Genomic DNA, 230,686 nt, shown 5'->3' on the forward strand with positions numbered 1-230,686 from the left:
ACGTTGCTGCTTTTTTCTTATTAACTCCTATGTTTGTATCCGCCCAGTCAAATTTTCGGCTGGGCTTTTTTTCGCCTATAGATTTACCAAGCGCCTCTTTCGATGATTTGCCCCAACTCCATAAGCTAGACCTTAGTTGGTCACAAAAGTAACCACCCTGAAGTGGTTGATGTGCCGATCTGCAGACATAAAAAAGCCTCCCGAATGGGAGGCTTTACTAAACAGTGTGTATCTTACGCTTGCGCTTTCTTAGGCAAAGAAAAGTGCAGTAACGCGTAGCCAAGTAACGCGGCTGTCGTCGAGCCCATTAAGATGCCTAGTCGAGCATAGGTATCAAACTCAGGGCTTACATTTCCAAACGCTAAAGAGGAAATGAATATAGACATTGTAAAACCGATACCGCACAACACAGAGACCGCAAAGATATGTTTGAAGTTAATGCCTTCCGGTAGCTTAGCTACACCCATTTTCACAGCTGCCCAACTAAAGGTGAAGATACCTAGAGGCTTACCAACCAGTAGCCCCAAAGCAATACCTAATGGCAGCATTGAAGTTAGGCCTGACATCGATACGCCTTCTAGCGAAATCCCCGCATTTGCAAATGCGAATAGAGGTAAGATACCAAATGCCACGTATGGATGAAGTGCGTGCTCCATGTGCTTAAGTGGGGAATGTTCGCCCTGTTTACCCTTAAGAGGAATAGCAAAGCCGATCACTACGCCTGCAAGTGTTGCGTGAACACCAGATTTAAGTACCGCAAACCATAAGATCGCGCCGACTATCATGTATGGCGTCAGTTTCGTTACTTCCTTCGCATTCAACATGAACAGGACACCAGTCATGATGAAGCCAACAAGCAGCGCCATGCTAGAAAGATCACCTGTGTAAAACAGTGCAATAATAACAACCACACCTAAATCGTCGATGATAGCGAGAGCTAACAAAAACACTTTAAGGCTTACTGGTACGCGCTTACCTAGTAGCGCCATGATACCTAGAGCAAATGCAATATCCGTCGCAGCTGGAATTGCCCAGCCAGAAACCGCCTCTGGGTCGTTAGCATTAAACGCAACGTAAATAAGAGCAGGGGCTAACATACCACCAACCGCTGCAATCGCAGGGAAAATTGCGGTTTCTTTTGATTTTAGCGCTCCTTCAAGTAGCTCTCGCTTCACTTCAAGGCCAATAAGTAAGAAGAAAACAGCCATTAGGCCGTCATTAATCCAGTGAGAAACTGACATACCGAATACATAAGTATGCAGTACAGATTGATAAGTTTCGCCCAGCGGTGAGTTAGCAATGGTCATCGCAATTGCCGCTGCGATTACGAGAAGAATACCACCTGCTGATTCCATTTTGAAAAAGTCACGAATGACATCGTTCATGGTTTCGTCCTTATATTTATTATCTTGATAAACGATTAACAAAGAGTGATAAGAGTGTATAGCTGTCGAAAACTTTAGAATAATCGCTTCTTCAGAGTATAAACTTCGGTTTTTTCGATGTTAAGTTTACTATACATCGTATTTTCCAACATGACACTCAATTTTGATCGGAGATCGTATTTGTTTTTGTCGCACCAAATATTTATCAAGATGATGAGAAAATCAGCATAACACGGCTTGTACCATCATGATAACCCCGTACTTTTGAGAAAAAGCTAGGAAGCTTCGCGCACTAAAAAACCACCCGTAGGGGGTGGTTTTCTTCACAACTCAATAGCCTGTCAGCTGCATAAAGCCCCAAGCCTCATTGGAGCCGGAGGCTAAAGTAGGCCCTTCCCAGTAAGGTATTACAAAGGGTAGCCACATATCTGACTTGATAATGCGGGTAGTCAAATTAATTTGATGCTTCGGAATATTGATAATCCATTGCAAAGGTAACCTTCTTCCATTGGATAAACTGGTCACTTGCATTGGCTTGATACTGATATCATCGTCTGAGAGGTTGATGACTTTACCTGAGCGTGTCGACAACGTGCCAAACACGTGCGGTGTTTGCCCATGGTGACGATAACGGCTAACAGTTAATGCTCGACCATCATCTAAATTGAAAACAAACCAATCCCAGCCTTGTTGCCCCTCACCAATTAAGCCGCTGCCCCACTCTTTTTGCGCCCAAGCAGAACCCGTCACTAAGAATCGCTTACCATTTAAGCTTAAGCTGCCTTTTACTTTTAAAAATGGAGCACTGAAGCTGAAAGAAGCAACAGATTGCAACGCATGTTTAACTTGGAAACCTTTGTCTCCATTCACGACAAAGGGGCCGTTTGTCATGGTATTGAGCTCAAGTCCAAACGTATCAGTATTCACATTCAAGTTACCCGGGAAAGGCGTCGCACCGAGTGATCGCCAAGTCCAATTATCAATCCATAACCTGAAAGGACGATTGATCATACCAGCTTGGCCTATCCCTCCTCTAGCTACCCGTTGCTCTTTCCATACATGCGAGCCATGACTGACGACAACATGTGAAATGTACAATTGAGGGTTCTGCCAACCGCTGGTTTCTCGCTCGTCCGTCGCAACCCTGAAATAGCTCCATTGAACATTGTAGATCTTGCCTTGCTCATCTTTTAGTTTCGCAAAGTAGTGCCACCATTCATGCTGATACTCGGGATGAAAGCGAAAGTCTGAGGGTAAAGAGACATGCTCATTAGGTAGTACAGGCTCGAAAATCGTTTGATTTTCACGCGTTAAGATAGAATCAAGTTCGCTTTCTCGTGTTGCTGTCGCCTCTAACCAAAAAGTCGAGTAAAAAGCAGCCCCAGTCAGAAAAGCGAACGTAACAACAATGAGCGTTGAAACCAACAAGCGTTTTTTAGAGCCCATTTTTTTCATTACAACGCGTCCCTTAATGACTTCATCGGTGTACTTTTGATCATTCTAATAACTGGCAATGCGCCAGCAACCATGATGGCAAGCATTGCCCAAGCAATGGTTTGAGCATACTCCCATGGAATCGTTTGAAGCTCTAGAGACCAGCCAAATGATTGCTTAATGATAATATCAACGATCAAATGTGCGAGCGCCAAGCCGAGCGGCACTGCAATAATCGCAGAAATGGCTCCGAAGACGAATAGCTGCAAACCACCTAATACGACAAGTTCTTTTCCGGACACACCCATGCACCTTAATAAGGAAAAGTGCCGCTGCCGTGAAAGTTCTCCTGCCAACGTCGCAAAGAATAAACCAAACACAGCAATAATCAGCGTGATATTGCCCAAGGTTCCTGCTATCGCAAAGGTATGATCAAACACTCTCATTGCTTGGCTATAAATATTACCGTTATCAAACACACGATCTTGCGGGAGACGGAATACATTCTCTAAGCGATTTTTCAGCCCTTCTCCATTGACGTTATCTTTTAATACTACGCCAAGACCAACATTACCCGTACCTGCAAATGCATACAGCCAATTCCGGTGCGACATCATCACCTGGTTATATGGGTTTCCATAATCGTAGTAAACGCCTACGACTTGCCAGTCACCACCAAGCGGTTCTTGCAAGTTAATGAAATCGCCAGGGCGGATATCCAGCTTCAAGGCCATCGACTCACTGACCATTAAGCTCTTGGTAGCGTGCAGTTGATACCAGTAATTTGGGACACCTAACTTGACGGTAAGTGAGTCTAACTCACCTTCAGAAGAGCCCGTACTCACAACTTGCAGAGCACCATGCTCGGTCGGCATATCTTTTTCCCAGCGCCACCAAACCGAGTTCACCTCTGGCTGATTCTGGAGCCATGCGCTCATCCTAGCGGCTGAATTGTTGGTCGGATAGATGTACACATCAGCGGCTAATCGCTGATTTAGCCACTTATCGGTTGTATCTCGAAAGCTTCCGACCATTGTTTCTACACCAATGTTTGCCGCCAGCGCTAACATAAACGCCATCGTAGCCACACCGCGATAGCTCATGCTGGCTGCTGCATCAGCAAAAAACCAACGGACACGAACCCATCGCATGGTATAAGAAAAACTTTGGAACATATGCCACATAATAAATGGCATAAACAACGCCACACTAACCAACATCAGAGCAATAATAGCAAAGCCGGTTTCTTGTGTTTTCGGCGCCTGATATACCGCTATTGCAGCGACACAAAACGCACATGCCGCAAGCGCCTGCCAAGAGAACTCTCTTCCAGCAAATCGCATTAGCGACAGTCGAGAAGAAAGGCGGATTGGTTGTGACTTCAACAAACGGATTAATGGCCACAGACACGATATCAACGCACCCATCGCTGCCATGATTAGACTGTATAAGCTAGATTGCCATGACCATCCTATGGTTAAGCCTACGTTGGCATCATACAAATCACTCAGGCTCGAAGACACTGCTGGGATAAGTTCATTTGCTAAGATCAAGCCAAAAAAGTTACCACACGCCCACGCAATAAAGACGAGCAAAGACAACTCTAGTAATAAAGCTTGCGCTAACTGTGTTCCGTTAACACCAGTCTGTCTCAAAATACCTACCAAACGTTGTCGCTGGATGAAAGACAGAGACATCGCTTGATAAAAAATAAACAACCCGACCAAAAACGACAGCATTCCCATCGCGGTGAGATTCATATGGAATGCGTTAGTTAGCGACTCAAGCTCTGTACGCGTATTCCTAACGAGCGTCATTCCGTTTGGCAGCATGTTTTTCAGTGCTATTAGCTTTTCCTCTGGCATTTCACCACAAGAAATCGCAGACAAACCTGAGCTCCGCTTGAGCATACGCAACAACGATATATCAGTAACCAGCCGAGTACCCGAAAGCATCTTGTCCTTATCTACTTGAATAGGCCCAAGACGGCTTCCGTCATTCATCTCAATGAAGTCCCCATCCTGCCAACTCATGTAAGCGGCCAAATCTTGACTAACGAGAATAGGATAAGGAGGCTTCATTAGTGATAAAACAGGCATCTCACCTAGCGATTTTCCTTGTTGTAGTGGGATCATCGCGACAGGATCTATCCCCACCAACATCAGGCTCATATCGGTCTTGGCATCTAGATGCAGCACGTCAAACGGTGCACATTGGTTGAACCCAGCTCGACGTAACTGAATATAGAAACCTTGAGGAATTTTATTGGCAGAGTGCTTCGTTCGGATTCGGTATGGCAAAGGATTGGAGAAAAGCTTTTCCCCAGTAGCATAACTTTGTTTTGCATGCTGGTTGATAGAAGTAACACCAACAAGGAGGGACACGCCTAAAGTTAATCCCAGCCAGACAAGAATAATTTGTAGAGGGTAACGACGGTAATGACCGAGTAGTGCCTTAACTACGGGCCATAACATGTAGCTGCCCTCCTTGAAGTCGAATCTTTCCTTCCATATGGGCGGCCACTTTTTCACTGTGCGTCACTAACAGCAAAGTACACTCCAGTTGGCGAGCGAGACTCGTTAATAAGCGCATTACTGCTTCTGCGTTTCGCTCATCTAGACTACCAGTTGGCTCATCAGCAAGCAGGATTTTGGGTTCCATATAGAGTGCACGAGCAATCGCCGCACGTTGTTGCTGACCACCAGACGCCTCTTCCGGATAACGTCCTAGCAATGGCATTAAGTCCAAAGCAGAAAGAATTTGACGCCACAACTCTTTATCTTCCGGCAGACCTTTTAACTGACGACAAAAACGAATATTGTCGGCAATATTAAGTGTAGGAAGCAGGTTGAATTGTTGGAAGATATTCCCAATATTGTTGCGGCGATAAAGGGTTCTTAAATGCTCCGGTGCTTCATGCATAGCAAAATTTGGAAACTGCACTTCACCAGAGTCAGCAGTATCTAATCCGGCGATTAAATTCAGCAGAGTACTTTTACCCGAACCACTTTCTCCCATCAGAGCAACTTGGTCGCCTTGCTGCAATGTTAATTCTGCCCCTTGTAATACAGGGTGAAACTCTCCCCCGTCTACATAGCCTTTACATAGGTCTGACAGTTTTAACATTGATTATGCCGCTCGGATGGTGTTTAAAAATTGGGATCAGAATCTACACTAAAATCCTGTTAGTAGAAAGTATTTTGAATGCTTGATCACACTATGGAAGTACAAATGCAACTCGATTCACTTTCTGTTGCTAATTTTGTTGACGTTTTGAGCAGATTTTTGCAGCTAAAATAAACTCTGTTCCTCCTTACTGGCCAATCAGGTTTTTCATCCATTTTCGGCTAACCATTCTTGGCAAGCAAATCGCCCACTTCACAACTTCTTCCGTCAAAAAGAGTAAGTAAACCCATTGTGGGTCCCAATTGAGATAAATCGCTGCAAATGCTGCGAGTGGAATCCCGATCACCCACTGCGCCAAGATGTCTTGATACAAACAAAACTTAACATCACCGCCCGCACGTAATACACCAACAATAGCCATCATCGGCACCGAGCGTAGCACGACACCCAACGCAAGAATCACCATAAACTGTTCAGCTAGCTCGCGAGTGTCCGTTGTCAGTGCACTAAACGCATTAAGGATCCATTGATTTGACACTATCAACAAGACGGCGACCACAAATGCGATAAGCACATTCAAAATGACCGTAGCCCATGCTTGATAATAAACGGGTTCAAAATTACGAGCGCCGAGCTGGTTCCCTACTAGAACTGCGGCCGCATTCGATAAACCAATCATCATCGCCAATGCGATCGACTCAACAGGTGTCATTACGGAAAGTGCCGCCAAACCTTGTACACCTGCTTGCCCCATGATGGCGTGATAAGCAAACAGCCCACCAGCCCACGCCAAGAAGTTAAATGTGGTTGGCAAAGAGAGGCTCAAGAAACGCGTAATTTTATCTAAGACCAATCCTGCGCGTATATCATCCCAACCAAATGCGATTATGTGTTTTTTCAACCATAGATAACCAAACAAGCAACCTACTTCGATCGCGCCACTGATTACCGTTGCGATCGCTGCTCCCGTAATACCCAGAGCAGGAAAGCCTAATTGACCAAAAATTAAAACCCAGTTAAGAAAAACATTAGATAAAATGCCTATACCACTAAAAAAAGTGCTTAGGCCTGGTTGGTGCATCGCCCTTAGGCCCACCGACATACTGGCCACACATGCAACAGCAAACATGCTAACCGACGAAATAATGAGATAGCTGGCCCCTAATTCAATCACTTCTTGTGAATCGGTAGTCAAGCTCATGATGAGTTGTGGAAAAACAACAAACAAAGCAACAGCAATCGCAGCAAACATCATTGCGATCATCCATGTTAAAGCGGTACTGCGACGCACCCCAACTTTATCGCCAGCCCCCCAATATTGAGCGGTTAACAACGCACCGCCCGTTGTCACCCCAACTAACATGATGGTGGTGACGAAAGTCGCGCGTGCAGCAACTCCAACAGCGGCAATTTCAGCTTCACCAAGTTGACCAAGCATAAGAACATCGACGAGGCTTCGGCTTGAAAACATCATGCTTTGCAGTGTAATTGGTAACGCGATTGCAAATAAACGACGTAAGAATGCTTTATCTGCGTGTATTGAGAGTTGAGAAAGAAAAGTCACAAGCGCTCCAACGACAACTTATTGATAGAATGGGGAAAGTGTCTCATGATTATACTCTGTGGTGTTTATTCCACCAACGATAAAAGGACAGATAATGAAAAAGGTGTTGGTGCTAGGCGCCTCGGGTTACATTGGCTCTCAACTTCTTCCGTTACTTTTAGATAAAGGTTACGCCGTCACAGCAGCGGCGCGACATATTGATTATTTAGAGTCAAGAACTCAGCCTCACCCTAATTTAACGTTAAGGTATCTCGACTTGGCTGACGCAGAGACCACGAAGGCTGTAGTGAACGATTTTGATTTAGTATTTTTTCTCGTGCACGGGATGGCTCAAGGTGATGACTTTGTTGAGTACGAACTAAACCTTGCTTTGAACTTCAAGTTTGCGTTGGAACAAAGCTCCGTCGAGCATGTTATCTATTTGAGCGCCATTCAACCTCAAACCGGAAACTCTCGCCATTTAGCCGCTCGTAAAGCCACGGGAAAAATAATTCGACAGTCTGGTATTCCAGTAACTGAATTGCGTGCTGGCGTTATCATCGGCCCCGGCTCTGCCGCTTTCGAAATCATGCGTGACTTTGTCTACAACTTACCTATTTTGATCGCGCCTAAATGGGTCGACTCAAAAGCGAACCCTATTGCCTTGCCCAACCTCAACCACTATTTGTTGAAGTTAGCAGAAGCCCCCTCTCCAGAAGAAAGTCAAATTTATGAAGTTGGTGGGCCAGATACACTTAGCTACCGCGAACAGTTCAAAGTCATTTGCCGAATCACGAACAAGCCGTATCGGCTGTGGTCGACCTCGCTACTTACTCCGAAAATGGCATCGTACTGGCTAGGTTTAGTTACCTCAGTGCCAACTAGTATCGGTAAAGCATTACTTGCGGGCTTAGAGCACGACTACATTGCAGACTCCAAAGCGATTGAAGAACGATTTCCTCAAACGCTGATCAGCTACGAGCAAGCGGTAACTGATACCATTCAAGATGAAGGCACATTTGTACGCAGTAATGTCTGGGGGTTTGAACCCGCAGCGCTTCGTCGATGGCAACCAGGATATGGCTATTACCCAAAACAAGCTGGAGCGAGCATTAAAACTCATGCCTCCGCTGCGGCATTATGGAAAGTGGCGCAAAAGATCGGGAGTCGCGAAAAAGGCTATTACTTTGCCAACATCTTGTGGCGTACACGTGAATGGCTCGATATCTTTTTTGGTGGCGGAAAACCGATTCGCGTTTCTCCTCCTGGACCAGAGCTTAAAGTCGGTGATTTTATTGACTCTTGGAAAGTGATTCGCTGCGATAATAATCAGTTTCTTTCACTGTTTTTTGGTATGAAAGGCCCAGGCCTTGGGCGTTTAGAAATTACCATCAAAGATCTCGGTGACGAACGAGAGCTGGATATTACCGCCTGGTGGCACCCGCAAGGGTTTCTTGGGCTGCTTTATTGGTTTGCAATGATGCCAGCCCATCTTTTCATATTTAAAGGCATGGTCAAAGCCATCGCGAAAGAAGCAAACCGTTTAGAAAACAAAAAGCCCCAATAACAGGGGCTTCTAAACACTCAAAATGTCACTTTAGTCAGCTTTGAACGAGAGTGGAATTTCGGCTAACTGGTTGCCTTCGTTTGCTGGAAAAATAAGGTACTCGCCATGGTATTTCACCATCGATTTGTAGTCTGTTACCTTATGTACCATAAAGCCCGATTGCGCTGCTTTCTCAACAAACTCAGCATGATTGCCACGTACAAACCAACTCATTGGCTTTACGAGCAACTCGCCATCAAAACAGCTTTCGCATTGGTCTGCACATAACGCTAAAGAGTTTTGACCTTCAGTGAAGATTTGTACTTTGCCGCACCCAATCAGTTGCTCAGACGTCGAGACTTCCCAGCCTGCTTGCTCCATCAAATCAAGAAAAGACTCAATATCTGAATCTTTGAACACTTTGGAGTCTTCACCTTCAGGGAAGAATTGCGCATAAAAAGCAGAAATACGCTTGAAGATAAACAACAAACCAGCATCGTTCCCCTTTGAGCGACCTGCTTTTTGCCAACGCGTTAAGTCATCGCCTACCGTACGTCCGAAACGTTGTGATTTTAGCGCCTTTGTTACCCAACGCACTAAATAATGGTTATTCGCAACAGGGGCATTGGCTAACTTACCTGAGCGATGCTCTTGATCTAACTCTTCAAGTGCTGAGTTAACCAAGTTTTGAATTTCTTTGGTGTAATTCGACATTACGCCTTTCTTCCTAAAGTCCAATAAAACAGTGCTGAAAGCACAGAACAAGCAAACATTACGATGATCATCGGCCAAGCAACATTCCCGGGCAGTGATGCCACCAGCGCACCAACCAATGAACCGATACCGAATCTTAATGTCCCCGCTAGAGACGACGCCGTACCCGCCATTGATGGGTAACCACTTAAAAGCAGCGCCATCGCGTTACTACCTATCGTCGACAATGTACCGATAAACAGCACAACAAAAGGTACAATGCCCCATAATCCGAAGTCCATTAACCAACTTACGAATAAACCAATTCCCGCCAAAAGTTGCACGAACAACCCAAAACGAAGCATGGCATGGGAACCAACTTTCTTCACCAAGCGACCATTAATACTGGTCATGATGATCATCGCCACAATGTTCAAACCAAATAGGTAACCAAAGTGGTCTGGTCGAACACCATATAAATCAATATAAACAAACGAACCCGCCGTCAAAAATGCAAACATTCCGGAAAATGAAAACGCACCTGAGAGCATCAAACCGATCGCTTCAGGATTGGAGCATAATCTGGCGTAGTTTCTCAGCGTCGTGCGGAAACGAAGAGGCTGACGATTTTCAAGCTGTAACGTTTCAGGGATTTTCCAAAGTACGAGAAAAATCACGACTACAGCGAAAATAGCTAATACCCAAAAAATGGAACGCCAACCAAACCAAATCGCGAGATGGCCACCGATCATCGGTGCCACCAACGGCGCAATAGTAATGACCAGAGTAACGAAGGACATTGCGCGTGCAAAGTCTTCACGGTCAAACATGTCACGCACGACAGCTTGGATAATGACCGCCGCTGCCGCGCCAGCAAAACCTTGTGCCGTACGTACATAGGTCAGCGCATCAATGCCATTTGTTGTCGCACTCACAACAGCAGCCAAGCCGAAGAAAAGTACGCCTAAAATCAACACAGGTCTGCGACCAAAGCTATCGGCAAGCGGCCCGTGAATTAACTGGCCGATCGCAAAACCCGCGGTATAAGCCGTCAACGTAATCTGAACCGCGCCAGGCGCGACCCCCAAATCTTTCGCAATTGTCGGCATCGCAGGCAAATACATATCGATCGCCAAAGGCGTCAAAGCACCAATCGCTCCTAGTACCAGAAACAATAGAAAACTGATTTGGGATTGCGGAGCACTTTGAGCTTTTTCTGTCATTCTTTTACCTCTTGTTGGAGCCCTACCGTCAATACTTGCAGAACAAAGTGAAAATAACGGAAGTTCTCATATCGCTGAATGTAGAAGCCAAAAACCTGTTCTATCCAACGTTCGAGAATCATAAGGGCAAATATGTACCAAGGTGTGACCTTGACGAACTCGACATAGAAAAGCATGTGAAAGCGAAATGTGTTTATGGGAAACAAACACAATGCAGTAAAAATGATGGCGTTGACACCATCATTCCATTCACCGTAGCCGAAGGCTTTGCAATAAGAGTATGCATGCATCAGCTAAATGCAAAGGCATATCACTGAGATGAGTAAGCACACCGGAATTGTCTAGGCACTAATTTTGGTAGGAAAATTTATTTTGAGCCAATTCCTACCAAAAGACTAGTTCCTATTAGGAACTAAAGAATTTCCCATGCCGACAATTAATTCCAAATAGAATCAATTTCTTCTTGCGTGAGGTAGCGATAATCACCTGGTTCTAGTGCCTCATCAAGTTCGATAGAACCAATACGCTCACGATGTAAGTACTCAACTTTATTTCCTAACGCCGCGAACATACGTTTCACTTGGTGATACTTACCTTCCACGATAGTTAACAATACTTCATTCTCGGCCTCGTTCACGATTTCCAAACGAGCGGGCAATGTTGCTTCTGATTCATTGCGCAAAATGATGCCTTGTTCGAGCTTTTCCGCGTAATCTGGCTGAATAGCATCGACGAGCCAAACACGGTACGTTTTCTCACACTTATGCTTAGGTGAGGTAATACGGTGAGACCACTTACCATCATCCGTAATCAACACTAAACCAGTTGTGTCGACATCTAATCGGCCCGCAAAGTGAAGGTTTTCAATTTTAGGCTCATCAAGCAGTGCGAATGCAGTTTGGTTGTAGCCATCTTCATGTGAACAAACAAAGTCAGCAGGCTTATACAACATAATGTAACGAGGACCAGGAGCACCAATAACACGGTCTTCCCACATCACTTCCGCACCTTCAGGTACTTTAAATGCACCACTTTTTTGAACCTCACCGTCTACGGTGATGTCTCCACTTTTGATGATCTTTGTTGCCTGTTTGCGTGTTGCACCCAGAGCGTCACACAAATATTTATCTAAACGCATGAATACCTCATTGAATTATACCCAAGTGATCTCTAAATCTCGGTTTAAAGGTCACTTGGGTATAAAAGTCAGGTATTATAGCGTTCCTCGTTCGAATAGTTGAGCAATTTCACATATTTTCATGTACACACTTCGTCCTTATCAAGCCGACTCGGTTAAAGCCGTTATTCATTACTTTCGTAAACACTCGACACCAGCAGTGATCGTGCTGCCAACCGGTGCAGGAAAAAGCTTGGTGATCGCAGAACTTGCTCGCCTTGCGAAAGGACGAGTGTTAGTCCTCGCCCACGTAAAAGAACTGGTCGAGCAAAACCACGCGAAGTATGAAGGTTATGGTTTAAAAGGTTCTATCTTCTCAGCAGGATTGGGACGAAAAGAAACTGACCAGCAAGTCGTGTTTGCTTCGGTTCAATCGGTCGTACGTAACTTAGATTCGTTCAAAAACCAGTTTTCTCTGCTCGTTATTGATGAGTGCCATCGTGTGCCAGATGACAAAAACAGCAGCTACCAAAAAGTTATTACTCACTTACGAGAACTGAACCCTGGCATTAAGGTGCTGGGACTAACTGCAACGCCCTATCGTTTAGGAATGGGCTGGATTTATCAGTATCACACCCGAGGTCAAGTGCGAACCGAAGAGCCTCGATTCTTCCGCGATTGTATTTTCGAACTGCCGATCCGTTACTTGCTCGACGAAAACTTCCTCACTCCAGCCCGCATGATGGATGCCCCCGTTTTGTCTTACGACTTCTCACAACTGAAGCCCGCTAACACCGGACGCTACAAAGAAGCAGAAATGGACATGGTGATCGATAAAGCCAAACGTGCGACTCCACAAATTGTTGAGCAAATCATGCAATATGCGAAAGAGCGTCAAGGTGTCATGATCTTCGCTGCAACTGTTCGACACGCACAGGAGATACACAGTTTATTGCCAGAAGGCGAAACTGAAATCGTCATTGGTGATACACCTACGCCGGAGCGCGATGCGATCATCCAAGCGTTCAAGAATCGTCAAATAAAATACTTAGTCAATGTTTCGGTACTGACAACCGGGTTTGATGCGCCGCATGTCGATTTAATCGCGATTTTGCGACCAACAGAGTCAGTCAGTCTGTACCAACAGATAGTAGGACGAGGATTACGCTTATCAGACGGAAAATCAGAATGTTTAGTGCTTGATTACGCAGGCAACAGCTACGATTTATACCAACCTGAAGTCGGTGATCCCAAACCAGACTCTGACAGTGAAATTATCACGATTCCTTGCCCGGCTTGCGGATTCAATAACAACTTCTGGGGTAAGTTGGATAGTAACGGTTTCTTGGTTGAACATTTTGGCAGACGTTGCCAAGGTTACTTTGAAGATGAAGACACAGGCGAACGTGAACACTGTGGCTACCGTTTTCGTGCCAAATACTGCGGTGAATGTGGTGCGGACAACGATATCGCTGCACGAATTTGTCATGAGTGTGATGCGACGCTCGTAGACTCAGATAAAAAGCTAAAAGAAGCCCTTAATCTCAAAGATGCATTAATCTTTGAATGCACAGAAATGGACCTATCTGTATTTAAGTCCAGTGATGGTAAATCTCAGCTAAAGGTGACGTATTCTGGTGAACCATACCAAGGCGAAGGCAATGCGTTAGTTCATGAGTTTTGGACATTGAGTACCAAAAAACAAAAACAAACGTTTAAAGATCAGTTCGTACGCCCCCACTTAGCAGACAAGCATCGCCCTTTTGAAGAGGCTTCACCGACACGCGTTGTCGCTAATCAACATCGTTTCCGTTTGCCTCAGTTTGTTATTGCTAGAAAATCTGGTCGCTTTTGGAAGCTGCGGGATAAGATTTTTGAAGATGAGTTGAAATAACATCGACAACATATGGCAAAACTTAATTAGCTGATTCACTCTCTGTTCATCTATATCCGATATACTGCGGCTAACGCTCCAGAAAAGGTTTGACTATGTATAAAGCAACGACTTCTCTACATTCTGCGTTACTTTTCGGCCTTATCACGACATTCATGTGTGCACCAAGTTTTGCCAAGCATGGCAACGAGTACACATCACAAAATGGCCACGCCATCGTGCAAGATGTCGAAAAGCCAGGAACACGCATCGAATTCGATGAAGATCAAGATGAGGTCTATCGCGCGGTTCAACAAGGATATATACGACCATTTTCGGAACTTTACGCCGCAGTAGAAAACGACCTATACGGCCGCATCATCAAGGTCGAGCTTGAAGAAGATGATGATGCTTGGGTGTATGAATTGAAAATTCTGTACAACAATAGCGTCCTGAAAGTTGAGTACGACGCCGCCACGCTAGAAATGCTTGAGATCAAAGGTCGCAGCTTTAACAAAGCGTTAAAGCCGCAAAACAACTAAACTTGTCTAATGCGTCATCCAGACACGATGCGTAGCTTACTTCGATAAAAATCCAAACATAATAAGAATCATCAATATGAAAATACTTGTTGTTGAAGATGATCCTCGTTTAGGCGAGCAAATCATCGAAACATTAGAAAGTACCGGCTGGGTACCAGAATTGTCCCAAGATGGCATAGACGCTCTGTATCGCGCGACTTCGGAAGAATGGGACGCCATTGTTCTCGACCTCGGCTTGCCAAAACTGGATGGTCTTACCGTCCTAAAAGGCATCAGAGATGAAAACATTAATACTCCTGTCGTGATTCTAAGCGCTCGCGACACCCTAACGCAGCGAGTTGAAGGCTTAAACGCAGGTGCAGACGATTACCTAACTAAACCATTTGAAATGGTTGAGCTTATCGCTCGTATTCGTGCACAGCTGCGAAGAGCCTCTGGTCATGCCTCTCCTGTGATGCAAATTGGCGACTTGAGCTTGGATACACGCACTTCTAAAGTCATGTGGCAAGGTCAAGCGGTAAGCTTGACGGCGCTAGAGTATAAAGTGGTCGCTTACTTTATGCATAACCCGGAAAAAGTGATTTCTCGAACCGAACTCGTCGAGCACATTTACAAACAAGACTTTGATCGTGACTCCAACACAATCGAAGTTTTTATCGGCCGAATTCGCAAAAAAATCGCACCAAAGATCATCAAAACCGTCCGAGGGTTGGGATACCAATTAAATGCCGAATAGAAACAGGCTACCGTTGAACGCAATAAAACGACTGAGTATCAAAAGTCGCCTCGTTTTAGCGGCGATCGTTTGGTTAACAGCAATGATCCTCGCCGCTGGTGTGACGATACCGACGCAGGTCTACAACTATATGGTTGATGACACTCGCTCACAGCTCAGCATTTTTATGGATGAAGTCGCCGCACAGTTAGAAGTCGATAACACCGGGCATCTTTCACTCGCAGCTCAGCTATCAGACCCTCGATTTAACCGACCTTACAGTGGTTTGTATTGGAGTGCCTCTACAGAGGCAAGCCTCGAACGTTCTCGTTCGTTGTGGGACAAAAAAATCGAATACAAAGGTTTGGATAAAGATGCGTATGGAGCAAGAGGCGAAAAACTAATTACGCTAGAAAAAGCACTGTATCTTCCTGATTACGATGGTCCTATTCACATTATTATTGGTATTGACGAAGAGCCCATTAAAAATACCCTTCAGACGTTAATCGGCCAACTTTGGCTTATTTTGGGTTTATTATTCGCGGGCGTACTTACCGTCATTTTACTGCAAATTGCTTGGTCATTGAGTCCGCTTACAAAGCTACAAAAAGAATTAGCCGAGCTGAAGTCTGGTAATAAAAAGAGTCTAGAAGAAACCTACCCAAAAGAGATTTCTCCTCTAATCTTCGACCTCAACGCTCTGCTGTTCCATTACCAAGAATTACTAGAGAGAGCTCGCAATCATGCAGGTAACCTATCTCATGCACTTAAAACGCCACTTTCTGTTCTAAAAAATGAAGTTCAGACGTTAGAACCTGAGGCACAATCCCGTCTCCGAGCTCCAATCAATCAAATACAAGACCATATCGATTACCATTTGGGTCGTGCCCGTATGGCCGGATCGATGAACATATTATCAGTGAAGTCGAACCCAGCAGAGCGTGTGGATGCTATCTCAATGGCGTTTGATAAAGTGTATGCGAGCCGAAGCATTACCTTAATTAATGAACTTGATTCAGAGCTGAATGTAGCAGTAGAGCAGACCGATCTCGATGAAATGCTAGGTAACTTGCTAGAAAATTGCTATAAGTGGGCCAACAGCATGATTCGTGTGCACTCCTCTCAGGATAAGGAAAATATACACATCATTATTGAAGATGATGGGCCAGGCATCCCTAAAGAGAAACTGAGTCAAGTAATCAAGAGAGGAGTTAGATTGGATGAAACAACCCCTGGCTCAGGTCTTGGTCTAAACATAGTCAGTGAAATGGCACACAGTTACCGAGGTCAATTAACATTGGATACAAGCGCTTTAGGTGGATTAAAAGCATCTTTAGTCTTACATCTCAGCCGAACATAAAGCATATAACACATAAACTTTGTTTTTCGGACCATGATCAGTAAACCGATGAAAATGAAGTCGATGTGAACAAAATCCAAGCAAAGCGTTAAAAGGGATAGCCTTCCACCCCGCTAAATCATACCTTTTTGTTGATTTGGATACGATTTGGGTTGCCCATTTATAAGTGGAATGATAGTATCCGCGCTCGCTTGAACAGTTCCTGTTTCAAGCTTTACCACGAACAACAAGGTCGCATTGTTGATTGTGAACATTTGATTTTTACTAATTTGAGAGTAAATACTATGAAATTCGAAGCAGTAGTACGTACTGAACTAGGTAAAGGTGCGAGCCGCCGCCTACGTCACGCTGGCAAATTCCCTGCAGTTGTATACGGCGGTGAAGAAGCAGCAGTAGCTATCGTTCTTAACCACGACGACATCGTAAACCAAATGGACAAGCCTGAATTCTACGAAGGCATCGTTCTAGTTATCGATGGCAAAGAAGTTAAAGTTAAGCCACAAGACGTTCAACGTCACGCGTTCAAGCCAAAAGTTGAACACATGGACTTCATCCGCATCTAATTCCCTACCAAGGAATTAATCGGATTAAATCCAAACCTTTTGCATAAAAGATAATCGGACTTACCAACCGAGACATCTAAAAATTTCAAAACCCCGGAGTCTTACCACCTCCGGGGTTTTACTATATTTGGCATATAACATTTGATTTATGAACGGGCAATATACTTCACTAAAGTGAGATCGGTCAGCGTCATACTATCAATCACTTCCGACTCTTCCTCTCCAGTACGCACAAAACCACACTTCTTGTAAAAGTTAAGCCCCTGTTGATTAGTATCCAGTGCTTTCAAACTGATCTGCATAACTGACGTAGAGAGCAAACGTGTCTCTAACTCATCTAACAGTGCACTTCCTGCTCCTTGCCCATAATGTAGCGGCGTAACGTAGCAACATGTCACTAATGCCGTTTTATCTTCGCTGGTGTGGTTAGGTAACTCGTAACTTAAAAAGCCAACAATTTCTCCTTGCCTCTCAACTACGATCAATTGGGCCAGTTGCTCCGTCATCACTCGCGCCCACATCCTTTCTCGACGCTCAATCGTAAACTGCTCTATGTAGCTCTTTGGCATTAATCCTTTATACGCCACCTGCCAAGAATCAACGTGTATCTTGGCGATTTGGGCGACTTCCTTTTTGAGTGCGTCCCTTACTGTGTATCTCATAAGCATCCTTTCTTAGCGTTCACCACTTACAAATTCTTTTAACCCTACCCTTTAAACCAAAGCTCAAAGATAACAGCTACAGTCGCAACGCTTTACATTAATCCATTTCATTTTCATTAATTAAATGATAGTTCACATCATAATATTCGAAGAAGAACGATCCATTATTTACTTTTCATTTTGACTCATTAGATTGAATCTATTTGTTTAAACACTCGAGTGTCAAATGCGGAATAAGCACGATAAGGTATCGGATGAGGATAAATAAACGATGCTTAAAGCATAAGATTTCTAAACGATCGCAATTATAGTAAAGAGATAAATACAATTTTTGATAAAGTTAGGCAGAATAAAGCCATGATCAAATGAGTTTAAGCTCTGTGCTGTTCATTGTGCATACAAACCGAGCCCCTCATCATTAGAGCGAAAATTTATAACGATTTGTGTCATACCTATTAGGAAAAACATAAACTTGGCAAAATAATCACCAAAATCAGCGTAATACTTCGCAAAAATGCGCATTGATTCACACAAACAACACACATTCAATTAACTACCTCACAAAAAATAGAGCTAGCTATATAAAATAAATACTAAATACCAATTCTGTTTATTTATAGACGTAGTTTGCAGGCTTATTAATTCATTTCTCCGATAGAAGTATAAATAAGAGATAGATCACTAAAGTTTCACATTAATTCCGTATATTTCACGCCGTAACAATAACAAAATCACAAAGAAAGGATCCCTTATGAAGTTTTCCAAATCTCTTTTGGTAGTGGCAGTGGGCGCTGCGCTAGCAGGATGCGGCTCAGACAGCGACAATTCTCCAGTAACCTGCGAGACTGCAGATTCTTGTACTAAGTTCACCGTTCTCCACACTAACGATAACCATGGTCGCTTTTGGCATAACAGCGACGGCGAATACGGCATGGCTGCGCGTCACACTTTAATCGAATCTATCCGCGCAGAAGTCGAAGCAAAAGGCGGTGAAACCATTCTGCTATCTGGCGGTGATATTAATACCGGTGTACCAGAATCAGACATGCAAGATGCGGTTCCAGACTTCGTAGGGATGAACCTACTTGGTTACGATGCAATGGCTGTCGGTAACCACGAATTTGATAACTCACTAGATATTCTCGATATGCAAGCCGAGCTAGCTGACTTCCCTATGCTGGCTGCGAATATCTATAAAAAAGATACAAACGAGCGTTACTTCGACCCTTACAAAGTATTTACTATCAACGGCCTTAAGATCGCTGTTATTGGTCTAACAACGCAAGACACTGCGAAGCTAGTCAATCCAGACAACGTATCAAACATCCACTTCGAAGACCCTCAAGTAGAAATCAAAAAGGTGCTGAAGGAAATCGAAGAGAACGAAAAGGTAGACCTAGTATTTGCAACGACGCACATGGGTCACTACGAAGATGGTAAAAACGGTAGTGAAGCACCAGGTGACGTGAAACTCGCTCGCTCTCTTGAAGAAGGACAGCTAAACGCTATCATCGGTGGTCACTCGCAAAACCCTGTATGTATGGAACCAGGTACCAATGAGTATGCTGATTTCAAACCTGGGGATGATTGTGCCCCAGACCAACAAAAAGGCACTTGGATTATGCAAGCGCATGAGTGGGGTAAATATGTGGGTCGTGCTGACTTCGAATACTACGACGGCAAGCTTCACTTAGCGAACTACGCACTGATTCCTGTAAACCTTCTAGACGAAAACGATGAAGTTATCGGTGAACGAATTCAACAAGATGCAACAGTAAAAGCGTTACTACTGCCATACCAACAACAAGGTCAAGAGTTATTAGATGAGAAGATTTCTAATACGACGGGTAAGTTAGAAGGTGATCGTAACGTAGTTCGCTCTCAACAAACTAACCTAGGTCACCTACTCGGCGAGGCATACCGTACTTACAAAACGGTAAATGCTGACTTTGGTGTGATGAACTCTGGCGGCGTGCGTGATTCAATCCAAGATGGTGATATCACTTACCGTGACGTACTAACGGTTCAGCCATTTGGTAACTTCGTGACTAAAGCAACTATGACAGGTAAAGAAGTTAAAGAATACCTAGACGTGGTTGCGACGAAATCTGCAGGGTCTGGTGCTTACGCTCAACTAGATAACATCACTTTAGATGTAAATTGTGATGCTGGCTCAGTAACCATTACCGATATTAACAATAAAGGCTTCGATCTAAACGAAACGTACACATTCTCTGTAATCAGCTTCAGTGCTGCTGGTGGCGATAACTATCCAATCATCGATGTTCAATCTACACAGCTAACTGATGCATACGTTTTGCGCGAGTTCTTCGTAAACAACCCACAAATCTCTGCGGATAACTACAACAAGAACTTAGAGAACATCAAATACTTCAGTAATGGCCAACCAGTAAAAGGCTGTCCTGCATCTGGTAGCTAATACTAAACACCTTCCCCCTGGCACTAAGAGCTTTTACAAGCAATTTCATCAGGGCTTTCCTCAAAACCGAAGCTTTGTGCTTCGGTTTTTTATTTTCGATAAATTACTGAAAACTCTCCACCTTCACAATATGTTCAAAAATTGTTCATTTGTGTTATTGACGCCCCTGTGTTGGGCTTCTATGTTTGATAAGGTCTTTTAAATATGCAGGTTCATCGGCTAAATTTCGCGAAACATTTTTAATCGCATAGTCAATGATTCTGAGAAAGATGTGAATGGCGTTACAAACACTGCTCTCAAACAATTTGTCTTTGGACTTCAAACGATGGTGATGTGCCTCCACGCGCACACTAATGAGTAGCGATCTGGACGTCAATGTGTTCAAACTGCTGCCATCGAGTTCTGGAGGTCAAAAATGAAACGAGCCAGCAATAGCTACAGACTCCAAATGATCAAAGAAGTAGTTACCCGTAGAGAGCGTGAAGCTTGTACGGATCCTATGGCGAGATACATTCATCAACTCATGGATGAACGCCCAACAAGTAAATTAGATGTTGAATTCAATCATCGATTTTCAGGAAATCACTTCGACGAACAAGCGGGAGGCTGGGTTAGCGACCGTTGGTCGATGAAATAACGCCAATTACCGCTTTATAAGGAAAATGGATAGGAGATTCCCGGTTCTTAAAGGACACCTTGCCGGACCGGGAATATGTAAAAGCCTAATCAGAACCGAAAGCGAAGGCGTAACCCCACAGACTGAACAAGAGTTCTAGAATAAGTCTTGTTGAGGCGATGACTCATCTTGAAGCTGTTCTGGCTTCGTCTTCCCTGCCAACATCTTTCTTCTGTACCTTTGACGACACAACTTAATAACGTGCAACTGCTGAGCGGGGGTTAAGTTAAGCCAATTAAACCTTTCCTCTCTCTTTCTCATACACCCCTTGCAATACCCTTTTTCATCGGAGGTACATACTCCAACACAAGGGCTTGGGACAGTAAAAAACTCCAGTTGCTCCATACTAAAACCGCTCTTTCCATATTAGGGCGTATTGGCCTAGTTTAAATAATGAGAAGATTAGTCAGCAACAAAACTTGCTATATGCTTCGTTATGTCAAAAACATACGAAACCATAACCTTATGCTGACAAAAACAGTGTTTTATTACTTATACTTACCGCGTTTATAAAAACGGAGTCTATAAAATGAAGCTTAGCCTAAAAACGTTAGTTACAGCAATCTCTCTCCCTGTTCTTATGACTGCTTGTGCTAGCAACGGTGATGATGTGAAAGAAATAACGGCTCAAGATTTGCAGCACCACAACTGGGAACTTGTTCAAGTTGATGGCAAAAATATCGTTCTAGACGAACACCAAAAAGCGGCTCGCCTAGAAATCGGTGAAAATCTAACCGCAAACGGCAACGCAGGTTGTAACAACTTCTTCGGTCAAGCCGAGCTGAAAAACAACCAACTACGCATCGAAAAAATGGGCATGACCATGAAGATGTGTATGGAAGATCAAATGAAGATCGAAAACGCAATGACACAAACACTATCTAACTGGAGCGATATCACGCTAACTAAAGATGGTCTTGTTCTGAAAAGTGCCGATCACGAATTGACGTTTACACTACGTGACTGGGTAAACTAATCCCAACTAAGTAAACCAGATAGTATCTTAAAGCAGCCAAACGGCTGCTTTTTTTATATCGATGAATCGTTAGTCATGCATGCTAAAGTCATTTAAATGGCCAACTTTCTTTCTCTTTTCGCCCTCAATTCCATGCTTTAGACATCAATTTTGCTCTGTAAAACAACCTATTCATATCTCTGGGGACAATAATTTTCAATTACTTGAAAGAATATCCTCAAACAAACGGTCCGCTCCTAAAATGACACCAAATTTGTCCTTTATTCGTTTTGCTTCACATTGAGAGTAATTCTTTGAATCAATGAGTGATTCCGTTTGGGATTGGCATTGATAATAGAGAGAGATGAATTACTATCCTTGTAACAGAGCGGAACGACTTGCGAAAACGTCAATAGAAACGAAAGCAAGAACCAAAAGACATAACACGGAATAGATATGAAAAAGCTACTCAGCAGCATTGGCATTTTAGCCACGACTTTTGCGACACCTTCTTTTGCCGATTCATCAGTGAATAGCGAATGGCAAAAAATCGAACAGCAAGCCGACGGGCAATCCGTCTACTTTCATGCTTGGGGTGGGAGCCAAGAAATTAATCGCTACATACAGTGGGCGAGTAGAGAGCTAAAATCACGTTATAACGTGACGCTAAACCACGTTAAAGTAACTGATATTTCTGAGACCACTACTCGACTTATCGCAGAAAAAGCGGCAGGCAAAAACAGCGGTGGTAGTGTTGATATGGTTTGGATCAATGGCGAAAACTTCAAATCAATGAAGGATAACCAATTGCTATTTGGTCCTTTTGTCGAAGGTTTGCCAAGCTGGCAATATGTGGATAAATCTCTACCAATTGATGTGGACTTCTCCGAGCCAACAGAAGGTCTAGAAGCACCTTGGGGAGTAGGACAATTAGTGTTTATCCATGACGAGCAAACCCTCCATAACCCTCCAAAATCATTCTCAGAAATGCTGAGCTATGCAAAAGCGTTCCCGAATCGCCTGACTTACCCTCGACCACCAGAGTTTCATGGCACAAGCTTTATCAAAGCATTACTCATTGAACTGTCTAACAACGCCCCTGAGCTGCAACAACCAATTACCGATGACACGTTTGAACAAGTCACTCAACCGCTGTGGTCTTATCTAGATGAGTTCCATAAAGTCGCTTGGCGCGGTGGTAAGCAGTTTCCAGGCGGTACAGCAGAAACCCTTCAGCTACTAGATGATGGTCAGACTGACCTGGCGATTACCTTTAACCCGAACGCGGTTTTCTCTGCGCAGTCGAGCGGTAATCTTGCAGAGAGCACCAAAGCGTACGCAATGGACGCAGGAGCACTCTCAAATATCCACTTTTTAGCGATTCCTTGGAACGCAAATGCCAGTGCTGGTGCACAAGTTGCGATAAACTTTTTATTGAGCCCTGAAGCACAGTCTCGCAAAGGTAACCTAAACATCTGGGGCGACCCTTCGGTACTAAGCAACCAATACCTAACTGGTTCGGCCAAAAACACTCAACAATTCAAATCCATCGCTGAGCCACATCCAAGTTGGCAAGCGGCGTTGGAAAAAGAATGGTTGAAACGCTACGGGAATTAGTAAGAATCCATGTTAAGAGCGCTGTATTTAGTCATTATCGCAGTTTGTATTTTGCCTACCATTCCGGGACTACTTGGAGTGGTGGTCTCTGCGCTCGGTTATGTACCTCCTATCGGTCTACACCACTTTTCTTTTGATGGCTTCAATGCCGTCTTTGATTGGGAAGGTGTTTGGACATCCATCGGGCTTACTTTCTACTCCGCCATTTTCAGTAGCTACTTGGCTTGCTTCATCACGTTTGCCATTCTACAGGCGTCTTGGGGCAGCAAGTTTTGGCGAAAAATTGAAGTTAGCCTTTCCCCACTTCTCGCGATGCCGCACGTCGCGTTTGCAATTGGCTTTGCGTTCTTGTTTGCCCCAACTGGTATGGGCGTTCGTGTTCTCAACCAACTGTTTGGTTACGACCCGAATGCACAAACGGTGAATGACTTAGCATTGTTGATTAAAGACCCACATGCACTCGGTTTGGTCATCATGCTTGCGATTAAAGAAGTGCCGTTTTTATTGTTGATGAGTATTCCGATCCTTCAGCAATTGAAAGTCGATAAGGTTGAAAAAGTCAGTCACTCGATGGGCTATAGTTCGGCGCAAGCGTGGTGGAAATGCGTATTTCCGCAATGGTTAGCAAAACTTCGTTTCCCAATGCTGGCGGTATTGGCTTACAGTTTGTCCGTTGTCGATGTCGCCCTGATTATTGGCCCTACCAACCCGCCGACGTTTGCGGTTTTGGTATGGCAATGGTTTAACGATCCAGATTTATCGCTCCTACCAAGAGCGGCCGCTGGCGCAGTAATACTGTTTGTGATGGCTAGTCTTTTGATTGGTTTCGCTCGATTGGTGGAATGGTTAACGACCAAAGGCTTCAAACGCTGGCAGTACTCTGGTCGAAACGGGTTTCGTTTACCCGGTAAAACCCTATTTTCACTGGTAGCGCTACTTGCACTTCTAATGATTCCACTCATGGTGCTGTGGAGCTTTGCCCAACGTTGGCGCTTTCCAGATTTGCTCCCAAGCCGTTACAGCCTGCGTTTTTGGGAATACGAATGGCACAGTATTCTAGGGACTCTAGAACAAAGTATGTCAATCGCCCTAATCAGCGCGACTGTCGCGCTAGTTCTTGCTTTAATAGCACATGAGTATCGTCTCCGTTATCGCTGGCAGGTGCCCGGTTACATCATCGCCATCCCAATGCTGATTCCTCAGCTATCCGTGCTATTCGGTATGCAAGTAGTGACGCTGTACTTAAACAGTAACGCGTATTTCTTTTGGGTATGTTGGGCGCATGTATTCTTTGCGTTCCCATTTATTTACCTCTCGCTAGACGGTCCGTGGCGCAGCTTCGATAACGGCTTAACTCGCGTCGCACTCAGCTTGGGTAAATCACCGATGCAAGCTTGGTTAAAAGTGAAACTGCCAATCCTCCTGCCTGCAATTGCATTCGCGTGGGCTGTCGGTATTAGTGTCAGCCTGGCGCAATACCTACCAACATTGGTGCTAGGGGCTGGGCGCATTAGCACCATCACAACCGAAGCCGTTGCACTATCCAGTGGTTTTGACCGACGTGTCACCGCTATTTACGCCATTTGGCAAGCTCTGCTGCCATTCTTGTTCTTTTCTTTTGCGATACTGCTTAGCCACTTGCACAGGAAGTATCGCCGCTTGTCTATAAAAGGTTTACTACTGAATGAGTCTTTGTCTCGAAAACCTCGCCATCCGTAAAACCAATGGCGACGCGCTTTTTTCAGCGTTCAACATGACCGTAGAAAAAGGTGAAATCGTTACCCTGATGGGGCCTAGCGGTTGTGGTAAATCCACTTTGTTGGATGCCATTGCCGGGCACCTATCCGCCGAGTTCAACTACTCTGGATCCATTACGCTTGATAACGAAAAGTTGGATGCCCTCCCTGCCCATAAGCGTCAGGTCGGTATTCTATTCCAAGAAGATTTGCTCTTCCCTCATTTAACGGTGTGGGAGAACCTTGCCTTCGCGCTACCAAACTCAATCAAAGGTGAAGAGCGTAAAGCTCACGCTATGCAAGCACTGAAGAACATTTCATTGACCAAACTAGCAGAGTCCTTTCCTGACCAAATTTCGGGAGGGCAACGTGCCCGTATTTCATTGACTCGTATGCTGCTAGCAAAGCCAAAAGTTGCGCTACTTGATGAGCCCTATAGCAAGCTGGATAAAGACCTGCGCGTGCAATTTCGCAATTGGGTGGTCGAACAATTGCAGCAAGCGAACATCCCTACTTTGATGGTAACGCACGATGAAGACGATATTCCTGATGGCAGCCGCTGCCTAAACTGGCCGTGGGAGACAAATCATGCTTGATAGCCTGAGTATAAAGCTCATCCGCAAACCGCTGGCACTCAGTGCGACATATATCGATAAATGTGGTATCACTGCAAATCAGACGACAGTGTTTGGTTTTGTACTTGGCTGTTTTGCCCTGCCGGCTTTGATCACCGAACAGTACTTGTTGGCGTTGCTGTTTATTTTGCTGAACAGAATCTGTGATGGGTTAGACGGTGCACTGGCAAGGATTCAAGGCATTACCGATGCGGGTGGTTTTCTTGATATCAGCTTAGATTTTTTGTTCTATTCGTTGATTCCTTTTGGCTTTGTGCTTGCCAACCCAGAGCACAATGCCGTTGCAGGCGCATTTTTGATTTTTTCCTTCATCGGCACTGGTAGTAGCTTTTTGGCTTTTGCCATCATGGCAGGAAAACAAGGCATCGATAATCCGGTATATAAAAACAAATCGCTTTACTACATGAGCGGCTTAACCGAAGGTACAGAAACCATTGGCTGTTTGGTTTTATTTTGTTTGCTACCGCAACACTTTGCCGTCATCGCGTATATCTTTGGCGCGGCATGCTGGTTTACCACTTTTACACGTATTTATTCAGGGTTTCATACGCTTAACGATCATTAATACTGCTTAGACAATCGCGTTTTCTTAAGGGATAGGCCGCTAAGCCACTGTTTTATAAAGCACCAAAACGCAGGTTAAATTGGGGTATATACTCTTTGAATGAAGAAACCATTCGGAGGCTATATGAAAAAACAGATCAATTTAGGCATGTTGCTCACCATTACTTGTGCGCTCGTGCTTGGCGGCTGTAGCTCACCTAACCCGTACGGAGATGCATACGGCTCATCCGACACTCGCAAAGTTCAGCAGGTTTACTACGGCACAGTTGAAAAAGTAGAACCCGTAACCATTGATGCCTCTACCCAATCCAATGCCATTGGCACCATCGCTGGTGCTGCCGTGGGCGGGATCTTAGGCTCAAAAGTTGGGGGCGGTTCTGGCTCGGATATCGCTGCCATTGGTGGTGGTCTATTGGGTGGCTATGCAGGCAGCAAAGCGGCTGAAGCAACCGCGAAAAGAAATGGCGTGAATCTGACCATTCGTTTAGAGGACGGAAAGATTATCTCTATTGTTCAAGAAGCAAATCCAAACATGATTTTCCAACCAGGCCAAGCGGTCCAAATCAATGTTTCTGGTAATGACGCTAGAGTCGTTCCTCGTTAACTCGGACAAACAAAACCTTTGGCCTGCTTTAATTCAAACACCTAATCCGCGCAAGCTTACATCACTGGCTTGTTAACTTGCGCGTTTCTTTTCGTATCAAACTTGATCGTCGTCAATGGAACATCAATCTCCCACACCTTTCGATGTTCAAATGACATCAAGTTGCTAGCATGAGCCCATTCCAGATAACTTTAGGCTTGTTATGACTCCGACTGTTGACCACGTATTCCTTAATATCGCGCTAAACCTCAGCTCAAATCGCTCTCACGAGCAGCAATATCAAAATCTCATTGATGGGGTCGCGCAAGTATTCCCATGTGATGCGAGCTGCCTGTTTATCTTCGATGAGGATGGGTTTCTAACTCCTGTCGCGGTAAAAGGCTTATCCAGCTCGGTCTTAGGTCGTCGCTATTTCCCCAAGGCGCATCCTCGCTTAGATGCCATTATTCATAGCCGTGAACCGGTGCGTTTCGATGCCGATTGTTCACTGCCGGATCCTTTCGACGGCACACTATTAACCGAAGACCAGTGCATTGATGTTCATGATTGCATGGGCTTTAGCTTGTATGTGGAAGGACAACTTGTTGGCGCACTAACTATGGATGCTCTAACGGTGGACGCGTTTGATGACATTGATCCTGTCGCTATTGAAACCTTTGCGGCTTTGACCGCTGCGACATTGCGTAACATTGCGCAATTAAAAGCACTCAAAGCACAAAACCAGAAGCAAAAAAGCGTCACTCAAACCCTTATCCAGCAAGCCCGTTCTCAACATGGCGAAATGGTGGGTTTGAGTCCGCAGATCAACCAGTTACGAAACAACATTGCGACCGTTTCTCAATCAGATTACGCGGTACTTATCACAGGAGAGACCGGTACTGGTAAAGAACTGGTCGCGCACTCGGTGCACGCGCAATCTCATCGTAGCGATAAGCCGATGATTTACGTAAACTGTGCGGCCCTGCCTGAAGGTCTGGCTGAAAGTGAACTGTTTGGCCATGTCAAAGGCGCATTTACAGGTGCTAATAGCCACCGTGCCGGTAAGTTTGAACTGGCAGACGGTGGAACGATTTTCCTTGATGAAGTGGGCGAACTGCCTTTGATTTTGCAAGCAAAATTGCTGCGCGTAATTCAGCAAGGCGAGCTGCAACGTGTAGGTAGCGATCAGCATTTGATGGTCAATGTGCGCATCATCGCAGCGACCAATCGACAACTAGAAAAAGAGGTCGAAGCTGGCACGTTTCGAGCAGACCTTTTCCACCGTTTGAACGTGTTCCCAATCCAAGTCCCCCCACTGCGTGCCCGTGACGGGGATATTCCCGTTTTAGCAGGATATTTGTTGGAAAAAGTACGCCAACAATTCAATGCACCCAATCTGCACGTTCACCCTAAAGTGTTGACTCAACTGGAGTCTTTACCTTGGTACGGAAACGTACGCGAGCTCGAACACACTTTAACTCGCGCGGCTTTGCACGCCATTCAACAAGGTGCAAGCACGATCATGCTTAACCATTTCGACACCTCATTGGCTCTCGATGATGTAAAAAACACATCGCATTATCTGCCTAAAGAAAGCCAACCAATGCGAGAGCTAATAGAAAGCTATCAACGTGATTTAATTGAACATGCTTTGAGCCAAACTGGTGGCGTTTGGGCAAAAGCAGCGGAGTTTTTACAAATAGATCGAGGGAACTTATATCGGATGGGTAAAAAGCTCGGGATCAATAAATAACCGACCACAAGAAGCCGATGTGATTAAGACATCAGCTGCGTTGTCTTAATCACATCAACCACTCTCCTAAATCTGATAAAATTCAATACAAATCAACAAGATAATAATTGGCACGCATTCTGCTCTCTAGTGGTCAACATCACGACTATTAAAACAATCACTGGAGAACCCAATATGTTCTGTATTCAATGTGAACAGACAATTCAAACCCCTGCTGTTAAAGGTTGTTCTTTTGCACAAGGTATGTGTGGTAAAACTTCTGAAGTATCTGACCTTCAAGACGTGTTGGTTTACACACTGCAAGGGGTTTCTTTTTGGGCATCAAAAGCACTTGAATTCAACATCATTAACGATGAAATCAACCAATGGGCACCAAAGGCATTTTTCTCTACATTGACGAACGTAAACTTTGACCCTGAACGTGTCCTAGAGCTAACTTCTCAAGCGGCAACGTACAAAGCATTGCTAAAAGAGCAAGTAATGTCTGCTGCAACACTCGCCGATACCGAAGTTGCTGACATCCCTGTTGTTGCTCACTTTGAGCTACCAAATAGCGCAGAAGCAATCTTAGCTTTTGCTCCTCAAGTCGCGGTTAACCGTGGTAAGGACCAAGTACATGAAGATGTGATTGGCCTACGCCTACTTTGCCTATACGGCCTTAAGGGTGCAGCCGCGTACATGGAGCACGCACGTGTTCTTGAGCAAACCAACAACGATATCTATGCCGAATACCATGAAATCATGGCGTGGTTGGGCACAGACCCTGAAGATCTTGGCGAACTACTTGATTGCTCAATGCGCATCGGCCTGATGAACTACAAAGTGATGGAAATGCTCGACCAAGGTGAAACAACGACCTTCGGCCATCCAGAACCAACCACGGTGAACGTCAAGCCAGTAAAAGGCAAATGTATTCTTGTTTCTGGCCATGATTTGCATGACCTAGAAAAAATCCTGCAACAGACCGAAGGCAAGGGCATTAACGTTTATACCAACGGTGAAATGCTGCCTGCACACGGCTACCCTGAGCTGAAGAAATATCCTCATCTTGTCGGCAACTACGGCAGCGCATGGCAAAACCAACAGAAAGAATTCGCAAACTTCCCTGGTGCAATCGTAATGACGTCAAACTGCTTGTTGAATCCAAATGTGGGTCAATACGCAGACCGTTTATTCACTCGTAGTATTGTTGGCTGGCCTGGTGTGGCTCACATCGAAGGCGATGATTTTAGCCAAGTGATTGAATGTGCTCTAGCGCAAGACGGTTTCCAACACGATGAAATCGAACACCACATCACGGTTGGTTTTGGTCGCAATGCACTGATGAACGCCGCCCCTGCGGTTATCGACCAAGTGAAGCAAGGCAACATCAAACACTTCTTCCTAGTCGGCGGTTGTGATGGTGATAAAGCGGAACGCAGCTACTACACCGATTTTACGGCTGAAGCGCCAGAAGACACGCTAATCCTGACCTTGGCGTGTGGTAAGTTCCGCTTCAACAAGAATACGTTCGGAGATATCAACGGCATCCCTCGCCTATTGGATGTGGGCCAATGTAACGATGCTTACTCTGCAATCCAGCTTGCACTTGCACTGGCGAAAGAGTTTGACTGTGATATCAATGAACTACCACTCACGCTTGTGCTTTCTTGGTTCGAGCAAAAAGCGATCGTTATCTTGCTAACGCTATTTGCATTGGGCGTGAAAGGCATTTACACAGGCCCTACTGCACCGGCATTCCTAACGCCAAACCTAATCGCCATCATCCAAGAGAAGTTCGATATGCGCAGTATTGGCAATGTTCAGGATGATCTAAAAGCCATCCTAGCAGCTTAATAAACTTGCTTGTTCGCGCCTCCTTACGTGGAGGCGCTATCTATTTCGAACCCAAAATAGCCACAACCAAAGAGATTGTTATGTTTTTTGAATGGCAAGGTAACCAACCCGTCACACTCCGTTGCATCGACAAATACTTCGAAACACACGACACCGTCAGCATCAAATTGGCTGAACTAACCGAGTCACTTCTGTTTCAGTTTAAGCCTGGCCAGTTTATTAACTTAGGCGTGGAAATTGATGGAAAAATGGAGTTTCGTGCCTATTCAATCAGCTCTATCAATGAAGACGATCACCTTCAACTCACCATCAAACGAGTATCTGGCGGTAAAGTATCGAACTACATCGTTGACTCGCTGCTGCTCGGTGATACCGTTCAAGCATTACCACCAGCAGGCGAATTTAACTGCATCGACTATCCACCCGTGTTACGTGATGGCGAAACAAAAGCCTTGCTTATCAGTGCAGGTTGCGGCGTCACGCCCGTATTTTCGATGGCAAAACACTGGCTGAGTAATCAAGATGAAAACGACAACGATGTGGACATCGCATTTCTTCATATCGCACGCAGCCCAGAAGAGACGATTTACTACGATCAGCTAGAAACGTTAGACGCCGTATATCCCAACTTCCATTTAAAGCTGTTGCTGAAAAACCGCGAAGGAACGTCACACCCACAAGGTCGTTTGAATGCCGACTGGATTAAAGAGCTTGTTCCTGATTTCAAGCAATGCACCGTTTACCTGTGTGGTCCAAGCCAGTTTATGCAAGATGTTCACGGCTATTTGAATGATCTTGGTTTTGACATGACGAACTTCTACCAAGAGAGTTTTACGCCAGCGACTGGCGCAGAAACATCGGTCTCCGATGAGACGGTTAACGTTTCTGTTCCTGATTTTGCTCAAAGCATCGATGCGCAAAAAGGTCAGGTACTGGCCGATGTGCTCGAAGGCGCAGGTTTACCATTAATCGTCGCTTGTCGAAGCGGGATTTGTGGCTCGTGTAAATGCAAGGTTCGTAAAGGCAACGTCTCTTCCACCAGCCTAGAAACATTGACGCCAGAAGAAATTGAACAAGGCTATGTGCTCGCCTGCTCATCAACCATCGAAGCGGATCTTGAAGTGCAGATCGGTTAATGCTGCTGGTATCGATCTTTTATTGTTTCCCGTCATTCCGACGAGCCTAGGCGAGGTCAGGAATCTAATATCAGCGTGTTAGGAAGAACTCACTCTGATAATAGACTCTGAATCACACTTGCGTCTCGCTATTCAGATTAACGGGGTATCGTGGAAATGCCAGCCGTACTCAAACGGCTGGTATTATAGATAGGTACAACTTTCGTTTCGTCGTCATTGCTTCTCGCTAAACAGCAACACTTTCAATGCTGCTTCGCTGTCTACGTCCATAAACTCTGGTGGGTTATCCAGACGCTCACGGAATGTCAACTCTGGCGCTTCTTCTTTCATGCTTTCAATCAAGAAGTCGCTTGTCACAGATGGTGAGTTCACACATGCCATCACTTGACCGCCTTCTGCCAACAAATCCGGCAATCGACGTAGAATCTTTTTGTAGTCTTTCGTAAGCGCAAAGCTGCCTTTCTGGAATGAAGGCGGATCGATAATGATCAAATCATACTGACCAGATTTTTTAATCTTACCCCACGATTTAAAGATATCGTGCCCCATAAAGCTTACCTGGTTGATGTTATGACCATTTAGCTTGTGGTTCTCACGACCTTTAGACAGCGATGCTTTCGCCATATCGACGTTAACCACTTTATCTGCGCCCCCCGCAATGGCAGCGACAGAAAAGCCACACGTGTAAGCAAACAAGTTAAGCACGTTTTTATGCTTCGCATTTTCGCGTACCCAATCACGACCGTAGCGCATGTCCAAAAACAGACCGAAGTTTTGGTTGCGGCCAATATCCAATTGGTATTTCAAACCGCTTTCTTCAACGACAGGGCGAGCGTCTAATTCACCGACAAGCACTTCTGAAGGCGCACCATCGGCATAACGGTGCTGAAGAACCATAGTACGACCTTGCTTGTCTGCCCACAGTGGTGATAGTGCCAACGCATTGAGGCCGCTTTTCAGCTCAGCGAGAAACGCGTCGTCGACTTCTTTAAACAAGTTGATGATCAACTGACCTTGTAACCAATCACAGGTAATTTGCTCTAAGCCCTCAAAACGACGGCCACGACCATGAAACAGTCGACGAATTTCGTTCGGAGCTTGCGCGAGCTCGGTTTCTAGATGCTGAAAAAACAGCGGAAGTTGTGATGCTTGCATCGAGTTCTCTTATTAGTTTTCTTTGTGACGGTTATTTGATCGTAGGCCAGTTCAGTTCCCAAGGGGAAAGCCAAGTATCCAAACCCTGAGAGACTATTTCACTGAGCCATTTGTTACCCAGCACTTGGTATTCTCGTGGGTCGCAAACAAAGCGATATTGCTCATCTCGGTATTGGAAGCAAAGTGAAAATGCATGCAGATAACCGCGATCAGCCTCATTGCCTGCATTGTAAATCGGGTCGCCAACAATACCTGAGCCAACCGATTTTAATGCCACGCGGATTTGATGCGTTTTACCAGTGTGTGGCCTACATAAAAATAGGCGCTCTCCGGGCTCTGCCGCAAGAGAGAAAAACTGGGTGACGGCTGGGTTATTTTTGCTGTTGACCAGCTTCCATGATGAACGGCGCGAACGCTCCATATCACCAACGACCAAACCTTGTTTCTTTTTCGGCTTTTTAGAGCCAATCGCCAGATAGAACTTTTCCACTTGGCGGTCAGCAAAAGCTTGCGATAACGCACTAGCCGCTTTGGCGTTGCGTCCGAGGAGCAGAATACCCGATGTCATTTTATCCAAGCGATGGATAAGATAAAGCTGCTCATCACCACTCTGCTTAGCCACTTCTTGCAGCAGCATTGTGTCGCCATCGTCTTTATGAACAGAGACGTTGGGATGCTTATTGATGATCAGAAAATCGGGATGGGTATGTAGAATATCGAACATAAAAAAACTGGCTCCACGTTTGGAGCCAGCAGTATACATAAGTTATCGGACAAAGCTATCGAGGCTTGCCCTAAGGCCTGAGCTAGAGCTTTCTAGAGAAAATACCAGCAAGACCAATGATTGCGATACCCAGCAGCATGATTTCACCTTTACCACTATCAAAGCCAGACTTAATCCCCATGAAGGCAACAATAGCAATCGCAACAGGAATCAGGTATTTAACTAGGTTGTACCACAATCCAAATAGCGGGAAGGATACTTCGCCGTCATTAGTGATCTCTTTTTCTAGCTCAGCACGGCTTAGGCGCCATCCAGCAAAGATACAAACCAACATACCACCAACCGCTAGGAAGATTTTGTCCGTTAGCAAGTCGAAGATATCAAAGGCACCGGTACCAAACAGCGTTGGTCCCATTCCACCTAACGATAGTGACGCAAAAATACATAATGCCGCCATAACTGCGCTTGCAGACAGAACTGCGTTAGAGCGCTTCATGCCTTTCTCGTCGATTAGGTAAGACACGACAACTTCCAATAGTGATACTGAAGAAGTTAATGCCGCCACCGTCAAACCGATGAAAAATAGCAACGCGAATAGCAACCCAATCACTCCGCCCATTTCAGCAAATAGCTGAGGAACGACAACGAATACAAGACCAGGGCCTGCTGCAGGCTCCATGCCAAAGGCAAACATTGCTGGGAACATAGCAACACCAGCAAGAATCGCGACACCAGTATCCATCGCTGTAACCATACCGGTTGTTTGAACTAGATTCTCTTTCTTCTTCAGGTAAGAACCGTACGTCATCATACAACCCATACCTAAGCTAAGTGAGAAGAACGCCTGTCCTAGTGCAGCAAGAACCACGTTGCTGTCGACTTTAGAAAAGTCCGGCATGAATAAGAACTCAAGGCCAGCCATTGCACCTGGCAGCATTAAGCCCTTAACAGAAACAACGATTAGGATTAAGAACAGAAGCGGCATCAGAACCTTACCGGCTTTCTCAATACCACCCGAAATCCCTTTCATCACGATCATGACGTTAAGGAACAGGTAAACACCCATCCACATTAAAGGTTGAATCGGATCTGAGATGAAACCGCCAAAACTGTCGCCAATTGCTTCTGGCGCGCTGAGTAGACCACCACCCACTTTAAAGATGTAGGCCAATGCCCAACCACCAACCACAGGGTAGAAGCCCATGATCAAAAGACCACTGAAAACTCCCATAACGCCAGTGAACGTCCAGCGTCGGTCAGTTGTTTTGAATGCACCTACGGCAGAAAGACCTGTCTTACGACCAATAGCGAACTCTGTCAGCATCACGCTAAAGCCGATAAAAATTACAAAGATAAGATAGATAGCAACGAATGCACCGCCGCCACTCTCACCTGCTGTGTAAGGGAATTTCCATATATTGCCTAAACCGACAGCGGAACCCGCTGCTGCCATTACGAAGCCTAGTTTAGACCCCCACGTATCACGTGGTGCTGCTGTATTAGTTGTAGCCACGCTTTTTCTCCAAAATTAGTTTGTTGTGTATGCATAGAGATAGGCGTCTAAAAAGTTTATGTAAAAATTATTGTACACTTATAAAATAAGCGTTCGACGCACTATATCTAGAAAGTAAAGCAGCTCCCCTTTAAAATTGGAACCCCAAAAAAGTACATTTATCGCACAAGTGTCGAGTTACGCAGGTTAAATGCTGCTTTTTTGTTCAAAAGTTAAAGAATGACCTTATTTTTCACATTAAAATAACAGAATCAGCTGTTATGAAATTCGTTCCTCATATAAGGTCAATCCCACGTCTAAATGGGAAATCTATTCCCCCAACCCACTTTTATGCTTAATATCCTAGAAGGGCATATTACTCTGAGCGTATATGGACAAGTTTTATCACTTTCTTACTTTAGCTGGCATCGGGCTATATTGGTTACTGGTCGCAGGTGTGACCATTCGTGTCGTTTTAAAGCGCCGTGCAGTGAGCGTGTCTTTAGCTTGGCTAATGATCATTTATATCCTTCCCGTTCTGGGTGTCGCATGTTATTTCCTCTTCGGTGAACTGAACTTAGGCAGAAAGCGAGCCGAACGTGCGAAAGAGATGTTTACACCATTCGAGAAGTGGTTCAGTCAGCTTAACGACTGTAACGCGCACAACCCAGAAACGATGGGAAGGCACATCTACCGAATTGATGAACTTTGTAACAACCGCCTTGGTCTTCCCGCATTGAGCGGTAATACATTGTCGCTGCAACAGTCACCTAATGAGATTTTGTATTCCATTATTGAAGACATCGAAAACGCGCAGAGCAGTATTCGAATGGTATTCTACATTTGGCATCCGGGTGGTTTGGCTGACTCTGTCGCTTCTGCGCTTATTCAAGCGGCTAAACGCGGCGTAGATGTCAAACTATTGCTCGATTCAGCAGGTAGTCCACGTTTTTTCAGAAGTCCTTGGTATCGAATGATGCAGGATGCTGGAATTGAAGTTATTCAAGCGCTAGAAGTGAAGATGTGGCGTATTTTCTTACGTCGTCTTGATCTTCGCCAACATCGCAAGATCATCGTAATTGATGATGAAATTGCTTATACAGGTTCAATGAACTTGGTTGACCCGGCTTACTTCAAGCAAAATAGTGGCGTTGGGCATTGGGTGGATATCATGGTTCGCATTACAGGACCAACGGTAAACGTATTGAGTGCCATCCACTGTTGGGATTGGGAAGTCGAAACTGGCGAACGTCATTTACCAAGACTACCTGAATGCAAGATCGATGAGAGTGAATTCCAACACCCTATTCAGGTTGTGCCTTCTGGCCCAGGTATGCCGGAATATCTGATCTATCAAGTATTAACATTGGCAATAAACCAAGCCAATCGCTCGGTACGAATCACAACACCATATTTCGTGCCCAATGCTGATTTACTCGAAACGTTAAAGATGACAGCACAACGAGGCATTAACGTTGAACTCATTATTCCCCATAAAAATGACTCTATGATGGTGCAATGGGCTTCACGCGCTTTTTATAGTGAGCTCTTGAGTGCAGGGGTCAAGATTTATGAGTTTTATGGTGGTTTGCTGCATACAAAATCTGTCGTAATTGACGACCAATTCTGTTTAGTTGGCACCGTAAACATGGATATGCGCAGCTTGTGGCTGAACTTCGAAGTGACCCTCGCCGTTGATGACGAAGAGTTCACCAAGCAAATGTCTTGGTTACAAGATAGCTATATTAAGCAATCTCACACTGTTGTATTGGAAGAATGGGAGAAAAGGAGCCTATTTTCTCGGTTCTTAGAGCGAGTGTTCTATCTCTTCAACCCACTCCTCTAATACCTCAAATACACAGGCTAAAAAACCTCCAGCGCTACATGCATCCTGCTGGAGGTTTGTTCTTTTAGCTCCCTATCTACACGATACCTCTCGACATCATTACCTGTTCATCTTGGCTGTTATTGGCTGATAGTTGACTTTTCCCTTGCATAACCTACGTCGTCCATGTTTTAAATATTCAAAACCGCAATATTTAAGACAGGGAACTTTTATGTCAGAGGGAAAAAAAACCAAACTCATTACCGCTGGCCGCGATAAAAAGTGGACAAATGGTGTTGTAAACCCACCCGTTCAACGCGCTTCAACCGTGGTATTCAATACCGTTGCAGAAAAGAACCAAGCCACCATTAATCGTGCAAACAAAACATTGTTTTATGGTCGCCGAGGCACCAACACGCACTTTGCTTTCCAAGACGCAATGGTTGAGATTGAAGGTGGAGCTGGTTGCGCGCTTTACCCTTGTGGAACGGCAGCAATTTCAAACGCCATCCTCTCTTTCGTTGAAACTGGCGATCACATTCTAATGGTGGACACTTGTTACGAACCAACTCGTGACTTTTGTAACACCATAATGAAGAAAATGGGCATCGAAACCACCTATTATGACCCAATGATCGGTGAAGGTATCCGAGACTTGATTCAGCCGAATACCAAAGTCCTTTTCTTGGAGTCTCCTGGTTCAATAACCATGGAAGTCCAAGATGTGCCTACATTAGCGCGCATTGCCCACGAGCAAGATATCATCGTGATGCTAGACAACACATGGGGAGCAGGCGTGAACTTCTCTCCTTTCGAGCATTGCGTAGACATTTCCATTCAAGCGGCAACTAAGTATATTGTTGGACATTCAGATGTCATGCTAGGTACTGCTGTGGCTTCTGAAAAGTATTGGGATCAGCTTCGTGAACAAAGCTACCTGATGGGTCAGTGCGTTTCTCCTGACGACGCATACCTAGGTCTTCGAGGTATTCGCACGTTGGATGTTCGCCTAAGACAGCACGCAGAAAGCAGTTTAAAAGTCGCTCAGTGGCTCGCTTCTCGCCCAGAAGTTGATCATGTCCGCCATCCCGCTTTAGAAACAAATCCTGGCCATGAGTTTTTCAAACGAGACTTCACAGGTGGAAACGGCTTGTTTTCATTTGTTCTCAAAACGTCTTATCCAAAAGCGACGACGGCTCTGCTTGATGGTATGAAACACTTCAGTATGGGTTACTCTTGGGGCGGTTATGAAAGCCTCATTCTAGCTAACGAACCTAAGAGCTTTAACAGCCTGAGAACCGTAGCTCACCCACACTTTGAAGGTACTTTGGTTCGTATTCATATTGGCTTAGAAGACGTAAATGACTTGATCGCTGATTTAGAGGCTGGTTTTGCGCGTTATAATGCCTTAATGCTTGAAAAAGAAGTCTCCCTATAACAATGATTGAATCGCCCTGCATTGCGGGGCGTTTTTATAACCCCCTGACTTAATTAGAATTAACTAACATTCACCAGAACTATTAATTAATGTTAATCATTTGTGTTGTTTTTCAATTAAGCAGTCACAGAATGAAATAATGTGCCACAAATAGGCTTTCCAAATTTAGAGTTTCTCTCCTACTTTTTATCATTCATAAGAGGTCATACCACAAGGAGATAGTTTTGAAACTCAAATTTATAGCGCTAATGCTTTTTACCTTAATTACCGTCCCAATAACCTCCGTACACGCCGCAACGGGTTATACCCAAACCAAGTATCCGATTGTTCTGGTTCATGGATTATTTGGTTTTGATACCCTCGCAGGCGTAGATTACTTTTTCGGAATACCACATTCCTTAACGAAAGACGGCGCTAAAGTTTATGTAGCACAGGTATCCGCGACCAATAGCAGCGAAGTTCGAGGGGAGCAACTGCTTGCTCAAGTCGAAACCTTACTTGCAGCAACAGGCGCAGAGAAAGTCAATCTCATTGGTCACAGTCATGGTGGTCCAACAACGCGCTATGTTGCCTCTGTCCGTCCTGACCTAGTCGCATCAGTTACGAGTATAGGAGGCGTTAATAAAGGGTCTAAAGTGGCAGATTTAGTTCGTGGCACCGTATCTGAGGGTTCGGGTAGTGAGCAGCTCGCGGTAAAACTGGCGCAAGGCTTAACTACTCTTATTAATCTTCTATCAGGTGGTTCTGATCTCGACCAAGACCCTTTAGCCTCACTAGCAGCATTAACCACGGAAGGATCATTAGCGTTTAACCAACACTACCCGGAGGGAGTCCCTACCAGTGAATGTGGTAATGGTGACTTGCTGGCTTCAAATGGCGTTTATTACTACTCATGGACCGGATCATCCACTTTTACAAACGTTTTCGATCCGACCGACGCTGCCATGATGGTACTTGGCTTAGCCTTTGATGGGCCAAATGATGGCTTAGTTGGTGCGTGCAGCACACATTTGGGCAAAGTCATACGTGATGATTATCAAATGAACCATTTGGATGAAATTAACGGTCTACTCGGTATTCATCATCTTTTTGAAACCGATCCAGTCACGCTTTATCGCCAACATGCAAATCGTCTCAAACTTCAAGGTTTATAAGAGGTCATCACAATGAAGAAAGTCGCTCTCACCACTTTTATCCTGCTCTCGATATTTGGCGTGGGAGCGCTTTCTCTGTTGCAAAGCGACAAACAACAAGAGATAACCTCTAACCATTCGCAATCTCAGCAAGATATAGCCACCGATGTCTCTTCTCCAAAAGATTTCTTCGAATATTCTCTTAGCCGGCTGGGCGAAGAAGATCTCGATACGATCAAAGCGGAAGTCAATGATGACACTTTAGCAAAGCAAACTCTGAATATTGATGCCAAACTTTTTCAAACCTACCTTTCCTACAAGCAAGCACTCTCTGCATTAGAGCCTTTTGAGCACAATCACCTAACGCTTGAACAGTTAACCATGCTGAATGAAGCAATACTGAACTTACAGCTTCAATACTTTAGCGAGGCGCAGATAACCCTATTGTTTGACGAAGAAAACCGACTTCGCCAACTTGCTTTAGAAAAGCTGACGATTAAAACACAGGCATCGGATATCGAGAGTCAAACACACCTTCTTAATCAAGCGTTATCAGAACAACCGGATTACATACGAGAAAGTGAACGCAATAACGCATTAGCAAAGCAGCTCGAGCAAGCTTCTCAGCTTGGTTCACAAGACAAGTACATCGCCCGTGTTGCTCTGGTAGGAGATGCCGGAGCGCAGAGGCTGCAAAAGCTTGATGAGAAAAGAGCATCATTTGAGACTCAACTCGCCACTTACTTAAAGCAGCGTCAAAATATTCTGAATAGAGATTTTCTAGGGCAAGACGAAAAACAGGCAGAAATCATTGCTTTAAGAAAACAAAGCTTCGATGCCACTCAATGGCGTCGAATCGAAGCTTTGGAACGTATTCATGATAGCCAGAACTAACAACATTAGCTTAATAGCCAAACGTTACTTATTCTGCTTTTTAGGACATCCAACGATATGGTCATCCACCATGCCGACGGCTTGCATGAAAGCATAACAGATGGTTTCACCGACAAACTTGAAGCCTTTCTTTTTTAGGAATTTACTCATGGCTTTGGATTGCTCTGTCGAAGCTGGTACGTCACTCATATGTTGCCATTGATTGACGATTGGTTCGCCATCCACGAACTGCCACAACGCGTCTGATAAACTCCCGTATTCAGCAATTAACGCTTTGGCCGCTTTGGCATTACTGAATACCGAGTTAATCTTTCCGCGATGTCTCACAACATCGAAGTTTTCCACGATGTATTCAGCGCGTTCTTCATTTCTTTGTTCCAACGCATCTAGATCGTAATTCTCGAACGCTTCTCTGTAACCTTCGCGCTTTTTAAGGATGGTGATCCAACTAAGGCCAGCTTGCGCACCTTCCAACGTAATAAATTCAAACAGGACTTGGTCGTCATATACTGGCACGCCCCATTCGGAATCATGATATTCGCGCTCTAATGGGTGATTCATCGCCCACGCACACGTTTTTTGTTCTGTCATTATTCTTCCTTAAAAAGCGCCTCTAACTGATGAGCTAGAGGCGCGATATTTTTCATCGTTATATCAGTAGCACTAAGCCTGTTTCGGTACTGCCACTTTATGGAACAAACGATACAACACTGGCACGACAATCAGTGTCAGGACTGTCGCAAAACCCAAACCAAACATAATCGTAACCGCCATTGGTTTGAAGAAAATATCTGGCAACAGTGGGATCATACCAAGGATCGTCGTGATAGCAGCCATACAAACGGGACGGACGCGACTTACCGCAGCATCAACGACCGCGTCATAAGCCTCTTTACCGGACTTCATTTCAATTTCAATTTGGTCCAGTAATACGATGCCATTTTTGAGCACCATTCCCGATAAGCTTAAGAAGCCGAGCAATGCCATAAAACCAAACGGCGTGTTGAGTGCCAACAAACCAGTGGTGACGCCAATTAACGCCAGCGGCACGGTAAGCCAAACAATGAGTGGCTCTTTGATAGAGTTAAATAGGAATACAGTGATCAAGAACATGAACAAGTACCCCATTGGCATGGTAGTAAACAGCGACTCTTGAGCATCACCAGAAGATTCGTATTCACCACCCCACTCTAGTGAATAGCCAGGAGGCATTTGAATCGCTTCGATTTGGGGCTGTAAACGTTTTTGCAACGTCGATGCGGTTTCTTCACCTAGAATATCAGGGTCTGCCATCACAGTGAGCATACGCTTACGGTTCTTACGTACGATGATAGGATCCTCCCAACGCATGTCGTAACCCATTGTGACTTGTTGAAGTGGGATAAACTCACTCTGTGCTGGACTCCATATTTTCATGCCTTCGATGTTACGAATATCAATGCGCTCATCTTCTGGTAAACGAGCCACGATAGGCATGAGCGTCGTGCCGTCTCGGTAAAGGCCTATCGTCATTCCAGAGAATGACATGGACAAGAAGTCATCGACATCTGATTTTGTAATGCCATAGCGACGTGCCTGACTCTCGTTAAACTGAGGTTCAAGAACTTGGGTTCGTTCACGCCAATCATGCCTGATATTTGTTGCCTGAGGGTCGGCGTACATGATGTCCTTGACCTGAGCGGCTATCGTGCGAAGGACGGTTGGATCTGAGCCAATAATGCGAGCTTCAATTTTTGCACCACCACCAGGGCCTAACTCAATCTGTTTGAGCTTGTAATTGATTTCTGGGTAGTTGGCTTTTAAATACTCTCGAAACTTCGCCATTAATGGTTTTAACGCTTCGTAATTTTCCATACGAGTGGTTATCTCACCATAAGCCGCATAACTTTTCTCTGGCGCGTACGTTAACATGAAGCGCTGTAAGCCTTTACCCGCGGTCGTCGTGATATGGTCAACATGCTCTTGCTTAGCTAACCAACTTTCTAACTCTTTAAGCGTTGTGTTAGTTGCTCGAATATCAGTTCCTTCTGGCATCCATACATCTAACTGAAAAATCGGCGTTGTCGAAGATGGGAAAAACGCTTGCTTCACAAAGGTGAACCCGTAAACACTTGCCGCTAATCCCGCAATCAGCACCACAACGGTAAACCAAGCACGACGCATACAAAACTGAAGAAACTTTTTATAAATAACGAAAATAACCCCGTTATATGGATCATTTTCTTCCCCTTCACCTTGTTTAATCTTCTGGCCTTTAAAGAAGATGTCAGCAAAGAATGGTGTCAACGAGATAGCGGTAAACCAGCTCAACATTAAAGAGATCAGCAGAACCGTAAATAAAGTGCCACAGTATTCGCCCGTCGAGTCTTCAGACAGTCCAATTGGCGCAAATGCAGTTACCGCAATCACTGTTGCCCCAAGTAATGGCCACTTTGTTTGGGTAACAATGTCGGTCGCTGCTTGGAGTCGAGTTCGCCCTTTTTGAGTACCAATCAAAATCCCCTCAACCACGACGATTGCATTGTCCACCAGCATACCCAACGCGATAACCAAGGCACCTAATGAAATCCGCTGTAAATCTATCGCGAGATACTTCATGAAAATGAACGTACCCAACACCGTCAGCAGTAAAATTAAACCGATAAGCAGACCTGAACGTAGCCCCATAAAGAACAGAAGTACGATAATGACGATACCGACAGCTTGAGCCAAGCTGACAACAAAACCGCTAACCGATTTATCCACCTCTTTAGGCTGACTGTAAATTTCCGAGATTTCGATACCGACAGGTTGTTGATACTTTAGCTCGGCAAGGCGATGATCAAACGCTTTTCCGACTTCAACCACATTGACGCCTTCAGCAAAAGAAACACCCACGTTCAGTGCAAGGCTGCCGTTAAAATTAATAACATTACTCGGTACTTCTACATACCCGCGTTTTATTTCCGCCACATCTTTCAAGAAAATGAGCCCCTGAGCGCCCGACTCAGTAATTAACAAATCACCCAGCTCCTCCACACTCTGGAACTCGCCAGTCGGCTGAATTCTGATGTACTCGTCACCAATTCTGATCGCTCCTGCGTCAGAAACCACGTTTTGCGTCGAAAGAAGATTAAACACGGTATCCGGAGCAAGACCTATACTGCTCAGCTTTTTCATCGATACTTCGATGAAAACTTGTTCTTGTTGTTGCCCGGATACCGAAACTTTACTCACGCCATCAACCAGTTCGAGCTCTCGGCGTAAGTAATCGACGTAATCCAGTAGCTCTTTATAGCTATAACCGTCGCCAGTCACCGCTAACAAAATCCCGTAAACATCACCAAAATCATCGATCACTTGAGGTTCATTCACACCTGGAGGCAACGTCCCTTTAAGGTCGTTCACTTTACGGCGCAACTCATCCCAAATTTGTGGTAGATCATCAGGGCCATAATTGTTCTTCATCGTGACCGTGATTTGAGATAATCCCCGGCTAGAAATCGAATTTACTTCATCAACATAAGTAAGCTGCTGAATCGCTTTTTCGATTGGGTACGTCACTTCTTCTTCGACTTGTTGCGGTGTCGCACCAGGGTAAGAGGTCACTACCATCGCATCTTTAATAGTAAAAGCAGGGTCCTCAAGACGCCCTAAACCAAAGAATGCGGCGATACCACCAATCAAAAATATCAGTGCGACCATCCAACTGATGACGCGATTTCGGATGAAGTACGCAGCAATACCGGTCACATCATCATCACTTTGAGGCACTGATTTATTAAGATCGCTCATAGACCGACCTCCTGCGTAGCCATTTCCTGTATCACTTCCACTTTCATGCCATCCCTTAATCGAGAAACACCGGCAATCACGACTTTGTCTTTGAGCATGAGACCATCAAGGATTTGAATGGACGTTTTAGATGCCTTACCTGCTCGCACCTGTTTGCGCGATACCGTATTGTCGTCATTCAGTACCCAAACAAATTTGTTTTCGCGCCCCAGCTCGTCACCATCCGCATTAAAAATGGCTTCGATAGGAACATTAATTCCTAGGTTGAGATCAAGCCCAACATTCTCGTCTTTAGAAGTTACCTCAACAGCCATACCATCTAGGATGTACTCTTCTTCCGGCATAGGAAGCGACAGTGTGACAGTAAACGTACCTGTTGTTGGATCGGGCTCAGTCGTAAATTCTTTTACCGTCGCGTTATATTCGTTACCACTGGGCACGCGCACTAATGCTTTGATCGCGGTAAGCCTTTCTTCCGTTGGCGGTTGGTTCACATAGAGGCGGTCAGGAAGCTGAATCAACACTTCGACTCGCTCCAAGCTGTGAATATTAACGATATGCTGTCCGACTTGAACATTTTCGAATTGGTCGATATTAACTCGCGAAATAATCCCATCCACGGGCGCTTTTAAGGCAGTAAATGATAGACGAAGTTTGGCTAACTGAAGCTCAGCTAAGGCGATTTGTCGTTGTGCTGCAATTTCATCAAACTGAGACTTAGCTAATAGGCCTTTATCAACCAAAGGGCGTGAGCGGCGATACTGACTGTCGACAACAGAAAAACGCGCACTCGCATTATCTACATCCAACTCATAGTCAGTGGGATCTAGCGTTGCAATAACATCACCCTTCGTGACTTTGTCGCCCTCTTTTACCATGATGCGGCTGACTTCTCCTGCGACTCTGAAGCTCAAATGAGAGCGATCCGCTGCATTCGCAACCGCAGGGAAGTACAAGTTGTCGTCCACCTTGTTTCCCGCTAATGACGTAACCCTAACTCGTGGCGTTTCGAGCTCTTTTTCTGGCGCCTTATCCCCACAGCCGACGAGAAAAAGCGTTGAAAGTATAGTCGCTAGAGAGATGATTCCTTTCATATTACAGCCCTCTTTCCTTAATCCACGCTCTTACCTTAATTCCGGGTTCAATTACACTGACACCCGAGATAATGATTTGGTCGCCATCGCTAAGCCCGGCTAACACTTGATTTTTGTCATTCATCTCAATTGCGGCTTTGGACACAATGCCTTGCTCATCGACACGCCAAACGTATGTTTTGCCGTTCTCTTCTAGCAACGCGGAGTTAGGAATCTTTGTCGCTCCTGCACTTTTGGACAGGAGGTAAGCATTGCCAGACATTCCCGGCAAAAGGCCTATTTCTGCTGGTCGCTCCATGACCATCGTGACTTTGTAACTGCCCGTTTTAGGATCGGCCTCTGTATCGATTTCCTGAAAGGTTAAGTCAAAGGCTTGCTCGGGGAACGCATCAAATATCATTCTGGCAGAGACATCGCTCCCCTGCGTGTAACGATTTAGAAGATAGTCTGGGATTTGGAATATCACTTTGAGGAGTTGGTTGGACTGAATATTCATCACCCCTTCTTTCGCGGCAACATATTCATGGTTTTCTGCTGGAATGTACGAAATGGTGCCATCATATGGCGCGACAAGTTTGGTATACCTTAAGTTTGCCTTTGCTTGATTCCATTGAGCTTTTGCCGAGTTGTGATTCGCTTTTGCCTCATCAAAATCTTGCTCAGATACTACTTGGTCTTTACGTAGCTTTTGGTATCGCTTGTATTGCACATCTGCGAGCAAAAAATTTGCCCGAGCTTGCTGTTCGAGCAGAGAATATTCATCTGGTTTTAATGACGCCAAAACATCACCTTTACTAACGACTTGACCTTCATTCACTTCTATCGTTTGAAGAAGCCCAGGAACTCGAAATGTCAGTACTGCTCTATCGCCAGCTTCCGTCGTGGCAGGAAAATGTCGCTCAAACTGGGCATTGCCAACAGATACTGTAAATAGCTTAGCAGGGCGTGATTCAGGTTCAGGAACAGGAGGAAGTTCTTTACCGCACCCCGACAAGACAGCCGAGATGGCAATAGGAATGAGCAATTTTCTCATTACATTCATCCATAAAAATTGGGGGATTATTTTTAAAGTAGATGAATTTTGAACGAACTTCCAGAGCAGAAAAGATTAATAGTGCTTTAAAATTAGTAATTTGTGATAAAAAAGCAGGCTTTATGCCTGCTTCAGTTAAATCTTCTTTGGATACAAAATGCCTAGAGCTTACTGAATTCTCTGTTCACCCTATATGTATCAGACGTAACATAAGCTTCCATGTTACGAATTTTGCCATCAAGACGGTCAAAATCCCTTTCCAACACACTGAGCAGTTGATCAGGGCTTTGCCCTTTCTGCCAAGGCTTACTTTTGAGCGTATGCTCTTGCTGCGCTCTGATATTTTCAGAATACGTTACTGGTTGCTTTTCTAACATAAACGCCATCGCGATGTACGCTAACAATACCAAAAACGTACCACCTAACAGCGCTGCAGAAATCACTACAATACGAATCAACCAAACTTCTGCACCAAAGTAGTTGGCAATTCCGGCGCAAACACCGGAGATTTTGCCATTTACTGGATCACGATACAGTTCTCGATTATTCATACTTTCGTCTCCATGTTGGTGACTCAGCATCCAAGATGCGCTCCAATGTATCAACTCGGGACTGCATCGCTTCCGCTTTTTCAGATAGTACCTGAAGGCGCTCTAAATCTTGGCTCGACAGTGCACTATCTGTTTTGCGTTTGCTGCGATAGTGTAAGAAGAGCCATAGTGGAGCGACAAAGATTAAAAAGACAATCACTGGTCCTGCTATAAAAAATGCCGACATAAATGGCTCCTTTCTTATTTATCTTTCGATGACATCTGTTCTTTCAGTTTTGCCAACTCTTTTTCAATTTCGTCTTGTGCCTGCAACTCTGCAAACTCTTGTTCTAGCGATTTAGCATTACCAGTTTGAGCATATAGGTCTGCTTCCGCTTCCATTTCATCCACTTTACGTGAGTACTGCTCAAATTTCGCCATCGCTTCATTAGTACGGCTAGTGTGCAGGTGTTTTTGTACATCACGACGGTTAGATGCAGTTTGGTTACGAATTGCTAGTGCTTGCTGTTTTGCGCGCGTTTCAGCAATTTTGCTTTCCAACTTACCAATCTCGCCAGTAAGCTTATCGATCGTTTCTTCCACTAAGGTTTGCTCAGTGTGGAGGCCTTTAATTACTTGCTCTAGCTTTTGCTTTTCAATTAATGCTGCACGAGCTAGATCTTCGCGCTCTTTAACTAATGCTAAGCTCGCTTTTTGACCCCATTCGCCAATTTGCTCTTCTAACGTTTCAACCTTACGAGCCAACTCTTTCTTGTCTGCAATCGCTTTAGCCGAGTTAGTACGCACTTCAACAAGTGTGTCTTCCATTTCTTGAATGATAAGACGGATCATTTTTTCAGGATCTTCCGCCTTGTCCAGTAATGCACTGATGTTTGAGTTAACGATATCTGCAAATCGAGAAAAAATACCCATAACGGAACTCCTCTTTTTTCCTATTAAAACTCGACAAGGTGGTGATTAACCTTGTGTCTCCCTGAATATATAACAAGTAACGTGCCAACTTATAATTTTCTTTTAAATCAGAGCGTTATTCATTTTGTTGTCGTTACACACTATTGTGCTATGATGTTTTTCACCAACTGTTGGTGAAATTTACCAACTCTATCTCTAAATCATGGCTCGGCTGTTAAATAAGAAGGACTTTATGAAGCAAAACCTGATTGGTGAATCACCTGCTTTTCTCGCTGTACTAGATAAAGTATCACAACTTGCACCCATTGAGCGCCCTGTCCTCATCATTGGTGAACGAGGTACGGGTAAAGAACTCATCGCTCAGCGTTTGCATTATTTATCAAGACGTTGGGATAAACCACTACTATCACTCAACTGTGCGACATTAAGCGAAGGGCTAATAGATTCCGAATTGTTTGGACATGAATCCGGCTCCTTCACGGGCTCTAAAGGTAAGCATAAAGGGCGTTTCGAGCGTGCCGAGGGCGGTACTTTGTTTCTTGACGAACTGGCAACCGCACCACTTTTAGTTCAAGAAAAGCTATTACGTGTCATTGAATATGGTGAATATGAGCGAGTTGGCGGTCATACCGCTCTCAATGCGGATGTTCGACTTGTTTGTGCAACCAATGCCGACCTACCAAAATTAGCAGAGCAAGGTGATTTTCGTGCAGATCTGCTCGACAGGCTAGCCTTCGATGTCATTATGTTACCGCCTCTTCGCGAGCGCAAAGAAGACATTCTCTCTTTAGCAGAGCACTACGCGATGAAAATGTGTCGTGAACTGCAACTGGAATACTTTGTCGGTTTTACCCCAAAAGCGCAGCAGTCGCTTATTGAATATGAATGGCCCGGTAACGTCCGCGAACTAAAAAACGTGATTGAACGTGCGATTTACCAACATGGTCTGAATGCTCACCCAATTGATGAACTGGTTTTCAATCCTTTTGAAACGGTTTGGCACAGCGCGCTTGGCCATAGTGCAAAACAAGCAGAGCAACAAGAAGAGGAAGCATCAAGCAACACCATCCAATTCCCTCTAGACTATAAACAATGGCAAGAGGAACAAGATATCCATTTACTCAATCGTGCATTGGAAGAAGCCAAGTTTAATCAACGACAAGCAGCCGAGCTACTTGGCTTGAGCTATCACCAATTACGAGGGATGGTTAGAAAATATGGTTTGGTCGGACAAAGCTAACTTGACCGAGAGTACTCAATCAATACACGAGCTCGTGACTGCGCTCTAATTCGCATGCATTTATGGCATAACACCTTACAGTGTATGGATTTTATGTTTGGAGCGAGTTCACAAAGGTGATAAATTAGCGAGATCATTTTCGCTTGTTAGCTTTGAAAGAGTAAGATCAAACGAAACGAGCAAGATCCAATGAACATTTCATATTATGAATGCTTTTATAAGATTATCGCTGAGCCTTATTGGGATTAGCCTACTGACCGCTTGTGGCGATGAAATTGACCACAATGATATTCGCAAAGCTGGCTTTGTGTTTTGCGGGCAAGGTAAGCCGACCACGTTTAACCCTCAGCTTATTGATAGCGGTATTACCGCAGAGGCTCTGAGCCCGCAGCTGTACGATACGCTGCTCACGCTCGATCCTAAATCACATCAGCCCGTGGCAAGCATCGCCGAGAGTTGGTCAGTAAATGAATCAGGGACGGAATACACGTTTAAGCTTAAACGTGGTGTTAAATTCCAAACCACGCCTTGGTTCACACCCACTCGCCCATTGAATGCAAAAGATGTGGTATTTAGCTTCAAGCGAATCATCGATGTAGACCATCCTTTTCACCAAGTAGGTGGTGGTTTTTATCCATGGTTTGCAGGGTTAGATTTTCAAAACCTACTCCAAGACGTGGTTGCAATAGATGAGCATACGGTAAGGTTTACGTTATCTCAGCCAAACTTTTCTTTCTTGGCCAATATTGCCACCAGCCATGCGGTTATCTTGTCTGCGGAGTACGGACAGCAATTGGCTGCAAAAGATCATAAAGAAGAAATCGACCAACTTCCTATCGGTACCGGCCCTTATCAATTAAAAGAGTACCAAGTGAACGATTTGATTCGATTAGAGCGTCATTCTAATTACTGGAAGTCACCAGCAAAAATGGAACAAGTGGTGTTCGATATCTCTCACAGAGGCACGGGTACATTAGCTAAACTTTTAAGAAACGAGTGTGACGTACTCTCTTCACCTATTTCGAGCCAAATACCTGTCATTCAAGAAAATGACAACCTTGAGCTGACGGCTACACCAGCTAACAACGTTTCCTTTATTGCGATAAACACAGAAACCACCGCGCTGAGTGATGCTCGAGTTCGCCAAGCACTTAACTTAGCGATCAACCGTCAAAATATTTTAGATTCGGTTTACTACGGAACTGGCTCCCAAGCTTATACCTTGCTACCACCAAATTCATGGGCTTATCAAAAAGACAGCGTAAAAATTCGTTATGACCGGAATTATGCATTGGCACTACTTCGAGATGCAGGCTACGAAGACGGCCTAGAATTGACCATGTGGGTACCACTTGAACCACGTGCTTTTAACCCAAGCCCTCGTAAGACTGCGGAGTTAATCCAAGCGAATTTTGCCGATATTGGGGTTAAATTAACGCTACTGACCGATGATAGGTTTGAACGTGTGGATTTGGAGAACATCAACGATATCGATTTACTTTTAACTGGTTGGATTGGTGATACCGGGGATCCTGACAACTTTTTCCGCCCTTTATTATCTTGCGAGTCTGACCGCGTTGGCCTTAACGTGTCCATGTGGTGTAACGATGACTTCGATTTCTTGCTCGATTTGGCGTTAGAAACTCAAGAACCGCGTTACCGTTTGAACCTATATCGCCAAGCACAGAACATTTTGAATCAAGAGTTCCCGGTTATTCCTCTGGCGCATGGCGTGCAGTTCCGTGTGCACGACAAATCGCTGACAGGCTTCAAATCAAGCCCTTTCAATGCCCAACCGTTTGATAGAGTTGAGAGAATTCACTGATGTTTTGGTATACCGTTCGACGCTTTAACCTATTTATCATCACTTTGATGATCCTTACATTAGTGGGTTTTTCTCTGCTTCGCCTTGACCCTCTCTCGCACTGGGCAAACGTTGATTTTTGGTCTGGTTGGCAAACTTACTTAATCAACCTTTCTCAGCTTGATTTTGGCATAAGTAAAAACGGCAACGCGATTTATGACGAGCTCGCCGTCGTATTCCCTGCCACTTTGGAACTGTGCTTTTTTGCCTTTTTGGTGTCCCTTTTGATCGGTATTCCACTTGGAACCGTGGCTGGGATGAAGCAAGGTAAATGGCTCGACACCAGCATTTCATTCATGTCGATGTCTGGTTATTCCGCCCCAATTTTTTGGGTAGCTCTGCTACTTATCATGGTCTTTTCATTGGAATACCAACTCTTTCCCGTTGCGGGACGGTATGATTTACTTTACGAAATTGATCATGTAACCGGGTTTGCCATTATCGACGCATTCATGGCGAAAGGCGAATACCGCGCTCACGCACTGCAAAGCGTTATTGAGCATATGGTACTGCCATGTTTGGTGCTCGCTTTGGCTCCAACCACCCAGGTTGTCGGACTAATGCGCTCCTCGGTAGCGGAAGTGATGAGCCAAAACTACATCCGTGCAGCGAGAATCAAAGGTCTTTCGAACCGCGAAATCGTAACTCAACATGTATTGCGGAATGCGATACCGCCTATCATTCCCAAAGTTGGTGTTCAACTTTCGAGTATGATTACCTTAGCTATCATCACGGAGTCTATTTTTAACTGGCCAGGTATTGGTCGTTGGCTTTTAGATGCGCTAGCAAGCCAAGACTATGCATCTATCCAAGCTGGCGTGATGGTACTTGCGACTTTGGTTCTTACCGCTAACATACTCTCGGATTTGATTGGCGCGATGATTAACCCTTTAGTTCGAAAGGAATGGTATGCTAACAAATAACGTTTATCAGGAAGAGCGCATTCCAACACAGTTTGAGCGTTTTTGGCGAAGCTACCGCGCCAACGGACTAGCCATGTTTGGCTTGTGGTGCTTGGTGTTTATCGTCCTTATTACCATTTTTGCCCCCCTACTTGCACCATTTGACGCCCAAGCACAGTCAGGTGAGTTGCTTGTGCCGCCATCATGGGCCCCAGCAGGAACGGTTGATTACTTTTTGGGGACCGATGACTTAGGTAGAGATATTCTTTCGCGCCTGATTATGGGCTCTCAGCTAACATTTGGCGCTGCTGTCGCCATCACCGCAATTGCTGCCGTTGTAGGCTGTTTAATTGGCGTATTGGCAGGTATGACGAAAGGCTTACTGTCGAGTACTCTCAACCACTTGCTCGATACCGTCATGTCGATCCCGTCGCTCTTATTAGCAATCATTTTTGTGGCATTACTAGGCTTTGGTGGGTTCAATATTTTACTCGCAATCTGCTTGGCTTTGATTCCGCGTTTTATTCGCTCCGTTTATATCGCAGTCCACACCGAAGTTGAAAAAGACTACATAATGGCAGCACGCCTTGATGGCGCTAATGATTTCTACTTACTGTGGAGTTCAATTCTTCCTAACATTCTGACGGTCATTGCCGCTGAAATCACACTCGCGCTCTCTGCTGCGATTTTAGATATTACGGCACTGGGTTTTCTTGGCCTAGGCGCACAGGCCCCAAGCACCGAGTGGGGAGCAATATTAGGTGACTCTGTCGAGCTTATTTATATTGCACCTTGGACAGTGACCCTACCCGGCCTGACCATCATGTTTACTGTTATTACCCTAAACTTAGTAGGTGAAGGTGTACGTCAAGCGCTTAATGCGGGGATCGAATAATGCCGTTGTTAGATATTCGACATTTGACCATTGAGATCGAAACACCTCAAGGGTTGGTCAAAGCCGTTGACCGAATGAGCCTAACTTTGAACGAAGGCGAAATTCGTGGTCTTGTAGGTGAGTCTGGCTCTGGAAAAAGCTTAGTTGCAAAAGCGATTGTCGGGGTAAGTAAAGATAACTGGCGCATCACCGCTGACCGTATGCGCCTTGGCAATATTGACTTGCTTCAGCTTACGCCAAAAGAGCGTCGGCGCGTCATTGCTCGTGATATTGCGATGATTTTCCAAGAGCCTTCAACTTGTCTTGACCCTTCAGAGGAAGTCGGGCGTCAATTGATTGAATCCATTCCATCTCGCGCATTTGAAGGGAAATGGTGGGAGCGATTTAAATGGCGTAAAAAACAGGCCATCGCGCTTTTGCATAAAGTGGGTATTAAAGATCACAAGCGTTTAATGGGTAGCTACCCTTATGAACTGACTGATGGTGAGTGTCAAAAGGTCATGATTGCCATGGCGATTGCGACCAAACCTAAATTGCTGATAGCAGATGAACCAACCAACGACTTAGACCCGATTACCCAATCGCAAATCTTGCGTCTGTTGAGCCGCATGAACCAACTTAATAACACAACCATTCTGCTTATCGGCCACGACTTAGCGACCATAACACAGTGGGCAGGACGTATTACGGTAATGTATTGTGGTCAGTCGGTGGAGTCTGCCGATACCAGTAAAATCATTGCGGCACCCAAGCACCCGTACACCGATGCCTTGCTTAAAGCGATGCCTGACTTTAATGATTGGGTACCACACAAGCAAAAACTCCAATCCCTACCGGGCTCGATTCCGCCATTGCAGCATCTACCTATCGGTTGTCGCCTCGGACCACGTTGCCCATATGCGCAGAAACAATGTGTAGAAATTCCACACACCAGACGAATTAAGAATCATAAATTTAACTGCCACTTTCCATTGAACACGGAGAAAAAGTCATGAGTGCGTTACTTGAAGTCGATAATTTATCGAAGCAATTTGTTACGCGCTCCCGTCTGTTCAAACGCCAGGTTAATGAGGCAGTAAAACCGGTAAGCTTTACTTTAGAGCCAGGGCAAACTATTGGTTTTATTGGTCAAAACGGGTCAGGAAAATCCACACTAGCTCGTATGCTTGCTGGCGTTGTTGAACCAAGCTCCGGAGAGATCCGTGTGAATGGCGAACGATTGGAGCACAAAGATTACGCGACACGCTGCAAGCTCATCCGCATGATTTTCCAAGATCCAAACACATCGTTAAACCCACGTATCCAGATTGGTCGTATTTTAGAAGGTCCGCTAAAGCGAAATACCAACATGCCGCCAGATGCGCGCATGCAGCGTGTAAAGAACACCCTGCTCCGCGTAGGATTGCTGCCTGAGCACGCCTATTTTTATCCACAAATGCTAGCTGCCGGTCAAAAACAGCGCGTATGTTTGGCTCGTGCACTTATTCTTCAACCTTCCATCATTGTCGCTGATGAGGCGTTAAACGGTTTGGATATGGCAATGCGCTCGCAGATCATTAACTTATTCCTCGAGTTGCAAGAAGAGATGGGATTGTCATTTGTGTACGTGTCTCAGCACATTGGCATTGTTAAGCATATTACTGATAAAGTGATGGTGATGCATGAAGGTGAAGTGGTCGAGTTTGGCGAGACCAACCAAGTACTGACTCATCCCGAGCATCCTATTACTCAAAGACTAGTCGAAAGCCACTTTTATAAAGCGCCAAGCCATCAAACAAAATAGCTTATCAAAAATGTAATCGTGCAAATGTAAAGAAGCCTGCTTTAACGCAGGCTTCTTTATTGCATGGGGACTAATCAAAAAACTAACGGCGGCTCGCTTGTTTGCGTAGTTCAAAATCAAACTCGTCAGGAAACAATACGACCCCTTCTTCATTTTGATTTGGAAATACAACAATCGATAGCTCGTCATCCTCTAGACCAGAGGTCCAACGGCTGTGCCACTTGTTTAGAGAGATCGCTTCTGGCTCGCAATCTTCCCAATCACCATTCGCCCATTGCAAAGCAAACTCTTCGTTTGGCCATACTGGTACACAATCATCATCTTCTGTATTTAGCATGACACAGCCATGTTCGTCTTTCAGAATCCAAACCTTACGATTCGCGACTATCTCTTTTACGCAGTACTTTAAACGTTGCTCTTCATTGTAGCGATTAATGGTATCCATCTGCTCTTGGGTCAGTTGCTCAGACATATTCGTCTCCTATTTCCCATAGAAAAATGCCCGCAGCTAAGCGGGCATTTAAAGTATATGCTAGAAAATTAAGCTAGTTCAGTTTGAAGCCAAGGCCAACCTTGCTTCTTACGGCTTAGCGTGTTTTCCATCATTAACATGCCGTCTTTTTCGTGCTTAACAAGCTTCTCAGCCCACTCACCTTTGTATAGAAGACGAGTTTGAGCAGTCGTGATGTCTGTTAGCATTACGGCAGCGAACGCTAAGTTATCTTTCTCACAACGAGATTCTAGGTCTGCTTCTAGTGCTTCGATCATACCGTCAACTTGCTCAAGAGTTGCAAGTTCAACCTGACCAACCACTACGTCACGACCGTTGAATGGGTAACCTTTAAGGTCTTTCTCAACAAGCTCAGCCGCTGATAGACCTTCGATGTTTGTTTTAGCAATTAGAAGATCTTTAGTGAACGCGTCAACATCTTGTACGTCTGCGATTGCCGCTAGTTCAGCAACGGCATCTTTGTCTTTTTGTGTACAAGTTGGAGAAGCAAAACCTACTGTGTCAGATAGAATTGCTGACATCATTAGCTTAGCAATTTGTGGAGTAATCGCGTGACCTTCAATCTTGAACATGTTGAATAGAACAGTGTTGGTACAACCAACAGGCCAGATCCATGCTTCCATTGGGTTTACTGTCATCACGTCACCTAGACGGTGGTGGTCAACAATACCCGCAATTTCAGCTTCTGCGATATCGTCTGGTGCTTGTGCTAGATCTGAGTAATCTACTAGCCAAACGGTCTCACCCGCAACTGATGTGCGAAGCTCAGGAACTTCAGCGCCAGCAACTTCTAGGATGTGCTGAGTTTCACGGTTGATTTCGCCTTGGCGAATTGGCATAGCTTCAACGCCACGCGCTTTTAGAAGTTCAGTTGCAACGAGTGCACTACAAATACTGTCACTGTCTGGGTTCTTATGACCTACAACTAGAATCATGTTTCTTCCTATTCAAGTCAATTTTATACGCCGCCTAATACAGTTAATTAGGGCGTGTTTGCTCACAAAGGCCGATACTTTACCTGATTTCAGAGAGTTTGACACGAAGAAAAGTTCACAATGCTATTGCGAATAAATCTCATTTACATATAATGATAATTATTCCTATTTGCATTTGAGTAAACGATGAACGCGACCCAATTATTACACTCTGCACAACAGTTGTTTCAGCCTACTCAGTTTCGTTTAGCTTATAAGCGATTGCTGATCCCTATCGTCATGCTCATTTTGCTAGGCAACGAAAATACACGTGACGTAGCCGTACAGACGCTATCCGACTCATTCTGGGCAGTGTCATGCTATGTTGCTGCCACATTGGCTATTTATCATTATCTTTCAAACTTTATGTCGAAAACCAATCGAATTACCGAGCTCTACCATCGCTCGCGTAATCATCAGGTTTTCTTTGCTTCTTTATTGGGTGCTTTGCCTGGCTGTGGTGGCGCTATTGTTGTGACAACGCAATTTATTAGTGGCCGAGTGGGATTTGGTGCGATTGTCGCGGTACTTACTTCAACAATGGGTGACGCTGCCTTTTTACTTCTGGCCGCCAAACCAAGTGTTGGATTAGGCGTGGTTGGATTAGGCATTATCGTGGGTACTCTTTCAGGGTTAGTCGTTAATGCTTTTCATGCTGATAACTTTCTGCGACCAGAACCAAAAGAAGCACCTCAGACACATGCTTGTTGCCAACACCAGACAGACCGACACACGCCTCTTGAACAACGTGCAATCAATCTACAAGGCGCATTTTGGAAATGGCTTATTGTGCCTGCTAGTGTCGTTGCTGTGTTAATGTCTTTCCAAATAGATATTAATCAGTTGCTATCTTTGAAAGCCAACACCATTGAATGGCTGGGCGCTATCTTCGCGGTGATCACAATGTCGTTGTGGGCGATGACAAAAGAGCTCGGCGATTATCAGTCAACGGTCTCTGAAGATGAAAAAATTGTGGACTCGCATCCAATTCAAAAAGCGGCTCAAGACACAAACTTCGTCAGTGCTTGGGTGATCGTCGCTTTTCTGGCGTTTGAACTGACGACCTATTTTTCTGGAATCGACCTCGTAGAAACCTTTTCTCATTGGGGGATATGGATGCCATTAGCTGGCTTAGCCATTGGTATGCTACCTGGTTGTGGTCCGCAAATTTTAGTCACTAGCCTGTACATCTCTGGTGCAGCGCCACTTTCGGCGCAATTGGCAAATGCGATTTCTAACGATGGTGACGCCCTATTCCCCGCCATTGCAATGGCACCGAAAGCTGCTTTGGTCGCGACTATTTACTCGTCCATTCCTGCGTTTATTGTTGGATACGGGTATTACTTTTTATTCGAGTTCTAACGCTCAGAGCATCAAACGAGAAAGGAGCCGCAATAGGCTCCTTTCTTGATCTTGGTATTGGGCGATTTACTTCACGTTATGCTGTAACGATCGCTTTCGCATTGAGCCCTTTATCCACGCTCACCATTAACAACTGGCAAGGTTCTTGGTTTAGCTTTTCGCCTGTCCAGTAATCATACCAGTCCACCGGTTGATCAGACGTCAGCGTAAATTCCATCGCTCCGTAACTCGCATAATTAAACAAACAATGGAGGTCATTCTTCGTCGTTAGTTTTAAAAACGCGTGATTTAAACTCAAAGCGGTAAACTTTGCAGATTGCTGGTTACGTTGTTGACGTAACATGAGCTTAGCCAGTGTCTTCTTAGCAAACGGCGTAATCTCAGGGAGCGGGTCACCAGACAGCAGCAAACCACCACTCGCTAATAACACCGTGCGATGAAATTCATACTCTTCTCTGGATGCAGATTGATTAGCTAATGAAGTGAACGTGGCGCAATCCGGATCAATTTGCCACAGTTTTCGGTGCTGCCAACTACGGTAAAAGGTTTCTCTGGCTATCTGCTCGAATCGACGACTATGACGCTCTACATCGTCAGAAACACGCATTGCATCCACAAGTCCCAGAGATGGCCACATTGGCGCGTTGCAACCTAAAAGCCACGCATCACCAGCGCCTTTGGCAATCGCTTCCATTCCTAAGCGATACGCCTCAACGCCTGTAATACCAGATTGTTTACGCACACCTTTTAAGGTGCCCCAATAGTTCGCGTCTAGCTTGAACAACTCAACGCCCCACTCTTGTCTCATGACAGAGACTATATTCGTCAGATGGTCTTGTACTTCTGGGGTTGAGGTATCGAGTATGTACCAAGGCGTGCATCGCCAACCACCGTATGTGACATCTTCTGCTTTAAGTAAGCCACCATCCTTGTGGCGAACAAACCAATCTGGATGCTGTTTGAAGATCTCCGACTCAGGCTGTGCAATGAAAGGCGCCATCCAAATTGCCGGCTTTTTTCCTTTTGCACGGATATTATGAATGAGCTCTTTTACGCCACCAGAAAACTTATCTGATGGGGTTAACCAATCGCCCATAAAGGCTTGATAGCCATCATCCAGAAGTACCCACTCTAGGTCTTCGAGCTTATCTTGCATGCAATCCACGTTCTGCATGATGTTTTGCTCTGTCACGTCTGCGTAGTACGCGTACCACGAACACCAACCAACAGGCGCATCTTGTGTCACACCTTGGCGAGCAGGATGATGCTTTGCAATCATCTCGCCATAGGTTTGATAAAGCTCGGACAGCGATTGACCACAGAGTACCGCCACGGATTCAAGTTGATTACTTTCCCAATCCGCCACTTGAGTCAACTCACCATCAATTGCGGCTGATAAAACCCAATGCCCATCACGCAGCACAACATCAAAATAGCCTGCAAAGCGATGACATGATGTGAAGCCAAATAATGTGTAGCCCGCTGAACCTTCCACCACTAAATAGTTGTAATAACGCTTAGGGGCATCTTTAGGGTAGATTCGATAAGAAGGATTATTGTCTGGGCAGCGACCAATATCAACGGGGTGATTGATCGTTCCCGCCGTTTGCGCCAACATTTGAAAACCATCCCCAATTACGTCGGCCTCGTGCTCGTACAAAAACGGCATTTCGAATAACACTTCACGGTCGGTAAAGGTTTTATTGTGAAGACCAGCAAAAGAAAAATGTAATTGATTACCCTCGACTTCAACTTGGAAGTCATTGTTATTCACAGTGATCTCAGTGTGATTTGCTAATTGAATGCTCTGAGCCATAAAGAGTCTACTCACTTAATTATTATTGTTTAGCTTGGCGCATTATCTCCTGCTTGTCTCACCCAATTCGTTACCATCATCACGAATACCAGTCTCGTTTAACGTTATGAAGTTACTATTGAGACAACGCTCACTGAAATTTTGATAAAAAAATACCAGCCCTGAGGCTGGTATTTGGATTTATGCAAACTGCACTAATTAAGCAACTTCGATCGGACCACCAAATGAAGTGACTGGCGGCACTTTACCGGTGAACTTCTCGAAGTCTACGATACATGTGTTCGCAGAAGTCGCCTGTGCAAGCTCAGAAGAACCGATGTCTTGCGTTAGCGTGTTAGGATCACCGTAGGTACAGATTGCGCCTTCTTTCTCGTTTAGAGGACCGTACCATGCACCTTCTTCGATACGAATAACGCCACGTGGGTAGCTGTCAGTCAAAACAGCACCAGCTAATAGCTGACCACGACCGTTGAATACACGTACCAAATCACCATCTTTGATGCCTTTTGCTTTGGCATCCGCTGGGTTGATGTAAACCGGCTCACGACCTTGTACCGCGTAAGTCGCGCGGAACTCTTCAGACTCACACATTTGAGAGTGAAGACGCTTATCAGGGTGGCAAGACTGCAACCAGAATGGGTATTTATCTGAACCAGGACCACCGTGTGAACGCTCTGATTTTTCGAACCACATTGGGTGCTCTTGACAGTGTTCGTAACCGTAACGGCCGATCTTGCGTGATGTAATCTCGATGAAGCCAGACGGTGTACCTAATGGGTTAAGCTCAGGGTCTTTACGGAAGTCCGCATGACGAACCCAAGGTTTACCTTCACCGAAGTCTAGTACGCTCTTCTCCCAGAACTCGTTGAATTCTGGCATTTCAAACTTACCTTCGTTCGCTTTTTTACAATCGTTGTAAAGGCTTTCGATCCATTCCATCTCACTCATACCACGAGTGTATTCTTCGCGGCGACCAAAACGCTGAGTGAGTTCACTCATGATTTGGAAGTCAGGCTTAGATTGGAACAATGGATCAACGAGGCGATGCATCGCAATCAGACCTTTGTTCGAGTATGAACCGTATACGTCGATGTCGTTACGTTCCCATTGCGTACACGCCGGTAGAACGATATCTGAGAAACGACATGTCGCAGTCCAAGCAAACTCGATCGTTACAACCGTTTGAAGTTTGCGGAACGCTTTCTTCATGCGGTTACGATCTTGATGGTGGTGCCATGGGTTACAACCCGAGATAACCATCATCTTGAAGTCTGGCAGTTTCACTTTACCGCCGTTGTAGTTGATCTCTTTGCCAGGTTCTAGCAGACAGTCGATCCAACGTGCAACTGGGATAGTACGACTGTAGCCGTTAAAATCGTTGTTGTCCCACTTCGGTTTCATACCTTGGTCAAGGTTACGAGGGAAACCACCAGGGCCCGCGAAACCAGTAGAAGGCACACCGATACTTGAGTAGTGGTGACCGTAAGAGATACCACCGCCAGGTAGACCGATTTGACCAACCATTGCAGCAACCACAGCCGCTGCCCAGTATGGCTGCTCACCGTGCTCTTGACGCTGGATACACCAACCCATCAGGATCTGTGTACGACCGCTGACTAGCATGCGTGCGAATTCACGGATCTTGTCCGCTTTCACGCCACAAATCGCTGCTGCCCATTCAGGCGTCTTCTCTACTTTGTCTTTTGTCTTACCTTGAACGTATTGAATGAACTCTTCAAAGCCGAGACAGTAAGTATCAATGAATTTCTTATCGTACAGGTTTTCGTTGTACAACACGTGTGCCACAGCGAGCATGAACGCTACGTCTGTCAGCGGGTTGATGTACAAGTGATCGTTCTCTAAGTAGCGCTGAGTTTTGTTCTTCACTGGGTCTACAGATAGAACGTTGATCTCACCTTTCGCCACTTTTTCTTTTAGTTGTGCAAGGTACTTAAACGACTCATGCGTTTCACAGTTCCAACCTACTTGAAGGTTTTTCACTGGGTCGTTAGCCCAAAGAACGATGTTGTCAGAGTTTTCTAGGATCTCAGACCAAGACGTACCTTGTGCATAAACTTCGGTTGAGCCTAGCACGTACGGCATAATGGTTTGACCTGCACCCGTCGAGTAGTCACCTACTTTAGTGATGAAGTTGCCATGCATACCTACTGCACGTTGCATGTGCGCAGTACAGTTGTTAAACGAACCCGTTTGGTTCCAACCTGTTTGACCTGCATGCAGCGCCCATGGGCCGTAGTCTTTTTGAATACGTTCTAGCTCACGGTAGAACAAGTCTAGCGCTTCATCCCAAGTTACTCGGATGAAACGGTTGTTACCGCGAGTATCCGCGCTGTATTTATGTTTCTTCAACCAATCTAGACGAACCATTGGGTAACGAACACGTGAAGGGCTGTAGATAATACCCTTAATGCCGTTCAACATTTCTGTTGGGTTTTTGTCTAGCTCTAGCGGCTTGATCTCTTGAACTTTACCCGCGTAGATGTGGGCGCGGAACGCGCCCCAATGAGAACCGGTTACTTTCCAAGTACCTGTCGTCTCAACGGCATTTGCAGAGGCGGATGCCAATAAGCTAGGACCAATTACTGACGCTGCACTTGTGGTTGCTACACCTTTAAGAAAACTTCTTCGTGTAATAGCCATTTAAAATTACTCCAATCCGACGCTTATTAATGGTGACCTTCAGCATAATCTGAAGAGTGTTTCTGTAGATACTTCAAGATCAGTGCTTCACTGTCTGTATCTAGGTTAACGAACGCCAACATACCGTCGAACATACCTGGCCAGGTGTTCGCGTCGAAGTGCGCTTCCGCAGGTTGAGTGTGACATACAGAACAATTGGTCTTGTAGGCTTCACGAGATTTTTCCCAAACAGGATTGATGTCGTTCAGCATAGACTCTTTCTTAATCCATACTTTCGCCGCTACTTTTTCCCAAGGAAGGCCTGTTAGCTCATCCACTTTTTTCTCACCAGTCGTCACAATGTTGCTGTCTGTTGCTGCTTCTTTCATCAGAGACGCAGTCGCAATGTTCTTACCGAAGTCTTCTTGAATTACACGACCAAAACCTTTTGCTTTGCGCCAACCGTCAATTTCGATCTCAACAAACTCGCCTTTGTCTTCAAGAACTTTAACGGTCGATGCAGGATTAAGAAGACCAGCTTCTTTACTGCCTTGCGCATCAAAGTAAATTGGTAGGTGACGAACGCTCACGAGTTGCTGACCAACGCCGTAATCCGTGTTAGAAGTCATACCCTCTAGATCACCCACGATACCGCCAATGCTGTCCATGCCTGCTGGTAGGTTGTGCGCAATACCCTTGTGACAGTCAACACAGCTTTGATCTTTCTCAGCGGCTTGCTTCATTTGGATACGAGCCGTAGGAGACATTTGCTCGAAATCCATCGATTCGTAGTTGTGACAGTTTTTACACTCCAGAGATTTGTTTGCCGAGAAACGATCCCATTCGTGTTTAGCAAGTTCGATACGACGCTCTTCGAACACACCCGGTTCGTCGTAGTTGCCAAATACTTGTGCAAATACTTCTTTAGAAGCTTGCATCTTACGAGCGATCTTATCTGTCCAGTTATGTGGAACGTGACAATCAGGGCAGGTAGCACGAACACCAGAGTGGTTTTTCCAGTGCACCGTTTCTTGTAGCTCAACGTACACGTTGTCACGCATTGTGTGACAACTAATACAGAATTCTTCTGTGTTGGTTGCTTCTAGAGCGGTGTTAAAGCCACCCCAAAAGATAACACCAGCAATAAAGCCGCCCATAGTCAGCACACCTAGGCTGATATGTACAGCTGGGCGCGTCATAGTACGCCACAGTTTAATGATTAATGATTTCATTATTTGCTCTCTTAAAATCTTTTCAAAAGTGTGGTTATGAGCTCACTGGCTTACATGCCGTGCGCGCCTGGAGGTCCAAAGAAGAAGACTTGCAACATCCAAACGATGAACCCGTAGCCGCCAACAAAGGCCACACTCAGAATTGGGAAGAGAACAACTGCAATGAAGAGGAACGACTTCCACTCCAGGGAGCGTTTTTCACCACTCTCAATTTTATTAACATCACTCATACATTTGCCTATTTTGTATCTAGTGTTATTGAAAAGCCCGCGTAACCAAGCTTAAGTTTTTTACAATCTCTAATGGAAAATGTTAGACCATACTAATAGTAGGGTTCAATCAAATAAGCGACCTCAGACCTTGTAATTCAACACTTTTTTGAGCTCATCCAGAGATATGATGGATTGATGTTATTTATTAAAAAACATGAACAGATGTGACAAAATAAGTCTTTTAAGGAGTTGTTAAATAAACAACATTTAAGAAACATCGATCACATTTAAATCGTAATTAACATGCCATAAATCGACTTAAAAACTCCGAAAAAGATAACCACTTGTAAACAGAATGCTGCGTATTAATGTCTAAAATAGCACTCAAGGTTTACTTTAAGAACAGCAAAAAGTGCACATAGTGGTTCATATAAAGGGGAGGCTTAGATACAATTATTCGCGTATTTTCAAGGAGCGATTATGGATAACGTGGTGGATATAAGCTGGGTCAAACTGGCACTGTTTGGTTTGATTTTATTGGTCCCCTTCTTTATCAATGCCCGCTACAAATTAGGGATAGCAAAAGACACGATAATCAGTGTTATCCGAATGACATTTCAGCTCATATTGATTGGCGTGTATTTAGAATATCTTTTTCAATTAAACAGTTTACTTGTCAATATACTTTGGCTTGCCATCATGCTACTGATTGGTGCCAGCTCAATTGCGGGAAAAGCTCAGTTACCTAAAAAGCCACTTATGCTTCCGCTACTAACGGGCCTTACCTGTGGTCTAATACCACTTCTGATTGCAATTACAGCAGGCCTAGTGCAACCATCCCCTATTTACAATGCGCAGTACATGATCCCACTTGCTGGTATGTTATTGGGTAACAGCTTGAGTGGTAATATCATCGCTCTTCAGAATTTATTTACGGCTTTTGAACAGAGACAATCAGAATACGAGGCTGCTATCTCACTTGGAGCCTCTCCTCGCTATGCATCCTTCCCCTTCATTCAGGAGGCTCTTAGAAAGTCCCTTGCCCCGACTTTAGCTTCTATGGCCACTACAGGGCTGGTTACCTTACCGGGTATGATGACCGGTCAAATTCTAGGTGGCGCGAGCCCGATGGTTGCGATTAAATACCAGTTAGTAATTATGCTGGCTATTTTCGTCATGTTGAGTGCCTCCGTAACCATAACGTTAGAAATGACATTGCGCTGGGTACAAACCAAAGAAGGCCGAATCAAGATAAAAATCGAGCAACCCGAATCGACCAAAACTCACGGTTAGTTGGCGCTTGTGGGTAAAGCCCGTTAAACAACTCATGTTGCCAAGTCGAACGTACTTATAACTGAATAACTCAACTATTCTTCGAGCACTCATCAAGACGCTTTCAGATGAAAAGTCAGGCAGAATTCTTTTTGATATAAGCCTCTAATTTTATGAAATTTTCTTTGCAAGTTTAGATACGCACGACCTTTGATACAGGTTATCCACAGAAAATGTGGATAAGCCCCCAAAACCCATACGCAACCAGAAACATAGCAACATAAGTGATCAATCGAATCGTCATGCATTGATCACGTGACTGACATGTTCTAATTTTAAAGTAAAGGCATTGACCACAAACTTGGAGAGACGTACATGGATGTCTTAATGATCAAAGAAAATTACGATGAACTCCTGTCCGATGCACCTCTGGATTGGCTCGTTCAAGAACCAAAGGAAGTAACTTCTCATTGGCTCCCAACCGATTTTGGCATCAACGAAGAGTTGATTTAGCATGACTCGACTTATTTGACACTTGCAGAGACAAGTAAAAAGAAAGGCGAACCATCTGGTTCGCCTTTCTTGTGATCTTCTAAACTTATCGCAAATGGTTATCTTCATCGCGTAGATAAATCATCCAATACCACATGCCAACAAATACGCCACCACCAATAATGTTTCCTATCGTAACAGGAATTAGGTTGTTTACGATGAACCCCATCATGTTTAAGTCCGCGTAGTTTGCAATATCTGCCCCTGTCATTTGCCAAAACGCTTCTGGCGCAAAGTACTTAATACCAATCGCCATAGGTACTTGGAACATGTTCGCAATACAGTGCTCAAAACCTGCCGACACGAACATAGCCACAGGCAAAATCATGACCGCTATTTTATCTGTCAATGTTCGCCCACTAAACGTCATCCAAACTGCAATACAAACTAATACGTTACACATGATGCCAAGCGCAACAGCAGCAAAGAAACCATGATGTAATTTGTGTTGGGAGATCGCCATCGCGTTAAGACCAACTTGGCCATGATCAAACATATATTGCTTGGTAACTAGCATACAGGCCACGAGCAAAATGGCCCCAACCATATTGCCAAAGTAAACCACCAACCAGTTTTTGATAAGTGCTTGCCAAGAGATTTTTCCACTCGCACGCGCAACTAGTGTCAGTACAGAGCTAGTGAAAAGCTCGCCGCCAGTAACCACCACCAAAATCAAACCAAGGCTAAATGCCAGACCACCAATGAGTCGTGTAATGCCCCAAGGCAGCTCGCCTGCGCCTGTCGTTACTGTGGTATAGAAGATGAAAGCAATACCAATATGAAGCCCCGCAGAAATGGCGAGCAGAAAAGATTTGATTGGAGCTTTCGTTGCTTTGCCTACCCCCACTTCAGCTGCGCGTTCCGCAGCTTGTGGCGGTAATAGTGAGTCAAACTGATTAAAGTTCATTCTGGTGTAACATTTAGAAACATTTAAAGAGGCGCGGATAATCGCTCTATTTCCCTATTTTTTCAAGTGCTATTTGGCGTGTTTACTAAAATCGTTGTTATTGGGAGATTAAGCAATAAATAGCGCCTATCATTCGCTACCGTAAGTATCATTGATACTTAACAAGTATTCGGCCTTTCGAACAAAGATCCTGCGTTATATCAGCCTGATAGCGCCATACTTAACACTTCTTGTCGTTGAATGTTGCCCAACGCTACTTTTCAGACTAGCTTGGTAAAAAAAGCGCAAAGGAATCATTTATGAAATATTCAGCTGAACATATCGCCGAATTGAATCTACTTCTTCAGTTCGACCTAAGTAGTGCTGCAACTGGTATTAAAGTTCATACAGACGCGTCAGAAGAAATGCAGGCAGCCGTTGCTCGTCTATATGAGAAGCAACTTTGTACACAGCCTGACGGTGGTTATCTAACAGACGAAGGCATTGAAGTTGCAGAACATGCAGATAAGATTTTAAGAGTTTTGTCTGTGTAATTTGAACAAAAAACGCCACCGAACTCGGTGGCGTTTTTTAGTCCTATATTTTTCCTGTCGATGCCTGCGGCAATAATCGCTTTTTCATTTTGCTAAATGGTTGAACCTTGTCATACAACCAGTTAAAACCAGTAGCATAAAATAGGAAGAAAACGAGGAAGCCGGCTTCCAGCATCAGAGCTTGAAGAAGCGTAATTTCTAAGAACCAGGCAATCACAGGTAGAGAGATAAAGATCAATCCTCCCTCGAAACCAACAGTGTGTCCAAGCCGCATCGCTAAACTTCGCTCAGCTCGATTGTCACCAAACCACTTATCAAAATACAAGTTGTAGATGTAGTTCCATATCACGGTATACATGCTCAACCCGACCCCAACCAACGCGAGATCACTAGAACCCTTTCCAGTGATCAATGAAGCCGCTGGTACAATAATCGCGAGTGCGATTAACTCAAAAAGTACTGCATGAAAAATTCGTTCGTTACGAGTCATATTTCTCTGTCCAAATAGTTCTACTCAATGCTTAGAATTTTATCTATCATTTAGATAACCAAAAGTTAGATACCATCGGTTTAAGCGATATGTTTACCATCGAACAACTGCAAGCTTTCATTGCTACATCAGAAGCAGGATCATTTTCAGGAGCAGCTAGAAAACTGGGGCGAGCTCAATCTGTAGTGAGCCAGCACATCATGAATATGGAGATCGACTGTGGTGTTGAGCTTTTCGATCGATCAGGCAGGTACCCTAAATTAACTGAGAATGGCCTCGCTCTCGTACCCTATGCACAAGCAACAATCAGCCAACTCGACCGCCTAAACAATAGGGCATCGCAGCTCTTTTCCACGCCAACGAACAAATTAGCCTTAGCTATTGATGAAGGGATTCCTCTGACTCGCTTGCCGGATGTGCTAAAGAAGTTAGAGCAACGCTTTCCACACTTACAAGTTGAATGCTTAACGGCATCAAGCCCTGATATCATTGAATTGGTTAAGTCGGAACGCGCCACGACTGGGATTATTTTGAGTGATTTACAAATGCCAAGGCACATCGATTTCACCAATCTTGGCAATATTGCATTTGATGTCTATGTCTCTTCAACGCATCCTTTAGCAAAGCAGCAAATCACTCACATTGATCAACTAAAACAACATCGTCAATTGGTCATACGATCCAAAAGTGCAGAGCCATGTGGTCTCAATCAAGCATTTAGCCCAGATATCTGGTACGCTGATAACTACTATATTTTGTTGGAATTGGCGAATAAAGGGTTTGGTTGGTGCTTTCTACCACAGCATTTAGTCGCGTATTCACCTAATACATTAAAAAAAGTTGGGGATGATTTCACAAAACTGGCTTGGCAAGTCAATGTTGACCTTATTCAGCACCAGAAATGGCATTCAGATCCCCTCCATCAACAAGCCAAAGCAGAACTGCTCAACCTATTCGGGCAGACATAAGTAAGTAGGAAGACCCAAATGGCAAATACATTGATCGTAGGTGCAGGCTGGCTCGGAACTCCGCTAGCAGAAACATTGATGAAAGATGGACACTATGTTGTCGTCACTCGTCGTAGCCAAACTCGATTAAAAGAGTTACCCACCTCATTAACTCACTCCGCATTGTTCGATTTCAATCAATTGAACGCCACAGCACGGCTAGATGAGCTGCTCAAACAGCATCAAATTACGCACGTTATCGGTGCTTTTCCTCCAGGATTTCGTAAAGGACGCGGTCAAGAATATGCACAGCAATGGCAAATACTTGCCAACGCAGCTAAGCAAAACAACGTTGAAAAACTTCTCATGATCAGCTCTACCACGGTTTACCCTAACCTTGCTTCCGATATGGAAGAAGCTGACGCGTCACTCTCTTTAGCAGCCGAAAGCCCTTATTTCTCTGACAATGCACGTATTATGCTTCAAGCAGAGCAGCATGTTATCGACTCGAATATTAACTTTGTTATTCTACGTTGTAGCGGATTAATCGGGCCAGATAGACACCCATCTCGCTTTGCAGCAAGGCTTCAACAAGTTAGTCGTAAAGCACCAGCTAATATGCTTCATCAAGATGATGCTGTCTCGGCTGCGAAATTTGCCTTAGGCAATTTAAGCAACCAAGTCATTAACGTTACTACACCTCATACTGTCAGCAAGGCTGAGTTCTACCAAGCTGCCATAAACAAAATCGGAAGTGAGATACCTCTTCCACCCGTCACAGAGCAAGCTGACAAGCGTATTCTTGCTGACAAACTACTCTCACTTGGTTATCGATTTCACTTCAATTCAACTTTGGATGCGCTATGAGGCTCTATAGACATATAGAAACGCTTTGGGATTACATGCAACTCAAACATGAACTGAAACCTGCGGACTGTTTGTTTGTGATGTGCAGTAATGATGTGCGTGTAGCGGAGCACGCTGCCAAGCTCTACCACCAAAAGTTGGCACCTTTGATTGTATTTTCAGGGGGTGAAGGTCGCTTCACAGATGGACTGTTTGAAAAAAGCGAGGCAGAAACCTTTGCCGAGATTGCAAAGTTGTCGGGCGTTCCAAGTGAAGCAATTTTGCTCGAGACTAAATCCACAAACAGTGGAGAAAACGTTCGCTTTACTGAGCAACGATTAAAAGAGGAAGGAAAACAGTGTTCCTCGTTTATTCTGGTACAAAAACCGTTTATGGAGCGTAGAGCAATCGCGACATTTGAAAAACAGTGGCAGTCACCCTACACTCAGCTCCAAGTAAGCTCTGCGGCTCTTCCATTTTTTGAGTACATTAATGAAGACATGCCATTAATGATGGTGCTAGAAGCACTAATGGAAGATTTCTCTCGCGTGAAAAGCTATCCAGAGAAAGGATTTCAAACCGAGCAGAACATCCCTCAGCAAGTCGAATCTTCTTACCAGGCTTTACTCGAGCGATTTGGTTTTGACTTAGTCTAGCTTTTTCTAACCGACAAACAAAAAGCCACCAAGTACGGTGGCTTTTCTATATCAATACGGCTTATTTACCGAGCGCTTCTTTGTAATGTTGGCGGCATACGGAGACATACTTATCGTTACCACCGATCGCAACTTGATCGCCTTCTTTAATTGCCACGCCGTGTTCATCGGTACGAATAACCATATTCGCTTTGCGGCCGCAATGGCAGATTGTTTTGAGCTCAACCAGCTTGTCTGCCCAAGATAATAGATACTTACTGCCTTCAAAAAGTTCGCCTAGAAAATCGGTGCGAAGGCCGTAACACAATACTGGAATATGCAACTTATCAACGACTTCAGTAAGTTGATAAACTTGTTCTTTCGACAAGAACTGACACTCATCAACAAGAATACAGTGACGTTTTTCAACCTCATTCAGATCTGCGATCTCTTGATACAAATTGGTATCCTGACGAAATAAATGTGCGTCAGATTGAAGACCAATACGAGAGCTCACTTTACCGACACCAAAACGATCATCTAGCGCAGCCGTAAAAATAACTGGCGTCATGCCGCGTTCTTGATAGTTGAAAGAGGATTGAAGAAGCGTTGTTGATTTACCCGCATTCATTGCTGAGTAATAGAAATACATCTGAGCCACAGAGCATTACCTAAAGTTAAAGTTTTAATTTATGGAAATGGAAAATAAAAGGGCTGAATTATCAGCCCTTTAAAAATGAAAATTCAATTACTTACGACGCCACGTTGTGCCTTCTGGACCATCTTCCAGAACAATGCCCATTTCGGTCAGCTTGTCACGAGCCATATCTGCATTCGCCCAATCTTTCGCAGCGCGAGAGTCATTACGCAGCTTGATCAGAGCTTCAATTTCAGCCACTTCATCATCGTTACCCGCATCACCTTTTAGGAAGGCTTCAGGATCTTGGTGAAGAATACCGATCACGTCAGCTAGTTCACGCATTAGCGCACCGAGTTCGCTCGCTTTCTCTAGGTTTTCTGTCTTCAGGCGGTTAACTTCTCGCGCCATGTCGAACAGTACTGAGTAAGCTTCTGGTGTGTTGAAGTCATCGTTCATCGCTGCAGTGAAGCGAGATACGTATTCTTCACCACCAGCAGGCGCAGCGTTTAGGTCTAAACCACGTAGAGATGTGTACAGGCGCTCAAGCGAAGCACGTGCTTGGTTTAGGTTATCTTCGCTGTAGTTTAACTGGCTACGGTAGTGACCAGACATTAGGAAGTAACGCACTGTTTCAGCATCGTAGTGACCAAGAACGTCACGGATAGTAAAGAAGTTACCTAGAGATTTAGACATCTTCTCACGGTCTACCATTACCATGCCGCTGTGCATCCATGTGTTCACGTATTGTGTATCGTGTGCACAGCATGATTGTGCGATTTCATTTTCATGGTGTGGGAACTGAAGGTCAGAACCACCGCCGTGAATGTCGAAGTGGTTACCTAGGATTGAAGAGTTCATTGCTGAACACTCAATGTGCCAACCTGGACGACCAGGACCCCATGGTGACTCCCACGTTGGTTCACCCGGCTTTGACATCTTCCAAAGTACAAAGTCTAGAGGGCTGCGTTTTGCTGTTTCGATATCAACGCGCGCGCCAGCTTGAAGCTGATCAAGGTCTTGCTTAGAAAGCTTGCCGTATTCGTTGAATTTACCTACTTCAAACATTACGTCACCGTTATCTGCAACGTATGCAAAACCGCGCTCGATTAGCTTCTCAACCAATTCGATGATTTCAGCAATAAACTGTGTCGCACGAGGTTCAACGTCCGGACGTTTCATGTTCAGCGCATCAAAATCAGCGTGCATTTCACCAATCAAACGCTCAGTCAATGAATCGCAAGACTCACCATTTTCTGCGGCACGTTTGATGATCTTATCGTCGATATCTGTGATGTTACGTACAAACGTCAGATCGTAGCCCAAGTAGCGAAGGTAACGTGATACAACGTCAAAAGAGACGAAAGTACGACCGTGACCAATGTGACAGAGATCGTAGATGGTAACTCCACAGACATACATACCGACTTTGCCAGCTGTAATTGGTTTGAATTCCTCTTTCTGTCTTGTGAGTGTGTTATATATCTTTAACATGATCTCTATCTATGATTGTGAATGAATAAAAGAAGATGAGTATATCAACTCCAACCTAGTTAGGTAATAGCAATTAACCGATAAAACGATAATCGGCTAAACTTCAAGCACAAAACGAAGAATTTCCTCTTCCTGAGTTTTTAAAGCACTAGAACTTAGGCTAGAATCTCGGGCTCAACACAACACAGTAAAGGAAAGTAGCATGATCACCCTTCACACTAATTTTGGTGACATCAAGATTCAACTAAACGAAGAGAAAGCGCCAGAGACAAGCGCAAACTTCCTTCAGTACTGCCGCGACGGTTTCTACGACAACACGCTTTTCCACCGTGTTATTGACGGCTTCATGATCCAAGGTGGTGGTATGGAGTCTGGTCTACGTGAAAAAGCGACTCGTGCACCTATCAAGAACGAAGCAAACAACGGCCTAAGCAACAAAGTGGGTACACTTGCTATGGCACGTACTATGGAGCCGCATTCAGCAAGCTCTCAGTTCTTCATCAACGTAAACAACAACACATTCCTAGACTTCCGTAGCGAAAGCCTAGATGGTTGGGGTTACTGTGTGTTCGGTGAAGTAATCGAAGGCATGGACATCGTAAATAAGATCAAAGGCGTTAGCACTGGTTCTTACGGCATGCACCAAGACGTACCTCTAGAAGACGTAGTAATCACTGGTACAACAATTGAAGAGTAATTCTTAGGAATTATTTTTAAAAGATAAGTTAATGGGGAGGCATAGCTTCCCCTTATTTCTATGACGACATTATTTATTTCCGATCTTCACCTTACCCCATCACGTCCTGATATCACGGAATGTTTTGTGACGTTCATGCGAACAGAAGCAACAAAAGCTGATGCACTTTATGTACTCGGCGATCTGTTTGAGTTCTGGATTGGTGACGATGACAACACCCCTTTTGCAGACCAAATCCGTGCAGAATTTAAAGCACTGACGGATGCGGGTGTGCCAACTTTTTTCATCCAAGGCAATCGAGATTTTTTACTCGGCAAACGCTTTTGCAAAGAAACCGGTATGACATTACTCGACGATGTCTGCACGATTGATCTTTATGGTCAAAAAGCCGTAATCCTACATGGCGATACGCTCTGCATTGACGATGTGAAATACCAAGAGTTTAGAAAAACCGTTCACAAGCCATGGCTACAATGGTTGTTTAACCGTATTCCTTGGTTCATTAAGAAGAAAATTGTCTCAAAAGTTCAATCCGATATTCGTGATGATAAAATGAGCAAGTCATTAGATATCATGGACGTTAACCAAAATGAGGTCGAGAAAGTGATGTCTCAGAACTGCGTCAACATAATGATTCATGGTCACACACATCGCCCGAACACACATTTTTTTGACGTCGATGGCATTAAAAAGACCCGAATTGTTTTAGGGGATTGGTATACGCAAGGCTCAGTTTTAAAAGTAAATTCTGATAGTTTTGACCTGCAAACGAGACCGTTCATACAGAATTTGCGTTAAGCATGTAGAGCGTGTAGAAGATTCACGCTCAAGTCGTAGATATTTTGTAAAAAATCGCTATTATCATAATACTAAGTTAAACAGAACGAAGTACCTAATTGAAGTATTCTTACGTAGCTCGCCAACCGATTCTGGATAGAGAAAAACGAACCATAGGTTACGAACTCCTCTTTCGAGACGGCCCTAAAAATACCTTCCCTGAAGTAGAACCAGAGCTGGCTACTAGTCGACTGCTATCCGATCATTTTTTGTCGACGCATTACAACACATTAGGAAACAAACTTGGCTTTGTTAACTTTCCGCATCAAAGCTTGGTGAACTTGGTCCCAACTTTGTTTCCTAAAGAATCTCTCGTCATTGAAGTCCTTGAAGACTGCCAACCGACAGAAGAACTGTTAGAAGCCATCAAGCACCTTCATGAGTGCGGGTACAAAATTGCTCTGGATGATTTTGTTCCGACGAAAGCTTGGAAGCGTTTTCTTCCATACGTTTCCATGATCAAGTTTGATATTAGACTTGTGCCGATCAAGAAAGCTGCCATTTTTATTCAGGCGTTGAGCCCATTTAAAATCGACTTTCTTGCGGAAAAGGTAGAGACCTATGAAGAGTTTGAGCAAGCTCTAGAAGCCGGTTTTAACTATTTTCAAGGGTATTTTTTTAGCAAACCTGAGATGATCCAGAAAAAACGGTTGAACCCCGCGTTTCTTACCGTCATCCAACTTTGTAAAGAGATTGCAGATAAGCCCATCGACTTCAATGAGGTTGAACGTCTGTTTTCGATTGATGTGACGCTGTCATACAAGCTGCTTACTTACGTAAATTCAGGATATACATTAACGACTAAGATCAAATCGTTCAGACAGGCGCTTATTTATCTGGGTGAAGAGCGACTACGACGCTTTATTTCCTTAGTTGCAATTGCCTCCGTTCAAGAAGATAAACCTGACTCTCTTTACTCTTTAGCGATTCAGCGTGCACGAATGTGTGAACTGCTACTTAGTCAAATGAACACTAGGTATGACCCTGGGCAGGCTTTTTTGACAGGCATGTTTTCTTTGCTCGGATCTTTGCTCGATCAACCGCTCTCGGATGTCATTGAAGATATCCCCGTTGACGAAGATATAAAACTCGCATTAACCAGTCGAAAAGGCGTACTTGGTCACTTACTTTCGATGACGATCGCCTACGAACAAGCGGACTGGGAGTTAGCCGAGCGATATTGCACCGTTCTTAAATTAACCGAACCTCAATTAGCAGACGCTTTTAATCAATCGACGGAATGGGCTCAAGAACTGCTGTCTCAAACGCCCTAAACGGCTATAATGCCCCAAAGAATACCTGCGACCTCACTTATGTGGGGTTGTTTGTTTTTACCGCTTAATTAATCGAGATTTCATTTTATGGCTTCTTCTTGTCCTTGCGGCTCTAACCGCACCTACCAACAGTGTTGTGAAATTGCCCACAATAACCACGCTGACGTCACCACTCCGGAGCAGCTAATGCGCTCTCGTTACAGCGCGCATGTGTTAGGTCTAGTGGATTACGTGGTGAACACATACCACCCAAGCTGTAATGCAGAAGAGCAACGTGAAGGCATTGCCCAATCTATCGACAGCGATTGGTGCAAGCTTGAAGTTGTAAAAACAGAAGCTGGCAGTAATGACAATGAAGGCTTTGTAGAGTTTAGCGCTTATTTTGATGAAGACGGCAAACGCTACTGTATGACAGAGCGTTCTCGTTTCGTGAAAGAAAATGGGCTTTGGTACTACATTGACGGCACGTTTCCAGAAGAAGAGCTAGAAGAAGAACCAGAACAAGATCCTCGCCTAAACCAACCAGTGAGTAGCCTAAAAGTAGGTCGTAACGACCCGTGTATCTGTGGAAGCGGTAAGAAATTTAAGAAGTGTTGTGGGTAAGATCATCCACTCCTAGCTTATTGAGCTCGATTTAATTGGATTCTTGACTTCGCCTAGGTTCGTTGGAGTGACGTGAATATATGTACCTATTTGAAGTAAATAACTCTACTGCAAGTACCATTAGAAAATATACCGTCATTCTGAACAGCGAGGGACGAGCGTGATTCAGAATCTAATCGCCACCAGCACTGTTGCCGGTTTTTGCCCCGAATCAAGAACACTAAAGTAAAAAGCCCCTAGGCTCGAGAGCATAGGGGCTTTCACTTATCGCAAGCTTACTTATGACGCTCTTTCAGTTTGTTCACTACGTCATTCATCGATAAGCCTTGGTCTTGAAGCAATACCATTAAGTGATAAATCAAATCTGCAGATTCACACACTAACTCCGCCTTATCGCCCGACGTCGCCGCAAGCGCGACTTCAACGCCTTCTTCGCCCACTTTTTGCGAAATACGCTTGGTGCCACGGGCATAAAGACTGGCAGTATAAGAGGAATCTGGGTCGGCACTCTTGCGGGCAGCCAATAGCTGCTCAAGTTGATGAAGCCACACCATTTGTGACTCCTCTTGAGGGTCCACATCCCAGCAAGTTGTGTTACCCAAGTGACACGTAGGACCAATGGGATTCACTTTCACCAGTAGCGTATCGTTGTCGCAATCGAGCTGAATGTTCACTAGTTGCAATACGTTGCCGGAGGTCTCACCTTTCGTCCAAAGACGCTGCTTGGTACGAGAGAAAAACGTCACTTGACCTGTTTCGCCCGTTTTTGCCAACGCATCTTGGTTCATATAACCCATCATCAGCACTTGGCTTGATTGGAAATCTTGTACGATAGCAGGTACCAGACCATCCACCTTTTCCCAGTTGATTCGCTCAACTAGCGAACTTACTTCGGCGGCTTTCACACTCATAGTCGTACCTCAATGCCTTGTTGTTTCAAATACTGCTTTAGTTCACCAATATTGATGACTTGTTTGTGGAATACCGATGCGGCAAGCGCGCCATCCACATTTGCTTTTTGGTATGCTTCCGCAAAGTGCTCCATAGCACCTGCCCCACCCGATGCAATCAATGGCACGTTACACACTTCACGCACCATGTTAAGTTGTTCAATATCGTAACCGTTACGTACGCCGTCTTGGTTCATCATGTTCAGTACGATTTCACCAGCGCCACGCTTTTGTACTTCTTGCACCCAATCACGTGTTTCCCATTGAGTTGCTTTGGTGCGTTCTTCATCGCCAGTAAACTGGTAAACCTGATACTTGCCTGTCTCTTTGTCGTAGTATGAATCGATACCAACGACGATACATTGCACACCAAACTTATCAGCAAGGTCAGTAATCAGTTGCGGGTTAGCCAATGCAGGTGAGTTAATAGACACTTTGTCTGCACCAAACTCAAGAATGCGCGCTGCATCTTCCGCTGATTTAATACCACCAGCGACACAGAAGGGAATATCAATCACTTCAGCAACGCGAGCGACCCAACTTTTGTCAACGACACGCCCATCACTTGAAGCGGTAATATCGTAGAACACAAGCTCGTCAGCGCCTTCTTCCGCATAACGCTGCGCCAGAGGAACGATGTCGCCAATGATTTCGTGGTTGCGGAACTGGACGCCCTTCACCACTTGTCCATCACGAACATCAAGACATGGAATTATTCGCTTTGCCAGCATGCAAATGCCTCCTCTGCTGTGAATTTACCATCTAACAGCGCACGACCAACAATCACACCAGCCACACCGCTGCCTTTTAGTGCTTCGATATCTGCTAATGAGCCAATGCCACCTGAAGATTGAAACTGCACTTGTGGGTACTGTTTACATAGGTCGACATAAAGCTCTACGTTTGAGCCTTCTAGCGTACCGTCACGAGAAATGTCCGTACAAAGCACGTGCTGCAAACCTACCGTCAGGTAATCGTTGATCAGAGCTTCGATAGTCACGCCTGAATCTTCTTGCCAACCAGAAATCGCTACTTTACGTGTGCCGTCTTGATCGATGTTGATGTCTAGCGCGAGAACGATTTTCTCTGCACCGTATTTTTCCATCCAACCTTTCACAAGCTCTGGCTGTTTTACTGCTGTTGAGCCAACGACAACACGCTGAGCCCCCGCTTCTAGCAGCTCAATCACGTCTTGCTCTGTGCGCACTCCGCCACCGATTTGGATGTTCGCTGGCGTGCTTGCTAGTAGCTTTGCAATTAAATCAAGTTGACGTGCTGTCGTGTCTTTCGCGCCAGTTAAATCCACCAAGTGCAGCCAGTTAGCACCAGCTTGGTGGTACAAGTTGAACTGCTCTGCTGGGTCGACTTTGTACTCAGTTACTTGGCCGTAATCACCTTGATAAAGGCGAACCACCTGTCCTTCAATTAAATCAAGAGCTGGAATAATCACACTAAATCCCTTTTATAATTCTAAGAAGTTTTGAATAAGCTTCGCGCCCGCTTTTGAAGAACGCTCAGGGTGGAATTGCACGCCGTAATAGTTACCGCTTTGTACTGCTGCTGTGAACGGGTTGCCGTATTCACATTCCGCAATCGTGTAATCCCCAACAGGCATCGCAAAGCTGTGCACGAAGTAGAAATACTCTCCTTCTTCAATATCTTTGAAAAGTGGATTACCTGCTTTTGCAGAGACCGTGTTCCACCCCATATGCGGCAACGGCAAATCGCCAGTTTGTAGTAGCTTCACTTCGCCATCACAAAGTCCAAGACACTCAACTAACTCGTCGGCTTTCTGCCCTTTCTCTTGAGACACTTTGCCCAACAGTTGCATGCCTAAACAGATACCTAGTAATGGCTTTTCTACCTGTTTTACCAAGCTGATCAGATCGCGCTCTTCTAGGTTCTTCATCGCTTCGCTGGCGGTTCCCACACCCGGTAGGAATAGCTTATCTGCGGATAATACGACTTGCGGATCTTTTGAAATCGTTACGTCATAGCCTAGGCGTTCAATGGCAAACTTCACCGAAGAAACGTTGGCACAGCCAGTATCGATAATGACAACTTTCTGTTCTGTCACTGTTTTTCTCCTTGCTAACGTTAGCCTTAAAGCACGCCTTTACTACTTGGTAGCTCAGTGCCTTCTACTTTGATTGCTTGGCGTAACGTACGACCAAACGCTTTAAATAGACTTTCAATGATGTGGTGATCATTGTTGCCCGCAGAAGAAAGGTGCAACGTACACGCTAATGTGTCAGTCAGAGAGCGGAAGAAGTGAACCACCATCTCTGTTGAAAGATCACCCACTTGCTCACGACTAAACTGCGCGTCGAACTTAAGGTAAGGACGACCTGATAGGTCTAGTGCGCATTGCGCCAAACACTCATCCATTGGCAAGCTAAAGCCAAAGCGACCAATACCACGCTTGTCACCCAGTGCTTCTTTCAACGCTTGACCCAACGCAAGAGCGGTATCTTCTACTGTGTGGTGATCATCAATGTGCAGGTCACCTTCCACTTTGCACACCATTTGGAATCCACCGTGCGTCGCAATTTGATCCAGCATGTGGTCAAAAAAGCCAAGACCTGTAGAAATATCGTTACCGCCTTGCTCGTCAAGATTAACGAATACTTTAATGTCTGTTTCTTTTGTGGTGCGAACCACTTCAGCAACGCGAGCCTTCACCGTGAGATCTTTTAGGATCTGTTTCCAACCCATGGTTTCTGGGTTGTATTGAATGCCACGAATTGCCATGTTTTCTGCAAGTTGAAGATCGGTTTGACGATCGCCAATCACAACAGAGTTTTGAAAATCCACTTTGCCACCTTGAAGGTACTCTTTTACCAAGCCCAATTTAGGCTTACGGCAAGAGCAGTTATCTTCATCGAAGTGAGGACAAATCAGCACATCATCAAACTTCACACCTTGAGATTCAAAGATCTCCATCATCATGTTGTGTGGTGCATCAAAATCAGCTTGTGGGTAGCTGTCGGTACCCAAACCATCTTGGTTCGTGACCATCACTAGACGGTATCCTGCATCCTGCAACGACAGCAGGCTTGGGATAACAAATGGTTCTAGTTTTAGCTTATCTAAACGGTCTACTTGAAAATCAATCGGCGGCTCAACAATTAAGGTGCCATCACGGTCGATAAAAAGGATTTTTTGTTGTTTGCTCACTCGAACTTCCTTATTGCTATTCTTTTGGCGCTCCCGCTATTTAGCGAGAGCGATAAATTCTGTCTCTATTTATGCGTAGTAGTTTCTGATAAATCCAAGCGTTTTTTCGCACTCGTCACGGTTACCCACACTGATACGCACACAGTTTTCAATTGGCGAGTTACGCAAAATAATGCCCGTATCCCAAGCCGCTTTGAAAAGGTCATCGCCATCTGGGAATTTCACCAATAGGTAGTTCCCCCACCCTTCAAACACTTCCAAGCCCGGAATCATTGAAAGGCCAACTTGCAAGTAAGCACGGTTTGCATTCAAATCGAGAACTTGAAACTTCGCTCGCGCTAAACCAGCTTCCGAAAGCGCCTGAGTCGCAATTTCTGCCACTGGAACTGGGACTGGGTAAGGTGCGATAACTTTAAGAAGTACATTAATCAGCTCTTCGTTCGCAAGCGTAAATCCACAACGTAGACCTGCAAGCGCAAAAGCTTTCGACAGAGTACGCAGAATTGCAAGGTTCGGGTATTGCGCCAGTAGGTCTACCGTTGACGCTTCTGGACAAAAATCGATGTACGCTTCATCCATCACCACGATTGCACGGTCTTTTGTCATCTCAAGCAGAGACACAATGTCCTCACGCTTAACCAAGTTACCTGTTGGGTTGTTTGGCGAACATACAAAAACCAGTTTCACGTTATCCAGATTAGCTTCGATGCCTGCAAGGTCTAGTTGCCAATCTGACGTTAGCGGCACGGTTTTGCACTCTACACCGATGGTTTCTGCACTGATGGCGTACATACCGTAAGTCGGTGGGCAGTAAAGAATCGCATCTTCACCCGGCTCACAGAATGCACGAATCAGTAGTTCAATACCTTCATCCGCACCACGAGATGTTAATGTTTGCTCTGGTTTCACACCCGCATAGGCTGCGTAAGCAGAAATCAGTTCTTTAGGCTGACATTCGCTGTAACGATTAAGACGAGCAAAGTCTGTTTTGTATTCATTGTTAAATGGTGATTCGTTGGCATTTAGCCATACGTCACCCGTACCACCGATTCGGCGAGCCGACATATAAGGGGTAAGCTGTTGGACTTGTTTACGCGCTAGCTTTTCCATCTCATTACTCTCTTATTCTTACTTACTTGCTAATTTTTCTACGCGGATAGTAACAGCACGTTTGTGAGCGTCCAGACCTTCCGCTTCAGCCATCGTGACTACCGTTGGTGCAAGGTTCTTTAAACCATCAGCAGAAAGCTCCTGAACCGTCATTCGTTTAGAGAAATCCGCCAAACCTAAGCTTGAATGAGTACGTGTGTAACCGTAAGTAGGAAGGACGTGGTTAGTCCCCGATGCGTAATCTCCCGCAGATTCAGGCGACCAATCCCCAAGGAAGATAGAGCCTGCATTATCAAGTAGAGGTAGAAGCTCACGAGGGTTCTTAGTCTGAACAATCAAGTGCTCAGGACCGTAGTAATTGGAAATAGAAACTGACTGCGTCATCGACTCGGAAATAATGATCAAGCTTGATGCCAGAGCCTTTTCTGCGATGTCTGCACGAGATAGCTCCTTAAGCTGACGTTGAACCGCATCCGTCACTTGATCAGCAATCACAGGAGAAGGAGTCACCAATACCACTTGAGAATCAGGACCGTGTTCTGCTTGGCTCAAAAGATCCGCAGCGATAAAGTCTGCATCTGCGGTTTCATCGGCAATCACAAGAACTTCTGATGGCCCTGCTGGCATATCAATCGCAGCACCGCGGAAATCATTGCTAACCTGTCGTTTTGCTTCGGTCACGTAAGCGTTGCCCGGACCAAAGATCTTATCTACTTTCGATACAGTCTCGGTGCCATAAGCCATTGCAGCAACTGCTTGGCCACCACCGACGTTGTACACTTCATCAATGCCACACAGCTTCGCGACATAAAGGATCTCATCAGCGATTGGCGGTGGAGAACAAAGAACGACTTTACGACAACCTGCAATTTTTGCAGGAACGCCGAGCATCAAAACAGTCGATGGCAAAGGCGCACTTCCACCAGGAATGTACAAACCCACTTTTTGAATTGGACGTGTTACTTGTTCACAAAGAACACCTGGCTGCGTTTCCACCTTGATCGGTTGCGGCTTTTGCGCTTTGTGGAACTTAGAAATATTGGCGTAAGCTTGCTCTAGTGCGCTCTTCATTGACTCTGACAAACGCTCTGACGCTGCCTTAATTTCCTGAGAAGAAACACGAATGGATTCAGGCTTAACACGGTCAAACTTTTCTGTCAGCTCAATAAGAGCAGAGTCACCTTCTTCTCGAACTTTAGCAATAACTTCGGCCACAGCAGTGGTGATATTGGCACCTTCTGCAATAGCAGGGCGCTCCAAAATAGAGTCTTGCTGATTCTCACTTAATGATTGCCAAACGACTGTTCTCATGATGCTTACTCCATCATTTTTTCAATTGGTAGAACGAGAATTGAACTTGCGCCCAACTCTTTCAGCTGTTCCATTGTTTCCCAGAATAGGTTTTCAGAACTCACTAAGTGAACAGCCATTTTCTGCTTATCTGCAGAAAGAGGAAGAACAGTTGGGTCTTCAGCACCTGGCAGTAGTGCTTTAATTTGATCTAACTTCTCTGCTGGGGCGTGAAGCATAATGTACTTAGATTCTTTCGCTTGCTGCACGCCTTGCATGCGAGTTAACAGCTTTTCGATTAGCGCCACTTTGTCTGCGTCGAACTCACCTGTGCGTTGAATCAATGTCGCTTTTGATTTGAAGATAATTTCAGCTTCTTTAAGGCCGTTCGCTTCCAGTGTTGCACCTGTAGAAACCAAATCAGCGATAGCATCAGCGAGACCCGCGCGAGGCGCAACTTCTACAGAGCCTGTCAGCATACATGTAGAGAATGGAACGCCGGCTTCATCCATGTACGCTTTTAGAAGTTGAGGATACGTTGTAGCAATACGCTTGCCAGCTAAGTCTTGTGGACCGTTGTACTCTTCGTCCTTGTCGATTGCGATAGATAAACGACAGCCACCAAAATCAAGTCGACGAAGCTGAACAAACTCGCAGGGTTCACCTAATGCTTTGCGGTCAAGGCGAACTTCTTCTAGTTCATTTTCGCCAATAAAGCCAAGGTCAACCACGCCATCCATAATTAAACCTGGGATGTCGTCGTCACGAACCAAGAGTAAATCAATTGGCATATTTTCAGAATGGACAACTAAACGCTCGCCCATTACGTTGAACTTTACGCCGCACTGTTTTAGTAGAGCTTGACTCTCTTTGCTAAGACGACCTTTTTTCTGAATTGCGATTCTTAAACGTTGTGTTTGCATTGCTTTGTCCCTATGCAAGATTTTGATATCTAAGTATTTTTCAAACTAATAAAACTAAAAAACCCTCGGGAGATTGAAGTCTCCCGAGGGTTTAAAATCTGCTTTTACTTTGATTTTACCTCCGGGAGTTTCCTGCCTCCCGGGTATGCGTACATCGCCCGAAAGACTAGATTGGGTGATGATGGTGATGAATGTTCATTACAAAATTACGCATACTTATTTCAAGGCTCTTCTCATTTGCTTTGTTACCAACCACACTAACCAAGCTGATTACTTTTTTCAACCCTTAATTTTAAAAAAATTCGAATTGTATAATACAAATAAAAAAGGAGGCCGAAGCCTCCTACAATTTCACCTTTTAAATCAGTGAATTACGCACTCTGGCAAGACGCTATTTTAGACTTTGAAAGCCATGACAAAATAGCGCAAACGATAACGAATGTTATCGACGCTGCAATAAACGAAAACGCAATTGAAGCAGTCATACCAAGGGCAATAAAGCCCACGCATGAAACAAGCGCGACTGATAATGCATAAGGTAGCTGTGTTGATACGTGATCAATGTGGTTACAACGTGCACCCGTCGATGACAAGATAGTCGTATCTGAGATTGGTGAACAATGGTCACCGAATACCGCACCAGCTAAAACCGCACTCAGCATCGGTAGCATTAGCGCTACGTCTGTTGCGCCAGCCATGTCACCCGCGATTGGTAGCATAATGCCGAACGTACCCCATGAAGTACCTGTTGAGAACGCCATTAGGCCAGACAACAAGAATAGGATAACTGGTAGCCAGTGTGGGTTAATGTTGCCCTGCGCCATTGTCGAAAGGTAAGTACCAGTCTTCATATCACCGATAACAGAACCAATGGTCCAGGCAAATACTAAGATTAGAATCGCACCAAACATAGACTTAGCACCAATCCAAAGTGTACGTGCGATCTCAGCCATTGGTAGACCTTGCTTCACAACAGTAAACAGTGCAACAGCTAAGCCAAGCAAGCTACCGTAGATTAGTGATGTACCTACATCTGTATTTTCAAAAGCACCAAGAAGCGCAAACTCCTTACCATCAGCAGCCAATGCTTGGCCACCCGTGTAAAGCATTGAAGCGATAGTCGCGATAATCAGCGTTACGATAGGAAGTATCAAATCTGACACTTTACCCTTTTCACTTTCACGGATATCTAGCTCTTCGTTTAGGTCATGCGCTTCTTGCGAGTCATTTTCTTTGTCTTTATCAAAGCCACGACCTTGCGATGCAGAGATTTCATGCTCACGCATTTTACCAATATCAAGACCAAACCACGCAACAGCGAACACCATTAGCAGCGCAAAAACGGCGTAGAAGTTCATTGGGATAAGACGAACATATGCGCCAAGAGCCGAATACTCTGTGATCCCATGTGAGACTAAGATCCCGCCAATAATAGTAATAATGTAAGCACCCCAGCTAGAAGCAGGCATAATTACACACATTGGAGCAGCGGTTGAGTCTAGAATGTACGCAAGCTTAGCGCGAGACACATAAAAGCGATCGGTTACTGGGCGAGAGATCGCACCAACAGCAAGGCTATTAAAGTAATCATCGACAAAAATGAATACGCCTAAAAAGGCGGCAAGAAGTTTGGAGCCGCGTTTACTCTTCACTCGAGATTGTGCCCATTCAGCAAAAGCACGAGTACCGCCAGATAGCGTTAATAAAGCTGTTGTCATACCTAATAAGATTAGGAAACCAACAATGCTCATGTTCCAAGTGTTAATTCCGCCATCTTCAATAAAGACAGAAGAAACTTGAGAACTGACGTAACCTGCGGTGTCGCTGATAGACCAGCTATTAAGTAGCACCGCACCTAGCACGATACCTACACCCAAGGAAACTAATACACGTCGAGTCAAAATCGCCAAAGTCAAAGCGACAATAGGTGGCAATAATGAAACAGGAGAACTAGAAAAATCTATTAAATTCATGATCTTCAAAAACCAAAGTTTGGCTAGAGATCTACTGCAGACAAGTCACGTAGCATACGATACGTGCTCATGTTGAACTTAGCGACAGGGAAGCGAACACTCCACCCAACCCTACAGTAGCGCTCCATAGTTTAATGTGAATATATACTATGGCAGTGTTGTTCCTTTCAGATACAACCCCAGCAAGTAACTTTGATGAGTTACTTACTTCGGCAATCTTCGCCTTCCACTATTATTCATTGGCATCACCCCAATAATAGCTACTCTTCGAGACCGCGCCTCTACGGCAACAACAAACAATTAACCACTAACTGTACAAATTAACAACAAATTGTCTGCAATATTGCATCAGGTGGCAGCCATTGTACTTATGATGAGAGTCAATGCAACACATCAAACTAAATTAAACAAATAAATAATGACTGAGATAATTTATAAACCTTGCCTACTTCCATAAGTTTTGTGCAACTGAAATCACATCAATCATGTTATTTATGAAACATTATTACTACCTTAGAAATATCATGGTTTATCTTATATCAATAAATTAAGGATATATGACACACCATTAAAGATGGATGCTTCATATTTTTAAGTAATAACTCAAATTTTTTTATAAAAAACCAAGCTGTCACTCTCTCTATACAATAATGATTGTTGATTTTAGTTCTCATCTAATAATGATTTATTTCGAGTGTAATAATATTAATTGCTTTAAAAAATAGTCAAATTTAAACAAAATCTTGATTTAGCATTTGCACATAAGGAAAAGATAAAGTTAAATATAAGGACTCTTGTTTATTTATAGATTGGCATTATTTAATCGTAACGATAAAAAGTGCCCAACACATTAACCTTTTAATAGGAATCGTTATGTCAGAGCTGACTAAAACCCTTCTAAATATCCGTAGCCTTCGTGCATTTTCTCGTGAGCTGACTCTAGAACAATTGGAAGAAGCTCTAGATAAACTCACTACTGTCGTAGATGAGCGTCGTGAAGCAGAAGAAGCAGAACGCGCAGCACAAGCAGAGCAAGAAGCTAAGCTTGCAGAGATTGCTGAGAAAATCGCTCAAGACGGTATTGACGTAGAAGCACTTATTACTGCGCTATCTGGCGAAACTAAGACGAAAGGCAAAGCGAAGCGCGCACCTCGCCCTGCTAAATACAAATACACAGATTCAAACGGTAATGAGAAAACTTGGACTGGCCAAGGTCGTACACCTTCGGCGATTCAAGAGCAACTTGATGCAGGTAAATCTCTGGATGAGTTCCTAATCTAGATCCGTGCTATTTTTAAAAGGCTCCCATAGGGAGCCTTTTTTATTTAAACCATTACAAATAAAAAAGGCACATTTCTTAATGTGCCTTTTACTTTAGTTACAGAATAGTTAATTAAACCGCTTCGTATTAACGTTCCCAGTATGCTTCTTCTAGGCTATCTTCTCGCTCAGGAAGTCCGCGCGACAATCGTGGTGAATGTTGCACGAGAACTTCGTAGCTAGCACGGTTTGCGTATTTGCAGACTTGAGAAAAAGAAGAGTAAGTTAAATACTCGTTACTGTGCTTGCTTGAATTAGGCACATTTTCTTTATGGTATTTATTTGCTGCCATATCATGAAGAACAGCAGATAACGCGGCATCACCTGCGCCATTTGTATTCTTAATTTTTTCTGGGCCACCCATATATGGCGAGATATGCGAGTACACTTTTATTGGCGTCTCGCATGAGTCTTTTTTCGCCGGACGACTGAATTCATAACGATTAAATTCAGCAATTGACCCTGGAAGTAATGGCAAAGAAGTTTCGCGCTTCGCGCTATCTTCCGTATACCCAGCCATAAATAGACCTACAGGACCCGCCGTGCACAATACTAGATCAGCCCACTCCAATGTTTTATCAGACGCAGCAAGTGGATCAGATTCCCCCGTCAGAGCTTCTGCTTCATCTTCATTCATCGCAACGACAGAAACGTTATCTCGAATGAATTCTTGCCAATATTTAGGATCATCTTGAATAACAAACTTTGTGCCTAGAGTCAGAACAACAGGCACATCATTCTTTTTCGCGTACTCAATCGCTTTCATTGTTGCTTCCGGCATTGGGTCGCCGTCTTTGCAACGTACTAGATATGACGTCAGTACAAGTGCTGATGCATTTTTAAAGATTTTCTCTGGAATGCTATCAGGATGGAGTTGGTTCATTTGCCCTTCGCTGATAGCAAAAGTACGTTCACCGTCTTCTGTGATAAGAGCAAAACAACGGCCAATTGCACCATCTACACCTTGTAGGTAGTTCAAATCCATGCGGCTTGATGTATTACAAAGATAACGGTAACCGTAGCTGCCAATCTTAATATCCTGGCTCATCACTCCAAGTAGTGTGGAGCGATCATCCGCTAGCACGGAGTAGTTATGTAGCGTGTTACCAATTGTACCGCCCGCATACTCATTGGTAATCAAGTTCTCTTCTTTCAGTTGCTGGTATAACTCTTCTGCTCTTTCGTCATCGATAACCAGAGAGTGACCTTTACTCAGACCGTACTTTTCAATCACATCCGTTGTAACTTTTGCTTCAATATCAACCAAGGTTTGGTCAATACCAATGATGTGAGTGCGCGTCATCTTCTTGCTTTCTTGTGCTTGGCTCACCAGCGGGTCACGAGCATGAACAGGAAAATAGTGCTTCGATTTGCGTTGTCCAGGAAATTTCATATTGTCAGTCTGAGTAAGGGGATGAAAAGGAGAGCGGATTCTATACCGCTAATAATAAAGCAGCAATAAAAGCGATTATAGCAAACGTTTGCTGACAGCTTTTTTCTTTTAGGTGGCTTATTCACCTTCCATAAAGCTGAGATCTGGTAGTTGCTCAAGGTGCTCGCTATAACGCTTTAGGTTGAACTCACCTTCATTCTTCATTACATCAAAAATCTCAATTGACATCGCACATGCCATCATCGCAACCGCATCTTCACGTGGTGTGCCAGTCATCATTAAACGCATAAGGGTTTCTTTTACTTTAAGCGGGTTGCCATCTTCGAGCTGGTTTTCAACAATTTCAATCAACTCACTTTCTTGCATAAATTGGTTTTCTTCTGTCATTTGATGTTTCCTCTTGGATTTTGGCCAACTATGCCATATATACCTCTTCTATACTTGCGAAATTACTCGTTCGAATCTTTGTTGAAGAAAAATCCAGCGAAACGAATTGTGATTTCGATCTCGGATCTGTCACCGGTCTGTGGATTCTGATAGAATCTGCATCCCGTTTATTTAAGTGGTGTTTAGTAATGTCTGATAACAGCCAAAAGAAAGTCATCGTCGGTATGTCCGGCGGCGTTGATTCATCTGTTTCCGCGTATCTTCTAAAGCAGCAAGGCTACCAAGTAGAAGGCCTTTTCATGAAGAACTGGGAAGAAGATGACAACGAAGAATATTGTACAGCGGCAGAAGATCTTGCTGACGCTCAGGCAGTATGTGACAAGCTAGGCATCCACCTACACACTATCAACTTTGCTGCCGAATACTGGGATAACGTATTTGAGTACTTCCTTGCTGAATACAAAGCGGGCCGTACTCCGAACCCTGACATTCTTTGTAACAAAGAAATCAAGTTCAAAGCATTCCTAGAATTCGCTGATGAAGTACTTGATGCTGATTACATTGCAATGGGCCACTATGTGCGTCGCTCTTTCCCAGAAAACGGTGAAAAACCACAAATGTTACGTGGTCTAGATGGCAACAAAGATCAAAGCTACTTCCTGTACACATTAAGCAACGAGCAAATCGCACGTAGCCTATTCCCTGTTGGTGACCTAGAGAAACCAGAAGTACGCCGCATTGCGGAAGAGCAAGACCTAATTACTGCTAAGAAGAAAGATTCAACTGGTATTTGTTTCATCGGTGAACGCAAGTTTACGGAATTCCTAGGTCGCTACCTTCCAGCTCAGCCTGGTAATATCGAGACTCCAGAAGGCGAAGTGATTGGTCAACACCAAGGCCTGATGTACCACACACTTGGTCAGCGTAAAGGTCTACACATCGGTGGCCGTAAAGGCGGCGGTGGTAACGAGGACCCATGGTTCGTTGGTGAGAAAGATCTAGAACGTAACGTTTTGATTGCTGTTCAAGGTAAAGACCATCCAATGTTGAAATCAGAAGGTCTACTTGCATCACAACTTCACTGGGTAGATCGTGAGCCAATTCGCGATGTTATGAAGTGCACAGTGAAAACTCGTTACCGTCAGGAAGATATTCCTTGTACAATCATCCCTATCGATGATGAAAACATTAAAGTTATCTTTGACGAGCCACAAATTGCTGTAACTCCAGGTCAATCAGCAGTGTTCTACAAAGGTGACGTGTGCCTAGGTGGCGGCATCATCGAGCAACGCATTAAATATTCTCAAGCTTAGGAGTCGTTACGTGGCGAATACACTTTATGACCGTACTATCGCTTTCGCTGGGATTTGCCAAGCTGTTGCTTTAGTTCAACAGGTAGCGAGAAACGGACATTGTGATCAAGATGCTTTTGAAACATCAATCAACGCTATTTTGAGCACGAACCCTGCTAACACAGTTGGCGTATTCGGTCGCGAAGCCGATCTAAAGCTCGGCCTAGAATGCTTGGTTAAAGGGATTGATAGCACACCATCAGGCAGTGAAATTACTCGTTACATTATTAGTTTAATGGCGTTAGAACGTAAGTTAAGCTCTCGTAACGATGCTATGTCTCAGCTTGGTGATCGTATTCAAATGGCCAAGCGTCAGTCAGAGCACTTTGAGCTACTAGACGATCAAATGATCAGCAATTTAGCGAGCATCTATCTGGATGTCGTTAGCCCTATTGGCCCACGCATTCAAGTAACGGGCACGCCATCTGTACTGCAGCAGACGGCAAGCCAACACAAAGTTCGTGCGCTGTTGTTATCTGGCATTCGTAGTGCAGTTCTTTGGCGTCAAGTTGGTGGTAAGCGTCGCCACCTAATCTTCGGGCGCAAGAAGATGGTAGAGCAAGCACAAATCCTTCTTGCTCGTCTGTAGTAAAATATCAAATAAGCAGCTCGCGTTTATCGCGAGCTCATTTTTTTCGACTAAAACAAATCTCGCGCAAACGTTTGCGCAATATTCGTGACAATTGCCACAGTTATTGGTATAAAGCTCACGAAATTTAGAAACCCAATTCAGGAGAACATCATGGAACTGTCAGCATTGACTGCTGTTTCACCAGTAGACGGCCGTTACGGAAGCAAGACAATTGCGTTACGCGAAATTTTCAGTGAATACGGTCTACTAAAGTACCGTACTATCGTTGAAATCCGCTGGCTACAAAAGCTTGCTGCTACTGCTGAAATTGCAGAAGTGCCAGCGTTTAGCGCAGAAGCAAACCAATTCCTAGACGACCTTGCTGCAAACTTCTCTGAAGAAGATGCACGCCGTATCAAAGAGATCGAGCGTACAACTAACCACGACGTAAAAGCGGTTGAGTACTTCCTAAAAGAGAAAGTAGCAGACGTTCCTGAACTGCACGCAGTAAACGAGTTCTTCCACTTCGCATGTACTTCTGAAGACATCAACAACACATCACACGCTCTAATGCTTAAAGAAGCGCGTGAGAACGTGATTCTTCCAGAAATCCGTAACCTAATCGACGCTATCAAAGCACTAGCAGTGGAATACCGCGACATTCCTCTTCTATCTCGTACACACGGTCAGCCTGCTTCTCCATCTACTATGGGTAAAGAAATGGCAAACGTGGCGTACCGTATGGAGCGTCAATTCAAGCAAATCGAAAACGTTGAAATCCTAGCGAAAATCAACGGTGCAGTAGGTAACTACAACGCACACCTTTCTGCTTACCCAGAACTAGATTGGCACAAGTTCTCTGAAGAGTTCATCACAGAGTCTCTAGGCGTAACTTGGAACCCTTACACAACTCAAATCGAACCGCACGATTACATCGCTGAGCTGTTCGACGCTATCGCTCGTTTCAACACTATCCTGATTGACTTCGACCGTGACGTTTGGGGTTACATTGCACTAGGCCACTTCAAGCAAAAAACTATTGCTGGTGAGATCGGTTCTTCAACAATGCCTCACAAAGTTAACCCAATCGACTTTGAAAACTCAGAAGGTAACCTAGGTCTTGCGAACGCTGTATTCGGCCACCTAGCACAGAAGCTGCCTATCTCTCGTTGGCAGCGTGACCTAACTGACTCAACAGTTCTACGTAACCTTGGTGTTGGTGTTGGCTACGCAATCATCGCTTACACTTCTACGCTTAAAGGCATCAGCAAGCTAGAAGTAAACCGTGAAGCGCTTCTTGCTGAACTAGACAAGAACTGGGAAGTACTAGCAGAGCCAGTACAAACGGTAATGCGGCGTTACGGCATCGAGAAGCCATACGAGAAGCTAAAAGAGCTAACTCGTGGTAAGCGTGTTGACGGCGAAGCAATGCGTAACTTCATCGACGGTCTTGAGCTTCCTGAGCACGAGAAAGCACGTCTGAAAGAGATGACGCCAGCGAACTATATCGGTCAAGCAATCGAGCTGACAGATAAGCTGTAATCCTCCTGTAACGACCAGATACCTAAAAGGTTGACGCGAAAGCGTCAACCTTTTTTAGTTAGGAGAGTTAGGTCGGGAGAAAATAATTTTAGTTATATGGAATGGATTATTAATTGAAGATCTGCCCCATTTGTTATGGCTGCTTTTGGAAGAACAAGGTTATTGTTCCTACCTCCACACCAAACTTTTTTATTTTCGTTAGATTGAAAACGTGTCTGTCATCCTGACGGTAAAGCCAATCATCAAAAGCAACCGTCACTGATGAATCCTCCATTTGTAGCTCAAAGTCATATTGCCACTGTAACGCATTGCCCTGCTCTTCCCCTGTTGCTACACCTATAATATCGTCTGCCTTACCTTCATAACGACCGTCTTCTAATCTAGTGATAACCCAAATTCGCTGGTCCACCTCTCCGTCATCAAACACGAAGTCTTCCACCAGCGTCAGCGTATCACCCGCTGCAGTACCCACTATATCGACTTCAAAGCGACGCGTTTGCTGTCCGGTATAATCTTGCACCATCCCCCACGCCTTTATGTCGCCTTCGAAATAACCGAATACGTCAAAAGTCGGTGTAGAAGAGCGGTAATTATCAATGTCTGCGGAACATGCCGAAAGAAAAACAGCTGCCACTAAAGTCGCTGATTTAAAAATTCGTTTAAACACTATCTAACCTGCCCTATCAATTGTTTTCGGAGCTTCGGAAATTCTGTGTTGGGTGATAACCATATAGCCAAAAATGCATCGTTCATTCGTTCGTCCTCAATGATGCCAACGTTCTTTACTTGCACGTCCCCAACCTGCTTATAAAACAGCTGACCAGATTTTCCATCTGTTAGATAAGTAAGCTCGTCACCTTTTTGAATATCAGGAAACATACGATCGAGCTCGCTGATCCAAGTTTTTCGATATGAGTCAGTAAAACCCAATTTCGCCCACTGCTCATCCGTCACATCAAGCAGCTGTTGCTTACTGATGTCTCTCTTGTAATTAATTTCCAATGCAAGGGGATGTGGCGATACGTCATCGCTTACGATGAACTTTCCATCAGGCGCTTTTAATCTTGAGTGATAAATATCGAAGATGAACCAAGTAAGTTGGGCTTCTCCAACAGTTTTCCACCCCTTCCAATTCGCAATGTTGCTGGCAGCTTCGCTATTTCCAACAGGTTGAGCTTGCAGAGCAAAAGAACCAGTTACTATTACCAACGCAAGCAACCTAGTCAGTCTCTGAGTTAAGTCTCTCTTCAAGCTTTTCATTTCCGTACACCTTGAGTATCAAGAGCATCATGACGCACCATTCGACAAACAACATTGCCAGTGTAGCGCCAGTGCTAAATCCAAATTCAACGGCTTGGAGCTTATAGCCAGCAAAGTAGCTCGCTGTTCCTCCGAGTCCGCCTACTATTGATACGTAGGTTTTTGGGAAACGGTGCAAAATTGACTTGAGTTGATAGGCATACCAGGCGAACAGAATCCAAAGGCACAAAAGCCAAAGGGGTAACCATTGAGTGGCAAACATGAAAATTGAAAATTGCTGATTTAATGTATCAAGCACGAGACCAATCGTGGCGATAACACCAATACTTTTGAGCGAAGATGCGTCAGTTTTCAAACAATATAGTAGGGTTGCCAAAGTAAGGAATAACGTCACCCATTGCCATTGATAGGTTCCAAGCACCGCTGCAAACCAGCAGAGTTGGAACCATGTCGAAGCAAGAAACACCTTCATAACGAACTACGGGCGTTGAAACGTCATGTGAACGGCACTGATCGTGCGAGCCAAAAAGCCACCTTCACAGTAGCTCAAATAGTAGCGCCACATACGCACAAAGCGGTCGTCGTAGCCAAACGAGCGCACTTCATTCTCTGCTCGATTAAAACGTAAGTGCCATTCGTTCAGCGTCTTGGCGTAGTCCAAACCAATATCGAACAAGTCTCGCGTCACTAAGTCACTGTACTTTGTTGTTGCTTGGGTTAGTGAGGTTACCGACGGTAAAAAACCACCCGGGAAAATGTACTTTTGGATAAAGTCGACGTTGTTACTGTAGTAATCGTAACGCTGATCGGCAATCGTAATCGCTTGAATCGCCATCAAGCCACCAGACTTCAATAAAGACTCACAGACCTTAATGTACGAAGGCAAGAATTGTTTGCCCACAGCTTCAATCATTTCAATAGAAACGAGCTTGTCATAAGTGCCGGTTAAGTTACGGTAATCTTCTTTGAGTAGTGTGATTTTATCTTCTAAGCCACGCTCTTTGATTTTTTGCTCCGCGTACGCGTGTTGCTCTTCAGATATCGTTGTTGTGGTGACCTGACAGCCGTATTGTTCGGCCATGTAAATCGCCATAGCGCCCCACCCTGTGCCAATTTCAACAACATGATCAGTGGGCTTCAGCTCAAGTTGCTGACATAGACGATCCATTTTGTTGATTTGAGCCTGCTCTAGAGAGTCATCCGCATGATTGTAAAGCGCCGACGAGTACAGCATATTGGTATCAAGGAACGCTTCGTATAGGTTGTTACCCAAGTCGTAATGCGCATGGATATTTTTACGTGAGTTCTCTTCAGAGTTTCTGTTTGACCAATGACTGAACTTGTACAGTATTTTAGTCAACCAACTGCCTTGCTCTTCGAGTTTATCTAGAGCACGCATGTTAAGGGCCATCAGTTTCATTAATGAGGTTAAATCGGGGCTATCCCACCACCCATCCATATAAGCCTCACCAGCAGCAATACTGCCGCCCTGCAAGATCCGTGAATAAAAGCCTGGATGTTTTACCTCTATAGTAGCGACAACAGGTTGACCACTGTACTCCCCATTTGGCGCACTAAAACGCTCGCTTCGCTCTGTCGTTTCCGTCTTAAAACTTTCAATAACTGTTAAGCAGCCGATTTCCATTTTTTGCAGACATTGAAAAATAACTCCGCGAGCCGCTTTTTGCGTTGTCGTCAATTTACGCGGCAATGTCATAGAACTAGTATTTAACATGCAGAATTCTCCTTGTGCTTTTTATTTTTTTTGTCTGTTTTTTCAGTATCGGCTTCTATTTCTTCATGCGTTGAATATTTAGGATGAGAATAAAAAGGTGCGCCTTTCACCCAAAGTTTTAATGCGTGCCAATAAATACCAACCATTACTTTTACCGTTTGTATTGGTGTAACGATCAAACACCTCAATAAGGTTTTGCTTGAAAGTGGCTTGGCTTTCATAACCATGGTGGCATCAAAGTGTTTCTCTCCTTTGTGACATTCAAGATGAATATTCAACTTGTCTGTCAAAGGTTTAATTCTCCAGCGGTAGAGTTGGTCAATCGGGTTGAATGGTGAAACATGGAATGCTTTATCTTGTTCCCAACCAAACTTTTCTTCTTCTTTATCTGCTGACACCACGTAGTAATGTCGTTCATTCCAAGGAGTGTTACTCACCTCTGCGAGGACATACTTCCATTCTCCTTCCGTGTTATAAACGTAGTAGAAATTAACGGGACTGAAATAAAGTCCTAGATAACGCAAGTGACAGACTGCGATTACCTTGCCGGTACAGCGAACACCTGTCAGTTCTTCAATTTTGCTGTGCACTGCCGACTTGACGCTACCTTCACCAATGTAATCACTGCGTTTGAAGCGTGCCCAATGCCACCAACGCGAACCAAAACCCCATACTTTTTTCTCTAAAGCATCGAGCTCGTCTACATCGATGGCGGGCATAAATAAAGAGTAGTTCAACTCATGATTCACAGGCGTGAATCGACGGTGACGAACGTTGCCTATAAACAATCGGCTGTTCATTTGGCTATCCATATCACGCTGCGCCTTTTTCGAAAGGAACCACATTTTGTTCGCGGTACTTTTCTTCTAGTTCTTTCACAACATCAAGCGCGCTACGCACGCCATCTTCATGAAAACCGTTGTACCAATAAGCGCCGCAGAACCAGGTACTTTGTTTGCCCTGTATCTCATCTTTGCGCTGCTGCGCTGCAATAGACTCAGTGGTGAATACTGGATGATGATAAGTGAACGAACGCAAGACTTTATTTGAGTTAATTTGCTCAGTACTGTTCAACGTTACACAAAACGTGTGCTCTGATTGAATATGTTGAAGAATGTTCATGTTATAAGTGAGCGAAGGGAGGCGTTGCTGTTCCTCTTCACTGCCTTCCAATAGGTAGTTCCATGATGCCCATGCTGCCTTACGTTTTGGTAGTACGGCAGAGTCGGTATGAAGAACAACTTCATTTGCTTGGTATGTCATATCCCCCAAGATTTCCTGCTCAATTGGGCTAATATCCTCTAGCATTCTCATTGCTTGATCACTGTGACAAGCAAAGATAACGTCATCAAACCAATGCGTTTCTCCGCGAACTTGAACGCCAACCCCTTTTTCGTTGCGAACCACTTTTTTGACAGGACTATTAAGACGAATACTCTCGGCAAAGCCTTTGGTCAATGGTGGAATGTATGAACGTGAACCACCTTTAATCACATACCATTGTGGCCGGTTAGTCACATCTAGCAGACCGTGGTTGAGGAAGAAACGTAAGAAGAACATAAGAGGGAATGCACGCATGTCAGCTAAAGTCGACGACCAAATCGCAGCACCCATCGGTAATATGTAGTTATCGGTAAAGAAAGCACTGAATTTGTGTTCATCAAGGAACTCACCTAACGTCTGAGAGTGCGAGGATTGCTCGCTAGCGAAGCGCTTGGCAAGTTTATTGAAACGAAGTATCTCGAAGATAAATCGATAAAATTTAGGGTTTGCCCAGTTGCGTTTTTGAGCGAACAATGTCGACACTGTGTGGCCGTTGTACTCTAGTCCGTTCCCATCGTTTCTGACACTGAAGCTCATTTGAGTCGGCAGACCTTCAACGCCAATCTCGCTCATCATTTTAATGAAATTAGGGTACGTACGGTCGTTATAGACGATGAACCCAGTGTCTATCGCGTATTCTCTACCATCAAGGCTCACATCAACGGTTGCAGTATGGCCACCGATGTAATCGTTCGCTTCAAAAAGCGTTACATCATGTTCTTTATGCAAGTAATAACCACAAGTAAGGCCAGAGATTCCCGTTCCCACAATCGCTATCTTCTTTCTTCCTGCTGTTTTCATTTTTATTCCTTCTTATGATACGAGTTTAGCAGTTAGGCGAGCTTGCCAACTGTATGGAAGTAACGAGATAAAACGTAAAATACTGGTAAATCTCGCTGGGAAATAGATATAGGTCTTGTTGGCGGCTAACTGCTTCCTGATAGAGTCCGACGCTTGCTGAGTAGAAATGATCATTGGCATTTCGAAGTCGTTTTTGTCAGTCAACGGCGTTTCAACAAAACCAGGAAACACCGTTACCACTTTGATCCCTTTCTTTTTCAAGTCGACGGCGAGCGTGCGTGCAAAATAACTGACTGCCGCTTTGGATGCGCCGTAAGCTTCTGCACGAGGCAGTGCCACTTCTGATGCGATAGAGCCAACAATAACAATGCGGTGCCCTCTCTCTAAATGTACTTGGCAGCCTTCAACGCAGTTGGCAACACCGACAACATTTACGTTCATCACACGCGCCATGAGTTTCGCGTCGACCACTCCCTCATCCATGTACTCACAATCGCCTGCGTTAAAAACCCATGTGTTTGGCGTAAAGGGCAAATTAGAGAGCGCCTGCTGAGTTTCCTCATAATTTGTCACATCAAACTGCAATGTATGAATTTTGGAGGAAACTGCCTCCAGTTCTGCAAGAACATCTTGATTCCGACCACAAGCAATCACATTCCATTCTGAGGTCGCGTAATCTAGGGCAAGCTGTCTTCCTATTCCGGAGGTGGCGCCTGTGATTAAAATGGTGTTGTTCATTGTCCTAACCTCTGCTTGATGGTTTTAACGACTGAACCAAGTAATGGTAAATGCTCATAGAGCATCTCTCCGAGATCAAAATAGTCTCGGTGATAAATGACCTGACCTTCGCTAAATTTGAGGTGCGAAACACCATTGACGAGAATAGGCGCCCCCTTCTGAAGTTTGGGATGCTGAAGGTCCATTGTCCAAGTTAGGAAGCCTGTATCTCCGACTTGTTGATGCTCATGGATTACAAAATCACAACTGATGACGTTGGCATATAATGAGGTGAAATAATCCGAAAGTGCTGGCCATCCTTCTAAACGATGCGCTGCGTCCTCAAATACTACATCTTGGTGATATATATCCTTAAGCAGATGTAAGTTCGCTTTGTTGAGCTTTTGATAGATATTGCCAACAGACTGTATGTCCATTTTTTACTCCTACACGCCCATTAAGTTGTACAAAATTATTATATGTACAAGATAGTTCATTCCTCCAAAGTTGTACAAAAATAATTTTGTATAACTTTATTTCTGTAAGTAGTACGTGATGAAGTTCGCACGCGATCAATCGGCGAAAAAAAAGGCTTGGTCAAAACCAAGCCTTTTCAGCAGATTAACAATTATTTAAGTAGGAACAATTAGTATTGCTGGCCTCGCAACGCTGCAATACGTTTATCTAGCGGAGGGTGGCTCATTAGTAGCTCAGTCAGCGACTGCTTGCCATTGATACCAAACGCCATCATGGTCCCATCCAGTTGAGATTCATGACTCACCTTCAAACGCTCTAGAGCCGCAATCATTTTTTCTTTGCCAACGAGGCGCGCAGCACCTGCGTCCGCGTGGAATTCGCGATGACGGCTGTACCACATAGTCAAGAAGCTAGCTAGGAAACCAAATACCAGTTCAAGCACCATGGATACGCCAAAGTAAACCATCATATTTGTACCTTGGCCTTCTTCATCATCGTTCGATGCCACGATATTGGCAATAAAGCGTGATAGGAAGATAACAAACGTGTTCACGACACCTTGCATCAACGTCATCGTGACCATATCACCATTTGCAATATGGCTCACTTCGTGTGCAAGTACTGCCTCTGCCTCATCACGAGTCATATTGTGTAAAAGACCAGTAGAAACTGCGACAAGAGAGTCATCTCGTTTTGCACCTGTCGCAAATGCATTGATATCTGGTGAATCATAAATAGCCACCGTTGGCATACCAATACCCACTTGTTGAGCTTGACGACCCACAGTTTCGACTAACCAATGCTCCGTTTCGTTGCGCGGGCTTTCAATGACCATACCACCAACCGAGCGTAGTGCCATACCCTTTGACATCATCAACGAAATAAATGCGCCACCAAAACCAAATACAGCAGCCATTACAAGTAAACCTGACAGACTGCCTGGTTGCATTCCAGTTACAGCGTAAACAATATTCAGAACAACACTAAGCACTAGCACGACAGCTAGGTTAGTTGCTAGGAATAACATAATTCGCTTCATTACTTTTCTCCGAGGAAGCTTATCGTTTTTTTAAAACGGATTGTTATAAGGAACAAATGGTAATCGCTATAAAAGCCAATTCCGTTGATTTTCATGTTCCGTGCGTTATAGATATAGTCTATCCGCGATAAAAACAAGGTTAAGCAATAAATTGCAACATTTGTTTTCGGGACTGAAATATTTGATTCAAGCGATTTCAAAACATGCTTTGGTAGGAGCTGGAACCTCCGTTCATATACATTTATCAAAATGATAAAATAAGCTCTGAGCTACCCATCATCTATTGATAGATGATCTTGGTGTTAAATCTATCACCTCTTCGCAACTTAGCTAGAAATTTTTTAATAGACCAAAAACAGTACGTTAGCTCTGCTATAGACTTTGGTCTTATTGTGCGGCCACATGGACATGCTAAATTCGAATGAGATGAACAAAACAGAGCCACTCTAAGTACATTGCAAAAAGTGCATTGGGTGAGCTCAAAAACTCCATGTATTGAGGGAAAAACCATGGTAGAAACTAACGACTATCAAATGGCTATTGATTTACTACGTTGTCACCTAGGCATCTCAGAGGACGAGGCAAAGCAACAACTTGGTATTTCAACCGATCATCATATGTCTCAGCGTGTTGCAGAAACACAACAAGCATTGATGGGGCTCAGCCAAGATAAGTAATCTGACTTTTTAGGTTACACCAACAAGAAAGGGCTGCATTGCGCAGCCCTTTGGGTTTTTTAGTCTTTTATCCTAAACACCATTAGTCAGTGTTTAGCAACGGCTCTACATTAATGTACTTGCCTAGCTCTTTGCGTTTAGCACTTGGAATATATGGAATTTCCCCAAGCTTAGGTGCATCGATACGTGCTTCTAGCATCTCGATAATGTCAGCGTAGTGCTCTGTGCCAGGGTTGACGCGGTTTGCCACCCAGCCAACAAGATTCAAACCATCCGCTTTAATACTCTCCGCTGTGAGTAAAGCGTGGCTCAAACAGCCTAATTTAATGCCAACCACCAGTACAACAGGTAACTGCTCTTCTTTTACCCATGTAGATAAACAGTCCGTATCGGATACTGGCACACGCCAGCCTCCAGCACCTTCAACGAGAACAACATCGGCTTGCTGCTTATGTTGAGCCAGTTTTTGACTCAGAACATCGTAACTTATTTCGACATGTTCATGCTTCGCTGCAATGTGGGGAGAAGCAGGCAACTCTAAAGCGTATGGGTTCACATCATCATAGGCCACATCGAGTGTTGCGGCGTCTTGTAAGTGTAAAGCATCAGAGTTACGCCATCCCGCTTCAGTCTTGTCACTCCCTGCTGCCACTGGCTTATAACCAATAGTATTTAGTCCTTTTGCTGCAATCGCTTGCAAAATGGCTTTAGACGCTACCGTCTTTCCAACATCAGTATCCGTACCAGCAATAAAAAAAGCATCAATCATAGATGTATTACTCCAAAACAAACCTGATAACTTGCAGGTAGAAGACCTTGATCGTTTTTAAACGCTTGGTACGCATGCTCAACTTGCAACAAAGTCTCGCGACTAGTTAAACCGTGTGAGCGCCCGCTTACGTGATTTGCACCTATACCTTTGAGGTCACGCATAACTGAAAATGCAGAGTCGTACCAAACTGTGATGGTGGTCAAGTCTAGTTGATGGCTGTCACATCGAGATTGCGCTAACGCAATTTTTACCTGATTGAGCGTTAGAAAGTTATTGACGTGTTGATATGCATCAATTTTTTCCCATGATGCACGCAGCTCATACAGTGATCCATCAACCAGTGTAGAGAACCACGCTTTCCCACCATTTTTTAGCACGCGGCGCACTTCTTTTAGTGGGTAACTTAAATCTGTACACCATTGCAGCGCTAAACTTGAAAACACGTAATCGAAGCTATCATCGTCAAATGGTAAGTTTTCAGCATCAGCAACTTGGTAGTGCATTCGTACTGCACCACAACGCTGCTCTGCTTTATCTAACATGGCTTGAGAGATATCGCCGCAGACTACTTCCGCACCGCGTTGTTGAAGTAGTTGGGAGAAATAACCCGTGCCACAACCTAAATCCAATACACGTTTTCCCGTCAAGTTTTCAGGAAGTTTATCAAGCAGCTGATGCCCGACATCACGTTGAAAAGCCGCATGTTTATCGTATGTTTCTGCTGCTTTACCAAACGAAGAGGCAATCGCGTCTTTATCTTGATGGAAACTCTCTAACGCGAGCGTTTGCGCTAATGCGGTAGTTGCATTATCCATTACAGCGCTCCTAATGCTTGCTTCAATGCCATTGAAAGCGTTTTAACTTGTTCGTTGGTGTGATTGGCAGTGAGTGTGATTCGAAGGCGAGACGTCCCTTTAGGCACCGTCGGTGGTCGAATAGCGGTAACCCAAATGCCGTTTTGGCGACAAGCGCTCGCAACCTGCAAAGCCAGTTCAGATTCACCAATCACAAACGGCTTAATCGAAGTCTGAGTCTCAACAAAGCCCTCCAGATCGCTGAGGCAGTCTCGATACACTTCACTAAGCTCTGAAAGCTTTTCACGTCGCCAAGACTGCTCTTGAACGATAGAAACCGCATGCGTTAGCGCATAGGCTTGTGCCGGAGGCATCGCTGTGGAATACACATGGTGACGAGCAAACTGAGTTAAAAAGTCCCCCGTTGCGTGGTCACATAAAATAGCCGCGCCAGACATACCAAACGCTTTGCCGAAAGTAACGATCAGTATCTCGGGTTTAACCGTTGCCAACTCACAAGAACCACCACCGGATTGACCAAGAACGCCAATACCATGAGCGTCATCGACAGCAAACCATGCATTGTGGCTATCAACGACAGCAGCGATATCGCTAAGCGGCGCACAGTCGCCGTCCATGCTGAATACCCCTTCAGTCACAACTAGATGGTTGTCTTCGCTATTAATCAGCGACTTTAGGTGCTCGATGTCATTGTGTTTGAAGCGCTTCATCTTAGCTGGTGACAACGCCCCCGCTTCCATCAGTGAGGCATGGTTCAAACGGTCTTGGATCAATACGTCTGATTTTTCCAACAAGGTGAACAACAAGGCTTGATTAGCACTGAATCCAGAACCAAACAGAATTGCTCTGTCGTAACCCAACCATTCGGTCAGTGCGGCTTCTAAATTGCTGTGCGCGGCACTAAAGCCAGTCACCATCGGTGATGCTCCACTGCCACTACCATATACGCCTAAACCTTGCTGCCAAGCCCGAACAAGCGCTTGGTCATTAGCCAATCCCAAATAATCATTACTTGAGAAATTAATGTAGCGTCTACCTTCGTGTTCCAAAACGGACTGGTTACCGGCAAACACCACATTCATAGAACGATTCAACCCTTGCGTTTTACGCTCAGCAAGGGCGGACTCGATACGAGATTTAAACGCTGGCATCGTAGAAAAGGTCGTCTTTTGTCGGACGGGCAGCAACGCGCTCTACGACGCGATCGAGTAACTCGTTTTCTTCGATTTCATCAGGCTTTTGAGACACCTCTTGGCTGTTAATACCGAGCTTGTTGAACAGCATCATGTCTTTGTCTTCTGAAGGGTTTGGCGTGGTCAGAAGTTTGCAGCCATAGAAGACGGAGTTTGCACCCGCCATAAAGCACAGCGCTTGCATTTGTTCGTTCATGTTTTCACGACCAGCGGATAAACGAACGGCTGATTGAGGCATCATGATTCGTGCAATCGCAATCAGGCGAATGAAATCGAATGGCTCAACATCATCCACTTCTTCCAGTGGTGTGCCCTTCACCTTCACGAGCATGTTGATTGGAACGCTTTCAGGGTGTACCGGTAAGTTCGCCAATTCAACCAATAAACCAGCTCGGTCGTTAGCACTTTCACCCATGCCGATGATGCCACCAGAACAGATCTTCATGCCAGCATCACGCACGTGAGACAAAGTATCTAAACGGTCTTGGTAAGTACGTGTGGTAATGATGTTGCCGTAAAACTCAGGAGAGGTATCTAGGTTGTGGTTGTAGTAATCCAGACCTGCGGTTGCCAATTGCTTTGCTTGATCTGGCGTCAGCATGCCTAATGTCATACACGTTTCTAAACCCATGCCCTTCACGCCTTTGATCATGTCGGTCAAATGCGGCATATCACGCTCTTTCGGGTTTTTCCATGCGGCGCCCATACAGAATCGAGTAGAACCAGCATTTTTGGCTTTTTGCGCAGCATCGAGTACGCGTTCTACTTCCATCAGGCGCTCTTTTTCGATGTCTGTGGTGTAACGAGCACTCTGAGGACAGTATTTACAATCTTCTGGACAAGCACCTGTCTTAATCGACAGAAGCGTGCTTACTTGAACATGGTTGGTTTGTTGATATTGACGATGTACAAGCTGCGCTTCGAATAGGAGATCCATGAATGGTTTTTCCATGAGATCGCGCACTTCAGCATGCGTCCAGTTATGACGAACTTCCACGTGTATTCCTTTAGTCACTTTTGTTGTTGTGTTGACAGTCTACTGAGTCTCGATAAACTGTCAACACAACACAAAAAACAAAGTTTACATCTGTTTATTTTTTAATCTTAATTGTTATTGGAATCGCACATGGATCTCGCCTTCGACCGCCAGCATATCTGGCATCCTTATACTTCGACATTGACACCTCTGACCTGCTACCCAGTGGCATCGGCAAATGGTGTTCACATTAAATTGGAAGACGGTACTGAGCTGGTCGACGGCATGTCTTCTTGGTGGTCGACGATCCACGGCTACAACCACCCGCATTTAAATCAAGCCGCTCACCAGCAAATCGATCAGGTCTCTCACGTGATGTTTGGCGGGATTACCCACCAGCCAGCAATCAGTTTGTGTAAGAAGTTGCTATCCCTAACCCCAAGTAATCTTGAACATGTATTCCTTGCCGATTCAGGCTCCGTTGCCGTAGAAGTCAGCTTAAAAATGGCACTGCAATATTGGCATGCAAAAGGCGAACGCCGATCAAAGTTTCTTACTTTGCGACACGGTTATCACGGCGATACGTTTGCGGCGATGTCGGTTACCGATCCTGACAACTCCATGCACTCTCTCTACAAAGGCTTTTTGCCTGAGCATATCTTTGCGGAGTCACCAACTTGTGGTTATTGGGATGAATGGAAGCCAGAAGACCTCACCGACTTCGAGCACAAGATTGAGACTCACCATAAAGAACTTGCTGCGGTGATCCTAGAGCCTATCGTTCAAGGCGCTGGCGGCATGCGAATCTACCATCCAGAATTTCTCAAAGGCGTGCGTAGGCTTTGCGACAAATACGGCTTGTTATTGATTGCAGATGAGATCGCTACCGGATTTGGTCGTACCGGTAAGTTGTTTGCCTGCGAACATGCAGACATTCAACCAGACATTCTGTGTGTCGGGAAAGCACTCACTGGCGGCTACATGACCCTCTCTGCGACCCTGGCGAGCAAACACGTAGCAGACACCGTTTGTGGTGGTGATGCAGGCTGTTTTATGCACGGTCCAACCTTTATGGGGAATCCACTCGCCTGTGCTGTTGCCACCGCAAGTTTGGAATTGATTGAGCGAGGTAATTGGCAGCAACAAACCCAACAAATTGAAACGCTGTTTTCTGAGTTACTACCAAAACTTGAAGAATACGAGTTGGTGAAGAACACCCGTTGGCTAGGTGCCATTGGCGTAGTGGAGACGCATCGCCCTGTGAATATGGAAACCATCCAAGCCTTGTTTGTTGAACACGGAGTTTGGATTCGTCCATTTGGCAAACTGATTTATATGATGCCGCCGTTCATCAGCAAGCCGGAAGATATTGAGAAGCTAGTTAACGCGATTGATGCTGCGTTGCAACGTAAAGACTGCTTCGCTTCATAGTCCAATTCAATACGAAAACGGTTTGAGTATGAGACTCAAACCGTCTCATTATTTATTAGAACAGTAAAGTTATCGGAGTTGACTGTCTTTACTCGCTCGTCGATTGAACAATGCTTGGCGTTGAGACACCAATTCGATTGTTGACTGACATTCGATACACAAACGAACGCCTTTCATAGCAAAACGACGTGCTTCTGGGATCTCATCACCACACTCATCGCAATAATGGGCGCTTTCACCCCTTGTGATACTGCCACGAACACGGGAAATCTCGTCGTCTATTGTGTTTTGAATTTGTTGGCTGACGCTATCGTCATTTGCCCACCCTACGGCCATAAGCCCTCCTCGTTACTTGAATGAGAAAATCTACTTACCGTGGTAAGGTGGATGATTATATCGATTACAAATAACAAGATAATTAGGATAAATTCGAAAACACTATTACGTTTTAGTAATAATTACTCTGTAATCGATTATTCGGCACTCTCATGGAAAAGCAATGCAAGGTTACTCATACTCCCTTCCTCACATTCAAAGTACTGCGTTTGCTCAGGCTCTCTCAAAGTAACACTGAGTATTTTCTCTACCTCACCAAACTCCTCGCTAAAGTACTCACTGACTAATATGACGCGCTCACCAATACTAAATTCCAGTGACTTCTCATCTACCAACGCTCGATGATACTGGTCTAATTTAAAGTCCTTTACAGCTATGGTTCTTTCAATACTGCTCCCCCCTAAGTTAAGCTCCGACAGTAGAACCTGACTGTTTATATTTTCTATTGATATTTCTAGACGGTTAGGATGTGAAGCATCACACTTAAATAGCGCAGTATTAGTGTGGCTGGAAGCACAAGCAGATGAACTAAAAATAAGTCCAAGCAAAGAAATGTTACGCAGCATTTTTAATCGAAGCATATTTTTTGTAAGCCTTTTCTAATTTGACGTCGTATTGATTTTTCTGATACTCAGAACCATTGTAACCACGAGCAAAGGCAGCCCAATTTTTATCTCTTATATGTTCACCTAAGCCAGACTTTTGGATAAACGTAACAAAAGCCTCAAGTTGTTTCTTCTCTGACTCGAATACAGCTTTAACAAAGGATTCAGCGGTAACATGACCAGCTAACTTGAAATTAAAGCCCATAATTTGGAAACGTCCCCAAGATGCGGAGCGGATTGCTGCATTTGAATTCAGTTCAATCGCTTTATTTAAACGTACGTATTCTGAGATACCACCAACATACAGACTTCGATTCCAATGCCGACTTGAAATACTTGGATGACTGTTATCGTAGGCTCTTGAAGTGAGTCTCGAAAATATATGAGCCTCAAACAAAATCTTTGGCTTACCATTGCTAAAGTAGGCTTCTCCTCGGCTCTCAACTTCCGCTACAGCTTTAATAGCAGCGACTTCGCATTCAAGGGTTTCAGCTACTTTGCGATAATCCAAGTCCGTCAACGCATCTCTTGAGCCAACCAAAGGTAACGTATATGCCACCGCAGTCTCAGGTGTTCGTTTTAAATAATCATTCAGCTTACGATGGCTTCTTCCATTCACATCTATCCTTCCATCTGGACGAACCATCCCAACAAGGCTTTTCTGAAAAGCTTTAATTGCGCCGACAGTTTTGGAGTTTTCCGGTCTAGAGCCTAGTTTCCCATCCACTTTAAGTTCCTTTACTCCCTTTAAAGAACCAAGCAATTGGTTAATAGACCTTTGTACCGTACGAATGTCACCATCCACATTTTTACCACCCAAGCCAACAGAGCCGCTTATTCTTATTGAAGCCATGAAAGTACCTCCTCTTTATATTTTGGAGGAGCTTGTCATGCTCAATGAAGCTTAGAAAAATATCATTAGGGACTGGTTTTAATAATTTAGGCTAACTATGCAATACCTCATCCTACATTTACATAACAACGTATTTTCACTCGACGCAGATAACAAAAAACCCAGCACTAAGGCTGGGTTTTGGTGTTCTAGTGGTTAATGGATTAACCGATGTGCGTTGCGCCCGCCATGTACTTCTGAAGTACTGTAGGGATTGCAATGCGGCCGTCTGCTTCTTGGTTGTTTTCTAGGATAGCAACCATTGTACGACCTACAGCAAGACCAGAACCGTTTAGCGTGTGTACAAGCTCAGGTTTCTTCTCGCCTTTACGACGGAAACGTGCTTGCATACGACGAGCTTGGAAATCCCACATGTTAGAACATGAAGAAATTTCACGGTAAGTTTCTTGAGCAGGAACCCAAACTTCTAGGTCGTAAGTCTTACGAGCGCCGAAGCCCATGTCACCTGTACATAGAACCACTTTACGGTAAGGAAGCTCTAGAAGTTGTAGAACTTTCTCAGCGTGACCTGTTAGCTCTTCTAGTGCGTTCATTGAATCTTCTGGCTTAGTGATTTGTACTAGCTCAACTTTGTCGAACTGGTGCATACGAATCAAACCACGAGTATCACGACCGTAAGAACCTGCTTCTGAACGGAAACATGGCGTGTGAGCTGTCATCTTAATTGGTAGATCCGCTTCGTCAGAAATCGTGTCACGAACTAGGTTCGTTACAGGTACTTCTGCAGTAGGGATTAGAGACAGTTTACGTGGCTCTTCGTCGTTTACTTTTTCTACTAGCGGCTCAGTGTGGAAAAGATCTTTACCAAACTTAGGAAGCTGACCAGTACCGAATAGGCTGTCAGAGTTTACTAGGTAAGGTACGTACATTTCTGTGTAGCCGTGCTCTTCAGTGTGAAGATCCAGCATGAACTGAGCGATTGCACGGTGTAGACGAGCAAATTGGCCTTTCATCACGATGAAACGTGCGCCAGTGATCTTAACTGCACTTGCGAAGTCTAGACCGTCGCCCATTTCGCCTAGGTCAACGTGATCTTTCAGTTCGAAGTCGTAAGACTTTGGCTCACCCCAACGAGAGATTTCAACGTTGTCGTTTTCATCTTTGCCATCTGGCACTTCATCTGCTGGGATGTTTGGTACAGAAAGCGTGAATTCGTCTAGTTGAGCCATTACTTGCTCAAGTTCAACTTTCTTCGCATCAAGATCGCTACCTAGCGTACCGATTTGTTTCTTGATCTCTTCTGCGCCTTCTTTGTCGCCAGCCGCCATTTTTTGGCCGATTTGCTTGGAGATGGAGTTACGCGTGGATTGTAAATTTTCTACTTCTACTTGAATGGACTTACGTTGTTCTTCAAGTTTACGAATAGTATCTACGTCTAGCTTAAAGCCACGACGCGCCAGTTTAGCAGCTGTTTCATCCAGCTCTGTACGAAGTAATTTAGAATCCAGCATTGTTAATCCTATGCTTTTTGTTGTGAAATCACGCGCACTTTCCAAGCGTACGCGTTAAAAAAATTTACTAAACAAATGTATCCAAAAACGCCTACTTTTCATAGCGCTTTTGTGGGCTATTTGCGTCTAAAGTAGCCAAGTAATCTAACTTTTCGCCGATTTTGGTCTCCAGACCACGATTTGTCGGCTGATAGTACCTACGATCGCCCATTTCAGGCGGCAAATATTGCTCACCTGCTGCGTAAGCACCAGGCTCATCGTGAGCATAACGATACTCAGCCCCATAACCCATGTCTTTCATCAAACTGGTTGGCGCATTTCGAAGGTGATGCGGCACTTCATATTCAGGTAAGTTATGAGCGTCCGCTAGCGCTTGTTTCCACGCCACGTAAACAGCATTACTTTTTGGCGCACATGCTAAGTACACGATCGCCTGTGCAATCGCACGTTCACCTTCTGCTGGGCCAACGCGTGTAAAACAGTCCCACGCGGAGAGTGCCACTTGCATGGCTCTAGGGTCCGCATTGCCGACATCTTCTGATGCTATCGCAAGTAATCGACGGGCAATATAAAGAGGATCACAACCCGCAGCAATCATACGTGCAGCCCAGTAAAGCGCCGCATCTGGGTTAGAGCCACGAATGGATTTGTGGACCGCAGAGATTAAGTCATACCAGATATCACCTTTGTTATCGAAGCGAGAGACTTTCTCCCCTGCCACTTCAGCCAGCAACTTAAGCGTGATCTCTTTTTCACCTTGCGCATTGTCTTCTGCCATGTCGTAGAGCAGCTCAAGATAATTGAGAGACATGCGAGCATCACCGTTGACCAGTTCTGCTAGGCGGTCTAATACGTTATCAGCGAAATGTGCGGGTGTATTGCCCAAGCCACGCTCTTTGTCACTGATCGCTTGATTCAGCGCCAGTGAGATTTCATCTTTATCGAGAGACGTTAGCTTGTAGACACGTGCACGTGACAGCAATGCGTTGTTTAACTCAAACGATGGGTTTTCTGTCGTCGCACCAATAAAGGTAACCGTGCCATCTTCGATATGCGGTAAAAACGCATCTTGTTGAGATTTGTTGAAGCGATGCACCTCATCCACAAATAAGATGGTGCGGCGGCCCGCCATTTTGTTCTCACGTGCTTTCTCGATTGCAGCACGAATTTCTTTCACACCAGACGTCACGGCAGACACGCGCTCTACTTCAGCATTGGCATAGTTTGCAGCCACTTCCGCTAATGTCGTTTTGCCTGTGCCTGGTGGTCCCCAAAGGATCATAGAGTGAATGTGACCCGCCTCTAGCGCACGGCGCAGTGGCTTACCAAGGCCTAAAATGTGCTGCTGTCCAATGTATTGCTCGATTGTTTCCGGTCTCATACGAGCAGCAAGGGGACGAAAATCTTCGTCCCCCGAGAAATCTAATGTGTAATTACTCACTACCAATTAATTCCTTTGGTCATCCACTTCCACACCTTTTGGAATTGTGAATGTGAATCTGTCTGCTTTTGGTTTACCCAGCTTCACGTTGTTAAAAGTGAACAAACCTTTTTGGCCGTCTTGCTCAACCACATTGAAGCCTTTCACCACACCTTTGGCATCAATATTAATCTGGAATTGACCTTGTGTGGAGTCTACTGCAGTAGGAATGAGAGTGAATTGGTCACCTTTTTGAGATATTTTGTAGTTATTCCAATCACTTGCTCGGTTACGCGTTAGCAAAACAAATGGCGTTTGCTCTGTTGCTTGCTCTTGCCAATAGATGCTCACTTGCTCGATGAATGGGCTGTAGTACCACAATGTCTTACCGTCAGAGACCAATAGGTTCTCATCAGGGAATGTTGTGCTCCAACGGAACAGGCTTGGGCGGGCAATTTCAACCGTACCTTCTCCTTCCATAACCGTTTCGCCTTCAGGGCTGATAACCTGCTGAGAGAAATCTGCACTAAAGCCATCATTCATAGAAAGGCGTTTGTTTAATTCATCTTTAGGAGATGCTGCGTGTGCAGTAGAGAAGAGGGAAAAGCTTAAAACAAGCGCGGAGAAAAGTTTCGCTGAAAATAGTTTTTTCATTCAGATACCTATTATTAGAACCACTCACCTCAGTTGGACTGAGGTGAGTAACACAAGTTCATTAATCTTTTGGTGGCGCAGGTGCCAGTACTTCACGGTTACCGTTATGACCCGGAGCACTTACGATGCCCTGCGCTTCAAGCTGCTCTACAATACGGGCGGCACGGTTGTAACCTATCTTAAATCGGCGCTGAACACCGGAAACCGAACCTCGACGTGATTGAACCACGTGCTCAACAACTTGATCGAAGAGCGGGTCTACATCTTCATCCGCTTCCATTTGCTCACCTGGCAATAGACTTTCTGGAGTTTGATCTCCACTGATGATCTCTTCAATGTAGTTCGGTTTACCACGCGCTTTCCAGTTGTTTACAACAGCATGAACATCATCATCTGATGCAAATGCACCGTGAACACGAGTTGTATGACTTGATCCCGGCGGTAGATACAACATATCACCCATACCAAGTAGTGATTCTGCGCCGCCTTGATCTAGGATTGTACGAGAGTCCGTTTTAGTCGATACCGTAAACGCAACACGAGTTGGGATGTTCGCTTTAATTAGACCGGTAATAACGTCAACCGATGGACGCTGAGTCGCAAGAATTAAGTGAATACCTGCCGCACGCGCTTTTTGCGCCAAGCGAGCAATCAGTTCTTCAACTTTCTTACCTACCACCATCATCAGGTCAGCAAATTCGTCAACAACAACAACGATGTAAGGCAGCTTTTCTAGCAATGGCGGTTCAGTATCCATGCTGTCGCCTTCCTGCCAGAAGGGGTCATGGATTGGGTGGCCCGCTTCTGCTGCCATCTTCAATTTTTCGTTGAAGCCCTTCACATTACGTACACCTAATGCCGACATCAATTTGTAACGACGTTCCATCTCGCCCACACACCAACGTAGAGCGTTTGATGCGTCTTTCATATCAGTCACAACTTCAGAAAGAAGATGAGGGATACCTTCATAAATAGAAAGCTCTAGCATTTTCGGGTCAATCATGATGAAGCGTACATCTTCTGGACCTGCTTTATACAGCATGCTCAAAATCATCACGTTCACACCCACCGACTTACCAGAACCTGTTGTACCTGCTACTAACACGTGAGGCATCTTCGCAAGATCTGCCACCACAGCTTCGCCCGCAATGTCTTGACCTAACACAACCGTTGTTGGTGACGTTGCTTGCTCAAACTGAGGGCTACTGATGACATCAGATAAATAGACCGTCTGACGACTCATATTTGGCAGTTCCAAACCGATGTAAGGCTTGCCAGGGATTACTTCCACAACACGTACCGCCATCGCAGACAATGCACGCGCTAAGTCAGTTGAAAGACCAGAAATACGACTTACTTTCACCCCCGGCGCCAAATCAAGCTCAAAACGAGTGATCACTGGTCCAGGATAAATACCAACCACATCGGCTTTGATTTTGTAGTCAGCGAGTTTGCTCTCTACCAATCGAGCGACCTGCTCTAGCGCATCACGGTCGATAAAGTTTTCACGTTTTTCTGGATGATAAAGCAACTCGAGCGTTGGGAGTGGCTCTTCCGGAACTGGCAAATTTTCTTCTTTCTGTACCAAAAATGGGTTCTGTGTTGCAGCGACTTTGGCTTGTGCATTGGAAACCATATCTTGGAATGCGGTAACGTCTTGGTCGTTGTCTTGGACCTCTTCTACTTCCACTTTTTGAGGAGCAGGTTCAAATGTTGTTGAAGGTGTTGCTGCTTGCTGATGAGGCGTTGTTGGCTGTACTTGCTGCGCAGGCTGAGACTCCACTTCGTCTTCATCATCTAACACATCAAAGTCAGAGATCGTAGGCTCAATATGTTGGCTCGACTCTGTTTGCGCCGTGATGCTATCTAATACAGCAGAATCAATTGCAGGCTCTTCATGTACAGGATGCTCAATACTTGGCTGCTGTACTTGCTCTGCTTCAAATTGTTCGTACTCCGCATAATCTGGTTCAACACTGATCGGTTCTTCTGTAGCTGTATGTTGCTCTACATAGGAAGAGTAAGTGTCTGCAAATGATGGGGCTGCCTGTTCGTCAGTTCCCCAGTCATCTGCTTGTTGCGCCGCTGCTTCAAGCTCTTCTATCGTAACATTCAGTTGCTTGGTGCGTTCCAAGAGCGGATCAACGTTATCCGTGTTAACCGTATGGATAGGTTGTATTTGAGGCTCAGGTTCAGAATAGACTGACGCAGCATTAACCGTAGCCTTGCGTTGTGGTGGCGTCGGTTCTACCATCGCCTGTTCTGCAGGCTTATCAGGTTTAGCTTGCGGCATATAAATAGGGTACTCATGCGCCGGCGCCGACTCTTTCGGTTCATCGACATCGTACGCCGTTAAATGAGGAAGCGGCTCATCATCAATTTCATGGTCTACATTATGTTTAGGCGTAGAGACTTTATCTTCTACAAACTCATCAAGCTGAGGTTCTAAAACTTCCTGCTCTGAGCCTCTTGCCTTATTTGCAAGCGCGGCAATTAGTGCTAATGCACGATCACCAAGCCATTCCACGATGTTAAGCCATGAGATGCCAGTGAAGAGCGTAAAGCCCGCTCCCCACAAGAACAGCAGTACCAATGTGGTACCGAGTACATTCAATGTAGGTAAAGCGAGGCTAGACAACACATCCCCGACCACACCTCCGGATGAAAAATACCAAATGTCATCAAAATTAATATCGGCAAGACCGCAACTGGTCATAATAAGGACGACAAGACCGAGCAGCCTTGTACCCCATAGCATGAAATCAATTGGCTCATCTTCTCCTCGTTTACGGCAAATCACCCATGCAGCCGCCGCTAGCAAGAAAGGGATTGGGTAAGCGAGAGAGCCAAATGTGAAGAATAGAGTATCAGCTAGCCAAGCGCCGAAAAGGCCACCAGCATTATCGATATCCCCTCCCCATGCGGTTTGGGACCAAGAAGGATCGGCCGGACTGAAGGTAAATAGTGCAACCGCAAGCAATACCGAGCTAAGAACGCCAACGATAAAGCAGCACTCTTTTAAGCGTTGGAAGCCATTTAAGCGTGAAGACTGGGGCTCTTCACTGGTTTTGATAATGGTTTCGACTTTCTTTGCGTTCTCTTTGAACATAAATCAACTTGAATATGGAAATGAAATAGGAAATTGCAAAACATTCCGAGCGGCATCAAGCCGCTCGGTAAATTGATTTAACCATATCAAGGAGAAAAACCCAATTACTCTCTGGCGAAAGCGGAAGCATATACCGCTTTCTTTGCAAGAAATTAACGAGTTTTGATCACAAGCTGGTTAGATTGTTTCACTTCTTCCATAACAACGTATGTGCGAGTGTCATTTACGCCAGGTAGACGTAGTAACGTATCGCCCAATAGTCGGCGGTAAGCACCCATATCTGATACACGGGTTTTAAGAAGATAGTCAAAGTCACCTGAAACAAGATGACACTCTTGTATGTCGTCTAGCTTTTGAACAGCTGAGTTAAACTGCTCAAACACATCCGGCGCACCACGGTTTAGCGTAATCTCAACGAATACTAATAGTGATGCATCCAGGAACTGCGGATTCAATAATGCAGTATACCCTGTGATATAACCCTGACGCTCTAAGCGACGTACACGCTCCAAACATGGCGTTGGAGAAAGTCCCACACGTTTTGAAAGCTCAACGTTTGAAATACGACCGTCTTTCTGCAGCTCATTAAGAATGTTGCGGTCGATACGGTCTAGTTCCTTGGACGGCTTTTTATAGTTGTCTGCCATTTTTTATTCCACCTTATTACTTCCTTGCAAAAAAATATACTACAACTTTTTAATATTTGGTGCCAAATTTTACAAATCTATAACTATACTAGTTATTAATTCGACAATAACACCCTACTAACAGTTAATACAACCATTATAGAAAGAGGATACAGGATGATCATTGGCGTACCTAAGGAAATCAAGAATCACGAATATCGTGTTGGTATGATCCCAGCTAGCGTGAGAGAACTCATCTCACATGGTCACCAAGTTTTAGTTGAGACCAATGCAGGTGCCGGCATTGGTTTTTCAGACGATGATTACATCGCTGTCGGCGCATCCATTCTCCCTCATGCTGCTGACGTATTTGCGCAAGCAGACATGATTGTAAAAGTAAAAGAACCCCAAGCAGTAGAGAGAGCAATGCTCCGCGAAGGGCAAATTTTATTTACTTATTTACACCTAGCACCAGATTTTCCACAAACTGATGAGCTAATCAAGAGCAAAGCTGTCTGTATAGCCTATGAGACTGTAACAGATAATATGGGTCGTTTGCCACTGTTAGCACCAATGTCAGAAGTGGCAGGTCGGATGTCTATCCAAGCTGGCGCGCAAACGTTGGAAAAATCGCACGGCGGTCGTGGTCTGCTCCTAGGCGGCGTACCTGGTGTTGAACCTGCAAAAGTCGTTATCGTTGGTGGTGGCGTTGTTGGTGCAAACGCTGCTCGTATGGCGGTTGGCCTTCGCGCTGACGTCACTATTCTAGACCGTAACGTAGACACACTTCGTAAGCTTGACGAAGAATTCCAAGGTCGCGCAAAAGTGGTTTATTCTACTGAAGACGCTATCGAGAAGCATGTTCTAGAAGCGGACCTTGTTATCGGTGCCGTTCTAATTCCTGGCGCAGCAGCACCTAAACTGGTCACTAAAGAGCACATTGCTAAGATGAAGCCTGGTGCGGCAGTGGTTGACGTGGCAATTGACCAAGGCGGTTGTTTCGAAACTTCGCACGCGACAACTCACGCAGATCCAACTTACATCGTTGATGAAGTGGTTCACTACTGTGTAGCAAATATGCCTGGCGCAGTTGCTCGCACTTCAACATTTGCACTCAACAACGCTACACTTCCATACATCGTGAAGTTAGCAAATAAAGGCTACCGCGAAGCACTTCTAGAAGATAAAGGCTTCCTTGAAGGTCTAAACGTTATTCACGGAAAAGTAACGTGTAAAGAAGTAGCAGAAAGCTTTGACTTGGAATACGTTGAACCAACTCAAGCTATCGCTATGTTTAATTAATGACAAAATAAAACATAACTTGTCACGTTTTGTTTACAAAAGCCCACTCATAAGTGGGCTTTTTCATATAGAGCGTTTGGCTATAAAGAATAACTAAATCTTATATGCACAAATTAAAATATTTCTAGGCGTGACCGATTTAGGGCAAAACTCTGACAATCTAACACGGTAACCACGTTCTTCAAGATAAAGCACTTTGTCTAATGCGAGCCAGATCTCCAACGGACGTTGAAAAACAAGTTGCACTAAGCTCATTCTCTCCATTTGCCAGAAGCGTTGTTCGCTTAACTTTTCAAAATGAGAGAAATCGATTTCTTGAGGAAGAACAATGCCTTTTTGCTCCGCTGCCCAGCGACATAAAGATTCAAAACCATCACTTAATTGCGACTTACGGATACTCGGCACAGGCTGATACTCTGCCATTCCCAAAGCTTGTCGCGTGATCAAATCAAACCCAAGACGAAACATCATTTCCTGCTGACGATGACGACGCACGCGCTCTCCTCCTGTCACCGTTTGTTGTAATGGGATACGCAGTTCTTGCTTAGACAATGAGAGAGAAGAAGCCCTGCCCGATTCCGACATCGGCTGGTATTGTTCCGACTGAATCAAGTGGTAACAACAAGGTGATATGGTCATCGCAGCAATCCCATTTTCACTGCCGTACTGCATTAGACGAACGTGAAGGTCACCGCATGCATGCAGTGCTACTGCGTGTTGCGTTGGCTTAAACACGGCTTTCGCTTTGCTATCAAACGCGTCGCCTTGAATAAACGTCACCTTCCAATGATGTTCATTGGCTGCTTGTTGCCCCGAATCGCACAGTGCTTGTTGGTATTCAAAGCTGGTTACAGGCTGATCGGTTTGCGTTGTCAGGATTCGCCCCAAGTAACCTTTACCTGAGCACCATTCTAGCCATTCTTCGCCACAGTGTTGTTGAATTGCAGCTTCACCCATCGAGCTAATTTGCTCCAACTTACGTCCCGGAATACCGTTATCTAAACCACGAGCGAGTTCCAAGCCGTTTAACGACAAAAGCTCTAAATGAGTCAGTTCTGCGAGTTGTTCAAGCTCAGGCAAAAACGGACTAAGTGCTTTTAACGCGAGTTCTGGTTCTGCTTTGTATTCTTCGATTTGAGAGGGAGTAAGAGACGCTAGCCATTGGCACAGTCGAGGATGTTGCTCCTGCCAAGGTAATGATGTGCGAATGCTGCTTTTAAAAGGCTCGAATCGCCACAAAGATTGGTTTTCGATTAAGCAGTCATTAATAAATTGAAATTGCGTTTTCATAGCTCCCCCTACAACGAGCGCATTGTAGAGGGAATCGAAACATCAATGAAGTGTTATCTCACCGGAAGCTCGATGTCTTTAAACATCTCTTCGATTTCTGCATTAGACTTCAGCGAAATCGCCTGCTCAACCACTGGACGCGTTAAGTGCGGTGCAAAACGCTCCATAAAATCGAACATGTAAGAGCGTAAGAATGTACCACGGCGGAAACCGATGCTCGTGGTGCTCGCGCCAAACAAATGGCTCGCATCTATTGCAACCAAGTCACCGTCCTGCTCTTCATCCACTGCCATGCTTGCAATCACACCCACACCGATACCCATACGAACGTAAGTTTTAATGACGTCTGCATCAGTTGCCGTGAACACCACTCGCGGGGTTAAACCTTCGCGGTTGAATGCTGTATCCAGCTCTGAACGGCCAGTAAAACCGAACACGTAAGTGACTAATGGGTAAGCGGCAAGATCACTGATCGTTACTTTGTCTTTCTTCGCTAGTGGGTGGTCTTTAGGCACAACTATTGAACGATTCCAGTGATAACAAGGCAACATGATGGCATCTTGATATAAGTGAAGCGCTTCTGTCGCAATCGCAAAATTCGCTGTGCCTTTAGCTATCGCCTCAGACATTTGTGATGGTGTACCTTGGTGCATGTGTAACGACACTTTTGGATAACGAGAAGTAAAACCTTTGATGACATCTGGCAGTGCATAACGAGCCTGCGTATGTGTCGTGGTGATATTCAGCGTCCCCATTTCTGGATGGGTGTGCTCTCCAGCCACCGCTTTGATACTTTCTACACGAGCGAGAATTTCTTGAGAGATACGTACAATTTCTTCACCAGCTGGCGTCACTTGCGTTAAGTGCTTACCGCTACGTTCAAAAATCTGAATGCCTAACTCGTCTTCCAGCAACCGAACCTGTTTACTGATACCTGGCTGAGAGGTATATAAGCTTTCCGCCGTTGCAGATACATTCAGATTATGGTTTACAACCTCAACAATATACTTCAGCTGCTGCAGTTTCATCGTAATCCCTTACTTATTCATGAGAGAGTTTATTGGCCACTCAAGTGAGCGATATAATAATTAGTTATAACGCGTTCAAATCGAAATGAACAGCAATTTCTAACTTATACCTCAATCACATACTAATAATCTTCAAGCAAGAAACAATATGCACAAAGTTGAGCCAATAAATGACCGAAGTTCTATGATGTGACTTCTATCAGTAACTAAAACGTGTGAGAGACAAAATAATCAAACAAATAAGGTGCCGAGTAAGATAAGATTCATGTATTCTTTAACGCTAGCCGCAGAAAAGTAAAGCAGACGCAAAGATATGAATATTGGTTTAATAATCGCTTTGGTAGCCATCCTACTGGTGTTAATCCTAGGCTATAACATTATGTTGCAATATAAGGTTAAAGTTGAAACCGCAAAAAGGCAGGAATCAGCGCGATATGTAGCCTTGATAGATGGTACTGAAGAGTTGATTGGTCATGCGCACCATATCCCTTTTAGTAAAGAGCTGTTGCTGTGTCTAAACAATCGTATTCTTGACGCGCTAGAGAGCATGCATGAGCTGGACCCGAAGAACAAGCAACTTGCTCAACGTATCGAAAATATGAAGCAGCAGATTACGCAGCTAAAAGAGAATGGTCCTACTGGCGAGAGTACCACTTTCAAGATGCCGAGTAGTGATAAACAAGCTATCGTCATGCTTAAGCTGGTTAAACGACTTCGCGACACTATCCGTAACGAGCACAACAAAGGCCGATTGGATACCCAGACTTACGTCACCGAAAATGCGCGCTTGGAAACGATGCAAATTCGCATCAACATTGAAAATGTCATCAAAAGAGCAAACGACTCTATCGCTCGTGGCCAACCAGGCACCGCGCTTCAACTGCTGCGTAAAGGTATCGATGCTTTGAGCACTAAGAGCGATCCTTATTCTATTCAAGCGAAACAAAAGCTTGAAGAGATGTTAGGTGACTTAGATAAAAAGCGCCAAGATAAAAGCGATGCCGAAATGCAGCAGATTGCTGACAAAGAGCGTGACAATGACATGGAAGCTCTCTTCGGCGAGAAGAAAAAGTGGTAACATTCACTTCAGGTCAAAAAAGGCTGCAATTGCAGCCTTTTTTCTATCCGCAAGACAACGGATATGCCCAATAAAAATGTGAAGTACTAAAACTAAAATGATGAATCTAGACGCCTATCAAGATCTTCTTGCTCCCATTAACCAATTTCTGCGATGCAGTACACCTGATGAATGGGTAGAGGAAGCAAAGAAACCAGAGAACCTTCAAACCATTTTGTTAGACCACCTACTGTGCGAACTAAAAGCTGGCCAATCTGCCATGTTTTTAATTCGTAAGTATGCCGTTGACCAATCCAGTTCACATGCTCTACTTGACTGGTTTAAGCCCTACGAAGATTTTGCTTACCGTAACGTAGGCTCATTGGAAACTTTAAAAGGCAAGAGCAATATTTCTAAGTCAATCATGGCTAAGTCCGACTCACCATACAGCCAAGATTTGATCGATAAGATGGTGCTTTTGATAAAAGAGGAGTTACACCACTTTTATCAAGTTTTAGAGATCATGGAAAGTCGTGGAATTGAGTACAAAAATATTCCAGCAAGTCGTTATGCTAAAGGACTGATTTCGCATATGAAGACTCATGAGCCGGAAACGCTGATCGATAAACTCATCATTGGTGCGTACATCGAAGCCCGATCTTGTGAGCGTTTTGCCAAACTAGCACCACATATGGATGACGATATCGCAAAGTTCTACATTTCTTTATTACGTTCAGAAGCACGCCATTACCAGGATTATCTTGTATTAGCGGAGCAAATCGCAGGCAAAGATATCAGCGAGCGCATCGCCTACTTTGGACGTATAGAGGCAGATTTAATTTCTACGCCAGATACAGATTTTAAGTTTCACAGTGGTATTCCAGCCTAGCGAGCATATTCTCCCAAGGTTGAGCATACTCTGAACTTATATAGACAGAGAATAAATAAGCCGGACATTTCGTCCGGCTTATTTATTGTAGCAATGAGGTTAGGAATAAAGCTGAAACACAACAACTAGAGCTGGAATGAACCCATTCGAGTTTTCAAGTTGTGCGCTAGGATACTAATCTGCTGACAAGCCACAGCCGTTTGTGAAGCTCCCTCAGCCATCTCTGTTGAAGCACTATTAATATGCTCCACGCTGCGATTCAGCTCTTCGGATACAGAATTCTGCTCACTGCACGCCGTTGCGATTTGTGTGCTCATTTGCGCTATGTTATCGACAGAATGTTCAATTTCTTTTATCTGGCTATCAGTATCATTAACTTGCTCAACACACTGAGAAATACCCTCCTGACAATCACGGCTTGAATGCCCTATTTTACTGCTGCTCTCTTGTAGTTGATTAACAATTTCCACAATTTGTGAAGTGGAGTCTTGAGTGCGTTGCGCCAGAGAACGAACCTCATCTGCCACAACAGCAAACCCACGTCCTTGTTCACCAGCCCGAGCGGCTTCAATTGCGGCGTTCAGTGCTAACAAGTTTGTTTGCTCGGCAATCCCGCGGATCACATCTACGACCACATTGATATTGTTTGAGCTCGATTCAAGCTCACGTGCCAGTTCATCTGATTCTTGGATCGTATGTGATACACGCTCAATTACTGCGATAGTTTGTTGTAACGTCACCGTTCCTTGCTTTGCCACTTCCGCAGCCGAATAAGCAGAGGTTGCGCCAACTTCGGTATTTTGTGCCACTTCACTTACAGCAGCTTGCATTTCTGTCATCGCAGAAGCCACCGAGCTAAGTTCAATTTGTTGATTTTGCATACCAGAAGCGGTCTGAGAAGAAATAGCACTCACTTCCTCTACTGCTGCCGTTAGCTGAATCGTTGAGTCATTAATCTCAGAAACCAACGAATGTAAGTTTGTTTGCATACCGACAAGCTCTTTGAGCAGCGTTCCTAACTCGTCTTTGCTCAATTCGCTTTCGTCGATTTGATTATTCAATTGACCCTTGGCGATTTTGGAAGCGAATTCCAGTGCTCGATCAACAGGCCCGCAGATGACTCGAGAAAGCAACATGGCAGACATTACCATGACCAATGCGACGACAAGCGCACCAACAGCAGCGCTGTATTGTGTAAATGCCGCTTCACTTTGTACTTCTTCGCCAATCAAATTCACCAACTCATCGTTCAACGCGAGGGTATCATCCAAGCTGCTCAACGCTTTTGAGTAGGTATCGAAACTTGATAAAATTACATCATTTGCACTTTCAGCATCGCCTTGGCTTAGCAATACGTTGTAAGTCTTCGTTTCTTTGATGTATTGATTCCAAGTTTCTTTAAAAACGCTAAAGGACTGCGTTTCACGCTTATTAAGGTCGAGCTTTTCGTATTCTGCAATACCAGCCTGCACATCAGAACGCCATTGGTCGAGGCCTTTTAACCACTCACCAATTTTGGGGTGATTTGCGTTTGGCAATAAAGAGAACTCATCTTTACGCACTTTAGTAATATCAACTTGGATACCTTTCAAAATCGCAACAGAAGGTAAACTTTTATCTGTTAACACTGAGATGTCTTTATTCAGTGTTAACAAACCTTGCACCAACATTACTGACACTAAACCAAACACGGCAAAAACGGTTAAATAACTAACCGATATTTTCTTTACGACACTTAAGTCTTTAATACGCATGCACTTTCTCCCCGCAGCCTTTCCAAACCTCTCACTTAAGTGAAAGCTTAACCTCTAAAACACACTGTTTTTTGCGCTCGATATCATTGAACGCTCTTATATACATCGGCTTGAGAGATCAAATCTTGACCAGTAATTGATAGTTTTATCACATGCTATTTTAGAGATAGGCTCGTATGCTCCTTATTGTGTCTACATCTTTTCATGAGCGCTTCTCGGCGCAGATCCAAGATCTCATCGATGAGCTTTTCTTTCGCGTTTATCCCAAAATGCTGGGCATAATTTTTTACTTTTGCTATCTCATTAGGCTGCAAGCGGTACACCTCTTTCTTTAAACGCGCTTCTGCTTCACTTCTAATCAGACCTTGCTCTTGTAACAATTTAATGATGGTTTCATCGGTTGGATTTACTGCTCTAGCCATGGTGCTCCATCTATCAATTTGAGTTCTAGCCATATGGCTAGATGAATGACGCCGCACAACTTATAGAGCAAAGATGACAGCTTGATTGCAGTGAATGCAATTCGTTGACTGTTGGTATTATTTTCCACCGCTTCAACGGCAACACACTCAATACCTCCACCCTCACCATTGAATAAAGATCACATTCTGATAACAATTTTCAACACTGGCTTAGATGTCATCCATATTTAACGTGCAAGTAACATTTATAAACAAGAATGATTACTCTAGTTCAAATGATGGAAAAATAAGATGAAATTTTCGCAGTGGAGCCTTTTATTAAGTAGCTTGATAGCGTTACCCAGCATTGCAGATACCGACGTTTACCTAACGAATAACTCTGATCAACCGTTAACTATTCAAGTAAAACATGAAGGTAGTGATTTGCTTCAATACGGAGACGAGTGGCAACAACATGTGCAGGTACTTGGTCCGTGGGAAACTAAATCTGTATTAAGCTTCAACCGCTGGGAGGGCGTGAAATCAAATCAAACTTACCGTTTTGAAACTGTGGTTTCTAGCCCCGAAGGTGAAAGCATAACACTCAATCAAATAATGGAAGGCCATTGGTACAATTCGACCATTGAATACGGCTTATCCGCAGCCGATGTCGAGTTATCTCTCAAAGATGATCGTAACATTCATCGTGCCAACACTAACGCTTTTGGTACGAGAGAAACCGAACTGGCATTTAAGTCAGACAGTACCGCTCGATATGATGATCTTTACTACACCATCACGCCAAGCAAGGTAGCGGAGTCTGTCGACAACGAAGAACAAAACCTTAAGTTGATGACTTATAACATCTGGGCGTTGACGGCTATTGCATCGCACATTGGAGATCGTTACGAACTGATTCCTCAACATGTAAAAGGTTACGATGTTTTGGCGCTGCAAGAGGTGTTTGCCAGCGGCCGTGAAGCATTCTTACGTGAGTTAGCCAAGGAATATCCTTACCAAACAAAGATGTTAGATAAAGAAGGCGTTAATATTCATGATGGTGGCGTAATCATAGTTAGTCGCTACCCTATCGTGAACGAAGCGCAATATGTCTTTCCCGATTGCTCTGGTACAGACTGCTTTGCCGATAAAGGCGTAAATTATGCGGAAATAATTAAAGGTGGTCAGGCTTACCATGTGTTTGCTACCCATACCGCATCTTTCGATACAGACACCGCCCGTGAGTATCGTCAGCGCCAGTTCAAACAAATCCGCACACTCGCCCAATCTCTTGACATTCCTTCGAGCGAAACTGTGGTATACAGCGGCGACTTTAACGTAAACAAAAGAAAGTTCCCTGGTGACTACCAACAAATGATCGCTAACTTAAGTGCCATAGAGCCTCACTACTCTGGTTACACGGAGTCAACCTTTGATCCCCGTATCAATAACTTCGCAGGTGAAGCGTTATCAGGTGGCGAAAACGTGGAATACCTTGACTATGTTATGGTGAGTAGTGAATACGGGGTGAAATCATTCAATGACAACCGTGTAGACGTGCCGCGCACAACCGCAGAGAGTTTATGGAAACACTACAACCTTTCTGACCATTTCCCAGTAAGCGCAACAATCAAGCCATGAAGAAAATCGCTTTGATAATCATGTCCGCCATTATGGCGGGCATGATATTTTTAACTTTCAGTCACGATGTTCAAAAAGAAGAGCTCGCTTCCTCTCCTTCCCCTAAGACAAAAAATCAGAATGTCTCCAGTACATCACCACAAACAAGCAGCATCGTGCCCGATACAGATACTTCACCACAAACCGCTAAGCTCCCTTCCACAGTTCAAATAACGACTGAGCGATTAACTCAACTCAAAGGCAGGAAACTTGTCGCCGAACTTGAGACGTTTTGGCAAGAGTGTATGTTGAACCGTAGTTGTGAAGAGCAGGTCGCCTTGTTTGAGGCGCATTTATCTTCAGCTCGATTCCAGCTTTTGGCGAACTACCCTCAGCTCAGCAGCCAATGGCAAGAGAGTGTAGGAAATTTGTTATTTGATGAGCAACAATCACTGGCGTCGCGTGTTGCACAGCTGAAGAACGAAGCAAGAAGCATCTGGGGGGAATTGGCTGATGTTGTTTTTGCGGATGAGTTCGCGCTGTACGATTTCAACTTAGAAGCCCAAAAGCTGGACACTCAAAGCCCAGATAACTTTTTGCGAGCTTTCGAGCAACTCACCATTGACTGGCAAGAACATGCAGGTGCTATCGGGCTAACAAGCGAACAGGAAAAATATGAGCGTGCGGTCACCCTGATTCCTAATAGTATGAGCCTACCAGATCGCTTGGCGATCATCGCAGAGCTAGAACGAACTTACTTAACGAAAGAAGAAAGTAAAAACATTCATGCTCGTCAGCAGCAAATTACAGAGCAAAAAAAACGAGTCAAAGATTACCAACAAGCATTACAACAACTTGAGTCCAAGCTAAGAACGCAAAGAGCTTCTAGCCATTCAAATTTGTCAGAACCGGAATGGCAAAGCTATTACCAACAAGAAGTCGCGGATTTTCGTCGTGAATTTTTTTCTTCTTAATAATGCGCTTTGACTGACTGGGAACTTAAAAAGGCACGTTGCTAACCAGCCGTCGTGCCTTATGTTCAACTCTCTACTTTTAATTCAGAACAAATTTAAACCAAATACATCTTTCACATCAAATAGCACTTTTTCGGTTTTCTCGCGAGAACGCTCACTACCTTGTTTTAAAATATCAATCAGCTGCGCTTTATCATTCAAATACATAGCGCGCTTTTCTCGAATAGGGCGAAGCATTTCTTGTAAGCATTCTTCTAACACTTTCTTGGTCAAACCATCACCTAATCCACCTCGTCGATAATGGTCTTTTAGCTGTTCGACATAATTTTTATCAGGATGAAAAGCATCGAGGTAGATGAATACAATATTCCCTTCGACTTGGCCAGGGTCCTCAATTTTCAGATGATTGGGATCGGTATACATAGATTTCACTGCCGCGGAAATCTCCTTTTCGGAGGCGCCTAAGTTGATTGCGTTCCCCATGCTTTTAGACATCTTATTTTTACCGTCAGTACTCGGCAAACGAGGTGCATCGCTAAGTAATGGACGGCATTCTCTAAGAACCTCTTTTCCACCCAGATGGTTTATTTTTCTCACGATTTCATTAGTTTGCTCTAACATCGGCAGTTGGTCATCACCCACTGGTACTAGCGTCTCATGAAACCCCGTAATATCAGCAGCTTGAGAAATTGGATACGTTAAAAAGCCTGCGGGAATAGAGCGTTCAAAACCTTTACTCTGAATCTCATTTTTAACCGTAGGGTTTCGCTCTAATCGTGCGATAGAAACAAGATTACTGTAATACATTGTCAACTCGGCTAACGCTGGAATTTGAGACTGCAACGTGATCGTAGTTTGAGCGGGGTTGATACCAACAGCCAAATAATCTGCAACGACATTGAGAATATTAGAGGATACCTTTGATGGATTATGCGCGTTATCCGTCAACCCTTGCATGTCCGCGACCAAGATCGTTTGCTCGTGCTCCGTTTGCAATTTGACTCGTTGTTGCAATGAACCAATATAGTGCCCTAGGTGTAATGGACCTGTTGCTCGATCTCCGGTAAGTATAATTTCACGCTGAGATGTATTTTTATGGGTATTCATATTTGTCTCCAAGTATTTAATAGATCGCTACTGGAGATAAAAAGATCAAACACTCTTAGCTACCATCCAGCAGCTTAAGAATGTAAGTATTCCGCGCCGCTCTATTTAGAGCGCCACCAAGAGAAGGTTGTTAATGAAGGGCGAACGTGTATTTTCATGTTTTTGAAACTAACAGCACACACCGCAGAACTCAATCTGTTTTGTACTGAATTAGTGTGAGTGTTCCAACAGCCAATTAAGAGGATTACATTGGTAAAGACATCGCAATGACCAAAACCGCACCAAATACCGAACCAGAGACAAACGCACACAGTACAGTTTTGTTGTGTTTCCTTTTCATTGATGAACTCCTATCCATAACTACGATGACCAGCCCTCACATCTAATACGCATGTGGATGCATCACGACAATGAGTTAACCAACATATCGCACGTAGGACCAGTACCGCTTTGTTAAATTGGGACCTCGTCCATAACTTGGAGTGTAAATGACTCCGGAACCTACAACAGAAGAAAATTTCATCACGTTACTGTCCTACCCTCCGGGTTTGTGGCTTAATAGGCAGCAGGAACACTTTTTTCTTTTGCTGCGGATACTTACATGGAAGCTGTTTTACATCAGTTGCAATTCTCTTTGTCGATAACCGGACCTATCTGTTTGATGTTGGTACTTGGCGTTCTTTTTAAGCGCTTTGGTCTAATCAACGATAATTTTATCGAAGTAGGCTCTAAACTGGTGTTTCAAGTTACCTTGCCTGCAATGTTATTTGTCAGCATTGTGGCTTCAGAACACGACTTTTCCGCGGCAAGTGGATTCGTCAATTTCGGCGTCATCGCTAGTATTTCGTTTTTCATTTTCACCTATCTTTCCGTCAAACTTCTATTCAAAGCATCGCCTGATCAAGGCGTTCTCATCCAAGGTGGGTTCCGAGCAAATACAGGTATTATTGGCATCGCTTACGTTGCCAATGCGTATGGTTCTCAAGGTGTGGCGTTAGCGGCTCTCTATGTCGCGGTCACCACATTTATTTATAACGTCCAAGCGGTAATTTGCTTATCTCCCAAAGGAGCAACGTCTGCCTCGCAAGCAGCAAAGATGATGGGCCGAACACTGACTAGGAATCCACTCATAATCTCTATTGTTCTAGGAATGGCTTTTTATTTACTCGCTATTCCAGTACCGAATGTGGTTATTGACGCAGGAGACTACTTGTCCAAAATGACATTGCCTTTGGCGCTGTTGTGTACGGGTGGCTCACTTGACTTTAGCTTGATGAGAAAAGAGAAAGGTTCATCTTGGTTTGCGAGCAGTTACAAGCTCATCGTAGCGCCAGTCATCATCACCATGGGAGCTTACTTAGTAGGATTTCGAGGAATTGAGCTAGGTATTCTTTTCTTTATGAACGCCTCTCCAGTCGCTGCAGCCAGCTATGTCATGGCGCGTTCCATGGGAGGCAATGCCACGTTAGCTGCAAATATCATCGCACTCACTACGGTGCTTTCTACCGTGACCTGTACGTTGGGCATCCTATTTCTTAAGTTCTACAGCTTAATATAATTGGTCCGCGATAAAATAAAGACGCTAAACGGCATTGATGTCAGTTACTGGTCGTGATTCGCAAAAGTGAGCTTTCTTACCAGACGAAAAAATTCATTCGCTTCAGATTCCGACAAACAAGAAAAAAACTCTTTCTGTAAATTCGTCATGATTTGATGAACTTGCTTTAAAGCATTTGCCCCCTCTTTTGTCATGCTTAGCATTTTAAGGCGCTGATTCGATTTACTTTTAGAAACTTGAACAAACCCTCTCTTTTCCAGATTGTCCACCATCCGCTTTGCTACACTTCGCTCAGTTCGAACCGCATCAGCTAACGCTTGCTGGCTCATAGGCTGAAATTCTTCTAAAGCGGCCAGTGCACTTGCCATTTCTAGTGTCATCAAATTTTGCCGAGAGAGCTCAGCTTGGGCACGATTGCGGTACATGCGCTGCATCACACCACAAACAAACATAGGACTTTGATCCAAAACGGAAATTGGGGAAATTTTCTGATCTTTCATCGTCGTTTTTCTTCTTTAGGCTTTCATTCGGCCGAAAAGGCTGTGCTGATACTGCACACAACACGCCGTCTTTCATGCTCGCGTCATAGACGGTAACCACCAAGTGAAAACATAAAATAAAGAGCGCCGAAGCGCCCTTTAATCGTGTTTATTATCACTAGTATAACTCAGTTAAAACAACCAAGTCCTACTCGCTTTGCTGAGTGGGTTTAGTGCTGGTCTCAGACAACTCTGCCTCCGACTCTTTTCTCGCACGTCGATCAAACAATCGCTCAACCACTACAAAGAAGATTGGGACGAAGAATATACCCAATATCGTGGCACTGATCATGCCACCAAGTACGCCGGTACCCACTGCGTTTTGACCTGCCGATCCCACACCTGAACTGATAGCAAGTGGTACCACACCCAAACCAAAAGCAAGCGATGTCATGATAATTGGGCGCAGACGAACGCGAACAGCATGTAAGGTTGCTTCGATAAGCCCAGCGCCTTTCTCATAGTAGTCCTTTGCAAACTCAACAATCAGAATGGCGTTTTTGGTTGCCAAGCCGACCGTAGTTAATAAGCTCACCTGGAAGAACACATCGTTATCCATACTGCGCGTCATTACCGCAAGCACAGCACCAAGCACACCAAGAGGAACAACTAACACCACGGCGAAAGGTACTGACCAACTTTCATACAAAGCGGCAAGAACTAAGAATACGACGAGGATAGATAGCGCATATAGCATCGGCGCTTGGTTTCCGGAAAGGCGCTCTTCATACGAAATACCATTCCAGTTCACCGTGAAACCTTCTGGTAGCTTTTCTACCATTGCTTCAATTTCTTCCATGGCTTCACCAGTACTTACACCAGGAGCTGCACCGCCTTGAATATTCATTGCTGGCAAACCATCAAAGCGCTGCAAAAGAGGAGAACCATATGTCCACTCGCCACTCGCAAAAGCAGAGAAAGGCACCATCTCTCCCTTAGCGTTGCGTACGTACCATGAATCGAAGTCTTTTGGCTGCATGCGGTATTCCGCATCACTTTGCACCATCACTTTCTTCACACGACCGCGATCAATATAATCGTTAATGTAAGCCCCGCCCCATGCAGCTGACAGGATTTGGTTTACGTCATTGATACTGACATCCAAAGCACGAAGTTTGACGTGGTCAATGTTCACTTTGTACATTGGCGCATCTGCCTGACCGTTTGGACGAACACCGACAAGTTTCGGGTTTTGTGCTGCCATGCCCAGAAGTTGCCCTTGAGCCGCAACTAATGCATCGTGCCCTTTATTCAACGAGTCTTGGAGATAGAAATCGAAACCTGTCGAGTTACCTAGCTCTTGAATCGCTGGAGGGGCGAACGCAAACACCAAAGCTTCTTTAATGGTAGAGAAGTACCCCATCGCTCGGCCCGTAATGGAAGCCGCATCAGCGCCAGGCGCTTCACGCTCAGACCAATCTTTCAGGCCGATAAATGCCATCCCCATGTTTTGGCCTTGACCTGCGAAACTAAAGCCCGCAACAGAGAAGACGGATTTTACATTGTCTTTTTCGTCTACTAGGTAAAAGTCACGCATTTTCTCAAGTGTTTTTTCCGTCTGTTCTTGTGTTGAGTTAGGCGGCAAAATAGCCATTGAGAATACTGTGCCTTGGTCTTCATCTGGCAAAAATGACGTTGGAAGGTTCATAAATAACCAGCCAGCACCTGCACTCATTGCCAAAAATACAACCAACATGCGACCTGTGCGTTTTAGAAGTTTGGCAACGCCGGTTTCATAGCCTGCTGTCATCGCATCAAACTTGCGGTTAAACCAGCCAAAGAAGCCTTTCTTCTCTAGAAGCTCAGCATCGCCTTTTTTCAGCAACGTAGCGCACAATGCCGGAGTCAGAATTATCGCAACCAAAACGGAAAGCGTCATAGCCGCCACAATAGTTATCGAGAACTGACGGTAAATAACCCCGGTAGAACCAGACATAAACGCCATAGGGACGAATACCGCTGAAAGCGTCAACCCCACACCAATCAGGGCACCAGTGATCTGCCCCATCGATTTTTTGGTCGCTTCTTTGGGCTCTAAACCATCTTCATGCATCACACGCTCGACGTTTTCCACCACAACGATGGCATCATCCACCAGCAAACCGATAGCCAGAACCATCGCGAACATGGTTAACGTGTTTACGCTAAATCCAGTCGCGTACAAAATAGCGAAGGTTCCGAGCAATACGACAGGCACTGCGATCGTTGGAATGATCGTCGCACGGAAGTTCTGCAAGAACAGGTACATGATTAAGAACACAAGAAGAATGGCTTCTAATAGCGTTTTAACCACTTCTTGAATCGAGGCTTTGACGAATGGCGTTGTTTCAAATGGGTAAGCAATCTGCAACCCTTCTGGGAACGTTGCACTCAGTTGTTCTAAGCGCTCTTTTACCGCATTGGCTGTCTCAAGCGCGTTTGCGCCAGTACCTAATGAAATACCTAACCCCGATGCTGGGAAGCCATTATATTGGCCTCGAATATCATAACTTTCTGCACCACGCTCAACGCGAGCTACATCTTTCAAATAAACATTCGAACCACTGGCGTCGGACTTAAGAATGATGTCTTGGAACTCTTCTACACTGCTCAAACGACTTGCAGAAGAAATCGTAGCATTCAACAACTGACCCTCCTGCGCAGGTGCCGCACCAAGTTGACCTGAAGAAACTTGCGCGTTCTGTTCACTGATTGCATTTGCTACGTCGATCGCGGTCAAGTTGAACTGCGTAAGCTTAAAAGGGTCCAGCCAAACTCGCATTGCATACTGCGCACCAAACGCCTGCACTTGTCCTACGCCAGTTACACGACTTATCGGGTCTTGAATATTCGTTACAACAAAGTCGCCGATATCGTTTTCTGTAAAGTCAGGATCTTCAGAATAAACTGCGACAACCATGAGAAATGCCGTATTGGATTTATTGACGACAATACCTTGGTTTTGTACCTCCATCGGCAATGAAGTCAATGCCAATTGCAGTTTGTTCTGCACCTGTACTTGCGCGATATCAGGATCAGCTTCGCTATCAAACGTCAGGGTAATTGTCGCATTACCAAATGCATCACTGCTCGATGATAGGTAGCGAAGGTAATCTAATCCTGTCATGTTTTGCTCGATAACCTGCGTTACCGAGTCTTCAACGGTTTTTGCTGATGCACCTGGATAGCGAGCACTGATGGTGATCGTCGTCGGTGAAATCGTTGGGTATTGCGAGACGGGTAAATTGAATAATGACATTACCCCCGCCAACATCGTTAGAATCGCGAGAACCCAAGCAAATACCGGACGATCGATAAAAAATCGTGCCATGATTACTCCTGTTCACCGTTTTGGATAGTTACCGAACTTCCTGGCCCTACCTTTTGTAAACCGGCGGTAATGACTTTATCACCCGCGTTCAAACCATCAATAATGCGCCATTGGCTATTGATCGCTTCGGCAGTCTTCACTGGTTTCGCTTCCACTTTGTTCTCGCCATTAACCGTCATCACTGTCGCTTTACCTGTCGCATCACGAGATACCGTATTTTGTGGTATTAGAATCGCATCAGGGTCGACACCAGTAATGACCGTCGCACGAACAAACATTCCAGGTAGCAACAAACCGTCAGGGTTTGGGAATTCGGCACGAAGCGTCACGCTGCCCGTACTTTCGTTCACATTGACCTCAGTAAATTTCATTGTGCCTTTGTGTTCGTAAGTGCTGCCATCTTCAAGCATCAATGTAACTTGCGCAGAGTCATCTTCTTGCATATGGCCTTGGGAGAGTGATGCTTTCAAACGCAGCAGTTGCGCGGATGATTGCACAATATCAACATTGATAGGGTCAAGCTGCTGAATGGTCGCTAATTTGGCAGCTTGGTTAGCCGTAACCAACGCACCCGCTGTCACACTCGATTTACCGATCACCCCGCTAATCGGAGCTTTGACTTGCGTATAATCTAAGTTGATTTTTGCTGTGTTGATCTTTGCTTTTGCGACTAGGACCTGCGCTTTCGCTTCTTTGTATGCCGCTTCTGCTTCATCCAAGTCTTGTTGGCTGATGGATTTTTTGGTGATCAAGGTTCTGTAACGCTTCACCGTGGCATAGGTCGACTCTGCCGCAGCTTGCGCACGGATTAATTCCGCTTCAGCGCTCAGCAAATCCGCCTGAAATGATGAATCATCAATTTGATATAGCGACTGTCCTTGTTCAACAAGGCCACCTTCAACAAAATTTCGCTCCGAAATAATGCCAGTGACTTGCGGACGAACTTCCGCTTCTTTGAATGCTCGGCTACGACCCGGCAACTCTACTGTCAATGCTTGGCGCGTTGGCTGGACTGTTAACACTTCTACTTCGGTTGTGGGCGCAGGACCACCACCTTGGCTCGATCCTTCTTCGCTAGGTTGACATCCAACCACAAAAAGGCTCGACGCAATCAGCAGAGATAGCGTGGTTTTACGTCTCATGAATTTTTCTCTCTTATCTACCGACAAGCCTTCAAGATTCCTTATTAAAAGCTTCTAGAATGACTTAATAATGACTAACGGATGTATATCCAGAACAAATTAATTAGGATGATAAATACCCAGTGTTGTACATACAACAAAATTTACAGTTCTATACGCTTACGTAAAACGTTTATGGTAAAGGTGTTATGAAGTTCTCAAATTTGAAGATTTTGGGTTGGAAATCACATTTTCCTGTGTGCAATTGCAATGGTTAAAAAGCAGCAAAAGTGATGATAAAAGCATCATCACGCTGTACAGAGTTTGTAACCGCTGTCTAGGGTTATTTGCCCACTCTGGTATACGAACTAAAGTGAGAAAGGAATGTAAATATAGTCGAAATTTCACAAGTCAGGTTCGCCACTTATCTAAAAAATAACCCGCTAAGAAGCGGGTTATTTCGTCAGTGAGATTGCTGTTCTCAAGCTTATACTTTGAACTGACTGACCTGATGATCTAAACGTTGAGTTTGCTCTGACAACATGGCTAAAGAAGCTTGCGCTTGGTTTACGATTTCCACAATTGAAGTGCTACTGTCTGCAATGCCTTGTACGTTGCTATTTACTTCGTCACTTACTGTACTTTGCTGGCTCGCAGCCGTTGCAATGTGTGTATTCATCTCGTTCATACGTGAAATCGCGTTCAAGATTTCAGAAAGGGATTCACTCGCTCGGCCAGCGGACTTGATCGTTTCATCACTGCTATTTTGGCTACCGCGCATCACTTCTACAGCTTGTCCTGCACCAGATTGTAGCTTTTCAATCATGGTTTGGATTTCTCCCGTACTCTGTTGCGTACGACTGGCTAAAGAACGAACCTCGTCCGCTACCACAGCAAAGCCTCGCCCTTGCTCTCCAGCGCGAGCCGCTTCAATGGCTGCGTTAAGCGCTAATAAGTTTGTTTGCTCGGCAATACCACGAATTACATCCAGTACGGACGCAATGTTACTCACATCATGATCCAATGTGTTAATGACGTGGCTTGCGCTTTCGATTTCACTTGCGAGGCTACGAATTGAGCTAACCGTTTGATCCAAAATAACATTGGTATTGGTAAGTTCATCATTCGCTGTTTGGCTCGCAACCGCAGCTTCGTTAGCGCTATCGCTTACATTTCTGCTGGTGACTTGCATTTCATGCACTGCCGCCGCTACCGCCTCGCTATCTTTTTGCTGAGAAACGGTCGAGTTCGCGATGGTCGTGGTCAACGAGCTAAGATTTGCCATTTCGTTACGTAAGGTATTTGAGCTTTCAATTACCTGAGCGACTGTCATTTGAATTTTGGACACAAACTGGTTAAATGCGTCTGCTAAATTGCCAATTTCGTCTTGTGTTTTTACATCGATTCGCTGACTTAGATCACCTTCACCGGACGCAATTTCTGTCATCGCATTTTTAATATCATTGATAGGCTTCACAACCGTTTGTAACAACAAAAAAGCCATCGCGATAGCGGCAAAAATAACAATCACAATGCCAGCCTCAAGAATGAGTTCTGCTCTTGTTGCAGCCGCTGATATTTCGCCCTTCAACTGGCTTTGCTTTTCTTCTATTGCATCTTTTACAACGTTAAGCTGCGCTCTAACCTCGATAAATTGGTCTTCAAAGTTATGTTTGTGCTCATTGTAGTAACCACGCCATTGAGATTGAGGTAAACGTAGCATCGCCTCATAACTTGCTAACCATTTTTCACCCAAAGAGACAAGCGTTCGAACTTCATTACCATGTGTAGAAGGCGTCACACCGGCTTGCGATAGCTCAATCATTTGTTCCATACGCGGCAGCGCTTTGTATGCGTTGTCTTTGTATTCACCGATGTGGTGATCAATATCGGTTTGAGTATCAGAAAGAGCAACACCTTGGATTGCAGATGTAGCTTGGTAAAGATCGCGGTAAGCATCCTCAATCGTTAATAAGTTCGGCACGATCTGTTCGTTGAGTGTCTCACTCAATTCAGATTGCTTCCAACTTGTCATAACGTTTAATACAGAGCTCACAATAAACAATCCAATAATCAATGACAGCGGAATCACTATCTTCTGCTTGATCGTTAAGTTCTGGAACATGAATAGACTCTCTTTATTTATGGTATACAAACTGCCGGAAATTATATCAAACAAATAGAGTATACTATTAGGTAAAAGAGGCTATTCAACATGAAATCTAATGACTTTTTGACAAGGGTTCTAATTTCAACAATTAGTTGATTTTATACAAAATTTAACAAAGAGATCTTTTCAAAAGATGCAAATTAAAATGCTCTTTCAAAACGAAAAATATGTAACAGAAAGTGAATTAAAAGGGACCACATTTTGAAGAATAGATCGACTCAATGATTTACTGAGAACACATACAAAACACAGTTCTTGGATTGAGCACCACCGCGGAATATGCAAAGGTCCGAACATTTCTTCTAAAGCTCAAAAAAACCATTGTTTATCTGACGTATTTAGGGTTACTCCGTGAGGATATTAGTCGTGATGTTGGCAGACAGGATGCTTACAAGTTTTCGAAGTTAACCAGTAGCACAGTGAACGATTCAGATTTTCTTGAGCGCCAAGGCAATAAAAAAGTTTGCTATTTTGCTTTCAAGAGACGCATTCAAGAAAATAATGCAACCTAGCCACAAAGTCTTGCTACATCTTCAGAAAAGAATGATGTTGCTAAACAAATCTGGTGCAGCATACACATTGAAGCTAAACTCGTTTAAGGAACTTTTTCATATCAATATGAGAAAACATAGATTTCTCAAAGTTACACAGACCATTCAACGATTAAACTAATGTTAGCGTACCGATACGTCCGAAAACTCCATGCATGAACCATTTAAAAGAGCCAAAATGTTCCAACCCAACTTCGCCTCAGTGGAGTGGCGAGTCGTTTCGCTCGCTCTCCTACTCTCTCTACCTCATACTGCTCATGCGGATCCACTAGATAAGGAAATTAGCAACCTTCTTCAACAACGTTTTTCTATCGCGGTGTTGCTGTCCGATACTGACGCAATTGCGTTTGGTATTGGCGACTTTGATCCGAATGCATTATTTGATACCGCCAACCCAGAGTTCGGGACTGACGAGTCAATCAATGAACGTCGAAGCAAATCCGTATATGTTCTCCCTTACACGACTAACTTTGACATAGAGGGCAGCGAGGACTTACATGAGCTGTCGTTTAAGGCATTTACGATACAAACAGAGAATGATCTCAAACTATTCGGCACAAGTAAGGATCTTCTCAAGGAAAGGACATACGGTGCATCGATTGGTTATGGGTATCTATACAAAGCAAGTGAAAACGTCACCCTTAGCACCAGAACGACGACTCACCTTATGCGTTATGAAAACTCATTCTCTACCGATAATAAACTTTCCTCCATCATTGGAAGAATCCTAGACGGCCGTGCCGTTAACGTTTCAGCATGGGCGGCATTAGTTCAACCATCCATTAAAGCCAAATACACGTCTCCCACAAGTTGGGGGAAATGGCATGCCAGTTCGACATTGAATTCATTCATTGGGCACAGCTGGGGAAGCGCAAATAACGGCAATATAGGCAACCCTAAAGGTTGGTACCTATCTAATGAAATCACCGGTTACTACAATATTTATCACGGTGAGCAAGCTTTATTTACTGGGATTAAAAGAGTCGACCTTTCGCATGATTTAAGCGACGAACTTGGAAGTCCGCATTACTACGAAGCTTCTATAGGATGGCTATTTTATGCACCAAAGCCCTTTGATTGGTTGGACAATTTCGGCATAGGCGTTAACTTCAACTACGGCTCGACTCTCAGAGGCGGCAGCATTCAGCTTTACTACAACAAACAATAAAGCCGTCAATACAGGAACCAGTTGGTAGCATATATAACAAGAAGAACTAGAAGACACAAAAGGAATGGCAGAGTTAGCGTCTTCGCAAACTTTTTCATGAGACTTGGGTTATCAAACACCACACCTTCCGCTTCTCTTACCCTTCGCTCTTCGTCAAAATGCCATTTAATGGCTAAGTAGGCTCCTATCCCTAATACAATAAGCTTAAAAGCTCCAGCAAAGTAAGGAAAGAAATTAGCCCAACTGTCATTCATTATCCATCTCCATCAAATTCAATATCAGCTTTGCGGTGGCAGAATCCAAAATTCATGTAGAATGCCCCCCTCAAAGTCAGACTCTCTGGCTAGCGCCAGTCTACTGCTCGAGATAGCTGTCCACAACTCTCTTTACCATATCGGCATCTATTAATTATTTAATAAATAATAAGAAAGACACTAGCACACTTGCTGAAAAGTAAGTGTCAGTTTGGATTGAAACTCATCAGGAATCGAAAATGGTCCGCAGTCGACTTGTTGATCTAGTGAAAGCCGAATTACCTAGCGCCAAATCGTTCGCTAGTATAAAAATGTAGCCTATCGCACTTCTGGTCGAGTGCTAACGAACTTATGATGCATATGTCATTAGCAGTGCAATTTTAAGTTTATCAATTAGCTAAAGTTTCCCACCTTAACTGCCAGTAAGTTTGCTGTGTTTGAGATGTTCTCGACATGACTAGTGTATAAATAGTATGGAGGTTCAAAGTGAAGGCAAGGCAATTTTCCTTACTAAAAATATTGTTTTTGTAATTTTATTTCAGGATTATCGAAACCATCATAAGGATAATTCGAACTAATCTTAATCCATGCTCCTTCAGTTACATTTGCTTTCTTTTACTCACTTCTCGCGACTATTAGTGGCATTTTGAGACAATTTCCTACACTCCTTTCTTTCCCTTAGTTGATATAAATCATGGTTAGAAGAAAACAGAATCACCTGTATTTCTCAATACATGAATCCAAACTGCCCGACTTTTCGTAACTAAATTACAGATAGACACGATTTTTAGTATGGCACGTTTTTGAGGAACCAAGATGTTAGATACCCTCATGCTGTCGCGGATCCAGTTCGCGGCCAATATCAGCTTTCACATTCTCTTCCCGACCATCACCATCGCGTTGGCATGGATGTTGGTGTTTTTCAAGTGGCGATATAACCGCACCCAAGCCCCCGTATGGCTCGATGTTTATTACTTCTGGGTCAAGATATTCGCTCTTACTTTCGCCTTAGGTGTGGTATCCGGCATTACGATGAGTTTCCAGTTTGGTACCAACTGGCCAGGCTTTATGGAACGAGTCGGTAACGTAGCAGGACCATTGCTCGGATACGAAGTGATGACCGCCTTCTTTATGGAAGCCACCTTCCTTGGCGTGATGCTTTTTGGACGAGGACGAGTGCCGGAATGGGTTCATACTCTCGCCACCGTTCTGGTTGCTGTTGGGACAAGTATGTCCGCGTTTTGGATTCTAGTGCTTAACAGCTGGATGCACACACCAAGTGGCTATGAAGTGATTGACGGAATTGTACATGTAACCAGTTGGAAGGAAGTTATTTTCAATCCTTCTTTACCTTACCGTCTTCTGCACACGCTATTAGCATCGGCGCTGACTGCCAGCTTCTTGATTGCGGGTATCTCAGCTTATCAAATAATGAAAAAGCCAGATCACCGCTCAGCCAAAATTGGCCTAAAAGTCGCGCTGTTCGCGGCGGCTGGATTCATCCCAATTCAAATCTTTGTCGGTGACCTTCACGGGTTAAACACGCTTGAACATCAACCTGCAAAAATCGCAGCGATGGAAGGCGTGTGGGAGACCGAGCAAGGCGCGCCTCTTCTTCTGTTTGCGATGCCAAATGAAGAAACTCGCAGCAATGATTTTGAAGTGGGCATCCCAAAGCTGGCGAGTTTGATTCTTACGCATGACTTAGATGGGGAAATCCAAGGACTTAACGAGTTTGCACCTGACCACCCGCCAGTGAAGCCCTTGTTCTTTGGTTTCCGCGTGATGGTTGGTGTTGGTGTCCTTATGTTGCTTGTTAGCTGGTATGGCGCGGTGAAGCTAGCACGTAAAAAAGCGCTACCTAAACCTTACCTGTACACGGTATTAGCCATGACGTTCTCTGGTTGGATAGCCACACTGGCGGGTTGGTATGTTACTGAGATTGGTCGACAACCTTGGTTGGTCAGCGGTGTATTGCGAACATCCGAAGCCGTCACCACGGTTGCGAGCAGTAGCGTGATGACTTCGCTCATTATGTACTTAGCCATTTATGCTGCATTGCTGGTTGCGTACATCCATACCCTATTCTATTTGGCGCGCAAAGACGTTGCAGCCCATGAAGTCCCACTGACACAACAAGAGGCCTAATCATGCTCGACTATCTACCAGAAATTTATCTTCTGCTGCTTGGCTTCTCGGTCTTTATGTATGCCGTGCTCGACGGCTACGATCTTGGCGTCGGTATCCTTTTACCGAGTGATAATGAAGCGCAACGTGACCGAATGATAGCGTCTATCGGCCCTTTCTGGGATGCGAATGAAACGTGGTTGGTGTTAGCCGTCGGTATTCTGCTGATTGCCTTTCCTACTGCTCATAGCTTGATTTTGACGGAACTTTATATGCCGACCGCGATTATGCTTATCGCACTGATCATGCGTGGCGTGGCGTTCGACTTCCGAGCCAAAGCGAACTCGGATCATAAACCTCACTGGGATTGGTGCTTCAGAATTGGCTCGTTAGTCACCGCGCTAACCCAAGGCTACATGGTGGGTCGTTACATCATGGGATTTGAACAATCAACCGAAGCATTTGGCTTTGCTTGGTTAAGCGCACTTTGTGTAGCGGCGGCGTACGTTTACATCGGTGGCGCATGGTTAGTACTAAAAACGGAAGGTGATTTGCAAATACGCTCGGCCCGTTGGTCTCGCCGTGCTGGTTGGTTAGCAGCCTTAGGAATCTTGGTGGTTAGCGTTGTAAACCCAATTGTAAATCAACAAGTTGCCTTGCGTTGGTTCAGCTTCCCAGAAATCTTGTTGCTTGCCCCAGTTCCGTTAATTGTATTGGCAACCATCTTCCTAGTTGATCGCTATTTGCGTCAGGTTCCAATGGTGAATGATCTGGGTGTGCGCTGGCCTTTCTTTGGTGTCACTGTCATTTTCGCGTTGAGCTTTCTCGGGCTTGCGTATAGCTTCTTCCCAGAAGTTGTGCCGGGATTAATGACCGCACAACAAGCTGCCTCCTCGCCTGCGACGTTAATAATCGTGGGCTACGGTGTGATGATTGTTATGCCGGTGATATTGCTTTACACCTTTGTGGTATACCGGATCTTCAAAGGCAAAGCGACAGAACTTAGCTACAAGTAGGAAAGGGAATTCCTCAACAAAGCGCCGCTGCTCATGCGGCGTTTTTTTGCAGTACTCAACGACTAAAGTATCTACCCAAGGCGACTGAGTGGGAACGCTGAGAGAATGTAGCGGCAGCCAGTAGTTTGTTCCTAACTAGAACGAGATAACCGCTTCTCAACTATAGCGATACAGGCACAAAAACAGAAAGAATATTTGATGTTACAAAAGGTAGACCGCCACTTTAAAACGCTTTGAGTATTTTTTGCGCTCAATGAGGAGCAAGTATACTTATGCTTTTTATGACTTGTGAACACTCAATTGCATGTTATGTTGCTGTTGAAATCGTACATGAAATAAGGACAAGAACATGAAGATAAGATGCAAAACGACGCAAAGCATTGAAAAATTTAACCCTGATGACCTCAATCTAAACACAGATCTCTTTGGTATGATTGCTGTTGTATTCGTGTTCATGGCTGTTTTGCTTAGCATCTAGTAGCAATACGTTCATTCTTGTGGCCGTATTCATACCTCATGTGATATGGGTGCTAAATTCTAGATTAAAGCGGATGGGCTAACCCGCACCAATCAGATTATGGCTGCCTCTGTATAGCTTCTTCAATTTTGGCGTTGTATCGAGGTGAGATATGAACAGTTGGCTTGTAGATAGAGTTGCGTTTGCACTCTGAGTACTCTTATGTACTTTCAATGACGCATTACTTTAGTGCAGATATGAAAAAAGGCCTGATAAATCAGACCTTTTAGAATGTGGCGGTGAGTGAGAGATTCGAACTCTCGATACGTTGCCGTATACACACTTTCCAGGCGTGCTCCTTCAGCCACTCGGACAACTCACCGAATCAAATTTTGGTTAGCATCATTGGCTAACGAGGCGCTAATTTAATGATTATGTGCCTGATGGTCAAGGCTAAACATAAAAAAAAGCGCCCTTTTCGAATCGATTGCTCACTAAGTAACTAAATTGAGCAAAACTGGGGCATTTACATGCTTTGAGAATAACCGGGAACACGGAACCAACGGCGGCACATATCCAAGAAGTACCCATACAACACACCCATGCCACAAGAAATAACAGCGTTACTTGCCACTGCGGTCACAATTTGATCTGTAGACGCGCCAACTGCGAATAAGATACCCGCATAAACTGGAGATTGAAATAGTACATAAGCGACCAGATCGGAGATGTTTTTCATAAAGGAAGACGGTGACACCTTACTACCTTGATGCAGCACCCAATCACGAAAAACCCCATACGGCCAAGCAATAGCGATATTCACTGGAATCGATAGCGTACGCGATGCTAGAGATTGCTCAAATGTCATCCCTGAAATCAAAATCTCGACAATCATCCCTGTGATAAAGCAAAAAACAACCATAGCAAAGGTATCCGCTGCGGCGTGACGAATACAAAATGGTCCACGAGACTTCATTTACAAAACCCTTAAAATCAAACACTGAAATTAATAAAAATAATAAAACTATTAACCACTAAAAAGACATCAAGCCAGCTAATGATGCAATTAGAACACACAAAAACTAGCTTATGGTTCTGTATTTAAAATTAAGTTGTAAATTTATAACCAACTTTTAAAGTAAAAGTAGTTTTTTTCACCAATGGCGAGTAAAAACGCCTAAAATTACGTAAAAATGGTACAAAAACACGGATTTCACTTACATAAAAAGGGGTTACGATAATTATTTTGGCGTAAAGTTAGAACAAAACTCGGACTGTAAACAGTCACTCCTATAGCTTATGCTACCAAGCTGCGAAAATTCAGAGTATTACCGATATAATCACAGTAGAAGGTCTTGCTGCTTTACTCGTAAAAGTAAAACTGCAAGCCTGTTCATTGCAGGTTAGAAGAGTTTGTCACGAAGCTGGATGACGTATGAATAGTAAGAACAATTCACAGTTGCGCCATATTGATTCAGTTATGGTGAGGCCAGCAAAATCGTTAATGTATCGATATCATCTTGGTCTGGGGATTGCTGACGCTTTAAGTTACTTCTTATCCGTTCAGCGACTGAAGAAACGTCGTCACTGAGTTCAAGGGGAGCCTCCGCAATGATCGCTGAAATAGCCTCAAGTGCTTCATTAAGATGTCCATTATCTAGAGCGACATAGAAGTTGAGTAACCACTTTTCAGCATTAAAGCTATCTGCTGCATTTCCATCAAAGTCCGATTGGTACTGATATAACTGTGTCGCATGAAGATACAGTGCATCATTTAATTCAGACTCCACTATTGGTTTCGCTATTATGTGATCTGCTCCTACATTAATCATACGCTCTTGTGTTTCTTTGAACACATCCGCTGTACAGCCAAAAATCAGTACCGACTTAGCAGGTGAACTCATTGCTCGAATGGCTGATATGGCCCCAACGCCATCTAGAACAGGCATATGATTATCCATCAGTATCAAATCAAATGGTTTGATCGCAACCTCATCGACTGCAAGCTGACCATTTTCGACACTTGTGCACTCAAAGCCCTTGGCTCGGAGGAAAGTTTCCATAATGATCGCATTTGTTCGGTTGTCTTCAACAATGAGTGCTTTCAACCCTTTACAGTTCAATTTATGTGTATTGATTGACTCTACTTTACCTGGCTTGCAAGGTGTAAGGGCAATTTCGACAGTAAAAGTCGTTCCAGCGTCCTCCTGACTCTCTACAACCACTTGCCCACCCATATGTTCCGCGATTTCTTTGACTATTGCTAAACCAAGCCCTGTACCACCAAACCGCCTAGTCGTTGATGACTCCGCTTGCTCAAAAGGACGAAAAATGCGTTTTTGTGCCTCTTTTGAAATACCAATTCCTGTATCTTTTACCTTTAGTATCAGCTTGGTGCCTGCCTTACTCGATTTCTCGGCTAGCTCTACCTCTACGATGCCACGATCGGTGAACTTAACAGCGTTATTGAGTAGATTGAACAGTACTTGACGCAAACGGGCTTTGTCATTGTTGTACCAACGACCCGTTGGTAAATGCGAGACTACTCTAAAGCGAAGACCTTTTTCTGCACATAGAGTTTGATAAACACTCTTGATACTGCCGATAATCGACTCAATTGGGAAAGGCTTATTTTCAAACTCAACATGCCCTTGTTCAATTTTTGAGTAATCTAAAATCTCATTGAGTAATGTCATCATGTGATCACCTGAATCATAAAGTGTTCTCAGGTGCTTACGCTGCTCATCGGTAAGTGGTGTTTTTAACAGTATCTGGGCAGTTCCTAGTACACCGTTCATTGGTGTGCGAATCTCGTGGGACAATGTGGCTAAGAATGCCGTTTTAGCGTTTGTCGAAGCCTGAGCTTTTATTCTCTCCTGCTCTAAATAGATCGTCTTTTCATTGAACTTCTCGATAAGCTGTCCGATTTCGTCATCGCTATCGTAGTCAATATCTATGATCCCACCAGTTTTCGAGTCATCAATCTTAGCGGCAATGCGAACAATTGGTTCAACAATATAGCGATTCAGTAAGTAGTAACCGACCAAGACACACAAGAGCAAAAATGGAATGATCCTCCCCTCAACGCTCATCACTTGTTCAAACACTTGATCAGCGACTTTAGCTTTTGCGTTGACAACTTCCATGCGCCAATCGAACTCTCCGAAATCAAGCTCGCTGACATAAATTTCGTCCGTCAGTTGAAAGTTGTGTTCAATAATCACGTTTGAGTCAGCATCGCGAACCACTACCCCCAAAGAATGCTGGTTTGTGTGCTCTCGAATAAACTGAAAAAGTGCATCAAGTGATAGGTCTACCGTTACAACTCCAGCGAATCGACCGTTTTGGTAGTACGGAGAAGACGCGGTAATCATCTGGACCTGAGTAAAGGTATCGATGTAAACCGTAGACCAACTAACAGAACCTACCGGAGCATCGGCGGCAGCGACATACCAGGGTTCATTATCATAACCGCCAGATTCGGGGTTATTGTAGGAGTGAATTTGGTCAATACCACTATCACTGTTTTTATTGAAGAATAGACTTTTATATCTCCATTGTTCTGCTTTGAGTTCGGGTTTAGGCCATACGCCACCACTAACAAGCATCTTGTCACTCAATTGAAGAATATGTGGAATTATTGTGTTGAGAGATTGAATATTTTCAGTCCCTTGGGCTAGCCCTACTAAGCTGCTCAATACACCTGTAGAACTGAGGAGGGGCTCTTTTATCTCAAGAGCCAGGAGTTGGGTACGTAACTCTAGGTTTTGCTCTAGCTTTTGTCTAACCGGTGGCTCAACAACCAAATAGGCGACAGAACCGATAGTGGCGATAAAGAAGCACAGGTAAAGTGTTAGGGCGAGAATGCTTTTTTTTCTAAGTGATGAGCGAATTTCCATAGATGTGTGAATCATTCCCTAATATCGATTTATCACTAATTGATTGGTAAGATGAGCGCAATCAACCAGCCCATTAACAAATGGTATTCTATTTTGAAACTACAAGACATCCTTTCTCTCCCAGAACTTGACGGTAAACTACTAAACCTAGCAAAAACTCAAGGCTTTGTAACAGCGATGGCTGCAGCGCCAAACGTATTAATGCCTCAAGAGTGGTTGCCATTCTTATGGGGTGGAGAAGAAACAGCGCCATTTACTGACGGTGAACAACTAGAGCAGTACATTGACGAGATTGTACAAATGTGGAACCAAACTCGTCCCGCTCTCCTAGAAGGCACTTGGCAGTGGCCTGCAGGGTGCGCGCTAGATGAGCAAGACATTGTAACAAGTCAGGCTCGCGATTTCTGTGAAGGTGTATTACAAGGCTGGCAACTTGCGCGTGATGACTGGGAAACGTTGATGCCTGAGGATAGCGAAGATAATGCCCTACTCGGTGGTGTTTTACTTTCTCTTACTATGCTTTACGACCCAGAAACAACCATTGAAACATTGGCCGAACAAGGTATGGAAGGCTTAGAGCAGTTTGAAGAGATCTTCAATGCAATGCCAGTGATGTTATGTGGTCTTACCCAGCGCGGTGTTGCATTAGCTGAAGAACAATAGACGCAACGCTGTCGACCATCAAGATTGAACGGCTGAATAGACAAAAAGCTCTCCAAATGGAGAGCTTTTTTGATCATGTTAAAATTACATGTGGAATATACCGCGCCATATCTTGAGTCACTAAGCTACTGTCTTCCCTAATCGAAATACCGGCAGCTCTATCATTGACCAACCAACTGCCAATTAACGTATGGTTGTGCCCAAACTTAGGTAGTGGATGGTATTGCTGGACGATATTGAATTTAGATTCATAAGGCCCTGACGTTTTAACAAAACGTTTTCCATCGATGACGATCTCGATGTTCGCGCCCTCTCGAGAAAATAGTGGCTTGATGACATAATCTCTCATAGTGTTCGCTTTTGAATCGTTAGCAAAATAAGCGGGCAAAAGGTTCGGGTGATTAGGAAAGCGCTCCCACAATAACGGTAAAAGTGCTTTATTGGATAGAATCGACTTCCACATCGGTTCTAACCAGTTTACGTTCGCAGTCGCTAAGTACTTCGCATATTCCTCTTCAAACATAAACTCCCAAGGGTAAAGCTTAAACATCCAACGAATCGCTCTGTCGTCAGCATCCACAAACAGACCATCTTCCGTCACTCCAATATCTTCGACATGCACGAATGCCGTTGCTAACCCTGCCTCTCGCGCGCAATCCTCTAAATACTGGACAGTCCCTTTATCTTCTTCAGTGTACTTGCAGCAGCTAAAGTGAAGTGTTTGTCCTGGTTGGTATTTTGCTATTTCGGCAAAGCGCTCGATCAAAAAGTCTTGAAGAATATTGAATTGATCCGCGCTCTGGTGAACTCGACCTTTATTTACAACATCTTCTAGCCACACCCACTGCCAAAAGCCAGTTTCAAACAAGCTGGTTGGCGTATCCGCATTGTTTTCCAGTAATTTTGCTGGCGAGGTCCCGTTGTACGCGAAATCCAGCCGCGAATAAAGCGAAGGTTCGCTTCGTCTCCATGAAGAAGCGACCTGCTCCCACATAGATTCAGGGATCGCACATTGCGTCAGCAACCGCTCACTCCGAACGACTTCATCCACAATAGCCAGGCACATCTGATGCAGCTCTTCAGTGGGCGCTTCTATATCGCGCTCAATTTGCTCCAGCGTGAATTGATAGTAAGCACTCTCATCCCAATACGGTTGGTCATACATGGTATGGAAACCAAAACCAAACTGGCGTGCTAATTCACGCCAGTTTTCGCGCTCTTGTATTTCTCGTCGAAACATAGTGCTTTTTAACCGCCTCGACTGACCGACACCGCTTTACCAAACCCGCCTCGAGACATCGCCCTGCCAATGGTGCCGCCACCACGTTTATTAAGGCTATTCGTCGCAACTTTGGTCGGCTGATTTCGGTAGGAGCCAAAGAATTGTCCTGCTCCATTATAGAATTTGGATTTATAACGGTACATCGGCTCTGAGTAATAGCTCTTGTTATAACCTTTCAACCCGCTTAATGAGCGACTGTAAAAAAAACCGCCAAAGTTAGGTACATAAGCTCGGGAACTGGAACTGTAGTAACAATCATCCTCGTAGAAATCATTCTCGCATTCGAACTCGCTGCGGTAGCGAGGGGCATTTTGTTCGGCACGAGCTAAAGCTTCTTGGTATGCAATGTCACACTGTTCACTAAACTCAGGCGAGTTAGATTTACACTCATCAGCATCAGAAAAAATGTACCCTTCTGTTTTTGACTCGTACGTAGCAAAGAAGAAAATACCACCAAAGGCAGCAAAGGGAAGAATTTTCCCAAGCTTTAAGCTTTTGTCCATGGAAGAACGTTTAACGTTAGAACTCCGCTTCATCGTTCCTCCTAGTAGGTCATGCACGCGGCATTCAATACGCCAACGGAAACAGAAACTGCTGCTAATACAATACCGGCTGGCAGTTCATCTTTTTCGATACGCTCTGCCACTTTCGGAAGTAAAATAAAGCGTACAATTGCAAATGCGATAATTTGAGCAAGCATTGCAACAACGCCCCACACCATAAAATCGACGATATTGACCGAGTTTTTTGCCGCCCCCGAAATCGCGAGACAATAACCAAGGAAGGCCCCACTTAGCGCAATCGCTGCTGCTGTATTTTGTTTTTCTTTGATCAGATGCCACTCATCGTATGGCGTCAACTTGACGTAGATGAACTTAAACGCCAATACAAAAATAATAGAAACAGAGAAATAGAGTAAAAAGTTTGGGAAGCCTGCTAACAGGCCGGCAATCATGTGCATTATTGTTCCTTGTTCATTTCTTTCCAGGCAAAATCTTCAATACGTTCATCTGCAATGTAAAACAGCTTGGTACTCGCGGGTACTTCAGCATCTAAATCTGGGTTGAGTTGAATACCATCGCCAATATCAAAAGCAATCAGCGTGGCATGATGGCGTCTTTTGAGAAAAACGAAGAGATTCTCAATAGTGGTGGCAGACTGACCCTCGGGATAAATAACTGAGTATTGCGTCATACCTCGTGTTGAAGCCAAAAGCTCCTGATGAAGCGCACTTGAGCCCGGGTCAACCGCCGCTTTTGCCAACATTTCTGCGCCAACAGCAGGTATGCATTCCGCTTTCGGGCAATGCTGACTTAGAAGTCGGCCTAGCGCTTCATCTTTAAAGTAAGCGACCAAATGAGCGGAAGGGTTTACAGATGCGCAGTATAGAGCGGCTGACAAGGTAATGTCGTCCGAGAGATTATCCACAATAATGCAAGCGGCTTCGGCAATATTGGCGTTTTTCATTTCTTGCGAATCGGTATAACTGGTCACTTTGATAAAACTGATTTCGCCAGGTAACGGGTTCTCTATTTCTGAACGGCTGCATAAAACAATCGGACGCTTTCCCTCTTCTTCATGTTGTAACATGCGAATAAGGTGCATCGTCCTCGATCCATTCCAGCCCAACAATACAATATGGTTTTCCACTCTTACTCTCCGTTTTCCTAAAATACCCGCTCGCCAATAGTCCATCGCGGCTCCAGCGACACGCCCCAATAATGCGGCGAATAAGCTCAAACCGCCGGGGATTACAAATAGTACGACAACCCATTTACCCAAATCTGTTACTGGAGAATGGTCGCCATAACCCACCGTACTCGCCGTAACCATGAGGTAATAGATAAAGTTAGCGAAACTGTCTGTTAATGCTGTTTCACCAGCGAGAACCAGCAGCCACCATGAAAGGCTCACATATAAGCCACTAAAGATGAGAAGGCTTCGGTTGCTCAATTTAAAAAGGTGTGAACTAAGCCACTTTTTAACTACTAACCACACCGCCATAAATTTATGACCTCGATATTCATTGATTGCATCAATAGTAACTCATTGATAGTAAGACACAAAAAAACCAGCCATATTCGACTGGTTTTTGAGATTTACTTTCAGTTACGCCTACTTTTTAAGCATTACCTTTCACTTGCATATTTAGCTGCTCAGCAAAATCTAGCATGCGGTTAAGTGGTATAAGGGATTTAACACGCAGTTCTTCGTCAACAAAAATCTCGTGCTCTTTACCACCTTCACTAAGCGCTTTCTCAATTGCTTTCAAACCGTTCATTGCCATCCAAGGACAGTGTGCACAGCTGCGGCATGTTGCGCCTGCACCTGCGGTTGGTGCTTCGATAAGTTCTTTTTCTGGCACTAGTTGCTGCATTTTAAAGAAAATACCTTTGTCTGTCGCAACGATCATTTGTTTGTGAGGAAGCTCTTTCGCTGCTTTGATCAGCTGACTCGTTGATCCAACGGCATCGGCAAGTTCTACGACGCTTGCTGGTGACTCAGGGTGAACCAAAATAGCCGCATCTGGATACACGCTCTTCATTTTTCGTAACGCATCAGCAGAGAACTCATCATGAACCACACACTCACCCTGCCAAAGCAGCATATCTGCGCCAGTTTTGTTAGCGATGTACGATCCTAGGTGACGGTCTGGTCCCCAAATAATTGGCTTATCTTCAGCGTCTAAGTGTTCCACGATTTCAAGCGCAATACTCGATGTAACGACCCAGTCGGCACGGGCTTTAACCGCTGCTGAGGTGTTTGCGTAAACTACAACCGTATGATCAGGGTGAGCATCACAAAACTCGCTGAACTTATCCGCAGGACAGCCAAGGTCGAGCGAACATTCCGCTTCCAACGTTGGCATTAGAATGCGCTTTTCTGGTGTCAGAATTTTGGCCGACTCGCCCATAAAGCGAACACCACCAATAATCAATGTACTTGCAGGGTGACGATTACCAAACTTCGCCATTTCCAACGAGTCACCAACAAACCCGCCAGTGTCTTCAGCTAGGGCTTGAATCTCAGGGTCGGTATAGTAGTGCGCGATAAGTACCGCATCTTTTTCTTTGAGTAACTTTTTAATACGCTCAATGTAAGATGCTTTTTCTTCTTCGCTTAATGGAACTGGTTTCGGTGGGAATGGGTAAACAGTGTCGATTTTATCTAATATATGGCTCATTGCTCATGCTCTACGCAACTTCCTTTAATCCGAGTATTGTAACCTCGTTAATTTTCAAAAACCAACTTGTCGCGGGGATTTCTAGCGGTCTAGCCGTATATCTTTGTTACAGGTAGCATTTCCGAGTAGCGAAATTCGGTGCAACACAAGGTCAGAGGCTCTGCATCATTGCTATCGACTTAGCCGTTCTGCACCAACAGAAAATGGAAAAGAAAAAGGAAGCCGAGGCTTCCTTTTCAAAACATAACGTCTTACAGCTTAGAGCTGGCAAGTTTTGCAGATGCACTACCTGGGTATTCATCAACCACTTGTTGGTAGTACTTTTTCGCTTGAGCTGCATTGTTATTACGCTCAGCGATTTCGCCTAACTTAAGCAACGCATCGGCTCGCTTGTTGGAGTCTTTATAAGACACAACAGCGGCAAAACTTTTCACTGCATCCTCATCCTGCTTTTTAGCGAAGTACAACTGACCTAACCAGTAGTGAGAATTCGCTGAATATGTAGAATCAGGATAATCTTTCTGGAACTGCTGGAACGCTGCAATTGCGCCAGTGTAATCACGCTTTTTGAGAATGAGGTCAACTGCATTCTGATATGCCGTTTGCTCATCAACATTTGGAGTGTACTGGCCACCTGTTTTCACAGGTTGTGCTTCTTGTGCAGGTGTGGATTTTATCTCTCCACGAACACGATCCAGCTCGACAAACAACTCACGTTGACGTTGCAACATTTGTTTCATTTCGTAGCTATTTCGCTCTAATTGACCACGCAATTCACTGATCTCTTGTGACATTTGGTCAATTTGCTGTTGCATTTGGAGCTGAACGCGATTGCGATTTTGTAGCAAACGTTCTAGACGCTCTACTTCCGTTTCAGATGAACGGCTCTTAGAGACGGATGATGTGCTGTTGAGATCGGATACTGGAGCTGGTGCAGCGAACGCAAAGTTCGCTGCACTTGCCAGTAACGTAAGCGCAACAGCGCGCTTAGTGTTACTGAACATGAGGATTACCTCGAATTAGTATACTAGAACCGCGCGACGGTTCTTAGCGTAAACTTCATCTGATTGACCTAGAAGAAGTGGCTTCTCTTCACCGTAGCTAACGATTGAGATTTGGTCAGCTTGAACACCTAGTGCTTGTAGGTAGTTCGCTACTGCTTGCGCACGACGCTCACCTAGAGCAATGTTGTACTCAGGCGTACCGCGCTCATCAGCGTGACCTTCGATAGTTACGTTAAGTGCTGGGTTCTTGCTTAGGTAAGAAGCGTGAGCCGCTAGCATCTCTTCGTAATCTGCTGCAATTGTTGAGTTGTCAAAAGCAAAGTAGATTGTTTGAGTTTCACGTAGCGCTTGCTCTTTTAGCTCTTGCTCTGTCAACTGACCGCTTTGATCAATTGGCGTAGCTACTGTTGTTTCCACTGCGCCATTGTTGTTTGTTGCTGCACCAGTGTTAGAAGCAGCGTCGTCGCTTGAACTACACGCTGTAACAGCCATTACAGGAAGCGCGATTAGTAGCCCTTTTAGAACCTTGTTCAGTTGCATCTTATTTTCCTTTATTAATCAAACTTATTACTACAAAAACGGTGACCATGCAGGCGCTCGAACACGCCCATTTGTTGCCGGTAATCTAGCTTTGAATCGACCATCAATTGACACCATCGATAGTACGTTTTTCTTGTTGTAAATCGAGCTATACACAACCATGCCACCGTTTGGGGCAATACTAGGAGACTCATCAAGCAAGGTCTTAGTTAAGACTTGAAGAGCACCAGTTTCCAAATCTTGTTTCGCCAAATTAAATCCTGCGTTGCTGCGGTTCACCATAACTAGGAATCGCCCATCAGGAGTAATCTGACCACCCAAATTTTGGCTGCCTTGCCAAGTCAAACGGTCAATAGAACCGCTGCCCAAATTTACTTGATAAATCTGTGGTTTACCACCCCTATCCGATGTGAAAATCAACGATTTTCCATCCGGATGCCAGAACGGTTCCGTATTATTTGATCTGCCACGCGTAATTTGCGTCAGTTTACGAGTGTTAAGGTCAAACGTATAAACATGAAGCGAGCCTGTTTTAGAAAGAACAATCGCTAACTTATTGCCATCAGGCGAAAATCTTGGTGCACCATTGTGACGTGGGTATGAAGTAATTTTCTCACGTTCACCGGTGTAGATGTTCATTATGAAGATTTCTGCTTGGCCATTTTGGAAGCTAACATACGCAAGCTTTTTACCATCTGGTGACCACGCTGGTGACATTAATGGTTGCTTAGAGCGTAAAACCAGACGCTCATTGTAGCCATCGTAATCAGCGACTCGAAGTTGGTAAGGGAAACGGTCTTTATCGTTCACTACCACATATGCGATACGAGTCATGAAAGCGCCACGGTCGCCAGTCAACTGCTCATACACCAAATCAGAGATACGGTGAGCGTACTCACGCATACGAGGCCCTTGAACAATGGCTACTTTATTGAACAGCACATGATCTTTTGACAGAACCAATTCACCGTCACTACCAAGCGCCTTACTCTTCCCACCCGTTAACTGACCACGCACAATATCAACAAGTTGATAGTTGATAACGTAGTCACCTTGGTCGTTTTGCTTGATTGAACCAGTCAATAGCGCATCCACGCCTAAATTGGTCCAAGCATCAAAATTAACTTCTGATTCACTGAACGGTGTTTGTGGCATTTTGCTCGTTGGAACTGGGCTAAATTTACCACTACGTTGTAAATCCGAGGCGATAACAGCAGAAACATCCGTTGGAAGCGCTTGTGTGCCCTCCCACTTAAACGGAACAACAGCAATTGGTCGTGCTGAATCAATACCATCGGTAATGACCAACTCTAATGCGGCATTCGCCACATTTGTCATACTGCTAAACAGTACAAACATTCCTAGTAAAAGGCGTCTAATCACGTCTTATTCCTTTTAGTCCAAAGCAACAGTTATGTTGATGTCTTTTAGTCTTTCATTGACCGCTGATTCTGAAGATTTAGGGAACGTCCCTACCTGAGCTATTGCTCGCTTCGCCGCAGCACATACTCGAGCATCACCACTCAAAACGGTAACACCAGAGACCATCATATCAGTTCCTGTCGGAATCAATTTGATGTTTACCCTACACTCCTTTCCCAGCAAGTAGTCATCCTTAATCAGCTTTTGCTGAATATTTTGAGTATAGATGGATGACATACGAGAAAGTTCGTCGTCAATAAATTGATTGCGCGCAGCACTGTTTTTACTGACCTCATCCTCGAGACCCGCAAAAATATCATCTAACGCGGCTTCTTGAGCTTTACGCTCACGCTCGGCACGCTCAGCTGCTTCTCTCGCTTTACGCTCTCGCTCCGCTGCCTCTTTTGCCGCTTTCTCTTTTGCGATGCGCTCTTGTTCAGCTTTTTCAGCTGCTTCACGCTCACGACGTGCTTTTTCTTCCGCTTCTTTTGCTGCTTTTTCACGAGCTAAACGTTCTTGCTCAGCTTTTGCGATAGCCGCTTCTTTTGCTAAACGCTCCTGCTCAGCTTTACGCACGGCTTCTTCTTTTTCCTTGCGCTCTTTTTCTAGCTTAGCAGCTCGCTCTTTTTCTTTGCGAACACGTTCTTCTTCCTGCTTGCGCTCTTGCTCTTTTTTCTTACGCGCAGCTTCTGCTTCTCGTGCCGCTTGAGCATCTTTCGCTTGCTGCTCTTTCAACTTGCGAATTTGCTCTTCTTCAGCTTTGCGGTTTTTTTCTAGCTGCTCTGCTTCGCGTCTCAGTTTATCAAGACGCTCTTGTTCTTTTTTCGCTGCCTTTTCGCGTTGCTGGCGAATTTCTTTCGCTTGTTGCTGCACAAGTTTTGGATCGATGACAACAGCTTGAACCATTTGCCCTGTAGGCTCTGGTTTAGACATATTGAAGTCCGTCCCCCAAAGCAGGGCTGCAACTAGAATTGCATGCAAACCAACCGATATTGCTATCGGTTTGGTGTATTGGTTGGGTTTCTTCTTGTGATCTTTCATAGATAATTGATGTCTATTCCCTGATATCGGTCATTAGACCTACCTTAGGGATACCAGCTCGACTTAGTTCATCCAGCAATAGAACAACATCGGCATATGGTGTTGCCGCGTCGCCACCTACCGCAACTGGTGAATCCGGCTTAACCTCTCGCTCCGCTTTCACTCGCACAATAACATCTTGCAACGACAAACCTCGCTGAACTTCTTCATCATTGACGCTTAGGCCTAAATTACCCTCGCTATCAATTTCGATGATAATAAAGCTACTGTCAGTCTCGCCAGCAAGGTCTTGCATAGATTCTGCAGTCGATGTTTTCGGAAGATCAACGTCGACGCCTTGAGTCACAAATGGAGCGGTCGCCATAAAAATGATCAACAGTACGAGCATTACGTCGATATACGGAACAACGTTGATCTCCGCTGTCATTTTTCGCTTTTTAGGTTGATAACCCGCCATGCTTTATTCCTTATCCGCGCTGTCTCGGCCAGCCATCGCTTGACGATGAAGGATGCTGTGGAATTCTTCAGAAAATGTTGCGTAAGTGTGCTCTAGTTTACTCACTTTATTGCTTAGGCGGTTGTACGCCATTACTGCCGGAATAGCCGCAAATAGACCCATCGCTGTCGCGATAAGTGCCTCGGCGATACCCGGTGCAACCATAGACAACGTAGCTTGCTTTACTTCACCCAGCGCAATAAAGGCGTGCATGATGCCCCAAACGGTACCAAATAGGCCGATATAAGGGCTTATAGAACCGACTGTTGCCAAAAACGGTAAGCTTGTTTCTAGCTCATCAACTTCACGAGAAACAGCAACGCGCATTGCGCGGCCAGTGCCTTCCATGATGTAAGCTGGTGAATTTGCGTTGCTCTTACGTAGGCGAGCAAACTCTGTAAAACCTGCGTAGAAGATTTCTTCTGTGCCTTCAATTTCGTCTTTACGCGCTTTTACTTTTTGGTAAAGCTGAGAAAGATCAGTACCCGACCAAAATTTGTCTTCAAACTGCTCTGCATTTTTTGACGCTTGAGAAAGCACTTTGCTGCGCTTGATGATCATTGCCCATGACACAATTGACATGCCAAGCAACGTCAGCATCACAAGCTTTACCAACAGACTGGCCTGAAGAAAGAGATCTAAAATGGAAATATCAGCAGTCACTATTTGTTAGCTCCGAATTTATAAAGGTTGGAATAGCTATTGGTTTCATTTTCTTATTATCGATACATGCTACCTTAACCGAGGCCTTGCACAATATCTTGCCTTGATCATTGACCAACTCTTGACAGAATTGCAGAGAAGCACGTTTTATTTCTGACACTCGGGTTACGACTGTCAGATGCTCGTCCAGCCTAGCCCCTTGGTTGAAATCGATATCCATGTGTCGGACAACAAAGCCGATATTTTGTTCCAGTAACACATGTTGAGAAATGCCTTTAGCACGTAACATCTCTGTCCGTGCACGCTCAAAGAATTTTAGATAATTAGAATGATATACAACACCGCCCGCATCAGTGTCTTCATAGTACACGGTGATCGGCCAGTGAAAGAGATTTGATGTGCCTTGCAAGGGAGTACCAATATATTCAATTCTTTAAAGTAATTACTATAACTGAAGCGACAGCAATTGGTACCGAGCTAAGGAAATATTTTTGAAATTTGTAGAAAAAATAAAAGCTAGGCGAGATACCTAGCTTTTATTCGATAATTTAGTAACCGACTTTATTACAGCATATTTCAGCCTAAATGAAATAAAGTGCCGTTAGATAAATTAAGATAGCTAACGAGAAATAAGGACTAAACAAAACTTGCCAGTACCAGTTTCTTGGCTTGAAGCCCACCCCATACACCATGCTTGAACATACAGACCAAATCAGTGCTGGTGCGATGATTGAGTTAAAACCACCAATTGCTTGATGGTAAGCTTCAGGGTCCCACATCACCAATCCTACGTGCATAAAGCCAAGGATGAGAGATAAGACTCGTAGCAGAGTCTTATCCATTGGTGCGTGAAGTTTCGCTACCTTATCAGCGAGGTTACTCACTGTCTTTATCCATCATTTCTGAGTGCTCTAGCCAAAGAGCGTTGATGATACCGAATGCACAAGCAAGTAGTACACCTAGAATCCATGCGAAATACCACATAGTAAATGCTCCTTAGTAAAGTGAGTTTTTGTTGTCTTCAATGTACTGGTCATCAAGGCGACCAAACATCTTGTAGTAAGTCCAAGATGTGTAACCAAGGATGATTGGCACCATAACAAACGCAACGCCTGTCATTAGGTTCAGAGTCAGCTCAGATGACGTTGCATCCCACATTGTTAAGCTGTGGCTTGGCATTAAGTCTGAAGGCATGATGAATGGGAACATCGCAAAACCTGCAGTAAAGATAACACCAGCAACACCCAAGCTTGAAGTAATGAACGAAATCGCACATTTTTCAAGACGAGATGCCAATACAGCGAGAAGCGGCATTGCAACACCTAATACAGGAGCAGCCCATAGTAGTGGGTAGTTTTCAAAGTTCTTCATCCACGCACCAGCTTCACGGATAACCTCTTTGTTTAGAGGGTTAGAAGCAGCGTTAGTGTCGATACCGCCAACAATGACGTAGCCATCGATATTTTGGATCCAGAAACCAGCCGCTACAAACGCAGCAACCGTCAGTAAACCAGCCAACTGAGCAACGTTGCGCGCACGCACATGCACTTCGCCTGTTGTTTTCATTTGTAGCCAAGTAGAACCTTGCATCAAAATCATGAACAAGCTTACTAGACCACACAACAGTGCAAATGGGTTTAGTAGACCAAAGAATGAGCCATGGTATGTTGGCATCAAGAACTCACTCAATTGGAATGGTACACCTTGTAGAAGGTTACCAAACGCTACACCAAAGATGATTGGCGGAACAAAACCACTGATTGAGATACAGATATCCCAGGTATTGCGCCATTTTGGATCTTCGATTTTAGAGCGGTAGTCTAGGCCCAGAGGACGAAGCCATAGCGCTGCTAGTGTCAAAATCATCGCTAAGTAGAAGCCTGAAAATGACGTTGCGTAAACCAAAGGCCAAGCAGCGAACAGTGCACCACCAGCAGTGATAAGCCAAACTTGGTTACCATCCCAGTGAGGAGCAATTGAGTTAATCATGACACGGCGTTGCGTGTCGTTTTTACCGATGATAGGTACAAGCGCGCCTACACCCATATCGAAGCCGTCTGTTACTGCAAAACCAACTAGTAGAACACCGATTAGTACCCACCAGATGAGTCGCAAGATTTCGTAATCAAACATCTTGTTATCTCCTTACCTTACGCTTCTACTTGGCGACTAACTTTGTCTTCAACAGAGTCAGCATTTTGCTCGAAGTGGTAGCGACCCGTTTTCAGGCTACTTGGGCCTTTACGAGCGAATTTCAACATTAGGTAAACTTCTGCAATCAGGAATACCGTGTATAGCGCCAGAATTGCGAAGAGTGAAGTCCAGATTTCACCTGCAGTTAGTGCAGAAGCTGCAACATGCACTGGTAAAATTTCACCTACAGCCCAAGGTTGACGGCCGTACTCAGCGACGAACCAACCCGCTTCAATTGCAATCCAAGGTAGTGGAATGCTAAATAGTGCAGCTTTTAGAATCCATTGTTTCTGTTCAATCTTCTGACGACACGTTTGGATAAACGCCGCACCAAAGACAAACAACATGATGAAGCCACAAGCAACCATGATACGGAATGACCAGAATAGCGGCCATACTGTTGGGATTGAGTCGTCCGCAGCAGCTTGGATTTGCTCTTCTGTTGCATCAACAACATTGTCTGTGTAGCGTTTTAGAAGTAGACCGTAACCTAGGTCACCTTTCACTTCATCAAACGCAGTCATGTTTTCTTCTGACTTGTCGCCCGCACGAAGCTTCTCTAGAAGTTCATAAGCGTACATGCCGTCACGAATACGATCGACGTGTTCATCACGTAAATCACGAAGACCTGTTACTTGCTCATCAAAAGAGCGTGTCGCGATAATACCCATTACGTAAGGGATCTTAATTGCGTAATCGGTATGCATCGTTTCCTGGTTAGGAACACCAAATAACGTAAATGCGGCAGGTGCAGGTTCAGTGTGCCACTCTGCTTCAATTGCAGCGAGTTTCACTTTTTGAACTTCACCAAGCTCGTAGCCAGATTCGTCACCAAGAACGATGGTAGATAAGATAGCTGCAATACCGAAAGAAGCAGCAATAGCAAACGAACGACGAGCAAACGCAATGTCACGACCTTTTAATAGGTAGTATGAACTGATGCCTAGAATAAACATTGCGCCACAAGTGTAACCAGAAGCAACCGTATGCACGAACTTAACCTGAGCAACTGGGTTTAGTACAACCTCAGAGAAGCTCACCATTTCCATTCGCATGGTTTCGAAGTTGAAATCTGCGCCTACTGGGTTTTGCATCCAGCCGTTTGCGATAAGAATCCAAAGAGCAGAGAAGTTAGAGCCTAGTGCCACAAGCCAGGTAACCGCTAAGTGTTGGCGTTTAGATAGACGATCCCACCCGAAGAAGAATAGACCAACAAAAGTTGACTCCAGGAAGAATGCGACAAGTGCTTCGATCGCTAGCGGTGCACCGAAGATATCACCTACATAGTGGGAGTAGTAAGACCAGTTCGTACCAAACTGGAACTCCATGGTAAGGCCTGTCGCCACACCAAGTGCAAAGTTAATACCGAATAGCTTACCCCAGAACTTGGTCATGTCCTTATAGATTTGCTTGTTCGTCATTACGTACATCGATTCCATAATGGCCAGAAGGAAGGCCATACCAAGGGTCAATGGTACGAATAGGAAGTGATACATCGCTGTCAGTGCAAACTGCAACCGCGATAGATCAACTACGTCAATCATGGTAACTCCTATGTGTCGGCTGAATGACACTCTCTACATATTGCAATCCATATTCAGGTGTTATTTACACTTGAAAAATGTTGAATTATCACAACTCATTGTTGCAAAAATGTGCTTCATTGGTTAGTTAATTGTTAAGCATCAGCTAATATAGCTGGGGCTAATATTACTTGTAAAAACAGATTGTTTCAAAAGGTTTATAGCCGTAACGCGCTTTGATATACATCAATGTTTATGCGCGGAATTTGCACAAAAATCCATCACATTGATCTAGATCAACCAGTATTGGATACGGATGTTAAGAGAGAGTAATCAGGAGAGAAATTAACCAGTTGCAAGCAAACATCGAGTTAACAATCAATGCTTTTTACTTACTAAACCAGTATGAGAAAAAATTCAAAAAATGTGAGTTTGGTCAACTTTAATGAAGCGCTGGGCAACAAAGGCCCAGCGAGGGAATCTTATTTTTCAATTCCGAAATGCAAATACGCACGATCTGTCGCGATTCTTCCACGCGGAGTGCGTTGTAAATAACCTTGCTGAATAAGATAAGGCTCAAGAACGTCTTCAATAGTGTCCTTTTCTTCACCTATCGCCGCTGCCATGTTGTCGAGCCCGACCGGACCACCACCAAATTTTTCCATAATCGCGAGTAGTAGCTTACGGTCCATGTAATCGAAGCCTTCGGCGTCCACATCAAGCATATTCAACGCCTTATCGGCAACATCGGCACAAATGTGACCATTGCCTTTTACTTCCGCATAATCACGAACACGGCGTAGCAAACGGTTAGCAATACGTGGTGTGCCACGCGCACGTCTTGCCACTTCCAATGCACCTTCAGGTTCCATTGATAAACCTAAACAATCCGCGCTTCGCTGCACGATATCTTGGAGGTCTTTTATCTTATAAAACTCAAGGCGCTGAGTAATACCAAAGCGGTCGCGCAATGGTGACGTTAAAGAGCCCGCTCGGGTCGTCGCACCAATTAACGTAAACGGTGGTAAATCGATCTTAATAGAACGAGCGGCCGGACCTTCACCGATCATAATATCCAGTTGATAATCTTCCATCGCCGGATACAGCACCTCTTCAACCATCGGACTCAAGCGGTGAATCTCATCGATGAACAACACATCGTTTTCTTCAAGGTTGGTTAACAGCGCGGCCAAATCGCCTGCTTTCTCAAGTACAGGGCCTGAAGTAGTGCGAATGTTCACTTCCATTTCATTGGCAACGATATTCGCAAGTGTGGTTTTACCCAAACCTGGGGGACCAAAAATCAAAAGGTGATCAAGTGCTTCGCTACGTAACTGAGCAGCTTTAATGAAGATCTCCATTTGGTCACGGACATGGTCCTGACCTTGGTAATCCGCTAATTTTTTTGGCCGAATAGCACGATCAATGACATCTTCATCACGAAAGGCAGGGTTTTCTGGCGCGATTAAACGATCGGCTTCAATCATCTTTTTACCTTGAAAAATGGTTACCTGAGAGAATAATGCCGCTCGTTTAACAGCAAGTGGCATATTTCTATATCTCGTCATCCTGTACAGCGACGAAGGAGCGTGATACAGGATCTTCTATCCGAGCGATTTATGGTCAAATTGTTTCATTAACCGCTCAGCGTGCTGCTATTAGATTCCCAGTCTCGCCAGGCTCGCTGAAATGACACAAAAAAACATCGTTAAGCGATTGGCATTAACCTTAGAGAATGAGTTATCTTGAACAAATGTTCACTGTGCAACCAGCGTTACACCATTGATTTTAGAGCTTCACGGATCATTTGCTCACTGCTCATGTCCGGTTTAGCGATCTGAGATACCACTTTCGACGCTTGAGTCGGCTTGTAACCTAGAGCTAGAAGCGCACTGATTGCCTCTTCTTCCGCGTTGTTGGATGTCGCACTAGAATCCGCAGGAGCAGCATCCGTAAATGGTGTAAATAGATCGCCTGCGCCCCACCCTTTCAAGCGGTCTTTCATTTCAACAACCAATCGCTCTGCGGTTTTCTTGCCAACGCCTGGAAGCTTAACCAGCGTAGAAACGTCTTCATGTTCCACACAAGTAACAAATTGCGTTGCTGTCATACCAGAGAGAATACCAAGACCGAGTTTAGGACCAACGCCATTGGCTTTGATCACTTCACGGAAAAGTGCTCGTTCTTTTACCGTGTTGAAACCATATAGCAATTGCGCATCTTCACGGACAACAAAGTGAGTATAAATAATGGCTTCTTCGCCAACATTTGGCAGTTCGTAAAAACAGCTCATTGGCATCTGGACTTCATAGCCAATGCCATTAACTTCAATTAATACTTCAGGTGGTTGCTTTTCAATCAGTATGCCACGAAGACGTCCAATCACTATAAATACTCTTTGGAAATGAATTTGCGACAGGATAATAAAGAACTGGATAGACATCCAGTTAATTTTATCGATAGCGCCCTTTTCTGGCACTGGTTGCTTTGCCCGCTAAGGCAACGAGAGTCTTGTTAGTATTGGCATGACAAATCGCCACACCTAAAGCATCGGCCGCATCCGCTTGAGGCTTGGCGGGCAATTTAAGCATCTGCTGAACCATATGCTGAACTTGCGCTTTGTCCGCGCCACCAGTGCCTACGACAGCTTGCTTAATAAGACGAGCCGCGTATTCAAATACCGGCAACTCCGCATTCACCGCAGCAACAATTGCACTGCCACGAGCTTGGCCAAGTTTTAGCGCTGAATCCGCGTTTTTGGCCATAAACACTTGCTCGATCGCGAAAACGTCCGGTTGAAACTGGGTAATGATTTCCGTGACGCCTGCATAAATCTGTTTAAGCCGACCCGGAAGTTCTTTTTCTGAAGTACGAATGCAGCCACTACCAAGGTATTGCAAGTGGCGTCCATTTTGACGAATGACCCCATAGCCGGTAATGCGCGAACCTGGGTCAATGCCCAAAATAATTGACATGAATGTTCCTAAAAATGAGGCCTAATTCGGCCTCAGTCTTTTTATTATTACTTGCTAACTTCGGAGCAAATACCGCTCCCGACACCTTGAGTTTAATCTAGCGTAGCCGCAACGTCGTCAGAGATATCACCATTGTGATAAACCTCTTGAACGTCGTCCAGATCTTCCAAAGCGTCAATCAAACGAAGTAGTTTTGGCGCAGTATCCGCGTCCAAATCTGCTTTCGTAGATGGGATCAGCGACACCTCCGCGTTCTCTGCCTCAAACCCTGCGGCATCAAGAGCATCTTTTACGAGTCCAAAATCGCCTGGGGCCGTGTAGACATCAATCGAGCCATCTTCTGCCGTTTCAATGTCATCAGCACCACTTTCTAATGCTACTTCCATTACCGCATCCTCATCTAAACCTGGGCCATATGAAATCACGCCTTTCTTGTCGAAAAGATAGTTGACGCTACCATCCGTCCCCAGATTACCGCCTGACTTTGAGAATGCATGGCGCACGCCAGATACCGTACGATTTCGGTTATCCGTCATACATTCGACCATGACCGCCGTACCACCTGGACCATAACCTTCATAGATCACGGTTTCCATGTTGTCGTCGCCTTCACCACCAGCACCTCGGCTGACAGCGCGGTTGACAGTGTCACGTGTCATGTTGTTAGACAGTGCTTTATCAATTGCTGCTCGCAAACGTGGGTTATTTTCTGGCTCACCGCCCCCCTCTTTTGCCGCAACAACGATTTCACGAATTAATTTAGTAAAGATTTTGCCGCGCTTCGCATCTTGCGCTGCTTTACGGTGACGAATATTCGCCCATTTACTATGACCAGCCATAATTCACCTTTTAATGTATTTTGACGCTTAATAACAAAAACATGTTCTAAAAAGCGTTGCTTGGGAAATTGCTTTGGAAGTTTCTTGGGTTTATTTAAACAAAAACTCCCGCAGTTGCGGGAGTTTTCTTCAAATGTTGTGCGCTTATTCTGCGTCTTTTTCTTTCGCTGCAGTTACTGCGATTGCTAGCTCTTCTAGCGCTGCTGGGTTCGCAATACTTGGTGCGTCTGTTAGTAGACACGCCGCTGCTGTTGTTTTAGGGAACGCGATAACATCACGGATGTTCTCTGTGCCACATAGCAGCATTACTAGACGGTCTAGACCAAATGCAAGACCAGCATGTGGAGGCGTACCGAATTTCAGCGCATCAAGCAGGAAGCCGAACTTAAGCTGTTGCTCTTCAGGTGTGATACCTAGAATATCAAATACGGCTTCTTGCATATCTGCGTTGTGGATACGAACAGAGCCGCCGCCCACTTCGTAGCCATTTAGAACCATATCGTAAGCGTTAGAATTTGCCGCAGCAGGGTTTGCTTTTAGCTCTTCTGCAGTCACACCTAGAGGCGATGTGAATGGGTGGTGCATCGCGTGTAGGTTGCCTTCGTCATCTTCTTCGAACATTGGGAAGTCAACAACCCATAGTGGAGCCCATGCAGACTCATCCGTTAGCTCTAGGTCTTTACCTAGTTTCAAACGTAGCGCACCCATTGCTTCTGCAACGATACCCGCTTTATCAGCGCCAAATAGGATAATGTCACCAGATTCCGCTTGAGTACGATCTAGAATGCCGTTGATCACGTCTTCATTTAGGAACTTAGCGACTGGAGATTGGATACCTTCCATGCCCGCTGCACGGTCATTAACCTTCATCCAAGCTAGACCTTTCGCACCGTAGATGCCAACGAATTCACCGTAGCCATCAATTTGCTTACGAGTCAGAGAAGCGCCACCTGGAACGCGAATAACGGCAACGCGGCCTTTTTCATCGTTTGCTGGACCTGAGAATACTTTGAACTCAACGTCTTTCACTAGGTCAGCAACGTCTACTAGTTCCAGTGGGTTACGTAGGTCTGGCTTGTCAGAACCGAAACGACGAATCGCTTCGCTGAACGGCATTACTGGGAATTCACCTAGGTCAACGTTTAGTAGCTCTTGCCACATTTCACGAACCATTTTCTCAGTCGTTGCACGAACTTGGTCAGCCGTCATGAATGACGTTTCGATATCGATCTGAGTGAATTCTGGTTGACGGTCAGCACGCAAGTCTTCATCACGGAAACACTTAACGATTTGGTAGTAACGGTCAAAACCAGACATCATTAGAAGTTGTTTGAATAGCTGTGGAGACTGAGGAAGCGCGTAGAAGCTGCCTTTGTGAACACGGCTAGGTACTAGGTAGTCACGAGCGCCTTCTGGAGTCGCTTTTGTTAGGACTGGTGTTTCGATGTCTAGGAAACCGTTGTCATCTAGGAAACGACGAACAAAGCTAGACGCTTTAGCTCGTAGCTTGATGCGGTCGCTCATTTCTGGACGACGTAGATCTAGGTAACGGTACTTCAGGCGCTGCTCTTCAGAGTTCTTTTGGTTGAAGTCTAGAGGCAGAACATCAGAACGGTTGATGATTTCAAGACCTTTCGCAAGGATCTCAACTTCACCTGTTGCCATGTCTTTGTTTGCTTGGCTCTCTGGGCGAACGCGCACTTCACCCGTTAGTTTGATACAGAATTCATTACGAAGTGTGTTCGCCACTTCATACGCATCCGCCATATCTGGATCAACAACTACCTGAACGATACCTTCGCGATCTCGCATATCAATAAAAATAAGACCGCCTAAATCACGACGACGGTTAACCCAGCCGCAAAGTTCTACAGTTTGTCCTGCAAGGGACTTGTTCAGGTGACCACAGTAATGGGTACGCATAATGAAATTCCCAATCTCTCAAATGTTGTTAACTACGCTCTGTCAGCCTCATTGCTAAGCAGAGTAAAGATTCAGTTATACGCTGAATGTCCACGAAAATCGACTACTCAACATACAATTACGTGTGTTTTATCATTCACTGGTGCTTTTTAGTACAACAAATGTTCAAAAGCGCACCAAAGCGAAAAAATTGGGGAGGATTATAGCGTGAAATTACCTATTTCAGCAAAACTCTCGTAAAGTATTCACACGAGTAGCAAGCAGTAAAGAATAATGGATAACTTACCTCTTCGACTTGGATTGACGATGTGGTCGCACAATCAATGGCAACAAAGTTTTTACGGCAGCGGGACAAAGCCCGCTGAACGTTTAGAAAGGTATGCGCAAGTGTTTCATACCGTGGAAGGCAACACGACATTTTATGCCACACCGACGCTCAATACAGTGCAAAACTGGAGAGCCGCAACCCACGATGATTTTCGCTTTACTTTCAAACTTCCTAAAGCCATCACTCATGAGCAAATGCTAAGAGGTTGCAGCGAACAACTGAGAGACTTCATGAAAGTCATGGAGCCTTTGCATGACCGTGTGGGCCAATGGACAATTCAATTACCAGCCGCATTTGGTCCTGAGCACCTTGATCGGCTGAAAAAGTTCTGTGCGAACTTTCCACCTAACTTCCCTCTCGGTGTTGAGGTTCGCCATATGGCATTTTTCTCCAAAGGCGAAGAAGAGCGAGCACTTAACCAATGGTTAGTAGAGAATAATATTGACCGCATTATTATGGATAGCCGCCCAGTCTTTGCCGCTAAGCCCGACAATGAGGCGATTATTGATGCACAAATGAAAAAACCACGAGTCCCTGTTCACGCCATTGCTACCGCTTCACACCCTTTGATTCGCTTTATTGGTCATCCAGAAGAACAGCAAAATTACGAGTTTTTTAAACCATGGCTCAACAAGTTGCCACAATGGATTGCCGAAGGTAAACAGCCATATGTCATGATCCATACCGCAGACAATATAATTGCGCCAGAGTTGGCCGCAAACCTATATAAAGACATACAAAAGCTTATCACACTCCCTGAGTTATCACCTTTCCCAGCTGACGATGGCAACTCGCAGTTACAGATGTTCTAACGCAACACATGACAGAGGCGCGAAATTCCCATAAAATACGCGCCTTTTTTGGTGCCTGACATTTTCAGGCGGCTTGTATGCAGAGACTTAGTTATGAACCCTAAGAGCAATCCAGATACTATTTTTTCGGCTCCAATCGATAAAATTGGGGATTTCACGTTCGATGAACGCGTAGCGGAAGTATTTCCTGACATGATTCAACGATCGGTACCGGGTTACAGCAATATCATTTCTGCAATCGGTATGCTGGCAGAGCGTTTTGTAAAACCTCACTCAAACATCTATGACCTTGGCTGTTCTTTGGGTGCTGCAACATTGTCTATGCGTCGCCATATCAAACAAGAAGGTTGCCAAATCATCGCAGTGGACAACTCTCCTGCGATGGTTGAGCGTTGTAAACTTCACGTCAACGCTTACCGCAGTGACACTCCTGTGGATGTAGTAGAAGCAGACATTCGCAATATCGAAATTGAAAACGCGTCAGTGGTGGTGTTGAACTTCACTTTGCAATTCCTCTCTCCAGAAGATCGTTACTCCTTGCTCGAGAAAATTTACGCAGGCCTGCGTCCAGGCGGCATTTTGATTCTATCGGAGAAGTTCGTCTTCGAAGATGAAGTTTCGAACGAACTGTTAATTGACCTTCACCACGACTTTAAACGTGCGAATGGTTATAGCGAACTAGAAATCAGCCAAAAGCGCAGCGCGATAGAAAACGTAATGCGCCCAGATTCAAAGAAAGAACATAAAGAGCGTTTCGCTAAAATTGGCTTTTCTAGCTACGATGTTTGGTTCCAATGCTTTAACTTCGGCTCCATGTTCGCGATTAAATAGACCATGCATACAAAGCCTGAACCATACCGATTTCGGCTTTTGTTAATAATTTATACCCATCAACTCAGCGATTAACTAACTATGTTTAACTTTGCAAATTTCTACCAATTGATTGCCCAAGACACCCGTCTTCAACCTTGGCTTAATGTGCTTCCACAACAGCTAACGGATTGGCAAAATGCAGAGCACGGTGACTTTGGTCGCTGGTTGAAAGCCCTGAACAAAATCCCAGCGGGTAGACCGGACAGCATCGACATTGTTGATTCTGTCACGATTTCAAACAATGAGCCGATGCCTCAAGGGGAACTTAAAAAGCTAGAAAGCTTACTTCGTACATTCCATCCTTGGCGCAAAGGCCCATACCACGTACACGGCATCCATATTGATACTGAGTGGCGCAGTGATTGGAAATGGGACCGCGTGCTTCCACATATTTCTCCATTAAAGAATCGCAGCGTACTCGATGTAGGTTGTGGTAACGGCTACCACATGTGGCGCATGCTAGGCGAAGGTGCACGCTTAACTGTCGGTATCGATCCATCTCACCTGTTTCTAATTCAGTTCGAAGCAATTCGTAAACTAATGGGCGATGACCAACGTGCACACCTACTGCCATTGGGCATTGAACAACTACCTAAGTTGGAAGCGTTCGATACAGTATTCAGCATGGGCGTGCTTTACCATCGCCGCTCGCCTCTCGATCATTTAGTGCAACTAAAAGATCAATTGGTATCTGGAGGTGAACTCGTATTGGAAACACTCGTGATTGAAGGTGATGAGAATGCAGTACTGGTCCCGACTTCTCGTTACGCGCAAATGCGTAATGTCTATTTCTTCCCTTCAGCAAAAGCCCTAAAAGTGTGGCTAGAATTGGTCGGTTTTGAAGATGTTCGTATCGTTGATGAAAACATCACATCCGTAGATGAACAACGTACCACAGATTGGATGACGCATAACTCTCTACCTGACTACTTAGATCCGAACGACCCAAGCAAAACTGTAGAAGGCTATCCTGCCCCTCGCCGCGCGGTTCTTGTCGCTCGCAAATCATAATTCGCTGAGATTCCTGACATTGTCTTAACTCATTTTACGAGTTAAGACATTACCCTCTTTCCTCGTAATGAGCGAGTTTGTTTTTTGAATCCATTTTTCACGTCAAAATATGAGCACGCTCTAAATAAGGATGCGCTTTTATGTCCTTGATTTTTGGCTTTTCATCACTATTCCTCAAACAATAAGTAATAGAGAAACATTCTTACTTGTGAGGCTTTATCGATATAAGCTAAACTCCTAAAAAATAAACAACTTAATCCAATCCCAAGGTTTTCAATGTTATTACGATTGACCCCGATTGTTGCCATCGCCTTACTATCTGGATGCTCACTAACCAAAGGCGAACAGTACCACCAAGAAACGTTAGCGGCGATTCAAAATTCAGAAGCGAATGTCAATAATCGCATTACCAACCTAGAGCTTCAGCTCAGCAACCAATCGGACTATATCGACAGCCTTGAAGAACAAGTCGATAAACTACAGGTTGAACTTCTTACATTTCGCGATGAAGCAATGGCAGAAGTAAAAAAACCGAAAGAGCCGATTATTGTCCAATCTCCCGCTCCTGTGGAACCAACCCCAACTCACGATATTGTCCTTGGCTCTATCGAAAAGGTCACTGTAGAGTCGATTAAGCAAACTTTTGATGCACGTATCGACACTGGTGCCGCGACGTCGTCTTTAAATGCCGTTGATATTGAAGAGTTCGAAAGAAATGGTAAAAAATGGGTCCGATTCCACTTAGCAGACACCAGTAAATCCGAAGAAGAGAAAAGTACTTGGATCGAAGCTCCTGTCATTCGCTACGTCAAAATCCGCCAGGTTACCAGTGAAGAGTTAGAACGCCGCGCTGTGGTAGAACTTTGGGTGCGCGTTGGAAAAATTCATGAAAAAGCGCAATTTACGTTGGCAGATCGCTCACATATGAACCATCCTATTTTACTGGGTAGAGAATTTATGCGCGACATAGCACTTGTCGATGTAAGTCGTACCTATATCCAAACGGACGAAGATAAAAAATAATAAGGTAGATTATGACGTCAAAAATACCGTTTTACCTTTCTATCATCTTATTGGTGATTGCGGGCATTGCTCTGAGTGTTTTCAGACATGAAAACTACGGCGTGCCTTGGACGCCAGGCGAAACTCGCCAGGTATGGGATGTAGAAGCTCGTATTGAGTTCAATGCTAACGGCAACGAAGTAAAAGCGTCACTTGCAGCACCTCATACACAAAGTGGTTACACACTTATCGGTGAATCTGCTTCCTCATCAGGTTATGGCGTTTCCTACATCAATGACGATTCAGGCCGTCGTGCAGAATGGTCAATTCGCCAAGCTCAAGGGCCACAAACCATATACTACAAAGCCCAGTTCTTAGTAGACCCTCAGGCTAAAGTCACTCCTTTACCGCCAACGGAAGACATTACGCCACCAACGCTTTCAGCGCCACAAGCAGCAGCGGCAAATGCCCTTATCGAACGTGCGATGAGTCGCTCAGCCGATAATGTGACGTTTACTCGTGAGCTTATCAAAGCGCTTAATGACCCTGATAGCCAAAACTCGTCGCTACTACTGAACGATTTCAGCCGTACTGATGCACTGCATAACATTTTGCTTACCGCAGGTATACAGAGCAAAACCGTCGGTGTTATCGAACTAGAAGATGGTCGTCGACGCCAAACAATTCAACCAATGGTTCAGGTTTGGTCAGGTAAAGATTGGGTACTGTTTTCGCCAAAATCCGAACAAAAAGCAGTGAAACCCAACTTGTTAGTGTGGGATGAATCAAACGTATCCTTACTTGACCTTGTTGGTGGTAAAAATAGCCAAGTGCATTTCTCGATGATTAAGCAAGAAATGACACCACAACAAGCTACAAACAACAAAATAGAAGCAGATGGATTACTGAATATTTCAATTCATAGCCTACCTTTGGAAGAGCAAGCGATGTTCAAAACCATCATGCTCATCCCTATTGGTGCTCTGATCGTTGTGTTCTTGCGTGTGATTATCGGCCTGAAAACATCCGGTACCTTTATGCCTGTGTTGATTGCCGTTGCTTTTGTTCAAACTCAACTATTAACGGGTATTGTCGGTTTCTTGCTAATTGTAGGTACAGGCCTGATTATTCGAAGCTATTTGTCTAGGTTGAACTTATTGCTGGTAGCAAGGATATCTGCGGTCATTATTACCGTTATTATGATCATCTCGGTGTTCACCGTTGTTGCGTTTAAAATGGGCTTAACAGAAGGCCTAACAATTACCTTCTTCCCTATGATCATCTTGTCTTGGACGATTGAACGTATGTCAATCCTATGGGAAGAAGAAGGTGCGAAGGAAGTTGCTCTGCAAGGTGGTGGTTCATTGCTGACAGCGGTATTAGTTTACCTTGCAATGACGAACTCATACATTCAACACTTAACCTTTAACTTCATTGGTCTACAGTTGATTGTTCTGGCCGGTATTCTATTACTAGGTACTTACACAGGTTACCGCCTCACTGAGCTACGACGCTTCAAACCACTAGCGGAGGACTAAACGATGTTCGAAAGTTTTACTTCGCCGTCTAAGCTTCGCCATAAAGGCATTATGGGGATGAACAAGCGTAACCACAGCTATATTGGCCGTTACAATGATCGTTCTAAATACCCACTTGTCGATGACAAGCTAAAGACCAAAATTATTGCACAGGCAGCAGGAGCAACAGTTCCTGCCCTGATCGGTGTCATTCATAACCAAGCTGAAGTTAAGACTATCCACAAAATGGTTGAGAACTGGCCTGGTTTTGTAATCAAACCTGCACAAGGTAGTGGCGGTAAAGGCATTCTGGTTGTTACGTCTCACAAAAACGGGGTATATACCAAACCCTCCGGCTCTACAATTGGTAGGGATGAGGTCGAGCGTCACATTAGTAATGCGCTTGCTGGCCTTTTCTCTCTTGGTGGTAAAAATGACGTTGCTGTGGTTGAAAACTTAATCAAGTTTGATGACTGTTTTGATGGCTTCAGTTATGAAGGCGTACCAGATGTTCGGATCATCGTATTTAAAGGTTATCCAGTTATGGCGATGATGCGCTGTTCTACAGCGGCTTCCGACGGCAAAGCAAACCTTCACCAAGGTGCGGTAGGAGTAGGCATTGACATCGCGACAGGTAAAGCCGTCAGAGCGGTGCAGTTCGATCATCCAGTGACTCATCACCCTGATACAGGTAAAGACCTTTCGACCCTTCAAGTACCGCATTGGGAGCGCTTGCTGGAGCTTGCGTCAAGTGCCTGGGAAATGACAGGTTTGGGATACATGGGTACGGATATGGTGCTGGATAAAGATGAAGGGCCTATGGTTTTAGAGCTTAACGCTCGCCCTGGTCTGGCAATCCAAATCGCTAATGGTGCAGGCTTGCTTCCTCGTTTGAAACACATAGAGAGCCTTGGCACACCTGCTGAGTATCCAAAACCGATTGAACGCGTCGCTTACGCGGCAGAGCAGTTCGGTGTGAAGCCGTTGTTCTAACCCTTCGACATAATGTTCGTTATTACTCGCCAGTAATTGTCATGATTACTGGCGTTTTTGTTCCCGCATCCAAAAACCTTGCACTTGCTCTCCTTATTAAACACATCCTTCTCATATATAAGTTGAATCAATGATCGAGCTAACAAAATCAACATAGATCGTTTCTTTTCTACTTTGCCTTTTGAGTATGATGAGAGCTCCCCTTACTCAACTTGAGAGGTTGAGAAATGCTAATAAAAGAAACAAATAATGATGAACCAGAGCTTGAAGAACAAGAGAGCTTAGACCAACACCTACAACGCTTGTCTGAGCTTTCTGTCCAAGCACTTGAAGAGCTTGCTGAAATGATCGAAGTCAGGGACGATATTCCAGAGGAATAAACGTAGCTTCCTCATTAAGTTCCGCTAATAAGCCGAGACTGCCGTCCTACAGTCTCGGCTTGTCTTATGTTGTTCGAAGCCTGCCTCGCAAACAGATACAAAAACGCCCGCGTTCATTGCGGGCGTTTTGTTAGATTCGAAGTTTACGATTCAAACTCTTCAATCATCTCTTGTGCTTCAGTCTTAGGCTTATCCGTTTGACCAAAACCACGCAGACCAACCACGTGTACGTGTTCGTGATCTTTAAACACCTTACGCACCAGTTTGTAGGTCGTACCTTTCTCTGGGCTGATGTTTTCAGGCGCCGCGATAAGAAGCTGCATATCCAGACGGTCACACAATTCGAACAATGTCGCGATCGATTTCGCATCCAGACGCGCTGCTTCATCCAAGAAAAGCAAACGACAAGGCACAATGTCTTTGCTGCGTAGACGACGAGACTCTTCTTCCCAGCTTTGTACCACCATCAATAGGATTGACTGACCAGTACCGATCGCTTCACCTGTTGATAGTGCGCCAGACTCAGCCTGTAGCCAACCATCTGTACCACGGTTCACTTCTACACTTAGCTCTAGGTAGTTACGGTAATCCAGTAGCTCTTCACCCAGAACCTGAGGAGAACGTTGACCCATATCAATATGTGGGTTCACACGTTGGAACAGCTTCGCCATTGCTTCGGAGAAAGTAAAGCGAGTCGATTCAAACAGGTCTTTGTGCTGCTCTTGCTGTGTCGCTAGACCGTTCAGTAGCACTTCGTGACTTTCGCGGATCTTCACGTTTAGACGTACGCCCTTCACCTGACCAAACGAGATGTTCGACAGGCCTTGGTTCAGCATACGAATACGGTTTTGCTCACGCTGAATCGTCTTCTTGATGATGCTCGCTACTGACTCAGAGCTGATCGCTAAGCGGTTTTCACGTTGCGTTAGCTCTTCCGTTAGACGCGCCAGCTCGACTTCCATCTCTTCGATCGCTTCTACTGGATCATCAGTACGGATGATATCCTGACGAATACGTTCACGAAGATGTTGGTAAACCGCAATGTAGAACAGAACTTTACGCTCTGGACGTGCATTGTCTTCTGATAGACGCAGCGCATCACGCAGGTCGTCATTGTTCGCAACAGCTAGACGCAGCGCACCCAATGATTTATCCGACATTGAACGCAGTTCATCCGCAGACATGTAAGCCAGTTCACGCTTGTGTAGACGACGCTCAACATCGTTCTCGCGCGCCAGACGAAGTACTGAACACCAGCCAGCTTTCGCAGCAACCACGAACGTACGCAGCTCAACGTATTCTTTCTGAACTTTCTTCAGACGTTTTGCCAAGCCTTTCATCTCTAGTTCAGTAGAGGTGATCGTGCGCTCGTATTCGCTCTTACGGCTGCGAGACGTGTGTAGACGCTCGTGCAATTCGTCACGACGACGCATTGCGCGCTCTTCTGCACCTTCGTCAGCGTTCACGCCAAACTCTTGAAGCTCTTGTTTGAACTCTTGAACCGTTTCCAGTTTCGCTTGGTGTGAACTCTTCAGAGAAGCCAATACTTGGTTGTATTGGTTCATTTGACCTTGCGATTGCTTCAACTCTTCACGAGAGCGAGTACGCATTTGTTCAGCTTGAACCAGTTTAGCTTTTAGCTGCTCACTCAGTTCGCTACTCTTGTTCAGTAGGTCTACTGAATCTGAGTAAGCGAAGTAGTGACGACGTTCAACGAGATCCGAGAGTGCAAAGATTTGCTTCTTAAGATCTTGTAGCCGCTCGTCTGCCGCTTTGTATTCTGCTTCTAGTGCATCGAATTGCTCTGGGTCAGCATCAAGCGCAGACGCAATATTCTCTAATTGCGTGACGGCTTTTGCATGGTTGTTTAAGAAGTTTTTTGCCTCTGCAAGCTGAGCGATTTTCTCTTCTAGCTCATCAAAACGCGCTTGCAATGACTCATCTTCAACAAGCACCATGTGTGACGCTAGCTTGTCCAGAGAAGACAACGCTTGCTTGCTGGTTTGAAGCTGAGAACGTTGTTGTTGCTCTTTCGCATCCAGATCCGCCAACACGCGAGCAATTTGGTTACGCTTATCACGAATAGTTGCCAGTGCTTGTTCTGGATCGGCGTCAAAAGCAACCTGAATGTGGTTAGACACAAATAGGTTAAACGCTTGGTACAAGCGCTGCATTTTCTGAGAATCAAACGCCGCTTTCGCGTGTTTCTCTACCACTTCTTCTCGTTCGTTACGCAGCAACTCTAGACGCTGCTCACGTGCCGCACGGCCAAACAATGGGATCTCAGGCAAGCGAGAGTAACGCATTTGGCGATCGTTCATACGAACGCAAACCGCGCCCTCTAACTCTTCTGCATCGAACGAGCTGTCATCAAAGGCATCGATGTCACCTTCAATGATGTACAAGTCTTCTGGACAGTCGTCTAGCTCTACCAGTTTTTCTTCGATGCCTGACAAGTCAGAAACAACGATAGCGTGACGAGCCGGACCGTACATCGCACTGAAGTAAGGCGCGTCATCAATCGTGATGTCATCGTAGATCTCAGACAGCAATACACCGCCCAGCGTATCTGCCAAACCTTTCAGGCGAGGGTCATTTGAACCACCAGGAGAAGCAAGACGCTCAATCTCAGCGTCTAGCTGGCTACGGCGCTCAGCAAGCTTATCTTTAGCTAAAGACAGCTCCCTTTCTTGTTCAAGGACAACTTGCATGTGGTTCATTACCGCATGGCGATCCTCAAGCTCTTCACCGCTCTGCTCTCTCAGTTTCTCTAGCGCATCGTTCGCCGCAATCCAAGCTGGTGCTATTGCTTCAAGCTTACTAATTTCTGCCACCGCGTTTTGCTCTAGACGGCGCTGTTCACCACGCTGATCACGAACTTCTTCTTGAGCTATCTCTAGTGATTCGATTTGCGTCGCATGACGTTCACGTTCTTGTTCAAACGTAACCTCATCGGTTAGTTCAACGTGATATTGCTTTTTGTATTCAGCAACCAGTTCACGTGCTTGACGCTGCTGGTTAAGGCTGCGTTCGAGATCACGGTGTTGTGCTCGCCATTGTTGTTCGTTTTGTGCAATTTGTTGTGACTCACGCGCTTTCGCAATTGCGGTTTTCGCATGTTCAGACGCGTCTTTGCGCTCAACTTGACCAACAATGCTTTGTACCAGTTTAAGCGCGGTTTCAAACTGCTCTGCCGCTGCAGAAGACATGTCCAGTTTGTGCTTAACCGATAGCAACGCATTGGTGCTTTCTGACTCTTTGTTCTTAAGCTCAGAGACAAGCGCTTGAGCCGATTCCGCCGTTAGGCTGTCATCGCCAAGTAGTTGCTTCGCTTTCTCCAGCGCTTGAACTGCTTGTTGATATTGAAGGGCGCGAGTTTGCTGAACGTCAAGAGCTTGCTGGTAATCAGCAAGTTGCGTCTTAAGGCTATCCACCTCTTCTTCTGCAACGGTAGCTTGCTCTTCAGCCATCATCACGCGTTCTTGCGCTTCTTCCACTACCATCATTTGTTCTTCAAGACGCTCGCTCAGCTCTTCAAGATCTTCTTGGTAGCGTTCGATCTTCTCTTGCTGACGCAGCGCGTTTTGCACCAGTTGCAAGTGATCAGAAGCCGCTTGGTAGTCTTGCTCTAAAGAAGATTCTGATTCGATCAGCAGTTCCAGCTCTTCTTGAACGCGGTTAAGCAGATTGTTTTGCTCAATCAAGGTCTCGCGAGAACCAAATAACTCTGAACGCAAAGACAATGTCTGTTCTAGTTTTTTACGGCGCTCGTTGGCATGGCGCATATAGTCCGCTGCCACGTAGTTGGTCGACTCTGTAATCAAATGTTTGAACAAGTCACGGTCTGCTTGCGTGGTTTTGATCGCTTCTAGCGTCATGCGGTTTTCACGCAGCGCCGATTCCATATCTTGGAACGCTTTCTTCACGCCGCCGTTTTGTGGCAGAAGGTAGTCACGTAGCGAACGGGTAATCGCACTTGAGATACCACCGTAAAGCGATGCTTCGATCAGGCGGTAGAATTTAGAACGGTCACCAGAGTTACGCAGTTTCTTCGGAATCACACCGAATTCAAACATTTGCGCGTGGTAATCCACGATAGAAGAGAACGCTTTGAACTGAACGCCTTCAAATTCCGCGATCGATTCTTTTACTTCGTTGATTTGACGTACACGAGCTTGAGTCGCAGATACGCTTTCAACCAAGATATCCGTTGGTTTCACATGGCTTGGAAGACCTTGGATCACAAACGGTTTGATGTCTACTTTCTTATCACGACCCGCAACTTGCTGTAGTTTTACTGCAAACAATAGGCGTTGGTTACGTGAGTTCACCACGTCTAGCGCCGCATAACATGCGCCCGGCTGTAGCTTACCGTACAAACCTTTGTCGCGAGACGATTGGCTGCTGCCCGCTTCTGTCGTGTTACGGAAGTGCAGCAGCGTTTGGTCAGGAATCAATGCGGTGATGAACGCCGCCATTGTGGTTGATTTACCTGCACCGTTACCACCTGATAGCGTGGTGACCAGACCATCGATGTCAAACGTACGGGCAAAGAAGCCGTTCCAGTTGACCATGGTCAGCGATTGGTATTTACCGCGTTCAATCATGCTCATGCTTCACCCTCTTCTGTTGTTTCTTCTTGGGCTTGGTCGTCTTGATCTTCTTCAGACAATAAGCTGCCTTGGCTTGGCTCTTTGGTGTGCACTACTGCTTCACCATCACGGATTAGACGCAGCTGCGCTTCACGCATGTCATCGCCAATACGTACATCGGCACCAAAGCGGAATACCGCTTCACTGATGCTGAATTTACCGGTTTCACCGATGTTGATGATCATGCCTAGGCGACGCAAACGACGAAGTGACGTACGTACTTTTTCAAACAGCTTTTCTTTATCAAGGTCAGAACCAGTCGCACGGTTCGTCACTAGCTTCATCAGCTTGTTTTCGTCTGCTAGAGCAAGCAGTTCGTCGTACAGCTCTTGGTTAGTAAAGATGCCTTCGTGCGCAAGACGCTCTGGGCTTAGGTAAAGGAAACACAGTACCTTCCCCACCAGCATATCCAGTTCAGAAAGAACACTACGGCCAATCAGAGACGTTGAACGAGGACGAAGGTAGAAGAAACCTTCTGGCGCTTTCACCAATTCGGTGTTGTAGCGTTGGTAGAAAGAAGAAAGCTCAAGTTCGAAATCCGACAACAACGCGTGATTGTCTAGATCTTCACTTGAGATATGACGCCCTGCTCGAAGCATGCTGTCTAGCGCTGGGAACAGAGGGTTAGAAATTGCTTTTGCCAGATTCTCTGACATGTATTCATTAGTATCGGTCGATGACATTCGCTTGTACCTTTGCCCCAAATTCGTTGATTGCTTTCCAGTCTGGTTGAATCGCTTGGTAATCCGATTCTGAATACCCTAGACGTACAGCTTGATCGACGATAATGCGAGCTAAATCAAAATGATGAGTGTAAGGGTGCTGTGCAAGGTAATCTCGCAGTACCACACTCAAGTCGATTGGTGTGCCTTGATCTTTATGCGCTTTTAGCATGTCACCAATTCGTTCAGACAGCTCATCATTGACTTGTTGAAACTCTTCGTATTCTACTTCCATCGGAACTTGACCCGTTACCTCGTCATCACGCAGTACTAGGGCCTCATCACGAAGGTCAGAAAGCCTCTCCGCATCTGCATAAGTCAGATACCAAGGCGCATCGAAGTAATCTTTGACGGATTGACGCAGACGCGAGCTAAACGCACGGTTCTTATCCATATCGATTGCAGTACGAATAAACTTATGCACGTGTCGGTCATAACCAATCCAAAGGTCGATCGCTTGCTGGCCCCAGCTTGTGATTCGGTCTAGTTTCATTTGCAGACCAAACAAGGCTTCTTCGATAAACTCCAGCTCAGGGTCACCGTAAACAATTTCTTGAATATCGAGGATCTGAGTTTGCAGTTCATCACTGGCGGCTTGCAGCGTATCTTGAAGTTCACGCAACGTGCTTGATGTTTCTGACAGAAGTGCTTCACAGTTGTTGATCGCTTCACGCCAGTCTTTGTTAAGCAGGTCAGCAATCTGTTGTTTCACTGACTGTTGCTGCTCATCCATAACACGTTGGTTGAGATCAATTTGATCGAAGATTTCGCCTACAGAATATTTTAAAACACCGTATACGTTTTTCTTCCAGTGACCCGGTGTGCCACCTTTTTGTGCTGCCTCAATTGCTTTCGCCATTTCATCCGCTACCATGGATAGCTGGATAGATAGACGCAGTTTTGAGAACTCACGATGACGCACGTAGTAGTCGGTTATTCCTATCGCTAATGGCGACAAGCGGTAAATGCTCGCTCCGTCAGTAATCTCACTGACAAAACGGCTCATAAGACGCTGCTTAACCATCTCGTTGATCGCATTGTTCGCACGAAAAGCGGAGGCTTCGCCGGTCTCATCAAATAGTCGAGTGACGATGGCAAATGCATCATGCAGTTCACCTTCACCCAGTTCTTCATCGAACCTTTCATTACTCAGTACGGCAATGGCTATCAAAAATGCCAATCGCTCTGTGGTCAGGTTCAACGAGAAATCGTGCTGCTTAACCCAGCCAACCAGCTCATCGATTGGTTGCTCTGCAGCATTGAGAGTCATCTCACTCATTGTTATTCCTGTTTATCGTTCTTTTTAGCCCACACATGAATGTAGCGGCCTAATGAGAGGTATGGCTCTTGTCGACAAAGTTGTTTTTCTAGCGCCAACACATCTTCAAACTCGTAATCACCCATGTATTCCATGTTGCCTATGTAATCACTAAATGAGCGAATACCAGATTTGCCACAAATATTAAAACCTGAATTTTCTATCCACTGGTAGACTTCTTCAGGTTTTAAGCCTTTTTGCGGCTGTAGTTTAAATCTTTTTCGGTGAGGCATGCCGTCTAATATATGAGGAATGTTGCCACAAACCACGTTTTTATAGACTAAACCGTGGTGGTTGTAGAACATGACTGATGCGATACCTCCCGGTTTTACTTGTTCAAGAACTGTTTCAAGTGCGGCCTTAGGATCAACCAGCCACTCCATCACAGCGTGGAACATAACCAGATCGACCTGTCCATCCATATGTTCACCGATGGATTGGACAGGCGAATGAATCAGGCGATACTGCTCAAGCAAACCGTTTTTTTCAATATCCTGCTTAGCCAACTGCAGCATTTCCGAAGATAGATCACATAAAGCGATTCGATGTCCGAGCTTAGCAAGCTTTTGCGACATTTGTGCCAAACCACCACCAGCGTCCAACACTTCTAGGGGTTGCTGGTCAGCATCTAATTCACTTAGAATCTGTAGAAAATCTTCCCACACAATGATTTGGCGGATCTCCCCTTTATCGGAGCCGTAAATATTTTTTGCAAATTTGTGGGCGATATCGTCGAAATTGCGGTCTTCTGTCACTTCTGCTGAGTTATCATAACGGATTGTGCCGCTATTCTGGCACAAGGAAAGCAGGAATAAAGAGGGATACCCTCATTTTTATTATCAATTGATGTTTTTTCGGACTATTTATGTATGTTTGAGCTGAAAAAAGTAGTGTCAGCCATGCTTATGCCCCTTCCGGCATTGCTGCTGATAGGCTTGTTGGGTCTTGCTCTCATTAGTTTTACTACAAAACGTAAAACTGGCTGCTTCGTTGTTCTATTCTCTTTTGTTGGCATTTTTCTTGTTGCCTTCCAACCTGTTTCAACCAAGCTTCTTATGCCGTTAGAGCGAGAGCATAAAGCCTTTTTGCCAGTTTCTGGCACCATCGACTACGTGATGGTTTTAGGGAATGGTCATGTTATCGATGACGAAATTCCACCCACCTCGCAGTTAAGCCGTGCAGCATTAATGCGCTTAACTGAGGGCATTCGTATTTTAAGAATGTATCCAGGCGCGAAATTAATCTTATCCGGCTATGCTGGCGGATCTGAAATTAGCCACGCGCGAATGATGGCGAACGTTGCCCTTGCGTTGGGAGTCGCGAAATCCGATATCATTTTATTAGAAGATGCGAAAGATACATGGGAAGAGGCGCGTCAAGCGGCTGCATTCGTTCAACAAAAGGAGATTGTGTTAGTCACTTCTGCGAGTCACATGAGCCGTGCATTGTATGAGTTCAACGCAGCAGGCATTAAACCAATCCCAGCCCCGACCAACTTCTTAGCTATTAGCGAGATAAGTCAACCTTGGGATAAATACTCACCTAAAGCGCGTTACTTAGAACAAACAGAGCTTTATTGGCATGAGTACTTGGGCAGTATTTGGCAAAGGTTGCGTGATACTGTCGGCCAAACACCAATGGTTGAAGCAAACTAGTATTATCTTGAAGCCACAAAAAAGGAGAGCCGAAGCTCTCCTTTTTCTTTTTACGATTGAGTTATGTTCCAACTAGTCACCAGCAAACATATAGCCTTCGCCGTGTACCGTTACAAAAATCTGTGGGTTCTTAGGATCGAACTCCATTTTTGCGCGCATACGTCGAATAAGAACATCAATGGTGCGGTCATTCGGCGCATCCACTCGATGGCTGATCATGTTCAAAATACGCTCACGACTTAACACCTGGTTAGGATAAGACGATAATGCCACCAAAAGTTCATACTCTGCTTTAGTTAGTTTTACTGGCTCACCGTTGCGGCTAAGTGCGCGACGTTGAATGTCGAATGTCCACTCCCCAAAGCGCACAATGTGCTCTTCACTGGTTTCATTCGCTTTCGAGCTGCCACTGCGCGCCGCTGAAATACGCCACAGCAAGTTTTTAACGCGAACTAACAGCTCTCTCAGTTCAAAAGGTTTTGTCACATAATCGTCAGCACCCATTTCTAGGCCTACGATTTTATCAATGCTATCCGTGCGTCCTGTTACTAATATGATACCAATATCCGATTGGCTACGTAACTCACGAGTAAGCATCAGGCCGTCTTCACCAGGCAGGTTAATATCCAGCATGATCAGGTCTACATCGCCCGCTTGCAAAACTTCACGCATTTCTGCGCCACTCTCTGCTTCGCTGACTTGGTAGCCCTCATTTTGGAAATATCCCGCAAGCTTACTACGAGTTACAACATCATCTTCTACGACTAATACGTGATAGCTCATTTACACCACTTTTCTGTCTTCTTATTATCCAAGACGTATTCTATTCATAACTAGTAACATTTCTAGTCATAGATACATTAAAACGCAAGATTTAGCGTTTTTATTGATTCAAAACAAGCTTGCCCATTGCTATTAATAAACGGTCATTTTTGACCATAAAACATAACAATTATAGTTACTGCTATTCATTTTAATTGATTACACTTAGGGGATATCCCTAATTGACTTTGTGATGCATGACTTGAAGCATCATTCAGGAGCCCAAAATGCAAGAAGTGAAAGCTTTTAATGAAAAACGCGCTGAAATTTACTGGTGGTTTTCGAGCTTGTTCGCAAAAGAACTAACAGAGAAAGAATTGGAAGCCTATCACAGTGTTGAAATTCGCAGTTTTCTCGCAGGTTTAGGTGAAAATGAGTCGCTGAAACCAGCTGTTGATAGCCTAGTTGATGCATTGAATCGGTTACAAGATCGTGAAGATGCACAACTAGAGCTTGCAGCTGACTTTTGTGAACTGTTTTTGAAGACAGAAAAATACGGCGCTCTTCCTTACGCATCCATGTACATTGGTGAATCAGGTTTACTGAATGACAAGCCAGCTGAGGAAATGGAAAAGTTGATGGCTGAATTTGGCGTTCAAGTAGACGAAAACCTAAAGGAACCTGCGGATCACTTAGCCGTTGAGCTCGACTTTCTCGGGAACATGATTATCCGCTCAAACGAGCTTGAACAAGAAAAACACATGGAAGAAGCCTTCGTTAAACAAAACGACTTTATCCAGCAACAATTGATGTCTTGGTTACCTCAGTTTTCAGACAAATGTAAAAAATTCGACGAATTTGGATTTTACTTGAGTGTCGCGAAACTATTAGTTGCATTTTGTAAACTAGACAGCGCCTACCTTCTTGGTGAATAATTGCCGCCTATTTTTAGGGAGCCTGCCTATCGGGCTTCCTGTATGCCTGAAAGTGACCAATTGTAAGTAACTTGGGTATAATATTCGTTTGCCTTAACTTAGCGCAAAGACGCTTGGTTATTTAGCAGTCAAAATGTGACTTCAAATACACAAATCTCTTGCTGAAAACATTGCTAGTCAGTCCACATAGGGCTAAAATGTGAGCGCAAACGATTAAATATGATTTATATGTAAACCGCTGAAATATAGCGGTTTTTGTGTTTTCTTAACAGGTTGATGGCAATTTCTCATCAGATAGAAAAAAGATAAAATTCATCGACCGATGCTGCTACGTACCCTTTTGTCGCACTTGGATCAACCGCTGCCGAGACACTTAGCGCCAATTTTATATTGCTAGGTGTGAAACCATTAGAGCATCAGGTACATCCAATACGACATATTTCAGTAGCTCGATACAGGACACCATTTATGGCCACGATAAAAGACGTTGCTCGCTTAGCCGGCGTTTCCACTACGACAGTTTCGCACGTTATCAATAAAACGCGTTTCGTTGCAGAAGCAACGCAAGAAAAAGTAATGAAAGCCGTTGACGAGCTGAATTACGCGCCAAGTGCCGTTGCACGCAGCCTAAAATGCAACTCAACTCGTACGATTGGCATGTTAGTAACTCAATCAACTAACCTATTTTTCTCAGAAGTGATTGATGGCGTTGAGAGCTACTGTTACCGCCAAGGCTATACTCTGATTTTATGTAACACAGGCGGGATTTACGAAAAACAACGCGATTACATTCGTATGCTGGCTGAAAAGCGCGTTGATGGCATCCTAGTGATGTGTTCTGACTTAACCGAAGAACTAAAAGAGATGCTTGACCGTCATGCGGACATTCCTAAAGTGGTCATGGATTGGGGCCCAGAGAGCTCACAAGCAGACAAGATCATGGATAACTCAGAAGAAGGTGGCTACATTGCAACCAAACATCTGATTGACAATGGTCATACGGATATCGCTTGTCTAAGCGGTCATTTTGAAAAGCTTGCTTGCCAAGAGCGCATTGCAGGTTTCCGTCGCGCAATGAGCGAAGCGAACCTAGCTGTAAATGAAGACTGGATCCTTGAAGGTAACTTTGAATGTGATACGGCCGTATTAGTTGCAGATAAAATTACCGCAATGGACAAGCGCCCGACGGCGGTATTCTGTTTTAACGACACAATGGCTCTAGGCCTAATGAGCCGCTTGCAACAAAACGGGATCAAAATTCCTGAAGATATTTCAGTGATCGGCTACGACAACATCGAGCTTGCGGAATACTTCTCTCCACCGCTAACGACTATCCACCAACCTAAACGTCGTGTTGGTAAAAATGCATTCGAAATTCTACTTGAGCGTATCAAAGATAAAGAACACGAAAAACGAATTTTCGAAATGCAACCTGAGCTTGTAATTCGAAATACTGTGAAAAAAATGAACTAAATTTCACTGTATTTAACCGTGTTAAATAAGCGCTCTACAGGGGCGCTTATTTTTTTGGAAAAATTAAGCATTCTCTAATACTTCACACCACTCTAATAACAATTGACTAACGTTAACTCCCTGTTTTATATAAATGTAATATATATTAAGAACTCCTTTTCAAAGGCCAATTTGCACCTTTCCATATGCAAAATAGAGCATTCAATCTATCATTTTTATTGAACCGAAATCACACTTTTAACGCTAAACCGTGATGTTAATTCAATATAAGAAGTATGCTCATTGTGTCACGCACAGGGCAAACCATTCGAAAGAGTGGGACGCAAAGCCTCCGGCCTGAACCATATTACGATATGGAAGGTAGCGGGGTTACCGATGGCAAGTGTGTAAGCAATGACTTTACTCTGTAATGACATTGTTTTTACGCATGTTTGCTACTCTCTCGGACCTGACTTTTGGTGGCGTAATATTAATTACACCGAGATAACAAAACATGGATAAACCGATACTCAAAGACTCTATGAAGCTATTTGAGGCACTTGGTAATATCAAGTCGCGCTCAATGTTTGGTGGCTTCGGACTATTCGCTGATGAAACAATGTTTGCACTAGTGGTAAACAATCAGCTTCATATCAGAGCAGACCAAAAAACTTCATCTGACTTCGAGAAACAAGGGCTAAAGCCTTACGTTTATAAAAAACGTGGCTTTCCAGTCGTTACAAAGTACTACGCTATTTCCAGCGATTTATGGGAATCAAGCGAACGCTTAATCGAAGTAGCGAATCAATCATTGAAAAAGGCAAAGCTTGAGAAAGAACAGCAAGCAAGTACAAAGCCTAACCGTTTGAAAGATTTGCCTAACTTACGACTGGCTACCGAGCGCATGCTAAAAAAAGCCGGCATCGAATCCGTAGAGAAGCTTGAAGAGGAAGGTGCGCTTAACGCCTATAAAGCGATAAGAGATACGCACTCTGCAACCGTCAACATTGAGTTGCTATGGGCACTAGAAGGTGCTATCAACGGCACTCATTGGAGTGTGGTACCTCAAGCTCGCCGAGATGAGTTGATGAACGGCCTCCAATAAAAGTCGGCCTAAAAACTATCTTGTAAAACCGCAGTCTAATCTGCGGTTTTTTTGTGAAATTTTTTCGGTTTTCCTACTGTCTTATTACATATATCCCAAATTGGAATCAAAATTATGAATAAGAAACTGATATTAGGTCTCATCCTACTAGCGGCTATCGTCTTTTTAGGTATTAACTTTGGCCAGTATTTAACCTTAGAGAATGCAAAAGCCCAACAAGAAGCACTAACTACATACATCGATCAGAATTTTGTATTCTCGGCTGCGATTTACTTTTTTACCTACATTGCAATTACCGCTTTTTCTATCCCAGGAGCGGCAGTAGTCACCTTACTTGGTGCAGCCTTATTTGGTTTTTGGACAAGCTTGCTACTGGTTTCTTTCGCTAGCACTATGGGGGCAACACTGGCCTTCTTGAGCAGCCGATACTTATTGCGTGACTGGGTACAAAACAAATTCGGAAATAAACTCAACGCAATTAATCAAGGTGTCGAAAAAGACGGAGCTTTTTATCTATTTTCCTTGCGTCTAATCCCTGTATTCCCTCTCTTTCTAATCAACTTACTGATGGGCTTAACACCGATGTCTGTAGGTCGATTTTATCTCACTAGCCAAATAGGTATGCTGCCAGGCACAGCCGTATATCTGAATGCAGGTACTCAATTAGCAACAATTGAAAGCCTATCGGGCATTGTTTCACCCGCAGTATTAGCGTCTTTTGCGCTATTGGGACTATTTCCAATCATCACTAAATGGGTTATGAATAAAGTAAGGCCGACACCAAGTCAGCAAAACTCGTAATTGGTGAAGTGGGTATTTTGATGAAAATATTTATCGCTAAAAACCCAGCAGAAGCACACATTGTATGTGAGCTGCTTAAAGTGGAACAAATTTACTGTGAAGTTCGCGGAGAAGGTATTTTCGGCTTAAAAGGAGAACTGCCGTTTGGTGATGATACCGATCCTTATGTGTGGCTTTTTGACACGGCACAAAAGATGAAAGCTGAAGAAATAGTAAAAGCATATCGAAAACAATCCGATAGGCATGAGTATCAAGATTGGCAATGCCCAAAATGTCATGAAATAAACGAAGGGCAATTTGGTGCATGTTGGCAATGTGGATATCAACTAGGAGAGCTATAGCGGCTCTCCTATTCAGTGGATGCACTCAGTTTTAAGCACATACAGCTTGCTGTTTAATAAACTCGATGGAGTGTTGATTGAAGTCTTCTGGACGCTCTACATTGCATACATGACCACAATTCGGGATTTCTCGTAGAATGCTGAGCTTATGTGCTGCAACCATTTCTTTGACAGGTTTAATAAACATGTAATCCCTGTCGCCCATTAAGTAAAGAGTCGGAATGGGTAACTCTCGATCTTTAAAATATTTCATTAACGGATTTACATCAGCGGCAAGAATAAACCAACGTTTAAATTCTTTTTGGCAAAGCTTCTTGGCTTCGCGAATAAAAAGGTGGCGAGATTCTCGTTGGCTTCTTTGAGGCATAACAATATAAGCGAACAGTTTGTAGAGCCACATGTACGGTAGGATATGCTTACAAAAATTACCTAATTTCACCAATATCTGAGAACGAGTGTTAAGCCTTGTGACAGCACCACCGAGCACCATCGAACGTACGCGCTCTGATGACAATTCAGCAAGGTTTCGAACAATAATAGTACCAAGCGACATACCGACAAAATGAGCGGATTGGATCTTTAAATGGTCCAATACTTTCAAAATATCTTGGGTAACTTCCGTAAAGGTATAACGGCTAGCAATGAGCTCTTTAAGTAACTGATTTGACTTTCCATGACCTCTTAAATCGATCAGCAATAAGTTAAAGTGTTGCTTGTAAGCTTTAATTTGCTTGAACCAGATAGAAGAGCTACCACCAGCACCGTGCACAAATACAACCCACTCATTACTAGTAGGGTGCAAATAGGTTTTATGAAAAAGTAGCGGCTGGGTCATATTGAGTATCAAAAAGATCGTGCTATTGAGTAAAAAGCCATCCTACCACACTCCCCTTACTCAAGATAATAAAGGCACCTCATTCGGTGCCTTTCGTTACAATTTTAAGTCAAACTAACGCTGAGTGGTAAAGCTGCAAATAAGATTCTGCGGCCTTTTGCCAACAAAAGTCTTGTTGCATCGCGTGCAACTGTACTTTATTCACTTCAGGCTCGTTTTGAGCGTAGAGCAACAGTGCCCTTAGCATCGTTAACAACAATGCCTGCGGTGTCGGTTCGAAAAAAACAAACCCCGTTGCTTCAGATGGGTTTACATCATAATCGCTAACGCTGTCCTTTAAGCCACCAACACCGCGTACTATCGGTAATGTCCCATAAGCCATACTATAGATTTGGTTTAAGCCACATGGTTCAAACTCAGAAGGCATCAAGAAGAAATCAGAACCAGCTTCAACGATATGCGCAAGTTCATTGTCATACGCTTCTACAAAGGCAAATTTGCTAGAAAACCGCGCGGCAACCTCTCGTAAGTGAGCGGCAAGAACAGGGTCTCCGGTCCCAACGACAACTAGCTGAACATCGTGCTTCAAAAAATCGGCCAAAGCAGGCAACAAGTAATGAACGCCTTTCTGCTGGGTCAACCGACAAACCATACCGAACATAGCTACATTTTTTTCGGGCAAATTTAGTCGTTGTTGTAATGCTTTTTTACAAGCTTTCTTCCCTTGCGACATACTTTGCTGGTCGGCGCAGTAATTAACCGGCAAGTAGGTATCAGTTTCCGGATTCCAAGCGTTGTAATCACAACCGTTCAAAATACCAACTAAGTCCTGCGCGCGTTGCTGAAACTCCCAAGCCATTCCATGACTGCCAAGCTCTGTTTTTAGTTCCTCTGCGTACGTAGGGCTAACCGCGTTTATCTTATCTGCATTCATTACACCAGCTTTAAGCATCGTAATATGCGTTGCACTCACCGCAGCATCGGGAACGTTTCTATAATGAAACTCTGGCAAACACTGCACGTCTTCATAACTAAATACGCCTTTAAAGACCGCATTGTGAATTGAAATGACGCTTTTAGTATGAGCAAAAAACGGATCATTGCCATACCTGTGCTTGAGCAAAAATGGAACAAGACCTGTGTGCCAATCGTTCGCGTGTATGATATTAGGTTGAAAGGCGAGCTTGGGTAACATATCGAGACATGCTGCACTAAAAAACGCAAAGCGCTCGCCGTTATCAGTATACGCTTGGTTGTTCTCCGCATACATTGATGGTCGATTGAAATACGGCGGACAATCAATCAGGTAAACAGGATTTTGACCTAACATGAGCCGCAAAACTCGATACTCCGTATGCGGCCATGATGTTAATTCTGTTTCTAATACAACTTCTGCGTCTGCGAGTTTATCAATACTGCTGTACGCAGGGATGGTAATTCTTACGTCTTGCTGTAGGTTTTGAAGGGCTTCCGGTAGTGCCTTGGCAACATCTGCCAAGCCACCACTTTTAATGAGGCCTTCAACCTCAGAAGCTACAAACAGAATAGATAAGTTGTTAGTAGCCAACTCGAGCTCCTTTCGGAATAACAACAATGCCCTCCTCAGACACGTGGAAGTGTTTTTTATCTTCTTGAAGATTCACACCAATCTGAGTACCAGGAGCAATATCGGCATCCTTGTCGACAATCACACGACGTAAAACACATCCTTCGCCAATTTTTACGTCACCAAGAAGTATACATTCGCTGATATCGCAAGCAGAAGCAATATTACTGCGAAAACCAAGCACCGACTTTTCGATTCTTGAGCCTCTAACATAGCTGCCATTACACACTAAACTATCGATTATCTGCACACGACCATTATCAGAGTCGGTAAATGTCGCAGGTGGCAATGGTGGGTAGTAGGTATGCAATGGCCATTTACGGTTGTACAGCGAAAATGGTGCATCTTTTTCTAGCAGATCCATATGCGCTTGCCAGTACGCATCAATAGTTCCGACATCACGCCAGTACACCTCTTCTTTTTCGCCACTGATTTTGTTGGTACTGAAGTCATACACGAACACATCACCTCTAGGGAACATCTTTGGAATGATGTCCTTTCCAAAATCATGTGATGAAGCTTCATTATCCGCATCTTCGACCAACTCTGAGAACAGTACCTGAGCTTCAAAAACATAGTTACCCATTGAAACTAAAGCGTAATCCAGGTCACCAGGAATCGACTTCGGATTTGCTGGTTTTTCTTCAAAGCCAATCATACGGCCTTCACTATCCACTTCGATAACCCCAAATTGCGACGCCTCTTTTAGTGGCATGCGCAATGCAGATACCGTCAGAGAAGCCTGCTTTTCTGAGTGGAAGTTCAGCATTTGTTTGATATCCATCTTATAGATATGGTCAGAGCCAAAAATACAAACTTGCTCTGGTTCCTCTAACTCCATAAAACGCAGGTTTTGATAGATCGCGTCCGCCGTCCCTTCGTACCAACGTTTACCAGTACGCATTTGAGCGGGAATAGGATCGATAAAGCGGTCTGTAATGCCGTTGATGTTCCACCCCTTTTTTAAGTGATGGAATAAAGATTGAGATTTAAATTGGGTTAGGACGTAAATGCGCATCAGGTCCGCATTAACAAAATTGTTTAGAGCAAAATCGATCAATCGATAACTACCACCAAACGGTACCGAAGGTTTACTGCGAGATTCCGTTAAAGGTCTCAAACGAGAGCCTTCACCGCCAGCAAGAATCATTCCCAAAACACCAGCCATTTGTTGTTCTCCATATCGTTATAGCTTGGATTTGGTACTCGCTTGAATGAGTCATACTCGGGGAGTCAAGCGAATACATTTAGCAACCGTCTCTGAGTTTCTGTGAACTCTTACAACACGGATAAAAAAGCTACGGCACTTCCAGTATGCAACGTCCACTCTTTCCTTATTTTTTGACGCAAACAATGCACACAGTTGCACTAATTTTTGTAATAAATTATCTAAGCGGGTTCTAAATTACAATTTTTAATACGCCATTCTGTGTACCATACAGCTCTTGCGTACTCAAGACGATATCTAGATCACACATGGAAAAGCAAACGATTACATTGTGAAAACAATTTACGAACGGATTCACTACACCGCCGATTTTTTAGCCCAATGTATAACAAATATGTGAATGCAAAATGAAAGTTACAACAAATATTTTTTACATAAAAAATACATCAGCGACTACGAAATATTGATGCTGGGATCTTCTCGCGTCAGCAAAACTCAGTCAAAGCAGCAAAGAGCTATACGAACAACACAGTGGCCTTTACGCAAAAACAAAACGCAAAAAAGGCAGCGATATCGCTGCCTTTTTACATTACTTAGATCGTACGTTTTTATGCTTTCGCTTTTTTACGCTTATCAGTGACTTCCCACTTACCGTCAACAAAGAGCGCTGTCCAACCACTTGGCTTACCGTTCTCTTCCGAACGAACGTAGTTCTCTTTTGTTTTACGGCTAAAGCGTACAACAGCAGGACGACCATCAGGATCTTCTTGCGGCGCAGTTGCTAGGTATTTGAACTTCTCAGGTAAACGCTCTTCAAAACGCGCCAGTTCAGCAACCAAAGGAGCACGTGTCTCGCGCGATTTAGGGAAGTTGCTTGCCGCCATAAATAGACCTGAAGCACCATCACGAAGTACGAAATACGCATCTGAGTTTTCACATGGCAACTCGGGGAAATGAACAGGATCTTCTTTCGGGGGCGCGACTTCGCCATTCTTCAAGATCTTACGAGTGTTCTTGCACGTTTCGCTCGTACAATCCATGTATTTACCAAAGCGACCGTTCTTAAGCACCATATCAGAGCCACATTTGTCACATTCAACAACTGGACCATCGTAGCCTTTTACTTTGAACTCGCCGTATTCAACAAGGTAGCCTTCACAGTTCGGGTTATTACCACAAACATGCATCTTACGCTTGTCATCAATCAGGTATGCGTCCATCGCTGTTTCACAGATCGGACAACGCTTTTTAGCACGAAGAGCTGCGGTTTCAACGTCTTCTTCTAGAACGTTAATAATACCTTCTTCGTCACCCAAGTTGATGGTTGTCTTACAACGCTCTTTTGGTGGTAACGCGTAACCTGAACAGCCTAAGAACACACCTGTTGAAGCAGTACGGATGCCCATTGGACGGCTACACGTCGGACACTCGATATCCGTCATGACGATGTGGTTTAACTTCATACCGCCTTCTGACTCATCCAGCTCCGCTTTTTCAAGATCGCCAGTAAAATCAGCAAAGAAGTTGTCTAACACAGCTTTCCAGTTCACTTCACCTTCAGCGATTTGGTCCAATTTCTGTTCCATACGCGCAGTAAAGTCGTAGTTCATCAAATCGTTAAAGCTGTCATCAAGGCGGTCAGTAACAATTTCACCCATTTTTTCAGCGTAGAAACGGCGCTGATCAACTTTCACATAGCCACGATCTTGAATCGTAGAAATGATCGATGCGTAAGTCGACGGACGACCAATGCCTCGTTTCTCCAGCTCTTTAACCAGTGCTGCTTCAGTGTAGCGCGCAGGTGGCTTTGTAAAGTGCTGTTTAGGGTCAAGTGACTCTAAGCTTAGCTTATCGCCAAGTTGTACCGCTGGAAGGATTGTATCCTCGTTTTTGCCCATTGGACGCTGTACACGAGTCCAGCCGTCAAATTTAAGGATACGACCTTTCGCTTTAAGCGTGTATTCTGCCGCTTTTACGCTGATGGTTGTTGAATCGTATTCTGCTGGCGTCATTTGACACGCTACAAACTGATTCCAAATCAAAGCATAAAGTTTGTGCGCATCAGCATCGACACCTTGCAGGTCTTCCGCCTTAACACCCACATTTGAAGGACGGATCGCTTCGTGCGCTTCCTGTGCCCCTTCTTTGCTACCGTACGCCAATGGTTTCGCTGGCAGGTACTTATCACCAAACTCAGAACCAATAAAGTCACGTACAGCGTCCACAGCCTCGGCACTTAGGTTAGTCGAGTCAGTACGCATGTAAGTGATGTAACCGGCCTCATAGAGGCGCTGAGCTAGCATCATGGTCTTTTTCACGCCGTAGCCCAGACGTGTACTCGCTGCCTGTTGAAGCGTAGAGGTGATGTAAGGTGCTGAAGGCTTGCTCTTTGTAGGACGGTCTTCACGCTTACATACTTCGTAACTTGCATTCTCAAGTACAGACATCGCTGCTTTGGTTTCTGCCTCATTAACTGGCTTAAACGCAGAACCGTCTTTCTGCGCAACAAGCAGTTTAAAGTCCGCTTTGTCTTTCGTTTTCGTATTCGCATGAATGTCCCAGAATTCTTCTGGTACAAACGCGTTAATCTCACGCTCACGCTCAACTAACAATTTCACCGCAACAGACTGCACTCGACCAGCAGATAAGCCACGAGCCACTTTTTTCCAAAGTAAAGGTGAAACCATAAAACCAACGACACGGTCCATGAAGCGACGTGCTTGTTGGGCATTTACACCATCCATGTTCAGCTCGCCAGGTGTCTGGAAAGCTTGTTGGATCGCGTTTTTCGTAATTTCGTTAAAAACTACACGTTTGTATCGCTCTTCATCGCCACCGATGATCTCACGAAGGTGCCATGCGATTGCTTCCCCTTCGCGGTCCAAATCGGTTGCGAGATAAACGCAATCTGCGTCTTTGGCGAGTTTTTGTAGTTCGTTGACAACTTTTTCTTTGCCTGGAAGGATTTGGTAATTCGCTTCCCAGTCATGATATGGGTTAATCCCCATTTTTTTGATCAACGCTTTGCGGTCTTTCTCTTTTTTAACGCGCGCTTTCTCTTCCGGACTCATCCCTTTAGTTGAGATGGCTGCGGCTTTTTTCTCACCAGTGCTTTGACCGGCCGTAGGCAGATCACGCACATGACCAACACTAGACTTAACAATAAAGTCTTTACCAAGGTACTTATTTATCGTCTTTGCCTTGGCTGGTGACTCCACTATAACGAGTGATTTACCCATAACTGACTCTAACGTCCTTCATAATAATGCGGGTAGAAACCTTGTTTAAAGGCCACCCGCATAATGTTCTATTTCATTGCTTCTTTTTTTACTATTGTGCGAGATGAAAAGAAGATCAACTGCTTTTTTGAAATTCAGATCCGATTGGTTGACAATTCATCGTCTTTATACTTCAAAGAGACAGGGTTCTGAAAGGTATTGAGCGGCATATCTAAACAGGCAAACTTAGCATCCGCTAATCCAATGCAATAAATTTTGTTACCCATCACAAAATAGTTTGGTTCAATGTTCTGCCATCTTCCTCCGCATCATGCTTATACTCTAAAAATTGATCTGTTTAGTCTTACTGAACGATTGACTGAATTAATCATGCAAACCCATTTTAGTTGTAGGTATACTCAGCGCTCTTAACTGAATAGAATGGTAGAAAGAATATGTCTGATAGAACGTTTATCGAAGAGTTCGACCTTCTTTTGATCGCTAACCAAATCATCCAAGAGCACGATGATTACATCGAGGGAATGCGAGCAACAAGCGTAGAAGAAAAAGAAGGTGTTTTAGTTTTTAAAGGTGAATACTTCCTTGATGACAAAGGTTTACCAACTTCAAATACGACTGCAGTATTCAATATGTTTAAATACTTAGCGCATCACCTTTCTAAGGAATTTACGCTGGTTAAATAGTATTGGGAAACAAAAAAGCCAGAGTGTTATTCACTCTGGCTTTCCGGTTTCAGGTCAGAATATTTAGCAGCTTAAAGCCTTAAGTTTGTCGAAGTAGTCAGGGAACGTTTTCGACGTACACTTTGGATCGTTAATCGTCACAGGCGTATCACTAAGTGCCACCAGCGAAAAACACATCGCCATTCGATGATCATCGTAAGTATCAATCGCAGCATGCTTTAACTGAGAGACAGGTTTGACGATGATGTAGTCTTCCCCTTCTTCCACTTCCGCACCAACTTTACGTAACTCAGTCGCCATAGCTGACAAACGGTCTGTTTCTTTTACACGCCAGTTATAAACGTTACGAATAGCGGTAGTGCCTTCGGCAAATAGCGCTGTTGTCGCGATGGTCATTGCAGCATCAGGGATATGGTTGTAATCCATATCAATGCCTTTTAATTGACCAACACGTGAAATTACGTAGTCATCACCCCATTCAATTTCTGCACCCATTTTTTCAAGCGCATCAGCAAATTGAATATCACCTTGAATGCTGTTTTTACCGATACCCGTGACTTTAACTTCTCCGCCTTTGATGGCTGCCGCCGCCAAGAAGTAAGAAGCAGAAGACGCGTCACCTTCAACCAAGAAATCGCCTGGAGCGATGTATTGCTGACCGGCTGGGATCACAAACTCTTGATAGTCGTTGTTGATCACATCGACTCCAAACTGCTTCATGATATGCAGGGTGATATCGATATAAGGCTTAGAAACCAAATCGCCTTCGATGTTGATGCGAATTTCACCTTCAGCCAATGGCGCAGACATTAAGAAAGCGGTCAAGAACTGACTTGAAATGGACCCATCGATAGAAACTGTACCTGCTTTTAGGCCAGTACCAATTATTTTGAGAGGCGGAAAGTTCTCGTTTTCCATGTACTCAACGTTCGCACCAGCATCTTTCAGTGCCGTGACAAGGTGACCAATTGGACGCTCTTTCATACGAGGTTCGCCCGTCAGTACATACTCCCCTTCTCCAAGACAAAGAGCCGCAGCTAATGGTCGCATCGCAGTGCCAGCATTGCCGAGAAATAACTCTACCGGCTCTGAGACAGAAAACGGACGCCCAAGGCCGTCAACGAGACATTCTGTTTTATCTTCGGAAAGTTGGTATTGAACGCCTAGTTTAGTCAGCGCATTCAGCATATGACGAATATCATCACTGTCGAGGAGATTAGTAAGGCGAGTTCTGCCTTTAGCAAGAGCAGCAAGTAAAAGAGCTCGATTAGAAACACTTTTAGAGCCAGGAAGGTTCACTTCCCCTTGAATTTTATTGATAGGTTGTAACGTTAGGCTTTCCATTAAAAGTTGATAATCCTTTGTGCCCTCAACATACGATTTTTTATGAGGGCTAAACAATTCTTCGTGAATTCAGACTACCCAAAAAAACACGACAAAACCAGAGTAAATCGGCGCTAATTTATGAATATCCTCAAGCAGCCTAAAGATACAGAATTAAAGGCATTGCCAGCGATGTAAATCAGAGCGAAAGAAGCACGGCGAAACAGCAAACTATTTCGACTTTATTTGACGATAAGCCAGCCCGACTGTACATGCCTGATTAGGCTTCGTTAGACTAAAACAACCTAGGGTTAATAAGTGATATCAACCCTGACTCCATCATCAAAATATAAAATACGAACTTCATCCCCTCGACTAAATAACATATTTTTATCAACATCTTGGATGACATTAATTAGCTTATCACCCTTCACTTTGATGAGTAGCTCAACTAACTTATATTCAACCGTGTATTGGTAATTACTTTGGTTTTGAGCAACTGCGGCACCTGCAAGCGCACCCACTGCCGTCGCGACTTCTCTTCCCGTACCGCCACCAAATTGATTACCGACTAAACCACCGATAGTGGCACCAAGTAGTGTCTTCCAACCGTTACTTTTCGATTGAACAACCTCTTGTTGAGTAATATAACGGACAGAGTCAATCTTCCCGTAAACTACTTCATTAACTGGCTTGGCAACATTTCTTTCATAGGCTGCGTTGGCGACAAGTGGTAAAAACAGTATGATCCCAAGCCATACTTTTACGATATTTCTTAACCAGGTCATCATAAACTCCTCTGACTCCAATGTTGGTAACGACTTCTTATGGCTATTTATTTAACTGAACTCGATGAAACGTTCAACTTTCCCTCACCCTATAAAGCACTCAGCGACCCCAATGGTTTGCTGGCTTTTGGTGGTGACTTAAACCCCATGAGAATCCTCAATGGTTACTATCAAGGCATTTTCCCTTGGTATGGTCCTGGTGAACCTATTTTATGGTGGAGCCCTTCTCCGCGCGCTGTGTTTGACCCATTGCAGTTTAAGCCATCTAAAAGTCTCAAAAAATTTCAGCGTAAACATAACTATAAAGTAACACTCAATTTCGCGACAGAAGAAGTGATTAGACTATGTTCTTCAACACGCCCTGCAGAGGAAACATGGCTCAACGAGGAAATGCAAACTTCCTACATTGAGTTAGCCAAACTTGGTCACTGTCACTCTGTAGAAGTATGGCATGACAACAACCTGATTGGCGGACTATATGGCATCTGCGTGGGCCAACTTTTTTGCGGGGAGTCGATGTTTAGCCTAAAAGATAACGCATCCAAAATTGCATTGTGGTACTTATGCAACCATTTGGCGTCAAAGCAAGGTCAATTAATCGATTGCCAAGTTATGAATTCTCACTTGGCATCACTTGGCGCATTTGAACTTGAGCGTGACGAATTTATGCAAAAACTACTATCTTTAAGAGAAAAGCAAACACTATTTGATGCCTATCAGCCCCAAGTTTTGCAGGATTCAGTATGAGTACGGATATACAACATATTCGAATAGGGTTGACGAATAATCACCCTTGTAGTTATTTGCCTGAACGGCAAGAGCGGGTTGCGGTGGCGCTTGATGAAAGGCTGCATACTGAAGAAAATTACCAGTTGCTCATGGCTAACGGTTTTCGTCGTAGCGGAGATACCATATATAAACCGCATTGCGAGCATTGCACCGCTTGCCAGCCAATTCGAGTCTCGATTCCAGACGTTAGACTATCAAAAAGTCAGAAGAGGCTGCTTAATAAAGCACAGTCTTTACGCTGGGAAATGAAACCTGAAATGGATGAGGAATGGTTTGAGCTTTACAGTCGGTACATCTGCAAACGGCATAAAAACGGCACTATGTACCCACCAAAGCGTGATGAGTTTGCTCGATTTGCTCAAACCAGCTGGCTGACAACGTCGTTTTTACACATTTACGATGAATCAGATCAATTGCTCGCCATTGCAGTGACAGATTTGATGCCACAATGCTCGAGTGCTTTTTATACTTTCTTTGACCCTGACTACGAGTTATCTCTTGGGACATTAGCGGTGCTTTATCAAATTAAATACTGCCAAGAAAACAAACAACAGTGGCTATATTTGGGATATCAGATTGATGAGTGCCCAGCAATGAGCTACAAAACACGCTTTCAACGCCACCAAAGGCTAGTAAATCAGCGTTGGCGAGGGTAGAATACGCCTCAACTTTACATAATTACTATTTAGCGGCAGAATATAGCCCGCTAATATTGCCTAATTTCTAAAGAGGATTAAATGGCTAAAGAAGACGTAATCGAGATGCAAGGCACAGTCCTTGACACTCTACCAAACACTATGTTCCGTGTTGAACTTGAAAACGGTCACGTTGTGACTGCTCACATCTCTGGCAAGATGCGTAAGAACTACATCCGTATCCTAACGGGTGACAAAGTAACTGTAGAGATGACTCCATACGACCTGTCAAAAGGCCGCATCGTCTTCCGCGCTCGTTAATCTCTGATTTTCGGATGCAATAAAAAACGGAGCAAGCTGCTCCGTTTTTTATTGCACAATTTTTTCCGATTTAGTTCAGATAAAAAAGCGCACGATCTTCTCGTGCGCTTTTGCGTTTGTTACCGACTAACGATTAATGCATCGCTGTCTCTTTCTCACTTAAGTATTCAAACTCAAGCGTATCGTTGACCAGCGTTACTTTCACTGTACCGCCGTCAACTAAAGATCCAAACAACAGTTCGTTAGCCAAAGGCTTCTTAAGCTGTTCTTGGATAACACGCCCCATTGGGCGAGCCCCCATAGCTTTGTCATAACCTTTATGTGCTAACCAATGGCGAGCGTCTTGCGATACTTCCATTGAAACGCCTCTCGCATCAAGTTGCACTTGCAGTTCAACAATGAACTTATCAACCACTTGATGGATAACGCTTTCATCAAGGCTGTTAAACCAGATGATGTTATCAAGACGGTTACGGAACTCAGGAGTAAACACCTTCTTAATTTCCGCCATTGCATCGTGACTGTTGTCTTGTTGAATCAAACCAATTGATTTCTTCTCGGTTTCCGCCACACCTGCGTTAGTTGTCATAACAAGAATGACATTACGGAAGTCTGCTTTGCGACCATTGTTGTCCGTTAGCGTACCGTTATCCATGACTTGCAACAACAGGTTAAAGATATCAGGGTGCGCTTTTTCAATCTCATCAAGTAATACGACCGAGTGTGGATGCTTAATAACAGCATCGGTTAGCAAACCACCTTGGTCATAACCGACATAACCAGGAGGCGCACCAATTAAGCGACTTACGGAGTGACGCTCACCATACTCAGACATATCAAAACGAAGTAGCTCGATACCTAGAAGCTTAGATAACTGCACCGTCACCTCTGTTTTACCAACCCCTGTTGGGCCTGCAAACAAGAATGAACCAACAGGTTTGTTGTCTACACCTAAACCTGCACGTGTCAGCTTGATCGCCTCGGACAATGCATCAATCGCATTATCTTGACCGAATACCAACATCTTCATTTTGCTATCTAAGTTTTTCAAAATGTCTTTATCTGAAGAAGAAACCGACTTCTCTGGAATTCGCGCCATTTTGGCAACCATTGATTCGATATCAGCCACTCCGACCGTTTTTTTACGACGGCTTGCAGGAGCAAGACGACTACGAGCACCAGCTTCATCAATGACATCAATGGCCTTATCTGGTAGATGGCGTTCATTAATGTATTTAGCCGACAGTTCTACCGCGGCACGCAGTGCTTTATTGGTATAACGTACTTCATGGTGAGCTTCGTACTTCGGCTTCAAGCCCATCAAGATTTTAGTTGTATCATCCAATGAGGGCTCTACAACGTCTATCTTTTGGAAGCGGCGAGACAACGCACGCTCTTTCTCGAAAATGTTGCTGTATTCTTGGTATGTCGTCGAACCAATACAACGCAACTTACCGCTACTTAAAAGAGGCTTAATAAGATTTGCTGCATCGACTTGACCACCAGATGCCGCGCCTGCACCGATGATGGTATGTATTTCATCGATGAACAAAATGGCATCTTCTTCTTTTTCAAGTTGTTTCAAAATCGCCTTGAAGCGCTTTTCAAAATCACCGCGGTATTTGGTACCAGCGAGCAAAGAGCCAATATCTAGTGAATAAATCACGCTGTTTTGAATAACCTCAGGGACCTGCCCTTCGACAATTCTCCATGCAAGACCTTCCGCTATGGCTGTTTTACCAACCCCTGCCTCACCCACTAGTAGTGGATTATTCTTGCGGCGTCGACAAAGTACCTGAATAGTGCGCTCTAACTCTTTATCACGTCCAATGAGTGGGTCGATGTTTCCATCTTTAGCGACTTGATTAAGATTCGTCGCAAAGCTTTCTAAGCGTTCTTCAGAATTAGGCTCTTCAACACTTTCTGAGCTAAACGAGTCTGATGATGAATCCTCACCTGCACCTGATGCTTTAGTAATACCGTGGGAGATGAAGTTAACAATATCTAATCGGGAGATGTCATTTTTCTTCAGAAGGTAAGCGGCATGCGACTCTTGCTCACTGAAGATAGCAACAAGCACGTTGGCGCCTGTTACTTCATTACGACCAGACGACTGTACATGAAAGACGGCGCGTTGTAGTACACGTTGAAAACTCAAAGTCGGCTGCGTTTCACGCGTCTCATCACTATCTGGGATAAGAGGCGTAGTTTGATCGATGAAAATATCGAGTTCGTTGCGTAAAGCGTCAAGATCCGCCTTACAAGCTAGAAGGGCTTCCTTAGCTGCATCATTTTCCAACAATGCAAGTAGGAGGTGTTCGACAGTCATAAACTCGTGGCGTTTATCTCGCGCCCGAGCAAATGCACCGTTAAGGCTTGACTCTAGTTCTTTATTTAGCATAAGTACCTCCCGAAAAAACAACTGGGGTTGTTCGAGCAAGTCTTCTTTGTTTACGCTTGCTCCATAGTGCAAAGTAGCGGATGTTCATTTTCCCTTGCGTACATCGTAACTTGCGCTACTTTTGTCTCGGCAATTTCTGCGCTGTATGTGCCGCAGATTGCCTTTCCTTCATAGTGGACCTGAAGCATGATTTGAGTTGCTTTATCAATATCATGTGAGAAAAATCGCTCAAGCACCTCTATGACGAAATCCATAGGTGTATAGTCATCATTATTGAGTACGACATTGTACAGCTTAGGTGGCTGGACTTTCGTACTTTCTCGCTCCAGAAGATCAGAGTCCGGAGTGACCCATTCAAAATTTTTACTCATGGCAATCTAAAGATATCGTATCAAAGGGTTGATGTTTTCGACCTATAAAAACAATCTACCACAAGCATGCAGCGCGGTGTAGTGAGTTATGGCACCGAATTCGATCTTTGATCGATAAAAGTTGCTACCTAATATAGAGACTAATGCACGTCTTGATACGGCGCAAATAAAAGATGCTTGTCGATAAGTTACACATTTTTTCTTATAAAAGAACTTTCTATTTATTGCTCTCGGACTATTGCAAACCACCCCATCATCTTCTATCTGGATCACACTTCCTCATTGAGAATACGGTAATTATCACGAAAACTTCATTTTTTATTCAGTCAGAGGATTCTTCTCCCATAAGCAACACGGACAGTATGGCTTTTTCAGTATGAGCCACTTCATAGGCAAATTGACTAAACTTCTGCGTATATACGAAAAACTGTTTGCAAATTTGTTAATCTCAAAAGTGATTTGTTTTCAATTATGTTTCTGTTTGTTGCTCACTGCTATTGACTGTCGAAATTCATTGACTACAGTGGAAAGTGTCGATGCATAAATCATCATTTTGAAACCTCTCTTCTTTAAGTGGTTTGATGAATGTGACTTATCATTGATTTGACGTTTGTTGGCATTCGCTGACAATGGTAGTACCAAGTTAAAGGTATAACTTGGTTGCAGTAACAACATCAGTAAAAAATGCATGAGGGATGTAAAGCATGGCTACAGGTACAGTAAAGTGGTTTAACAATGCCAAAGGATTTGGGTTTATTTGTTCAGATGAAGAAGAGGGAGATATCTTTGCCCACTACTCAACTATCCAGATGGACGGTTATCGTACACTGAAAGCAGGCCAACAAGTCTCTTACGAGATTGAAAAAGGTCCCAAAGGCTGTCACGCGAGTAGCGTCGTGCCTCTTGAAGGCCAAGCCAAATAATTAGAGCGCTGTCGAAATATAAAAATATTGCTCTCGAAACGCCACGTTGATGTTTTGAAGAGAAAAATAAACCCGCCAAGATAGCGGGTTTCTTACTATTTAGAGCACGCGTTACAAAAGGAACACTTACAACGCACTTACAGGATAGGAAACACGTCGAAAACGACGTGTTTTTACACTAACTTACTTGTTAATGATTGCGTTAAAGGTTTCGCTTGGACGCATCAATTTAGAAACCAATGCATCGTCTAGTAAGTAGTAACCTCCTAGCTCACCTTTCACGCCTTGCGCATTATTTAGCTCAGCAACGATCGTTTCTTCCTGCTCTGACAGCGCTTTTGCAATTGGTGCAAATTCAGCAGCAAGATCCGCATCATCCGTTTGCTCTGAAAGCGCTTTCGCCCAGTAAAGTGCAAGATAGAAGTGGCTTCCACGGTTATCTAGCTCACCCACTTTGCGTGACGGAGATTTGTTGGTGTCTAAAAACTCACCGGTCGCTTTATCTAGTGTATCTGCGAGAACCTGAGCCTTAGGATTATTTGTCGCTACACTTAAATGCTCTAACGAAGCTGCAAGCGCTAGGAACTCGCCCAAAGAATCCCAACGAAGGTGATTCTCTTTTTCTACTTGTTGAACGTGCTTAGGAGCAGAACCACCAGCGCCTGTTTCAAATAGACCACCACCATTCATCAATGGAACAATAGATAGCATCTTAGCAGACGTACCTAACTCTAGAATTGGGAACAAGTCTGTTAGGTAGTCACGAAGAACATTACCTGTAACAGAGATAGTATCTAGGCCCGCTTTCATACGCTCTAGTGAGTACTTACAAGCTTCAACAGGAGATAGGATCTTAATCTCTAGACCGTCAGTATCGTGATCTGGTAGGTAGGCGTTTACTTTCTTGATGAGCTCAGCATCGTGCGCGCGGTTTTCATCTAGCCAGAATACAGCTGGAACACCTGTTGCACGTGCGCGAGTCACTGCTAGTTTAACCCAATCTTGGATTGGTGCGTCTTTAACCTGACACATACGGAAGATATCACCTTCTTCAACCGCTTGCTCTAACAGTACGTTACCTGAAGCATCAACAACGCGAACAGTACCCGCAGCGTCTAGAATGAATGTCTTGTCGTGAGAACCATACTCTTCAGCTTTCTGAGCCATTAGACCAACGTTAGGTACGCTACCCATAGTAGTTGGATCAAATGCGCCGTGCTCTTTACAGAAATCAATAACCGCTTGGTAAATACCTGCGTAGCTACGATCTGGAATCATCGCTTTGGTGTCTTTTTGTTTACCATCTGGTCCCCACATTTGCCCCGAAGAGCGAAGCATTGCTGGCATAGAAGCATCTACAATAATGTCACTTGGTACATGTAAGTTTGTGATACCACGATCAGAGTCAACCATCGCAAGTTCTGGTTGAGTTTGGTAAACCGCTTGAATGGCCGCTTCAATTTCTGCTTTTTGCGCTTCAGGTAGAGACTCAATTTTTGAGTAAACATCACCGATGCCATTGTTTACATCAACGCCTAGCTCTTCAAACAGCTTACCGTACTTATCGAAAACGTCTTTGTAGTAAACTTTTACGGCATGGCCGAAAATGACAGGGTCAGAAACTTTCATCATCGTCGCTTTCATATGAAGAGACAGCAGCACGTCTTGTGCTTTCGCTTCAGCAATCTCTTTCTCGAAAAATTCAACCAACGCCTTCTTCTTCATTACTGAAGTATCAATGACTTCTTTATCTAGTAATGGGAACGCAGACTTAAGCTCTTTAACTGTACCATCATTACCGACAAACTCGATTTTGACCTCTGTTGCACCAGAGATAGTTGTAGACTTTTCGCTACCAAAGAAGTCATTGTCTGACATGCTCGCAACATGAGACTTAGATTCTGCTGACCATGCACCCATTGAGTGTGGGTTTTTCTTCGCGTAGTTCTTAACCGAAGTCGGAGCACGACGGTCTGAGTTACCTTCACGAAGTACTGGGTTAACCGCACTACCTTTGATTTTGTCGTAAGCCGCTTTAATCGCTTTCTCTTCGTACGTGCTCGGCTCTTCTGGGTAGTTTGGTAAATCGTAACCTTTCGCCTGAAGCTCTTTAATCGCCGCTTTAAGCTGAGGAACTGAAGCTGAAATGTTAGGTAGCTTGATGATATTTGCTTCTGGAGTTTGAGCTAGTTCACCAAGCTCAGTCAACGCATCGCCAATGCGCTGTTCTTCTTTTAGATGCTCTGGGAAGTTAGCGATAATTCGACCTGCTAGTGAAATATCACGAGTATCTACATTGATGCCAGACGATGCTGTGAATGATTGAATGATTGGTAGTAATGAATAAGTTGCTAGCGCCGGCGCTTCATCAGTGATGGTGTAGATAATTGTAGGTTTTTCTGTAGGCATGAAATTTCCCTATTTTTTAATCAACTTGTTGGCTGATCAACTCAGCGTCTGAGTTGGTTTAATTGACGCATTGCTGCGCGTTAGCAGTACATGTCTCCTCACTAACGCCACATGCGGTTCGCACTCTTTGTTGTAGTTTGAAGCTCTAAGCTCTGAATCCATGAGTGCACTGATATAATTAAACAAATAACACGAATTAGTCTATCATTCTGTGCGCGTTTGTTAGTTTTAGGCGCGCAAATCATATCCGATCATGAGAAAACTTAAAACTTTCAAACACAGTTCATTTACATTTTTGCAGGGTAGTTAACATGTCATCTCGTACAGGTCAGGAAAAAGGTCGCAGTCGTAACCAGTCTAAAACGGGCCATTTTAAACACTCAGGAGCTCGCAATGGCTCGAAGACTCGTACTCAGCAAGACCGCCGCCCTAATCGCCCAACAAAAAGCCAAAAGCCAAAAGTGGCCCCTAAAGATCGTAAAGTCATTATTTTCAATAAGCCTTACGATACGCTCAGTCAATTTACCGATGGCGATGGTCGCAAAACGTTAGCGGACTATATCCCAATCAAAAATGTCTATGCGGCTGGCCGATTGGACCGAGACAGCGAAGGTTTGATGGTACTCACTAACGATGGCATCTTGCAGGCGAAGCTAACGCAGCCAAAGTCAAAATCGCCGAAGACTTATTGGGTTCAAGTTGATGGCGCTCCTCAGGAGCAAGATCTTGAAAAATTGAGAAAGGGAGTAGAGCTAAAAGATGGTATGACTCTACCAGCCGAAGTTGAAGTTATTCCAAAACCACAAGTCTGGGACAGAACGCCTCCGGTTCGTTTTCGCGCAAATATCCCTACCACTTGGTTAGCCATTACCATTATTGAAGGAAGAAATCGTCAGGTGCGTCGCATGACTGCGCACATTGGCTTCCCTACTTTGCGCCTCATTCGTCATTCGATGGGTGATATCGTCCTTAACGACCTAATGCCTGGTGAATGGAGAGAAATCTCTCTCTAATAAGCAGAAAAGATAAAAGCAGGCTTAAAGCCTGCTTTTTAGATTCGTACTTTTTCAGTTAAGCCCTATCTAATGAACTAAGGGATTACTGCTCAGCAAGCCAGTTTTTAAAGGCCTCTTTTTCCGCCGGAGACGCTTTCTGGTACATCGTCTTTAATACATCAACCATTGGGCTGTCGTTCGATGCGGCTGTTGAACGGGTATCACTAGTCTCAACTCGAGGCTCGATATCACTTACTGATTGTTGATGCTGATTCACAGTTACATAACTAACGGCAACACTCGCGATACCGCCAGCAATATTGTAGTTGCGAGATTCTTGAGGGTAATTACGACCAATTTGAACACCATCTGACTCTAATACATCTTCGACCAAAGCAATAGGTTGGCCTTTGGTATCCAGTAATTGCCAATCTAGAGGCGAGATGTTGTTTTGCGCTTGGCGAAGAGTTTTAAACTCTGGCAGTTCAAACGTTAGCTTTTCGTTTTCAGCATCAAATTTAGCAACGATTACATCACTGTAAACCGTCTTAAGGTTTTCGTTAATTTCGAATGTAGGTTGATATTTGAAGACAATTTGATTCGTTCCGTCAGGTAGTTCGATTGTCTTCTCACTAGAAAAAAGACCACCTTCTAGATCTGGCTTCTCCATGTTGACGGCCAATAACTTCACGTCTTCTGGAACCACTAAAGTCGTTGCAGCGTAGAGGTTTGTACTGGCAAAAATAGACAGTGCCATTGCCACTTTTAATGATAACTGCATAGAATTTTTCATCCTTATCTTCATAGTAAAAGACCCAGCATATAGCTGGGTCTTACAATATCAAACTGGGTATTGATTACCAGTAGAAACGAGCACCAACACCGAAGTTAGTTGCGTCGTCTGTGTCTTTGTTGTCGAAGTCAGTACCTTCGAAAGTGTAACCCGCTTCTGCGAATACACGTGCCCATTTAGAGAACTTGTATTCAACACCAGCGTAGAACCAAGAAGAGTCTGCGTCTACTTTACCTGCTTCGTCAGTAGACTGAGCTAGGTACTCGTAACCAGAGTATAGAGTTGTTTTAGGAGCAACAGCGAACATACCAGCTACAACGATGTAGTGTGAATCAACTGTTGATTTACCTAGCTTATCTTCGTTTTCGTTGTAGTAGTACGTAGCACCTAGAGTGTGCTCGTTTAGTGCGTACTCAGCAGTTACTTCAAAAGATAGGTTTTCGTTATCAGTACGCTCTGTGTGAGAAACTGTTTGCTCTACACCATTAAGAACTAGTTTTTTCTCTTTAGTTACGTTGATGTCGTTGTTCGCAGTAAGTACACCAGCGTGTAGAGATAGGTCGTTGAAAGATTTACCAACGAATACTTCTAGTACTTCTTCGTTAGAATCTTTTTCGCCTAGCGCGTAACCAGCTTTTAGCCAGAACGCGTCATTTTCGTAAGCGTATTTGATTTGAGAATCGTTGTTCCAAGCGTGACCGTATGCAGTTTCCGCTGCGTTACCACCGAAGAAGTAAGAGTAATCTGCGAAGTATACGTCATCAGCCCAAGTACCTTCTTTACCGAAGCGAAGAGTACCCATATCACCCATATCAAAACCGATGATGTGGCGACGTACGTATACAGAGTCATCTGTACGCTCGCTTGAATCAGCACCTGCGTCGTAGTTGTCACCTAGAGCAACACCGATTTCAACTTCACCCAGAACTTTTAGGCTTTCGTCAACAACGTAAACCGCGTTCACACCAGTACGAGAAGAGCTAGTGTTTAGCTCTGCTGTGTGATCAGTTTTTTCTGTGAATAGAAGAGTTGGACGTAGCTGACCGTAGAAATCTACAGAACCTTCTTCAGATTTGAATACTTCAGCTGCGTTCACTGAAGTTGCAGACGCAACTACAGCTAGTGCTAATAGAGTTTTTTTCATAATTAATCCACTGCCTTTTCTTAGTTCGGGATATCCTTGTCCGGTTCCCTTTTTTTATATGTTTGAGGTAGAGCGTTAACAAAACGTTATACAGCACCTCCTCAAAATCTGGAGCTAAGAGTGCAAAAGATTATTCTGGCTGTCAAATTTTCTAAATACCAATGTAAAAAAAACAAAATACCATTATAAAACAACAACTTGATAAGTTTACCTTTATTTATTCGACGAACATCTAACCAATCTCCATTATTATTTGTAATTTACAAAATTATTAACAAATGGTTTTTTAATCCAATAAGTAAATTTAAAAAAACAAAAAAAAGAATAAAAACCCACAAATCAGACCAAGTTGGAGTTTTATATTTTTCATATAATGAAATTAATTTCATTAAGATAAGGTTCAATATTTTTTTGTGAAGGAGATCTACATTCCTTATAAAAGCATTCCGTTTTGTGAACTACTGTACAACTAGTGATGTGTGCTACTATTCGCCTCCAACGCATTTGAGGCCCGTATGCTGACCAGTAACATTCAAAAATCGATTCGTAATAGCTATCAAAACCTTCAAGATCAACTTGATAACTTTGTGCCTAGAAGAGCACAAAACTACCTTGTTGCAGAGATTGCAAAAACGCTGTGCGGTCAGTATCACAAATCTAACCGAATACTCGTTGCAGAAGCAGGGACTGGAATTGGTAAATCGCTCTCCTATCTAATGGCAACCATTCCCGTGGCTGTACATAACAATAGAAAAGTGGTTATCTCAACGGCGACCGTCGCTCTGCAAGAGCAGCTCATAAATAAAGACCTCCCTCTTTTTCGTCGGATTACCGACCGAGAGTTTTCTTTTATTTTGGCAAAAGGCCGTCAACGCTATTGTTGTGCAGAAAAGCTCGCTACTGCTAGCGGTGCTGATGGTGGCCAGTTAGCCATGTTTGAAACCAAACCTAAGCAAAAAGATATAGAGCTGTTAGAAACAATGCATCGCTCTCTTGCGCAAGGTAAATGGGACGGTGACCGTGATTCTTGGCCTAAACCCATCGACGATAAGCTTTGGCAACTGATTGTCAGTGATAAACACAGTTGCAATAACAGTTTACCAGGCCACCGCGGCTGCCCATTCCAAAAAGCGCGCTCAGAGTTGGATAAAAACGATGTCATCATTGCTAACCACTCTCTCGTCATGGCAGACGCAGATTTAGGTGGCGGCGTGATTTTACCTGAGCCAGAAAATACGATATACGTCTTCGACGAGGCACATCACTTACCTCACGTCGCTCGTGACCATGCTTCAGCATCTGCGAGTTTAAAAGGTGCGGCAGCATGGCTTGAGAAGTTAAATCAGTCGATTAGTAAGTTTTCATCACTCGCAGACGAGAAACGCGTAGCTCGATTTCGCAACGACCTTCAAGACGCGGTTCAGAACTTGATACCGGCACTGACTCAATTGCCCAAACAGTTCGACCCGGCTCAATTTGAAGAGGGTATCTACCGCTTCGAACACGGTGAACTACCAGAATGGCTAGAGAACCAATCCAAAGAACTAAAACAGTTCAGTAAAAAAGCAAATCAGAGTGTGGCAAAAATTGCCGACCTTATTGCGGAAAGAGTAAAGGACGGGGAGCTTGCGACAAGGTTGGCTGAACCAGCGCTTGCAGAGCTCGGTTTCTACATTCAAAGGTTAGAAAACCTAGCGCAAGTATGGCATTTAATGGCTGAACCAGCTCGTGAAAAAGGTGCGCCTTTAGCTCGCTGGTTAGAAACCCACCCTGATCGCGAGGGTGATTTCATTGTGAGTGTTTCGCCACTTGAAATTGGATGGCAACTCGACCAACAGATTTGGAGCAGATGTATTGGCGCCATTTTGGTTTCCGCAACGATGCGTGCATTAAACTCTTTCCATTACTTTTGCCATCAGGTTGGTATTGATGGAAAACCAGAATCAGGCACTCAGTTTTTAGCGCTTGCGTCACCATTCGATTACCAAAACCAGGCAGAATTGCTCATCCCTGCGATGAAATATGAACCACCAGCGCCTCAATTTACTGAATATCTTATCGAGATATTGCCTAAGTACTTGGAAGACAAGAAAGCCAACTTAGTATTATTCTCATCCTATTGGCAGATGAACCAAGTCGCGAAGGCACTCTCTTCGGAGTTCATAAAAAAAGGCTGGGCGTTGCAAGTTCAAGGTGAAAGCTCACGTCAAGAAATTCTAAAAAAACATAAAAAGCTAATAGAATCAAATAAAACCAGCGTCTTATTTGGTACTGGCAGTTTCTCTGAGGGGCTAGACTTACCTGGCGAATTACTTGAAAACTTGGTGATTACAAAAATTCCATTTGGCGTTCCAACCTCCCCTGTTGAGCAGGCTCATTCCGAATACATTGAGAAAAAAGGAGGAAACCCGTTTATGCAAATAACTGTACCAGACGCAAGCAAAAAGCTGATCCAGAGCGTAGGTCGCTTACTGCGTAAAGAGAGAGACTCTGGTAGAGTAACGATTCTTGATCGACGCCTAGTCACTAAGCGATACGGACAAGCCTTAATCGACTCACTACCTCCATTTAAACGTAAAATAGAATATTAGAAGAATCACCATTTATGGAAATGATTGAGCCAACCATGCTGTTGGTGTTGGCGCTTGTCGCTTTTGTCGCAGGATTTATTGATGCAGTTGCCGGTGGTGGTGGCATGCTTACCGTACCTGCTCTACTTTCGCTAGGCTTGCCGCCTCATATTGCACTAGGCACCAATAAACTTGCCGCTACCTTTGCTTCTTCTACTGCAGCATTTACGTACTACAAAAAACGTCTATTCAAACCTCAATGCTGGAGGCGTGCATTCGTGGCAACACTCGTCGGAGCGACATTAGGTACGCTATTTGTAGATGCGATTAGTACGGATTGGCTGGAAAAAGGATTGCCGCTTGTTATTTTGGCGGCAGCGTTGTATACCGTTTTTCATAAAACACCCCACTCTGCTCATCAAAGTCCAATACCCGAGCCTTGCCCAAAACTTCATAAAAAACAGTACATGCAAGGCTTATCCATAGGATTCTACGACGGACTCGCAGGGCCTGGAACTGGGGCTTTTTGGACAGTAAGTTCAATGGCGCTGTACCGACTGAATATCTTGCTCGCCTCTGGCTTAGCAAAAGCAATGAACTTTACCAGTAACTTTACCTCTTTGATCACTTTTGCATTCCTCGGACACATCAACTGGGTGCTAGGCTTAACAATGGGAGTATGTTTAATGGCTGGTGCTTTTGTTGGCGCGCACTCCGCTATTAGATTTGGTTCTAAATTCATTCGTCCTGTATTTGTTACTGTCGTCAGCATACTAGCCATTAAATTGGCTTATGACGCATGGTTTGTAGGCTTGTCATGAACATTTCTCAACTCCAGGAAAATCTAGAACAAATGGCGAAGCAAGCCGCTGTTCTTGACCGTCAAAGAGGCGAACATCATGTTCCGCTTTTTGATGAGCGTTTATTTGGTTGCCGCTCTCGCTTACTTACTCCTTGCGTAAAAGAAGCAAAAGCCACGCTGGATGCGATTGTGCGTGAGCAAAATGAAGGTAAGCTCACCGCTTTGCGTGCTGAGTACCTCACTGAACGGTTAGTGGCGCAAATCGGTGCAATTCAACGCGAGATTTCTACCACTAAAATTCGTAAGAATGAAATCAAACATAGCAGCTATTTCCGCAAGCCTATCAACGTGCTTTATCAGGAACTCGCTCAACACCAAGAGTGGGCAAGACGCTTGCGCGAGATGGTGTTAGAAAAAGAACGTGCTGTCGAAAGCGCTCCGAGTTTTATGCGTGCCGACGCTCAAAAAGTATTACTAGCAACCGAGCAACGTTTAGCGCGTTGTGAAGCAGCACTTCTTAAGCTAGAGAACCAAATTACACATAGGGAAAAACATCAATAATGGCTGATCAACCAACCTCGCCTTTAGATGACGCACCTGAAGAGATCAAACTGGCTGTCGATTTAATCTATTTGCTTGAGAGCAATGAGATAGATCCAGAAGTTGCGCTTAACGCTTTAAAGATCGTGCAAAACGACTTAGAAAACAAATTAAAAGCAAAGTAGCTCAGAGCGTTTCAATCCTTTCACCGAGACTCATTTTCAGTGCTCTTACACAATGATACTATTCATAAAAAAGTACGCCCCCAAAAGGATAAATAATGAAAGTAATCAGCTTTAACATCAATGGACTACGTGCGCGACTGCACCAACTCCAAGCGCTAATCGACAAACACCAACCTGATGTGATTGGTCTTCAGGAAATTAAAGTTCACGATGAAGCATTCCCGATTGAAGCTGTCGAAGCCATGGGCTACAAAGTGTATTTCCATGGTCAAAAAGCACATTACGGCGTAGCAATGCTTTGTAAGCAAGAGCCTCTACACGTACAAAAAGGGTTCCCGACGGATAACGAGGAACATCAAAAGCGCATGATCATGGCAACGTTTTTAAATGAAAACGGCGAAAAGGTCACTGTGCTAAACGGCTATTTCCCTCAAGGGGATAACATCAGCCACGAAACCAAATTCCCATACAAGCGCCAATTCTATAAAGATCTGATGACCTACCTAAACGATCATCACAATAACGACGAGCAATTGATTGTTATGGGTGACATCAACATCAGCCCTATTGATGCAGATATCGGTATCGGCGAACCAAACCGTAAACGTTGGCTAAAAACAGGTAAATGTTCATTCCAACCTGAAGAGCGCGAATGGTTGAAAACCTTACTAGACTGGGGCTTTGTGGACACCTTCCGTAAGCTATACCCAGAGGTGAACGATCAATTTTCGTGGTTTGACTACCGTTCTCGCGGTTTTGATGATAACCGTGGCCTACGAATTGATGTCATTTTGGCAACCCCTTCTCTAGCGGAAAAGTGTATTGAATCTGGTATCGACTATGAGCTTCGTGGTATCGAGAAGCCTTCAGATCACGCACCAATCTGGTCAACATTTAAGTAATATATTGCAAAGCTATAAGCGAGACTCAACGCTAAGCTTAGTCCAATAAAAAGGGAGACTCAGTCTCCCTTTTCATACAAATTACCAGTTAATCACTGATTTAGCGGCCAAACCGTTTGACCATCAATAGTTATCGGTGTTTGAGCAAATTCGTTCAGACAGTAGCCTGTATTACTACTTGCAAAGTAAGTGAGCGGCATCGGCGGTAGATTCAGCGCCACAACCTGCTGTTTCGCTTTTTCTGTGAACGAGAACCCCCACATATCGAGATAGCTAGTCATATCTCGCTGAGAGATGTAGCTCAGAGCAATAAGCAACCAGTCGTTGTTCGAGATGCTATTTGCTTCTTCCCGAGAGTAGTTGGCAAAACCAATGCTCAATCGTCTCTCATCCCAAAGCGCGTCGTCCGATTTTAAGCGGTTAAACTCACGTTCAATCAGGTGCAAGCGCGCCAATAAATGCCAACCATTTTTAAGCACACCTTCATGCTGCGCCGCCATCATCATTTGAATGTAAACACGAGCGCCCCAACTCCAACTGGTTTGATTTTGCGCAGCCATGTATGCGTTTGGATCCGCTTGAGTTCGGCTAGCTTGCAATAATTCAAACTGGCCTTTGAAATCCAAGCTTTGGCAAGTTGAAACTTTTCCCGTATTCTGGAAGAAACGAGACTTACTGTAATACGAGTAGTAATTGGTCGTTGAATGCCCTTCCCAGCCTGAAAATCGGAATCGACCTTTTTCTAAACCATGACCAAGCTCATGTAAATCACCGTGACCGAGTGGGCTGAATGACCAGTAAGCATCGTAAGGGTTACCCGAACAACCATAACCACACGTCGCTTGGTCAGCGTTCATGTGCTTCACTATATCAATATTGGCGATTTCCCAACCTTGGTTTTGGGCGTATTGAATAATTTCAGGCACTTCATCTATGCCCGGCCCTTGGAAACCTGCCAGCACATGCGGGTAGTTGTGAACATATTCTTCTGTTGCAAGCGCCATTTCCGAAGGGGTAGACCACATTTCATCGTTGACCGACTCCAACATTTTGTCGCGCTTTGAGTGTACTTCAAACCCAGGAGTGATCAGCTCAGCCCAATCGAATAAATTGGCTTCTAACTGTTGAATAAAAGCGTCGTTGTCCTTCTCACTTCTCCAAACTGGATGCTGTGCCACATGATTAAATTTCAGTTCAACCGGAACATCATTTTTGTCAAAGTGAACCTGTACTGGACCACCATAAGGAGAAGTCAGCGTGATGGTTTCACCCGGCTTTACTTCATAGCCGAATGAAGTCAGCAGTTTTGGTCGCGTGTATCCATCTTTGCTGAACTCATGAGTTGCACCACTTCTTAAAGTGTTGATGACAATCTTAGTCGCCACATCATTGCTGTCATTACGTTTAACCGTAAAGGTTTCCCCAGGAAGCGCATACACACCAGCCGAACGGAAGTTACGCTTTTATTCCATATTAATCGTTGCACTGATTCTCTTTATGTCAGGGCTAAACTCACTACGGCTGAAGTTCCCCATATTTGGTTGTTTTGGGTTTACGCTTCGGCTGTTGTATTGCACGTAATCGGCAAAGTACGACTTTAGGAATTCGGTCATTTGGGTTGATTGTTTGTCCATCGGGAAGACAACCGTTTGACGATAATGATCAGCCAGCAATACCATGAGTTTTTCGTATTGGTAGCCGTTTTGATTAAACAAATCTACTTTTTGTTCATCAAGCTTTTGCAACCAATGGCGAATGCTGTTTGCCCCTGCATAAAATTGACTGTCCATATTCGCAGTGTCAGGGCAGGATTTGTCATCACACTTTGACAAGTCAACGTTGAAATTTTGAGATTCAAAACGAGACAACAGCGCTTGTTGTGTGATGACAGAGTCCGGCACAACGTTCATCAACGATGAAGGTTCCCAGTCGACCAAGCCTAACTTACGCCAATAGTTATCTCCCACATAATCAACATGGAATTTTTCCAAAATGTCTTGGCCAAGATCAGTTAGTCCTCCATCCCAATGCAGGTATAGAACAGGAATTTGGGCTTGCTCAGCGTATTCCAAAGCTTCGAGTACTGGTTTGTTGGTATCTCCAGATTGCAGATGCTGTGACAAGATCAATAAGTTTGGAGTATTGGTTTGCAAGCAGCTAAGTAGCTTCGAACCATCGCATAGGTTGGCCTCGTTAAACGCCAGCTCTTGTGAAACATTGTCTTTCAGCCAATTCCGAGTCGCTTGCTCATCCGGAAAGTAATAAGACTGATCCATTTGCGCGATGACGACGTTTGAAGTAACTCCACCCGACAACCAAGTGACCAGGTTACTTAACCATTGCGTCATCGCCGCGTTGGAAGAGTCGGGAAAACGTTGTGCCGTTCTAAATGGGTTACTACCTAATAGTGCGTAACGTTGACCATTAGACTTATCCCCGGCAACGCCAATTGACAGAGCTTGATCTTTGTAACCGCTTGCCATGGCCTTATTGGTCATCAAGATGGTGTCGTTGAAGCCATACTGAGGTGCCAAGATCGCGGCATCATGGGTTGGATCCCAATAAAGACCTGAAAGGCTTTTCGCAATTGCAGATTTGATCGTATTCGACTGCATCTTGTGGGCTTCTACAACCTGACGACTTTCTCGAATGAAATCGCTCGGGTCAGAAACGAGCAGTGCATTACCAGTTTCCAGAGCTTGTTGAACTGGAGCTTGCGTTGGTTTTACTTGAGCATTAGGTTGTGATTCTCCCTCTCCCCCACCACATCCTGTGGCTAAGGCGGCAATGCCCAACGATAGAATTGTTTTTTTCATTTTTACTTACTAAACAATGAGTTTATCGAATGTTAATGTAAGTTAATGAATAATAAGAAAGAGTCTTTTACATCGGCTGGAAAAATAGGAATGAAGATAACAAAATTATCAAAAGCAATAGCACCCACTCCGGTGCTATTGCCTCTATTGATAATTAGCTTAAAGGACGCAGATAAGCTAAGAAACGCTTCTCTGCCACTTTGAAACACCACAAAATCATAAACGTCAGTGCCATGTAGAACAGCCCCGCCGTCAGGAAAGACTCAAATGGTGCATAGTAGCGCGAGTTAACTAGACGCGCAGCACCAGTTAAATCCATGATGGTAACGATGCCCGCGACTGCACTTCCGTGCAGCATAAATATGACCTCGTTGGAATAAGCTGGTAATGCTCGACGCAATGCACTCGGCAAGATAATACGTCTGTATGTCATAAACTTACTCATGCCATAGGCTTTCGCAGCTTCCACCTCACCTTTCGGCAAACCATTAATCGCACCACGAATAATTTCTGCGGTGTAAGCCGATGTATTAAGAATAAAAGCGACCAAAGCACAGAACCAAGCGTTCTCCCACAAGGTGTCTTTAACAGGGAAAAACTGATCCATACCGTAGTAAATCAAATACAGCTGAACCAATAGCGGCGTTCCACGGAAAAAGTAAATGAATCCCCAAGAAGGTAAGCTTAGAGCGTAATTGGTACTATTGCGTGCCACGGCTAATGGGATAGAGACACACAAGCCAATAACCAACGCTAATCCCACTAACCAAACTGTTGTCCAAAGCCCCTGAAGATAAGTTGGAAAGCTTTCAATAATCAAAGAAAAGTCCATAACTTACCTCGCATGAATACTGAACTTACGCTCAACAAGCTTGAGTAGCCCGGTCGAAACGCTGGTAAAAAATAGAAAGATGAGCGCGACAGCCATGTAAAAGGTGAACGGCATTTTGGTCGTACCTGCTGCCAATGAGCTCATTCTCACCATGTCATCCAGACCAATAATGGAAACTAACGCAGTGGTCTTAAGTAACACTAACCAGTTATTACCAAATCCAGGTAGTGCATGACGAATCATCTGAGGAAGCAAGATTCTTCTAAACGATAAAGCAGAGCTCATCCCATAAGCTTTCGCCGCTTCTAATTCACCCTTGTCCACCGCCATGATCGCTCCACGAAAAGTCTCCGCCATGTAGGCGCCAAAGATAAAACCAATCGTGAGTACACCAGCTATAAATGGGCTGACATCAATATAATCAGGTAAGTAAGACGTCCATTCATGGTTTGGATCACTCGAGGCAAACCACTCGTTGAGCGTTTCGTTGATGGAGTAAAGGCTGTTATTTAAAAGTATTTGTCCACCAAAGAAAATTAGCATCATCAGAACCAAATCTGGAATGCCGCGAATGACGGTGGTGTAAAGAGTGGCAATCGCCCTTGCCCATTTGTAAGGCGCTAACTTAGCTAATGCGCCAAGCATGCCTAAGACCATGGCGAGAATGAGTGAAAGCACTGCAACTTCTATTGTTACTAAAGCTCCTTTCAAAATCGAAGCTTCGTATCCTTGTAAATCTAGCATAGGTGAGTTCCTAATCCCTAAACTCAAAAAATCGACCGTTGACTACTTCTAGGAACAAGCCAACGGTCGCTTAATTACGGTTTATTCACCGTACACATCGTAGTTAAAGTATTTACCAGCAATTTCTTGGTAAACACCTTTCTCACGTAGTGAAATAATTGCTGCGTCGAGTTTCTTCGTTAGATCTTTGTCTTGTTTACGAACAGCGATACCCATACCTTCGCCAAACCATTTTGGATCGGTTAACGATGGTCCAACAAACTCATAAGCTTCGCCACCTGCTTTGTTGATCACACCCTCTTCTAGAGCAGAAGCATCACCTAAAACAGCAGCAATTCGACCATTTTCTAGATCAAGATACGCTTCATCAAAAGAGCCATAACGCACAATTTCAACATCATCGCCGTAGTTGTCAGTTAAGTACTTGTCATGTGTCGTCGCACGTTGCACGCCAATTTTGACATCTTTAAGATTATCAAAATCTAGACCCGCACCTTTCTTAGCGATAAATTTATTTGGAATTTGTGCGTACTTGCCAGTGAAATCGACTTTTTTCTTGCGCTCTTCAGTGATAGACATTGCTGCGATGATGGCATCGTACTTACGTGCAAGCAGAGAAGGAATAATACCATCCCAATCTTGAGCGACGATTTTGCACTTCACTTGCATCTCTTCACAGAGTGCATTTGCCATGTCTACGTCAAAGCCTTTTATTGAGCCATCAGTTTCTGTCCAGCTAAACGGAGGGTAAGCACCTTCGATACCAAAGCGAACTGTTTTCCATTCTTTCGCTTGGGCAACACCTGATACAGCCGTTGCAGCAATCGTTGCTGCTAATAACCACTTTTTCATTTCCATACTCCTGTGATTGCTATTTTATTTCGTTTTGTTTGTTGTGTTGGCTTAGGAGGCAATAGTCTGCCGCCTAACAAATATTAGTAAATGGATGAGATAAACTGCTGTAATCGTTCTGAATCCGGGTTTGTAAATAGCTTAGCTGGATTTCCCTGTTCTTCCACTAAGCCTTGATGTAAAAACATCACATGGTTTGATACGTCACGCGCAAACGCCATTTCGTGCGTGACCACCAGCATAGTTCGCCCTTCATCTGCCAAATCTCTCATTACCCCCAGAACTTCTCCTACAAGTTCTGGGTCAAGCGCAGAAGTTGGCTCGTCAAACAACATCACCTCTGGGTCAACTGCTAGCGCACGGGCAATAGCTGCACGTTGCTGCTGGCCGCCAGATAAGTGCCCAGGGTAATAATCTTTACGCTCATACAAGCCTACTTTCTTAAGCAAGACTTCTGCATTTTCAATCGCTTGAGCTTTTGGCACGCCTAAGACATGAACAGGCGCCTCAATCACGTTTTCTAGTACGGTTAGGTGAGACCAGAGGTTGAAACCTTGGAAAACCATTGCCAGGCGTGAGCGAATACGTTGGACTTGCTTTTCATTAGCAGGAACAGATTCACCTGCTCTGTTGTTCTTCATTTGGATTAATTCACCATTTACCCAAATTTCGCCCGCGGTAGGCGTTTCTAGCAAGTTGATACATCTGAGAAAGGTACTCTTACCTGAGCCGGAAGAGCCAATGATGGAGATAACATCTCCTTTGTGCGCGGCAAGTGAAATGCCTTTTAAAACTTCATTTTGTCCAAATGTTTTGTGCAGGTCTTTTATATCTAGCGCTGGTACATCATTCATGCGCCCTACTCCCTGTGTTTTTGTCACTGCAATTAAGGGACTCCGCCCTCTCTAATTCGGAACAAATTAGCACCGCCCTTTGAAACTTGCAACAAATTATTAACCTAAATAATTCGAATAGAAAGATACGATAGACAAATTAATATGCAATATATAGCAACATATTCTTCAAAAGTTGAATATTAAATATAAAAAAGCCCCTTTCAAAGGGGCTTAATAAATTTACAAAAGTGTTAATTGAAACCTATTCGAGGTCGCAATGAATTAATTAAAACGACTGACTACCAACGAGTTTGAAGTACGTAATGTCACTTCATTTTCTAAGCCTTCTTTTTCAGAAGTAATGATGCCATCTAGGTCTTCATCTAGTTCAGGCTCTGACGCTTCACCATTGGAGAAGAAGCTCATGAAAACTTTAGAATCAATATTACTATCTTCATTCACTACTAAAGCAGTGCGATTAAAATCGTCCGAAGCTGAAACCTTCAAACCGTTAACGGCCGATGTTGGGAAGTTGTAGTAATGCAATTCAGGAACAACAACAGAATCACTATCACTTGTTGTGAAAATGCGATGTGTGACTCTGTAGTCGCCTGAAGTTGCAAAGTAAGCGACACGAGTAAAGCCTTCAGTAGACGATGTTAAGCCCATGTCCAGATCAATCACGGACTCTGCACTTCCTTGCGTTGATACACTTGGTTTTGTGTTCGGCAGGTTATCAATATTTAAGTAAGCACTCGGATCAACGTCAATATCCCATCCGTCAGAGATCGTTTCGTTAAGTAGAGACTCCCAACCATTAACTTGATTCTCTGAGAACGCCATGTATACCCAAGTTTCTTTATTCGTTGCACTAGGGCGATTATATTCAACGGCCGTTTTATCCAGCTTCAACGCGTCATATGCAAAGCCGTTAGTAACAAAGCCAATGTTAAGCGAGTCGTAAGTATAGTCAGAAGACGAATAAATGTTTGACGTATTATCCGCTCTAACTAAGGCTATCTCACCAGTTCCCCACGAACCAATACCATATTGGTAAAGCGCTTTGTCGCTTGAACCTGATTCATACTGAAACAATGCCGTTGGTTCACCTTTAAGCCCCATCAGTTCATCAGTAGGCAACATATCAGGGTTCGGAGACGTGAAAATATCGGTTTGCGAGACAAAGTTGTAATCTCCGCCACCTGATTCAGCGTTTCGGTAATCTAAGTTAGTAAACTTATTGCTTGCTAAGTTACCGCCAGTAAAGCATTTGTTCAAAGAGTCTCGGTTTAGTGCAAAAGTAGCATTACGTAGTTTCTTATCTTGCAAGAACTCTTTTGAAAACGTGTTTACGCGAGCTTCTTTGCCGTTAAATTCTATTGCTTGAAACGTTACAAAGCCGCCGTCAGGGATATCTTCAAGATAAAACTTAAAGTTATCAGTGGTAGGTTTGATAATGTCTCCGGATCTTTTGCCATCGGCATCAGAGTAGTAACCGATAACATAGTTGGTCACTTGCTCTTTTGACGCTGCACTATAGGTTAAAACCGTTTTATCGCCGTTCAGCTCAGTTTTGTGGTCATATACAGTACAACCTTTCGTAGTTGCTTCACTTTCAGTCATTGTTGCTGGTATAGCAAAATCAAAAGTAAACGCAGTTTTCGGCGCTGCACCACCGCCACCGCCGCCACCGCCGCCGCAACCGACCATTAACCCTGAGATGATTGCCACTAGTGGCAGTACTTTAAGCTGTTTCATGTCTTTTTCCTAAACTGAGCGGCAATGATTAGCCAAAAAATTGTCTTTGCTCTGTCCAAAGCAAGAATAAAGCCAGCTTTATATAATCATCGTGAATATTGACATTTAATCTGCATCTCGTGCAAAAGGACAAAAAGTTCTAATTTTATGCAACTTGTGTAATGAAATTACACAAGATCTCCGCATCTCATTCGCATGCCAGAAACTTTCTGTAGTTTTATTTCACAACCATTCTTAAAGTGATCTAAATCAATCACCCTAAATGGCTATCTTGCTAGACTCCTGCCAAAAGATGAGGCTTTTTTTGTGCCTCAACACAATAAGTTATTAGCTATGCTTAGGCACAGTGTCGACGTGTAACAAATCTAACAATAGCTAGCATAAGCGTGCCGCAGGATGCGGATTAACACAATTGAATGAAGAATTCATAACTTTTAAATATATGAGGAATCTATGTCAGACGCAGTTAACAAAACGCACTCTGATTCAGATATCGAGACCAAGAGCTACCGTGAGCTTCATCGTCCAGCATCTGAGTTCGCAAGCCGTTCAGACTACCTAGACCACGAACTACAAATCATGAAGCCACGTCGTTTTGGCTTGAACTTGCCAGGTCGTGACTTCCGCTTTGAGCTTGAAGACCTTGTTCCAGCACTTGCTGGTACTATCGGTATTATCGCAATGTACTCTGCGGTAATGATGTCTTGGGCTGAAGGTCTTACTGCAGCATGGGACCACGTAAACTTAGGCAAGGACTTTGCTATCGAAGTTGCGCGTGTAGAAATGCTCATCCCTGCACTTCTTTTCTGTGTACTTGCCTCTGGTTTTATTAACCCTAAAGCCAACCTAGCAGGCAACCACGGCCCAATGATCCCTCTTATTGGTACCATTGCTCTTGCTGGTGCTCACCCTCTTGCATTAGCAATTCTCATTGGTGTGTTTGGTTTGATTTTGAGCCTCTTAAAAGGTGGGTCAAAACTGGTTAACCTCACCTCTGAAGGTACGGCTGGTGGCCTTCTTATTTTCCTAGGTTTAACCGGAACCATGAGCCAAATTAACTCTATTCAAGCTTGGGCTGTTGGTTTGCAATCCGATACGGTTGCCGCTGGTAGCATGGGTTACATCGGTCTGATTGTTCTTGCGGTTACCATTGGCTTATACGCGTTCCTTGCTAAAGTGAACAAACGCTGGCTAGCGATCCCTGTTTGTGCCTTCACTGGGCTTGCAATCGCACTGGCTCTTGGCGCAGGCTTCGATATTAAATTCGTAACCGAGACAGGCCTTCCAAACCTAAATCCAATCTACTGGTGGGGTTCAACAGAAGAAGGTTGGATGCTTGGTCTTCCTAATATGGAACACTTCATCGCTTCACTACCATTCGCCATTCTTGCGGTAGCAATGTGGTCACCTGACTTCTTGGGTCACCGTATCTTCCAAGAGATGAACTACCCACGTAAGAGTGAGAAAGTGCTGATGGACGTTGATGACACAATGACAATGTGTTCCGTTCGCCAAATGGTCGGTACTGCAGTGGGTGGTGGTAACATCACATCATCTTGGGGGACTTACATGATCCCTGCTGCAATCGCGAAACGCCCTATTCCTGCTGGTGCCATCTTACTAGGCTCTCTATGTATTATTGTTGCAATCCTTGGTTTTCCTATGGACGTTGCAGTATGGCCTCCAGTTATGCGCGTTGCTCTTCTCGTTGGTGTATCTCTACCACTGCTTGAAGCTGGCATGCAGATGGTGAAGGACTCGAAAGACTCACAAGCAGCAGGTATCTGTATCTTTGGTTCTGCCGTTGTTAACCCAGTTCTAGCTTGGGCACTAACTATGCTTTTAGATAACAACGGTTTAATTGGAGATAAAGAGCGCGCGTCTCGCCTATCATTTGTAGACAAGATTGTGATCCCAGTAAGCGTACTTGTTATCTGTTTAGTTGCTATGCTTGCAGTTGGTATGCTTGAAGGCCAGTATGGCATCCAAGCTTGGCTATAAGCTAGCAGTCTAGAAATTTGTGGGTAGCGCTCGTCGCTACCCCATTTTTATCGAGATTTTTGAGGATTTATTGATTTAGTTTAAGGTTTGCAAAAAAATTTTAGTTTAACCTCTAACTGTTGCTTAAAAAGAGAAACGTTAAAACTAGTGACAATATTTATAGTTTTGTAAATCGAATACGTAAATTTAAGACTATAAATATTGTTATTCATAAGAGTGTACTGTTCCCCTCTTTTATCTGGGGATAGCTGGCTCAACGGCGAAGCAGTACGTATTTTTTTCTACTAAAAAGGTAGGTATGTCATGGCAGAGCAATTTGCTAAAGCTTGGGAAGGTTTTGCTGCAGGCGACTGGCAAAACGAAGTAAACGTTCGTGATTTCATTCAGAAGAACTACACTCCGTACGAAGGCGACGAATCTTTCCTAGTTTCTGAAGGTACTGAAGCGACTAACAAGCTTTGGGCTAAGGTAATGGAAGGCATCAAACAAGAGAACGCGACTCACGCTCCTGTTGATTTTGATACTTCAGTTATCTCTACCATCACTGCTCACGATGCAGGCTACATCGAAAAAGACCTAGAAACTATCGTAGGTCTTCAAACTGACGCTCCTCTAAAACGTGCGATCATCCCTAACGGTGGTATCCGCATGGTTGAAGGTTCATGCAAAGCCTACGACCGCGAGCTAGACCCACAAGTTAAAAAAATCTACACAGAATACCGTAAAACTCACAACCAAGGCGTTTTCGATATCTACACTCCTCAAATCATGGCGTGTCGTAAATCTGGCGTACTGACTGGTCTTCCAGATGCATACGGTCGTGGTCGTATCATCGGTGACTACCGTCGTGTTGCTCTATACGGTATTGACTTCCTAATGAAGGATAAATTCGCGCAGTTCTCTTCTCTACAAGAGCGTTTTGAGAACGGCGAAGACCTACAAATGACAATGCAGCTTCGTGAAGAGATCGCAGAGCAACACCGTGCTCTAGGTCAAATCAAAGAAATGGCTGCAAAATACGGTTGTGATATTTCTCGTCCTGCTGAAACTGCGCAAGAAGCTATTCAGTGGACTTACTTCGGTTACCTAGCTGCTGTTAAATCTCAAAACGGTGCGGCTATGTCTCTAGGTCGTACTTCTACGTTCCTAGACATCTTCATCGAACGTGATATCGCGGCTGGTAAGCTAACTGAAGAACAAGCTCAGGAAATGATCGACCACTTCGTAATGAAACTACGTATGGTTCGTTTCCTACGTACTCCTGAGTACGATGATCTATTCTCTGGCGACCCTATCTGGGCAACTGAGTCTATGGGTGGTATGGGTCTTGACGGTCGTACGCTAGTTACTCGTACAAACTTCCGTTTCCTAAACTCACTATACACTATGGGTCCTTCTCCAGAGCCAAACATCACTGTTCTTTGGTCTGAGCAACTACCTGAAGGCTTCAAGAAGTTCTGTGCGAAAGTATCTATCGATACTTCTTCTATTCAGTACGAAAATGACGACCTAATGCGTCCAGACATGAACTCTGACGACTACGCGATCGCATGTTGTGTATCTCCAATGGTTGTTGGTAAGCAAATGCAGTTCTTCGGTGCTCGTGCGAACCTTGCGAAAACAATGCTTTACACCATCAACGGTGGTGTGGATGAGAAGCTAAAAATCCAAGTTGGCCCGCAAATGCCTAAGATCGAAGGCGATGTTCTTAACTACGATGAACTGTGGGAGAAAATGGACCACTTGATGGATTGGCTAGCGAAACAATATGTGACTGCACTAAACGCTATCCACTTCATGCACGATAAGTACAGCTACGAAGCGGCACTAATGGCTCTACACGACCGTGACGTTAAACGTACTATGGCTTGTGGTATTGCTGGTCTATCTGTTGCGGCTGACTCACTATCTGCAATTAAATACGCAAAAGTTAAGCCAATTCGTGACGAAGACGGTCTAGCAATCGACTTCGAAATCGAAGGCGATTACCCTAAATTCGGTAACAACGACCCACGCGTTGATGACATTGCATGTGAACTTGTTTCTGTATTTATGGGCAAAATCCGTAAGCTTAAGACTTACCGTGATGCAATCCCTACTCAGTCAATTCTTACTATCACTTCAAACGTGGTTTACGGTAAGAAAACTGGTAACACGCCTGACGGTCGTCGTGCTGGTGCTCCATTTGCTCCAGGTGCAAACCCAATGCACGGTCGTGACGAGAAAGGTGCTGTAGCATCACTAACTTCAGTTGCTAAACTGCCGTTTGCTGACGCACAAGATGGTATCTCTTACACATTCTCTATCGTACCTAACGCACTAGGTAAAGATGAGGGTTCACAACGCGCTAACCTTGCTGGTCTTATGGATGGTTACTTCCACCACGAAGCGGGTATCGAAGGTGGTCAACACCTAAACGTGAACGTTCTTAACCGTGAAACTCTAGAAGACGCAGTTAAGCACCCAGAGAAATACCCTCAGCTAACAATCCGTGTATCTGGTTACGCTGTTCGCTTCAACTCTCTAACTGCAGAGCAACAAGCTGACGTAATCGCGCGTACATTCACTGAGTCTCTATAAGACTATAGCGAAATAACGTTCTAGTAATACAACAAAGGCTGATGCTAAGTAGCATCAGCCTTTTTTTATTTCTTGAATGAAAGTTGTGATATCGCGAAAGACTTTTGCCCGCATTCTTACGTATGATGCGAAAAAAGTTAGCAAATAAAGTCTATGAGATTTAGTAAATTAATTATTCTTACCCTTCTTTCTCCAGTTGCAATAGCATCCACTAAGTCTACGGTTTCTTTTACCATCGACAACGATGGTATTTTTGGCGTCGATCAAGACTATACGAATGGTGTTTTCCTTTCTTACGCGACAGACCAACTGACACAAGAAAGCCAATGGAAATGGCTGAGTCTAGCTAACTCAGAGCACGCCAATATCGATAAAATAGAGTTGGTTCTTGGCCACAAGATGTGGACTCCAAGCGACATTGAAGCCGATTATCCACTAATCAATGATCGCCCATATGCCGGTTACCTACACACCGAAATCAACTACCTTTCCCTAACGAGTGACAAAGCTGTACGGTACAATTTCACCATAGGAACTACGGGTGAAAGTTCGCTATCAGAAAAGGCGCAAGAAATCGTTCACGGCATAACAGGATCGACGGACCCTCAAGGTTGGGATTACCAGATTGAAGATAAAGTGGCGTTCAGCCTTGGTTACCGCGTATTTAACAAATTGATGCGCAGCGAAGAACAAAAAACACAATGGGAGATCACCAACATTAACGACATCAATGCGGGTAACTTCCGTAGTGATGTCTCTCAAGGCGTCATGTTTCGTTGGGGTACAAACCTAGCGAATAGCATCGGAGCCGCCAATATCAGTGTCGAAAGCCCTTTCTCAGCAAGTATGATCGCTCAGAACACGTCGAGTTGGTTCTTGTTCACCGGGTTTGAAGGTCGTTACCGCTTTAATGACATGACTATCGAAGGAGATCGTCCTGGCATTCCTGAACCGTCAGCGCCATACGACGTCACACTGCAAAATTGGCAAGCAAGTGCCGTCGCGGGAGTATCTTGGTACAACCAAAATTACGGTGCAAGCATCACCTTTACAATTAAAACACCGGATTATGAAGAAGCCCAAACCGATGTTTATGGGACAGGCTCGTTCTCCGTGTTCGCCTTTTTCTAAAAACTGGATTATCCCAGCATCGAAGTCAATCTAGATACACGGCAAGTTCTCGGGGTAGGTATTAACCACCTCGTGTTCAAGCGTTTATGCAGATTGGCTCCATCTATTTTCTTTCTTCAAATAACCTTGCCTTTAGTACCGACAAAGCTGTTTTAACCCTGCTTTTTGTAATAAAATAACAGCTAGAATTTACTAGTAATGAGAGCAAAAGATGTCAACAGCTGGTCGTATTCACTCATTTGAGTCATGTGGTACCGTAGACGGACCTGGTATTCGATTTATCGTCTTCTTGCAAGGTTGTTTAATGCGCTGTAAGTATTGCCATAACCGCGATACTTGGGACACGCATGATGGCAAAGAAGTCACGGTTGAAGAAATCATTTCCGAAGCGAAAAGTTACCGCCACTTCATGAATGCATCAGGTGGTGGCGTTACTTGTTCTGGCGGCGAAGCGATGCTTCAACCGGAATTCGTACGTGATTTTTTCCGCGCAGCTAAAACCGAAGGCATTCATACATGTCTAGATACTAACGGTTATGTTCGTAAGCACACTGATGTTATCGATGAAGTACTGGATGCAACAGACTTAGTCATGCTTGACATCAAACACATGAAAGACGAAGTGCACCAAGATCTCATCGGTGTATCCAACCGACGCACATTGGACTTTGCTCGTTACTTGCAAAAAATCGGAAAGAAAACATGGATTCGCTATGTCGTCGTGCCTGGTTACACAGATGACCCAGAAGCAGCACACATGCTTGGTGAATTTATCAAAGACATGGATAACATCGAAAAGGTCGAGTTACTTCCTTACCACAAATTAGGGGCTCATAAGTGGGAAGCGTTAGGCTTAGAATACCCACTCGAAGGCGTAAACCCGCCACCGAAAGAAACCATGGATGAAATTCAATCCATTCTTGCTCAATACAACGATAACGTAAAATACTAAGTGAACCGCAAGACTAACCTCTTTAAAATACCAGCTTATTGCTGGTATTTTTTTGATTATATCTAAGCCTTATCAGTGAGTTTCTCTGCGGTCATTTAGGTATAAAAAGAACGATAGAAATGATTGCGTCATGTTCGCATAGGAAGGAAGTAACATGGATTTGTTTAACTTAGGCTCTCTTGTTGTCTCAATTTGGATAGTAGTAGTCTACTGCCTACCAGATTGGAAAAAAGTCGTTTGGCCCAAACTGGAAAAAGAAAAAGGATTTCAGCACCTCGTTTTTGCAACGCTCTTCTTTTTCAGTATTTTATGGGCCGCTCAAGCAGGTGTAAAAGAAGGATTACAGATTCATTTTCTTGCACTAACAACGCTGACGATGATGTATGGTTGGCGCATGGCATTTATACTCAGCATTCCCGCTATGTTGGTCAACCACCTACTACATGATGTGTCCTTGCTACTCTTACCCACGTCGTTAGTTCTATCTGCCCTAATTCCGATTTTCATTAGTTACTTAGTGTTTCTTCTGAGTTACCACTACTTGCCACGAAACATTTTTGTTTTCATCTTCGTTGCTGGATTTTTCAATGGCGCGATAACAGGAAGTCTGCACCTCATCATTAACTCTTTTTATCACCTATCAGTTGGTCACTACGATTGGGAAACCATTCAACATAACTACTTTGTTTTTGTGCCGTTGCTCGCCTTTCCAGAAGGTCTATTAAATGGTATGGCACTGGCGGTTTTAACCGTATTCAAGCCAGAGTGGCTGAGAGTATTTTCAGACCGAGACTACATATACAATCATTACCATAAATAAGTGTTTTCAAACTGGTCAAAAGTGACAGTTCTTGCCATTTTTTAGTATTAAATATGTGTTGAGATCATGTTTCACTCATGTCTTAAGCGTTAACCTAAGCACATTAAAAATGTATTAGATATCTAGTGAGGTCACCATGGAAATGTCAAACGCTCAACGTTTGATTCTATCAAACCAATACAACCTTATGTCTCAACTTGATCCAAGTAATGCGGCCAAATACAAACGCTTACAAACGATCGTTGAACGTGGTTATGAACTACAAATGCGAGAGTTGAACAAAGATTTCGGCTGCCTCTCAGAAGCAGAATGTCGTGAGATCATCGACGTTATGGAGATGTATCATGCGATGCAAGAATCTTACAACATGCTAGACGATGAAGACCGCAGCAACGTAGATCAGCGCCGCTTGAAGTTCTTGGGATTTGATATCGCTTCAGAAGCGCAACAAGTACATTACGTACGTTTTCTCATCGATTCTGAAGGTTTGTACCCTCAGTTTGACAAGGCAGATCATCACTTTAACAGCCAAATGCCGATGCTAGATAAATACCGCCGTATGCTGCAAACTTGGCGTAACTGCCCTCGTCAGTATCATTTATGTGAAAACGAACTAGCGCAAATCTTCAGCGCATAAAATGGTCGTCTAAGAATGAGGAGAGCGCCCGCTCTCCTTGTTATTTACCCTGTCACAAACTTATCTAAGACTTTGCTCTCTTCCTACCTCTTTCACTTACCTTGCTCAATGTAGAACAACGAATCACTGAGACTCTTCTGTCTTTGCCAAATATTTGATTTCTATTGCACCTATTCACGACATAAATTCGTCCTTAATAAAAGAGTGATTCAAATGTCACTTTTACAATAAATTCATAATTGTTAAGCAAAATTGCAAATCCCCGACTAGGCTTAAGTAGAGAAAGGCTGTGATTGAAAAATTCATATCCACCGCTCACCGTTGTAACGAAAAAACCGTCCATAAAGCAAAGTCTTTGGTGTCGCCAATCTTACATTCTGTACGAACCAAATGTGATAACAGGACGTATATTCAAACAACAACGAGCATAACTGTTGGTGGAAAGCCTGAATCAACGTTCGTCGGTAGACTGACTATTAAAGGGGAAAGCGACATGAGTATTTTCGACCACTATCAATCAAGATATGAAGCTGCAAAAGATGAAGAGATGTCGTTACAGGAGTTTTTAGCCCTGTGTAAAGATGACAAAAGCGCTTATGCTAATGCAGCAGAACGCCTACTGATGGCGATTGGTGAACCAGAGATAATCGATACGGCAAAGGATCCGAGACTAAGCCGAATCTTCTCGAATCGTGTTATCTCTCGTTATGAAACCTTTAAAGACTTTTATGGCATGGAAGATGCCATAGAACAAATTGTGTCTTACCTAAAACATGCGGCGCAAGGCCTAGAAGAGCGTAAGCAGATTCTTTACTTACTCGGCCCTGTAGGTGGCGGTAAGTCTTCGCTTGCAGAAAAGCTTAAGGCTCTGATGGAACAGATGCCTATTTATGTTCTTACTGCTAACGGCGAACGCAGCCCAGTGAATGACCATCCATTCTGCCTATTCAAAGCCACAGAAGATGGCGATATTTTGAAAAAAGAATATGGCATCGAGCACCGTTATCTTCGCTCGATCATGTCTCCTTGGGCCGCTAAACGTCTTCACGAGTTTGGTGGTGATATCACCAAATTTAAAGTAGTGAAAGTACGCCCTTCTATCCTTGACCAAATCGGTATTGCCAAAACTGAACCAGGCGATGAAAACAACCAAGATATCTCATCATTGGTTGGTAAAGTCGATATTCGTAAGCTTGAACACTATTCGCAAGACGATCCAGACGCTTACAGCTACTCCGGTGCGCTGTGTAAAGCAAACCAAGGTTTAATGGAATTCGTTGAGATGTTCAAAGCACCAATCAAAGTGCTTCACCCGCTGTTAACAGCAACGCAAGAAGGCAACTTCAACGGTACAGAAGGCCTTTCTGCGATTCCATTCGACGGTATGATTCTGGCTCACTCAAACGAATCTGAGTGGCAGACCTTCCGTAACAACAAGAACAATGAAGCGTTCTTGGACCGTGTTTATATTGTGAAAGTACCTTACTGTCTACGTGTTTCAGAAGAAGTCAAAATCTACCAAAAACTTCTCGAAAACAGTGAGTTGTCTCAAGCCCCTTGTTCACCAAGCACGCTCGAGACTCTGGCACAATTCAGTATTCTTTCTCGACTTAAAGAGCCTGAAAACTCGTCCATCTTCTCTAAGATGCGCGTATACGACGGTGAAACGCTGAAAGATACGGATCCAAAGGCAAAAAGCTATCAAGAGTATCGTGATTATGCTGGTGTCGATGAAGGCATGAACGGTCTCTCAACACGTTTTGCCTTTAAGATTTTGTCACGCGTATTTAACTTCGACCAAACCGAAGTGGCAGCCAACCCTGTACATCTATTCTATGTGATTGAACAACAGGTTGAGCGCGAACAGTTCCCTGCTGAAACAGCAGAGAAATATCTCGAGTTCTTGAAAGGCTACCTAGTACCTCGATACGTTGAATTTATCGGTAAAGAGATTCAGACCGCTTATCTTGAGTCTTACTCTGAATACGGCCAAAACATCTTCGACCGATATGTCACCTATGCAGACTTCTGGATTCAAGACCAAGAGTACCGAGATCCAGAAACTGGTCAGCTATTTGATCGCTCTTCACTGAATGCTGAGCTAGAGAAGATCGAAAAAACAGCTGGTATTTCTAACCCGAAAGATTTCCGAAACGAAATCGTTAACTTTGTGCTTCGTGCGAAAGCGAATAACAATGGTCAAAACCCGGTTTGGACCAGCTACGAAAAACTGCGCACAGTAATCGAGAAGAAAATGTTCTCCAATACCGAAGAGCTACTTCCGGTTATCTCATTTAATGCGAAAACCTCTTCTGAAGATCAGAAGAAGCATGACGACTTTGTCGCTCGCATGATGGAAAAAGGCTATACCGAGAAACAGGTTCGCCTACTTTCTGAGTGGTACCTACGAGTACGTAAGTCATCCTAACCCAGTATTGAGTTAGGTCGCTTGTGAAACATGAAGAGGGCTATTTCATGGCGCAATTTATAGACCGAAGGCTCAATGGCAAGAACAAGAGCGCTGTTAATCGACAGCGCTTCTTGAAGCGCCACAAAGAGCAAATAAAAGAGTCGGTAGCAGACGCAGTGAATCGACGCTCGATTACGAATACGGAAACGGGCGAAGACGTCTCTATCCCTCACAAAGACATCAATGAGCCTATATTTCATCAAGGCAAAGGTGGTGTTCGAGAACGAGTTCATCCCGGTAACGACCAATTCATTACTGGTGATAAAATTGAGCGTCCCAAAGGTGGCGGTCAAGGTAGCGGCTCTGGAGAAGGGAACGCCAGTCCAGATGGAGAAGGCCAAGACGAATTTGTATTCCAAATATCAAAAGATGAGTACCTCGATATTTTGTTCGAAGATCTCGAGCTGCCTAATCTAGAAAAAAACCAAATTGCCAAAATCACAGAATGGAAAACGCACCGTGCAGGCTTTCAAACTGCCGGTATCCCTTCCAATATCGCCGTAGTACGCTCTCTGCAACAATCTCTTGCGCGCCGTACTGCAATGACTGCTGGTAAGAAACGACTTCTTAAAGAGTTAGAAGACGAACTTGCTCGCATCAAAAATATTGAACCTGCTCAGCAGTTTGAAGAGAACCGCTTGAAGGCTGAAATTGAAGAACTGCGCAAGAAAATCGAAAGCGTGCCGTTCATCGATACCTTCGACTTACGCTTCAAGAACTATGAGAAACGCCCGGTACCATCGAGCCAAGCGGTCATGTTCTGTCTAATGGACGTATCCGGTTCGATGGATCAGGCAACGAAAGACATCGCAAAACGCTTCTATGTTCTTTTGTACTTGTTCTTAACTCGTACCTACGAGAATGTCGAAGTCGTCTTTATCCGCCACCATACCCAAGCGAAGGAAGTGGACGAGCACGAATTTTTCTACTCACAAGAAACCGGGGGTACCATTGTATCTAGCGCGCTCAAGTTAATGGATGAAATAGTAAAAGAGCGATACCCGATTGGTCAGTGGAACATATATGCAGCTCAAGCATCCGACGGTGACAACTGGGCAGATGATTCGCCAAGATGCCGGGATCTGTTAGTGAACAAATTACTTCCAAACTGTCAGTACTACTCTTACATAGAGATCACGCGGCGCTCGCACCAAACTCTATGGCATGAGTACGAAAAACTCACTGAAGAGTTTCCTAATTTCGCAATGAAAAACATTCGCTCTGTGGAGGATATTTTCCCAGTCTTTCGTGAACTATTCCAAAAAGAAACGGCGTAAGGAGGCTAGCGATGAATACCGCAACGAGAAACCTCTCAGGAGAGGCGCCTAAGAAGCGTAACAGTAAAGTGTTGCCAGATGGACCAGATTGGACATTTGAGCTGTTAGAGCGATACCACAAAGAAATTAAGCGTGTCGCGGAGCATTATCGCCTAGACACTTACCCTAACCAAATAGAAGTGATTACTTCAGAGCAGATGATGGATGCCTATTCAAGTATCGGCATGCCAATCAATTACAACCACTGGTCATTTGGTAAAAAATTCATTCAAACAGAGCAGAACTATAAACATGGTCAAATGGGGTTAGCCTACGAGATTGTGATTAACTCCGACCCTTGTATTGCTTATTTGATGGAAGAAAATACGGTAACAATGCAAGCACTCGTGATAGCGCACGCGTGTTACGGCCATAACTCTTTTTTCAAAGGTAACTACCTATTCCAAACGTGGACTGACGCCAGTTCTATTATCGACTATCTGCTGTTCGCCAAAAAGTACTTAGCCGAATGTGAAGAACGATATGGCGTAAAAGAAGTGGAAAAGCTGCTCGACTCTTGTCACGCGTTAATGAACTTTGGTGTAGACCGCTACAAGCGTCCAGAGAAAATCTCAATTACAGAGGAAAAAGCAAGACAAGAAGAACGCGAAGCATACCTACAATCTCAAGTTAATGAGCTTTGGCGCACCGTACCGACAGCCAAGACGAAAGAGGAAGACATCAAAGAGCGATTCCCAAGCGAGCCTCAGGAAAACTTGCTCTACTTCTTCGAAAAACATGCGCCGTTGCTAGAGCCGTGGCAACGTGAAGTTGTTCGGATCGTCCGTAAGATCAGTCAGTATTTTTATCCGCAAAAACAAACGCAAGTTATGAATGAGGGCTGGGCAACGTTCTGGCACTACACCATACTCAACCATCTTTATGATGAGGGCTTGGTGTCTGAAAAATTCATTCTAGAGTTCTTACATAGCCACACCAGTGTCGTGGCTCAGCCACCTTATAACAGCCCTTACTTTAATGGCATTAACCCCTACGCGTTAGGCTTTGCCATGTTCCGAGATATTAAGCGTATCTGTGAAGAACCAACTGATGAGGACAAAGAGTGGTTTCCAGACCTAGCAGGAACCGACTGGTTAGATGCAGTGCATTTCGCGATGCATAATTTCAAAGATGAAAGCTTTATTAGCCAATACCTTTCTCCGAAATTAATGCGTGATTTCAAGTTGTTTGCGATCAACGATGATGATCATAAGAACTTTATTGAAGTCGCTGCGATACACGATGAGATGGGTTATAAACGCATTAGAGAAACCCTAGCCGCTCAGTATAACTTATCTAATCTTGAGCCAAACATTCAGGTGTTTAATGTCGATGTCCGTGGTGATCGCTCGCTTACGTTGCAGTACGTTCCTCACAACCGCATCCCACTTGATGATAGTTACGAAGAAGTTCTAAAGCACGTGTATCGATTATGGGGCTTTGATGTCATTCTCCAAGAAGTGAAAGACACCGGTCACCGAGAAGTCTTAGCGACCTGCCCTAAACGGAACCAATACGACACTAACATTTAACTAATACCTCGATACAAGTAAAACAAAAAGGCTCCTAATTCAGGAGCCTTGTTTATTCTTAAATCTATCTGAGCATTTGTTACGCTTGCTTTGCAACAATCGCGCGCACGGCTTCTAGATCTTCGGGCGTATCAACGCCTGCTGCTGGTGCTTCTTTCGCTACCGCCACATGAATTTTTTCACCGTACCAAAGCACTCGCAGTTGCTCAAGACACTCAATCTGCTCTAATGCACTTGGTGCCCAGTTGACATACGTATTAATGAAACCAGCTCGATAAGCATAAATACCAATATGACGCATTAATGGGTTGGCAATGGTTTTGTCTTGTTTAGCAAAGTTATCGCGATCCCAAGGGATGGTTGCTCGACTAAAGTACATCGCATAACCTTGCTCATCTGCGACAACTTTAACAGCGTTCGGGTTGAACACTTCCTCTTCCGAGTCTATTTCTACAGCTAACGTCGCCATCGGGGCTTCACACCCAGATAAGTTATCAGCAACCTGACGAATGATGGACGGCGGAATCAAAGGCTCATCCCCTTGCACATTAACAATAATGTGGTCTGACGGAATAGCCATTTTTTCAACAACTTCGGCAAGACGCTCCGTACCTGATTCGTGGTGGGGAGAGGTCATACAAACTTTACCACCAAATGACGAAACCGCTTTCGCAACACGCTCGTCATCAGTTGCAACGATGACATCTTCCGCACCCGCTTGTAGCGCTTGTTCATAAACCCACTGAACCATAGGCTTACCACCAATATCCGCTAGCG

General features: G+C 44.4%; 205 protein-coding genes, 1 tRNA gene, 1 pseudogene, 2 riboswitches and 1 other annotated feature (1 of these 210 cut by a window edge). Of the genes and pseudogenes, 88 read left to right on the top strand and 119 right to left on the bottom strand.

Translation table 11 applies throughout. The annotated features are described in order from the left end of the window. Positions 1–233: 233 nt before the first annotated feature. From nhaA to R7P35_RS06855, 5 genes are all read right to left on the bottom strand, one after another. The gene (nhaA, locus tag R7P35_RS06835) at positions 234–1,385 is read right to left on the bottom strand and encodes a Na+/H+ antiporter NhaA (protein ID WP_005378034.1); all 1,152 of its coding nucleotides are present in this window, start codon (positions 1,383–1,385) and stop codon (positions 234–236) included. A 330-nt stretch (positions 1,386–1,715) separates the two neighbouring features. Beyond that, complete coding sequence (locus R7P35_RS06840; protein ID WP_025766852.1) at positions 1,716–2,840, bottom strand: lipocalin-like domain-containing protein; 1,125 nt, start codon at positions 2,838–2,840, stop codon at positions 1,716–1,718. Further along, a complete protein-coding gene (locus tag R7P35_RS06845) occupies positions 2,840–5,293 on the bottom strand; it encodes an ABC transporter permease (RefSeq protein ID WP_005378038.1) in 2,454 nt (817 codons plus the stop codon). The genes R7P35_RS06840 and R7P35_RS06845 overlap by 1 nt, the downstream gene beginning before the upstream one ends. Further along, a complete protein-coding gene (locus R7P35_RS06850; protein WP_005378040.1) occupies positions 5,274–5,945 on the bottom strand; it encodes an ABC transporter ATP-binding protein in 672 nt (223 codons plus the stop codon). Before R7P35_RS06850 ends, R7P35_RS06845 begins: the two co-directional genes overlap by 20 nt. Before the next feature lie 187 nt (positions 5,946–6,132). Beyond that, positions 6,133–7,509, bottom strand: a complete 1,377-nt coding sequence (locus R7P35_RS06855) for an MATE family efflux transporter (RefSeq protein WP_017820846.1) — start codon at positions 7,507–7,509, stop codon at positions 6,133–6,135. Between the two features lie 94 nt (positions 7,510–7,603). Between R7P35_RS06855 and R7P35_RS06860 the strand changes: the two genes are divergently transcribed. Next, a complete protein-coding gene (locus R7P35_RS06860; protein WP_213904724.1) occupies positions 7,604–9,055 on the top strand; it encodes a DUF2867 domain-containing protein in 1,452 nt (483 codons plus the stop codon). A 30-nt stretch (positions 9,056–9,085) separates the two neighbouring features. On the opposite strand, the gene R7P35_RS06865 is transcribed toward R7P35_RS06860, so the two are convergent. The 3 genes from R7P35_RS06865 to rsuA all read right to left on the bottom strand — a co-directional run bounded on the left by R7P35_RS06865 (position 9,086) and on the right by rsuA (position 12,088). After that, the gene (locus tag R7P35_RS06865) at positions 9,086–9,748 is read right to left on the bottom strand and encodes a DUF2913 family protein (protein ID WP_054700677.1); all 663 of its coding nucleotides are present in this window, start codon (positions 9,746–9,748) and stop codon (positions 9,086–9,088) included. After that, the gene (locus R7P35_RS06870; protein WP_005378055.1) at positions 9,748–10,950 is read right to left on the bottom strand and encodes a Bcr/CflA family multidrug efflux MFS transporter; all 1,203 of its coding nucleotides are present in this window, start codon (positions 10,948–10,950) and stop codon (positions 9,748–9,750) included. Before R7P35_RS06870 ends, R7P35_RS06865 begins: the two co-directional genes overlap by 1 nt. A gap of 436 nt (positions 10,951–11,386) precedes the next feature. After that, positions 11,387–12,088, bottom strand: a complete 702-nt coding sequence (gene rsuA / locus R7P35_RS06875) for a 16S rRNA pseudouridine(516) synthase RsuA (protein ID WP_033905117.1) — start codon at positions 12,086–12,088, stop codon at positions 11,387–11,389. 121 nt (positions 12,089–12,209) lie between these two features. Here rsuA and R7P35_RS06880 point away from each other — a divergent pair, with 121 nt between their 5' ends. The 5 genes from R7P35_RS06880 to rplY all read left to right on the top strand — a co-directional run bounded on the left by R7P35_RS06880 (position 12,210) and on the right by rplY (position 17,120). Continuing rightward, positions 12,210–13,961, top strand: a complete 1,752-nt coding sequence (locus R7P35_RS06880) for a DEAD/DEAH box helicase (protein ID WP_213904725.1) — start codon at positions 12,210–12,212, stop codon at positions 13,959–13,961. A 155-nt stretch (positions 13,962–14,116) separates the two neighbouring features. Next, positions 14,117–14,482: a PepSY domain-containing protein gene (locus R7P35_RS06885; RefSeq protein ID WP_372008595.1), complete on the top strand. Its 366-nt coding sequence runs from the start codon at positions 14,117–14,119 to the stop codon at positions 14,480–14,482. Positions 14,483–14,558: 76 nt separating this feature from the next. Then, positions 14,559–15,218, top strand: coding sequence for a response regulator transcription factor (locus tag R7P35_RS06890; RefSeq protein ID WP_104979004.1), 660 nt, complete (start codon positions 14,559–14,561; stop codon positions 15,216–15,218). Then, a complete protein-coding gene (locus R7P35_RS06895; RefSeq protein ID WP_054576423.1) occupies positions 15,208–16,557 on the top strand; it encodes an ATP-binding protein in 1,350 nt (449 codons plus the stop codon). The genes R7P35_RS06890 and R7P35_RS06895 overlap by 11 nt, the downstream gene beginning before the upstream one ends. Positions 16,558–16,841: 284 nt before the next feature. After that, positions 16,842–17,120: a 50S ribosomal protein L25 gene (gene rplY / locus R7P35_RS06900; protein WP_005378066.1), complete on the top strand. Its 279-nt coding sequence runs from the start codon at positions 16,842–16,844 to the stop codon at positions 17,118–17,120. A gap of 146 nt (positions 17,121–17,266) precedes the next feature. Here rplY and R7P35_RS06905 read toward each other — a convergent pair whose 3' ends face one another. Further along, positions 17,267–17,782 carry a GNAT family N-acetyltransferase gene (locus R7P35_RS06905; RefSeq protein ID WP_104979003.1) on the bottom strand — a complete coding sequence of 172 codons (516 nt, stop codon included), beginning with the start codon at positions 17,780–17,782 and terminating at the stop codon, positions 17,267–17,269. A gap of 751 nt (positions 17,783–18,533) precedes the next feature. On the opposite strand from R7P35_RS06905, the gene ushA reads away from it, so the two are divergent. After that, positions 18,534–20,222: a bifunctional UDP-sugar hydrolase/5'-nucleotidase UshA gene (gene ushA / locus R7P35_RS06910; protein ID WP_104975241.1), complete on the top strand. Its 1,689-nt coding sequence runs from the start codon at positions 18,534–18,536 to the stop codon at positions 20,220–20,222. Between the two features lie 415 nt (positions 20,223–20,637). Beyond that, the gene (locus R7P35_RS06915; RefSeq protein ID WP_005386686.1) at positions 20,638–20,859 is read left to right on the top strand and encodes a hypothetical protein; all 222 of its coding nucleotides are present in this window, start codon (positions 20,638–20,640) and stop codon (positions 20,857–20,859) included. A 135-nt stretch (positions 20,860–20,994) separates the two neighbouring features. On the opposite strand, the gene R7P35_RS06920 is transcribed toward R7P35_RS06915, so the two are convergent. Continuing rightward, on the bottom strand, positions 20,995–21,243 hold the full coding sequence (locus R7P35_RS06920; protein ID WP_005378062.1) for a DUF1289 domain-containing protein: 249 nt from the start codon (positions 21,241–21,243) through the stop codon (positions 20,995–20,997). Between the two features lie 184 nt (positions 21,244–21,427). On the opposite strand from R7P35_RS06920, the gene R7P35_RS06925 reads away from it, so the two are divergent. From R7P35_RS06925 to R7P35_RS06965, 9 genes are all read left to right on the top strand, one after another. Continuing rightward, on the top strand, positions 21,428–21,874 hold the full coding sequence (locus tag R7P35_RS06925) for an META domain-containing protein (protein WP_005378077.1): 447 nt from the start codon (positions 21,428–21,430) through the stop codon (positions 21,872–21,874). Positions 21,875–22,309: 435 nt separating this feature from the next. Further along, positions 22,310–23,470, top strand: coding sequence for an ABC transporter substrate-binding protein (locus R7P35_RS06930; protein WP_017820853.1), 1,161 nt, complete (start codon positions 22,310–22,312; stop codon positions 23,468–23,470). 9 nt (positions 23,471–23,479) lie between these two features. Continuing rightward, positions 23,480–25,189 carry an ABC transporter permease gene (locus R7P35_RS06935; protein WP_213904726.1) on the top strand — a complete coding sequence of 570 codons (1,710 nt, stop codon included), beginning with the start codon at positions 23,480–23,482 and terminating at the stop codon, positions 25,187–25,189. Next, the gene (locus R7P35_RS06940) at positions 25,155–25,802 is read left to right on the top strand and encodes an ATP-binding cassette domain-containing protein (protein WP_042522013.1); all 648 of its coding nucleotides are present in this window, start codon (positions 25,155–25,157) and stop codon (positions 25,800–25,802) included. The genes R7P35_RS06935 and R7P35_RS06940 overlap by 35 nt, the downstream gene beginning before the upstream one ends. Then, the gene (locus tag R7P35_RS06945; protein ID WP_047100743.1) at positions 25,795–26,406 is read left to right on the top strand and encodes a CDP-alcohol phosphatidyltransferase family protein; all 612 of its coding nucleotides are present in this window, start codon (positions 25,795–25,797) and stop codon (positions 26,404–26,406) included. The genes R7P35_RS06940 and R7P35_RS06945 overlap by 8 nt, the downstream gene beginning before the upstream one ends. 123 nt (positions 26,407–26,529) lie before the next feature. Further along, the gene (locus R7P35_RS06950; protein ID WP_005386695.1) at positions 26,530–27,009 is read left to right on the top strand and encodes a glycine zipper 2TM domain-containing protein; all 480 of its coding nucleotides are present in this window, start codon (positions 26,530–26,532) and stop codon (positions 27,007–27,009) included. A 202-nt stretch (positions 27,010–27,211) separates the two neighbouring features. Continuing rightward, positions 27,212–28,741 carry a nitric oxide reductase transcriptional regulator NorR gene (gene norR / locus R7P35_RS06955; protein ID WP_213904727.1) on the top strand — a complete coding sequence of 510 codons (1,530 nt, stop codon included), beginning with the start codon at positions 27,212–27,214 and terminating at the stop codon, positions 28,739–28,741. 174 nt (positions 28,742–28,915) lie between these two features. Then, positions 28,916–30,577 (top strand): hydroxylamine reductase, encoded by a 1,662-nt coding sequence (gene hcp / locus R7P35_RS06960; protein ID WP_025766858.1) that lies wholly within the window; start codon positions 28,916–28,918, stop codon positions 30,575–30,577. Between the two features lie 80 nt (positions 30,578–30,657). Further along, positions 30,658–31,713, top strand: coding sequence for a hybrid-cluster NAD(P)-dependent oxidoreductase (locus R7P35_RS06965; protein WP_182016154.1), 1,056 nt, complete (start codon positions 30,658–30,660; stop codon positions 31,711–31,713). Positions 31,714–31,926: 213 nt separating this feature from the next. On the opposite strand, the gene R7P35_RS06970 is transcribed toward R7P35_RS06965, so the two are convergent. From R7P35_RS06970 to R7P35_RS06980, 3 genes are all read right to left on the bottom strand, one after another. After that, a complete protein-coding gene (locus R7P35_RS06970) occupies positions 31,927–32,868 on the bottom strand; it encodes a class I SAM-dependent methyltransferase (protein WP_054574036.1) in 942 nt (313 codons plus the stop codon). Positions 32,869–32,899: 31 nt separating this feature from the next. Beyond that, on the bottom strand, positions 32,900–33,592 hold the full coding sequence (locus R7P35_RS06975) for a TIGR01621 family pseudouridine synthase (RefSeq protein WP_213904728.1): 693 nt from the start codon (positions 33,590–33,592) through the stop codon (positions 32,900–32,902). An 82-nt stretch (positions 33,593–33,674) separates the two neighbouring features. Next, positions 33,675–35,045: a sodium-dependent transporter gene (locus R7P35_RS06980; protein ID WP_043884644.1), complete on the bottom strand. Its 1,371-nt coding sequence runs from the start codon at positions 35,043–35,045 to the stop codon at positions 33,675–33,677. 430 nt (positions 35,046–35,475) lie between these two features. Here R7P35_RS06980 and cls point away from each other — a divergent pair, with 430 nt between their 5' ends. From cls to R7P35_RS07000, 4 genes are all read left to right on the top strand, one after another. Next, positions 35,476–36,930, top strand: coding sequence for a cardiolipin synthase (cls, locus tag R7P35_RS06985; RefSeq protein ID WP_213904729.1), 1,455 nt, complete (start codon positions 35,476–35,478; stop codon positions 36,928–36,930). A gap of 211 nt (positions 36,931–37,141) precedes the next feature. Beyond that, entirely contained in the window at positions 37,142–38,347 is a 1,206-nt protein-coding gene (locus tag R7P35_RS06990; protein WP_158173796.1) for a cystathionine beta-lyase, read from the top strand. A 248-nt stretch (positions 38,348–38,595) separates the two neighbouring features. Then, the gene (locus R7P35_RS06995; protein WP_017634669.1) at positions 38,596–39,501 is read left to right on the top strand and encodes an esterase/lipase family protein; all 906 of its coding nucleotides are present in this window, start codon (positions 38,596–38,598) and stop codon (positions 39,499–39,501) included. 12 nt (positions 39,502–39,513) lie between these two features. Further along, positions 39,514–40,374 carry a lipase secretion chaperone gene (locus R7P35_RS07000; RefSeq protein ID WP_213872600.1) on the top strand — a complete coding sequence of 287 codons (861 nt, stop codon included), beginning with the start codon at positions 39,514–39,516 and terminating at the stop codon, positions 40,372–40,374. A 24-nt stretch (positions 40,375–40,398) separates the two neighbouring features. On the opposite strand, the gene R7P35_RS07005 is transcribed toward R7P35_RS07000, so the two are convergent. From R7P35_RS07005 to pspA, 7 genes are all read right to left on the bottom strand, one after another. Further along, entirely contained in the window at positions 40,399–40,965 is a 567-nt protein-coding gene (locus R7P35_RS07005; RefSeq protein ID WP_005378109.1) for a DNA-3-methyladenine glycosylase I, read from the bottom strand. Positions 40,966–41,037: 72 nt separating this feature from the next. After that, entirely contained in the window at positions 41,038–44,148 is a 3,111-nt protein-coding gene (gene vmeI / locus R7P35_RS07010; protein ID WP_132936570.1) for an efflux RND transporter permease subunit VmeI, read from the bottom strand. Continuing rightward, a complete protein-coding gene (locus R7P35_RS07015; protein WP_025766865.1) occupies positions 44,145–45,242 on the bottom strand; it encodes an efflux RND transporter periplasmic adaptor subunit in 1,098 nt (365 codons plus the stop codon). The genes vmeI and R7P35_RS07015 overlap by 4 nt, the downstream gene beginning before the upstream one ends. 1 nt (position 45,243) lies before the next feature. Beyond that, on the bottom strand, positions 45,244–46,275 hold the full coding sequence (locus R7P35_RS07020; RefSeq protein ID WP_025766866.1) for an efflux RND transporter periplasmic adaptor subunit: 1,032 nt from the start codon (positions 46,273–46,275) through the stop codon (positions 45,244–45,246). 161 nt (positions 46,276–46,436) lie between these two features. Next, complete coding sequence (gene pspC / locus R7P35_RS07025; protein ID WP_025766867.1) at positions 46,437–46,826, bottom strand: envelope stress response membrane protein PspC; 390 nt, start codon at positions 46,824–46,826, stop codon at positions 46,437–46,439. Next, on the bottom strand, positions 46,819–47,052 hold the full coding sequence (gene pspB / locus R7P35_RS07030; protein ID WP_005378117.1) for an envelope stress response membrane protein PspB: 234 nt from the start codon (positions 47,050–47,052) through the stop codon (positions 46,819–46,821). Before pspB ends, pspC begins: the two co-directional genes overlap by 8 nt. 14 nt (positions 47,053–47,066) lie before the next feature. Next, positions 47,067–47,738 (bottom strand): phage shock protein PspA, encoded by a 672-nt coding sequence (pspA, locus tag R7P35_RS07035; protein WP_005378119.1) that lies wholly within the window; start codon positions 47,736–47,738, stop codon positions 47,067–47,069. Between the two features lie 232 nt (positions 47,739–47,970). Between pspA and pspF the strand changes: the two genes are divergently transcribed. The 6 genes from pspF (at position 47,971) to R7P35_RS07065 (ending at position 54,422) form a co-directional block, all read left to right on the top strand. Continuing rightward, complete coding sequence (gene pspF, locus R7P35_RS07040; protein WP_017820869.1) at positions 47,971–48,978, top strand: phage shock protein operon transcriptional activator; 1,008 nt, start codon at positions 47,971–47,973, stop codon at positions 48,976–48,978. A gap of 205 nt (positions 48,979–49,183) precedes the next feature. Next, positions 49,184–50,803 carry an ABC transporter substrate-binding protein SapA gene (gene sapA, locus R7P35_RS07045; RefSeq protein WP_017820870.1) on the top strand — a complete coding sequence of 540 codons (1,620 nt, stop codon included), beginning with the start codon at positions 49,184–49,186 and terminating at the stop codon, positions 50,801–50,803. Continuing rightward, positions 50,803–51,765, top strand: coding sequence for an ABC transporter permease (locus R7P35_RS07050; RefSeq protein ID WP_005378122.1), 963 nt, complete (start codon positions 50,803–50,805; stop codon positions 51,763–51,765). The genes sapA and R7P35_RS07050 overlap by 1 nt, the downstream gene beginning before the upstream one ends. Beyond that, on the top strand, positions 51,752–52,639 hold the full coding sequence (locus R7P35_RS07055) for an ABC transporter permease subunit (protein WP_205460895.1): 888 nt from the start codon (positions 51,752–51,754) through the stop codon (positions 52,637–52,639). The genes R7P35_RS07050 and R7P35_RS07055 overlap by 14 nt, the downstream gene beginning before the upstream one ends. Continuing rightward, on the top strand, positions 52,639–53,634 hold the full coding sequence (locus R7P35_RS07060) for an oligopeptide/dipeptide ABC transporter ATP-binding protein (protein WP_005378126.1): 996 nt from the start codon (positions 52,639–52,641) through the stop codon (positions 53,632–53,634). The genes R7P35_RS07055 and R7P35_RS07060 overlap by 1 nt, the downstream gene beginning before the upstream one ends. After that, positions 53,631–54,422 (top strand): ATP-binding cassette domain-containing protein, encoded by a 792-nt coding sequence (locus tag R7P35_RS07065; RefSeq protein ID WP_005393308.1) that lies wholly within the window; start codon positions 53,631–53,633, stop codon positions 54,420–54,422. The genes R7P35_RS07060 and R7P35_RS07065 overlap by 4 nt, the downstream gene beginning before the upstream one ends. 82 nt (positions 54,423–54,504) lie before the next feature. Here R7P35_RS07065 and R7P35_RS07070 read toward each other — a convergent pair whose 3' ends face one another. After that, the gene (locus R7P35_RS07070) at positions 54,505–54,894 is read right to left on the bottom strand and encodes a DUF2750 domain-containing protein (RefSeq protein ID WP_005378129.1); all 390 of its coding nucleotides are present in this window, start codon (positions 54,892–54,894) and stop codon (positions 54,505–54,507) included. A 68-nt stretch (positions 54,895–54,962) separates the two neighbouring features. After that, a complete protein-coding gene (locus R7P35_RS07075; RefSeq protein ID WP_017634678.1) occupies positions 54,963–55,868 on the bottom strand; it encodes a manganese-dependent inorganic pyrophosphatase in 906 nt (301 codons plus the stop codon). A 186-nt stretch (positions 55,869–56,054) separates the two neighbouring features. Here R7P35_RS07075 and R7P35_RS07080 point away from each other — a divergent pair, with 186 nt between their 5' ends. Continuing rightward, a complete protein-coding gene (locus R7P35_RS07080) occupies positions 56,055–57,269 on the top strand; it encodes a putative manganese transporter (protein ID WP_025766868.1) in 1,215 nt (404 codons plus the stop codon). A 76-nt stretch (positions 57,270–57,345) separates the two neighbouring features. On the opposite strand, the gene R7P35_RS07085 is transcribed toward R7P35_RS07080, so the two are convergent. The 4 genes from R7P35_RS07085 to torE form a co-directional block, all read right to left on the bottom strand. After that, complete coding sequence (locus tag R7P35_RS07085) at positions 57,346–59,085, bottom strand: glycoside hydrolase family 36 protein (RefSeq protein ID WP_161440805.1); 1,740 nt, start codon at positions 59,083–59,085, stop codon at positions 57,346–57,348. A gap of 198 nt (positions 59,086–59,283) precedes the next feature. Beyond that, complete coding sequence (gene torA / locus R7P35_RS07090; RefSeq protein WP_005378138.1) at positions 59,284–61,746, bottom strand: trimethylamine-N-oxide reductase TorA; 2,463 nt, start codon at positions 61,744–61,746, stop codon at positions 59,284–59,286. Positions 61,747–61,772: 26 nt separating this feature from the next. Further along, complete coding sequence (torC, locus tag R7P35_RS07095) at positions 61,773–62,957, bottom strand: pentaheme c-type cytochrome TorC (RefSeq protein WP_005378139.1); 1,185 nt, start codon at positions 62,955–62,957, stop codon at positions 61,773–61,775. 50 nt (positions 62,958–63,007) lie between these two features. After that, positions 63,008–63,187: a trimethylamine N-oxide reductase system protein TorE gene (gene torE, locus R7P35_RS07100; RefSeq protein WP_005378141.1), complete on the bottom strand. Its 180-nt coding sequence runs from the start codon at positions 63,185–63,187 to the stop codon at positions 63,008–63,010. Between the two features lie 462 nt (positions 63,188–63,649). Between torE and R7P35_RS07105 the strand changes: the two genes are divergently transcribed. Together R7P35_RS07105 and R7P35_RS07110 are read left to right on the top strand one after the other, a co-directional pair. Continuing rightward, on the top strand, positions 63,650–64,462 hold the full coding sequence (locus R7P35_RS07105) for an ABC transporter permease (RefSeq protein WP_104975227.1): 813 nt from the start codon (positions 63,650–63,652) through the stop codon (positions 64,460–64,462). 366 nt (positions 64,463–64,828) lie between these two features. Then, positions 64,829–64,954: a hypothetical protein gene (locus R7P35_RS07110; protein ID WP_254903806.1), complete on the top strand. Its 126-nt coding sequence runs from the start codon at positions 64,829–64,831 to the stop codon at positions 64,952–64,954. 85 nt (positions 64,955–65,039) lie between these two features. Here R7P35_RS07110 and focA read toward each other — a convergent pair whose 3' ends face one another. Then, complete coding sequence (focA, locus tag R7P35_RS07115; protein WP_005378146.1) at positions 65,040–65,900, bottom strand: formate transporter FocA; 861 nt, start codon at positions 65,898–65,900, stop codon at positions 65,040–65,042. A gap of 299 nt (positions 65,901–66,199) precedes the next feature. Between focA and R7P35_RS07120 the strand changes: the two genes are divergently transcribed. Then, positions 66,200–66,433, top strand: coding sequence for a TIGR02647 family protein (locus R7P35_RS07120; protein ID WP_005378148.1), 234 nt, complete (start codon positions 66,200–66,202; stop codon positions 66,431–66,433). 43 nt (positions 66,434–66,476) lie between these two features. Here R7P35_RS07120 and R7P35_RS07125 read toward each other — a convergent pair whose 3' ends face one another. Beyond that, a complete protein-coding gene (locus R7P35_RS07125; protein WP_154204695.1) occupies positions 66,477–66,923 on the bottom strand; it encodes a PACE efflux transporter in 447 nt (148 codons plus the stop codon). 89 nt (positions 66,924–67,012) lie between these two features. Between R7P35_RS07125 and R7P35_RS07130 the strand changes: the two genes are divergently transcribed. Genes R7P35_RS07130 through R7P35_RS07140 form a run of 3 tightly spaced genes read left to right on the top strand, consistent with a single transcriptional unit; the run spans position 67,013 to position 69,372 of the window. Continuing rightward, on the top strand, positions 67,013–67,891 hold the full coding sequence (locus R7P35_RS07130; protein ID WP_025766872.1) for a LysR family transcriptional regulator: 879 nt from the start codon (positions 67,013–67,015) through the stop codon (positions 67,889–67,891). 18 nt (positions 67,892–67,909) lie between these two features. After that, positions 67,910–68,737, top strand: coding sequence for an NAD-dependent epimerase/dehydratase family protein (locus tag R7P35_RS07135; protein WP_025766873.1), 828 nt, complete (start codon positions 67,910–67,912; stop codon positions 68,735–68,737). Continuing rightward, the gene (locus R7P35_RS07140) at positions 68,734–69,372 is read left to right on the top strand and encodes a YdcF family protein (protein WP_042522048.1); all 639 of its coding nucleotides are present in this window, start codon (positions 68,734–68,736) and stop codon (positions 69,370–69,372) included. Before R7P35_RS07135 ends, R7P35_RS07140 begins: the two co-directional genes overlap by 4 nt. A 61-nt stretch (positions 69,373–69,433) precedes the next feature. Here R7P35_RS07140 and R7P35_RS07145 read toward each other — a convergent pair whose 3' ends face one another. Together R7P35_RS07145 and cysS are read right to left on the bottom strand one after the other, a co-directional pair. Continuing rightward, positions 69,434–70,012: a thymidine kinase gene (locus tag R7P35_RS07145; protein ID WP_042522050.1), complete on the bottom strand. Its 579-nt coding sequence runs from the start codon at positions 70,010–70,012 to the stop codon at positions 69,434–69,436. Between the two features lie 87 nt (positions 70,013–70,099). Further along, a complete protein-coding gene (gene cysS, locus R7P35_RS07150) occupies positions 70,100–71,482 on the bottom strand; it encodes a cysteine--tRNA ligase (RefSeq protein WP_005378155.1) in 1,383 nt (460 codons plus the stop codon). A gap of 202 nt (positions 71,483–71,684) precedes the next feature. Here cysS and R7P35_RS07155 point away from each other — a divergent pair, with 202 nt between their 5' ends. The 4 genes from R7P35_RS07155 (at position 71,685) to R7P35_RS07170 (ending at position 74,893) form a co-directional block, all read left to right on the top strand. Next, entirely contained in the window at positions 71,685–72,179 is a 495-nt protein-coding gene (locus R7P35_RS07155) for a peptidylprolyl isomerase (protein WP_005378156.1), read from the top strand. A gap of 60 nt (positions 72,180–72,239) precedes the next feature. Then, positions 72,240–72,977 carry a UDP-2,3-diacylglucosamine diphosphatase gene (lpxH, locus tag R7P35_RS07160; RefSeq protein WP_005378157.1) on the top strand — a complete coding sequence of 246 codons (738 nt, stop codon included), beginning with the start codon at positions 72,240–72,242 and terminating at the stop codon, positions 72,975–72,977. Between the two features lie 98 nt (positions 72,978–73,075). Next, entirely contained in the window at positions 73,076–74,290 is a 1,215-nt protein-coding gene (locus R7P35_RS07165; protein ID WP_017821720.1) for an EAL and HDOD domain-containing protein, read from the top strand. An 87-nt stretch (positions 74,291–74,377) separates the two neighbouring features. Then, positions 74,378–74,893, top strand: coding sequence for a YchJ family protein (locus tag R7P35_RS07170; protein WP_031812834.1), 516 nt, complete (start codon positions 74,378–74,380; stop codon positions 74,891–74,893). A gap of 275 nt (positions 74,894–75,168) precedes the next feature. On the opposite strand, the gene hisIE is transcribed toward R7P35_RS07170, so the two are convergent. The 9 genes from hisIE to tet(35) all read right to left on the bottom strand — a co-directional run bounded on the left by hisIE (position 75,169) and on the right by tet(35) (position 84,316). Beyond that, positions 75,169–75,804: a bifunctional phosphoribosyl-AMP cyclohydrolase/phosphoribosyl-ATP diphosphatase HisIE gene (hisIE, locus tag R7P35_RS07175; RefSeq protein ID WP_053307441.1), complete on the bottom strand. Its 636-nt coding sequence runs from the start codon at positions 75,802–75,804 to the stop codon at positions 75,169–75,171. Beyond that, positions 75,801–76,574 carry an imidazole glycerol phosphate synthase subunit HisF gene (gene hisF / locus R7P35_RS07180; RefSeq protein WP_004749837.1) on the bottom strand — a complete coding sequence of 258 codons (774 nt, stop codon included), beginning with the start codon at positions 76,572–76,574 and terminating at the stop codon, positions 75,801–75,803. The genes hisIE and hisF overlap by 4 nt, the downstream gene beginning before the upstream one ends. Continuing rightward, a complete protein-coding gene (hisA, locus tag R7P35_RS07185; RefSeq protein WP_053307442.1) occupies positions 76,556–77,293 on the bottom strand; it encodes a 1-(5-phosphoribosyl)-5-[(5-phosphoribosylamino)methylideneamino]imidazole-4-carboxamide isomerase in 738 nt (245 codons plus the stop codon). Before hisA ends, hisF begins: the two co-directional genes overlap by 19 nt. 12 nt (positions 77,294–77,305) lie before the next feature. After that, complete coding sequence (gene hisH, locus R7P35_RS07190) at positions 77,306–77,920, bottom strand: imidazole glycerol phosphate synthase subunit HisH (protein ID WP_017821716.1); 615 nt, start codon at positions 77,918–77,920, stop codon at positions 77,306–77,308. A gap of 26 nt (positions 77,921–77,946) precedes the next feature. Then, the gene (gene hisB, locus R7P35_RS07195) at positions 77,947–79,020 is read right to left on the bottom strand and encodes a bifunctional histidinol-phosphatase/imidazoleglycerol-phosphate dehydratase HisB (protein ID WP_005389832.1); all 1,074 of its coding nucleotides are present in this window, start codon (positions 79,018–79,020) and stop codon (positions 77,947–77,949) included. A 69-nt stretch (positions 79,021–79,089) separates the two neighbouring features. Beyond that, positions 79,090–80,130 carry a histidinol-phosphate transaminase gene (hisC, locus tag R7P35_RS07200; RefSeq protein WP_086046628.1) on the bottom strand — a complete coding sequence of 347 codons (1,041 nt, stop codon included), beginning with the start codon at positions 80,128–80,130 and terminating at the stop codon, positions 79,090–79,092. Between the two features lie 18 nt (positions 80,131–80,148). After that, complete coding sequence (hisD, locus tag R7P35_RS07205) at positions 80,149–81,441, bottom strand: histidinol dehydrogenase (RefSeq protein WP_213904733.1); 1,293 nt, start codon at positions 81,439–81,441, stop codon at positions 80,149–80,151. Positions 81,442–81,446: 5 nt separating this feature from the next. Then, the gene (gene hisG, locus R7P35_RS07210; RefSeq protein WP_005378180.1) at positions 81,447–82,343 is read right to left on the bottom strand and encodes an ATP phosphoribosyltransferase; all 897 of its coding nucleotides are present in this window, start codon (positions 82,341–82,343) and stop codon (positions 81,447–81,449) included. A gap of 53 nt (positions 82,344–82,396) precedes the next feature. Next, positions 82,397–82,534 (bottom strand) — a sequence feature (His leader region). 180 nt (positions 82,535–82,714) lie between these two features. Further along, positions 82,715–84,316 (bottom strand): tetracycline efflux Na+/H+ antiporter family transporter Tet(35), encoded by a 1,602-nt coding sequence (tet(35), locus tag R7P35_RS07215; RefSeq protein WP_005378182.1) that lies wholly within the window; start codon positions 84,314–84,316, stop codon positions 82,715–82,717. A 109-nt stretch (positions 84,317–84,425) separates the two neighbouring features. Continuing rightward, positions 84,426–84,608, bottom strand: a riboswitch (Lysine riboswitch). Between the two features lie 581 nt (positions 84,609–85,189). On the opposite strand from tet(35), the gene R7P35_RS07220 reads away from it, so the two are divergent. Beyond that, a complete protein-coding gene (locus R7P35_RS07220; protein ID WP_005378185.1) occupies positions 85,190–85,597 on the top strand; it encodes an H-NS family nucleoid-associated regulatory protein in 408 nt (135 codons plus the stop codon). A 127-nt stretch (positions 85,598–85,724) separates the two neighbouring features. Here the strand turns inward: R7P35_RS07220 and R7P35_RS07225 are convergent, their stop codons facing one another. Together R7P35_RS07225 and R7P35_RS07230 are read right to left on the bottom strand one after the other, a co-directional pair. Beyond that, positions 85,725–87,029, bottom strand: coding sequence for an inosine/guanosine kinase (locus R7P35_RS07225; RefSeq protein WP_005378187.1), 1,305 nt, complete (start codon positions 87,027–87,029; stop codon positions 85,725–85,727). A 117-nt stretch (positions 87,030–87,146) separates the two neighbouring features. Beyond that, complete coding sequence (locus R7P35_RS07230; RefSeq protein WP_005378190.1) at positions 87,147–87,416, bottom strand: hypothetical protein; 270 nt, start codon at positions 87,414–87,416, stop codon at positions 87,147–87,149. A gap of 188 nt (positions 87,417–87,604) precedes the next feature. Between R7P35_RS07230 and mnmA the strand changes: the two genes are divergently transcribed. The 3 genes from mnmA to purB all read left to right on the top strand — a co-directional run bounded on the left by mnmA (position 87,605) and on the right by purB (position 90,881). Next, a complete protein-coding gene (gene mnmA, locus R7P35_RS07235; RefSeq protein WP_005378192.1) occupies positions 87,605–88,729 on the top strand; it encodes a tRNA 2-thiouridine(34) synthase MnmA in 1,125 nt (374 codons plus the stop codon). A 10-nt stretch (positions 88,730–88,739) separates the two neighbouring features. Next, complete coding sequence (hflD, locus tag R7P35_RS07240) at positions 88,740–89,357, top strand: high frequency lysogenization protein HflD (RefSeq protein ID WP_005378194.1); 618 nt, start codon at positions 88,740–88,742, stop codon at positions 89,355–89,357. A gap of 153 nt (positions 89,358–89,510) precedes the next feature. Beyond that, on the top strand, positions 89,511–90,881 hold the full coding sequence (purB, locus tag R7P35_RS07245; RefSeq protein WP_005378198.1) for an adenylosuccinate lyase: 1,371 nt from the start codon (positions 89,511–89,513) through the stop codon (positions 90,879–90,881). A gap of 133 nt (positions 90,882–91,014) precedes the next feature. On the opposite strand, the gene R7P35_RS07250 is transcribed toward purB, so the two are convergent. From R7P35_RS07250 to htpX, 9 genes are all read right to left on the bottom strand, one after another. Then, positions 91,015–91,548 carry a DUF3833 domain-containing protein gene (locus R7P35_RS07250; RefSeq protein WP_213904734.1) on the bottom strand — a complete coding sequence of 178 codons (534 nt, stop codon included), beginning with the start codon at positions 91,546–91,548 and terminating at the stop codon, positions 91,015–91,017. Beyond that, on the bottom strand, positions 91,548–92,141 hold the full coding sequence (locus R7P35_RS07255; protein ID WP_138939996.1) for a chalcone isomerase family protein: 594 nt from the start codon (positions 92,139–92,141) through the stop codon (positions 91,548–91,550). The genes R7P35_RS07250 and R7P35_RS07255 overlap by 1 nt, the downstream gene beginning before the upstream one ends. Further along, positions 92,101–92,613: a DUF2878 domain-containing protein gene (locus R7P35_RS07260; protein WP_182016337.1), complete on the bottom strand. Its 513-nt coding sequence runs from the start codon at positions 92,611–92,613 to the stop codon at positions 92,101–92,103. The genes R7P35_RS07255 and R7P35_RS07260 overlap by 41 nt, the downstream gene beginning before the upstream one ends. 6 nt (positions 92,614–92,619) lie before the next feature. Next, entirely contained in the window at positions 92,620–93,876 is a 1,257-nt protein-coding gene (locus R7P35_RS07265) for an SAM-dependent methyltransferase (protein ID WP_017821710.1), read from the bottom strand. Further along, positions 93,870–94,688: a DUF1365 domain-containing protein gene (locus R7P35_RS07270; RefSeq protein WP_213904735.1), complete on the bottom strand. Its 819-nt coding sequence runs from the start codon at positions 94,686–94,688 to the stop codon at positions 93,870–93,872. The genes R7P35_RS07265 and R7P35_RS07270 overlap by 7 nt, the downstream gene beginning before the upstream one ends. 1 nt (position 94,689) lies before the next feature. Further along, positions 94,690–96,000: an NAD(P)/FAD-dependent oxidoreductase gene (locus tag R7P35_RS07275; protein ID WP_213904736.1), complete on the bottom strand. Its 1,311-nt coding sequence runs from the start codon at positions 95,998–96,000 to the stop codon at positions 94,690–94,692. 12 nt (positions 96,001–96,012) lie between these two features. Further along, the gene (locus tag R7P35_RS07280; RefSeq protein WP_054577961.1) at positions 96,013–96,738 is read right to left on the bottom strand and encodes an SDR family oxidoreductase; all 726 of its coding nucleotides are present in this window, start codon (positions 96,736–96,738) and stop codon (positions 96,013–96,015) included. Then, positions 96,735–97,154, bottom strand: a complete 420-nt coding sequence (locus tag R7P35_RS07285; RefSeq protein ID WP_005378211.1) for a nuclear transport factor 2 family protein — start codon at positions 97,152–97,154, stop codon at positions 96,735–96,737. The genes R7P35_RS07280 and R7P35_RS07285 overlap by 4 nt, the downstream gene beginning before the upstream one ends. A 209-nt stretch (positions 97,155–97,363) precedes the next feature. Further along, positions 97,364–98,233: a protease HtpX gene (gene htpX, locus R7P35_RS07290; protein ID WP_005388085.1), complete on the bottom strand. Its 870-nt coding sequence runs from the start codon at positions 98,231–98,233 to the stop codon at positions 97,364–97,366. Between the two features lie 509 nt (positions 98,234–98,742). Between htpX and R7P35_RS07295 the strand changes: the two genes are divergently transcribed. After that, a complete protein-coding gene (locus R7P35_RS07295) occupies positions 98,743–98,910 on the top strand; it encodes a hypothetical protein (protein ID WP_005378215.1) in 168 nt (55 codons plus the stop codon). Between the two features lie 82 nt (positions 98,911–98,992). On the opposite strand, the gene bioD is transcribed toward R7P35_RS07295, so the two are convergent. The 4 genes from bioD to bioB are packed head-to-tail and all read right to left on the bottom strand — an operon-like array spanning position 98,993 to position 102,687. Further along, a complete protein-coding gene (gene bioD, locus R7P35_RS07300) occupies positions 98,993–99,679 on the bottom strand; it encodes a dethiobiotin synthase (protein WP_005378217.1) in 687 nt (228 codons plus the stop codon). Beyond that, positions 99,676–100,497 (bottom strand): malonyl-ACP O-methyltransferase BioC, encoded by an 822-nt coding sequence (gene bioC / locus R7P35_RS07305; protein ID WP_054866301.1) that lies wholly within the window; start codon positions 100,495–100,497, stop codon positions 99,676–99,678. The genes bioD and bioC overlap by 4 nt, the downstream gene beginning before the upstream one ends. Then, complete coding sequence (gene bioF / locus R7P35_RS07310; RefSeq protein WP_318091919.1) at positions 100,497–101,648, bottom strand: 8-amino-7-oxononanoate synthase; 1,152 nt, start codon at positions 101,646–101,648, stop codon at positions 100,497–100,499. Before bioF ends, bioC begins: the two co-directional genes overlap by 1 nt. After that, a complete protein-coding gene (gene bioB, locus R7P35_RS07315) occupies positions 101,635–102,687 on the bottom strand; it encodes a biotin synthase BioB (RefSeq protein WP_005378222.1) in 1,053 nt (350 codons plus the stop codon). The genes bioF and bioB overlap by 14 nt, the downstream gene beginning before the upstream one ends. Before the next feature lie 129 nt (positions 102,688–102,816). On the opposite strand from bioB, the gene bioA reads away from it, so the two are divergent. Then, positions 102,817–104,097: an adenosylmethionine--8-amino-7-oxononanoate transaminase gene (bioA, locus tag R7P35_RS07320; RefSeq protein ID WP_132936555.1), complete on the top strand. Its 1,281-nt coding sequence runs from the start codon at positions 102,817–102,819 to the stop codon at positions 104,095–104,097. 69 nt (positions 104,098–104,166) lie between these two features. On the opposite strand, the gene R7P35_RS07325 is transcribed toward bioA, so the two are convergent. The 8 genes from R7P35_RS07325 to lrp form a co-directional block, all read right to left on the bottom strand. Then, positions 104,167–104,433: a DksA/TraR family C4-type zinc finger protein gene (locus R7P35_RS07325; protein WP_132936554.1), complete on the bottom strand. Its 267-nt coding sequence runs from the start codon at positions 104,431–104,433 to the stop codon at positions 104,167–104,169. A 137-nt stretch (positions 104,434–104,570) separates the two neighbouring features. Beyond that, positions 104,571–105,014 carry a hypothetical protein gene (locus R7P35_RS07330; protein WP_238958898.1) on the bottom strand — a complete coding sequence of 148 codons (444 nt, stop codon included), beginning with the start codon at positions 105,012–105,014 and terminating at the stop codon, positions 104,571–104,573. Next, positions 104,989–105,891, bottom strand: a complete 903-nt coding sequence (locus R7P35_RS07335; protein ID WP_213904738.1) for an N-acetylmuramidase domain-containing protein — start codon at positions 105,889–105,891, stop codon at positions 104,989–104,991. The genes R7P35_RS07330 and R7P35_RS07335 overlap by 26 nt, the downstream gene beginning before the upstream one ends. Before the next feature lie 203 nt (positions 105,892–106,094). Further along, the gene (gene serS / locus R7P35_RS07340) at positions 106,095–107,402 is read right to left on the bottom strand and encodes a serine--tRNA ligase (RefSeq protein WP_005437179.1); all 1,308 of its coding nucleotides are present in this window, start codon (positions 107,400–107,402) and stop codon (positions 106,095–106,097) included. Positions 107,403–107,493: 91 nt separating this feature from the next. After that, positions 107,494–108,849 (bottom strand): replication-associated recombination protein A, encoded by a 1,356-nt coding sequence (locus R7P35_RS07345; RefSeq protein WP_216624858.1) that lies wholly within the window; start codon positions 108,847–108,849, stop codon positions 107,494–107,496. After that, entirely contained in the window at positions 108,850–109,476 is a 627-nt protein-coding gene (lolA, locus tag R7P35_RS07350; RefSeq protein ID WP_005388103.1) for an outer membrane lipoprotein chaperone LolA, read from the bottom strand. 61 nt (positions 109,477–109,537) lie between these two features. Further along, positions 109,538–112,585: a DNA translocase FtsK 4TM domain-containing protein gene (locus R7P35_RS07355; protein WP_171342742.1), complete on the bottom strand. Its 3,048-nt coding sequence runs from the start codon at positions 112,583–112,585 to the stop codon at positions 109,538–109,540. Between the two features lie 152 nt (positions 112,586–112,737). After that, the gene (gene lrp, locus R7P35_RS07360) at positions 112,738–113,232 is read right to left on the bottom strand and encodes a leucine-responsive transcriptional regulator Lrp (RefSeq protein ID WP_005378234.1); all 495 of its coding nucleotides are present in this window, start codon (positions 113,230–113,232) and stop codon (positions 112,738–112,740) included. 156 nt (positions 113,233–113,388) lie between these two features. Here lrp and ald point away from each other — a divergent pair, with 156 nt between their 5' ends. Continuing rightward, complete coding sequence (ald, locus tag R7P35_RS07365) at positions 113,389–114,513, top strand: alanine dehydrogenase (RefSeq protein ID WP_005378241.1); 1,125 nt, start codon at positions 113,389–113,391, stop codon at positions 114,511–114,513. Between the two features lie 93 nt (positions 114,514–114,606). Here ald and R7P35_RS07370 read toward each other — a convergent pair whose 3' ends face one another. Together R7P35_RS07370 and cysB are read right to left on the bottom strand one after the other, a co-directional pair. Then, positions 114,607–115,803 (bottom strand): methyltransferase, encoded by a 1,197-nt coding sequence (locus tag R7P35_RS07370; protein WP_213904741.1) that lies wholly within the window; start codon positions 115,801–115,803, stop codon positions 114,607–114,609. A gap of 53 nt (positions 115,804–115,856) precedes the next feature. Further along, positions 115,857–116,831: an HTH-type transcriptional regulator CysB gene (gene cysB, locus R7P35_RS07375; protein ID WP_005388967.1), complete on the bottom strand. Its 975-nt coding sequence runs from the start codon at positions 116,829–116,831 to the stop codon at positions 115,857–115,859. Between the two features lie 313 nt (positions 116,832–117,144). On the opposite strand from cysB, the gene R7P35_RS07380 reads away from it, so the two are divergent. Further along, a complete protein-coding gene (locus tag R7P35_RS07380) occupies positions 117,145–117,909 on the top strand; it encodes a hypothetical protein (RefSeq protein ID WP_005378247.1) in 765 nt (254 codons plus the stop codon). A 97-nt stretch (positions 117,910–118,006) separates the two neighbouring features. After that, positions 118,007–118,777, top strand: coding sequence for a tRNA isopentenyl-2-thiomethyl-A-37 hydroxylase MiaE (gene miaE / locus R7P35_RS07385; RefSeq protein ID WP_017634952.1), 771 nt, complete (start codon positions 118,007–118,009; stop codon positions 118,775–118,777). 125 nt (positions 118,778–118,902) lie between these two features. On the opposite strand, the gene R7P35_RS07390 is transcribed toward miaE, so the two are convergent. Together R7P35_RS07390 and R7P35_RS07395 are read right to left on the bottom strand one after the other, a co-directional pair. Then, the gene (locus R7P35_RS07390) at positions 118,903–120,531 is read right to left on the bottom strand and encodes a methyl-accepting chemotaxis protein (RefSeq protein ID WP_042522086.1); all 1,629 of its coding nucleotides are present in this window, start codon (positions 120,529–120,531) and stop codon (positions 118,903–118,905) included. Between the two features lie 155 nt (positions 120,532–120,686). Further along, entirely contained in the window at positions 120,687–120,953 is a 267-nt protein-coding gene (locus R7P35_RS07395) for a hypothetical protein (RefSeq protein WP_025766895.1), read from the bottom strand. A 291-nt stretch (positions 120,954–121,244) separates the two neighbouring features. Here R7P35_RS07395 and R7P35_RS07400 point away from each other — a divergent pair, with 291 nt between their 5' ends. Both R7P35_RS07400 and R7P35_RS07405 read left to right on the top strand, forming a co-directional pair. Further along, a complete protein-coding gene (locus R7P35_RS07400; RefSeq protein ID WP_005378251.1) occupies positions 121,245–122,573 on the top strand; it encodes a sphingomyelin phosphodiesterase in 1,329 nt (442 codons plus the stop codon). Then, a complete protein-coding gene (locus R7P35_RS07405; protein ID WP_025766896.1) occupies positions 122,570–123,526 on the top strand; it encodes a hypothetical protein in 957 nt (318 codons plus the stop codon). The genes R7P35_RS07400 and R7P35_RS07405 overlap by 4 nt, the downstream gene beginning before the upstream one ends. 84 nt (positions 123,527–123,610) lie before the next feature. Here R7P35_RS07405 and trpS read toward each other — a convergent pair whose 3' ends face one another. Next, positions 123,611–124,633, bottom strand: coding sequence for a tryptophan--tRNA ligase (trpS, locus tag R7P35_RS07410; RefSeq protein ID WP_318091930.1), 1,023 nt, complete (start codon positions 124,631–124,633; stop codon positions 123,611–123,613). 601 nt (positions 124,634–125,234) lie between these two features. On the opposite strand from trpS, the gene R7P35_RS07415 reads away from it, so the two are divergent. After that, positions 125,235–126,191, top strand: a complete 957-nt coding sequence (locus R7P35_RS07415; protein ID WP_053349488.1) for an AEC family transporter — start codon at positions 125,235–125,237, stop codon at positions 126,189–126,191. Positions 126,192–126,235: 44 nt separating this feature from the next. Here the strand turns inward: R7P35_RS07415 and R7P35_RS07420 are convergent, their stop codons facing one another. The 4 genes from R7P35_RS07420 to R7P35_RS07435 all read right to left on the bottom strand — a co-directional run bounded on the left by R7P35_RS07420 (position 126,236) and on the right by R7P35_RS07435 (position 133,286). Continuing rightward, the gene (locus tag R7P35_RS07420; protein ID WP_033905066.1) at positions 126,236–126,691 is read right to left on the bottom strand and encodes a MarR family winged helix-turn-helix transcriptional regulator; all 456 of its coding nucleotides are present in this window, start codon (positions 126,689–126,691) and stop codon (positions 126,236–126,238) included. Between the two features lie 187 nt (positions 126,692–126,878). Next, positions 126,879–130,040, bottom strand: coding sequence for an efflux RND transporter permease subunit (locus tag R7P35_RS07425; protein ID WP_005378264.1), 3,162 nt, complete (start codon positions 130,038–130,040; stop codon positions 126,879–126,881). 2 nt (positions 130,041–130,042) lie between these two features. Continuing rightward, entirely contained in the window at positions 130,043–131,182 is a 1,140-nt protein-coding gene (locus R7P35_RS07430; protein WP_065274363.1) for an efflux RND transporter periplasmic adaptor subunit, read from the bottom strand. A 466-nt stretch (positions 131,183–131,648) separates the two neighbouring features. After that, positions 131,649–133,286 (bottom strand): methyl-accepting chemotaxis protein, encoded by a 1,638-nt coding sequence (locus tag R7P35_RS07435; protein WP_132936548.1) that lies wholly within the window; start codon positions 133,284–133,286, stop codon positions 131,649–131,651. Between the two features lie 774 nt (positions 133,287–134,060). On the opposite strand from R7P35_RS07435, the gene R7P35_RS07440 reads away from it, so the two are divergent. Next, positions 134,061–135,050, top strand: coding sequence for a Solitary outer membrane autotransporter beta-barrel domain (locus tag R7P35_RS07440; RefSeq protein WP_017635043.1), 990 nt, complete (start codon positions 134,061–134,063; stop codon positions 135,048–135,050). Between the two features lie 5 nt (positions 135,051–135,055). Here the strand turns inward: R7P35_RS07440 and R7P35_RS07445 are convergent, their stop codons facing one another. Continuing rightward, on the bottom strand, positions 135,056–135,304 hold the full coding sequence (locus R7P35_RS07445; protein WP_005378271.1) for a hypothetical protein: 249 nt from the start codon (positions 135,302–135,304) through the stop codon (positions 135,056–135,058). An 816-nt stretch (positions 135,305–136,120) separates the two neighbouring features. Between R7P35_RS07445 and R7P35_RS07450 the strand changes: the two genes are divergently transcribed. The 3 genes from R7P35_RS07450 (at position 136,121) to R7P35_RS07460 (ending at position 138,925) form a co-directional block, all read left to right on the top strand. Beyond that, positions 136,121–137,452 carry a cytochrome ubiquinol oxidase subunit I gene (locus R7P35_RS07450; protein WP_213904744.1) on the top strand — a complete coding sequence of 444 codons (1,332 nt, stop codon included), beginning with the start codon at positions 136,121–136,123 and terminating at the stop codon, positions 137,450–137,452. A gap of 2 nt (positions 137,453–137,454) precedes the next feature. Next, a complete protein-coding gene (locus R7P35_RS07455) occupies positions 137,455–138,447 on the top strand; it encodes a cytochrome d ubiquinol oxidase subunit II (RefSeq protein WP_017820054.1) in 993 nt (330 codons plus the stop codon). Positions 138,448–138,796: 349 nt separating this feature from the next. After that, complete coding sequence (locus R7P35_RS07460) at positions 138,797–138,925, top strand: hypothetical protein (RefSeq protein WP_005378275.1); 129 nt, start codon at positions 138,797–138,799, stop codon at positions 138,923–138,925. Between the two features lie 273 nt (positions 138,926–139,198). Here R7P35_RS07460 and R7P35_RS07465 read toward each other — a convergent pair. The 3 genes from R7P35_RS07465 to R7P35_RS07475 form a co-directional block, all read right to left on the bottom strand. Beyond that, positions 139,199–139,286 (bottom strand) — tRNA-Ser (locus tag R7P35_RS07465). Between the two features lie 144 nt (positions 139,287–139,430). Continuing rightward, positions 139,431–139,880 carry an L-alanine exporter AlaE gene (locus R7P35_RS07470; RefSeq protein ID WP_005378276.1) on the bottom strand — a complete coding sequence of 150 codons (450 nt, stop codon included), beginning with the start codon at positions 139,878–139,880 and terminating at the stop codon, positions 139,431–139,433. Positions 139,881–140,382: 502 nt separating this feature from the next. After that, the gene (locus R7P35_RS07475) at positions 140,383–142,803 is read right to left on the bottom strand and encodes a hybrid sensor histidine kinase/response regulator (protein WP_033905057.1); all 2,421 of its coding nucleotides are present in this window, start codon (positions 142,801–142,803) and stop codon (positions 140,383–140,385) included. 51 nt (positions 142,804–142,854) lie between these two features. Between R7P35_RS07475 and R7P35_RS07480 the strand changes: the two genes are divergently transcribed. After that, positions 142,855–143,466: a YecA family protein gene (locus R7P35_RS07480; protein WP_005378278.1), complete on the top strand. Its 612-nt coding sequence runs from the start codon at positions 142,855–142,857 to the stop codon at positions 143,464–143,466. A 73-nt stretch (positions 143,467–143,539) separates the two neighbouring features. On the opposite strand, the gene R7P35_RS07485 is transcribed toward R7P35_RS07480, so the two are convergent. The 21 genes from R7P35_RS07485 to aspS all read right to left on the bottom strand — a co-directional run bounded on the left by R7P35_RS07485 (position 143,540) and on the right by aspS (position 162,551). After that, positions 143,540–144,706 (bottom strand): glutathionylspermidine synthase family protein, encoded by a 1,167-nt coding sequence (locus R7P35_RS07485; protein ID WP_042522104.1) that lies wholly within the window; start codon positions 144,704–144,706, stop codon positions 143,540–143,542. 8 nt (positions 144,707–144,714) lie between these two features. Next, positions 144,715–145,284 (bottom strand): DUF1190 domain-containing protein, encoded by a 570-nt coding sequence (locus R7P35_RS07490; RefSeq protein WP_025766906.1) that lies wholly within the window; start codon positions 145,282–145,284, stop codon positions 144,715–144,717. A gap of 8 nt (positions 145,285–145,292) precedes the next feature. After that, complete coding sequence (locus R7P35_RS07495) at positions 145,293–145,709, bottom strand: DUF350 domain-containing protein (RefSeq protein WP_005378281.1); 417 nt, start codon at positions 145,707–145,709, stop codon at positions 145,293–145,295. Then, a complete protein-coding gene (locus tag R7P35_RS07500; protein ID WP_017635053.1) occupies positions 145,709–146,752 on the bottom strand; it encodes a potassium channel protein in 1,044 nt (347 codons plus the stop codon). Before R7P35_RS07500 ends, R7P35_RS07495 begins: the two co-directional genes overlap by 1 nt. A gap of 118 nt (positions 146,753–146,870) precedes the next feature. Continuing rightward, complete coding sequence (gene nadA / locus R7P35_RS07505; RefSeq protein WP_017635054.1) at positions 146,871–147,932, bottom strand: quinolinate synthase NadA; 1,062 nt, start codon at positions 147,930–147,932, stop codon at positions 146,871–146,873. 251 nt (positions 147,933–148,183) lie between these two features. Further along, positions 148,184–148,936 (bottom strand): tol-pal system protein YbgF, encoded by a 753-nt coding sequence (ybgF, locus tag R7P35_RS07510; protein ID WP_005378285.1) that lies wholly within the window; start codon positions 148,934–148,936, stop codon positions 148,184–148,186. A gap of 15 nt (positions 148,937–148,951) precedes the next feature. Further along, positions 148,952–149,476, bottom strand: coding sequence for a peptidoglycan-associated lipoprotein Pal (pal, locus tag R7P35_RS07515; protein ID WP_005378293.1), 525 nt, complete (start codon positions 149,474–149,476; stop codon positions 148,952–148,954). A gap of 30 nt (positions 149,477–149,506) precedes the next feature. Then, on the bottom strand, positions 149,507–150,859 hold the full coding sequence (gene tolB, locus R7P35_RS07520) for a Tol-Pal system beta propeller repeat protein TolB (protein WP_318091935.1): 1,353 nt from the start codon (positions 150,857–150,859) through the stop codon (positions 149,507–149,509). Positions 150,860–150,871: 12 nt separating this feature from the next. Then, positions 150,872–151,939, bottom strand: a complete 1,068-nt coding sequence (tolA, locus tag R7P35_RS07525) for a cell envelope integrity protein TolA (protein ID WP_025766907.1) — start codon at positions 151,937–151,939, stop codon at positions 150,872–150,874. Positions 151,940–151,952: 13 nt separating this feature from the next. After that, complete coding sequence (locus tag R7P35_RS07530) at positions 151,953–152,396, bottom strand: ExbD/TolR family protein (protein WP_005378298.1); 444 nt, start codon at positions 152,394–152,396, stop codon at positions 151,953–151,955. A 3-nt stretch (positions 152,397–152,399) separates the two neighbouring features. Then, positions 152,400–153,098 (bottom strand): protein TolQ, encoded by a 699-nt coding sequence (gene tolQ, locus R7P35_RS07535; protein WP_005378301.1) that lies wholly within the window; start codon positions 153,096–153,098, stop codon positions 152,400–152,402. Beyond that, positions 153,088–153,507 carry a tol-pal system-associated acyl-CoA thioesterase gene (gene ybgC, locus R7P35_RS07540; protein WP_017820044.1) on the bottom strand — a complete coding sequence of 140 codons (420 nt, stop codon included), beginning with the start codon at positions 153,505–153,507 and terminating at the stop codon, positions 153,088–153,090. Before ybgC ends, tolQ begins: the two co-directional genes overlap by 11 nt. Before the next feature lie 172 nt (positions 153,508–153,679). Next, complete coding sequence (ybgE, locus tag R7P35_RS07545) at positions 153,680–153,982, bottom strand: cyd operon protein YbgE (protein ID WP_005378304.1); 303 nt, start codon at positions 153,980–153,982, stop codon at positions 153,680–153,682. Next, positions 153,975–154,082 (bottom strand): cytochrome bd-I oxidase subunit CydX, encoded by a 108-nt coding sequence (gene cydX / locus R7P35_RS07550; protein ID WP_000270284.1) that lies wholly within the window; start codon positions 154,080–154,082, stop codon positions 153,975–153,977. The genes ybgE and cydX overlap by 8 nt, the downstream gene beginning before the upstream one ends. A gap of 12 nt (positions 154,083–154,094) precedes the next feature. Next, a complete protein-coding gene (gene cydB, locus R7P35_RS07555) occupies positions 154,095–155,231 on the bottom strand; it encodes a cytochrome d ubiquinol oxidase subunit II (protein WP_006742909.1) in 1,137 nt (378 codons plus the stop codon). Positions 155,232–155,248: 17 nt separating this feature from the next. Continuing rightward, on the bottom strand, positions 155,249–156,835 hold the full coding sequence (gene cydA, locus R7P35_RS07560; RefSeq protein WP_005378311.1) for a cytochrome ubiquinol oxidase subunit I: 1,587 nt from the start codon (positions 156,833–156,835) through the stop codon (positions 155,249–155,251). A 461-nt stretch (positions 156,836–157,296) separates the two neighbouring features. Continuing rightward, a complete protein-coding gene (gene ruvB / locus R7P35_RS07565) occupies positions 157,297–158,301 on the bottom strand; it encodes a Holliday junction branch migration DNA helicase RuvB (RefSeq protein ID WP_005378312.1) in 1,005 nt (334 codons plus the stop codon). A 287-nt stretch (positions 158,302–158,588) separates the two neighbouring features. Then, complete coding sequence (gene ruvA, locus R7P35_RS07570; RefSeq protein WP_017820041.1) at positions 158,589–159,200, bottom strand: Holliday junction branch migration protein RuvA; 612 nt, start codon at positions 159,198–159,200, stop codon at positions 158,589–158,591. Between the two features lie 67 nt (positions 159,201–159,267). Next, positions 159,268–159,789, bottom strand: coding sequence for a crossover junction endodeoxyribonuclease RuvC (gene ruvC / locus R7P35_RS07575; RefSeq protein WP_005387909.1), 522 nt, complete (start codon positions 159,787–159,789; stop codon positions 159,268–159,270). 92 nt (positions 159,790–159,881) lie between these two features. Next, complete coding sequence (locus tag R7P35_RS07580; protein WP_005378402.1) at positions 159,882–160,628, bottom strand: YebC/PmpR family DNA-binding transcriptional regulator; 747 nt, start codon at positions 160,626–160,628, stop codon at positions 159,882–159,884. 144 nt (positions 160,629–160,772) lie between these two features. After that, the gene (gene aspS, locus R7P35_RS07585; RefSeq protein ID WP_005378401.1) at positions 160,773–162,551 is read right to left on the bottom strand and encodes an aspartate--tRNA ligase; all 1,779 of its coding nucleotides are present in this window, start codon (positions 162,549–162,551) and stop codon (positions 160,773–160,775) included. Positions 162,552–162,824: 273 nt separating this feature from the next. Here aspS and R7P35_RS07590 point away from each other — a divergent pair, with 273 nt between their 5' ends. The 7 genes from R7P35_RS07590 to R7P35_RS07620 all read left to right on the top strand — a co-directional run bounded on the left by R7P35_RS07590 (position 162,825) and on the right by R7P35_RS07620 (position 169,467). Continuing rightward, on the top strand, positions 162,825–163,691 hold the full coding sequence (locus R7P35_RS07590) for a DUF72 domain-containing protein (protein ID WP_170897174.1): 867 nt from the start codon (positions 162,825–162,827) through the stop codon (positions 163,689–163,691). A 93-nt stretch (positions 163,692–163,784) separates the two neighbouring features. Further along, complete coding sequence (gene cmoA / locus R7P35_RS07595) at positions 163,785–164,522, top strand: carboxy-S-adenosyl-L-methionine synthase CmoA (RefSeq protein ID WP_017635063.1); 738 nt, start codon at positions 163,785–163,787, stop codon at positions 164,520–164,522. A gap of 81 nt (positions 164,523–164,603) precedes the next feature. Next, positions 164,604–165,575, top strand: a complete 972-nt coding sequence (gene cmoB / locus R7P35_RS07600) for a tRNA 5-methoxyuridine(34)/uridine 5-oxyacetic acid(34) synthase CmoB (protein WP_054700774.1) — start codon at positions 164,604–164,606, stop codon at positions 165,573–165,575. A 276-nt stretch (positions 165,576–165,851) separates the two neighbouring features. Next, positions 165,852–166,598, top strand: a complete 747-nt coding sequence (locus tag R7P35_RS07605) for an ATP-dependent zinc protease (protein ID WP_005378391.1) — start codon at positions 165,852–165,854, stop codon at positions 166,596–166,598. 11 nt (positions 166,599–166,609) lie between these two features. Next, positions 166,610–168,115: an inactive transglutaminase family protein gene (locus R7P35_RS07610; RefSeq protein WP_005378389.1), complete on the top strand. Its 1,506-nt coding sequence runs from the start codon at positions 166,610–166,612 to the stop codon at positions 168,113–168,115. 3 nt (positions 168,116–168,118) lie between these two features. Next, positions 168,119–169,087, top strand: a complete 969-nt coding sequence (locus tag R7P35_RS07615) for an alpha-L-glutamate ligase-like protein (RefSeq protein ID WP_005378387.1) — start codon at positions 168,119–168,121, stop codon at positions 169,085–169,087. Between the two features lie 227 nt (positions 169,088–169,314). Next, a complete protein-coding gene (locus tag R7P35_RS07620; RefSeq protein ID WP_005378381.1) occupies positions 169,315–169,467 on the top strand; it encodes a hypothetical protein in 153 nt (50 codons plus the stop codon). A 143-nt stretch (positions 169,468–169,610) separates the two neighbouring features. Here the strand turns inward: R7P35_RS07620 and mukB are convergent, their stop codons facing one another. Genes mukB through cmoM form a run of 4 tightly spaced genes read right to left on the bottom strand, consistent with a single transcriptional unit; the run spans position 169,611 to position 176,914 of the window. Further along, complete coding sequence (gene mukB / locus R7P35_RS07625; protein WP_044129446.1) at positions 169,611–174,074, bottom strand: chromosome partition protein MukB; 4,464 nt, start codon at positions 174,072–174,074, stop codon at positions 169,611–169,613. A 2-nt stretch (positions 174,075–174,076) separates the two neighbouring features. Then, positions 174,077–174,802 carry a chromosome partition protein MukE gene (mukE, locus tag R7P35_RS07630; protein WP_005378379.1) on the bottom strand — a complete coding sequence of 242 codons (726 nt, stop codon included), beginning with the start codon at positions 174,800–174,802 and terminating at the stop codon, positions 174,077–174,079. Further along, complete coding sequence (gene mukF, locus R7P35_RS07635) at positions 174,783–176,120, bottom strand: chromosome partition protein MukF (protein WP_017634722.1); 1,338 nt, start codon at positions 176,118–176,120, stop codon at positions 174,783–174,785. The genes mukE and mukF overlap by 20 nt, the downstream gene beginning before the upstream one ends. Before the next feature lie 2 nt (positions 176,121–176,122). Continuing rightward, a complete protein-coding gene (cmoM, locus tag R7P35_RS07640) occupies positions 176,123–176,914 on the bottom strand; it encodes a tRNA uridine 5-oxyacetic acid(34) methyltransferase CmoM (protein WP_025766915.1) in 792 nt (263 codons plus the stop codon). A gap of 114 nt (positions 176,915–177,028) precedes the next feature. Here cmoM and elyC point away from each other — a divergent pair, with 114 nt between their 5' ends. Next, complete coding sequence (gene elyC / locus R7P35_RS07645; protein WP_005387893.1) at positions 177,029–177,814, top strand: envelope biogenesis factor ElyC; 786 nt, start codon at positions 177,029–177,031, stop codon at positions 177,812–177,814. A gap of 72 nt (positions 177,815–177,886) precedes the next feature. Here the strand turns inward: elyC and torR are convergent, their stop codons facing one another. Further along, positions 177,887–178,597: a two-component system response regulator TorR gene (gene torR, locus R7P35_RS07650; RefSeq protein WP_005378370.1), complete on the bottom strand. Its 711-nt coding sequence runs from the start codon at positions 178,595–178,597 to the stop codon at positions 177,887–177,889. Between the two features lie 266 nt (positions 178,598–178,863). Here torR and torD point away from each other — a divergent pair, with 266 nt between their 5' ends. The 5 genes from torD to R7P35_RS07675 all read left to right on the top strand — a co-directional run bounded on the left by torD (position 178,864) and on the right by R7P35_RS07675 (position 183,210). Further along, entirely contained in the window at positions 178,864–179,511 is a 648-nt protein-coding gene (gene torD, locus R7P35_RS07655) for a molecular chaperone TorD (RefSeq protein ID WP_054576380.1), read from the top strand. Positions 179,512–179,979: 468 nt separating this feature from the next. Then, positions 179,980–180,984 carry an HTH-type transcriptional repressor PurR gene (purR, locus tag R7P35_RS07660; RefSeq protein WP_005378368.1) on the top strand — a complete coding sequence of 335 codons (1,005 nt, stop codon included), beginning with the start codon at positions 179,980–179,982 and terminating at the stop codon, positions 180,982–180,984. 287 nt (positions 180,985–181,271) lie between these two features. Further along, positions 181,272–181,361: riboswitch (cyclic di-GMP riboswitch) on the top strand. A gap of 116 nt (positions 181,362–181,477) precedes the next feature. Further along, positions 181,478–182,068 carry a TfoX/Sxy family DNA transformation protein gene (locus R7P35_RS07665; RefSeq protein ID WP_005378367.1) on the top strand — a complete coding sequence of 197 codons (591 nt, stop codon included), beginning with the start codon at positions 181,478–181,480 and terminating at the stop codon, positions 182,066–182,068. A gap of 114 nt (positions 182,069–182,182) precedes the next feature. Further along, complete coding sequence (locus R7P35_RS07670; RefSeq protein WP_318091938.1) at positions 182,183–182,869, top strand: TVP38/TMEM64 family protein; 687 nt, start codon at positions 182,183–182,185, stop codon at positions 182,867–182,869. A 20-nt stretch (positions 182,870–182,889) separates the two neighbouring features. Continuing rightward, complete coding sequence (locus R7P35_RS07675; RefSeq protein WP_017820033.1) at positions 182,890–183,210, top strand: DUF2007 domain-containing protein; 321 nt, start codon at positions 182,890–182,892, stop codon at positions 183,208–183,210. A 31-nt stretch (positions 183,211–183,241) separates the two neighbouring features. Here R7P35_RS07675 and R7P35_RS07680 read toward each other — a convergent pair whose 3' ends face one another. From R7P35_RS07680 to topA, 4 genes are all read right to left on the bottom strand, one after another. Next, positions 183,242–184,045, bottom strand: coding sequence for an alpha/beta fold hydrolase (locus R7P35_RS07680; RefSeq protein WP_017820032.1), 804 nt, complete (start codon positions 184,043–184,045; stop codon positions 183,242–183,244). 109 nt (positions 184,046–184,154) lie between these two features. Continuing rightward, positions 184,155–185,612 carry a glycogen synthase GlgA gene (gene glgA, locus R7P35_RS07685; RefSeq protein ID WP_213904746.1) on the bottom strand — a complete coding sequence of 486 codons (1,458 nt, stop codon included), beginning with the start codon at positions 185,610–185,612 and terminating at the stop codon, positions 184,155–184,157. Further along, positions 185,602–186,819 (bottom strand): glucose-1-phosphate adenylyltransferase, encoded by a 1,218-nt coding sequence (gene glgC, locus R7P35_RS07690; RefSeq protein WP_213904747.1) that lies wholly within the window; start codon positions 186,817–186,819, stop codon positions 185,602–185,604. The genes glgA and glgC overlap by 11 nt, the downstream gene beginning before the upstream one ends. Before the next feature lie 608 nt (positions 186,820–187,427). Further along, positions 187,428–190,058 carry a type I DNA topoisomerase gene (topA, locus tag R7P35_RS07695; RefSeq protein ID WP_054576377.1) on the bottom strand — a complete coding sequence of 877 codons (2,631 nt, stop codon included), beginning with the start codon at positions 190,056–190,058 and terminating at the stop codon, positions 187,428–187,430. 434 nt (positions 190,059–190,492) lie between these two features. Here topA and R7P35_RS07700 point away from each other — a divergent pair, with 434 nt between their 5' ends. Further along, complete coding sequence (locus R7P35_RS07700) at positions 190,493–190,741, top strand: YciN family protein (protein WP_005387884.1); 249 nt, start codon at positions 190,493–190,495, stop codon at positions 190,739–190,741. A gap of 63 nt (positions 190,742–190,804) precedes the next feature. Here R7P35_RS07700 and aroA read toward each other — a convergent pair whose 3' ends face one another. Further along, positions 190,805–192,085 (bottom strand): 3-phosphoshikimate 1-carboxyvinyltransferase, encoded by a 1,281-nt coding sequence (gene aroA / locus R7P35_RS07705; RefSeq protein ID WP_017634728.1) that lies wholly within the window; start codon positions 192,083–192,085, stop codon positions 190,805–190,807. A gap of 290 nt (positions 192,086–192,375) precedes the next feature. After that, positions 192,376–192,852, bottom strand: coding sequence for a glycine zipper 2TM domain-containing protein (locus R7P35_RS07710; protein WP_005378348.1), 477 nt, complete (start codon positions 192,850–192,852; stop codon positions 192,376–192,378). Between the two features lie 39 nt (positions 192,853–192,891). Here R7P35_RS07710 and aat point away from each other — a divergent pair, with 39 nt between their 5' ends. The 3 genes from aat to infA all read left to right on the top strand — a co-directional run bounded on the left by aat (position 192,892) and on the right by infA (position 194,597). Beyond that, a complete protein-coding gene (aat, locus tag R7P35_RS07715; protein WP_005378347.1) occupies positions 192,892–193,599 on the top strand; it encodes a leucyl/phenylalanyl-tRNA--protein transferase in 708 nt (235 codons plus the stop codon). Further along, positions 193,596–194,297 carry an arginyltransferase gene (locus R7P35_RS07720; protein ID WP_005378346.1) on the top strand — a complete coding sequence of 234 codons (702 nt, stop codon included), beginning with the start codon at positions 193,596–193,598 and terminating at the stop codon, positions 194,295–194,297. Before aat ends, R7P35_RS07720 begins: the two co-directional genes overlap by 4 nt. An 81-nt stretch (positions 194,298–194,378) precedes the next feature. Further along, the gene (gene infA / locus R7P35_RS07725; RefSeq protein ID WP_001040192.1) at positions 194,379–194,597 is read left to right on the top strand and encodes a translation initiation factor IF-1; all 219 of its coding nucleotides are present in this window, start codon (positions 194,379–194,381) and stop codon (positions 194,595–194,597) included. 133 nt (positions 194,598–194,730) lie between these two features. Here the strand turns inward: infA and clpA are convergent, their stop codons facing one another. Continuing rightward, positions 194,731–196,998 (bottom strand): ATP-dependent Clp protease ATP-binding subunit ClpA, encoded by a 2,268-nt coding sequence (clpA, locus tag R7P35_RS07730; RefSeq protein ID WP_005387879.1) that lies wholly within the window; start codon positions 196,996–196,998, stop codon positions 194,731–194,733. 50 nt (positions 196,999–197,048) lie between these two features. After that, complete coding sequence (gene clpS / locus R7P35_RS07735; protein WP_005378419.1) at positions 197,049–197,369, bottom strand: ATP-dependent Clp protease adapter ClpS; 321 nt, start codon at positions 197,367–197,369, stop codon at positions 197,049–197,051. Positions 197,370–198,073: 704 nt separating this feature from the next. On the opposite strand from clpS, the gene cspD reads away from it, so the two are divergent. Further along, complete coding sequence (cspD, locus tag R7P35_RS07740; RefSeq protein WP_005378407.1) at positions 198,074–198,292, top strand: cold shock domain-containing protein CspD; 219 nt, start codon at positions 198,074–198,076, stop codon at positions 198,290–198,292. A gap of 183 nt (positions 198,293–198,475) precedes the next feature. Here cspD and R7P35_RS07745 read toward each other — a convergent pair whose 3' ends face one another. Then, positions 198,476–200,701 (bottom strand): NADP-dependent isocitrate dehydrogenase, encoded by a 2,226-nt coding sequence (locus tag R7P35_RS07745; protein WP_005378404.1) that lies wholly within the window; start codon positions 200,699–200,701, stop codon positions 198,476–198,478. Between the two features lie 311 nt (positions 200,702–201,012). Here R7P35_RS07745 and R7P35_RS07750 point away from each other — a divergent pair, with 311 nt between their 5' ends. Further along, positions 201,013–201,714: a pseudouridine synthase gene (locus R7P35_RS07750; RefSeq protein WP_017634731.1), complete on the top strand. Its 702-nt coding sequence runs from the start codon at positions 201,013–201,015 to the stop codon at positions 201,712–201,714. Positions 201,715–201,799: 85 nt separating this feature from the next. On the opposite strand, the gene R7P35_RS07755 is transcribed toward R7P35_RS07750, so the two are convergent. Then, the gene (locus R7P35_RS07755) at positions 201,800–202,477 is read right to left on the bottom strand and encodes a DUF2057 family protein (RefSeq protein WP_017634732.1); all 678 of its coding nucleotides are present in this window, start codon (positions 202,475–202,477) and stop codon (positions 201,800–201,802) included. A 76-nt stretch (positions 202,478–202,553) separates the two neighbouring features. Then, a complete protein-coding gene (locus R7P35_RS07760) occupies positions 202,554–203,633 on the bottom strand; it encodes a porin (protein ID WP_005378424.1) in 1,080 nt (359 codons plus the stop codon). A 515-nt stretch (positions 203,634–204,148) separates the two neighbouring features. Between R7P35_RS07760 and dinG the strand changes: the two genes are divergently transcribed. The 5 genes from dinG (at position 204,149) to xthA (ending at position 208,632) form a co-directional block, all read left to right on the top strand. Then, positions 204,149–206,224 carry an ATP-dependent DNA helicase DinG gene (dinG, locus tag R7P35_RS07765; protein WP_054575464.1) on the top strand — a complete coding sequence of 692 codons (2,076 nt, stop codon included), beginning with the start codon at positions 204,149–204,151 and terminating at the stop codon, positions 206,222–206,224. 14 nt (positions 206,225–206,238) lie between these two features. After that, the gene (locus R7P35_RS07770; protein ID WP_005387866.1) at positions 206,239–207,024 is read left to right on the top strand and encodes a sulfite exporter TauE/SafE family protein; all 786 of its coding nucleotides are present in this window, start codon (positions 206,239–206,241) and stop codon (positions 207,022–207,024) included. Then, positions 207,021–207,566, top strand: a complete 546-nt coding sequence (locus tag R7P35_RS07775; RefSeq protein ID WP_033905048.1) for a primosomal replication protein — start codon at positions 207,021–207,023, stop codon at positions 207,564–207,566. Before R7P35_RS07770 ends, R7P35_RS07775 begins: the two co-directional genes overlap by 4 nt. Then, positions 207,566–207,730 (top strand): pleiotropic regulatory protein RsmS, encoded by a 165-nt coding sequence (gene rsmS, locus R7P35_RS07780; protein ID WP_005378432.1) that lies wholly within the window; start codon positions 207,566–207,568, stop codon positions 207,728–207,730. Before R7P35_RS07775 ends, rsmS begins: the two co-directional genes overlap by 1 nt. A 95-nt stretch (positions 207,731–207,825) precedes the next feature. Further along, positions 207,826–208,632 (top strand): exodeoxyribonuclease III, encoded by an 807-nt coding sequence (gene xthA, locus R7P35_RS07785; RefSeq protein WP_005378433.1) that lies wholly within the window; start codon positions 207,826–207,828, stop codon positions 208,630–208,632. 92 nt (positions 208,633–208,724) lie between these two features. On the opposite strand, the pseudogene R7P35_RS07790 reads toward xthA, so the two are convergent. The 6 genes and pseudogenes from R7P35_RS07790 to R7P35_RS07815 all read right to left on the bottom strand — a co-directional run bounded on the left by R7P35_RS07790 (position 208,725) and on the right by R7P35_RS07815 (position 216,470). Then, positions 208,725–211,448: pseudogene (locus R7P35_RS07790) on the bottom strand (ImpA family metalloprotease). A gap of 154 nt (positions 211,449–211,602) precedes the next feature. Continuing rightward, on the bottom strand, positions 211,603–212,280 hold the full coding sequence (locus tag R7P35_RS07795; protein ID WP_005378435.1) for an ABC transporter permease: 678 nt from the start codon (positions 212,278–212,280) through the stop codon (positions 211,603–211,605). Positions 212,281–212,283: 3 nt separating this feature from the next. Continuing rightward, the gene (locus R7P35_RS07800) at positions 212,284–213,024 is read right to left on the bottom strand and encodes an ABC transporter permease (RefSeq protein ID WP_005378436.1); all 741 of its coding nucleotides are present in this window, start codon (positions 213,022–213,024) and stop codon (positions 212,284–212,286) included. 81 nt (positions 213,025–213,105) lie between these two features. After that, positions 213,106–213,876 carry an ABC transporter substrate-binding protein gene (locus tag R7P35_RS07805; RefSeq protein WP_005378437.1) on the bottom strand — a complete coding sequence of 257 codons (771 nt, stop codon included), beginning with the start codon at positions 213,874–213,876 and terminating at the stop codon, positions 213,106–213,108. A gap of 83 nt (positions 213,877–213,959) precedes the next feature. Then, a complete protein-coding gene (locus tag R7P35_RS07810) occupies positions 213,960–214,730 on the bottom strand; it encodes an ABC transporter ATP-binding protein (protein WP_005378438.1) in 771 nt (256 codons plus the stop codon). Positions 214,731–214,994: 264 nt separating this feature from the next. Next, positions 214,995–216,470, bottom strand: coding sequence for a hypothetical protein (locus R7P35_RS07815; RefSeq protein WP_017820023.1), 1,476 nt, complete (start codon positions 216,468–216,470; stop codon positions 214,995–214,997). Between the two features lie 453 nt (positions 216,471–216,923). Here R7P35_RS07815 and R7P35_RS07820 point away from each other — a divergent pair, with 453 nt between their 5' ends. The 9 genes from R7P35_RS07820 to R7P35_RS07860 all read left to right on the top strand — a co-directional run bounded on the left by R7P35_RS07820 (position 216,924) and on the right by R7P35_RS07860 (position 229,909). Continuing rightward, a complete protein-coding gene (locus R7P35_RS07820) occupies positions 216,924–218,471 on the top strand; it encodes a DUF3360 family protein (protein WP_005378441.1) in 1,548 nt (515 codons plus the stop codon). A 303-nt stretch (positions 218,472–218,774) separates the two neighbouring features. Then, a complete protein-coding gene (gene pflB, locus R7P35_RS07825; RefSeq protein ID WP_318091941.1) occupies positions 218,775–221,051 on the top strand; it encodes a formate C-acetyltransferase in 2,277 nt (758 codons plus the stop codon). A 153-nt stretch (positions 221,052–221,204) separates the two neighbouring features. Further along, positions 221,205–222,182, top strand: a complete 978-nt coding sequence (locus tag R7P35_RS07830; protein WP_005378443.1) for a lipid A deacylase LpxR family protein — start codon at positions 221,205–221,207, stop codon at positions 222,180–222,182. A gap of 211 nt (positions 222,183–222,393) precedes the next feature. Next, positions 222,394–223,134 (top strand): pyruvate formate lyase 1-activating protein, encoded by a 741-nt coding sequence (gene pflA, locus R7P35_RS07835; RefSeq protein ID WP_005387854.1) that lies wholly within the window; start codon positions 222,394–222,396, stop codon positions 223,132–223,134. Between the two features lie 154 nt (positions 223,135–223,288). Further along, positions 223,289–223,954 (top strand): energy-coupling factor ABC transporter permease, encoded by a 666-nt coding sequence (locus R7P35_RS07840; protein WP_104978939.1) that lies wholly within the window; start codon positions 223,289–223,291, stop codon positions 223,952–223,954. Positions 223,955–224,090: 136 nt separating this feature from the next. After that, positions 224,091–224,591, top strand: coding sequence for a YfbU family protein (locus R7P35_RS07845; RefSeq protein ID WP_005378446.1), 501 nt, complete (start codon positions 224,091–224,093; stop codon positions 224,589–224,591). Positions 224,592–225,084: 493 nt separating this feature from the next. Next, entirely contained in the window at positions 225,085–227,019 is a 1,935-nt protein-coding gene (locus R7P35_RS07850) for a PrkA family serine protein kinase (RefSeq protein WP_005378447.1), read from the top strand. Between the two features lie 47 nt (positions 227,020–227,066). After that, complete coding sequence (locus tag R7P35_RS07855; protein WP_005378448.1) at positions 227,067–228,338, top strand: YeaH/YhbH family protein; 1,272 nt, start codon at positions 227,067–227,069, stop codon at positions 228,336–228,338. An 11-nt stretch (positions 228,339–228,349) separates the two neighbouring features. Next, positions 228,350–229,909, top strand: a complete 1,560-nt coding sequence (locus R7P35_RS07860; protein WP_005378449.1) for a SpoVR family protein — start codon at positions 228,350–228,352, stop codon at positions 229,907–229,909. A 79-nt stretch (positions 229,910–229,988) separates the two neighbouring features. Here the strand turns inward: R7P35_RS07860 and kdsB are convergent, their stop codons facing one another. Then, a protein-coding gene (kdsB, locus tag R7P35_RS07865) for a 3-deoxy-manno-octulosonate cytidylyltransferase (protein WP_053349434.1) crosses the window boundary here: on the bottom strand, positions 229,989–230,686 show its 3' portion. 58 nt of this gene lie beyond the right edge of the window; only the last 698 of its 756 coding nucleotides appear in the window; its start codon lies off the right edge, out of view; it ends in the stop codon at positions 229,989–229,991.

This window comes from Vibrio sp. Vb0304, from assembly GCF_033338995.1.
GTDB classification, from domain to species: domain Bacteria; phylum Pseudomonadota; class Gammaproteobacteria; order Enterobacterales; family Vibrionaceae; genus Vibrio; species Vibrio alginolyticus.

What these genes read in the sequence shown, in the direction of transcription:
- nhaA (WP_005378034.1), bottom strand. Translation starts at nt 1,385, where the DNA reads ATGAACGATGTCATTCGTGACTTTTTCAAAATGGAATCAGCAGGTGGT.
- R7P35_RS06840 (WP_025766852.1), bottom strand. Translation starts at nt 2,840, where the DNA reads ATGAAAAAAATGGGCTCTAAAAAACGCTTGTTGGTTTCAACGCTCATT.
- R7P35_RS06845 (WP_005378038.1), bottom strand. Translation starts at nt 5,293, where the DNA reads ATGTTATGGCCCGTAGTTAAGGCACTACTCGGTCATTACCGTCGTTAC.
- R7P35_RS06850 (WP_005378040.1), bottom strand. Translation starts at nt 5,945, where the DNA reads ATGTTAAAACTGTCAGACCTATGTAAAGGCTATGTAGACGGGGGAGAG.
- R7P35_RS06860 (WP_213904724.1), top strand. Translation starts at nt 7,604, where the DNA reads ATGAAAAAGGTGTTGGTGCTAGGCGCCTCGGGTTACATTGGCTCTCAA.
- R7P35_RS06865 (WP_054700677.1), bottom strand. Translation starts at nt 9,748, where the DNA reads ATGTCGAATTACACCAAAGAAATTCAAAACTTGGTTAACTCAGCACTT.
- R7P35_RS06870 (WP_005378055.1), bottom strand. Translation starts at nt 10,950, where the DNA reads ATGACAGAAAAAGCTCAAAGTGCTCCGCAATCCCAAATCAGTTTTCTA.
- rsuA (WP_033905117.1), bottom strand. Translation starts at nt 12,088, where the DNA reads ATGCGTTTAGATAAATATTTGTGTGACGCTCTGGGTGCAACACGCAAA.
- R7P35_RS06880 (WP_213904725.1), top strand. Translation starts at nt 12,210, where the DNA reads ATGTACACACTTCGTCCTTATCAAGCCGACTCGGTTAAAGCCGTTATT.
- R7P35_RS06885 (WP_372008595.1), top strand. Translation starts at nt 14,117, where the DNA reads ATGTGTGCACCAAGTTTTGCCAAGCATGGCAACGAGTACACATCACAA.
- R7P35_RS06890 (WP_104979004.1), top strand. Translation starts at nt 14,559, where the DNA reads ATGAAAATACTTGTTGTTGAAGATGATCCTCGTTTAGGCGAGCAAATC.
- R7P35_RS06895 (WP_054576423.1), top strand. Translation starts at nt 15,208, where the DNA reads ATGCCGAATAGAAACAGGCTACCGTTGAACGCAATAAAACGACTGAGT.
- rplY (WP_005378066.1), top strand. Translation starts at nt 16,842, where the DNA reads ATGAAATTCGAAGCAGTAGTACGTACTGAACTAGGTAAAGGTGCGAGC.
- R7P35_RS06905 (WP_104979003.1), bottom strand. Translation starts at nt 17,782, where the DNA reads ATGAGATACACAGTAAGGGACGCACTCAAAAAGGAAGTCGCCCAAATC.
- ushA (WP_104975241.1), top strand. Translation starts at nt 18,534, where the DNA reads ATGAAGTTTTCCAAATCTCTTTTGGTAGTGGCAGTGGGCGCTGCGCTA.
- R7P35_RS06915 (WP_005386686.1), top strand. Translation starts at nt 20,638, where the DNA reads ATGAAACGAGCCAGCAATAGCTACAGACTCCAAATGATCAAAGAAGTA.
- R7P35_RS06920 (WP_005378062.1), bottom strand. Translation starts at nt 21,243, where the DNA reads ATGGAGCAACTGGAGTTTTTTACTGTCCCAAGCCCTTGTGTTGGAGTA.
- R7P35_RS06925 (WP_005378077.1), top strand. Translation starts at nt 21,428, where the DNA reads ATGAAGCTTAGCCTAAAAACGTTAGTTACAGCAATCTCTCTCCCTGTT.
- R7P35_RS06930 (WP_017820853.1), top strand. Translation starts at nt 22,310, where the DNA reads ATGAAAAAGCTACTCAGCAGCATTGGCATTTTAGCCACGACTTTTGCG.
- R7P35_RS06935 (WP_213904726.1), top strand. Translation starts at nt 23,480, where the DNA reads ATGTTAAGAGCGCTGTATTTAGTCATTATCGCAGTTTGTATTTTGCCT.
- R7P35_RS06940 (WP_042522013.1), top strand. Translation starts at nt 25,155, where the DNA reads ATGAGTCTTTGTCTCGAAAACCTCGCCATCCGTAAAACCAATGGCGAC.
- R7P35_RS06945 (WP_047100743.1), top strand. Translation starts at nt 25,795, where the DNA reads ATGCTTGATAGCCTGAGTATAAAGCTCATCCGCAAACCGCTGGCACTC.
- R7P35_RS06950 (WP_005386695.1), top strand. Translation starts at nt 26,530, where the DNA reads ATGAAAAAACAGATCAATTTAGGCATGTTGCTCACCATTACTTGTGCG.
- norR (WP_213904727.1), top strand. Translation starts at nt 27,212, where the DNA reads ATGACTCCGACTGTTGACCACGTATTCCTTAATATCGCGCTAAACCTC.
- hcp (WP_025766858.1), top strand. Translation starts at nt 28,916, where the DNA reads ATGTTCTGTATTCAATGTGAACAGACAATTCAAACCCCTGCTGTTAAA.
- R7P35_RS06965 (WP_182016154.1), top strand. Translation starts at nt 30,658, where the DNA reads ATGTTTTTTGAATGGCAAGGTAACCAACCCGTCACACTCCGTTGCATC.
- R7P35_RS06970 (WP_054574036.1), bottom strand. Translation starts at nt 32,868, where the DNA reads ATGCAAGCATCACAACTTCCGCTGTTTTTTCAGCATCTAGAAACCGAG.
- R7P35_RS06975 (WP_213904728.1), bottom strand. Translation starts at nt 33,592, where the DNA reads ATGTTCGATATTCTACATACCCATCCCGATTTTCTGATCATCAATAAG.
- R7P35_RS06980 (WP_043884644.1), bottom strand. Translation starts at nt 35,045, where the DNA reads ATGGCAGCAGCGGGTTCCGCTGTCGGTTTAGGCAATATATGGAAATTC.
- cls (WP_213904729.1), top strand. Translation starts at nt 35,476, where the DNA reads ATGGACAAGTTTTATCACTTTCTTACTTTAGCTGGCATCGGGCTATAT.
- R7P35_RS06990 (WP_158173796.1), top strand. Translation starts at nt 37,142, where the DNA reads ATGTCAGAGGGAAAAAAAACCAAACTCATTACCGCTGGCCGCGATAAA.
- R7P35_RS06995 (WP_017634669.1), top strand. Translation starts at nt 38,596, where the DNA reads ATGCTTTTTACCTTAATTACCGTCCCAATAACCTCCGTACACGCCGCA.
- R7P35_RS07000 (WP_213872600.1), top strand. Translation starts at nt 39,514, where the DNA reads ATGAAGAAAGTCGCTCTCACCACTTTTATCCTGCTCTCGATATTTGGC.
- R7P35_RS07005 (WP_005378109.1), bottom strand. Translation starts at nt 40,965, where the DNA reads ATGACAGAACAAAAAACGTGTGCGTGGGCGATGAATCACCCATTAGAG.
- vmeI (WP_132936570.1), bottom strand. Translation starts at nt 44,148, where the DNA reads ATGAGCGATCTTAATAAATCAGTGCCTCAAAGTGATGATGATGTGACC.
- R7P35_RS07015 (WP_025766865.1), bottom strand. Translation starts at nt 45,242, where the DNA reads ATGAAAGGAATCATCTCTCTAGCGACTATACTTTCAACGCTTTTTCTC.
- R7P35_RS07020 (WP_025766866.1), bottom strand. Translation starts at nt 46,275, where the DNA reads ATGAGAAAATTGCTCATTCCTATTGCCATCTCGGCTGTCTTGTCGGGG.
- pspC (WP_025766867.1), bottom strand. Translation starts at nt 46,826, where the DNA reads ATGAATAATCGAGAACTGTATCGTGATCCAGTAAATGGCAAAATCTCC.
- pspB (WP_005378117.1), bottom strand. Translation starts at nt 47,052, where the DNA reads ATGTCGGCATTTTTTATAGCAGGACCAGTGATTGTCTTTTTAATCTTT.
- pspA (WP_005378119.1), bottom strand. Translation starts at nt 47,738, where the DNA reads ATGGGTATTTTTTCTCGATTTGCAGATATCGTTAACTCAAACATCAGT.
- pspF (WP_017820869.1), top strand. Translation starts at nt 47,971, where the DNA reads ATGAAGCAAAACCTGATTGGTGAATCACCTGCTTTTCTCGCTGTACTA.
- sapA (WP_017820870.1), top strand. Translation starts at nt 49,184, where the DNA reads ATGAATGCTTTTATAAGATTATCGCTGAGCCTTATTGGGATTAGCCTA.
- R7P35_RS07050 (WP_005378122.1), top strand. Translation starts at nt 50,803, where the DNA reads ATGTTTTGGTATACCGTTCGACGCTTTAACCTATTTATCATCACTTTG.
- R7P35_RS07055 (WP_205460895.1), top strand. Translation starts at nt 51,752, where the DNA reads ATGCTAACAAATAACGTTTATCAGGAAGAGCGCATTCCAACACAGTTT.
- R7P35_RS07060 (WP_005378126.1), top strand. Translation starts at nt 52,639, where the DNA reads ATGCCGTTGTTAGATATTCGACATTTGACCATTGAGATCGAAACACCT.
- R7P35_RS07065 (WP_005393308.1), top strand. Translation starts at nt 53,631, where the DNA reads ATGAGTGCGTTACTTGAAGTCGATAATTTATCGAAGCAATTTGTTACG.
- R7P35_RS07070 (WP_005378129.1), bottom strand. Translation starts at nt 54,894, where the DNA reads ATGTCTGAGCAACTGACCCAAGAGCAGATGGATACCATTAATCGCTAC.
- R7P35_RS07075 (WP_017634678.1), bottom strand. Translation starts at nt 55,868, where the DNA reads ATGATTCTAGTTGTAGGTCATAAGAACCCAGACAGTGACAGTATTTGT.
- R7P35_RS07080 (WP_025766868.1), top strand. Translation starts at nt 56,055, where the DNA reads ATGAACGCGACCCAATTATTACACTCTGCACAACAGTTGTTTCAGCCT.
- R7P35_RS07085 (WP_161440805.1), bottom strand. Translation starts at nt 59,085, where the DNA reads ATGGCTCAGAGCATTCAATTAGCAAATCACACTGAGATCACTGTGAAT.
- torA (WP_005378138.1), bottom strand. Translation starts at nt 61,746, where the DNA reads ATGGCTATTACACGAAGAAGTTTTCTTAAAGGTGTAGCAACCACAAGT.
- torC (WP_005378139.1), bottom strand. Translation starts at nt 62,957, where the DNA reads ATGAAATCATTAATCATTAAACTGTGGCGTACTATGACGCGCCCAGCT.
- torE (WP_005378141.1), bottom strand. Translation starts at nt 63,187, where the DNA reads ATGAGTGATGTTAATAAAATTGAGAGTGGTGAAAAACGCTCCCTGGAG.
- R7P35_RS07105 (WP_104975227.1), top strand. Translation starts at nt 63,650, where the DNA reads ATGGATAACGTGGTGGATATAAGCTGGGTCAAACTGGCACTGTTTGGT.
- R7P35_RS07110 (WP_254903806.1), top strand. Translation starts at nt 64,829, where the DNA reads ATGATCAAAGAAAATTACGATGAACTCCTGTCCGATGCACCTCTGGAT.
- focA (WP_005378146.1), bottom strand. Translation starts at nt 65,900, where the DNA reads ATGAACTTTAATCAGTTTGACTCACTATTACCGCCACAAGCTGCGGAA.
- R7P35_RS07120 (WP_005378148.1), top strand. Translation starts at nt 66,200, where the DNA reads ATGAAATATTCAGCTGAACATATCGCCGAATTGAATCTACTTCTTCAG.
- R7P35_RS07125 (WP_154204695.1), bottom strand. Translation starts at nt 66,923, where the DNA reads ATGACTCGTAACGAACGAATTTTTCATGCAGTACTTTTTGAGTTAATC.
- R7P35_RS07130 (WP_025766872.1), top strand. Translation starts at nt 67,013, where the DNA reads ATGTTTACCATCGAACAACTGCAAGCTTTCATTGCTACATCAGAAGCA.
- R7P35_RS07135 (WP_025766873.1), top strand. Translation starts at nt 67,910, where the DNA reads ATGGCAAATACATTGATCGTAGGTGCAGGCTGGCTCGGAACTCCGCTA.
- R7P35_RS07140 (WP_042522048.1), top strand. Translation starts at nt 68,734, where the DNA reads ATGAGGCTCTATAGACATATAGAAACGCTTTGGGATTACATGCAACTC.
- cysS (WP_005378155.1), bottom strand. Translation starts at nt 71,482, where the DNA reads ATGTTAAAGATATATAACACACTCACAAGACAGAAAGAGGAATTCAAA.
- R7P35_RS07155 (WP_005378156.1), top strand. Translation starts at nt 71,685, where the DNA reads ATGATCACCCTTCACACTAATTTTGGTGACATCAAGATTCAACTAAAC.
- lpxH (WP_005378157.1), top strand. Translation starts at nt 72,240, where the DNA reads ATGACGACATTATTTATTTCCGATCTTCACCTTACCCCATCACGTCCT.
- R7P35_RS07170 (WP_031812834.1), top strand. Translation starts at nt 74,378, where the DNA reads ATGGCTTCTTCTTGTCCTTGCGGCTCTAACCGCACCTACCAACAGTGT.
- hisIE (WP_053307441.1), bottom strand. Translation starts at nt 75,804, where the DNA reads ATGAGTGTGAAAGCCGCCGAAGTAAGTTCGCTAGTTGAGCGAATCAAC.
- hisF (WP_004749837.1), bottom strand. Translation starts at nt 76,574, where the DNA reads ATGCTGGCAAAGCGAATAATTCCATGTCTTGATGTTCGTGATGGACAA.
- hisC (WP_086046628.1), bottom strand. Translation starts at nt 80,130, where the DNA reads ATGGAAAAGCTAGCGCGTAAACAAGTCCAACAGCTTACCCCTTATATG.
- hisD (WP_213904733.1), bottom strand. Translation starts at nt 81,441, where the DNA reads ATGAGAACAGTCGTTTGGCAATCATTAAGTGAGAATCAGCAAGACTCT.
- hisG (WP_005378180.1), bottom strand. Translation starts at nt 82,343, where the DNA reads ATGCAAACACAACGTTTAAGAATCGCAATTCAGAAAAAAGGTCGTCTT.
- R7P35_RS07220 (WP_005378185.1), top strand. Translation starts at nt 85,190, where the DNA reads ATGTCAGAGCTGACTAAAACCCTTCTAAATATCCGTAGCCTTCGTGCA.
- R7P35_RS07225 (WP_005378187.1), bottom strand. Translation starts at nt 87,029, where the DNA reads ATGAAATTTCCTGGACAACGCAAATCGAAGCACTATTTTCCTGTTCAT.
- R7P35_RS07230 (WP_005378190.1), bottom strand. Translation starts at nt 87,416, where the DNA reads ATGACAGAAGAAAACCAATTTATGCAAGAAAGTGAGTTGATTGAAATT.
- mnmA (WP_005378192.1), top strand. Translation starts at nt 87,605, where the DNA reads ATGTCTGATAACAGCCAAAAGAAAGTCATCGTCGGTATGTCCGGCGGC.
- purB (WP_005378198.1), top strand. Translation starts at nt 89,511, where the DNA reads ATGGAACTGTCAGCATTGACTGCTGTTTCACCAGTAGACGGCCGTTAC.
- R7P35_RS07255 (WP_138939996.1), bottom strand. Translation starts at nt 92,141, where the DNA reads ATGAAAAGCTTGAAGAGAGACTTAACTCAGAGACTGACTAGGTTGCTT.
- R7P35_RS07260 (WP_182016337.1), bottom strand. Translation starts at nt 92,613, where the DNA reads ATGAAGGTGTTTCTTGCTTCGACATGGTTCCAACTCTGCTGGTTTGCA.
- R7P35_RS07265 (WP_017821710.1), bottom strand. Translation starts at nt 93,876, where the DNA reads ATGTTAAATACTAGTTCTATGACATTGCCGCGTAAATTGACGACAACG.
- R7P35_RS07270 (WP_213904735.1), bottom strand. Translation starts at nt 94,688, where the DNA reads ATGGATAGCCAAATGAACAGCCGATTGTTTATAGGCAACGTTCGTCAC.
- R7P35_RS07275 (WP_213904736.1), bottom strand. Translation starts at nt 96,000, where the DNA reads ATGAAAACAGCAGGAAGAAAGAAGATAGCGATTGTGGGAACGGGAATC.
- R7P35_RS07280 (WP_054577961.1), bottom strand. Translation starts at nt 96,738, where the DNA reads ATGAACAACACCATTTTAATCACAGGCGCCACCTCCGGAATAGGAAGA.
- R7P35_RS07285 (WP_005378211.1), bottom strand. Translation starts at nt 97,154, where the DNA reads ATGGACATACAGTCTGTTGGCAATATCTATCAAAAGCTCAACAAAGCG.
- htpX (WP_005388085.1), bottom strand. Translation starts at nt 98,233, where the DNA reads ATGAAGCGAATTATGTTATTCCTAGCAACTAACCTAGCTGTCGTGCTA.
- R7P35_RS07295 (WP_005378215.1), top strand. Translation starts at nt 98,743, where the DNA reads ATGGTAGAAACTAACGACTATCAAATGGCTATTGATTTACTACGTTGT.
- bioD (WP_005378217.1), bottom strand. Translation starts at nt 99,679, where the DNA reads ATGATTGATGCTTTTTTTATTGCTGGTACGGATACTGATGTTGGAAAG.
- bioC (WP_054866301.1), bottom strand. Translation starts at nt 100,497, where the DNA reads ATGGATAATGCAACTACCGCATTAGCGCAAACGCTCGCGTTAGAGAGT.
- bioF (WP_318091919.1), bottom strand. Translation starts at nt 101,648, where the DNA reads ATGCCAGCGTTTAAATCTCGTATCGAGTCCGCCCTTGCTGAGCGTAAA.
- bioA (WP_132936555.1), top strand. Translation starts at nt 102,817, where the DNA reads ATGGATCTCGCCTTCGACCGCCAGCATATCTGGCATCCTTATACTTCG.
- R7P35_RS07325 (WP_132936554.1), bottom strand. Translation starts at nt 104,433, where the DNA reads ATGGCCGTAGGGTGGGCAAATGACGATAGCGTCAGCCAACAAATTCAA.
- R7P35_RS07330 (WP_238958898.1), bottom strand. Translation starts at nt 105,014, where the DNA reads ATGCTTCGATTAAAAATGCTGCGTAACATTTCTTTGCTTGGACTTATT.
- R7P35_RS07335 (WP_213904738.1), bottom strand. Translation starts at nt 105,891, where the DNA reads ATGGCTTCAATAAGAATAAGCGGCTCTGTTGGCTTGGGTGGTAAAAAT.
- serS (WP_005437179.1), bottom strand. Translation starts at nt 107,402, where the DNA reads ATGCTGGATTCTAAATTACTTCGTACAGAGCTGGATGAAACAGCTGCT.
- lolA (WP_005388103.1), bottom strand. Translation starts at nt 109,476, where the DNA reads ATGAAAAAACTATTTTCAGCGAAACTTTTCTCCGCGCTTGTTTTAAGC.
- R7P35_RS07355 (WP_171342742.1), bottom strand. Translation starts at nt 112,585, where the DNA reads ATGTTCAAAGAGAACGCAAAGAAAGTCGAAACCATTATCAAAACCAGT.
- lrp (WP_005378234.1), bottom strand. Translation starts at nt 113,232, where the DNA reads ATGGCAGACAACTATAAAAAGCCGTCCAAGGAACTAGACCGTATCGAC.
- ald (WP_005378241.1), top strand. Translation starts at nt 113,389, where the DNA reads ATGATCATTGGCGTACCTAAGGAAATCAAGAATCACGAATATCGTGTT.
- R7P35_RS07370 (WP_213904741.1), bottom strand. Translation starts at nt 115,803, where the DNA reads ATGAAAACGCAATTTCAATTTATTAATGACTGCTTAATCGAAAACCAA.
- cysB (WP_005388967.1), bottom strand. Translation starts at nt 116,831, where the DNA reads ATGAAACTGCAGCAGCTGAAGTATATTGTTGAGGTTGTAAACCATAAT.
- R7P35_RS07380 (WP_005378247.1), top strand. Translation starts at nt 117,145, where the DNA reads ATGAATATTGGTTTAATAATCGCTTTGGTAGCCATCCTACTGGTGTTA.
- miaE (WP_017634952.1), top strand. Translation starts at nt 118,007, where the DNA reads ATGATGAATCTAGACGCCTATCAAGATCTTCTTGCTCCCATTAACCAA.
- R7P35_RS07390 (WP_042522086.1), bottom strand. Translation starts at nt 120,531, where the DNA reads ATGCGTATTAAAGACTTAAGTGTCGTAAAGAAAATATCGGTTAGTTAT.
- R7P35_RS07395 (WP_025766895.1), bottom strand. Translation starts at nt 120,953, where the DNA reads ATGGCTAGAGCAGTAAATCCAACCGATGAAACCATCATTAAATTGTTA.
- R7P35_RS07400 (WP_005378251.1), top strand. Translation starts at nt 121,245, where the DNA reads ATGAAATTTTCGCAGTGGAGCCTTTTATTAAGTAGCTTGATAGCGTTA.
- R7P35_RS07405 (WP_025766896.1), top strand. Translation starts at nt 122,570, where the DNA reads ATGAAGAAAATCGCTTTGATAATCATGTCCGCCATTATGGCGGGCATG.
- trpS (WP_318091930.1), bottom strand. Translation starts at nt 124,633, where the DNA reads ATGAATACCCATAAAAATACATCTCAGCGTGAAATTATACTTACCGGA.
- R7P35_RS07415 (WP_053349488.1), top strand. Translation starts at nt 125,235, where the DNA reads ATGGAAGCTGTTTTACATCAGTTGCAATTCTCTTTGTCGATAACCGGA.
- R7P35_RS07420 (WP_033905066.1), bottom strand. Translation starts at nt 126,691, where the DNA reads ATGAAAGATCAGAAAATTTCCCCAATTTCCGTTTTGGATCAAAGTCCT.
- R7P35_RS07425 (WP_005378264.1), bottom strand. Translation starts at nt 130,040, where the DNA reads ATGGCACGATTTTTTATCGATCGTCCGGTATTTGCTTGGGTTCTCGCG.
- R7P35_RS07430 (WP_065274363.1), bottom strand. Translation starts at nt 131,182, where the DNA reads ATGAGACGTAAAACCACGCTATCTCTGCTGATTGCGTCGAGCCTTTTT.
- R7P35_RS07435 (WP_132936548.1), bottom strand. Translation starts at nt 133,286, where the DNA reads ATGTTCCAGAACTTAACGATCAAGCAGAAGATAGTGATTCCGCTGTCA.
- R7P35_RS07440 (WP_017635043.1), top strand. Translation starts at nt 134,061, where the DNA reads ATGTTCCAACCCAACTTCGCCTCAGTGGAGTGGCGAGTCGTTTCGCTC.
- R7P35_RS07445 (WP_005378271.1), bottom strand. Translation starts at nt 135,304, where the DNA reads ATGAATGACAGTTGGGCTAATTTCTTTCCTTACTTTGCTGGAGCTTTT.
- R7P35_RS07450 (WP_213904744.1), top strand. Translation starts at nt 136,121, where the DNA reads ATGTTAGATACCCTCATGCTGTCGCGGATCCAGTTCGCGGCCAATATC.
- R7P35_RS07455 (WP_017820054.1), top strand. Translation starts at nt 137,455, where the DNA reads ATGCTCGACTATCTACCAGAAATTTATCTTCTGCTGCTTGGCTTCTCG.
- R7P35_RS07460 (WP_005378275.1), top strand. Translation starts at nt 138,797, where the DNA reads ATGAAGATAAGATGCAAAACGACGCAAAGCATTGAAAAATTTAACCCT.
- R7P35_RS07470 (WP_005378276.1), bottom strand. Translation starts at nt 139,880, where the DNA reads ATGAAGTCTCGTGGACCATTTTGTATTCGTCACGCCGCAGCGGATACC.
- R7P35_RS07475 (WP_033905057.1), bottom strand. Translation starts at nt 142,803, where the DNA reads ATGGAAATTCGCTCATCACTTAGAAAAAAAAGCATTCTCGCCCTAACA.
- R7P35_RS07480 (WP_005378278.1), top strand. Translation starts at nt 142,855, where the DNA reads ATGAGCGCAATCAACCAGCCCATTAACAAATGGTATTCTATTTTGAAA.
- R7P35_RS07485 (WP_042522104.1), bottom strand. Translation starts at nt 144,706, where the DNA reads ATGTTTCGACGAGAAATACAAGAGCGCGAAAACTGGCGTGAATTAGCA.
- R7P35_RS07490 (WP_025766906.1), bottom strand. Translation starts at nt 145,284, where the DNA reads ATGAAGCGGAGTTCTAACGTTAAACGTTCTTCCATGGACAAAAGCTTA.
- R7P35_RS07495 (WP_005378281.1), bottom strand. Translation starts at nt 145,709, where the DNA reads ATGCACATGATTGCCGGCCTGTTAGCAGGCTTCCCAAACTTTTTACTC.
- R7P35_RS07500 (WP_017635053.1), bottom strand. Translation starts at nt 146,752, where the DNA reads ATGGCGGTGTGGTTAGTAGTTAAAAAGTGGCTTAGTTCACACCTTTTT.
- nadA (WP_017635054.1), bottom strand. Translation starts at nt 147,932, where the DNA reads ATGAGCCATATATTAGATAAAATCGACACTGTTTACCCATTCCCACCG.
- ybgF (WP_005378285.1), bottom strand. Translation starts at nt 148,936, where the DNA reads ATGTTCAGTAACACTAAGCGCGCTGTTGCGCTTACGTTACTGGCAAGT.
- pal (WP_005378293.1), bottom strand. Translation starts at nt 149,476, where the DNA reads ATGCAACTGAACAAGGTTCTAAAAGGGCTACTAATCGCGCTTCCTGTA.
- tolA (WP_025766907.1), bottom strand. Translation starts at nt 151,939, where the DNA reads ATGAAAGATCACAAGAAGAAACCCAACCAATACACCAAACCGATAGCA.
- R7P35_RS07530 (WP_005378298.1), bottom strand. Translation starts at nt 152,396, where the DNA reads ATGGCGGGTTATCAACCTAAAAAGCGAAAAATGACAGCGGAGATCAAC.
- cydX (WP_000270284.1), bottom strand. Translation starts at nt 154,082, where the DNA reads ATGTGGTATTTCGCATGGATTCTAGGTGTACTACTTGCTTGTGCATTC.
- cydB (WP_006742909.1), bottom strand. Translation starts at nt 155,231, where the DNA reads ATGTTTGATTACGAAATCTTGCGACTCATCTGGTGGGTACTAATCGGT.
- cydA (WP_005378311.1), bottom strand. Translation starts at nt 156,835, where the DNA reads ATGATTGACGTAGTTGATCTATCGCGGTTGCAGTTTGCACTGACAGCG.
- ruvB (WP_005378312.1), bottom strand. Translation starts at nt 158,301, where the DNA reads ATGATTGAAGCCGATCGTTTAATCGCGCCAGAAAACCCTGCCTTTCGT.
- ruvC (WP_005387909.1), bottom strand. Translation starts at nt 159,789, where the DNA reads ATGTCAATTATTTTGGGCATTGACCCAGGTTCGCGCATTACCGGCTAT.
- R7P35_RS07580 (WP_005378402.1), bottom strand. Translation starts at nt 160,628, where the DNA reads ATGGCTGGTCATAGTAAATGGGCGAATATTCGTCACCGTAAAGCAGCG.
- aspS (WP_005378401.1), bottom strand. Translation starts at nt 162,551, where the DNA reads ATGCGTACCCATTACTGTGGTCACCTGAACAAGTCCCTTGCAGGACAA.
- R7P35_RS07590 (WP_170897174.1), top strand. Translation starts at nt 162,825, where the DNA reads ATGGATAACTTACCTCTTCGACTTGGATTGACGATGTGGTCGCACAAT.
- cmoA (WP_017635063.1), top strand. Translation starts at nt 163,785, where the DNA reads ATGAACCCTAAGAGCAATCCAGATACTATTTTTTCGGCTCCAATCGAT.
- cmoB (WP_054700774.1), top strand. Translation starts at nt 164,604, where the DNA reads ATGTTTAACTTTGCAAATTTCTACCAATTGATTGCCCAAGACACCCGT.
- R7P35_RS07605 (WP_005378391.1), top strand. Translation starts at nt 165,852, where the DNA reads ATGTTATTACGATTGACCCCGATTGTTGCCATCGCCTTACTATCTGGA.
- R7P35_RS07610 (WP_005378389.1), top strand. Translation starts at nt 166,610, where the DNA reads ATGACGTCAAAAATACCGTTTTACCTTTCTATCATCTTATTGGTGATT.
- R7P35_RS07615 (WP_005378387.1), top strand. Translation starts at nt 168,119, where the DNA reads ATGTTCGAAAGTTTTACTTCGCCGTCTAAGCTTCGCCATAAAGGCATT.
- R7P35_RS07620 (WP_005378381.1), top strand. Translation starts at nt 169,315, where the DNA reads ATGCTAATAAAAGAAACAAATAATGATGAACCAGAGCTTGAAGAACAA.
- mukB (WP_044129446.1), bottom strand. Translation starts at nt 174,074, where the DNA reads ATGATTGAACGCGGTAAATACCAATCGCTGACCATGGTCAACTGGAAC.
- mukE (WP_005378379.1), bottom strand. Translation starts at nt 174,802, where the DNA reads ATGTCATCGACCGATACTAATGAATACATGTCAGAGAATCTGGCAAAA.
- mukF (WP_017634722.1), bottom strand. Translation starts at nt 176,120, where the DNA reads ATGAGTGAGATGACTCTCAATGCTGCAGAGCAACCAATCGATGAGCTG.
- elyC (WP_005387893.1), top strand. Translation starts at nt 177,029, where the DNA reads ATGTTTGAGCTGAAAAAAGTAGTGTCAGCCATGCTTATGCCCCTTCCG.
- torR (WP_005378370.1), bottom strand. Translation starts at nt 178,597, where the DNA reads ATGAGCTATCACGTATTAGTCGTAGAAGATGATGTTGTAACTCGTAGT.
- torD (WP_054576380.1), top strand. Translation starts at nt 178,864, where the DNA reads ATGCAAGAAGTGAAAGCTTTTAATGAAAAACGCGCTGAAATTTACTGG.
- purR (WP_005378368.1), top strand. Translation starts at nt 179,980, where the DNA reads ATGGCCACGATAAAAGACGTTGCTCGCTTAGCCGGCGTTTCCACTACG.
- R7P35_RS07665 (WP_005378367.1), top strand. Translation starts at nt 181,478, where the DNA reads ATGGATAAACCGATACTCAAAGACTCTATGAAGCTATTTGAGGCACTT.
- R7P35_RS07670 (WP_318091938.1), top strand. Translation starts at nt 182,183, where the DNA reads ATGAATAAGAAACTGATATTAGGTCTCATCCTACTAGCGGCTATCGTC.
- R7P35_RS07675 (WP_017820033.1), top strand. Translation starts at nt 182,890, where the DNA reads ATGAAAATATTTATCGCTAAAAACCCAGCAGAAGCACACATTGTATGT.
- R7P35_RS07680 (WP_017820032.1), bottom strand. Translation starts at nt 184,045, where the DNA reads ATGACCCAGCCGCTACTTTTTCATAAAACCTATTTGCACCCTACTAGT.
- glgC (WP_213904747.1), bottom strand. Translation starts at nt 186,819, where the DNA reads ATGGCTGGTGTTTTGGGAATGATTCTTGCTGGCGGTGAAGGCTCTCGT.
- topA (WP_054576377.1), bottom strand. Translation starts at nt 190,058, where the DNA reads ATGGGTAAATCACTCGTTATAGTGGAGTCACCAGCCAAGGCAAAGACG.
- R7P35_RS07700 (WP_005387884.1), top strand. Translation starts at nt 190,493, where the DNA reads ATGTCTGATAGAACGTTTATCGAAGAGTTCGACCTTCTTTTGATCGCT.
- aroA (WP_017634728.1), bottom strand. Translation starts at nt 192,085, where the DNA reads ATGGAAAGCCTAACGTTACAACCTATCAATAAAATTCAAGGGGAAGTG.
- R7P35_RS07710 (WP_005378348.1), bottom strand. Translation starts at nt 192,852, where the DNA reads ATGACCTGGTTAAGAAATATCGTAAAAGTATGGCTTGGGATCATACTG.
- aat (WP_005378347.1), top strand. Translation starts at nt 192,892, where the DNA reads ATGGCTATTTATTTAACTGAACTCGATGAAACGTTCAACTTTCCCTCA.
- R7P35_RS07720 (WP_005378346.1), top strand. Translation starts at nt 193,596, where the DNA reads ATGAGTACGGATATACAACATATTCGAATAGGGTTGACGAATAATCAC.
- infA (WP_001040192.1), top strand. Translation starts at nt 194,379, where the DNA reads ATGGCTAAAGAAGACGTAATCGAGATGCAAGGCACAGTCCTTGACACT.
- clpA (WP_005387879.1), bottom strand. Translation starts at nt 196,998, where the DNA reads ATGCTAAATAAAGAACTAGAGTCAAGCCTTAACGGTGCATTTGCTCGG.
- clpS (WP_005378419.1), bottom strand. Translation starts at nt 197,369, where the DNA reads ATGAGTAAAAATTTTGAATGGGTCACTCCGGACTCTGATCTTCTGGAG.
- cspD (WP_005378407.1), top strand. Translation starts at nt 198,074, where the DNA reads ATGGCTACAGGTACAGTAAAGTGGTTTAACAATGCCAAAGGATTTGGG.
- R7P35_RS07745 (WP_005378404.1), bottom strand. Translation starts at nt 200,701, where the DNA reads ATGCCTACAGAAAAACCTACAATTATCTACACCATCACTGATGAAGCG.
- R7P35_RS07750 (WP_017634731.1), top strand. Translation starts at nt 201,013, where the DNA reads ATGTCATCTCGTACAGGTCAGGAAAAAGGTCGCAGTCGTAACCAGTCT.
- R7P35_RS07755 (WP_017634732.1), bottom strand. Translation starts at nt 202,477, where the DNA reads ATGCAGTTATCATTAAAAGTGGCAATGGCACTGTCTATTTTTGCCAGT.
- R7P35_RS07760 (WP_005378424.1), bottom strand. Translation starts at nt 203,633, where the DNA reads ATGAAAAAAACTCTATTAGCACTAGCTGTAGTTGCGTCTGCAACTTCA.
- dinG (WP_054575464.1), top strand. Translation starts at nt 204,149, where the DNA reads ATGCTGACCAGTAACATTCAAAAATCGATTCGTAATAGCTATCAAAAC.
- R7P35_RS07770 (WP_005387866.1), top strand. Translation starts at nt 206,239, where the DNA reads ATGGAAATGATTGAGCCAACCATGCTGTTGGTGTTGGCGCTTGTCGCT.
- R7P35_RS07775 (WP_033905048.1), top strand. Translation starts at nt 207,021, where the DNA reads ATGAACATTTCTCAACTCCAGGAAAATCTAGAACAAATGGCGAAGCAA.
- rsmS (WP_005378432.1), top strand. Translation starts at nt 207,566, where the DNA reads ATGGCTGATCAACCAACCTCGCCTTTAGATGACGCACCTGAAGAGATC.
- xthA (WP_005378433.1), top strand. Translation starts at nt 207,826, where the DNA reads ATGAAAGTAATCAGCTTTAACATCAATGGACTACGTGCGCGACTGCAC.
- R7P35_RS07795 (WP_005378435.1), bottom strand. Translation starts at nt 212,280, where the DNA reads ATGGACTTTTCTTTGATTATTGAAAGCTTTCCAACTTATCTTCAGGGG.
- R7P35_RS07800 (WP_005378436.1), bottom strand. Translation starts at nt 213,024, where the DNA reads ATGCTAGATTTACAAGGATACGAAGCTTCGATTTTGAAAGGAGCTTTA.
- R7P35_RS07805 (WP_005378437.1), bottom strand. Translation starts at nt 213,876, where the DNA reads ATGAAAAAGTGGTTATTAGCAGCAACGATTGCTGCAACGGCTGTATCA.
- R7P35_RS07810 (WP_005378438.1), bottom strand. Translation starts at nt 214,730, where the DNA reads ATGAATGATGTACCAGCGCTAGATATAAAAGACCTGCACAAAACATTT.
- R7P35_RS07815 (WP_017820023.1), bottom strand. Translation starts at nt 216,470, where the DNA reads ATGAAACAGCTTAAAGTACTGCCACTAGTGGCAATCATCTCAGGGTTA.
- R7P35_RS07820 (WP_005378441.1), top strand. Translation starts at nt 216,924, where the DNA reads ATGTCAGACGCAGTTAACAAAACGCACTCTGATTCAGATATCGAGACC.
- pflB (WP_318091941.1), top strand. Translation starts at nt 218,775, where the DNA reads ATGGCAGAGCAATTTGCTAAAGCTTGGGAAGGTTTTGCTGCAGGCGAC.
- R7P35_RS07830 (WP_005378443.1), top strand. Translation starts at nt 221,205, where the DNA reads ATGAGATTTAGTAAATTAATTATTCTTACCCTTCTTTCTCCAGTTGCA.
- pflA (WP_005387854.1), top strand. Translation starts at nt 222,394, where the DNA reads ATGTCAACAGCTGGTCGTATTCACTCATTTGAGTCATGTGGTACCGTA.
- R7P35_RS07840 (WP_104978939.1), top strand. Translation starts at nt 223,289, where the DNA reads ATGGATTTGTTTAACTTAGGCTCTCTTGTTGTCTCAATTTGGATAGTA.
- R7P35_RS07845 (WP_005378446.1), top strand. Translation starts at nt 224,091, where the DNA reads ATGGAAATGTCAAACGCTCAACGTTTGATTCTATCAAACCAATACAAC.
- R7P35_RS07850 (WP_005378447.1), top strand. Translation starts at nt 225,085, where the DNA reads ATGAGTATTTTCGACCACTATCAATCAAGATATGAAGCTGCAAAAGAT.
- R7P35_RS07855 (WP_005378448.1), top strand. Translation starts at nt 227,067, where the DNA reads ATGGCGCAATTTATAGACCGAAGGCTCAATGGCAAGAACAAGAGCGCT.
- R7P35_RS07860 (WP_005378449.1), top strand. Translation starts at nt 228,350, where the DNA reads ATGAATACCGCAACGAGAAACCTCTCAGGAGAGGCGCCTAAGAAGCGT.